The organism is Pseudomonas sp. COR18, from assembly GCF_048568395.1.
Taxonomy (GTDB): Bacteria; Pseudomonadota; Gammaproteobacteria; order Pseudomonadales; family Pseudomonadaceae; genus Aquipseudomonas; species Aquipseudomonas fuscovaginae_B.
Genome location: NZ_CP183808.1, coordinates 4,164,882 through 4,389,835 on the forward strand (window position 1 = coordinate 4,164,882; position 224,954 = coordinate 4,389,835).

The 224,954-nt window shown below is 63.4% G+C and carries 210 protein-coding genes, 4 tRNA genes, 4 pseudogenes and 1 riboswitch (2 of these 219 cut by a window edge); of the genes and pseudogenes, 137 read left to right on the top strand and 81 right to left on the bottom strand.

What is annotated here, in order from left to right:
* The 3 genes in view from ACM62G_RS19225 to purM are tightly spaced (at most 8 nt apart) and all read right to left on the bottom strand, a layout consistent with a single transcriptional unit that may run on beyond the window.
* Positions 1–372, bottom strand: the 5' portion of a protein-coding gene (locus ACM62G_RS19225; RefSeq protein ID WP_054059797.1) for a DUF3108 domain-containing protein. 342 nt of this gene lie to the left of the window's left edge; 372 of the gene's 714 nt are visible here — the first part of the coding sequence; it begins with the start codon at positions 370–372; the stop codon falls past the left edge of the window.
* A gap of 8 nt (positions 373–380) precedes the next feature.
* The gene (purN, locus tag ACM62G_RS19230; protein WP_301601408.1) at positions 381–1,043 is read right to left on the bottom strand and encodes a phosphoribosylglycinamide formyltransferase; all 663 of its coding nucleotides are present in this window, start codon (positions 1,041–1,043) and stop codon (positions 381–383) included.
* Positions 1,043–2,101 (bottom strand): phosphoribosylformylglycinamidine cyclo-ligase, encoded by a 1,059-nt coding sequence (gene purM / locus ACM62G_RS19235; protein WP_054059795.1) that lies wholly within the window; start codon positions 2,099–2,101, stop codon positions 1,043–1,045. The genes purN and purM overlap by 1 nt, the downstream gene beginning before the upstream one ends.
* Before the next feature lie 376 nt (positions 2,102–2,477).
* Between purM and ACM62G_RS19240 the strand changes: the two genes are divergently transcribed.
* The 6 genes from ACM62G_RS19240 to ACM62G_RS19265 all read left to right on the top strand — a co-directional run bounded on the left by ACM62G_RS19240 (position 2,478) and on the right by ACM62G_RS19265 (position 7,889).
* Positions 2,478–3,521, top strand: a complete 1,044-nt coding sequence (locus ACM62G_RS19240; RefSeq protein WP_273825941.1) for a DUF2066 domain-containing protein — start codon at positions 2,478–2,480, stop codon at positions 3,519–3,521.
* Between the two features lie 36 nt (positions 3,522–3,557).
* Entirely contained in the window at positions 3,558–4,631 is a 1,074-nt protein-coding gene (locus ACM62G_RS19245; protein ID WP_419735352.1) for an AI-2E family transporter, read from the top strand.
* 227 nt (positions 4,632–4,858) lie between these two features.
* Positions 4,859–5,563, top strand: coding sequence for a DnaA regulatory inactivator Hda (gene hda / locus ACM62G_RS19250; RefSeq protein WP_054060433.1), 705 nt, complete (start codon positions 4,859–4,861; stop codon positions 5,561–5,563).
* Positions 5,564–5,793: 230 nt separating this feature from the next.
* The gene (locus ACM62G_RS19255) at positions 5,794–6,429 is read left to right on the top strand and encodes a C40 family peptidase (protein WP_054060434.1); all 636 of its coding nucleotides are present in this window, start codon (positions 5,794–5,796) and stop codon (positions 6,427–6,429) included.
* Between the two features lie 233 nt (positions 6,430–6,662).
* A complete protein-coding gene (locus tag ACM62G_RS19260; protein WP_273825942.1) occupies positions 6,663–7,199 on the top strand; it encodes a C40 family peptidase in 537 nt (178 codons plus the stop codon).
* A 27-nt stretch (positions 7,200–7,226) separates the two neighbouring features.
* Complete coding sequence (locus tag ACM62G_RS19265) at positions 7,227–7,889, top strand: class I SAM-dependent methyltransferase (protein WP_054060436.1); 663 nt, start codon at positions 7,227–7,229, stop codon at positions 7,887–7,889.
* 9 nt (positions 7,890–7,898) lie between these two features.
* Here the strand turns inward: ACM62G_RS19265 and ACM62G_RS19270 are convergent, their stop codons facing one another.
* Positions 7,899–9,215, bottom strand: a complete 1,317-nt coding sequence (locus tag ACM62G_RS19270; RefSeq protein ID WP_054060437.1) for a PQQ-dependent sugar dehydrogenase — start codon at positions 9,213–9,215, stop codon at positions 7,899–7,901.
* Positions 9,216–9,468: 253 nt separating this feature from the next.
* Here ACM62G_RS19270 and ACM62G_RS19275 point away from each other — a divergent pair, with 253 nt between their 5' ends.
* A complete protein-coding gene (locus tag ACM62G_RS19275; RefSeq protein WP_419735353.1) occupies positions 9,469–9,615 on the top strand; it encodes a hypothetical protein in 147 nt (48 codons plus the stop codon).
* Here the strand turns inward: ACM62G_RS19275 and ACM62G_RS19280 are convergent.
* The 4 genes from ACM62G_RS19280 to ACM62G_RS19295 form a co-directional block, all read right to left on the bottom strand.
* Positions 9,584–10,453 (bottom strand): LysR family transcriptional regulator, encoded by an 870-nt coding sequence (locus ACM62G_RS19280; protein WP_419735354.1) that lies wholly within the window; start codon positions 10,451–10,453, stop codon positions 9,584–9,586. The genes ACM62G_RS19275 and ACM62G_RS19280 overlap by 32 nt on opposite strands.
* A gap of 116 nt (positions 10,454–10,569) precedes the next feature.
* Positions 10,570–11,466: a DMT family transporter gene (locus ACM62G_RS19285; RefSeq protein ID WP_081006071.1), complete on the bottom strand. Its 897-nt coding sequence runs from the start codon at positions 11,464–11,466 to the stop codon at positions 10,570–10,572.
* Positions 11,463–11,861: a thioesterase family protein gene (locus ACM62G_RS19290; RefSeq protein ID WP_054060441.1), complete on the bottom strand. Its 399-nt coding sequence runs from the start codon at positions 11,859–11,861 to the stop codon at positions 11,463–11,465. Before ACM62G_RS19290 ends, ACM62G_RS19285 begins: the two co-directional genes overlap by 4 nt.
* The gene (locus tag ACM62G_RS19295; RefSeq protein WP_419735355.1) at positions 11,854–13,188 is read right to left on the bottom strand and encodes an aminotransferase class III-fold pyridoxal phosphate-dependent enzyme; all 1,335 of its coding nucleotides are present in this window, start codon (positions 13,186–13,188) and stop codon (positions 11,854–11,856) included. The genes ACM62G_RS19290 and ACM62G_RS19295 overlap by 8 nt, the downstream gene beginning before the upstream one ends.
* A gap of 159 nt (positions 13,189–13,347) precedes the next feature.
* Positions 13,348–13,567: riboswitch (cobalamin riboswitch) on the top strand.
* A gap of 81 nt (positions 13,568–13,648) precedes the next feature.
* Here ACM62G_RS19295 and cobO point away from each other — a divergent pair.
* The 14 genes and pseudogenes from cobO to ACM62G_RS19365 all read left to right on the top strand — a co-directional run bounded on the left by cobO (position 13,649) and on the right by ACM62G_RS19365 (position 25,000).
* Positions 13,649–14,260, top strand: a complete 612-nt coding sequence (gene cobO / locus ACM62G_RS19300; protein ID WP_017902171.1) for a cob(I)yrinic acid a,c-diamide adenosyltransferase — start codon at positions 13,649–13,651, stop codon at positions 14,258–14,260.
* The gene (locus tag ACM62G_RS19305) at positions 14,257–15,627 is read left to right on the top strand and encodes a cobyrinate a,c-diamide synthase (protein WP_273825947.1); all 1,371 of its coding nucleotides are present in this window, start codon (positions 14,257–14,259) and stop codon (positions 15,625–15,627) included. The genes cobO and ACM62G_RS19305 overlap by 4 nt, the downstream gene beginning before the upstream one ends.
* A complete protein-coding gene (bluB, locus tag ACM62G_RS19310) occupies positions 15,624–16,274 on the top strand; it encodes a 5,6-dimethylbenzimidazole synthase (protein ID WP_273825948.1) in 651 nt (216 codons plus the stop codon). Before ACM62G_RS19305 ends, bluB begins: the two co-directional genes overlap by 4 nt.
* Positions 16,271–17,179 (top strand): adenosylcobinamide-phosphate synthase CbiB, encoded by a 909-nt coding sequence (gene cbiB / locus ACM62G_RS19315; RefSeq protein WP_054060599.1) that lies wholly within the window; start codon positions 16,271–16,273, stop codon positions 17,177–17,179. Before bluB ends, cbiB begins: the two co-directional genes overlap by 4 nt.
* Positions 17,172–18,164 carry a threonine-phosphate decarboxylase CobD gene (gene cobD / locus ACM62G_RS19320; RefSeq protein ID WP_273825949.1) on the top strand — a complete coding sequence of 331 codons (993 nt, stop codon included), beginning with the start codon at positions 17,172–17,174 and terminating at the stop codon, positions 18,162–18,164. Before cbiB ends, cobD begins: the two co-directional genes overlap by 8 nt.
* Positions 18,161–19,615, top strand: coding sequence for a cobyric acid synthase (locus ACM62G_RS19325; RefSeq protein ID WP_273825950.1), 1,455 nt, complete (start codon positions 18,161–18,163; stop codon positions 19,613–19,615). The genes cobD and ACM62G_RS19325 overlap by 4 nt, the downstream gene beginning before the upstream one ends.
* 15 nt (positions 19,616–19,630) lie before the next feature.
* Positions 19,631–20,152, top strand: a complete 522-nt coding sequence (gene cobU, locus ACM62G_RS19330; protein WP_054060602.1) for a bifunctional adenosylcobinamide kinase/adenosylcobinamide-phosphate guanylyltransferase — start codon at positions 19,631–19,633, stop codon at positions 20,150–20,152.
* Positions 20,149–21,204 carry a nicotinate-nucleotide--dimethylbenzimidazole phosphoribosyltransferase gene (gene cobT / locus ACM62G_RS19335; protein WP_419735356.1) on the top strand — a complete coding sequence of 352 codons (1,056 nt, stop codon included), beginning with the start codon at positions 20,149–20,151 and terminating at the stop codon, positions 21,202–21,204. The genes cobU and cobT overlap by 4 nt, the downstream gene beginning before the upstream one ends.
* Positions 21,201–21,778, top strand: a pseudogene (cobC, locus tag ACM62G_RS19340) (alpha-ribazole phosphatase family protein). Before cobT ends, cobC begins: the two are co-directional and overlap by 4 nt.
* A complete protein-coding gene (locus tag ACM62G_RS19345; RefSeq protein ID WP_419735357.1) occupies positions 21,775–22,512 on the top strand; it encodes an adenosylcobinamide-GDP ribazoletransferase in 738 nt (245 codons plus the stop codon). The pseudogene cobC and the gene ACM62G_RS19345 overlap by 4 nt, the downstream one beginning before the upstream one ends.
* Positions 22,513–22,584: 72 nt before the next feature.
* Positions 22,585–22,998: a MarR family winged helix-turn-helix transcriptional regulator gene (locus ACM62G_RS19350; RefSeq protein ID WP_054058199.1), complete on the top strand. Its 414-nt coding sequence runs from the start codon at positions 22,585–22,587 to the stop codon at positions 22,996–22,998.
* A 53-nt stretch (positions 22,999–23,051) separates the two neighbouring features.
* Positions 23,052–24,260: an MFS transporter gene (locus tag ACM62G_RS19355; RefSeq protein WP_273825955.1), complete on the top strand. Its 1,209-nt coding sequence runs from the start codon at positions 23,052–23,054 to the stop codon at positions 24,258–24,260.
* Positions 24,257–24,379 (top strand): hypothetical protein, encoded by a 123-nt coding sequence (locus ACM62G_RS19360; protein WP_273825956.1) that lies wholly within the window; start codon positions 24,257–24,259, stop codon positions 24,377–24,379. Before ACM62G_RS19355 ends, ACM62G_RS19360 begins: the two co-directional genes overlap by 4 nt.
* Before the next feature lie 70 nt (positions 24,380–24,449).
* A pseudogene (locus tag ACM62G_RS19365) lies at positions 24,450–25,000 on the top strand (glutathione peroxidase).
* Positions 25,001–25,077: 77 nt separating this feature from the next.
* On the opposite strand, the gene ACM62G_RS19370 reads toward ACM62G_RS19365, so the two are convergent.
* From ACM62G_RS19370 to ACM62G_RS19380, 3 genes are all read right to left on the bottom strand, one after another.
* Positions 25,078–26,355 carry an OmpP1/FadL family transporter gene (locus ACM62G_RS19370; RefSeq protein WP_273825958.1) on the bottom strand — a complete coding sequence of 426 codons (1,278 nt, stop codon included), beginning with the start codon at positions 26,353–26,355 and terminating at the stop codon, positions 25,078–25,080.
* A gap of 143 nt (positions 26,356–26,498) precedes the next feature.
* A complete protein-coding gene (locus ACM62G_RS19375; protein ID WP_273825959.1) occupies positions 26,499–26,981 on the bottom strand; it encodes a hypothetical protein in 483 nt (160 codons plus the stop codon).
* A 280-nt stretch (positions 26,982–27,261) separates the two neighbouring features.
* On the bottom strand, positions 27,262–27,486 hold the full coding sequence (locus tag ACM62G_RS19380; RefSeq protein ID WP_054058194.1) for a hypothetical protein: 225 nt from the start codon (positions 27,484–27,486) through the stop codon (positions 27,262–27,264).
* Between the two features lie 928 nt (positions 27,487–28,414).
* On the opposite strand from ACM62G_RS19380, the gene ACM62G_RS19385 reads away from it, so the two are divergent.
* Together ACM62G_RS19385 and rmuC are read left to right on the top strand one after the other, a co-directional pair.
* Positions 28,415–28,738, top strand: coding sequence for a sel1 repeat family protein (locus tag ACM62G_RS19385; RefSeq protein ID WP_419735358.1), 324 nt, complete (start codon positions 28,415–28,417; stop codon positions 28,736–28,738).
* A gap of 180 nt (positions 28,739–28,918) precedes the next feature.
* A complete protein-coding gene (gene rmuC, locus ACM62G_RS19390) occupies positions 28,919–30,283 on the top strand; it encodes a DNA recombination protein RmuC (protein WP_192842698.1) in 1,365 nt (454 codons plus the stop codon).
* A 171-nt stretch (positions 30,284–30,454) separates the two neighbouring features.
* Here the strand turns inward: rmuC and ACM62G_RS19395 are convergent, their stop codons facing one another.
* Positions 30,455–33,925: a PAS domain-containing hybrid sensor histidine kinase/response regulator gene (locus tag ACM62G_RS19395; RefSeq protein WP_054061182.1), complete on the bottom strand. Its 3,471-nt coding sequence runs from the start codon at positions 33,923–33,925 to the stop codon at positions 30,455–30,457.
* A gap of 122 nt (positions 33,926–34,047) precedes the next feature.
* Positions 34,048–34,593, bottom strand: coding sequence for a TetR/AcrR family transcriptional regulator (locus ACM62G_RS19400; protein ID WP_054061183.1), 546 nt, complete (start codon positions 34,591–34,593; stop codon positions 34,048–34,050).
* Positions 34,594–34,684: 91 nt separating this feature from the next.
* Between ACM62G_RS19400 and ACM62G_RS19405 the strand changes: the two genes are divergently transcribed.
* Positions 34,685–35,881 (top strand): MFS transporter, encoded by a 1,197-nt coding sequence (locus ACM62G_RS19405; RefSeq protein WP_419735359.1) that lies wholly within the window; start codon positions 34,685–34,687, stop codon positions 35,879–35,881.
* Between the two features lie 110 nt (positions 35,882–35,991).
* On the top strand, positions 35,992–36,747 hold the full coding sequence (locus ACM62G_RS19410; protein WP_419735360.1) for a hypothetical protein: 756 nt from the start codon (positions 35,992–35,994) through the stop codon (positions 36,745–36,747).
* Here ACM62G_RS19410 and ACM62G_RS19415 read toward each other — a convergent pair.
* Positions 36,734–37,689, bottom strand: a pseudogene (locus tag ACM62G_RS19415) (helix-turn-helix domain-containing protein). The gene ACM62G_RS19410 and the pseudogene ACM62G_RS19415 sit on opposite strands and share 14 nt — an antisense overlap.
* A 122-nt stretch (positions 37,690–37,811) precedes the next feature.
* Here ACM62G_RS19415 and ACM62G_RS19420 point away from each other — a divergent pair.
* From ACM62G_RS19420 to ACM62G_RS19435, 4 genes are all read left to right on the top strand, one after another.
* On the top strand, positions 37,812–38,438 hold the full coding sequence (locus ACM62G_RS19420) for a cysteine hydrolase family protein (protein WP_419735361.1): 627 nt from the start codon (positions 37,812–37,814) through the stop codon (positions 38,436–38,438).
* Complete coding sequence (locus tag ACM62G_RS19425; RefSeq protein WP_054057206.1) at positions 38,435–38,746, top strand: cupin; 312 nt, start codon at positions 38,435–38,437, stop codon at positions 38,744–38,746. The genes ACM62G_RS19420 and ACM62G_RS19425 overlap by 4 nt, the downstream gene beginning before the upstream one ends.
* 104 nt (positions 38,747–38,850) lie before the next feature.
* Positions 38,851–40,005, top strand: a complete 1,155-nt coding sequence (locus ACM62G_RS19430; RefSeq protein WP_419735362.1) for a TDT family transporter — start codon at positions 38,851–38,853, stop codon at positions 40,003–40,005.
* A 90-nt stretch (positions 40,006–40,095) separates the two neighbouring features.
* The gene (locus ACM62G_RS19435) at positions 40,096–41,973 is read left to right on the top strand and encodes an MFS transporter (protein ID WP_054057204.1); all 1,878 of its coding nucleotides are present in this window, start codon (positions 40,096–40,098) and stop codon (positions 41,971–41,973) included.
* A gap of 147 nt (positions 41,974–42,120) precedes the next feature.
* On the opposite strand, the gene sugE is transcribed toward ACM62G_RS19435, so the two are convergent.
* The 3 genes from sugE to rdgC form a co-directional block, all read right to left on the bottom strand.
* Positions 42,121–42,438: a quaternary ammonium compound efflux SMR transporter SugE gene (gene sugE / locus ACM62G_RS19440; RefSeq protein ID WP_273826092.1), complete on the bottom strand. Its 318-nt coding sequence runs from the start codon at positions 42,436–42,438 to the stop codon at positions 42,121–42,123.
* 116 nt (positions 42,439–42,554) lie between these two features.
* Complete coding sequence (locus ACM62G_RS19445; RefSeq protein WP_419735363.1) at positions 42,555–43,505, bottom strand: bile acid:sodium symporter family protein; 951 nt, start codon at positions 43,503–43,505, stop codon at positions 42,555–42,557.
* A 149-nt stretch (positions 43,506–43,654) separates the two neighbouring features.
* On the bottom strand, positions 43,655–44,575 hold the full coding sequence (gene rdgC, locus ACM62G_RS19450) for a recombination-associated protein RdgC (protein ID WP_054057201.1): 921 nt from the start codon (positions 44,573–44,575) through the stop codon (positions 43,655–43,657).
* Between the two features lie 160 nt (positions 44,576–44,735).
* Between rdgC and ACM62G_RS19455 the strand changes: the two genes are divergently transcribed.
* The 4 genes from ACM62G_RS19455 to ACM62G_RS19470 all read left to right on the top strand — a co-directional run bounded on the left by ACM62G_RS19455 (position 44,736) and on the right by ACM62G_RS19470 (position 45,243).
* A tRNA-Val gene (locus tag ACM62G_RS19455) sits at positions 44,736–44,811 on the top strand.
* An 18-nt stretch (positions 44,812–44,829) separates the two neighbouring features.
* A tRNA-Asp gene (locus tag ACM62G_RS19460) sits at positions 44,830–44,906 on the top strand.
* A 165-nt stretch (positions 44,907–45,071) separates the two neighbouring features.
* Positions 45,072–45,147, top strand: a tRNA-Val gene (locus ACM62G_RS19465).
* 19 nt (positions 45,148–45,166) lie between these two features.
* Positions 45,167–45,243, top strand: a tRNA-Asp gene (locus ACM62G_RS19470).
* A 178-nt stretch (positions 45,244–45,421) separates the two neighbouring features.
* Here the strand turns inward: ACM62G_RS19470 and ACM62G_RS19475 are convergent.
* Positions 45,422–46,558 carry a catalase family protein gene (locus ACM62G_RS19475; protein WP_419735364.1) on the bottom strand — a complete coding sequence of 379 codons (1,137 nt, stop codon included), beginning with the start codon at positions 46,556–46,558 and terminating at the stop codon, positions 45,422–45,424.
* A gap of 37 nt (positions 46,559–46,595) precedes the next feature.
* A complete protein-coding gene (locus tag ACM62G_RS19480) occupies positions 46,596–48,404 on the bottom strand; it encodes a di-heme-cytochrome C peroxidase (RefSeq protein WP_054057199.1) in 1,809 nt (602 codons plus the stop codon).
* A gap of 268 nt (positions 48,405–48,672) precedes the next feature.
* Here ACM62G_RS19480 and ACM62G_RS19485 point away from each other — a divergent pair, with 268 nt between their 5' ends.
* The 4 genes from ACM62G_RS19485 to ACM62G_RS19500 all read left to right on the top strand — a co-directional run bounded on the left by ACM62G_RS19485 (position 48,673) and on the right by ACM62G_RS19500 (position 51,013).
* Entirely contained in the window at positions 48,673–49,434 is a 762-nt protein-coding gene (locus tag ACM62G_RS19485; protein ID WP_054057198.1) for an FKBP-type peptidyl-prolyl cis-trans isomerase, read from the top strand.
* Between the two features lie 300 nt (positions 49,435–49,734).
* Complete coding sequence (locus ACM62G_RS19490; RefSeq protein WP_054057197.1) at positions 49,735–50,190, top strand: YkvA family protein; 456 nt, start codon at positions 49,735–49,737, stop codon at positions 50,188–50,190.
* A 113-nt stretch (positions 50,191–50,303) separates the two neighbouring features.
* Positions 50,304–50,645 (top strand): helix-turn-helix domain-containing protein, encoded by a 342-nt coding sequence (locus tag ACM62G_RS19495; protein ID WP_273826087.1) that lies wholly within the window; start codon positions 50,304–50,306, stop codon positions 50,643–50,645.
* Positions 50,642–51,013 carry a hypothetical protein gene (locus tag ACM62G_RS19500; protein WP_054057195.1) on the top strand — a complete coding sequence of 124 codons (372 nt, stop codon included), beginning with the start codon at positions 50,642–50,644 and terminating at the stop codon, positions 51,011–51,013. Before ACM62G_RS19495 ends, ACM62G_RS19500 begins: the two co-directional genes overlap by 4 nt.
* A gap of 30 nt (positions 51,014–51,043) precedes the next feature.
* Here ACM62G_RS19500 and ACM62G_RS19505 read toward each other — a convergent pair whose 3' ends face one another.
* Both ACM62G_RS19505 and ACM62G_RS19510 read right to left on the bottom strand, forming a co-directional pair.
* The gene (locus tag ACM62G_RS19505) at positions 51,044–52,819 is read right to left on the bottom strand and encodes a bifunctional diguanylate cyclase/phosphodiesterase (protein WP_273826086.1); all 1,776 of its coding nucleotides are present in this window, start codon (positions 52,817–52,819) and stop codon (positions 51,044–51,046) included.
* A 135-nt stretch (positions 52,820–52,954) separates the two neighbouring features.
* The gene (locus ACM62G_RS19510) at positions 52,955–55,039 is read right to left on the bottom strand and encodes a carboxy terminal-processing peptidase (protein WP_192842663.1); all 2,085 of its coding nucleotides are present in this window, start codon (positions 55,037–55,039) and stop codon (positions 52,955–52,957) included.
* Positions 55,040–55,221: 182 nt separating this feature from the next.
* On the opposite strand from ACM62G_RS19510, the gene ACM62G_RS19515 reads away from it, so the two are divergent.
* On the top strand, positions 55,222–56,184 hold the full coding sequence (locus ACM62G_RS19515) for a zinc-binding dehydrogenase (protein ID WP_273826085.1): 963 nt from the start codon (positions 55,222–55,224) through the stop codon (positions 56,182–56,184).
* A 66-nt stretch (positions 56,185–56,250) separates the two neighbouring features.
* On the opposite strand, the gene ACM62G_RS19520 is transcribed toward ACM62G_RS19515, so the two are convergent.
* From ACM62G_RS19520 to ACM62G_RS19545, 6 genes are all read right to left on the bottom strand, one after another.
* On the bottom strand, positions 56,251–56,904 hold the full coding sequence (locus ACM62G_RS19520) for an HAD family hydrolase (protein ID WP_273826084.1): 654 nt from the start codon (positions 56,902–56,904) through the stop codon (positions 56,251–56,253).
* Positions 56,905–56,947: 43 nt separating this feature from the next.
* Positions 56,948–57,937, bottom strand: coding sequence for an ABC transporter ATP-binding protein (locus ACM62G_RS19525; protein ID WP_054057190.1), 990 nt, complete (start codon positions 57,935–57,937; stop codon positions 56,948–56,950).
* Positions 57,934–58,734: an ABC transporter permease gene (locus ACM62G_RS19530; protein ID WP_054057189.1), complete on the bottom strand. Its 801-nt coding sequence runs from the start codon at positions 58,732–58,734 to the stop codon at positions 57,934–57,936. The genes ACM62G_RS19525 and ACM62G_RS19530 overlap by 4 nt, the downstream gene beginning before the upstream one ends.
* A complete protein-coding gene (locus ACM62G_RS19535; RefSeq protein ID WP_273826081.1) occupies positions 58,721–59,584 on the bottom strand; it encodes an ABC transporter permease in 864 nt (287 codons plus the stop codon). The genes ACM62G_RS19530 and ACM62G_RS19535 overlap by 14 nt, the downstream gene beginning before the upstream one ends.
* Positions 59,563–60,369: an alkaline phosphatase family protein gene (locus ACM62G_RS19540; RefSeq protein WP_273826080.1), complete on the bottom strand. Its 807-nt coding sequence runs from the start codon at positions 60,367–60,369 to the stop codon at positions 59,563–59,565. The genes ACM62G_RS19535 and ACM62G_RS19540 overlap by 22 nt, the downstream gene beginning before the upstream one ends.
* 147 nt (positions 60,370–60,516) lie before the next feature.
* Entirely contained in the window at positions 60,517–61,584 is a 1,068-nt protein-coding gene (locus ACM62G_RS19545; RefSeq protein ID WP_054057186.1) for an ABC transporter substrate-binding protein, read from the bottom strand.
* A 383-nt stretch (positions 61,585–61,967) separates the two neighbouring features.
* Here ACM62G_RS19545 and ACM62G_RS19550 point away from each other — a divergent pair, with 383 nt between their 5' ends.
* Entirely contained in the window at positions 61,968–62,681 is a 714-nt protein-coding gene (locus tag ACM62G_RS19550; protein ID WP_054057185.1) for a UTRA domain-containing protein, read from the top strand.
* A 95-nt stretch (positions 62,682–62,776) separates the two neighbouring features.
* On the opposite strand, the gene ACM62G_RS19555 is transcribed toward ACM62G_RS19550, so the two are convergent.
* The 7 genes from ACM62G_RS19555 to minC form a co-directional block, all read right to left on the bottom strand.
* Positions 62,777–64,948, bottom strand: a complete 2,172-nt coding sequence (locus ACM62G_RS19555) for a mechanosensitive ion channel family protein (protein WP_419737541.1) — start codon at positions 64,946–64,948, stop codon at positions 62,777–62,779.
* Positions 64,949–65,010: 62 nt separating this feature from the next.
* Entirely contained in the window at positions 65,011–65,187 is a 177-nt protein-coding gene (locus tag ACM62G_RS19560; protein ID WP_192842661.1) for a hypothetical protein, read from the bottom strand.
* Positions 65,188–65,513: 326 nt separating this feature from the next.
* On the bottom strand, positions 65,514–66,803 hold the full coding sequence (locus ACM62G_RS19565; RefSeq protein ID WP_273826079.1) for a M18 family aminopeptidase: 1,290 nt from the start codon (positions 66,801–66,803) through the stop codon (positions 65,514–65,516).
* Between the two features lie 171 nt (positions 66,804–66,974).
* Positions 66,975–67,610 carry an RluA family pseudouridine synthase gene (locus ACM62G_RS19570; protein ID WP_419735365.1) on the bottom strand — a complete coding sequence of 212 codons (636 nt, stop codon included), beginning with the start codon at positions 67,608–67,610 and terminating at the stop codon, positions 66,975–66,977.
* A 129-nt stretch (positions 67,611–67,739) separates the two neighbouring features.
* A complete protein-coding gene (gene minE / locus ACM62G_RS19575; protein WP_010449114.1) occupies positions 67,740–67,994 on the bottom strand; it encodes a cell division topological specificity factor MinE in 255 nt (84 codons plus the stop codon).
* A gap of 3 nt (positions 67,995–67,997) precedes the next feature.
* The gene (gene minD, locus ACM62G_RS19580; protein ID WP_017904738.1) at positions 67,998–68,810 is read right to left on the bottom strand and encodes a septum site-determining protein MinD; all 813 of its coding nucleotides are present in this window, start codon (positions 68,808–68,810) and stop codon (positions 67,998–68,000) included.
* A 206-nt stretch (positions 68,811–69,016) separates the two neighbouring features.
* Positions 69,017–69,754 (bottom strand): septum site-determining protein MinC, encoded by a 738-nt coding sequence (minC, locus tag ACM62G_RS19585; RefSeq protein ID WP_054057210.1) that lies wholly within the window; start codon positions 69,752–69,754, stop codon positions 69,017–69,019.
* A 120-nt stretch (positions 69,755–69,874) separates the two neighbouring features.
* Here minC and ACM62G_RS19590 point away from each other — a divergent pair, with 120 nt between their 5' ends.
* Positions 69,875–70,807 (top strand): lipid A biosynthesis lauroyl acyltransferase, encoded by a 933-nt coding sequence (locus ACM62G_RS19590; protein WP_419735366.1) that lies wholly within the window; start codon positions 69,875–69,877, stop codon positions 70,805–70,807.
* 75 nt (positions 70,808–70,882) lie between these two features.
* Positions 70,883–72,067, top strand: coding sequence for a patatin-like phospholipase family protein (locus ACM62G_RS19595; protein ID WP_054057180.1), 1,185 nt, complete (start codon positions 70,883–70,885; stop codon positions 72,065–72,067).
* Positions 72,068–72,101: 34 nt separating this feature from the next.
* Here the strand turns inward: ACM62G_RS19595 and ACM62G_RS19600 are convergent, their stop codons facing one another.
* The 3 genes from ACM62G_RS19600 to ACM62G_RS19610 form a co-directional block, all read right to left on the bottom strand.
* Positions 72,102–72,908: a Cof-type HAD-IIB family hydrolase gene (locus ACM62G_RS19600; protein ID WP_273826077.1), complete on the bottom strand. Its 807-nt coding sequence runs from the start codon at positions 72,906–72,908 to the stop codon at positions 72,102–72,104.
* A gap of 72 nt (positions 72,909–72,980) precedes the next feature.
* A complete protein-coding gene (locus ACM62G_RS19605) occupies positions 72,981–73,769 on the bottom strand; it encodes a VacJ family lipoprotein (protein WP_026145286.1) in 789 nt (262 codons plus the stop codon).
* Positions 73,762–75,060 (bottom strand): serine/threonine protein kinase, encoded by a 1,299-nt coding sequence (locus ACM62G_RS19610; protein WP_054057177.1) that lies wholly within the window; start codon positions 75,058–75,060, stop codon positions 73,762–73,764. The genes ACM62G_RS19605 and ACM62G_RS19610 overlap by 8 nt, the downstream gene beginning before the upstream one ends.
* Positions 75,061–75,295: 235 nt before the next feature.
* Between ACM62G_RS19610 and ACM62G_RS19615 the strand changes: the two genes are divergently transcribed.
* Entirely contained in the window at positions 75,296–75,655 is a 360-nt protein-coding gene (locus ACM62G_RS19615; RefSeq protein WP_054057176.1) for a hypothetical protein, read from the top strand.
* Positions 75,656–75,719: 64 nt separating this feature from the next.
* Here the strand turns inward: ACM62G_RS19615 and ACM62G_RS19620 are convergent, their stop codons facing one another.
* On the bottom strand, positions 75,720–77,270 hold the full coding sequence (locus ACM62G_RS19620; protein ID WP_419735367.1) for a beta (1-6) glucans synthase: 1,551 nt from the start codon (positions 77,268–77,270) through the stop codon (positions 75,720–75,722).
* A 331-nt stretch (positions 77,271–77,601) separates the two neighbouring features.
* Between ACM62G_RS19620 and ACM62G_RS19625 the strand changes: the two genes are divergently transcribed.
* From ACM62G_RS19625 to ACM62G_RS19635, 3 genes are all read left to right on the top strand, one after another.
* Positions 77,602–78,453 carry a glycine betaine ABC transporter substrate-binding protein gene (locus tag ACM62G_RS19625; RefSeq protein ID WP_054057173.1) on the top strand — a complete coding sequence of 284 codons (852 nt, stop codon included), beginning with the start codon at positions 77,602–77,604 and terminating at the stop codon, positions 78,451–78,453.
* Positions 78,454–78,666: 213 nt separating this feature from the next.
* The gene (locus ACM62G_RS19630; RefSeq protein ID WP_017904749.1) at positions 78,667–78,978 is read left to right on the top strand and encodes a DUF485 domain-containing protein; all 312 of its coding nucleotides are present in this window, start codon (positions 78,667–78,669) and stop codon (positions 78,976–78,978) included.
* Positions 78,975–80,633 (top strand): cation acetate symporter, encoded by a 1,659-nt coding sequence (locus ACM62G_RS19635; protein ID WP_419735368.1) that lies wholly within the window; start codon positions 78,975–78,977, stop codon positions 80,631–80,633. The genes ACM62G_RS19630 and ACM62G_RS19635 overlap by 4 nt, the downstream gene beginning before the upstream one ends.
* Before the next feature lie 294 nt (positions 80,634–80,927).
* On the opposite strand, the gene gltA is transcribed toward ACM62G_RS19635, so the two are convergent.
* Entirely contained in the window at positions 80,928–82,217 is a 1,290-nt protein-coding gene (gene gltA / locus ACM62G_RS19640; RefSeq protein WP_054057171.1) for a citrate synthase, read from the bottom strand.
* Between the two features lie 352 nt (positions 82,218–82,569).
* On the opposite strand from gltA, the gene sdhC reads away from it, so the two are divergent.
* From sdhC to ACM62G_RS19695, 11 genes are all read left to right on the top strand, one after another.
* Entirely contained in the window at positions 82,570–82,956 is a 387-nt protein-coding gene (sdhC, locus tag ACM62G_RS19645; RefSeq protein WP_177057650.1) for a succinate dehydrogenase, cytochrome b556 subunit, read from the top strand.
* Entirely contained in the window at positions 82,950–83,318 is a 369-nt protein-coding gene (sdhD, locus tag ACM62G_RS19650) for a succinate dehydrogenase, hydrophobic membrane anchor protein (RefSeq protein WP_054057170.1), read from the top strand. Before sdhC ends, sdhD begins: the two co-directional genes overlap by 7 nt.
* Positions 83,319–83,321: 3 nt before the next feature.
* Positions 83,322–85,094, top strand: coding sequence for a succinate dehydrogenase flavoprotein subunit (gene sdhA, locus ACM62G_RS19655; RefSeq protein ID WP_054057169.1), 1,773 nt, complete (start codon positions 83,322–83,324; stop codon positions 85,092–85,094).
* An 11-nt stretch (positions 85,095–85,105) separates the two neighbouring features.
* Positions 85,106–85,810: a succinate dehydrogenase iron-sulfur subunit gene (locus ACM62G_RS19660; protein ID WP_017902728.1), complete on the top strand. Its 705-nt coding sequence runs from the start codon at positions 85,106–85,108 to the stop codon at positions 85,808–85,810.
* A 261-nt stretch (positions 85,811–86,071) separates the two neighbouring features.
* Positions 86,072–88,903, top strand: a complete 2,832-nt coding sequence (locus ACM62G_RS19665) for a 2-oxoglutarate dehydrogenase E1 component (RefSeq protein WP_054057168.1) — start codon at positions 86,072–86,074, stop codon at positions 88,901–88,903.
* Between the two features lie 41 nt (positions 88,904–88,944).
* Positions 88,945–90,165: a 2-oxoglutarate dehydrogenase complex dihydrolipoyllysine-residue succinyltransferase gene (gene odhB / locus ACM62G_RS19670; protein WP_419735369.1), complete on the top strand. Its 1,221-nt coding sequence runs from the start codon at positions 88,945–88,947 to the stop codon at positions 90,163–90,165.
* A 111-nt stretch (positions 90,166–90,276) separates the two neighbouring features.
* A complete protein-coding gene (gene lpdA / locus ACM62G_RS19675; RefSeq protein WP_419735370.1) occupies positions 90,277–91,713 on the top strand; it encodes a dihydrolipoyl dehydrogenase in 1,437 nt (478 codons plus the stop codon).
* 199 nt (positions 91,714–91,912) lie between these two features.
* Complete coding sequence (gene sucC / locus ACM62G_RS19680) at positions 91,913–93,079, top strand: ADP-forming succinate--CoA ligase subunit beta (RefSeq protein ID WP_010449065.1); 1,167 nt, start codon at positions 91,913–91,915, stop codon at positions 93,077–93,079.
* Positions 93,079–93,963, top strand: a complete 885-nt coding sequence (gene sucD / locus ACM62G_RS19685) for a succinate--CoA ligase subunit alpha (RefSeq protein WP_017902724.1) — start codon at positions 93,079–93,081, stop codon at positions 93,961–93,963. Before sucC ends, sucD begins: the two co-directional genes overlap by 1 nt.
* A 370-nt stretch (positions 93,964–94,333) precedes the next feature.
* Entirely contained in the window at positions 94,334–95,647 is a 1,314-nt protein-coding gene (brnQ, locus tag ACM62G_RS19690) for a branched-chain amino acid transport system II carrier protein (protein ID WP_419735371.1), read from the top strand.
* Between the two features lie 35 nt (positions 95,648–95,682).
* Positions 95,683–96,387: a TetR/AcrR family transcriptional regulator gene (locus ACM62G_RS19695; protein WP_273825085.1), complete on the top strand. Its 705-nt coding sequence runs from the start codon at positions 95,683–95,685 to the stop codon at positions 96,385–96,387.
* 37 nt (positions 96,388–96,424) lie between these two features.
* On the opposite strand, the gene ACM62G_RS19700 is transcribed toward ACM62G_RS19695, so the two are convergent.
* From ACM62G_RS19700 to ACM62G_RS19740, 9 genes are all read right to left on the bottom strand, one after another.
* The gene (locus ACM62G_RS19700; RefSeq protein WP_273825088.1) at positions 96,425–97,255 is read right to left on the bottom strand and encodes a class I SAM-dependent methyltransferase; all 831 of its coding nucleotides are present in this window, start codon (positions 97,253–97,255) and stop codon (positions 96,425–96,427) included.
* Positions 97,256–97,321: 66 nt separating this feature from the next.
* On the bottom strand, positions 97,322–97,975 hold the full coding sequence (gene maiA / locus ACM62G_RS19705; protein WP_419735372.1) for a maleylacetoacetate isomerase: 654 nt from the start codon (positions 97,973–97,975) through the stop codon (positions 97,322–97,324).
* A complete protein-coding gene (locus tag ACM62G_RS19710) occupies positions 97,972–99,873 on the bottom strand; it encodes an FAD/NAD(P)-binding protein (protein ID WP_419735373.1) in 1,902 nt (633 codons plus the stop codon). Before ACM62G_RS19710 ends, maiA begins: the two co-directional genes overlap by 4 nt.
* A 40-nt stretch (positions 99,874–99,913) precedes the next feature.
* Positions 99,914–100,768, bottom strand: a complete 855-nt coding sequence (locus ACM62G_RS19715) for an N-acyl homoserine lactonase family protein (RefSeq protein ID WP_273825094.1) — start codon at positions 100,766–100,768, stop codon at positions 99,914–99,916.
* Positions 100,765–102,138 (bottom strand): KamA family radical SAM protein, encoded by a 1,374-nt coding sequence (locus tag ACM62G_RS19720; protein WP_419735374.1) that lies wholly within the window; start codon positions 102,136–102,138, stop codon positions 100,765–100,767. Before ACM62G_RS19720 ends, ACM62G_RS19715 begins: the two co-directional genes overlap by 4 nt.
* 80 nt (positions 102,139–102,218) lie before the next feature.
* The gene (gene asnB, locus ACM62G_RS19725) at positions 102,219–104,072 is read right to left on the bottom strand and encodes an asparagine synthase (glutamine-hydrolyzing) (RefSeq protein WP_273825097.1); all 1,854 of its coding nucleotides are present in this window, start codon (positions 104,070–104,072) and stop codon (positions 102,219–102,221) included.
* Between the two features lie 121 nt (positions 104,073–104,193).
* Positions 104,194–105,708: an MFS transporter gene (locus tag ACM62G_RS19730; protein ID WP_273825099.1), complete on the bottom strand. Its 1,515-nt coding sequence runs from the start codon at positions 105,706–105,708 to the stop codon at positions 104,194–104,196.
* 79 nt (positions 105,709–105,787) lie between these two features.
* Positions 105,788–106,435, bottom strand: a complete 648-nt coding sequence (locus tag ACM62G_RS19735) for a ferric reductase-like transmembrane domain-containing protein (protein WP_273825101.1) — start codon at positions 106,433–106,435, stop codon at positions 105,788–105,790.
* A gap of 285 nt (positions 106,436–106,720) precedes the next feature.
* Positions 106,721–106,966 carry a hypothetical protein gene (locus ACM62G_RS19740; RefSeq protein WP_273825103.1) on the bottom strand — a complete coding sequence of 82 codons (246 nt, stop codon included), beginning with the start codon at positions 106,964–106,966 and terminating at the stop codon, positions 106,721–106,723.
* Positions 106,967–107,129: 163 nt separating this feature from the next.
* Here ACM62G_RS19740 and ACM62G_RS19745 point away from each other — a divergent pair, with 163 nt between their 5' ends.
* The 4 genes from ACM62G_RS19745 to ACM62G_RS19760 all read left to right on the top strand — a co-directional run bounded on the left by ACM62G_RS19745 (position 107,130) and on the right by ACM62G_RS19760 (position 110,846).
* Positions 107,130–107,606 carry a PaaI family thioesterase gene (locus ACM62G_RS19745; protein WP_054057164.1) on the top strand — a complete coding sequence of 159 codons (477 nt, stop codon included), beginning with the start codon at positions 107,130–107,132 and terminating at the stop codon, positions 107,604–107,606.
* Positions 107,603–108,058 carry a PaaI family thioesterase gene (locus ACM62G_RS19750; protein WP_054057163.1) on the top strand — a complete coding sequence of 152 codons (456 nt, stop codon included), beginning with the start codon at positions 107,603–107,605 and terminating at the stop codon, positions 108,056–108,058. Before ACM62G_RS19745 ends, ACM62G_RS19750 begins: the two co-directional genes overlap by 4 nt.
* An 89-nt stretch (positions 108,059–108,147) precedes the next feature.
* Positions 108,148–110,052 (top strand): molecular chaperone HtpG, encoded by a 1,905-nt coding sequence (htpG, locus tag ACM62G_RS19755; RefSeq protein ID WP_273825106.1) that lies wholly within the window; start codon positions 108,148–108,150, stop codon positions 110,050–110,052.
* A 65-nt stretch (positions 110,053–110,117) separates the two neighbouring features.
* Entirely contained in the window at positions 110,118–110,846 is a 729-nt protein-coding gene (locus tag ACM62G_RS19760) for a dienelactone hydrolase family protein (RefSeq protein ID WP_419735375.1), read from the top strand.
* A gap of 155 nt (positions 110,847–111,001) precedes the next feature.
* Here ACM62G_RS19760 and ACM62G_RS19765 read toward each other — a convergent pair whose 3' ends face one another.
* The 7 genes from ACM62G_RS19765 to ACM62G_RS19795 all read right to left on the bottom strand — a co-directional run bounded on the left by ACM62G_RS19765 (position 111,002) and on the right by ACM62G_RS19795 (position 119,611).
* Positions 111,002–111,871 (bottom strand): pirin family protein, encoded by an 870-nt coding sequence (locus tag ACM62G_RS19765; RefSeq protein ID WP_273825108.1) that lies wholly within the window; start codon positions 111,869–111,871, stop codon positions 111,002–111,004.
* 59 nt (positions 111,872–111,930) lie between these two features.
* A complete protein-coding gene (locus ACM62G_RS19770; protein WP_054057160.1) occupies positions 111,931–112,347 on the bottom strand; it encodes an OsmC family protein in 417 nt (138 codons plus the stop codon).
* A gap of 322 nt (positions 112,348–112,669) precedes the next feature.
* Positions 112,670–113,890: a beta-ketoacyl-ACP synthase I gene (gene fabB / locus ACM62G_RS19775; RefSeq protein WP_054057159.1), complete on the bottom strand. Its 1,221-nt coding sequence runs from the start codon at positions 113,888–113,890 to the stop codon at positions 112,670–112,672.
* 11 nt (positions 113,891–113,901) lie between these two features.
* Positions 113,902–114,417 (bottom strand): 3-hydroxyacyl-[acyl-carrier-protein] dehydratase FabA, encoded by a 516-nt coding sequence (gene fabA, locus ACM62G_RS19780; protein WP_017902714.1) that lies wholly within the window; start codon positions 114,415–114,417, stop codon positions 113,902–113,904.
* A 237-nt stretch (positions 114,418–114,654) separates the two neighbouring features.
* Complete coding sequence (locus tag ACM62G_RS19785; protein ID WP_419735376.1) at positions 114,655–116,550, bottom strand: ATP-binding protein; 1,896 nt, start codon at positions 116,548–116,550, stop codon at positions 114,655–114,657.
* Positions 116,547–117,467, bottom strand: coding sequence for an ABC transporter substrate-binding protein (locus ACM62G_RS19790; RefSeq protein ID WP_273825205.1), 921 nt, complete (start codon positions 117,465–117,467; stop codon positions 116,547–116,549). Before ACM62G_RS19790 ends, ACM62G_RS19785 begins: the two co-directional genes overlap by 4 nt.
* Before the next feature lie 17 nt (positions 117,468–117,484).
* A complete protein-coding gene (locus ACM62G_RS19795) occupies positions 117,485–119,611 on the bottom strand; it encodes a TonB-dependent receptor plug domain-containing protein (protein ID WP_192842696.1) in 2,127 nt (708 codons plus the stop codon).
* Between the two features lie 201 nt (positions 119,612–119,812).
* On the opposite strand from ACM62G_RS19795, the gene ACM62G_RS19800 reads away from it, so the two are divergent.
* The 3 genes from ACM62G_RS19800 to sixA are packed head-to-tail and all read left to right on the top strand — an operon-like array spanning position 119,813 to position 121,642.
* Entirely contained in the window at positions 119,813–120,838 is a 1,026-nt protein-coding gene (locus ACM62G_RS19800; RefSeq protein ID WP_273825111.1) for an NAD(P)H-dependent glycerol-3-phosphate dehydrogenase, read from the top strand.
* A gap of 22 nt (positions 120,839–120,860) precedes the next feature.
* On the top strand, positions 120,861–121,196 hold the full coding sequence (locus ACM62G_RS19805) for a DUF4389 domain-containing protein (protein ID WP_054058177.1): 336 nt from the start codon (positions 120,861–120,863) through the stop codon (positions 121,194–121,196).
* Positions 121,193–121,642, top strand: coding sequence for a phosphohistidine phosphatase SixA (sixA, locus tag ACM62G_RS19810; protein WP_054063065.1), 450 nt, complete (start codon positions 121,193–121,195; stop codon positions 121,640–121,642). The genes ACM62G_RS19805 and sixA overlap by 4 nt, the downstream gene beginning before the upstream one ends.
* A gap of 6 nt (positions 121,643–121,648) precedes the next feature.
* On the opposite strand, the gene ACM62G_RS19815 is transcribed toward sixA, so the two are convergent.
* Positions 121,649–122,317: a pentapeptide repeat-containing protein gene (locus ACM62G_RS19815; RefSeq protein WP_054058179.1), complete on the bottom strand. Its 669-nt coding sequence runs from the start codon at positions 122,315–122,317 to the stop codon at positions 121,649–121,651.
* 357 nt (positions 122,318–122,674) lie between these two features.
* On the opposite strand from ACM62G_RS19815, the gene ACM62G_RS19820 reads away from it, so the two are divergent.
* The 6 genes from ACM62G_RS19820 (at position 122,675) to ACM62G_RS19845 (ending at position 128,643) form a co-directional block, all read left to right on the top strand.
* Positions 122,675–124,330, top strand: a complete 1,656-nt coding sequence (locus ACM62G_RS19820) for an AMP-binding protein (protein WP_419735377.1) — start codon at positions 122,675–122,677, stop codon at positions 124,328–124,330.
* Between the two features lie 25 nt (positions 124,331–124,355).
* Positions 124,356–124,799, top strand: coding sequence for a hotdog fold thioesterase (locus ACM62G_RS19825; protein WP_054058181.1), 444 nt, complete (start codon positions 124,356–124,358; stop codon positions 124,797–124,799).
* Between the two features lie 111 nt (positions 124,800–124,910).
* Positions 124,911–125,720 carry an alpha/beta fold hydrolase gene (locus ACM62G_RS19830; RefSeq protein ID WP_054058182.1) on the top strand — a complete coding sequence of 270 codons (810 nt, stop codon included), beginning with the start codon at positions 124,911–124,913 and terminating at the stop codon, positions 125,718–125,720.
* Positions 125,717–126,571, top strand: a complete 855-nt coding sequence (locus tag ACM62G_RS19835) for an alpha/beta hydrolase (RefSeq protein WP_273825118.1) — start codon at positions 125,717–125,719, stop codon at positions 126,569–126,571. Before ACM62G_RS19830 ends, ACM62G_RS19835 begins: the two co-directional genes overlap by 4 nt.
* Positions 126,572–126,700: 129 nt before the next feature.
* Positions 126,701–127,519: a DUF4892 domain-containing protein gene (locus ACM62G_RS19840; RefSeq protein WP_273825120.1), complete on the top strand. Its 819-nt coding sequence runs from the start codon at positions 126,701–126,703 to the stop codon at positions 127,517–127,519.
* Between the two features lie 71 nt (positions 127,520–127,590).
* Entirely contained in the window at positions 127,591–128,643 is a 1,053-nt protein-coding gene (locus ACM62G_RS19845) for an AI-2E family transporter (RefSeq protein ID WP_054058185.1), read from the top strand.
* 198 nt (positions 128,644–128,841) lie between these two features.
* On the opposite strand, the gene xopAW is transcribed toward ACM62G_RS19845, so the two are convergent.
* The 3 genes from xopAW to ACM62G_RS19860 all read right to left on the bottom strand — a co-directional run bounded on the left by xopAW (position 128,842) and on the right by ACM62G_RS19860 (position 131,600).
* Positions 128,842–129,669 carry a XopAW family type III secretion system calcium-binding effector gene (gene xopAW / locus ACM62G_RS19850; RefSeq protein ID WP_419735378.1) on the bottom strand — a complete coding sequence of 276 codons (828 nt, stop codon included), beginning with the start codon at positions 129,667–129,669 and terminating at the stop codon, positions 128,842–128,844.
* 114 nt (positions 129,670–129,783) lie between these two features.
* Positions 129,784–130,836 (bottom strand): sensor histidine kinase, encoded by a 1,053-nt coding sequence (locus ACM62G_RS19855; RefSeq protein WP_273825128.1) that lies wholly within the window; start codon positions 130,834–130,836, stop codon positions 129,784–129,786.
* The gene (locus tag ACM62G_RS19860) at positions 130,836–131,600 is read right to left on the bottom strand and encodes a response regulator (protein ID WP_054058188.1); all 765 of its coding nucleotides are present in this window, start codon (positions 131,598–131,600) and stop codon (positions 130,836–130,838) included. Before ACM62G_RS19860 ends, ACM62G_RS19855 begins: the two co-directional genes overlap by 1 nt.
* Positions 131,601–131,967: 367 nt before the next feature.
* On the opposite strand from ACM62G_RS19860, the gene kdpF reads away from it, so the two are divergent.
* The 6 genes from kdpF to ACM62G_RS19890 all read left to right on the top strand — a co-directional run bounded on the left by kdpF (position 131,968) and on the right by ACM62G_RS19890 (position 139,999).
* Positions 131,968–132,057 (top strand): K(+)-transporting ATPase subunit F, encoded by a 90-nt coding sequence (kdpF, locus tag ACM62G_RS19865; protein ID WP_081005946.1) that lies wholly within the window; start codon positions 131,968–131,970, stop codon positions 132,055–132,057.
* An 11-nt stretch (positions 132,058–132,068) separates the two neighbouring features.
* On the top strand, positions 132,069–133,778 hold the full coding sequence (gene kdpA, locus ACM62G_RS19870; protein ID WP_054058189.1) for a potassium-transporting ATPase subunit KdpA: 1,710 nt from the start codon (positions 132,069–132,071) through the stop codon (positions 133,776–133,778).
* A 10-nt stretch (positions 133,779–133,788) separates the two neighbouring features.
* On the top strand, positions 133,789–135,843 hold the full coding sequence (gene kdpB / locus ACM62G_RS19875; RefSeq protein ID WP_419735379.1) for a potassium-transporting ATPase subunit KdpB: 2,055 nt from the start codon (positions 133,789–133,791) through the stop codon (positions 135,841–135,843).
* A gap of 91 nt (positions 135,844–135,934) precedes the next feature.
* Positions 135,935–136,486: a potassium-transporting ATPase subunit KdpC gene (gene kdpC, locus ACM62G_RS19880; RefSeq protein ID WP_054058190.1), complete on the top strand. Its 552-nt coding sequence runs from the start codon at positions 135,935–135,937 to the stop codon at positions 136,484–136,486.
* 129 nt (positions 136,487–136,615) lie between these two features.
* Positions 136,616–139,267 carry a DUF4118 domain-containing protein gene (locus ACM62G_RS19885; protein WP_419735380.1) on the top strand — a complete coding sequence of 884 codons (2,652 nt, stop codon included), beginning with the start codon at positions 136,616–136,618 and terminating at the stop codon, positions 139,265–139,267.
* Between the two features lie 36 nt (positions 139,268–139,303).
* Positions 139,304–139,999, top strand: a complete 696-nt coding sequence (locus ACM62G_RS19890) for a response regulator (protein ID WP_054061486.1) — start codon at positions 139,304–139,306, stop codon at positions 139,997–139,999.
* Between the two features lie 47 nt (positions 140,000–140,046).
* Here the strand turns inward: ACM62G_RS19890 and ACM62G_RS19895 are convergent, their stop codons facing one another.
* A complete protein-coding gene (locus ACM62G_RS19895) occupies positions 140,047–141,087 on the bottom strand; it encodes a patatin-like phospholipase family protein (RefSeq protein ID WP_054061485.1) in 1,041 nt (346 codons plus the stop codon).
* 189 nt (positions 141,088–141,276) lie between these two features.
* Here ACM62G_RS19895 and ACM62G_RS19900 point away from each other — a divergent pair, with 189 nt between their 5' ends.
* From ACM62G_RS19900 to ACM62G_RS19925, 6 genes are all read left to right on the top strand, one after another.
* Entirely contained in the window at positions 141,277–141,555 is a 279-nt protein-coding gene (locus ACM62G_RS19900; protein WP_017902690.1) for a hypothetical protein, read from the top strand.
* A 210-nt stretch (positions 141,556–141,765) separates the two neighbouring features.
* Positions 141,766–142,683 carry an AAA family ATPase gene (locus tag ACM62G_RS19905; RefSeq protein ID WP_054063056.1) on the top strand — a complete coding sequence of 306 codons (918 nt, stop codon included), beginning with the start codon at positions 141,766–141,768 and terminating at the stop codon, positions 142,681–142,683.
* On the top strand, positions 142,653–143,636 hold the full coding sequence (locus ACM62G_RS19910; protein WP_419735381.1) for a DUF58 domain-containing protein: 984 nt from the start codon (positions 142,653–142,655) through the stop codon (positions 143,634–143,636). Before ACM62G_RS19905 ends, ACM62G_RS19910 begins: the two co-directional genes overlap by 31 nt.
* On the top strand, positions 143,633–145,585 hold the full coding sequence (locus ACM62G_RS19915; RefSeq protein WP_273825142.1) for a transglutaminase TgpA family protein: 1,953 nt from the start codon (positions 143,633–143,635) through the stop codon (positions 145,583–145,585). The genes ACM62G_RS19910 and ACM62G_RS19915 overlap by 4 nt, the downstream gene beginning before the upstream one ends.
* A 24-nt stretch (positions 145,586–145,609) precedes the next feature.
* A complete protein-coding gene (locus tag ACM62G_RS19920) occupies positions 145,610–146,374 on the top strand; it encodes a CHAD domain-containing protein (protein ID WP_419735382.1) in 765 nt (254 codons plus the stop codon).
* A 286-nt stretch (positions 146,375–146,660) separates the two neighbouring features.
* Positions 146,661–147,458, top strand: coding sequence for an acyl-CoA thioesterase (locus ACM62G_RS19925; protein WP_273825145.1), 798 nt, complete (start codon positions 146,661–146,663; stop codon positions 147,456–147,458).
* A 137-nt stretch (positions 147,459–147,595) separates the two neighbouring features.
* Here the strand turns inward: ACM62G_RS19925 and ACM62G_RS19930 are convergent, their stop codons facing one another.
* From ACM62G_RS19930 to ACM62G_RS19940, 3 genes are all read right to left on the bottom strand, one after another.
* Positions 147,596–147,829 carry a hypothetical protein gene (locus ACM62G_RS19930; RefSeq protein ID WP_054061531.1) on the bottom strand — a complete coding sequence of 78 codons (234 nt, stop codon included), beginning with the start codon at positions 147,827–147,829 and terminating at the stop codon, positions 147,596–147,598.
* An 84-nt stretch (positions 147,830–147,913) separates the two neighbouring features.
* Complete coding sequence (locus ACM62G_RS19935; RefSeq protein ID WP_273825148.1) at positions 147,914–149,392, bottom strand: methyl-accepting chemotaxis protein; 1,479 nt, start codon at positions 149,390–149,392, stop codon at positions 147,914–147,916.
* 86 nt (positions 149,393–149,478) lie between these two features.
* A complete protein-coding gene (locus tag ACM62G_RS19940; protein WP_419735383.1) occupies positions 149,479–150,285 on the bottom strand; it encodes a TatD family hydrolase in 807 nt (268 codons plus the stop codon).
* Positions 150,286–150,522: 237 nt separating this feature from the next.
* On the opposite strand from ACM62G_RS19940, the gene ACM62G_RS19945 reads away from it, so the two are divergent.
* The 3 genes from ACM62G_RS19945 (at position 150,523) to ACM62G_RS19955 (ending at position 153,074) form a co-directional block, all read left to right on the top strand.
* A complete protein-coding gene (locus ACM62G_RS19945) occupies positions 150,523–151,956 on the top strand; it encodes a transglycosylase SLT domain-containing protein (RefSeq protein ID WP_054063049.1) in 1,434 nt (477 codons plus the stop codon).
* 103 nt (positions 151,957–152,059) lie between these two features.
* A complete protein-coding gene (locus tag ACM62G_RS19950; protein WP_054060668.1) occupies positions 152,060–152,494 on the top strand; it encodes a DoxX family protein in 435 nt (144 codons plus the stop codon).
* 271 nt (positions 152,495–152,765) lie between these two features.
* A complete protein-coding gene (locus ACM62G_RS19955) occupies positions 152,766–153,074 on the top strand; it encodes a hypothetical protein (RefSeq protein WP_054060667.1) in 309 nt (102 codons plus the stop codon).
* A gap of 132 nt (positions 153,075–153,206) precedes the next feature.
* On the opposite strand, the gene greB is transcribed toward ACM62G_RS19955, so the two are convergent.
* The 3 genes from greB to ACM62G_RS19970 are packed head-to-tail and all read right to left on the bottom strand — an operon-like array spanning position 153,207 to position 156,926.
* The gene (greB, locus tag ACM62G_RS19960; protein WP_419735384.1) at positions 153,207–153,704 is read right to left on the bottom strand and encodes a transcription elongation factor GreB; all 498 of its coding nucleotides are present in this window, start codon (positions 153,702–153,704) and stop codon (positions 153,207–153,209) included.
* 34 nt (positions 153,705–153,738) lie between these two features.
* Positions 153,739–156,243 (bottom strand): ABC transporter permease, encoded by a 2,505-nt coding sequence (locus ACM62G_RS19965; protein WP_416770110.1) that lies wholly within the window; start codon positions 156,241–156,243, stop codon positions 153,739–153,741.
* Positions 156,243–156,926, bottom strand: a complete 684-nt coding sequence (locus ACM62G_RS19970; protein WP_054063047.1) for an ABC transporter ATP-binding protein — start codon at positions 156,924–156,926, stop codon at positions 156,243–156,245. The genes ACM62G_RS19965 and ACM62G_RS19970 overlap by 1 nt, the downstream gene beginning before the upstream one ends.
* Before the next feature lie 10 nt (positions 156,927–156,936).
* On the opposite strand from ACM62G_RS19970, the gene ACM62G_RS19975 reads away from it, so the two are divergent.
* From ACM62G_RS19975 to ACM62G_RS19985, 3 genes are all read left to right on the top strand, one after another.
* On the top strand, positions 156,937–157,542 hold the full coding sequence (locus tag ACM62G_RS19975) for an arylesterase (RefSeq protein ID WP_273825157.1): 606 nt from the start codon (positions 156,937–156,939) through the stop codon (positions 157,540–157,542).
* Between the two features lie 56 nt (positions 157,543–157,598).
* On the top strand, positions 157,599–157,892 hold the full coding sequence (locus ACM62G_RS19980) for a hypothetical protein (RefSeq protein WP_054060742.1): 294 nt from the start codon (positions 157,599–157,601) through the stop codon (positions 157,890–157,892).
* 108 nt (positions 157,893–158,000) lie between these two features.
* Positions 158,001–158,969 carry a L,D-transpeptidase family protein gene (locus ACM62G_RS19985; protein ID WP_419735385.1) on the top strand — a complete coding sequence of 323 codons (969 nt, stop codon included), beginning with the start codon at positions 158,001–158,003 and terminating at the stop codon, positions 158,967–158,969.
* Positions 158,970–159,095: 126 nt separating this feature from the next.
* Here ACM62G_RS19985 and oprI read toward each other — a convergent pair whose 3' ends face one another.
* A complete protein-coding gene (gene oprI / locus ACM62G_RS19990; RefSeq protein WP_011335311.1) occupies positions 159,096–159,347 on the bottom strand; it encodes an outer membrane lipoprotei OprI in 252 nt (83 codons plus the stop codon).
* Positions 159,348–159,989: 642 nt separating this feature from the next.
* Here oprI and ACM62G_RS19995 point away from each other — a divergent pair.
* On the top strand, positions 159,990–160,271 hold the full coding sequence (locus ACM62G_RS19995; RefSeq protein ID WP_010448985.1) for a GNAT family N-acetyltransferase: 282 nt from the start codon (positions 159,990–159,992) through the stop codon (positions 160,269–160,271).
* Positions 160,272–160,340: 69 nt separating this feature from the next.
* Here ACM62G_RS19995 and ACM62G_RS20000 read toward each other — a convergent pair whose 3' ends face one another.
* Complete coding sequence (locus tag ACM62G_RS20000) at positions 160,341–161,417, bottom strand: 3-deoxy-7-phosphoheptulonate synthase (RefSeq protein WP_054060740.1); 1,077 nt, start codon at positions 161,415–161,417, stop codon at positions 160,341–160,343.
* 125 nt (positions 161,418–161,542) lie between these two features.
* Positions 161,543–161,989 carry a PilZ domain-containing protein gene (locus tag ACM62G_RS20005; RefSeq protein ID WP_054060739.1) on the bottom strand — a complete coding sequence of 149 codons (447 nt, stop codon included), beginning with the start codon at positions 161,987–161,989 and terminating at the stop codon, positions 161,543–161,545.
* Here ACM62G_RS20005 and ACM62G_RS20010 point away from each other — a divergent pair.
* The 5 genes from ACM62G_RS20010 to cysB all read left to right on the top strand — a co-directional run bounded on the left by ACM62G_RS20010 (position 161,988) and on the right by cysB (position 166,070).
* Positions 161,988–162,374: a thioredoxin family protein gene (locus ACM62G_RS20010; RefSeq protein ID WP_273825189.1), complete on the top strand. Its 387-nt coding sequence runs from the start codon at positions 161,988–161,990 to the stop codon at positions 162,372–162,374. The genes ACM62G_RS20005 and ACM62G_RS20010 overlap by 2 nt on opposite strands.
* Before the next feature lie 139 nt (positions 162,375–162,513).
* A complete protein-coding gene (locus ACM62G_RS20015) occupies positions 162,514–163,473 on the top strand; it encodes a putative 2-dehydropantoate 2-reductase (RefSeq protein WP_273825191.1) in 960 nt (319 codons plus the stop codon).
* A gap of 18 nt (positions 163,474–163,491) precedes the next feature.
* Positions 163,492–164,403, top strand: coding sequence for a 5'-nucleotidase (locus ACM62G_RS20020; RefSeq protein WP_054063046.1), 912 nt, complete (start codon positions 163,492–163,494; stop codon positions 164,401–164,403).
* A gap of 81 nt (positions 164,404–164,484) precedes the next feature.
* A complete protein-coding gene (locus ACM62G_RS20025) occupies positions 164,485–164,985 on the top strand; it encodes a universal stress protein (RefSeq protein WP_419735386.1) in 501 nt (166 codons plus the stop codon).
* Between the two features lie 110 nt (positions 164,986–165,095).
* Positions 165,096–166,070, top strand: a complete 975-nt coding sequence (cysB, locus tag ACM62G_RS20030) for an HTH-type transcriptional regulator CysB (protein ID WP_054056775.1) — start codon at positions 165,096–165,098, stop codon at positions 166,068–166,070.
* Positions 166,071–166,254: 184 nt separating this feature from the next.
* On the opposite strand, the gene ACM62G_RS20035 is transcribed toward cysB, so the two are convergent.
* The 5 genes from ACM62G_RS20035 to ACM62G_RS20055 form a co-directional block, all read right to left on the bottom strand.
* On the bottom strand, positions 166,255–166,989 hold the full coding sequence (locus tag ACM62G_RS20035; RefSeq protein WP_273825197.1) for a phosphoadenylyl-sulfate reductase: 735 nt from the start codon (positions 166,987–166,989) through the stop codon (positions 166,255–166,257).
* 119 nt (positions 166,990–167,108) lie between these two features.
* Positions 167,109–168,452: an aminodeoxychorismate synthase component I gene (gene pabB, locus ACM62G_RS20040; RefSeq protein WP_419735387.1), complete on the bottom strand. Its 1,344-nt coding sequence runs from the start codon at positions 168,450–168,452 to the stop codon at positions 167,109–167,111.
* A gap of 275 nt (positions 168,453–168,727) precedes the next feature.
* Positions 168,728–169,714 (bottom strand): alpha-L-glutamate ligase-like protein, encoded by a 987-nt coding sequence (locus ACM62G_RS20045; RefSeq protein ID WP_273825200.1) that lies wholly within the window; start codon positions 169,712–169,714, stop codon positions 168,728–168,730.
* The gene (locus tag ACM62G_RS20050; protein WP_419735388.1) at positions 169,714–171,246 is read right to left on the bottom strand and encodes an inactive transglutaminase family protein; all 1,533 of its coding nucleotides are present in this window, start codon (positions 171,244–171,246) and stop codon (positions 169,714–169,716) included. The genes ACM62G_RS20045 and ACM62G_RS20050 overlap by 1 nt, the downstream gene beginning before the upstream one ends.
* 5 nt (positions 171,247–171,251) lie before the next feature.
* Positions 171,252–171,791, bottom strand: a complete 540-nt coding sequence (locus ACM62G_RS20055; protein WP_054056770.1) for an ATP-dependent zinc protease — start codon at positions 171,789–171,791, stop codon at positions 171,252–171,254.
* Between the two features lie 269 nt (positions 171,792–172,060).
* Between ACM62G_RS20055 and ACM62G_RS20060 the strand changes: the two genes are divergently transcribed.
* The 5 genes from ACM62G_RS20060 (at position 172,061) to prpF (ending at position 178,878) form a co-directional block, all read left to right on the top strand.
* Positions 172,061–172,783 (top strand): GntR family transcriptional regulator, encoded by a 723-nt coding sequence (locus ACM62G_RS20060; protein ID WP_419735389.1) that lies wholly within the window; start codon positions 172,061–172,063, stop codon positions 172,781–172,783.
* Entirely contained in the window at positions 172,780–173,679 is a 900-nt protein-coding gene (gene prpB, locus ACM62G_RS20065) for a methylisocitrate lyase (RefSeq protein ID WP_054056768.1), read from the top strand. The genes ACM62G_RS20060 and prpB overlap by 4 nt, the downstream gene beginning before the upstream one ends.
* A gap of 52 nt (positions 173,680–173,731) precedes the next feature.
* Positions 173,732–174,859, top strand: a complete 1,128-nt coding sequence (gene prpC, locus ACM62G_RS20070) for a bifunctional 2-methylcitrate synthase/citrate synthase (protein WP_273825203.1) — start codon at positions 173,732–173,734, stop codon at positions 174,857–174,859.
* Positions 174,860–175,025: 166 nt separating this feature from the next.
* The gene (gene acnD / locus ACM62G_RS20075) at positions 175,026–177,620 is read left to right on the top strand and encodes a Fe/S-dependent 2-methylisocitrate dehydratase AcnD (protein ID WP_273826047.1); all 2,595 of its coding nucleotides are present in this window, start codon (positions 175,026–175,028) and stop codon (positions 177,618–177,620) included.
* A 67-nt stretch (positions 177,621–177,687) separates the two neighbouring features.
* Positions 177,688–178,878: a 2-methylaconitate cis-trans isomerase PrpF gene (gene prpF / locus ACM62G_RS20080; protein WP_273826048.1), complete on the top strand. Its 1,191-nt coding sequence runs from the start codon at positions 177,688–177,690 to the stop codon at positions 178,876–178,878.
* A 121-nt stretch (positions 178,879–178,999) separates the two neighbouring features.
* Here prpF and ACM62G_RS20085 read toward each other — a convergent pair whose 3' ends face one another.
* Positions 179,000–179,818, bottom strand: a complete 819-nt coding sequence (locus ACM62G_RS20085; RefSeq protein ID WP_010448956.1) for a pyruvate, water dikinase regulatory protein — start codon at positions 179,816–179,818, stop codon at positions 179,000–179,002.
* Positions 179,819–179,994: 176 nt separating this feature from the next.
* On the opposite strand from ACM62G_RS20085, the gene ppsA reads away from it, so the two are divergent.
* From ppsA to ACM62G_RS20125, 8 genes are all read left to right on the top strand, one after another.
* A complete protein-coding gene (ppsA, locus tag ACM62G_RS20090; protein ID WP_273826049.1) occupies positions 179,995–182,364 on the top strand; it encodes a phosphoenolpyruvate synthase in 2,370 nt (789 codons plus the stop codon).
* A 268-nt stretch (positions 182,365–182,632) separates the two neighbouring features.
* Positions 182,633–183,622 carry an alpha/beta fold hydrolase gene (locus ACM62G_RS20095; RefSeq protein ID WP_419735390.1) on the top strand — a complete coding sequence of 330 codons (990 nt, stop codon included), beginning with the start codon at positions 182,633–182,635 and terminating at the stop codon, positions 183,620–183,622.
* A gap of 158 nt (positions 183,623–183,780) precedes the next feature.
* Positions 183,781–184,272, top strand: coding sequence for a ribonuclease E activity regulator RraA (gene rraA, locus ACM62G_RS20100; RefSeq protein ID WP_054056763.1), 492 nt, complete (start codon positions 183,781–183,783; stop codon positions 184,270–184,272).
* A 28-nt stretch (positions 184,273–184,300) separates the two neighbouring features.
* The gene (locus ACM62G_RS20105) at positions 184,301–185,296 is read left to right on the top strand and encodes a zinc transporter ZntB (protein WP_054056762.1); all 996 of its coding nucleotides are present in this window, start codon (positions 184,301–184,303) and stop codon (positions 185,294–185,296) included.
* Positions 185,297–185,360: 64 nt separating this feature from the next.
* The gene (locus ACM62G_RS20110; protein WP_017901896.1) at positions 185,361–185,609 is read left to right on the top strand and encodes a hypothetical protein; all 249 of its coding nucleotides are present in this window, start codon (positions 185,361–185,363) and stop codon (positions 185,607–185,609) included.
* Between the two features lie 2 nt (positions 185,610–185,611).
* Positions 185,612–186,436, top strand: a complete 825-nt coding sequence (locus tag ACM62G_RS20115; RefSeq protein ID WP_026144854.1) for a mechanosensitive ion channel family protein — start codon at positions 185,612–185,614, stop codon at positions 186,434–186,436.
* Positions 186,437–186,526: 90 nt separating this feature from the next.
* Positions 186,527–187,117 (top strand): RNA polymerase sigma factor SigX, encoded by a 591-nt coding sequence (gene sigX, locus ACM62G_RS20120; RefSeq protein WP_026007354.1) that lies wholly within the window; start codon positions 186,527–186,529, stop codon positions 187,115–187,117.
* Positions 187,118–187,223: 106 nt separating this feature from the next.
* Positions 187,224–188,204 (top strand): OmpA family protein, encoded by a 981-nt coding sequence (locus ACM62G_RS20125; RefSeq protein WP_416770094.1) that lies wholly within the window; start codon positions 187,224–187,226, stop codon positions 188,202–188,204.
* A gap of 62 nt (positions 188,205–188,266) precedes the next feature.
* Here ACM62G_RS20125 and ACM62G_RS20130 read toward each other — a convergent pair whose 3' ends face one another.
* From ACM62G_RS20130 to ACM62G_RS20145, 4 genes are all read right to left on the bottom strand, one after another.
* On the bottom strand, positions 188,267–189,937 hold the full coding sequence (locus tag ACM62G_RS20130) for a protein kinase domain-containing protein (protein ID WP_419735391.1): 1,671 nt from the start codon (positions 189,935–189,937) through the stop codon (positions 188,267–188,269).
* Between the two features lie 7 nt (positions 189,938–189,944).
* Positions 189,945–191,156: a nitrate/nitrite transporter gene (locus ACM62G_RS20135; protein WP_054063036.1), complete on the bottom strand. Its 1,212-nt coding sequence runs from the start codon at positions 191,154–191,156 to the stop codon at positions 189,945–189,947.
* Between the two features lie 228 nt (positions 191,157–191,384).
* Positions 191,385–191,960, bottom strand: a complete 576-nt coding sequence (locus tag ACM62G_RS20140; protein WP_419735392.1) for an ANTAR domain-containing response regulator — start codon at positions 191,958–191,960, stop codon at positions 191,385–191,387.
* 14 nt (positions 191,961–191,974) lie between these two features.
* On the bottom strand, positions 191,975–193,186 hold the full coding sequence (locus ACM62G_RS20145) for a CmpA/NrtA family ABC transporter substrate-binding protein (protein ID WP_273826054.1): 1,212 nt from the start codon (positions 193,184–193,186) through the stop codon (positions 191,975–191,977).
* A 259-nt stretch (positions 193,187–193,445) separates the two neighbouring features.
* Between ACM62G_RS20145 and ACM62G_RS20150 the strand changes: the two genes are divergently transcribed.
* The 28 genes and pseudogenes from ACM62G_RS20150 to ACM62G_RS20285 all read left to right on the top strand — a co-directional run bounded on the left by ACM62G_RS20150 (position 193,446) and on the right by ACM62G_RS20285 (position 217,880).
* Positions 193,446–194,156, top strand: a complete 711-nt coding sequence (locus tag ACM62G_RS20150; protein ID WP_241494355.1) for a helix-turn-helix domain-containing protein — start codon at positions 193,446–193,448, stop codon at positions 194,154–194,156.
* Entirely contained in the window at positions 194,153–195,802 is a 1,650-nt protein-coding gene (gene sctC / locus ACM62G_RS20155; RefSeq protein WP_419735393.1) for a type III secretion system outer membrane ring subunit SctC, read from the top strand. The genes ACM62G_RS20150 and sctC overlap by 4 nt, the downstream gene beginning before the upstream one ends.
* On the top strand, positions 195,802–196,914 hold the full coding sequence (gene sctW / locus ACM62G_RS20160) for a type III secretion system gatekeeper subunit SctW (protein WP_054061252.1): 1,113 nt from the start codon (positions 195,802–195,804) through the stop codon (positions 196,912–196,914). The genes sctC and sctW overlap by 1 nt, the downstream gene beginning before the upstream one ends.
* A gap of 6 nt (positions 196,915–196,920) precedes the next feature.
* A complete protein-coding gene (locus tag ACM62G_RS20165) occupies positions 196,921–198,975 on the top strand; it encodes an EscV/YscV/HrcV family type III secretion system export apparatus protein (RefSeq protein WP_419735394.1) in 2,055 nt (684 codons plus the stop codon).
* A gap of 12 nt (positions 198,976–198,987) precedes the next feature.
* Positions 198,988–199,395: an Invasion protein B family gene (locus tag ACM62G_RS20170; protein WP_054063031.1), complete on the top strand. Its 408-nt coding sequence runs from the start codon at positions 198,988–198,990 to the stop codon at positions 199,393–199,395.
* Positions 199,374–200,681, top strand: a complete 1,308-nt coding sequence (sctN, locus tag ACM62G_RS20175) for a type III secretion system ATPase SctN (RefSeq protein ID WP_273826057.1) — start codon at positions 199,374–199,376, stop codon at positions 200,679–200,681. Before ACM62G_RS20170 ends, sctN begins: the two co-directional genes overlap by 22 nt.
* A complete protein-coding gene (locus ACM62G_RS20180) occupies positions 200,665–201,120 on the top strand; it encodes a protein SpaM (protein WP_419735395.1) in 456 nt (151 codons plus the stop codon). Before sctN ends, ACM62G_RS20180 begins: the two co-directional genes overlap by 17 nt.
* A complete protein-coding gene (locus tag ACM62G_RS20185; RefSeq protein ID WP_419735396.1) occupies positions 201,117–201,947 on the top strand; it encodes a hypothetical protein in 831 nt (276 codons plus the stop codon). The genes ACM62G_RS20180 and ACM62G_RS20185 overlap by 4 nt, the downstream gene beginning before the upstream one ends.
* Positions 201,944–202,864 (top strand): FliM/FliN family flagellar motor switch protein, encoded by a 921-nt coding sequence (locus ACM62G_RS20190; protein ID WP_419735397.1) that lies wholly within the window; start codon positions 201,944–201,946, stop codon positions 202,862–202,864. The genes ACM62G_RS20185 and ACM62G_RS20190 overlap by 4 nt, the downstream gene beginning before the upstream one ends.
* Positions 202,854–203,513, top strand: coding sequence for an EscR/YscR/HrcR family type III secretion system export apparatus protein (locus ACM62G_RS20195; RefSeq protein ID WP_054063027.1), 660 nt, complete (start codon positions 202,854–202,856; stop codon positions 203,511–203,513). The genes ACM62G_RS20190 and ACM62G_RS20195 overlap by 11 nt, the downstream gene beginning before the upstream one ends.
* Positions 203,514–203,523: 10 nt before the next feature.
* Positions 203,524–203,778 (top strand): EscS/YscS/HrcS family type III secretion system export apparatus protein, encoded by a 255-nt coding sequence (locus ACM62G_RS20200; RefSeq protein ID WP_054059453.1) that lies wholly within the window; start codon positions 203,524–203,526, stop codon positions 203,776–203,778.
* Between the two features lie 7 nt (positions 203,779–203,785).
* Positions 203,786–204,564, top strand: a pseudogene (gene sctT / locus ACM62G_RS20205) (type III secretion system export apparatus subunit SctT).
* A 1-nt stretch (position 204,565) separates the two neighbouring features.
* Positions 204,566–205,600, top strand: coding sequence for an EscU/YscU/HrcU family type III secretion system export apparatus switch protein (locus ACM62G_RS20210; protein ID WP_054059455.1), 1,035 nt, complete (start codon positions 204,566–204,568; stop codon positions 205,598–205,600).
* A 113-nt stretch (positions 205,601–205,713) separates the two neighbouring features.
* Positions 205,714–206,205 (top strand): type III secretion system translocator chaperone SicA, encoded by a 492-nt coding sequence (gene sicA, locus ACM62G_RS20215; RefSeq protein ID WP_054059456.1) that lies wholly within the window; start codon positions 205,714–205,716, stop codon positions 206,203–206,205.
* The gene (gene sctE / locus ACM62G_RS20220; protein ID WP_273826062.1) at positions 206,202–207,992 is read left to right on the top strand and encodes a type III secretion system translocon subunit SctE; all 1,791 of its coding nucleotides are present in this window, start codon (positions 206,202–206,204) and stop codon (positions 207,990–207,992) included. The genes sicA and sctE overlap by 4 nt, the downstream gene beginning before the upstream one ends.
* 5 nt (positions 207,993–207,997) lie before the next feature.
* Complete coding sequence (locus ACM62G_RS20225; protein WP_419735398.1) at positions 207,998–209,164, top strand: protein IpaC; 1,167 nt, start codon at positions 207,998–208,000, stop codon at positions 209,162–209,164.
* 65 nt (positions 209,165–209,229) lie between these two features.
* The gene (locus ACM62G_RS20230; RefSeq protein ID WP_419735399.1) at positions 209,230–210,141 is read left to right on the top strand and encodes an IpaD/SipD/SspD family type III secretion system needle tip protein; all 912 of its coding nucleotides are present in this window, start codon (positions 209,230–209,232) and stop codon (positions 210,139–210,141) included.
* An 87-nt stretch (positions 210,142–210,228) separates the two neighbouring features.
* Positions 210,229–210,525, top strand: coding sequence for a phosphopantetheine-binding protein (locus ACM62G_RS20235; RefSeq protein ID WP_054063022.1), 297 nt, complete (start codon positions 210,229–210,231; stop codon positions 210,523–210,525).
* 208 nt (positions 210,526–210,733) lie between these two features.
* Positions 210,734–212,122 (top strand): winged helix-turn-helix domain-containing protein, encoded by a 1,389-nt coding sequence (locus ACM62G_RS20240; protein ID WP_419735400.1) that lies wholly within the window; start codon positions 210,734–210,736, stop codon positions 212,120–212,122.
* Complete coding sequence (locus tag ACM62G_RS20245; protein ID WP_419735401.1) at positions 212,119–212,553, top strand: transglycosylase SLT domain-containing protein; 435 nt, start codon at positions 212,119–212,121, stop codon at positions 212,551–212,553. The genes ACM62G_RS20240 and ACM62G_RS20245 overlap by 4 nt, the downstream gene beginning before the upstream one ends.
* Positions 212,554–212,665: 112 nt before the next feature.
* Positions 212,666–213,820: a PrgH/EprH family type III secretion apparatus protein gene (locus tag ACM62G_RS20250; protein WP_419735402.1), complete on the top strand. Its 1,155-nt coding sequence runs from the start codon at positions 212,666–212,668 to the stop codon at positions 213,818–213,820.
* 3 nt (positions 213,821–213,823) lie between these two features.
* Positions 213,824–214,081, top strand: coding sequence for a type III secretion system needle filament subunit SctF (gene sctF, locus ACM62G_RS20255; RefSeq protein ID WP_273826068.1), 258 nt, complete (start codon positions 213,824–213,826; stop codon positions 214,079–214,081).
* A 53-nt stretch (positions 214,082–214,134) separates the two neighbouring features.
* On the top strand, positions 214,135–214,443 hold the full coding sequence (sctI, locus tag ACM62G_RS20260) for a type III secretion system inner rod subunit SctI (protein WP_419735403.1): 309 nt from the start codon (positions 214,135–214,137) through the stop codon (positions 214,441–214,443).
* Positions 214,440–215,150, top strand: a complete 711-nt coding sequence (locus ACM62G_RS20265) for an EscJ/YscJ/HrcJ family type III secretion inner membrane ring protein (RefSeq protein WP_054059463.1) — start codon at positions 214,440–214,442, stop codon at positions 215,148–215,150. Before sctI ends, ACM62G_RS20265 begins: the two co-directional genes overlap by 4 nt.
* Positions 215,147–215,701, top strand: a complete 555-nt coding sequence (locus tag ACM62G_RS20270; protein ID WP_419735404.1) for a protein OrgA — start codon at positions 215,147–215,149, stop codon at positions 215,699–215,701. The genes ACM62G_RS20265 and ACM62G_RS20270 overlap by 4 nt, the downstream gene beginning before the upstream one ends.
* Positions 215,682–216,389, top strand: a complete 708-nt coding sequence (locus ACM62G_RS20275; RefSeq protein ID WP_419735405.1) for an invasion protein OrgB — start codon at positions 215,682–215,684, stop codon at positions 216,387–216,389. The genes ACM62G_RS20270 and ACM62G_RS20275 overlap by 20 nt, the downstream gene beginning before the upstream one ends.
* The gene (locus ACM62G_RS20280; protein WP_419735406.1) at positions 216,379–216,786 is read left to right on the top strand and encodes a hypothetical protein; all 408 of its coding nucleotides are present in this window, start codon (positions 216,379–216,381) and stop codon (positions 216,784–216,786) included. Before ACM62G_RS20275 ends, ACM62G_RS20280 begins: the two co-directional genes overlap by 11 nt.
* Positions 216,787–216,857: 71 nt before the next feature.
* Complete coding sequence (locus ACM62G_RS20285; RefSeq protein WP_054059466.1) at positions 216,858–217,880, top strand: quinone-dependent dihydroorotate dehydrogenase; 1,023 nt, start codon at positions 216,858–216,860, stop codon at positions 217,878–217,880.
* Positions 217,881–218,014: 134 nt separating this feature from the next.
* Here the strand turns inward: ACM62G_RS20285 and rmf are convergent, their stop codons facing one another.
* Positions 218,015–218,230 carry a ribosome modulation factor gene (gene rmf / locus ACM62G_RS20290; RefSeq protein ID WP_010448881.1) on the bottom strand — a complete coding sequence of 72 codons (216 nt, stop codon included), beginning with the start codon at positions 218,228–218,230 and terminating at the stop codon, positions 218,015–218,017.
* 619 nt (positions 218,231–218,849) lie between these two features.
* Between rmf and rlmKL the strand changes: the two genes are divergently transcribed.
* Positions 218,850–221,066 (top strand): bifunctional 23S rRNA (guanine(2069)-N(7))-methyltransferase RlmK/23S rRNA (guanine(2445)-N(2))-methyltransferase RlmL, encoded by a 2,217-nt coding sequence (gene rlmKL / locus ACM62G_RS20295; protein ID WP_419735407.1) that lies wholly within the window; start codon positions 218,850–218,852, stop codon positions 221,064–221,066.
* A gap of 123 nt (positions 221,067–221,189) precedes the next feature.
* Complete coding sequence (locus tag ACM62G_RS20300) at positions 221,190–223,139, top strand: diguanylate cyclase (RefSeq protein ID WP_419735408.1); 1,950 nt, start codon at positions 221,190–221,192, stop codon at positions 223,137–223,139.
* 37 nt (positions 223,140–223,176) lie between these two features.
* On the opposite strand, the gene dacB is transcribed toward ACM62G_RS20300, so the two are convergent.
* On the bottom strand, positions 223,177–224,634 hold the full coding sequence (gene dacB / locus ACM62G_RS20305) for a D-alanyl-D-alanine carboxypeptidase/D-alanyl-D-alanine-endopeptidase (RefSeq protein ID WP_054061413.1): 1,458 nt from the start codon (positions 224,632–224,634) through the stop codon (positions 223,177–223,179).
* Positions 224,635–224,867: 233 nt separating this feature from the next.
* On the opposite strand from dacB, the gene ACM62G_RS20310 reads away from it, so the two are divergent.
* Positions 224,868–224,954: the 5' portion of a YggL family protein gene (locus tag ACM62G_RS20310; protein ID WP_017901935.1), read on the top strand. Its footprint extends 258 nt past the window's final position; only the first 87 of its 345 coding nucleotides appear in the window; its start codon is at positions 224,868–224,870; its stop codon lies off the right edge, out of view.

The following is a 224,954-nucleotide window of genomic DNA, read 5'->3' on the forward strand; positions in this document are numbered from 1 at the left end:
GCTTTCCAGGGGCAGGTTGACCGAGTCCTTGCCTTCGAAACCGGTGACCTTGTTGCTCGCCCAGTCGAAGTCCAGGTTGATCTTCTTGGCCTTGCCCAGGCCGCCGCGCTCGAAGGTGTAGGTCTGTGGCAGCAGCTTGTCCTTCTCGAGGCGCAGGGTGCTTTCCTCGGTCAGGCTGGCGATCATCATGGAAGCCTTGAAGTTCAGGGTCCAGGTGCCGTTGTCGTTTTTCTTCAGGCTGCGTTCGGCCGAACCGCTCATGGGCAGTTGTTTCCAGTCTGCGGTGTAGCTGGCGGAGAACGGCTGAAGATCCGCCGCCTGCACCACGGGCAGGGCGAGCAGGGTAAGAGCGAAGAGCAAAGCGCGACGCATAAAATCTCCTAGGTTCGAATCGAATGACCGCTGGCCGCGAGTAGCTGGCCGTCCAGCAAGGCACCCTGTTCGCCAAGGCGCAAGCGCCCTTCGGCGAACCAGCGTACCGCCAGGGGGTAAATCCTGTGTTCCTGGGTATGCACCCGTTGCGCCAGACTCTGCGCCGAATCACCAGACTCTACCGTAACCACAGCCTGTACGACCAGAGGCCCGCCATCGAGTTCCTCGGTGACGAAGTGTACGCTGCAGCCATGCTCGGCTTCGCCGGCGTCCAGGGCGCGCTGGTGCGTGTGCAGGCCCTTGTACTTGGGCAACAGCGAAGGATGGATATTGAGCAGGCGCCCCTGATAGTGACGGACGAAATCGGCGCTGAGGATGCGCATGAAGCCGGCCAGGACTACCAGTTGCGGATTGAAGGCGTCGATCAGTTCGATCAGGGCGGCATCGAAGGCTTCGCGGCCTTCGAAGGCCTTGTGATCCAGGGCGCGGGTTTCGATACCCGCGTCCCTGGCGCGTTGCAGGCCGTAGGCGTCGGCACGGTTGGAGATCACCGCGGCGATATGGGCCGGGTTGCCTCCGGTCCGCACGTCGTCGATCAGGGCCTGCAAGTTGCTGCCGGAGCCCGACAGCAACACCACGACGCTGCAGGTCGGGCTTATCGGCTCGGACATCAGTGAGCCTTGAGGTTCTTCAGCTCGACCTGGGCGGCGCCTTCGGCGGCCACGGCGATCTGGCCGATGACCCAAGGCTGTTCGCCGGCTTCGCGCAGCACGTTCAGGGCGCTTTCAACGTGTTCCTGGGCCACGCAGATGACCATGCCGACGCCGCAGTTCAGCACGCGGTGCATCTCGGTTTCGTTGACGTTGCCTTTTTCCTGCAGCCAGTCGAACACCGCCGGACGCTGCCAGCTGGCCACGTCGATCACGGCCTGGGCGCCTGCCGGCAGGACGCGCGGGATGTTGTCCAGCAGGCCACCACCGGTGATGTGGGCCATGGCCTTGACTGCGCCGGTTTCCTTGATCAGCTTGAGCAGCGGCTTGACGTAGATGCGGGTTGGCGCCATCAGCAGGTCGGTCAGTGGCTTGCCGTCGAGTTGGGTGTTCTCGATGTCGGCGCCGGAGACTTCGATGATCTTGCGGATCAGCGAGTAGCCGTTGGAGTGCGGGCCGGAAGAAGGCAGGGCAATCAGGGCGTCGCCGGTGGCCACTTTCGAGCCATCGATGATTTCCGATTTTTCAACCACGCCGACGCAGAAGCCGGCCAGGTCGTAGTCCTCGCCTTCGTACATGCCCGGCATTTCAGCGGTTTCGCCGCCGACCAGGGAGCAGCCGGACAGCTCGCAGCCGGCGCCGATGCCGGTGACCACCTGGGCGGCGGTGTCGACGTTGAGCTTGCCGGTGGCGTAGTAGTCGAGGAAGAACAGCGGCTCGGCGCCGCAGACCACCAGGTCGTTCACGCACATGGCCACCAGGTCGATGCCGATGCTGTCGTGCTTGTTCAGGTTCAGCGCCAGGCGCAGCTTGGTGCCGACGCCGTCGGTGCCGGAGACCAGGACCGGCTGCTTGTAACCGGCCGGGATCTCGCAGAGGGCGCCGAAGCCGCCCAGGCCGCCCATGACTTCCGGACGCGCAGTACGCTTGGCCACGCCTTTGATGCGTTCGACCAATGCTTCACCGGCGTCGATGTCTACACCGGCGTCCTTGTAGCTCAGGGAGGGTTGCTTGCTCATGATCCAGGCCTATAGGGGGGATTCTTGGGGTATCGACCGGGAACGACGGGACCACCGCAAGGCCGACTGCAAGTCGGCTTTTCAGTTGTCCGGCCATTGCCGGTCTGCGAAGGCGCGCGATTTTATCAGGCTTGAGCAGCAGCGGCCATCCTCGGGCCGACGGGCAGGGCGATATCGGCGAAAAAATCCGTGGCTGTCGGCGCTGGCTGCATCGGGCGCTGCTGTATAAGGTATAGCCTCATCAACCGCTGTCTTTGATGACAGCGGAAAAACTTTCGTGATGGTATGAATGATGGCACTGCGCTGTGGTCACACGCCTGTCCCTTTGTATTCATGCGGTCGTTCCAAGCCGTTTTCTGCCTGTCGGGAATTGTCCATGCGTCTGTTCAAGTTACTGAGTGCCGGTTGCCTGTCGTTGTTGAGCCTGGCGATCCATGCCGAAACCTTCAATGGGCTGTACCAGGTGCGCGAGCCGGTCAGCAGCCAGTCCCCCGATGAGCGCAACCAGGCCACCCAGCGGGCGCTGGAAACCCTGGTGCTGCGCCTCACCGGTGACCCCAAGGCGCTGCAGAGCGCGGGGTTGGCCGAGGTGCGCAAGGACCCGCAGCAGATCATCAGCCAGTATGGCTACGACGCCGGGCCACCGGAGAGCCTGCAGGTGGATTTCGACCCGGTGAGCACCGACCGCGCCTTGCGCGGCGCCGGGTTGTCGTTGTGGGGCAGCAATCGCCCCGCGATTCTCGGCTGGTGGCTGAACGATTCCACCGAGGGTTCGAGCCTGGTGGGTGATGGCCAGTCGGCGGCGGAGCCATTGCGTCGCGCGGCGCAGCATCGCGGCCTGCCACTGCGCCTGCCGCTGGCTGACCTGGAAGAGCAGATCGTCGCCACCGCGAAGAATCTCGAGGGTTCGGATGCCACGCCGTTGCAGGCGGCGTCCGAGCGATATGGCGCCGATGCCCTGCTGGCGGTGCATGCCCGCCAGAACGGTGCGCAGTGGGAGGCCAAGTGGCGCCTGTGGCTGGGCGGCCAGAAGGAGCAGGGTACGGTGCAGGGCGCGGACACCGCGGCGCTGGCCGATGCCGTGCTGCTGGCAGTGAGCGAGCGCCTGGCGCCACGTTTCGCCGTCAAGCCGGGGGTGGCCACCGAGCAGTTGCTGGAAGTGCAGGGCATGACCCTGGAGCATTATGGCGCGCTGGAGCGCCTGCTCGAGCCGTTCGGTGGTCGGCCGGTGAGCGTGGACGGCGACCGCATCGTCTATCAGGTCAGTGGCAGCGCGGAGCAGTTGCGCGCGCAACTGGGGTTGGCGAAGTTGCAGGAGGTGCCTGCGGGCGAGGCGCCCGCGCCGGCCCCGGCGGCGAGCGATCCGGCGGCGGCCAATGCGGCTCCGGTTGCAACACCGCAACTGCGCTTTCGTTGGTAATTCATTTTTCTTCTATATATAAGGCTGGAATCGTCCATGACTGACATTCGCCGATGGATCTGGCTGGGCGCGGCATTTGGGCTGTGTTTGCTGGTGTATCTGCTGCACCCGATCCTGTCGCCGTTCCTGGTGGGTATCCTGCTGGCCTACCTGTTCGACCCGGTGGTCGACCGGCTGGAGAAGTTCGGCCTGTCGCGGACCTGGGGCGTGGTCACGGTGTTTGCCCTGTTCACCCTGATCCTGATGACCTTGCTGCTGGTGCTGGTGCCGATGCTGGCCAAGCAGTTGGTGCGACTCTATGAGCTGGCGCCGCAGGTGCTCGACTGGCTGCAGCACACCGCGATGCCCTGGGCGCAGCAAAAGTTCGGCCTGGCGGACGGCTTCTGGAAGTTCGACAAGGTCAAGGCCGCCATCAGCGAGCACATGGGGCAGACCACCGATATCGTCGGTGTGGTGCTGTCCCAGGCCACCGCGTCGGGCCTGGCACTGATGGGCTGGCTGGCCAACCTGGTGTTGATCCCGGTGGTGAGCTTCTACCTGCTGCGGGACTGGGACCTGATGATGGCGAAGATCTGCAGCCTGCTGCCGCGCCAGCAGGAAGGTCGCATCGTCGCCCTGGCCGGTGAATGCCACGACGTGCTCGGCGCCTTCGTGCGCGGGCAGTTGCTGGTGATGCTGGCGCTCGGCGGCATCTATGCCGGTGGCCTGATGCTGGTCGGCCTGGAGCTGGGGTTGTTGATCGGCCTGTTGGCGGGGCTGGCGGCCATCGTGCCCTATATGGGCTTCGTCATCGGGATTGGCGCGGCGATCACCGCCGGGTTGTTTCAGTTCGGCGGCGAGTTGTACCCGATGATCGGCATCGTCGCGGTGTTCATGGTCGGCCAGGCCCTTGAGGGTATGGTGCTGACGCCGCTGCTGGTGGGGGATCGCATCGGCCTGCATCCGGTGGCGGTGATCTTTGCGATTCTCGCCGGCGGCGAACTGTTCGGTTTCACCGGGGTGCTGCTGGCGTTGCCGGTGGCGGCGGTGATCATGGTGCTGGTGCGGCATGTCCATGATCTGTACAAGGAATCGGACATGTATGGCGGTCAGGAGGATCCTGATCTCTGATGCCGCCTTCTGTAGGAATGGTCGGCCGGCGGGCGGCGTTTTGAGTGTGCTGTCCGCAAGTCGGTTCCTGCAGGGGCTGTGCAAGTTTTGACGATGCTTTCCTTTGGTTAACGCAAACCTTTGATTTTGCTTGTGGTCTGTTGCATTGTGCGCCCGGCGTCACGGGTATAAACTTTGCAGACTTTACACAGAGGCCACTAACGGTTCCCGGGAACTGTTCAGTCAGCATGAAACCGATTCAGCTGCCCCTAGGTGTGCGTCTACGGGATGACGCTACCTTCATCAACTACTACCCAGGCGCCAATGCCGCTGCACTCGGCTATGTCGAGCGGCTATGCGAGGCCGACGCCGGGTGGACGGAAAGCCTGATCTATCTGTGGGGCAAGCACGGCGTGGGGCGTACCCACCTGTTACAGGCCGCGTGCCTGCGTTTCGAGCAGTTGGGTGAGCCGGCGGTGTACCTGCCGCTGGCCGAGTTGATGGACCGTGGGGTCGAGCTGCTGGATAACCTCGAACAGTACGAGCTGGTCTGCCTGGATGACTTGCAGGTGATCGCCGGCCGGGCCGACTGGGAAGAGGCGCTGTTTCACCTGTTCAACCGTTTGCGTGACAGTGGCCGGCGCCTGCTGATAGCCGCCTCGACCTCGCCCCGTGAGCTGCCGGTGAAGCTGGCCGACCTCAAGTCGCGGCTGACCCTGGCGCTGATTTTCCAGATGCGCCCGCTTTCCGACGAAGACAAACTGCGTGCTTTGCAACTGCGTGCTTCAAGGCGTGGGCTGCACCTGACCGATGAAGTAGGACATTTCATCCTGACTCGTGGTACTCGCAGCATGAGTGCGTTGTTCGAGTTGCTCGAGCGTCTCGATCAGGCTTCCCTGCAGGCCCAGCGCAAGCTGACCATCCCGTTCCTGAAGGAAACCCTGGGCTGGTAACGCACCGGCAAAGTCCCCGGTTATCGGGGGTTTCAGGGCTTTTCGTCAAATTACAGACACGAAAAAACCGCGCTTAAGTCAATTTTCAGGCGCTTGAAAGACGTTCGGGTATTAAGCCCTTAGATGTTTTCAAGATACAACCGAGTCACATTTTGCCTGATAAAATTTGCAAATGAGGGTGATAGAAGGCATAGTCACACCTTCTAACAAACTCAGCCACGGTCGTGCCCATGCTAAATCGCTTCGCACCCCTCGTGCCTCTCGCACTCGTTACCTTGCTTTTTGGTTGCGCGGCGCATACGCCAGTTTCGCAACAGCAGGTAGATAATTCGGCCAGGGCCGCTTCGGTTTCTGGCGTCAAATCCTCCACAGTGCTGGATGATGAACTGGCTACTGAAAAGGAACTCGCCGAGTTCTCCGACAGCAAGCCTTACCAGTTGCCTGTACTGGCCGACAGCATTCTCGAGCGCGGCATGTCGCTGATCGGTACCCGCTATCGTTTCGGCGGTACCAGCGAGACTTCCGGCTTTGATTGCAGCGGCTTCATCGGTTATCTGTTCCGTGAGGAAGCAGGCCTGGACCTGCCGCGCTCCACGCGTGAGATGATCAACGTGAAGGCGCCGCTGGTGGCCCGCAACAAGCTCAAGCCGGGTGACCTGCTGTTCTTCGCCACCAACGGTCGCCGCGGTCGTGTCAGCCACGCCGGCATTTACCTGGGCGATGACCAGTTCATCCACTCCAGCAGCCGTCGCAGTGGTGGCGTGCGGGTGGACAGCCTGGGCGACAGCTACTGGAGCAAGACCTTCATTGAAGCCAAGCGCGCCCTGGCGATGGCTCCAACCACGGTCACAGCCAGCAACAAGTAAAGCGTCGGACGTTTCAGTGCCGCCAGCCACGGCTGGCGTGCAAGCTGCTAAGCTTCACTGGCAGCTGCGCTGTACAAAAAACGTCCGAAGTTAAAGTGATACTTGAAGTTTGGCGCGTAACCGCTAGAATCCTGACTTATTGTTGAGTGCCTGACCGCGCAAGCTATGCCTGCGCGGTTTTGATTTCTCTACGCCACGGCAGAGCAAGCCACATTCAGTCAGGATTTCTGCATATGTCGATCTCGGCCCGCATCGCCCTCGTTGCCCTCACCGCATTGCTCGGTGCCTGTGCCAGTCATCCGCCACCCCCTCCGGCCCCGGTGACCCGTCCCGTGGTGTTCGCCTCGCCCCAGCCTACCTCGCCGGAAGCCGAAGACGTGCTGTTCCGGGCGCTGGGTCTGGTCGGGACGCCCTATCGCTGGGGCGGCAATACCCCGGACTCCGGTTTTGATTGCAGCGGGCTGATCAGCTATGTCTACCGCGATATGGCAGGTATCAACCTGCCGCGTTCGACCCGCGAAATGATCGTGATGCGTGCGCCGAACGTGCCACAGGATGCCTTGCAGACCGGCGACCTGATCTTTTTCGCCACCAACGGCGGCTCCCAGGTCAGCCATGCGGGGATCTACGTGGGTGAGGGGCGTTTCGTCCACGCCCCGGCCACCGGCGGAACGGTCAAGCTGGACAGCCTGTCCAAGGCCTATTGGCAGCGTGCCTACCTCAATGCCAAGCGGGTCCTGCCGGCCGAGCATCTGGCGCGGATTCCGTAACCATCCACCGGCTGGCGTGAGGTTGTCATGACCGCCCGCACCCTGCAGCTCGACGATGCGCTCTACCGCTACCTGCTGGAGGTCTCCCTGCGCGAGACGCCGCTGCTGCGCCGTCTGCGCGAGGAAACCCAGGCGCTGCCCATGGCGCGCTGGCAGGTGGCGCCCGAGCAGGGCCAGTTCCTCGCCTTGCTGGTCAGCCTGACCGGCGCCCGACGCCTGCTCGAAGTCGGTACCTTCACCGGCTACAGCGCCTTGTGTATGGCCTCGGCGTTGCCGCAAGACGGTTCGCTGCTGTGTTGCGACATTCCCGGCGACTACAACGCCACGGCACGGCGTTACTGGCGCGAGGCCGGCTTGGCCTCGCGCATCGAACTGCGTCTGGCGCCGGCCCTCGACACCCTGGCCGAACTGGAGCGCCAGGGGCAGGGCGAATCCTTCGACCTGATCTTCATCGACGCCGACAAGGCCAATTATCCGCATTACCTGGAGAGCGCCCTGCGTCTGCTGCGGGTCGGTGGTCTGGCGATTTTCGACAACACCCTGTGGAGCGGACGGGTCCTGGAGGCGCAGGCCCAGAGCGAGGACACCCGGGCCATCCAGGCCCTTAACCGGGCCTTGAAGGATGACGCGCGGGTCGACCTGTCACTGCTGCCCCTGGGCGATGGCCTGACGCTCTGTCGCAAGCGTTAGCGCGGGCTGTTACTGCCTGGCCGGTGAAACACGCCAGACCTTGTTGCCGACGTCGTCTGCCACCAGCAGGTCGCCCTGGCGATCGATCGCCACGCCCACGGGCCGGCCCATGGCGTTTTCCTCCTTGTCGAGAAAACCGCTCAGCACGTCCACCGGCTGACCATTCGGCTTGCCGTCGGCGAAGGGGACGAAGATCACCTTGTAGCCGCTGTGGGGTTTGCGGTTCCACGAACCATGCTGGCCGATGAACGCACCCTGGGTGAAAGGCGCTGGCAGCCTGCTGCCCTGGGCAAATGTCAGCCCGAGGGCGGCGGTGTGGGGGCCGACGGCATAGTCGGGGGCGATGGCCTTGGCAACCATGGCTGGATCCGAAGGCGACACCCGGACATCCACGTGCTGCCCGTAATAGCTGTAGGGCCAGCCGTAGAAGGCGCCATCCTTCACCGAAGTGATGTAGTCCGGCACCAGGTCGCTGCCAATCGCGTCCCGTTCGTTGACCGCCGTCCACAGCGCGCCACTCTGGGGTTCCCAGGCCAGGCCATTGGGGTTGCGCAGGCCGGAGGCGAAGATCCGGTGGTTGCCGTTCGCCGGGTCGACCTCCCAGATCGCCGCACGGCCCTGTTCCTTGTCCAGGCCGTTTTCGCCGACGTTGCTGTTGGAACCGACCGTGACGTAGAGCTTGCTGCCATCCCGGCTGGCGATGACGTTCTTGGTCCAGTGGTGATTGAGTGTGCCGCCGGGCAGGTCGACGACCTTCTGAGGCTTGGCCTTGAGCGTGATGTCACCTTCCTCGTAGTGGAAGCGCAACAGGGCATCGGTGTCGGCCACGTACAGGTCCTTGCCCACCAGCGTCATGCCGAACGGCGAGTTGAGGCCTTCGATGAAGGTCGTGCGCGTTTCCGCGACCCCATCGTGATTGGCGTCGCGCAACAGCGTGATGCGATTGGCGCTGGGTACGCCGGCTCCGGCGCGGTCCATGACCTTGCCGGCCACCCAGCCGCGGATGCCCTGGTTGTCATCGGGCCTGTCGGGGGCATTGGTCTCGGCGACCAGTACATCGCCGTTGGGCAGTACATACAGCCAGCGTGGATGGTCGAGGTTTTCGGCAAATGCATTGACCTGGGTGCCCGCCGCCGTCAGGGGCCGCGCGCCTTCGGGCCAGCCGATGGCCGGGGCGATGTTGACGGTGGGAATCAGGGTCTTGTTCGGTTCCGGGAGCTTGGGCGAAGGGCCGGTGCCGTCGGCTACCGACAGGCTGGAACTTTCGCCACAAGCAGCCAATCCGCTGGCGAGCAGAATGATCAGCGCGTGTTTCTGCTGGAACATGTTGAATCTCCATTGATGCTTGTGTTTGCCCAGCAATAGAGAGGTCGGATCGATACAGGTTCAATCCTTCCTCCTGCAGCCTGCGCTGGATGGTTCGGGGCATTGACCGCCGTTATCGGGGGTATTGCTGGAACTCGTTGGGCAGGGCTGGGCATTGCGTCCATAAAAAGCACTCCAGTGCAGGGGGTTCTACCCCATTTCCACGGCGAAGTACCAGGCGGCCGAGAGCCTGACGAGAACTGCCGAAAGCCTGATGCAGATCCATGGTCACCAAGGCGACTGCGATCCCAGGATCGGCAAGTGCTTGCGTGATGCTGCAGGTTTGAAGATCGCAGGTGGCACCAACGACATACAGAGGGTCAATATCTTCAATCAGATGTTGAAACTGTCGCTGCGCTGATGGTGTTGAGGGCTTCCATCATCTGGATGGCCAGACTATTGACTGCCGGGCTGGCCTGGGAGGAGATCTTGGCGGACAGGTGCAATTGGGGAAGGGGTGGCAGTTCGTCGGTGTCGATGATGTGCAGGCCGACGGGAACTCCACGTGTCGGCAGTACGCCGATGGCTTTGTCGGCGGCAATCGCTGCTTCAAGGGGGATGAGGTCGCTGGCGCTACAAAGAATACTGAAACTTCTACCGTGATCTTCCAGGGCCTTCTGTGCTATCTGGTGAATGGTACTGCCCGGCGCCGGTAGTGCCAGGGCAATGGGTGTGTCCTGGTGCAGTCGGGAGCCGTGGGCTGATACCCAGCTCAAGGAAATATTGCTGAGAGTTGGTCCATCAGTTGGGGCGGCTTGCAACAGGAAGGCAATATCCAGGAGGTGGCAGTCGACCATTTTCGAAAGGTTTGCGCTGCGGTCGCTCAGGAATGAACAGTGGACATTGAAGGGTCCAGTGCTGTCGAGTATTTTCCCGATGACCTGCGGGTCGTGCAGTTCGGGTAGGCCGATCCTGATGCATGACGGCATGTGCTCGTTGACCACCGAACTGATCAGTTCGTCATTGAGCCGCAGTATCTTCAAGGCATACTCATGGACTTTCAGCCCGGCGGGTGTCAGGCGTACTTCCTTTCCTCGCTCCAGCAGTTGCCTGTCAGTAAGCTGTTCCAGTTTCTTTATCTGCAGGCTGATGGCCGATTGCGTGCGGAAAAGCTTTTCGGCTGCCCGGGTGAACCCTCTGGTGTCGTTGACATAAACAAGAGCCCTGAGTAGATCCATATCGATGTTGATGAGTTTCATCGCGACAGGCTTTCAGTTGATAAGAGACTATCCTTCTCCTCCCTTTTTCGGCTGTCAGCGGAAGTTTGCTGGCATTCGTGTAGGGAGACTCCTGTTTAGGTTTGTGTAAATACTTGCTACTGCGTTTGTCCAGGCAACAGCGAACTGGCAGTAATAGCCAGCAGTATGATTGTCATGCCTGATAGCTGGATTGCTGTCAGCACTTCGCCGAGCAACGACCAGGACAGGATTGTCGCAATGACCGGCTGCAGGAGCAGCACTAATGAGCTGAATGAGGCCGAGAGCTTTTTCAGGGCAAGGGTCACCAGCAGTTGCCCGACCACCTGGCCACATAACACCAATGCCAGGAGCAGTAACCAGGTGGAACTGTCATGGGGGATTGGGGCGCCAGACAGAATAAACGTCGGAAACAGCAATAGGCTGCAACTTGCCGTGATGAGCAGCATGAGCAGGGCAGGTGTGCAGTCATACTCCCTGAGCTTCTTGATACTCACGATATAGCCCGCATAAAAGAACGCAGCGAGTAGGGCGATACCCTCTCCTGCGTAGTCGCGGGTAACCGGCTTACCCATGATACACAGCACGTACATGCCGCCGATCGCCAGCAACAGGAAAAGAATTTCGATCTTCCTGGGCTTGTCGATGATCCCGAGCAGTCCCATCAGTACCACGAAGAAAGGTGCGCAATTGGTCAGGAGAGTGGCGACCGCGACATCGGTGCGTCTGATCGCCAGATGCATCACCGCCAGGTCGGCGGTAAAGAACAATGTTGCCAGCAATGCCAGTCCGTAGAAGTTCCAGTTCCTGGGTAGGCGCAGTAGTTGCACGGGTTGGAGTGCACAGATCAGCAGCATGAACGGGATCGCCAACAGGACCCTGTAGAAGGCCGAGACTTCGGCATCGAAAGGCAGGGCCTTGACAATGACCGGCGCAACTCCTAACAGCGCGGAGCCGGTTACCAGTAACAGAATCCGGGAGTGACTGCGCTCGGCCCGCATGACTGGTCGATTCATGGTTGCAAGCCGGGATGCTTATTGGCGACCCGTGCCTTGAAGGCCTTGCGATCGACAACCGCTCGCGTGTGGAGGCCCGATAAAATGCGTTCCGAGCCATCGCTCGCCTCGACTGCGAACTCGATGCTTTTATCGGTTGCCTGGATGACCGTGGCACGCACGCTAAGGGTAAAGCCTGCCGGTGTCGGGGCCAGGTGCTGGCTGTCATGGGCGATGCCGACGGTCATGAGGGTATCGGGTAGCAAACCCTCGATGGCCATCATTGCCGCCAGCTCTGACAGCCAAAGCAGTATCGGGGTAGCGAGGGCGGGGATGTCATTGTTCCAGTGTGTGGCCAGGTCGATCGGTTGGACGGTATGTCTCAGCAGTCCGATTCGACCGATGAGGTCAGGCATGATGAGCTTCCTTGTGCAGGTGGCCGGGAGCGCTCTGGAGGATTTGCTCAAGGAGTAAAAGCATTTCCTCAAGCATGGGCATAGGGGTGTTGAGGGGCGGGGCAAAAATCACTGCGTCACCATGCCGGTGTGCAGCAAAACCGCTGGCGGGATAGAGATTCAGGCCTTTGGCCCAGGCGAGCCGTACCAGGCTTTCGGCGGCTTGGGCACCCGGTACGAAGGGTGTTTTGCGAGGTTTGTCCTGGACTATTTCCACTCCCCATAACATGCCTGCCCCGCGAATCTGGCCAATGATGGGTGAGCTGTCCGTGCACCGCTGCAGATATGATTCGATGATTGGCCCGCGGCTGGCGGATAGAGGTACCAGGCCCTCGGTTTCGAGCACGTCCAGGACGGCATGGCCAACTGCGGCCCCTATGGGATGATTGGAATGGGTGTGGCCGTAGGAAAACACCCCGCTACCCAGTTCGATTGCCTCTTTGATCGCCTCTGTCACCAGGATGCCGGACAACGGGAAATATCCCGCATTGAGACCCTTGCCCAGCACACTGATGTCGGCCTTGACTTGACCGTGGTCCATGGCCAGCCAGGTGCCGGTGCGACCGAGGCCAGTCAGTACCTCATCGGCGATCAGCAGTACATCGTTGCGTTTACAGATGTCGCTGATCGTTTCCAGGTAGCCTGCCGGTGGGAGGATGGCCGCTCCTGAAGCTCCGGTGATGGGCTCTATGAGCAGGGCCGCCACTGCGTCGGCCCCGATCTGGCCCAGCTCGATTTCCAGTGCCTGGGCACAGGCGAGTTGGCAGGCCTTGCGGCTCTTGCCGTAAGGGCAGCGGTAGCAGTAGGGGGTGGGAATTGTTGGCCGTTGGTCGGGACTGCAGACATTGCGACGCCTGGGCCAATGACCGGATAGGGACAGGCTGGCCTGGGTCGAGCCGTGATAGCTGATGGTCCTGCTCAAGATATGTCTCTTTTTTGACCGGCCGACCTCGTCCCAGTATTGAATTGCAGTGCGGCAGGCTGCCTCCACGGCTTCTGAACCGCTATTGACGAAAAATGCTCCGGCCTGCCCGAGCTTGCTGCAGAGTCTTTGTGCCAATCGCTCGGCCGGGAGGTTCAGCGATTGTGTGCGATAGGCGGCGCTGAGCCTGTGGGCTTGCATCCGCATCCGATCGATGATGTATGGGTGGCCGTGACCCAGGGAGCAGGCTATGGCGCCGGAGCAGCCATCGAGAATCGTCCTGTTGTCATCGGTCATGATCGTGCTGCCCTGGGCCGAGAAGGCTATCGGGTAGTGCTGACGCAGGTTTGGCTTGATCAGGTGCACGCCGTTGCCTCACTGAGGTGTTATGTGGAGAAACGTTATTCCCACCTTTACCCTCAGGAGAAATGAGTTTTCCTCGTGAGGCTCATTTCTCCTGTTCATGCCACCGTTCGCCGGGGCTGGCGGTCGACTTCAATTGACGCTCCACCCCCAACCCTCTAACCTTCCCGGCTTGTTTCAGGTGCTCTGTGGCCCGGTGTCAACAGAGTGAAACAGGGAAGCCGGTGAGCCCTTCGAGAGGCGCGATCCCGGCGCTGCCCCCGCAACGGTAAATGAGTCAAGACTGCGCTTTTCGCCACTGTGCCGACGGCATGGGAAGGCGCGCGGTCCCGCGTTCGCGCGCTCATGAGCCCGGAGACCGGCCTGATCCATTCCACAGCATCACGGCGGGCGATGCTGGACGGCTTTGGCCGTGCCTGCGTCTGCCCGCCGTTTGCGTTATCCAGCCCAACGGAGAGCTGTCATGAACGAGTCCCCCGAGCGCGACGAACGCCACCTGGCGCGCATGCAGCGCAAGAAGGCGGTGATCGACGAGCGTATCGCCAATGCCCCCAACGAGTGTGGCCTGCTGCTGGTGCTGACCGGCAACGGCAAGGGCAAGAGCAGCTCGGCTTTCGGCATGCTCGCCCGGGCCATGGGCCACGGCATGCAGTGCGGCGTGGTGCAGTTCATCAAGGGCCGCAACAGCACCGGCGAGGAGCTGTTTTTCCGCCGCTTCCCCGAGCAGGTGCGCTTCCACGTGATGGGTGAGGGCTTTACCTGGGAAACCCAGGACCGCCAGCGTGACATCGCCGCGGCCGAGGCGGCCTGGGCGGTGTCCCGGGAAATGCTCGCCAACCCGGAGATCGGCCTGGTGGTGCTCGATGAGCTGAATATCGCCCTCAAGCATGGCTATCTGGATCTGGACCAGGTGCTGAGCGACCTGCAGGCCCGTCCACCGATGCAGCACGTGGTGGTGACCGGGCGCGGCGCCAAGCCGGAGCTGATCGACCTGGCCGACACCGTCACCGAGATGGGCCTGCTCAAGCACGCGTTCCAGGCCGGGATCAAGGCGCAGAAAGGCATCGAACTATGACTCAGGCGCGTCATTGCCCGGCGGTGCTGATTGCCGCGCCGGCCTCCGGCCAGGGCAAGACCACGGTGACAGCGGCCCTGGCGCGTCTGCATCGCAACCAGGGGCGCAAGGTCCGGGTATTCAAGTGTGGCCCGGATTTTCTCGACCCGATGATTCACGAGCGCGCCAGTGGCGCACCGGTGTACCAGCTCGACCTGTGGATGGTCGGTGCCGAGGAAAGCCGTCGGCTGCTCTGGGAAGCGGCGGGCGAGGCCGACCTGATCCTGATCGAGGGGGTCATGGGGCTGTTCGACGGCACGCCATCGAGCGCCGACCTGGCGCGGCACTTCGGTGTGCCGGTGCTGGCGGTGATCGACGGTACGGCCATGGCCCAGACCTTCGGCGCGCTGGCCCTGGGGTTGGCGCGCTACCAGCCGGACCTGCCGTTCGCCGGGGTGCTGGCCAACCGGGTCGGTACCCCGCGTCATGCGCAATTGCTCGAAGGCAGCCTGACCGAAGGCCTGCGTTGGTACGGTGCGCTCTCCCGCGAGACCGGGATCGAGCTGCCGAGCCGGCACCTCGGGCTGGTCCAGGCCAGCGAGCTGAACGACCTGGATCGTCGCCTGGATGTCGCCGCCCAGGCCCTGGGCGCCAGTTGCGAAGTCGCCTTGCCGCCGGCGGTCGAGTTCGCCGCACCGCCAGCAGCGGCCGTCGAGCCGCTATTGGCCGGTGTTCGAATCGCGGTGGCCCACGACGAAGCGTTTGCCTTCATCTATGGCGCCAACCTGGATCTGTTGCGCGCGCTGGGGGCCGAGCTGTGCTTCTTCTCGCCCATACATGATGCCGAACTGCCGCCGGCCGACAGTCTGTACCTGCCGGGCGGCTACCCGGAATTGCACCACCGGATGCTGGCGCAGAACCATTCGATGCTGGCGGCGATCCGTGGGCACCACGCGGCGGGCAAGCCGCTGCTCGCCGAGTGCGGTGGCATGCTTTACTTGCTCGAGGCGCTGACCGATGTCGACGGCCAGCGGGCCGAACTGCTCGGCTTGCTGGCGGGAGAGGCGGTGATGCAGAAACGCCTGGCCGCTCTGGCCCTGCAGGCCGTGGAACTGCCGGAAGGCTTGCTGCGCGGGCATACGTACCACCACTCGTTGACCACCACCGAGCTGGCGCCGATTGCCCGTGGGCAGAGCCCCAATGGTGGGCGAGGCGCAGAGGCGGTCTATCGTGAGGGGCGCACGACCGCCTCCTATGTGCATTTCTATTTTCCATCCAATCCCCGGGCGGTTGCCGCGCTGTTGGCGCCGCATCCGCAGGATTGCATTTCTGAGCATGCCAGGGCCGGCGCAGTCGATGTGGGCGCAGGCACTGCGCAGAGGCCATGACAGACAAGGTTTTTTCCATAGAGGAACGCGAGGCCATCTACCGGGCCATTGCCGAGCGGCGCGACATGCGTCATTTCAGCGGCGGCACGGTGGCACCGGAACTGTTGGCGCGGCTGCTGGAGGCGGCGCACCAGGCGCCCAGTGTCGGCCTGATGCAGCCCTGGCGGTTCATCCGCATCAGCGATCGCGCGTTGCGCGGGCAAATCCGGCAGTTGGTGGAAGAGGAACGGGTGCGCACCGCCGAGGCCCTGGGCGAGCGCTCCGACGAGTTCATGAAGTTGAAGGTCGAGGGCATCGATGACTGCGCCGAGGTGTTGGTGGCCGCGCTGATGGACGGGCGTGAGCGACACATTTTCGGTCGCCGGACGTTGCCGGAGATGGACATGGCGTCGTTGTCCTGCGCGATCCAGAACCTCTGGCTGGCCTCGCGGGCCGAGGGCCTGGGCATGGGCTGGGTGTCGTTGTTCGAACCGCAGGCGCTGGCCGACCTGCTGGGCTTGCCTGAGGGTGCCAAACCACTGGCGGTGCTGTGCCTGGGGCCGGTCGAGGCGTTCTACCCGGCGCCGATGCTGGCACTGGAAGGCTGGGCGCAACCGCGTCCGTTGAATGAGCTGTTGTATGAAAACTACTGGGGAGTGAGTCAATGAGTGTGGCGTTGTTGAGTGTCGCCGGGGTTGCGCTGGATGCGCTGCTGGGCGAACCCAGGCGCTGGCATCCGCTGGTGGCGTTCGGTCGTCTGGCCGATCGCATCGAACAACGCTTCAACTCCGGCGGCCGTGGCTGGCGCAGCCATGGCGTGACGGCCTGGGTGCTGGCGGTGGTGCCGCTGACGCTGCTGGCCACGGCCCTGTCGTGGGCGCCCTGTATCGGCTGGCTCATCGAGATCCTGTTTCTCTACTGTGCCCTCGGCATGCGCAGCCTGGGCGAGCATGTGGCGCCGGTGGCCCAGGCGCTACGCAGTGGCGACCTGGAACTGGCGCGCCAGCGCGTGGGTTACCTGGTCAGCCGGCAGACCTCGGAACTGGACGAGGCCGCGGTGGCCCGCGCCGCGACCGAGTCGGTGCTGGAGAACGGCAGCGATGCGATCTTCGCCGCGCTGTTCTGGTTTGCCGTCGCCGGCGTGCCCGGGGTGGTGCTGTACCGACTGAGCAATACCCTTGACGCCATGTGGGGCTATCGTAACGAGCGCTTCGAGCGTTTCGGCTGGGCGGCGGCACGGATCGACGACCTGCTCAACTATATTCCTGCCCGGCTGGTGGCCTTGACCTACGCTCTGCTGGGCAAGACCCGCCTGGCGCTGAAGTGCTGGCGCACCCAGGGACCGACCTGGGACAGTCCGAACGCCGGGCCGGTGATGGCGGCCGGTGCCGGTGCCCTGGGGGTCGAACTGGGTGGCGCGGCGATCTACCACGGCGAGTTGCACCAGCGTCCGCAATTGGGGGAGGGCCCGGCTGCCGATGCCGACGCGATCGATCGCGGCTGGCAATTGGTGCAGCGCGGGGTATGGCTATGGTTGCTGGTTCTCTGTCTGGGAGCTGAGTTTTATGCTTGAGCACGGCGGGCGGTTGCGCAAGGCGGTGGAACAATACGGGATTGCCGAGGCGGATTGGCTCGACCTGTCCAGCGGCCTGGCGCCCTGGTCCTGGCCGATTCCGGCGATTCCCGAGCGCGCCTGGGCGCGTCTGCCGGAAACCGACGATGGCCTGGAACTGGCCGCCTGCGCCTATTACGGTGCGCCGCTGGCCCTGCCGGTACCCGGCTCCCAGGCCGCGATCCAGGCGTTGCCGCAATTGCGCCGCAGCGGCAAGGTCGGCGTGCTTTCACCGTGTTATGCCGAGCATGCCGAGGCCTGGCGTCGCAACGGTTACATCGTGCGCGAAGTACTGGAGCACGAGATCGACTTCTTTCTCGACAGCCTCGATGTGCTGGTGGTGGTCAACCCGAATAACCCGACCGGCCTGAAGCTGTCGGCCGAGCAGTTGCTGGACTGGCATGGCCGCCTGGCCCAGCGGGGCGGCTGGCTGGTGGTCGACGAGGCCTTCATGGACAACACCCCGCAGCATAGCCTGGCGGCGCATACCCATAAGGTCGGGCTGATCGTGTTGCGTTCGTTCGGCAAGTTCTTTGGCCTTGCCGGCGTGCGGCTGGGCTTCGTCCTCGCCGAGCGCAAGCTGCTCAAGCTGCTGGCCGAGCAGATCGGCCCCTGGGCCGTGGCGGGGCCGACGCGGGTATTGGGACAGGTGTGCCTGGCCGATAGCGATGGCCACACCCGGCAGCGGCAGCGGACCGAACAGGCCAGCCAGCGCCTGGTGGCGTTGCTGACAGACCATGGCTTCGCCCCCCAGGGCGGCTGTGCGCTGTTCCAGTGGCTGATCACCAGTCGCGCCGAGCACCTGCACGAATTCATGGCGCGGCGCGGCATCCTGCTGCGCCTGTTCGTCCAGAACAGCAGCCTGCGTTTTGGCCTGCCACCCGACGAGGCCGGCTGGTCGCGTCTGGAGCAGGCGCTCAAGGCCTACAACGAGGAACACCCATGAGCACTCTGATGGTCCAGGGCACCACCTCGGATGCCGGCAAGAGCACGCTGGTGACAGCCCTGTGCCGCTGGCTGACCCGCCAGGGCGTCCGCGTGGCGCCGTTCAAGCCACAGAACATGGCGCTCAACAGTGCGGTGACCGCCGACGGCGGCGAGATCGGCCGGGCCCAGGCGGTCCAGGCCCAGGCCGCCGGCCTGCCGCCGCACACCGACATGAACCCGGTGCTGCTCAAGCCCAACAGCGACACCGGGGCCCAGGTGATCGTCCATGGTCGCGCCGTGACCACCATGAACGCGGTCGCCTATCACGACTACAAGACCATCGCCATGCAGGCGGTGCTGGCGTCCCACCAGCGCCTGAGCCATGACTACCCGGTGGTGATGGTCGAGGGGGCCGGCTCCCCGGCGGAGATCAACCTGCGGGCCGGCGATATCGCCAACATGGGCTTTGCCGAAGCGGTGGACTGCCCGGTGCTGCTGATCGCCGACATCAACCGCGGCGGGGTGTTCGCCCACCTGGTCGGCACCCTGGAGCTGCTGTCGCCGAGCGAGCAGGCGCGGGTCAAGGGCTTCGTCATCAACCGTTTTCGCGGCGATATCGCCCTGCTGCAGCCTGGGCTGGACTGGCTGGAAGCGCGCACCGGCAAGCCGGTGATCGGCGTGTTGCCCTATGTCATGGACCTGCACCTGGAGGCCGAGGATGGCCTGGATCGGCGCCAGATCGACAAGCTCGACCAGGTGTTGAAAGTGGTGGTGCCGGTGCTGCCGCGCATCAGCAACCACACCGATTTCGATCCATTGCGCCTGCATCCTCAGGTCGACCTGCGGTTCGTCGGCCCCGGCGAGACGATCCCGGCAGCGGACCTGATCATCCTGCCCGGCTCGAAAAGCGTGCGCAGCGACCTGGCCTATCTGCGCCAGAACGGCTGGGACATCGCGATCAACCGGCACCTGCGCTATGGCGGCAAGCTGCTCGGCATCTGCGGCGGCCTGCAGATGCTCGGCGAGCAGGTGCACGATCCGTTGGGATTGGAGGGCGCGCCGGGCTCCAGTGCCGGTCTTGGCCTGTTGGCGTTCAGCACCGAACTCGAGCGGGAGAAGCAGTTGCGTAATGTGCGTGGGCAACTGACGCTGGAGAATGCCGAAATCAGTGGCTACGAGATTCATGCCGGGGTGACCACCGGGGTGGCGTTGGAGCGGCCGGCGGTACAGCTCGATGATGGGCGCTGCGACGGTGCCTGCAGCGCCGACGGACAGATTCTCGGTACCTACCTGCACGGCCTGTTCGAGTCGCCCCGCTCCTGCGCCGCGCTGTTGCGCTGGGCAGGGCTGGAAGCGGTGCAGGAGGTGGACTATCACGCCCTGCGCGAGCGGGATATCGAACGCCTGGCCGATCTGGTCGAGCGACACCTGGACACGGCTCGCCTGCGCGAGCTGTGCGGACTTGATTAAGCGGGTCGATCGAATATGCAGCAACTGATTCTGGGCGGTGCCCGTTCCGGCAAGAGTCGCCTGGCCGAGCGGCTGGCGGCGCAGAGCGGGCTATCGGTGATCTATGTCGCCACCAGCCAACCGCTGGATGGCGAATTGAACGAGCGGGTTGCCTTGCATCGCCAGCGACGGCCTGGCCATTGGGGGTTGATCGAAGAGCCGCTGCAACTGGCGCAGGTCCTGCGTGATAACGCGGCGGCCGATACCTGCCTGCTGGTGGACTGCCTGACCCTGTGGCTGACCAACCTGCTGATGCTGGACGATGCCGAGCGCCTGCGCGCCGAGCGCGATGCCCTGCTGGACTGCCTGGCGTCACTGCCGGGCGAAATCATTTTTGTCAGCAACGAGACCGGTCTCGGTGTCGTCCCGCTGGGCGAATTGACTCGCCGTTATGTCGATGAAGCCGGTTGGCTGCATCAAGCCCTGGCCGAGCGCTGTCAGCGTGTGGTACTGACCGTTGCCGGCCTGCCCCTGACTCTGAAAGGACCTGCGTTATGACTCAATCGTGGTGGCTGGACCCCTGCAAGGCAATCGACGGGCAAGCCCGGGAGGCGGCGTTCGAGCGCCAGCAGCAGTTGACCAAACCGACCGGCTCCCTGGGCCTGCTGGAGCAGGTGGCGGTACAACTGGCCGGTCTGCAGGGGCGGCTCAAGCCGCGGGTCGATCACCTGTGGATCGCGATTTTCGCCGGTGACCATGGCGTGGTCGCCGAGGGCGTGTCGGCCTATCCCCAGGAGGTCACCGGGCAGATGCTGGCCAACTTTGTCGGTGGCGGTGCGGGGATCAGCGTGCTGGCCCGGCAGTTGGGCGCGCAACTGGATGTGAATGACCTCGGCACCGTCACGCCGATGCTCAACCTGCCGGGCGTGCGTCACCTGCAGATCGGTGCCGGTACGGCGAATTTCACCCTGGGCCCGGCGATGACCGAGGCCCAGGGTCTGCAGGCGCTGGAAGCCGGGCGCGACAGTGTGCGCCGAGCGGTGGCGGCCGGCAGCGAGCTGTTCATTGGTGGCGAGATGGGCATCGGCAATACCGCCGCGGCGAGTGCCGTGGCCTGTGCCTTGCTGGGCTGCCCGGCGAGCCTGCTCGCCGGCCCGGGCACCGGACTGGACCCGGCCGGGGTCAGCCGCAAGGCGCAGGTGATCGAACGGGCGCTGGCGTTGCACGCCGAACAGACCCGTGACCCGTTGCAGGCGCTGTTTCGCCTCGGCGGCTTTGAGATCGCGGCGTTGACCGGAGCCTACCTGGCCTGTGCCCAGGAAGGGGTGGCGGTGCTGGTCGATGGCTTCATCTGCAGCGTGGCGGCGATGGTTGCGGTGCGGCTGAATCCCGCTTGTCGCGACTGGCTGATCTTTGGCCATCGCGGCGCGGAGCTGGGTCATCGGCATGTCCTCGAAAGCCTGTTGGCCGAGCCGTTGCTGGAACTGGGCCTGCGCCTGGGTGAAGGCAGCGGTGCGGCCCTGGCGGTGCCCCTGGTGCGCCTGGCCTGTGACCTGCACGGCCAGATGGCGACCTTTGCCGAAGCGGCGGTGGCGGATCGTCCGGCATGACCACGTTGTACCTGGACCTGCTGCGCCATGGCGAGACCGAGCTGGGTGGCGGCTTGCGCGGCAGCCTGGATGACGCGCTGACCGACAAGGGCTGGGCGCAGATGCGTCAGGCGGTGCTGGAGGGGGGCCCTGGAGCCGGCTGGTGAGTTCGCCGTTGCAGCGTTGTGCGCGGTTCGCCGCGGAACTGGGTGAACGGCTGGGACTGCCCGTCGAGCTGGAAAAGGACCTGCAGGAACTGCATTTCGGCGCCTGGGAGGGGCAGAGCGCGGCGGCGTTGATGGAGACCGATGCCGAAGCGCTGGGGCGCTTCTGGGCTGACCCTTATGGCTTCACACCGCCCGACGGTGAACCGGTATCGCGATTTGCCGAGCGGGTGCTGGCGGCGGTCGAGGGCTTGCAGCGACGCTACGCCGGGGAGCGGGTGTTGCTGGTCAGCCATGGCGGGGTGATGAAGTTGCTGCTGGCACGGGCACGGGGATTGCCCCGCGAACAACTGCTGCAGGTCGAGGTGGCCCATGGTGCCCTGTTCACCTTGCAGGTGTCGGCCGATGGCCGCTTGGGAGAGGTGTCTTGAACCCGCTGCCGTTCTGGATTGCCCTGCAGTTCCTTAGCAGCCTGCCGATCCGCCTGCCGGGCATGCCGCAGCCGCAGGAGCTGGGGCGTTCGCTGCTCTGGTACCCGCTGGTCGGGTTGCTGCTGGGGGCTGGGCTGTATGGCATCGACTGTCTGTTGAGCGCGACGCCGGCGTTATTGCACGCCGCCTTGCTGCTGACGGCCTGGGTGCTGTTCAGTGGCGGTCTGCACCTGGACGGCCTGGCGGACAGTGCCGACGCCTGGCTGGGTGGTTTCGGCGATCGCGAGCGTACCCTGTCGATCATGAAGGACCCGCGCAGCGGGCCGATTGCGGTGGTGACGCTGGTCCTGGTGCTGCTGTTGAAGTTCTGCGCCTTGCTGGCGCTGATCGAGCAGCGCCAGACCGTCGCGCTGGTCGTTGCCCCCTTGATCGGCCGCAGTGCGTTGCTGGGCCTGTTTCTGGTGACGCCCTACGTGCGGGCGGGCGGATTGGGTCAGGCATTGGCCGACCATCTGCCACGGCGGGCCGGTTGGCAGGTGTTGCTGCTCAGCGCGGCGGCCTGCCTGGGGCTGGCGGGTTGGCATGGGGCATTGGCGCTGCTGCTGGCGGTGGTGTGTTTCGGCTGGTTGCGGCACTTGATGCTGCGGCGGCTGGGTGGGACGACCGGGGATACTGCCGGTGCCTTGCTGGAGTTGCTGGAGATGGCGGTGCTGGTGGGGCTGGCGCTGGCCTGAGGGGGACTGTTCGCCTACCCCTGAACATTGATTAAACTTGTATTTGGAACGTTACGGGTATATACACGCATCATGTTATCCACCGACTGCTTGTGCATCAGCCTCCGTCGCGCCGCTCGTGGCGTCAGCAGGCATTACGACGGCGCCCTCGACGGCTTCGGGATCAACGTTGCGCAGTATTCTCTGCTGTGCAATCTGCGACGCCTGGATAAGCCGAGCATTTCCGGCCTGGCCGAGGCGATGGGCCTGGATCGCAGTACCCTGGGGCGAAATCTTCGGGTACTGGAAGGCGAGGGCCTGGTGAAGATGAGTGAGGGCGCCGATCAGCGCAATCGTCTGGTGTGCCTGACCGAAACCGGAGCCCAGCGGCTGGAGGAAGCCTTTCCGGCCTGGGAGGCGGCGCAGCAGCGCCTGGCCGAGCGTCTGGGTGAGGAAAAGCGCGCTGCCTTGCTGGCATTGCTGGATGAACTGGCGGATGGCGAGTAATCGCCTTTTTATTCGAATTAAAGCGGGTATATACCCGTTAACGGAGAACAATAATGACATCGCTCTGGCGTAGCAGCGGCTGGATTCTTCTCGGGAGTGCGCTGATCCTGGCGCTGTCGTTGGGGGTGCGGCATGGTTTCGGCCTGTTCCTGCCGCCGATGAGTGCGCAGTTCGGCTGGGGACGTGAAGTATTCGCCTTCGCCATTGCCCTGCAGAACCTGATCTGGGGGCTGGCACAGCCCTTCACCGGGGCCCTGGCCGATCGTTTTGGCGCTGCCCGGGTGGTGCTGATCGGCGGTGTGCTGTATGCCCTTGGCCTGGTCTTCATGGGGCTGTCCGAGTCGGCCGTGAGCCTGTCGCTGAGTGCCGGTCTGCTGATCGGTATTGGCCTGTCGGGGACTTCCTTCTCGGTGATTCTCGGTGTGGTCGGGCGGGCGGTGGCACCGGAAAAACGCAGCATGGCCATGGGCATTGCCAGTGCCGCCGGTTCGTTCGGCCAGTTCGCGATGTTGCCGGGGACCCTGGGGCTGATCGGCTGGCTGGGCTGGTCGAGTGCCTTGCTGGTGCTCGGTGTGCTGGTGGCGATGATCGTGCCGCTGGTGGCGATGCTCAAGGACAGGCCACTGCCGGTACTGGCCGGCGAGCAGACCCTGGGCGAGGCGTTGCGCGAAGCCTGTGCCCACCCGGGTTTCTGGCTGCTGGCGTTCGGCTTTTTCGTCTGCGGCTTCCAAGTGGTGTTCATCGGCGTCCATCTGCCGGCCTACCTGGTGGACCAGCATCTGCCAGCCAGCGTCGGCACCACGGTGCTGGCGTTGATCGGCCTGTTCAATATCTTCGGCACCTACACCGCCGGCTGGCTCGGCGGGCGGATGTCCAAGCCGCGGCTACTGACCGGCCTGTACCTGGCGCGGGCGGTGGTGATCGGGTTGTTCCTGTGGCTGCCCGTGACTGAAATCGGTGCCTATCTGTTCGGTATGGCCATGGGGTTCCTCTGGCTGTCGACGGTACCGCTGACCAACGGCACCGTGGCGACTCTGTTCGGCGTGCGAAATCTTTCCATGCTGGGTGGGATCGTTTTCCTGTTCCATCAGTTGGGTTCCTTCCTCGGTGGCTGGCTGGGTGGTGTGGTCTATGACCGCATGGGCAGTTACGACCTGATCTGGCAGGTGGCGATCCTCCTGAGCCTGCTGGCCGCGGCCTTGAACTGGCCGGTCCGTGAGCGGCCCGTGGCGCGCCTGCAGACGCAAATGGGGGCGGCATGAGTTCCCGCTGGTCCAGGCCGCTGGCGCTGGTGATTCTGGTGTTGCTGCTGGTATTGGCCTGGTGGGGGTGGCATCGAGGTGGCCTGGCGCTGATGCAACTGGGCATGGGCGTTTGCTAGTGGCCGCTTGCTGGGGAGTGCACAGGCGCGTAACTTCATCCTGTGAACTCTTTACCTGAGGAGACAGGATATGGCGATGCGCTGGTTGCTGGTGCCGATGGCTTTGCTGGCTTTTTCGGGGGCTGCGGCGGCGGCCGACTGTCCCGAGTTGCTGCAGGGGCAACTGCCCAAGTTGCGGGCCAAGGAGTCCATCGACCTGTGCCAGAAGTTTGCCGGCAAGCCACTGGTGATCGTCAATACCGCCAGCTTCTGTGGCTTCGCGCCGCAGTTCAAGGGGCTGGAGGCGTTGTACCAGCGCTACAAGGGCAGGGGCTGGAACTGATCGGCGTGCCGTCCGACGACTTCAAGCAGGAGTCCAAGGATGGCGCCGAGACGGCCAAGGTCTGTTACGTGAACTATGGCGTCACCTTCACGATGACCGAGCCGCAAGTGGTCAGGGGTGGGAATGCCGTGCACCTGTTCAAGGTATTGGGCGAGCAGGCTGGGGCGCCGAAGTGGAATTTCTACAAGTATGTGGTGGATCGCCAGGGCAAGGTGGTCGCCTATTTTTCCAGCCTGACCAAGCCGGATAGCCCGGAGTTGATCGAGACGGTGGAGAAGGCGATTGCATCGAAACCCTGATGATAGTGCCCATTAAAAAACCCGCCGAGGCGGGTTTTTTTCTGTTCAGCCGTTGAGCCGTTCAGGCTCGCTGCGGATCAGAACTTGTACGTTGCGCCCAGGCCATAGCCCCATGCGCTGTTTTCGTACTTGGCGCTGTAGTTGCCCAGAGCGTTGGTTCTGTTGACGGTGACATCTTCTTCCTTCAGGTAGGAAACCGCTGCATCGATGGTCAGGTTATCGTTGATGGCATAACCCAGGCCAGCACTGATGATGGTGCGGTCACCAGTAGGAATACGTGGCGAACGATCGGTGTTGTTGGCAGGCGACTGGTCGAAGGTCAGGCCGGTACGCACGACCCACTGCTTGTTCAACTGGTAGGAAGTACCCACGGCGTAGGCCCAGGTATCGTGCCAGTTCTGGTCTTCCTTGATGGTGCCGACCAGTGCAGGGGAAAGGGGGCCGCCAGAGGCAGCAGTCACACCTTCGTTATTGATGGTGATGTCTTTCAGGCGACTCCAGCGGGTCCAGGTAGTACCGGCATACAGTTTCCAGGCGTCTGTCAGGTCCTGGGTAACGGACAGGTCATAGGATTCAGGTGTTTCAATCTTCAGGGACGCGTCGTAACGGTTGCTGCGGATCAGCGGTACAGGGCTATTACCTGCGGTTACGTCAGTGTGGCCTTCCAGTTTGTAGTTGACTTTCGAGTGGTAGGTCAGACCGACACGAGTGGTATCGGTTGCCTGGACCAGAACGCCAACGTTGAAGCCCAGGGCAGTATCGTCACCCTTGATTCGCACGTTGGTGTCGCTGGTGGCGAAGGGAGCCCGTACATCGGATTGCAGCTCACCGGAAATACGGTTGATGGTCGGACCGAAACCGATCGACACCCGGTCGTTGAAGGCGTAGCTGACAGTCGGTTGCAGAGTCACGACCTTGACTTCGCTCTTGCTGCCGAATCCGCGGCCCTGGAAGCCGTTTTCATAGTTGGTAACCAGGCCGAAAGGAGCGTAGGCACCAAAACCAACGGACCACTGGTCGTTGATCTGGTTGGTGTAGAACGCCATCGGCACTGTCGTGAAGGGCACCATGTCGCCCTTGTTGGTGCCGCTCGCGCTACCGCGAGCATCCTTGATGTCGGTGGTTGCGTCGATGGACGCGGCACCCACAGTGATTTGCTGCCCTTTCAGGCGGGACATGCCGGCAGGGTTGCCATAGACAGTGCTTGCATCATCGGCAGCGGAGGATCGACCCGCAAAACCAGTACCCATCCCGCTGATACTCTGTTCGTTGAGCGCGAAGCCGCTGGCGAACAGTTGGGTGGACGCGAGGGTAACGGCGAGGCTGAGTGTGGTCTTGAGCATTACTTTTTTCATTATTAGAACTCCGTGGTGATCACCGAGGCGAAAACTACCAACATTTTTGCTTGGGCGCTATAGGCTGTATCGCAGGAGATAGAGCGGTTTTGTAGGACAATCCAACCAAATTCGTCAGATTTTTCTGAATTCGAATCTTATGACTAACAGGCGACAAAACTGACCGATGAGTCACAATTTTTCCAGGCGCGGGTGAAGTCCCGTAAACGCCCTTGTGGCTGGAAAGTCTGTCGCCAGATCCGCGCCATTCCGAGCAGGTCGTCCATGGCTGGCAGTCGCAGTTGCTGTTGTTCGATCAGCAGCCAGGCAATGGCTGTGGCGTAGCGCAGGTTGACGGTCAGTTCGAGGTGCGGGCTGCTCAGGAAGGCATGTTGGCTGGCCAGGCCGCGAACCAGGCTGGCCAGGTCCGGGTCCTGGGCCAGGTAGTGGTCCCACAGTTCGGCGTGGCGCCGTTCGCCGATGCGATACAGGCCGTGGCCGCCACGGTTGTGCAGGGCCGAGCCGAGGTCCGACTGGCTGGCGGCGATACCCAGCAGCAGTGCTTCCGCAGATGGGCTGTGCCGGCCCAGATACCGTAATGTCGGGCGGATCACATAAAGGCGCAGTTCCCTCGCAGCAATACCCATGACACCCTCAAGACTGCTCGCCATGTCGTAATCGGCCGGCGAGACCTGGCGCTTGGCAGCAATGGATCGAGCAGGTCTGCCGGAAGCGACCCGAGTCGCTTGAGTTGAAGTGTAGTGTCATATCTTTGCTGTAAAGGACTGTTTTTAAAATATTTAAAACACGCACTTCGAGCTTGATATATTGATTGGCAATTAGGCTGGTCGGCAAAATTGCGAAACTTCAGGCAATAAAAAGCCCCGCTTGCAGGGCGGGGCTGGTGTATTGCCGTTCGTCCGAACTTCAGGCAATCAATGCCTGGCGGGTGCGGTCTATCACCGCTTGCAAGGGTTCGGCACTGGCGTATTGCTCGGGGTACAGGCGCTCGCTGTGGCGGGCGATCCCGTGCTCGTTGACCAGTGTGAAGCTGAAGCTGCCCTTGCGCGCAGCCATGATCAGGCAGTTCATGGGAGCAAAGGCGTTGGTCAGCGTACGAATGGCTTCCTGGGTGTGGATTTGAGTCGACATATTATTGGTGTTCCTACAAATGACACGGTATCTGAACCGTGCAGCGTTAAAACGTTCCAGTAATGCCGTGCCACCATTGGCCGGAAAAAGAACCTGACTGGAACAAGGCAGCCAGTTTGCAGCGCTTGAAATATGAGTGGCGCTCGGGCTGGCAGGTAGGTACTCAGGAGGGCAGGCAATCACGACAGGGGCAAAGGTTCTGTGCCCGGGGTGAAGATCCTGATCAATTTGCAGGGTGGTTCGGTCAGAGAAAAATCTTGGCAACACCCTCTTCAAGGGTGTCGTGGCGCAAGTTTTACCTGGAAACCATCGAGGGGTCGCTCCCTGTTTTCAGTGGCCGGCTTCTTCGAAGCGTGGCTACCAAGGGATGTTTTCGACCAGAATTGACTTTCAGCTTGGTACTAACGGCGCGGATACTAGCGTATTGGAAAGCGCAAGGGAAGGGTTTTTTGCAAAAAACTCGTGATGTCGATGGCGGCGAACCGCTGGTTTTCGAGCTGCCCGATAGCGAGGCACTCGAGGGCGGCACCGGCGAGGTCAGCGGGCCTGTCGCCAGGCCTTGTCTCATCTGCTTGTGCAAAAAAGGTGCGCCGATATAACCGCGCACGTGTCACTTGTGCACATTATTGGCCCGGCTTGTCACCTCTTTGTCATCTACCTCTCCGGGCCCGCGAATGCCTGTATTGGAAATACAAGTCAATGAAAAATATCGTCTTTTTTATTGGTGAAAAAATCGACAGTTTGACTGCGAGCCCCGTTCCATGGGGCTTTGCGGGGGTTAAAGGGGGGTTGTCCACTGAGTTATCCACAGCTTCTGTGGATTGTCCCAAGCGCTTGCTCTAGCTCGGGCATGTGGCGTTTTTTCGACTTTACCTTCGTGAAAAAAAGAGTAGAGTGGCGCGCCCTGCGATTTGCCCTACTGTCTGATATGAAGTTTCGTTCGACCTCATCATCTCCATCTTCGTCCAATACGACTTCAACCGAGCCGAAGCGTTTTTCGCTGCGCGTCGCGCTCTGGTTGCTGGACAGCCCGAGCCTGGGCCACAACTCCAACGTCAAGCACTTCGCCGGCCGCCTGTTGAAGCAGCCGGCGCGCCAGGGTGTGGTGCTTGCCCAGCGTCGCCTGGGGCAGTTGATGTGCCGCGATTGCGGCAGTTCCCGTGAGCGGCGTATCGGTCACGAGTTGTTGCGTCAGGCGGCCCGCGCTGGCGACCAGGTGGCCCGGCGCGAACTGGGACTGCTCGAAGACTGAGCTGTCCCTGGCGTGGCGTGTTCGCTACCCTTGACCCTTTGAGTCCGGTGTTGCGTGGGAGTGCTTATGGCGTTGGATCTGACCAGTCTGTTGCTGGGTTTGGCGGGGGCGGCGCTGCCATTGCTGGCGTTCGCCTGGCAACTGCAGCGTCGCGCCGGCGCGGCGCAGGCCGAGCTGGCCCTGCAGGATGAACGCCTGGCCAACGCGCAACTGGCCCAGGACGGGCTCAATGCCCAACTGGATGCCTGCCGCGACGAGGTCAGCGACCTCGGCCAGGCCAATGCCGCCAAGCAGGCGGAGTTGGCGGCATTGCGGCGCGAAGTCGACCTGTTGCAGATCGAGCGTGACAACGCCCGGGATGCGGCCCATGCCTGGAACCTCGAACGCAACGGCAAGGAAACCGAGTTGCGCCGCCTCGATGCGCAGGTGGCCTCGTTGAATGCGGCCCTGCGTGAACAGCAGGAGGGGCACCAGCAACGGCTCCAGGACCTGCAAGGCTCGCGGGACGAACTGCGGGCGCAGTTCGCCGAAATGGCCGGGAAGATCTTCGATGAGCGCGAAGCGCGTTTCGCGCAAAGCAGCCAGGAACGCCTCGGACAATTGCTCGACCCGTTGAAGGAGCGTATCCAGTCCTTTGAAAAACGTGTCGAGGAAAGTTACCAGGCCGAGGCCCGCGAGCGTTTTTCCCTGGGCAAGGAACTGGAGCGCCTGCAACAGCTGAACCTGCGCCTGAGCGATGAGGCGACCAACCTGACCCAGGCGCTCAAGGGCCAGAAGACCCAGGGTAACTGGGGCGAACTGATTCTTGAGCGGGTGCTCGAGCATGCCGGCCTGGAAAAGGGCCGCGAATACCAGACCCAGGTCAGCCTCAAGGGCCCCGATGGCGAGCGGTTCCAGCCGGACGTGCTGATCCTGCTGCCGGGGGACAAGCAGGTGGTGGTGGACTCCAAGGTCAGCCTGACGGCCTATCAGCAGTATGTCGGCGCGGCTGACGAGGTGATCGGCCAGGCGGCACTCAAGCAGCATGTGCTGTCGTTGCGCAATCACGTCAAGGGCCTGTCCGGCAAGGACTACAAGCGTCTGGAAGGCTTGCACAGCCTGGATTTCGTCCTGCTGTTCGTGCCGATCGAGGCGGCGTTCTCGGCGGCCTTGCAGGCGGAACCGAACCTGTTCCAGGAGGCGTTCGACCGGCAGATCGTGATTGTCAGCCCGACCACGCTGCTGGCGACCCTGAGGGTGATCGACAGCCTCTGGAAACAGGAGCGCCAGAGCCAGAACGCTCGGGAAATCGCCGAGCGCGCCGGTTGGCTGTACGACAAGTTCGTGCTGTTCATCCAGGACCTGGACGAAGTAGGCAGCCGCCTGCAGCAGTTGGACAAGGCCTACGCGGCGGCGCGCAACAAGCTGACGGAAGGCCGGGGCAACCTCATCAGCCGCAGCGAGCAGCTCAAGCTGCTGGGGGCTCGCGCGAGCAAGAGCCTGCCCGCCGACCTGCTGGAGCGGGCGATGACCGATGCCGATGGCGTGGTCGAATTGCCGGAGTGATTCATCCGGTGGGGCTGGAGTCGTGGGTCTGGCTTGAGGGCCTGTTCGCGGGCAAGCCCGGCTCCTACAGGTTTGAGTCGAGTTCAAGAGGCATGAACGCCGCAATACGGTAGGAGCCGGGCTTGCCCGCGAACAGGCCCCAAAGCCAGGCCCAGGTCATGAAAGCGCAGCTCAACGCGCCAGGTGTCGACTCAGCAGGGCCCGCAACGCTGCCGGCTTCACCGGTTTGGCCAGGTAGTCCAGCCCGCTGCCATGCACCTGCGCAACGGTTTCCTGCCTGCCATCGGCGCTGATCACCACGCCGGGCAGCGGTTCGTTCAGGCGTGTACGCAGCCAGGCCATCAGGTCGGTGCCGGTTTCGCCGTCGTCCAGGTGATAGTCCACCAGTGCCAGTTGCGGACGAATGCCCCTTGCCAGCAGTCCCTCGCATTCCTCGCGGTTGCGTGCGGTCCATACCTGGCAACCCCAGCGGCTGAGCAGGCTGTGCATGCCGATCAGGATGCTGTCCTCGTTATCGATGCACAACACTTGCGCACCGCTCATGGGCTGTCCATTGACTGCCACGCTGGCATGGGTCACGGCCTGCGACGCGCGGGCCAGGGGCACGCTGACGCTGAACACGCTGCCACGCCCCGGCCAGGAGCGGACCTGCAGTTGATGCCCCAGCACCCGGCACAGGCCGTCGGCGATCGCCAGGCCCAGCCCCAGGCCCTTTTCCGCGCGGGTCTGGTGGCTGTCCAGGCGCTTGAACTCCTCGAAGATCACCTGGCGCTTGTCCTCGGGAATTCCCGGGCCGCGATCCCACACCTCCAGCAGCAACAGCTCGCCGCGCCGACGTACGCCGAGCAGCACCGGGCCCTTGGCGTAGCGAAAGGCATTGGTCAGGAAGTTCTGCAGGATCCGCCGCAGCAGCTTGATATCGCTGTCGATGCGCAACTGGCTGCCACGTACCCGGAACTTCAGACCCTGTTCCTGGGCCAGGAGCTTGAACTCGGCGCCCAGGGTGTCGAACAGTTCGTTGACGGCGAACGGCTTCGAGTCCGGAGTGATCTTGCCGTTTTCCAGGCGCGAGATATCCAGCAGGTCGCTGATCAGGTCCTCGGCCGAACGCAACGAACTGTCCAGGTGCTGTACCAGTTGTTGCGCCTCCGCCGACAGCCCTTCCTCCTGGTGTGACAGCGCGGCGGAGAACAGTCGGGCGGCGTTCAGCGGTTGCATCAGGTCGTGGCTGACCGCGGCGAGAAAACGGGTCTTGGACTGGTTCGCCGCCTCGGCGTTACCCTTGGCCTCGGTCAGCGCCAGGTTGAGTTGCGACAGTTCGTGGGTACGCTCGGCCACCCGTTGTTCCAGGCCCTCGTTGGCTTCGGTCAGGGCCTGCTCGGCCTCGCGGAACGCGGTGATGTCGGTAAAGCTCATGACGAAGCCACCACCGGGCATCGGGTTGCCGATCAGTTCGATCACCCGACCGTTGGGAAACAGCCGTTCGGAGGTGTGCGCGCGGCCCTGGCGCATCCAGTGCAGGCGCCGGGCCACGTGGACTTCGGCCTCGCCCGGGCCGCAGAGACCACGCTCGGCGTTGTAGCGGATGATGTCGGCGATCGGCCGGCCGACGCTGATCAGCCCGTCCGGGTAGTTGAACAGTTCCAGGTAGCGGCGGTTCCAGGCCACCAGTTTCAGCGACTGGTCGACCACGCTGATGCCCTGGGTGATGTTCTCGATGGCGCCTTGCAGCAGGGCACGGTTGAACTGCAGCACCTCGGAGGCTTCGTCGGCGATACGCACCACGTCCTCAAGCTGCATGTCGCGACCCTCGATGGCCGCCTTGACCACCGCGCGGGTCGAGGAGGCGCCGAGTACACCGGCCAGCAGGCGTTCGGTGTGGGCGATCCAGTCGCTGTCGGCGTTCTGGTTCGGGTTGAAGCCCTTGCCCTGGCGGTAGGCGAAGCGAATGAAGCTCTGGCGCGCCCGCTCTTCACCGACGAAACGCGCGGCGAGGGTCAGCAGGTCCTCGATCTGTACCGCCAGCATCGAGCGGGCACCGGGACGGGCGCTGATTTCCTGGCCGATGAAGCGCCCGGCCTGCCAGTGTTCGGAGACGCGGCTGCGCGACAGCACCGAGACCCAGGCGAACAGAGTGAAGTTGCCGGCCAGCGACAGCACCACCCCCTGGGTCAGCGGGGAAATGGGCAGGCCCAACGGGTTGCCATGCAGCCAGGCAAGGCCGGGGAAGCTGTTCAGCGACCAGCCCAGGCTGTGGGCGGCAATCGGCAGGACCAGGGTGTAGAACCAGAGGAAGGTACCGCCGGCGATCCCGGCGAACACCCCGCGACGGTTGGCCTGTTTCCAGTACAGCGCACCGAGCATCGCCGGGGCCAGTTGGGTGACGGCGGCAAAGGCGATCTGGCCGATGGTCGCCAGGCTGGCGGTGGAACCCAGCAGGCGGTAGCTGACGTAGGCCAGCAGGAGGATGGCGACGATGCTGACCCGGCGCACCGACAGCATCCAGTGACGGAACACTTCGAACGGCCGCTCGGAATTGGTCCGGCGCAGCAGCCAGGGCAGCAGCATGTCGTTGGACACCATGGTCGACAGGGCGACGCTGGCGACGATCACCATGCCGGTGGCCGCCGAGGCACCGCCGATGAAGGCCAGCAACGCCAGGGACGGGTGGGCCTGGGCCAGTGGCAGGCTGATCACATAAGAGTCGCGCAGGACCTCGGCCGGCAGCATCATCCGCCCGGCCAGGGCGATCGGCACCACGAACAGCGCGGCGAGAATCAGGTAGGTGGGGAATACCCACTTGGCCAGCCGCAGGTCCTGGGGCTCGATGTTCTCCACCACGGTGACATGGAACTGCCGCGGCAGACAGATGATCGCCATCATCGCCACGCCGGTCTGCACCACCATCGAGGGCCAGTTGACCGTTTCCTTCCAGTACTCGGCCAGCAGCGCCGAGTTCCTCGCCTGGTCGAACAGGTCGTCGAAACCGTCGTAGACGCCATAGGTGATGTAGGCGCCGACCGCGAGAAAGGCCAGCAGCTTGACCAGCGATTCGAAGGCGATCGCCAGCACCATGCCGCGGTGGTGTTCGGTGGCGTCGAGGTTGCGGGTACCGAACAGGATGGTGAACAGCGCCAGCACCAGTGAGACGATCAGAGCGGTGTCCTGGGCACGCACGCCCATGGCGTCGGCCCCGGCACCGATCAGCAGGTTCACCCCGAGGACGATGGCCTTGAGTTGCAGGGCGATGTAGGGCAATACCCCGACCAGACAGATCAGCGCCACCACCACCGCCAGCGACTGTGACTTGCCGTAGCGGGCGGCGATGAAGTCGGCGATCGAGGTGATGTTTTCCTGCTTGCTGATCAGCACCATCTTCTGCAGGACCCAGGGCGCGAACACCAGCAGCAGTACCGGCCCGAGGTAGATCGGCAGGAACGCCCAGAGCTGGTCGGCAGCCTGGCCGACCGCGCCGAAGAAGGTCCAACTGGTACAGTAGACCGCCAGCGACAGGCTGTACACCCAGGCGCGTAGCCGCGGCGGCAAGGGCGCGCGGCGACGGTCGCCATAGAAGGCGATGGCGAACATGATGGCCATATAGGCCAGGGCGACGACGGCGATCAGCCCGCTGGACAGCGACATGGAAACTCCCGGCAAAAGACATCCCGAGGGCCGTCCGGCCCCGGGACCACAGTCTCGCACGATGGCCGGGCGGCGTCAGTGTCGACCAAGGTCGCAGCGTGGCCTGGTGTCGCAGCCGATGCTCAGGTGCGCAGGGCGATATCGATCAGGCGGTGCAGTTCCTCGACGGTCAACGGGGCGCTGGAAAACAGCACGCGAAACACGATCGGGGCGACGATCAGGTTGAGCAGGTGATCGACGCTGGGCAATTGACCGGCCTGCGGATAGCGATCGAGGATGATCCGCAACTGGCCGCCGAGAATTTCCACGCAGTGGCCGGGAATGGAGGTGCTGTTCTGCACATCGCGCATCATGTTGCGCCCCGGCTCCGAACTGATTTCGTCCAGGTACTGTTCGGCCCAGGCACGCAGGTCGCCGGGCAGGCTGCCGGTGTCCAGCGGTGGGCGGTCCGGCTGCATGCGCGCCAGGGCGACATCGGCCAGCAGTTCAGAGAGGTCGCCCCAGCGCCGGTAGATGGTCGATGGGGTGACACCGGCGCGGCTGGCAATCTGCGGCACGGTGATGCTGGAGCGCTCCTGTTCTTCAAGGAGCGTACGGACGGCCGCGTGAATCGATTCCTGCACCCGGGCGCTGCGGCCACCGGGGCGGATACTTTCTTTTATCGCCATGGGTAAAACCTTAACACAAAGAATTTGCTTTAAGCGAAAAGCGGTAGCACACTGCGCAAAAGCAAAATTTTAGCTTTTGTGGAGTCCGTTCATGTCCAACCGTGCTGAAGTGACTGTTTCAAACCGTTCCGGCCTGGTCTTCCTGTCGATCACCCTGCTGACGTTTCTGGCCGCATCCAGTGCACCGACACCCTTGTACCACCTGTATCAGGAGGCGCTGGAATTTTCCGCCGCAACCCTGACGCTGATTTTCGGGGTGTATGCCCTGAGCCTGCTGGCGGCCTTGCTGACGGTGGGTTCGTTGTCCGACTATCTGGGCCGTCGACCGGTGCTTTTCAGCGCGTTGCTGCTGGAAATCATTGCCATGGGCCTGTTCATCGCTGCCGACAGCATACCGCTGTTGATCGCCGCCCGGGTGCTGCAGGGGTTTGCCACCGGCATGGCCACCAGTGCGCTCGGTGCGGCGCTGCTGGACCGCGACAACCGCAAGGGCCCGCTGGTCAACAGCCTGGCACCGCTGCTGGGCATGGCCTGCGGGGCCCTGGGGGCGAGCCTGCTGGCGGAGTACTGCCCGCGGCCGACGCAGTTGGTTTACGAACTGCTGCTGGCCCTGCTGGTGTTCCAGGCTCTGTATGTCTGGCGCCTGGCGGAGAGTGTCAGCGCGCAGCCGGGAGCGTTGGCTTCCCTGCGGCCGGCCCTGCACGTACCGCCACAGGCAAGGCGGGCCTTGTGGCTGTCGTTGCCGGTCAACGTCGCGGTGTGGATGGTGGGCGGCTTCTACTCGTCGCTGGCACCCTCACTGGTCCGGGCGGTCACGGGGTCGACCTCGAACCTGATCGGCGGCGGCCTGGTGGCGATCCTGACCCTGAGTGGGGCTGCGGCGATTTTCAGCCTGCGCGAGCGGGCCGCCGGCAAGGTGTTGCAACTGGGCGCGGGCCTGCTGGCGATTGGCGTGGCGCTGGTGCTGGTCGCCGTGAACGAGGCGAGCCTGTGGTTGTTCTTCGTCGGCACACTGCTCACCGGCAGTGGTTTCGGTGCCGGTTTTCTCGGCGCGCTGCGCAGTGTCGTACCACTGGCTCTGCCCCATGAGCGGGCGGGGCTGATGTCGACGTTCTATGTGCTCAGCTATCTGGCCTTTTGCATGCCGGCCTTCCTGGCCGGAAGTCTCAGCCGTAGCCTGGGCTTGATCGTCACCACCCAGGGCTACGGCGACGTGCTGATCCTGCTGTCGCTGGGAGCCCTGCTGGCGCTGCGTCTGCAGCGGCCGGCCAGGACCTGTGCCGCCTGACAACGGGATGGGCTCGCCGCCACGGCGGGCGGCGAGCGTAAATTGAAAGCCGTGAAAGCGACGGGCGCTCAGTCTTTGGTCGGTCGCTGAGCCGCCTTTCAAGGACGATCATGCCTGCCCCTGTTCCTCGGACGTTCACCCTCAACGCCGATCACCTTGCGCGCCAGCTCGCTGGCGCGGATCTGTCGCAAACCTTCACCCTCGTTCTCGAGGTCGCCGCAAAACCCTTGCCCCGTCAGGCCGTGTTGCTGTTGGGCGCGGGTGTGTTGCCGGCCATTGGGCGGCAGTTGCGGCATGTCCTGCCAGGAACGGCGATGCGCCCGCGCGGGGCTGTGCCGTTGGCCTATGCCTTTCATACCCTGCGCGAGGCGATGCTGCTGGAGCCGGACCCCAGGCGCCGGGTGTTGCTGGCCCATGAGTGCATCGACTGCCTGCTGGCGGGCCGGGGCGCCCGCTCGATCGGCAGGCGCATCGCCGTGCTCCATGGCCTGGAGTCGATGGACCTGGTGGTGCAGGGTTTCATCGCGCTGGTGGAAGTCTGCGCGTCGATCCTCAGGGATCACACTTTCATCATGGCCCGCCTGGGAGTCGCCGCCGGCTGGTTCGGTGGCGACATTGGCGTCGCGGCCAGGCTGGGGCGGCCGGCCTTTTATGGTTCGGGCGGGCATATCAGCCGGGCACGCTTCGCGATCATGCGCAACCTGTTGCTGCGCAACGATGAAATCAGGCGACCGGCGCCGGGGATGGAACCGGTGCTGGACGTCTCCTGGCTGCGCCGGGAATACCGGCTGGATCTTCATCGAAGCCTGCCCGGCTCGCTGGAATCTGCGCCGCAAACGCCCGGTCCCTGGGTCAGCGCGCAATGAACTGTGCCCGGTAGGCCGACGGAGAAATATGCAGCGAGGCGTTGAAGTGCTGCCGCAACGACAGGGCGCTGCCGAACCCGGACTCCACGGCGATGGCCTCGATGCTCCGGGAGCTGCTTTCCAGCAGGCGCTGGGCATGGCTCAGGCGTTGGCCCAGCAGCCATTGGCCAATGGTGGTTCCGGTCATCTGCCGGAAGTGCCGGGTCAGTGAGCGGCGGCTCATGGCCGCGCGTTCCGCCAGGTCGTCCAGGGAGTGGTTGCGGGTGAAATGCTGCCCCAGCCACTGCAGCAACTGGCCCATGCGGTCCTGCTCGCCAGCGGTGGCGATCGGCCGTTCGATGAACTGCGCCTGTCCCCCGAGCGATGGGGCGCGATCACCAGGCGGCGGGCCACCTTGTGGGTGGCTTCGGCGCCGCACAGTTGCTGCATCAGGTACAGGCAGCAATCGAGACCGGCGGCGGTGCCGGCGGAGGTCAGCAGGTGATCGGACTCGGCATACAGCACATCGGCATCGAGTTTTACCTGCGGATAGCGCCGGGCAAAGGCCGTGGCCCAATTCCAGTGGGTGGTGGCCGTGCGCCCGTCCAGCAGGCCGGCCTCGGCCAGGACGAAGGCCCCCAGGCACAGGCCGACAATCCGCGTGCCCCTGGCGTGCGCCTGGCGCAAGGCTTCGAGCAGGCGCTCGGGTGGCCGCTCCTCGGTGTCGCGCCACGACGGCATGATGATCACGTCGGCCTGTTCCAGCGCTTCCAGCCCGTGGTGCACCTGGATATCGAAACCGGCCGAGGTGCCGAGCCGTCCCGACTCGAACCCGCAGACCTTGAGGCAAAAGCGCGGCATATCGATGCCTTCACGCTGCTCGGCGAACACCAGGGCCGGCACGGACAGGTGGAACGGGCTGATGCCGTTGAAGGCGATCACGGCGATCTGGAGGGTGGTCATCGAGCGGGCCTTGGGCAAACGGATTTGGCCTGATCTTATCGAATATTGTCTTTCAGGCCACTTATGCGTTTTGCGCCGACCGGCAATCATGGCCTTCCGAACCCGCTACCAGGTACCGAACCATGTCCCAAGCCCCTCGTCGTGCGCTGATCGTGATCGATGTGCAGAATGAATACGTCAGCGGCAACCTGCTGATCCAATACCCACCCGTCAGCGAGTCGCTGGCCAACATCGGCAGGGCCATCGACGCGGCGAATGCCGCGGGTATCCCGGTGGTGCTGGTGCAGAACGATGCTCCGGCGACGTCGCCGCTGTTCGCCATCGGCTCGCCGGGTTGGGAACTGCATCCGGTGGTTGCCGCGCGCCGCCATGATCATCGGGTGAACAAGACCCTGCCCAGCGCCTTTGCCGGCACTGACCTGGCCCAATGGCTGGCGCAGCGCGAGGTCGACACCCTCAGTGTGGTCGGCTACATGACCCACAACTGCAACGCCTCGACCATTTTCGAAGCCACCCACTGTGGCCTGGCGGTCGAGTTTCTGGCCGATGCCACCGGCTCGTTGCCGTATGCCAACGAAGCGGGGCGGGCCAGTGCCGAGGAAATCCACCGGGTGTTCAGCGTGGTGTTCCATAGCCGTTTCGCCGCCGTGGCCAGCACCGTGCAATGGTTGTCGGCGGTGGAGCAGGGGGTGGCCTTGTCCCGCTCTTCGATCCCGGCCTCCAACCAGCTGGCGCTGCAACAGCCATGACCGTCATTCGCAGCCGCGACTTCACCGGTGCCCGTCCCTGGGCGGCGCTGGACATTGCCAGCATGAACGGCATCAGCACCCGCCTGCACTGGACCGACCAGCCCTACATCTGGCATGTCAACGACGGACAGGAAGTGTTCGTGGTGCTCGATGGTCAAGTGCGCATGCGCTATCGCCTGGATGGCATCGAGCAGGCCGTGATGCTGGAAAGCGGCGATATCTTCTACGCGGGTGTCGGTTGCGAGCACCTGGCCGAGCCGCAGGGGCCGGCGCGAGTACTGGTGATCGAGAGTGAGGGCAGCCTCTGACGTATATCTTTGAAATAGATAAGATATAGAGAAAATACCCGTTATATAGATATTCGATACGGTTCTATGATGGCTGCAACCTCACCAGAGGACAGGAGACAGCCATGCAAACCTGCACCAACAGCATCAAACCCGGACTGCGGCCTCTGAGCCACTTGCCGCACCCCCTCGAAGCCATTCGCCAGTTCACCCCCAACTGGTTCGCCGCGACCATGGGCACCGGTGTGCTGGCCCTGGCCCTGGCGCAACTGCCGGTCGCCGTGCCGGGCCTGCGCACCGTGGCCGAAGGCCTGTGGCTGTTCAACATCCTGCTGTTCAGCGTGTTCAGCCTGCTCTACGGTGCACGCTGGGTGCTGTTCTTCCATGAGGCACGGCGGATCTTCGGGCACTCCACCGTCTCGATGTTCTTCGGCACCATTCCCATGGGGCTGGCGACCATCATCAACGGTTTCCTGCTGTTCGGTGTGCCGCATTGGGGCGAAACGGCCGTCGGCATCGCCGAGGTGCTGTGGTGGCTCGATGTGGTGATGTCCGTGGCCTGTGGGGTGCTGATTCCGTTCATGATGTTCACCCGGCAGGAACACCGCATCGACCAGATGACCGCGGTCTGGCTGCTGCCGGTGGTCGCGGCGGAGGTGGCGGCGGCCAGCGGTGCGCTGCTGGTCCCGCACCTGGGGGACAGCGCGCAGCAGTTCAAGGTACTGGTCACCAGCTACGTGCTCTGGGCTTTCTCGGTCCCCGTGGCTTTCAGCATCCTTGCCATCCTGCTGTTGCGCATGGCACTGCATAAGTTGCCTCATGAGAACATGGCCGCGTCGAGTTGGCTGGCCCTTGGGCCCATCGGTACCGGCGCGCTGGGCATGCTGTTGCTGGGCGCGGACTCGCCGGCAGTGTTCGCCGCCAACGGGCTGGCGGGCATCGGCGAGATCGCCAGCGGCCTGGGAGTGGTCGCCGGGATGATTCTCTGGGGCTTCGGCCTGTGGTGGATGCTGATGGCGCTGCTGATCACCCTGCGTTACCTGCGCAGCGGCATTCCGTTCAATCTCGGCTGGTGGGGGTTCACCTTCCCCCTGGGGGTCTACTCCCTGGCCACGCTGAAACTGGGCAGTGTCCTGCATCTGGGCTTTTTCAACGGTTTTGGCCTGTTGCTGGTCGGGCTGTTGAGCGTGTTGTGGCTGATCATCGGTACCCGCACGCTGCGGGGTGCCTACAGGGGCGAGCTGTTCGTTTCGCCCTGTCTTGCAGGAATCGCGAAATAAATCTTCAGGATTAGGTAATGTTGTGGCCTGGAGCGGTGATCCGCACTCCAACAAGAAAGCCGCTCTCGGCGCCACTCAGGACCATGGAAGATGAGTCACCCCTCGCAGTTCAGTCTGTTGCGTACACGGCGTTTCCTGCCGTTCTTCGTAACCCAGTCGCTCGGCGCGTTCAACGACAACGTTTTCAAGCAGTCGCTGATCCTCGCCATCCTCTACAAACTGAGCATCGACGGTGACCGTGGCATCTGGGTCAACCTCTGCGCCCTGCTGTTCATCCTGCCGTTCTTCCTGTTCTCGGCCCTGGCCGGGCAGTTCGGCGAAAAGTTCGCCAAGGATGCGCTGATCCGGGTGATCAAGCTTGCAGAGATCGCGATCATGGCGATCGGCGCGGTGGGCTTCGTGTTCGATCACCTGTCGCTGATGTTGCTGACCTTGTTCGCCATGGGTACCCACTCGGCGCTGTTCGGGCCGGTGAAATACTCGATCCTGCCCCAGGCGTTGCGTGAGGAGGAACTGGTTGGCGGCAACGGCCTGGTGGAAATGGGAACGTTCCTGGCGATCCTGGCCGGGACCATCAGTGCCGGGGTCATGATGTCCTCGGCGCACTACGCGACCATTGTGTCTGCGGCGATCGTGCTGGTGGCGGTATTCGGCTACCTGGCCAGTCGCGGCATACCACGGGCGGCGGCATCCAGCCCGCAGTTGCGGCTGGACTGGAACATCTTCAGCCAGTCCTGGGCCACCCTGCGCCTGGGGTTGGGACAGACCCCGGCGGTCTCGCGTTCGATCGTCGGCAACTCCTGGTTCTGGTTCGTCGGAGCGATCTACCTGACGCAGATTCCCGCCTATGCCAAGGAGTGGATGTACGGCGACGAAAGCGTGGTGACGCTGATTCTCACCGTGTTCTCGGTCGGCATCGCCGCCGGCTCCATGCTCTGCGAGCGCCTGTCCGGGCGCAAGGTGGAGATCGGCCTGGTGCCCTTCGGTTCGTTCGGCCTGAGCCTGTTCGGTCTGTTGCTGTGGTGGCATTCGGGCAACCTGCCGCAGAACGTCCAGGCCAATGACTGGCTGGCCCTGCTGCACCACAGCCAGGCCTGGTGGGTGCTGCTGGATATCCTCGGGCTGGGTGTCTTCGGCGGTTTCTACATCGTGCCGCTGTATGCGCTGATCCAGTCGCGCACCGCGGAAAACGAGCGGGCCCGGGTGATTGCCGCGAACAACATTCTCAACGCGCTGTTCATGGTGGTGTCGGCGATCGTGTCGATCCTGCTGCTGAGCGTGGCGAAGCTGTCGATTCCGGAGCTGTTTCTGGTGGTGTCGCTGATGAACATCGCGGTCAACACCTACATCTTCAAGATCGTCCCCGAGTTCAGCATGCGTTTCATGATCTGGCTGCTCAGCCATTCCATGTACCGGGTCGAACACCGCAATCTTGAGCTGATACCCGACGAGGGGGCGGCGCTGCTGGTGTGCAACCACGTGTCGTTCGTCGATGCGCTGCTGATCGGTGGGGCGGTGCGGCGCCCGATCCGTTTCGTCATGTACTACAAGATCTACCGGTTGCCGGTGCTCAACTTCATCTTCCGCACGGCCGGCGCGATTCCGATTGCCGGGCGTGGCGAGGACCTGGAGATCTACGAGCAGGCGTTCAGGAAAATCGCCGAGTACCTCAAGGAGGGCGAGCTGGTGTGCATCTTCCCCGAGGGCAAGCTGACCAGTGATGGCGAGATCAACGAGTTCAAGGGTGGCATGACCCGCGTGCTGGAGGAAACCCCGGTGCCGGTGATCCCGCTGGCGCTCCAGGGGTTGTGGGGCAGTTTCTTCAGCCGTGATCCGCAGAAGGGCTTCTTCCGGCGTCTGTGGTCACGGGTGACGCTGGTGGCCGGGCCGGCGGTGGCCGCCGAGTCCGCAGTACCGTCACGGATGCGCGAGCAGGTGCTGCAGTTGCGCGGGATGGCCCGTCGCTAAGGGGACGATGCAAGACGGCTGGGGAGGGACGTCGTACGGATATCCCGTGTACGACGCTTGCCCTGCAGGAGCCCGGCTTGCCGGCGAAGAGGCCCGTCAGGCCATTGGAAGCTTCGCGGGCTAGCCCTGCTCCTACAGGCCGGTGTGTCAGGACGCCGAGACCTTCAGGCCGATCAGGCCGGTGATGATCAGGGCCACGCTCGCCAGCCGTATCAGCGCCATGGACTCGCCGAACAGGATGATCCCGGCGATGACGGTTCCCACCGCGCCGACACCGGTCCACACCGCATAGGCGGTGCCCAGTGGCAAGTCCTTCACGGCAAGGCCGAGCAGGCCAAGGCTGATGGCCATGGCGCCAACGGTCAGTACGGTAGGGAGTGGACGGCTGAAGCCATCGGTGTATTTGAGGCCAACGGCCCAGCCGACTTCAAACAGGCCGGCGAAAAACAGAATGATCCAGGACATGCGAACCTCCATCGAGTGATGGGGCCGTCCCCGGATTGATAGCTCGAGCGAGCCGCAGGGTCGTCCCTGCCTTGCGCACTATCGTGCACATTATCGATCCGGGGAGCAAGTTTTCCCTAGTCGGTCGTTTGCCGTTCCTGCCCGTCAGTCATTCGGCGGAACCAGGTCGAAAGCAGGGCGCCGGAAATGTTGTGCCACACACTGAACAACGCGCTCGGCACTGCCGCCAGCGGCGAGAAGTGTGCACTGGCCAGCGCCGCGCCCAACCCGGAGTTCTGCATGCCGACCTCCAGGGCCAGCGACTTGCGCTGGGCCAGCGGCAGCTTGAACAGACGGCCGGTGAAGTAGCCCAGCAGATAGCCGAAGCTGTTGTGCAGCATCACCACCGCCATGATCAGCAGCCCGGATTCGGCGATCTTCGCCTGGCTGGCGGCGACCACTGCCGCGACGATGATCACGATGCTGATCACCGACACCAGCGGCAGCACCTCGACCGCATGGCGCACCCGTTCGCCCAGCAGGCGCTGGGCGACCACGCCGAGCACGATTGGCAGCAGGACCACCTGCAGGATCGACCAGAACAGTTCCGCGAACGAGACCGGCAACCAGGCCGAAGCCAGCAGCCAGATCAGCGCCGGGGTCAGTAGCGGGGCGAGCAGGGTTGTGACGGCGGCGATGGCCACCGACAGTGCCAGGTCGCCGCGGGCCAGCCAGGTCATCACGTTGGACGCGGTGCCGCTCGGGCAGCAGCCCACCAGGATCACCCCGACGGCGATTTCCGCCGGCAGGTGAAAGGCCTGGCAGAGCAGCCAGGCGACGCCGGGCATGATGACGAAATGCGCGACCACGCCGAGGGCCACGCGCCAGGGATGGCGGGCGACTTCGGCGAAGTCTTCGAGTTTGAGGGTCAGGCCCATGCCGAACATCACCAGGCCGAGCAGCGGCACGATGGCGACTTTCAGGCTGAGGAACCAGCCGGGCAGAAGGAACGCCAGTACGGCGAAGATCAGTACCCAGTAGGCGAAGGTGTTACCGACAAAACGACTCAGTGCCGCCAGTGCACGCATGGTGTTTTCCTTGTTATTTGCGGGGCGGGGCAGGCAAGCGCCGACCCATAGCAGCCCGGCTTGGCGGCGAAGGGATCTCTGGATCGCCAAAGCCTTCGCTGGCAAGCCAGGCGCCTGCAGAACGGTGCCTGGCCCCTACGTACGGCCCATCAGATGCCCTGCGGGATTTCCTCGCCGCCCAGCGCCTCGAACAGCTCCGGCAGGAACTCGCCGAAGGTCAGCATCATCAGGGTGAAGCTGGCATCCAGCTGGCCCAGGGCTTCGTCGCCGCCGTCCTGTTCGGCCTGGTCCTGCAGCAGGTCTTCGAACTTCAGGCGCTTGACCACCATCTTGTCGTCGAGGACGAAGGACAGCTTGTCCTGCCAGGCCAGGGCCAGTTGGGTGACCATCTTGCCGGTGCTCAGGTGCAGCTGGATTTCGTCGCCGGTCAGATCCTGGCGCTTGCAGCGGATGATGCCGCCGTCTTCCTGGACATCACGCAGTTCGCACTCGTCGAGGACGAAGAAGTTGTCGGCGGCCTTGAGGGTCTTGACCCAATCGGTCATCACCGCGGTCGGCGCGATCTTCACGGTCAGTGGTCGCACCGGCAGGGTGCCGAGCACTTCGCGCAGGGTCGACAGCAGGTCTTCGGCGCGTTTCGGGCTGGCCGAGTTGACCAGGATCAGGCCCTGTTTCGGCGCGATCGCGGCGAAGGTCGCCGAACGGCGGATAAAGGCGCGTGGCAGGAAAGCCTGGATGATTTCATCCTTGAGCTGGTCACGTTCCTTCTTGTAGACCTTGCGCATCTGTTCGGCTTCGATCTCTTCGACCTTTTCCTTCAGTGCGTCACGCACCACGCTGCCCGGCAGGATGCGTTCTTCCTTGCGGGCCGAGACCAGCAGGAAATCGCCGCTGACATGCACCAGCGGTGCGTCTTCGCCCTTGCCGAATGGAGCGATGAAGCCATAGGTGGTCAGCTCCTGGCTTGCGCAGGGGCGGGCCGGCTTGGTCGCCAGCGCGGCCTCCAGGGCCTCGGCGTCAAAAGGCAGATCCTGGGTCAGGCGGTAGATCAGCAGGTTCTTGAACCACATGGGGCGAATCTCTCCTTTATACAAAGGTGGGCATTATTCTCTTCGTGGCCCGATAGGCCAACCCTCTGCTAAGTCTTTGGAAGGCCTGAAAAAAATATTGAAGAAAGTGCTTGCCAGAGTGGGGAGCGCTCCGTAGAATGCGCGCCACACCGAAAGCGAAGGGTGATTAGCTCAGCCGGGAGAGCATCTGCCTTACAAGCAGAGGGTCGGCGGTTCGATCCCGTCATCACCCACCATTCGTTCAAGTGTTTAGCGCAGCGGTAGTTCAGTCGGTTAGAATACCGGCCTGTCACGCCGGGGGTCGCGGGTTCGAGTCCCGTCCGCTGCGCCATATTCGATGATCTGGACCACTGAACGCCAGGTCATCACGCAAAGCCCGCCTAACCGCGGGCTTTTTGCTGTCTGGTGTGTGGAAAAGTCCACGATTTAAATTTTTTTATTTAAATCAGTGCTTTATGGATTTTTTGTGGCATAATGCGCTCACACCGGAAGCGAAGGGTGATTAGCTCAGCCGGGAGAGCATCTGCCTTACAAGCAGAGGGTCGGCGGTTCGATCCCGTCATCACCCACCATTCGTTTCAAGTGTTTCGCGCAGCGGTAGTTCAGTCGGTTAGAATACCGGCCTGTCACGCCGGGGGTCGCGGGTTCGAGTCCCGTCCGCTGCGCCATATATCGATATTCTGGACCACTGAACGCCAGAGCATCACGGAAAGCCCGCCCAGTGCGGGCTTTTTTTCGTCCGGGGTTTTTGTGGTGCCTGTTCGCGGATGAATCCGCGAACAGGCCCGTAAGGCCGCCAAAAGCCTTGCGGGCATGACAGGGGCTTAGCCGCCCAGAGGTTCTCTCCTATCGTTCGGCGTTCCGGCTGTGCCGGTAATCGCTGACCGCGTCATACACCGCCTTGCGCAGGCGGTTGATCCCCCCGATCGGCCGGTGCGCCTCAAGCCCGTGCCACGGACTGAACGACTGGTTGTCACAGGCGATGTTCTGCTCCAGCGTGTCGAAATCCTGCGCCGGAATGCGGATGTTCGCCACCGTCTCGAAGGGGGCATCGCTTTCCTTCCATTCGATGCTGGTGTCTTCGATCGGCATGTACCGGTTGGCGTTCTGGCGCTGGATCTGCAGCACGAAGCAGGCCGGAACCCGGTCCGTGGACAACTGCTGGACCAGGGCGCTGCGCAGGAAGTTCGGCAGGTCCTCGTTCTGCTTCGGCAACTCGTATTCCGGGCAGCTTTGCGGATCGGGGGCAACACGGAACTTGGCGTTGGCACTGCCGAACTTGTAGGGCGATACGGAAAAGTAGGTCGTCTGCAGCGGTGTTTTCGGCGCCGGTGCCAGGGTTGCCAAGGCAATGAACAGGTGGCGGATCTGCCAGCCGGTGGGGTTCCAACTGGGGAAGAAGGCCAGAACCTTCTTGCCGTCGGCCTGGGCGGCGATGTTCTGCTGGTATTCGGCGACATCGCTGACGAAGAAGTTCGGATGGTTGAACATCACGAAATCCTGCTCATGGCGCCCCTGCTGACCGGCCAGCAACTGCCTGCCGGGAACATCCAGCAGCTTGATCGCCATGCCGCGGGCATCGCGGATGCTGTCGAACTGCGGATAGGCATTGCCGTTGGACAGGCGGATCAGCGCCTGCCAGGTCTTGCCCGGCTCGGCGAACACGCCCTGGCGCAGCCCGTTGTCCAGGCCGTCGAGCACCTGCACTTCGGCATTCACACAGCCATGGGCCTTGGCGTGGGCATCGCGCAGGTAGCGGGTGCCCTCGCGGTGCTGGTCGACGATGCGCACGGCGGTCTGAATGATGTCCTGGGTCCTCGCGGTCTCATCGCTCGGCACCTGTTCCACCGTCGGCACCGGGCCGCTGTGGCGCCAGGCGTACCAACCGGTGGCCAGGGCCCAGCCGAGCAGGCCGAGGCCTACCAGGAGCAGCAGGCTCTTGCCGAGAAATGCGCCGAGGCGCAGCCACAGTCGCTTCAGCATGTGAACGTCCTTTCAGGCTTGTCGGGAGGGCATGGGTTCATGGCAACTGCTGCTCCAGCGGGCCACCCAGCACCTTCAGGTATTCGAGCAGGGCCCAGCGCTCCTCCGGTTGCAGCAGCCTGCCGATCACGCCGTTGCCGCGCTTGCCGGCACGGAATTCATGACCGCTGTTGTGGTTGCCGCTGATCCGGGTGTCGAACAGGAAGCCGTTCTCGAAGGCTTTCTGGCGATAGCCCAGGTGACGCGGATCGTATTCGAAAGTGCCCCGATAAAAAGTGGTGGAGCGCTCGTCCTGCGGCGACAGCAACTGATAGAGGCTCGGCACCGAGCCGTTGTGCAGGTAGGGCGGTGTGGCCCATACCCCCGCCAGCGGCCGCGCCTTGTAGGCCCGTTGTTCGAGTACGCCGATCGGCAGGCCGAAGCCGTCCAGTTGCGGGCGCTCGGCAGGTGTCACGCCGGCATCGCGATAGGCGCGCTCCTCGACGAACGCCGTGACATAGGCCAGGCCCTTGGCTACCGACAGCTGGCTCAGGTCCAGCGGCTGGTCGCTCCTGGGATGAAGTTGCACCGGCAGTTTTGCCAGTTCCGCCGGGTCCCATTGCAGCGCGCTCAGGTCATAGCGCTGGTCAGCGATGTTGTTCGCGGTGTTCGGGTCGGTACCGATCGCGGCCAGGGGAATGCTGGTGAGGTGTTGCACCGCACGACCGTTTTCCTCGGTCACCGAGGGCACGTGGCAGCCGGCACAGTTCTCGGCAAACAGCTTGCGGCCCTGGGCGGCCCGGGCCAGATCGACCTTGCCGAACAGCTCCTCGGGCCAGGTCGGTGGCTTGAGGCGTTGCAGGGTTTCCTCGATCTTGTGCAGGTCACGCACCCGCACGCTGGACGGATAGCGGTCGTCGCCACGCAGTGGCTGGCCGTTGGCGTCGAAAAAGTTCAGCGTGGCACCGACGCCCAGGGCCTCACCGATATTGCGGGCCATCGGCTGCTGGGCCGAGGCGGTCCACTGGACCCAATCGAAGGTCCAGATATCCCACAGTTGCGGGTAGTCCACCGGCGCGTTGGCGACCCGGTAGTTCTTGTCGGAGATGGCATCGCCGAAGCTGGCGTTGGCGATCCGGCCGAAGGCGTCCGTGCGTCCCGGACCCTCCAGCGTCGGATAGAGTCCGCGGTGGGTATCGTTCCAGGCGACGTGGAGGAAGGTATCGAGGGACTGTTTCAGCGCCACCCGCAGTTCGGCACGCTTGGCCTCGTAGTCGTTGCCGAGGACCTTGCGGGCGAAGCGCTCGAACTTCCAGGGGTTGTAGTAGGTGGCCGCGAGGCTGGCGACCAGTGCCTGGCCGAAGCTGCCGCCACGCACCGTCGGTACGCTGGAGGGCAGCACATGCTGGGCCGAACCACCGTCGATCCTCAACGCCTGGCCTTTGTAGCGCAGTTCGCCGGTGTGGCAGGCCGAGCAGGTGATGTCCAGGTACTGCTCGCTGCTTGCGGGGTTCTGGTGGCGGGTGAAGCCCACCGGCAGATTGCCGGGATTATCCGCCGTGGCCTGTTGCCGAGGATCGACCAGGAAGCCGAAGCGTGCCAGGTATTCCGGCGCGGCGAAGCGTTGTTCGGAGAAGGGCAGTTCCAGGGCGGTGAACCATTCGTAGCGCAGGCCCTTCACCTGGGTACCCTGGGGCGTGTAGTAGAAGGTCTGGCGATCGGCCGGGCTCCACTGTTCCAGGTAATGCACCTGCTCGGCCGGTATGTATGCCGGCAATTTCGGATTGGCGATGTAGTACAAGATCACCGCGAGGCCTAGGCCAATCAGCAGTATCAGAGCCAGTAACACACGGTAAAAAATGCGCAAGATAACGATCCTTGTCGAGGTGTGATGCTCTTATGCCTCAGCTGCTGCCTGGCATCAAGTGGCCGTGATGGCCGCCCGTACTGGCTCCCGCTGGCGGAGCGGTTGTTTCGTTGGACGTAAGCAGAATGTCAGCACTGTGTAAAATGCTTTGCGGACCTGAACTTATCGACTGTTTTCGGCTCTGATCCCGGTAGCCATTGGTCGCGGCCGCCTGATAAGCTCGCGACTTTATTCGAATGCCCCCTAGGCGCATGAACAAGGAAATAGCATGAAACAGCATCGGTTGGCGGCGGCGGTGGCCCTGGTTAGCCTGGTACTCGCGGGCTGCGATTCGCACTCCAGCGTAGAGCTGAAAACCCCGGCGCAAAAAGCCTCCTACGGTATTGGCCTGAACATGGGCAAGAGCCTGGCCCAGGAAGGCATGGATGATCTGGATTCCAAGGCCGTGGCCCAGGGCATCGAGGATGCCATCGGCAAGAAAGAGCAGAAGCTCAAGGACGAAGAACTGGTCGAGGCGTTCGCCGCGCTGCAGAAGCGTGCCGAAGAGCGCATGGCCAAGCTGAGCGAAGAGTCGGCAGCCGCCGGCAAGAAATTCCTCGAGGAAAACGGCAAGAAGCCTGGCATCGTGACCACCGCTTCCGGCCTGCAGTATGAAGTCGTCAAGAAAGCCGACGGTCCTCAGCCCAAGCCGACCGACGTCGTCACCGTCCACTACACCGGCAAGCTGATCAATGGCACCACCTTCGACAGTTCCGTGGATCGCGGCAGCCCGATCGACCTGCCGGTCAGCGGCGTGATTCCTGGTTGGGTCGAAGGCCTGCAACTGATGCACGTTGGCGAGAAGTACAAGCTGTACATTCCGGCTGATCTGGCTTACGGCGCGCAGAGCCCGAGCCCGGCGATTCCGGCCAACTCGGTTCTGGTGTTCGACCTGGAACTGCTGGCGATCAAGGATCCGACCAAGGCTGACGATGCGGAAGCTCCTGCCGCCAAGCCTGCCGGTAAGGCCGCCGAGAAAGCGGCGAAGTAATCCTCCGGTTTGCCCCGCGAAAACGCCCCGTTCTACGGGGCGTTTTCGTTTGTGCGGCATGATGGGTTGCAATAAACCGAACATATACTGCCGACAGCAGTCTTAACATTGAGCTAATTGGCGTAGTCGTAGACTGTCGCCAAGTCAATGAAATATTGGGGTTTTTTTAGTGAGTAAAAAACGCCCGATCTGACTCGGACCCTTGTGCGACGGGGCTTTCAGCCATGAAATGCCGCTCTGTTCACAAGGTTATCCACAATTTGTGTGGATAACCTTGTGCGCCTGATCGCTGGAGTGATGATGAAAACACCGTGGAATTTCGCTCGCTTCCTGCCCCTGGCCCAACGCCTCCTGGCGCGTGGACGCCTGCCCACTTTATTGTTCGCAGTGGCGAGCAAGAGTGCCCGGGAAGGCGGGCGGCTGGGCAAGCTCAAGGAGGACCTGAAGCTGTTGCAGGTCTTGTGCCTGGCCTACTGGCGCGGTGAATATCGCGCGGTCAGTGCCAAGTCGATGGTCATCGTGGTGGCGGGCCTGATGTATTTTCTCAGCCCGATCGACGCGATTCCGGATTTCATCCCGTTATTCGGCATGCTCGACGATATCGCGGTGCTGGCCTGGGTGATGAATGCCCTGGACCAGGAGTTGAATGCCTTCCGGGCCTGGCGCGAGCGCCAGGTGCCGGAACACCTGGTGGCGGTCGAACGCCTGCCGGAGACCCCGAAGCAGTTGCAGCTCGAACGCAACGACAAAAATTGACCTGAATCCCCTCGTTTGAAGATCGCACACACGAGCGACTCTGGTGGCTGTTAATATTAAGCTACTAGGAAAGCGCTGACTCGCTATGTGTAATCGTCCTACGGGGTGTAGTAATGGATCTTCAAATAATTACACGTGACGGTGAACCGGAATATGCGGTTCTCCCCTGGGCTCAGTACCAAAGTTTGCTCAAGGCTGCCGGCTTGCGCAGCCAACAACCCCCTCCGACCTCTTCTGACACGCCTGTGGCGCCGGCTGCCGCCATGCCGGCGTTCGACCAGTTGCGCACCCTGCGCGAAGCCAAGGGGCTGACGATCGAGGTGCTGGCACGGACCGTGGGCATCAGCCCGTCATACCTGGGGTTGATCGAGAGTGGTGAGCGGGAGCCGGATGCCGCGATTCGCCGCAGCCTGGCCTGGGAATTGGGTGTCGCCGGATGGAGGGATGCATCGTGAGCGTGCGAATCAGTCGTCAGCATTGGGAGGGCCTGCTGGGGGAACTCGATCAGGCCCGTCGGCAGCGGCATCTGTTGACCTATCGGGCATTGCTCGAGCGTCTGCAACTGCCCAGCCCTGCCATGCAGACCCTGACGGCGGCGCTGGAGCACCTGGCAGCCCTGGATGCCAGGGCCGAGCAGCCGTTGCGCAGTTCATTGGTGATCAGCCAGGGCGCGAGCCGCCTGCCGCGTACCGGTTTTTTCGAATGCGTGGAGCGCCTGGGGCGCTTTTCCGGTCCGTCGGACGGCGTGGCGGCGGCTTCCTGGCACGCATCGGAAGTGGTGCGGGTGTTCGAGTACGACTATCCCGAGTCGGCCGAAGCCTGATCTCGTGGGGCCTGTTCGCGGACTTGCAGCTCAGGCGCTGTCTTCGAGCGAAGTGATCTCGGTGCTGTCGATGACGTGGATGCTGTAGCCCGGCACGTTCTTGGCGTGGTGCTTGGCCTGTGAGGCCAGCTCGGCCAACTGGCTGGCATCGAGCAGCCCGCAGGACTGCGGCTTCAGGTGCACCGCACCGATGGACAGGGACAGCAGCGCAAACTCCTGGCGCAGGCCCTGGCGGTTCGACGCGATGAAACAGCCGGCCTCCAGATGCTCGGCACGGTAGAAGCGCCGGCACTGGTTCTGGAAGTCATCGACCAGGTGATCCAGGCGTTTCTGCCAATCATCCGAACCCAGCACCAGCAGGAAATCATCACCGCCGATGTGGCCGACGAAGTCGCGGCTCGGGTCGACCCGCTCGTTCAGGCACTGCGCCAGGCATAGCAATACTTCGTCACCCCGGCCGTAGCCGTAGATATCGTTGAAGGGCTTGAAGCTGTCGATGTCGACATAGCAGATCAACGCTTCGCGTTGCTGTTGCAGCAGGCGGGCCAGGCACTGCTGGATCGGCACGTTGCCGGGCAGCAGGGTCAGTGGGTTGGCGTAGCGGGCCTGCTGGATCTTCAGTTCGGTGATCAGTTTCAGTACATCGATCACCCGTCCAAGGCCCAGATAACGGCCATTGAGGGTGATGATGAAATCTTCCTCGATACGTTGTCGGGCACGGCTGGTCAGCAGTCGGCTGACCTGTTGCAGCGACTGGCTCGATTCCACGGCGAGGAAGTCGTCGCTCATCAGCCGGCTGATGGGCTTGCGGGCGAACAGGTCGGTGGCGAACGGCTTGAGCAGCGCATCCGACAGCGAATGCCGATGGACGATGCCGCAGGGCCGGTTCTGTTCGTCCAGCACCGCCAGCGAATTGAGATTGGCCTGGCGCCGAAAGGCCTCCAGCACCGTCGCCGTGGCGGTGTCCTGGGTCACTGCCGGTTGCTCGATGAGCAGGGCGCTGAGGTCGCTGCCGTCCTCGCTCAGGGCGATGGAGGTGTTTTCCAGCTTGGGCAGCAGGGCGTGGGCATCCTGTGGCGGGTTTTCCTGGGGACGGCAGAGCAGGTAGCCCTGCACCAGGTCGACGCCCATTTCGGTCAGTACCGCCAGTTCTTCCGGCAATTCGATGCCTTCGGCGATCACCCGGGCCCGCGAGGCCTTGGCGATCTGGAGGATGGAGCCGACGAACTCGCGCTTGAGGCCGTCCTGGTGGATACCATCGATGAAGTGTCGGTCGATCTTGACGTAGTCCGGGCGCAATTCCGACCACAGGCGCAGGCTGGAATAGCCGGCCCCCAGATCATCCAGGGCGATCGAGAAACCCATGTCGCGGTAGTGGTGCAGCGCGTTCTGCAGCAGTTGGAAATCGTCGGTGGGGGTTTGCTCGGTCAGTTCGATGACCACGTTGCTGGGGTCGATGCCGAAGTCCTGCAGCCATTGCAGGGTTCGTCCCGGTGGGTGGCTCGGCTCCAGCAGGGATTCGGGGGATACGTTGAGAAACAGCTTGCCGGGCAGTTTCTGTTCGCTGAAACGGCGGCAGGCACTGAGCCGGCAGGCCATTTCCAGTTCGCTCAGGCGTCCGGCCTGACGGGCCACGGCGAACAGGCTGACGGGTGAGTGCAGCGGGCTGTTGGAGGGCCCGCGACTGAGCGCCTCATAGCCGACGATACGTCTCTCGGACAGTGAAATGATCGGTTGGAACAGGCTGTGCAGACCACTCTGAGCCAGGATTGAACTCAAGGCGTTCAGCTGTTCGGTCATGGTCATGGCAGTCTCTGTCGAAAGAAAAGGACCGGAGGCGGCTCCCGGCTCGGGAGACGTGTCCAGTCCTTTATTTCACGACAGAATGATGACTGTTTGATGACGCTCCGAAGAGCAATCACACTAAATTGCTATCACTCGTCAGTGCTTGGCCACCGCGGTATTCAGACGCAGGTAATCGAGCAGGATACGCCCGGTCTCGCTCAGGTAGGCGTCGTCTTCCGGCTTGGTTTTCTTGTCCGGGTCAGGCGGCAGGGCGTCGTCGTCCTCTTTCTTGAGTTCCTTGAGCGCGTCCTCGCCCTTGGCCTTGCGGCGGGCGTTTTCCATGGCCAGTTGCTTGGCATCGATATCGGCACGCTGGGCGCGACGCTCGGCCTCGTTCAGGCTCACGGTCTTTTCCTTCAGCAGCTTCTCGGCCAGGGCCAGCTTGTCGCGGATGAAGATGAACTCGGCATCCTTCGCCGCGCGGGCCTCGTGGTCGGCCTTGAGCTGGGCCAGGAATGGCTTGAACGGGTCCACCGCCGGCTTGATCGAAGGACGGATGGTGTCCCACGGCATGGCTTCCGGCAGCGCGCTTTCGCCGATTTCCTTGGTGTCGATGATCGACGGGAAATCCACGTCCGGCAGTACGCCCTGATGCTGGGTGCTCTGTCCGGAAACCCGGTAGAACTTGGCCAGGGTCAGTTTCAGCTCGCCATGGTTGAGCGGCTGGATGGTCTGCACGGTGCCCTTGCCGAAGGTCTGGCCACCGATAATCAGTGCACGATGGTAGTCCTGCATGGCGCCGGCGAAGATCTCCGAGGCCGAGGCCGACAGGCGGTTGACCAGCAGCGCCATCGGACCCTTGTAGAACGCACCGGGGTTTTCGTCCTCGAGCACGTCGACCTTGCCGTCGGCGTTGCGCACCAGCACGGTCGGGCCCTTGTCGATGAACAGGCTGGTCAGCTCGGTGGCTTCCTGCAGGGAGCCGCCGCCGTTGTTGCGCAGGTCGATGACCACGCCGTCGACGCCTTCCTTCTGCAGCTCACCCAGCAGTTTCTTCACGTCGCGGGTGGTGCTCTTGTAGTTCGGATCGCCGGCACGGAAGGCCTTGAAGTCCAGATAGAAGGCCGGGATGTCGATCACCCCGAGCTTGTAGTCCTTGCCATCCTGCTTGAGATGCAGGATCGACTTGCTTGCCGCCTGGTCTTCCAGTTTCACCGCCTCGCGGGTGATGGAGACGATCTTGCTGGTCTGGTCGTTCGGCGCGTTGCTCGCCGGAATGATTTCCAGGCGGACCACCGAGCCCTTCGGACCACGGATCAGCTTGACCACTTCGTCCAGGCGCCAGCCGACCACGTCGACCATTTCCTTGTCGCCCTGGGCGACACCGATGATCTTGTCGGACGGCGCGACCTGCTTGGTCTTGTCGGCCGGGCCCGACGGCACCAGGCGCACGACCTTGACCTGGTCGTTGTCGCTTTGCAGCACGGCGCCGATGCCCTCGAGGGACAGGCTCATGTTGATGTCGAAGTTTTCCGCGCTATCAGGAGACAGATAGTTGGTGTGCGGGTCGTAGGACATCGCGAAGGTGTTGATATAGGCCTGGAAGATATCCTCGGCCCGGGTCTGGTCCAGGCGGGCCAGTTGGTTCTTGTAGCGCTTGACCAGCAGTTCCTGGATCGCCTTGGGATCCTTGCCGGCGATCTTCAGGCGCAGCACCTCGTCCTTGACGCGCTTGCGCCACAGGTCGTCGAGTTCGGCGGTGCTCTTGAGCCACGGCGCGTCCTTGCGATCGATCAGCAGGGTCTCGTGGGTGGTGAAGTCGATCTTGTCGACGCCCTTGTTCAGCTCGGCGAGGGCGAAGTCCAGGCGGCCCTTGACCCGATCCAGGTAGCGCTTGTAGATGGTGAAGCCGGCATTGAGGTCGCCGCTCTTGAGGAAGTCGCCGAACTGGGTCTTCCACTTGTCGAATTCGGCGATGTCGCTGGCCAGGAAATAGCTGCGCGACGGGTCGAGCAACTTGATGTAGCTGTCGTAGATGATCACCGAGCGCGCGCTGTCCAGCGGCGGCTTGCTGTAGTGGTGGCGCTTGAGCAACTCGACGACGTTCAGGCTGGCGATCACCTCGTCACGGTCGGGCTGAAGATTGTCCCAGCTGTTGGCTGCGAACGTGTTGCCCGAGAACGCCGAAACGCCAAGGCCGATGAAAAGGGCAAGTGCAGTGCCGGGGAACAAATGCTTCATGCTGAGTCGACGCGGGGACAATTGATCACGCATATTAGGCCGTCTTTAAAGTCGCCGGTTCCGTGGGACTGAGTGCCAAAACCGCCATTGAGGGTTTCGCACGAGTCGCGGACCGGTCGCATAATGCAAGAAAGCCCGGTGCTACAGCTCCGGGCTCAGTCCAGACTCACTATGGAGGCACTGTGAAGGCATTGCAAGGCGTTGAAGGTCAAGTGGAGTGGCTGGAAGAGCCGAATCCGGGTTGTGATGTGGGGCAAGTGCGCATTCGTGTCGCCGCTGCGGGGCTCAACCGGGCCGACCTGTTGCAGAAGGCCGGGCTCTATCCGCCACCGCCGGGAGCCAGCCAGGCGCTGGGGCTGGAGTGCTCCGGAGTGATCGTCGAAGTGGGAGCCGGTTCCGCCTGGCAGGTCGGTGATCGGGTCTGTGCGCTGCTCGCCGGCGGCGGCATGGCCGAGGAAGTGGTGGTCGATGGCCGCCATGTGCTGCCGGTGCCGGAAGGCCTGAGCCTGGTCGAAGCGGCCGCGCTGCCTGAGGTCTACGCCACGGCATGGCTGAATCTGTTCCAGTTGGCGGGCCTCAAGCCCGGCGAAAAGGTGCTGTTGCATGCCGGTGCCAGTGGCGTCGGTTCGGCGGCGATCCAACTGTGCAAGGCCTTCGGCAACCCTTGCTGGGTCAGTGTCGGTTCGGCGGATCGACTGGCCTATTGCGAATCGCTGGGGGCCCAGGGCGGGGCGATTCGTGGCGATGATATCGAGAGTCTGAACGACTTCGCCCCCTTCGACGTGATCCTCGACCCGGTGGGCGCGAACTACGCGGCGCTCAACGTGAAACTTTTGTCAGCTGACGGGCGGTGGGTGCTGATCGGCCTGATGGGCGGGCGGGAAACCCAGTTGGACCTGGCGAAGATCCTCGCCAAGCGTATCCAGTTGCTGGGTTCGACCCTGCGCAGTCGCGATGCGCAATTCAAGGCCGATCTGCTCGCGGACTTGAACCAGCACGTCTGGCCGCTGTTTGCCGACAAGCGCCTGAGCCCGCAACTGGCCAGGACGTTCCCGATCCGTGATGCCGAACTGGCGTTTGCCGAGCTGGCCAGCAACCAGGTGGCGGGCAAGCTGGTGCTGGTGATTGATGAAGCCCTGGTCTGATTGATTCTTCCGTGGGGGCGCAGCCTCTTCGCGGGCTTGGCCGCGAAGAGGCCGTCGCTGCGTGTCTCAGTGCCAGGCGTGAATCGGCCAGCCGGCCTTTTCCGCCTGTTCGCGCAACACCGGGTCCGGGTTCACCACGTGAGGGTGGTCGACCTTGAGCAGCAGCGGCAGGTCGTTGCGCGAATCGGAATAGAAACTCGCGCCTTCGAGGTTTTCCCCTTCGGCGTCGAGCCATTCCAGCAGACGGGTGATCTTGCCCTCGCGGTAGGTCAGGATGCCAGTGGTCTGGCCGCTGTAGACCCCATGCAGCACTTCCAGCTCGATGCCCAGCACTTCGTCGATGCCCAGGCGTTCGGCGATCGGCCTGACCAGGTGGGTGCCCGAGGCGGAGATCACCAGGATCCGGTCACCGGCCGCACGGTGCTCGGCAATCGCCTTGCACGCATCGCTGTAGATCAGCGGTTCGATCACCTCCTCGACCCACGGTTCGACCAGGTGTTCGATTTCATCCGGGGTCCGCCCGGCCATGGGCTCCAGGCTGAACAGCATGAACTCCTCCATGGCCAGTTCGCCCCGGCTGTAGGCGTCCATCAGTTCGTTGTTGCGGCGCATGAAGGACTCCGGGTCGACCCAGCCCAGGCGTCCCATCTGCTCGCTCCAGAGCGTCGCGCAGTCGCCATGAATCAGGGTTTCATCCAGATCAAAAATTGCCAGGGCCATCAGTGCAGCTCTCTCTTCGGAAGGACATGCTTGAAACAGGACATCAGGCTACCTCACAAAGGGCCGCCGGATCGATGGACAGGGCCAGGCGTCGACCATCGGGGTGCAGGTCGGCGGCCGAGCGGTTGAGCACGTCCACCAGCAGTTCGACACCGCGGGCCTCGACCCGGTAGCGGATGACGTTGCCCAGCAGACTGTGGCCACGGACCAGGGCATCAGGTTCGCCTTCGGTGTGCAGCTCGATGGCTTCCGGGCGGATCGCGATGCGGCTGCTGACCGGCCGTTGCAGCAGGCGGCTGGCGGCCTCGGCGTCGAGCAGGTTGTAGTTGCCGATGAAGCCGGCGGCGAACACGTCCACCGGCGCGGTGTAGAGCGATTCGGCGTCGCCGCTCTGGACGATGCGGCCCTGGTTCATCAGGAAGATACGGTCACTCATGGTCAGGGCTTCTTCCTGGTCGTGGGTGACGAAAATGGTGGTCAGGCCCAATTCGCGCTGGATCGCCCGGATCTGTTCGCGCAGGTGCTTGCGAATTCGCGCATCGAGGGCCGACAGCGGCTCGTCGAGCAGCAGCAGGCGCGGGCGTGTCACCAGCGAACGGGCCAGGGCCACGCGCTGGCACTGGCCGCCGGACAACTGGTGCGGGTAGCGGGTGGCGAAATCGTGCAGCTCGACCAGCTTGAGGGCTTCCATGACCCGCTTGTGGCTGTCGTCGGCGTTGACCTTCTGCATCTTCAGGCCGAAGGCGACGTTCTGCTCCACGGTCATGTTGGGAAACAGCGCGTAGCTCTGGAACACCATGCCGATCGCGCGTTTCTGCGGGCTCAGCGGGACGATGTCCTGGCCGTCTAGCAGGATCCTGCCGCTGTCCACCGGCGTCAGGCCGGCGATGCAGCGCAGCAGGGTGGACTTGCCGCAGCCGGAGGGACCGAGCAGGGTGATGAACTCGCCCTTGGCGATTTCGCAGTTGATATCGCTGAACACCGTGGTGCCGGCGTAGGTCTTTTTCAGGTTCTGGACGCTGATGAAGCTCATTGGCTCTTGTCCTTATTGAGGCGATTGGCAACCCACGTGAGTACCAAGACGAAGAGGAAATAGGAGATCACCAGCGCACTGGTGAAGTGACCGCTGCTGTTGCGCATGTTGTTCAGGTACACCTGCAGGGTCTCGTAGCGGGTGCCGACCAGGATGTTGGCGAACACGAACTCGCCGAACAGGAACGAGAACGACAGCAGCAACGCCACCATCAGGCCCTTGCGCAGGTTCGGCAGCACCACCAGGAATGCTGCCTGCCAGGTGCTGGCACCGAGCAGATGGGCGGCGTCCATCAGGTCGCGCAGGTTGATCGCCTGCAGGTTGTTGGTGATCGCCCGGTACATGAACGGCAGGGCCACGGTGAAGTAGCAGCCGATCAGGATCCACGGCGTGCCGACCATGGCGAACGGCCCGGAGCCGTAAAGTTGCAGCAGACCCACCGAGGACACCACCGGCGGCACCGCGAAGGGCAGCAGGATCAGGATGTTCATCAGCGCGTCGAGGCGCGGGAAGTGGTAGTGCACCACGAACAGCAGCGGCAGGATCAGCACCACCGACAGCAGCAGTGCGCCGACGCAGACGATCAGCGATTGGCCGAACGCGCCGAGAAAGCGCGGGTCGCTCCACAGCTGTAGGTACCACTTGAAGGTGAAACCGCTGGGCAGCACGGTCGCCGACCAACTGCTGGCGATGGAGTAGACGAAGGTGCCGGCCAGCGGCAGCAGCAGGATCAGGAACAGCAGGTAGACCACCACGCGGTGGTAGAGGCTGGCGGAGCCGGGTTCAACGCGCGACATGGTGGCTCCTTTTCAACAGCCATTGATGGATGACGGTGACGAAGGTCATCAGGCCGACCAGGATCACCGCCAGCGCGCTGGCCATGTTCGGGTCGAGGCTGATGTCGCCGGAGACCATCGCGGCGATACGGATCGGCAGCACGTTGAAGTTGCCGGTGGTCAGGGCGTAGACCGTGGCGTAGGCGCCCAGGGCGTTGGCCAGCAGGATCACGAAGGTGCCCAGCAGCGCCGGAGTCAGCACCGGCAGGCCGATGTGCCGCCAGAACTGCCAGCCATCGGCGCCGAGCAGCGCGGCGGATTCTCGCCAGTCTTCGCGCAGGGCGTCGAAGGCCGGGTAGAGCAGTAGCACGCCCAGGGGGATCTGGAAGTAGGTGTAGAGGATGATCAGGCCGGTCTTGGAGTACAGGTTGAAGTCCTGGATGATCCCGGCCTGTTTCAGCAGGAGGGTGAGGGTGCCGTTGAAGCCCAGCAGGATGATGAAGGCGAAGGCCAGCGGCACGCCGGCGAAGTTGCTGGTCATGTTGGCGAAGGCGTTGACGAAGTCGCGCAGGCGCGAGTCGACCCGGCGCAGCGAGTAGGCACCGAGCAGGGCGATGAGCATGCCGAACACGCTCGACCAGAAACTGATCTCCAGGCTGTACTGGATGGCCTGCAGGTAGAACTTCGAACCGAAGATCTTGTTGAAGTTGGCCAGCCCCCAGCCGTCGTCCTCCGACTGCAGGCTGTTGATCAGCACCCAGACCAGCGGGGCGATCTCGAAGACGATGAAGAACAGGGCGAAAGGCGCCAGGCAGAGCAGGGCGAGCCATTTGCCACGGGTGATTGAATTCACTTCAACAGCTCCCGGCATACAGGTTTGTCGTGGTGCACGCCCAGCAGTGTGCAGATCGTGCCGCAGAGCTCGGTCTGCCGGGGCGCGGCATCGGGATTGAAACTGAAGGCGTTGCCGAGGACGAACAGCGGTACCTCGCGCTCTTCGGCCAGCAGGCCGTTGTGCGAGCGGTCGTTGTTCATGCCGTGGTCGGCGGTCACCAGCACCTGATAGCCGGCTTCGAGCCAGCCTTGCAGGTAGTCGGCCAGGATGATGTCGGCCGAGCGTGCGCTATTGCGGTACTGGGCGCTGTCCAGGCCATGCTTGTGGCCGGCATCGTCGATATTCATCGGATGCACCAGCAGGAAGTTCGGCGCGTGTTGCAGGCGCAGGCTTTCGGCGTCGGCGAACAGGTGCGAGTCGGGGTAGTGATCCATCCAGTAGAAATGCCCGTGCTGGATCGGCAGGCTTTCGTTGTGGGTGTGGCGATCGCGGGCGGCGACGAAGGGCGAGCGGTTGTACAGCTCGCTGACCCAGTGATAGGCCGCTGCCGCAGTGCGCAGGCCACCGTCGCGGGCGTAGTGGAACACGCTGCGCTGGTTGGACAGGCGCGTGACCTGGTTGTGCACGATGCCGCTTTCGATCGGGGCGACACCGGTGAGAATGCATTCGTAGAGCGGTCTGGAGAGCGACGGCAACTCGCATTCCAGTTTGTACAGCGCCGCGCGTCCTGCGCCTGCGTAAGCCTGGAGATGGCCCATGGCGTGCCGGGCGACCTCATGGTTCAGGCCATCGAGCACGACCAGGATGACGTTGTGCTGCATGAGTCGGGTCTCTGTTTCAAGGAATCTGCAAACTTGTAGGAGCCTGGCTTGCCAGCGAAGGGGGCCTTGAGGGCGATAAAAGCTTCGCGGGCAAGCCCTGCTCCTACACAGTTCAGTGGTGCTTGCTCGACAGTCAGCTATCGAGCCTTACTGCATGTTGATGATGACTTCTTCCTGCCACTTCTGCGGCAGTGCCTTGGACGTCTTCTCCCAGGCGTCGGCATCCTTGATCGGGGTGACGTGCTTGTACTGCTCGTTGGGCAGCAGCTTGGCCTTCACGTCTTCCGGCAGGGTCAGGTGCTCGGCGCGGATCGGCCGGGCATTGCCGCGGGCCAGGTTGGTCTGGCCGGCATCGCTGAAGATGTACTCGCGCGCCAGCTTGGCGGCGTTCGGGTGCTTGGCGTACTTGTTGATGATGGTGGTGTAGCCGGAAATCACCGAACCATCGGAGGGGATCAGCACGATGTAGTCATCGGGGTTGGCCATCTTGGCCTTGTAGCTCAGGCCGTTGAAGTCCCAGACCACGCCGACTTCCACTTCGCCCTTCTCCATGGTGGCGATGGTCGGGTTGGCCAGCGACAGGCGACCCTGCTTGGCGATCTCGGCAAACATCAGCAGTGCCGGCTGGATGTTCTTCTCGTCGCCGCCGTTGGCCAGTGCCGCAGCGAGGACGCCGTTGGCGGCCTGGGCGGCGGTGCTTACGTCACCGATGGAGACCTTGTACTTGCCGGTCTTCAGGTCAGCCCAGCTCTTGGGGACTTCGGAGCCGTGCAGCAGCTTCTTGTTGACGATGAAGGCGATGGTACCGGTGTAGGCCAGCGCCCAGTTGCCATCCTTGTCCTTGGCCCAGGCCGGAACCTGTTCCCAGGTGCTCGGCTTGTACGGCTGGGTCACGCCCTGCTTGGTCGCGATCGGACCGAAAGCCGCGCCGACGTCGCCGATATCGGCGCTGGCGTTGTCTTTCTCGGCGGCGAACTTGGCGATTTCCTGGGCCGAGCTCATGTCTGTGTCGATGTGCTTGAGGCCGTACTTGTCGCTCAGGTCCTTCCAGGTACCGGCCCAGTTGGCCCAGTCATCGGGCATGCCGACGCTGTTGACGGCGCCTTCTTTCTTGGCCGCGGCCTCCAGGGCCTGCAAATCGGTATCAGCGGCCATGGCGCTGGTGCACAGGGCGATGGTCGAACCTAACAGTGATGCCAGGAAAAGCTGTTTCATCCGAAGCTCCTTTGGGCGTTTTTCAACGCGAAGATCTTGATCGACAGTTTTTATATGCGTAGTGCGGCGGTTGGACGTTTGGTCTAGGTCAGCAATACCTGAGCCAATTTAAGCCTGCTGCATGACACTTTAATGTCGGCATCAGTCCTGCAAGGATTTTTCCCAGTGGCACCCGTAACCGCCGAGTTAAGCGTAGACCATTGTTAAACTGCTGATATTAAAAGGAATTGGTGTTGTGGAACGGGCGTTCCGCTGCACCGTTTCGTCGCTTTGTCACATATCAGTCATGTGCATTGCCTAGGCTGGGTGCTGCAACCGGAGACCGCGATGCCGCGCGGTTTTGCCCTGAAATAGTGCTGGACTAGTCCAAATAGGTAACGTTGATGCGCGAAGAGGCACCAAAGGCGGTGACAGCTATCGGTCTGGCGCTGCACGAGCAGATCGAGCATGGGCTGCTGCCCGGCGGAAGCAAACTGCCGGCCGAGCGCAAGCTCAGCGAGTTGTTCAGCACCACCCGGATCACCGTGCGCGAGGCCTTGCTGCAACTGGAGGCCCAGGGGCTGATCTACCGCGAGGAGCGTCGGGGCTGGTTCGTCTCGCCGCCGCGGCTGGCCTACAACCTGATGCAGCGCAGCCACTTCCATGCAATGGTCAGTGCCCAGGGACGGGTGCCTTCCACCCAGGTGCTGTCGGCACGGCTGCAGCCGGCCTCGGCGGCGGTGTGCGAGTGGCTGCAATTGCCGGCGCTGTCGAGCGTGATCCAGATCTGCCGGGTGCGACGGATCGACGAGCGGCAGGTGCTGTATGTCGAGCACTACCTCAACCCGCAGTACTTCCCGGGCATTCTCGAGTTCGATCTGAACCAGTCGATCACCGAACTCTATGCGCGGCACTACGACCTGCATTACGGGCGGGTGCGCTTCGAGATCGTGCCGACCTCATTGCCGCTGGAGGCTGCCGCGGCATTGCGGGTGTCGTCCGGCAGCCCGGGGCTGCGGATTGCGCGGGTCAACTATGACCAGCACCAGCGCCTGATCGACTGCGACCTGGAGTTCTGGCGGCACGATGCGATCCACGTCGGGGTGGATGTGCTGTAGGAGCCGGGCTTGCCCGCGAATGCGTCCGAAATATCGCTAAAAGCTTCGCGGGCAAGCCCGGCTCCTACAGGGGGGGAGAGGCAGGACGGTGGTGCTCAGGACTTGACTGGTTGCTCGGTTTGCACACCGCCACCGGCCGTCACCACCTGCACGCTCAGGCGTGGAGTCGCCAGGTCCAGGCCGGATTCGTCCATGGTCCGTTTCAGCGCCAGGTTGAACGCCCGCGAAACCTCCCATTGCTTGATCGGCGCGGTCTTGAAGCGGGCCCGCAGGACCGCGCTGCCGGACTCGAAGCTCTCTACGCCCTGGATCTCCAGCGGTGACCAGATGTTGCGCCGCTGCAACGGATCCGTGCGCATCTTCTGGCCGACATCGCGCATCAGCTTGATCGCATCGTCGATCGCCATGTTGTAGGGGATCGCCACGCGGAAGATCGCGTAGCCGAACTCCCGTGAGTAGTTCTTGATGCTCTTGATCTCGCTGAACGGAATGGTGTGGACGATGCCGTCGATGTCCCGCAGGCGCACCGTGCGGATGGTCAGGCCCTCGACGGTGCCGAGGTGACCGCCGACGTCGACGTAGTCGTCGATGGCCAGGGAGTCTTCGATGATGATGAACAGGCCGGTGATCAGGTCCGCCACCAGCGACTGCGCACCGAAACCGATGGCCAGACCGATCACACCGGCACCGGCCAGCAGAGGCGTGACGTTCATGCCCATGTTCGCCAGGGCGACGATCAGCGCGATGATGAAGATCGCCACGAACAGCACGTTGCGGATCAGCGGCATCATGGTCTGCGCCCGGGCGTTGGCCAGGCCCTTGCGCGAGCGGGTGAGGGCGTGGTGCACGGCGGTATCGGCGAGAATCCACACCAGCCAGGCGAAGATCAGCGTGCCGCCGAGGCCGAACAGCCGAACACTGACCTCGCGGCCCTCGCCTTCGGTGAAGCGGATCAGCGACATGCCCCAGACCCGCAGGCCGAGTTCGATGAAGAACAGCCAGACCGCCAGGTGCACCAGGGTGTAGCAGAAGCTCTTCAACCGTTCGGAGTACAGCGTATGGCGCCGGTGCCCGCGCTGGGGCTTGAGGGCATGGCGGCGCACCAGGCCGTTGATCACCATGCACAGCACCACCAGCACGGTACAGATCAGCGACTGGCGCAGGGCGGTACTGGTGTCGCCAGCGGAGAAGAAGGTCGCGAACAGCGAGATCGCCACCAGTATCAGCGCGGGAACGAACCAGAAGCTGCCGAGGATATCGATGGTGTCGCTCAGGGCGCGGCGGGTCAGCCGGCGGGACAGCGGCTGGTTGCGGATCAGGTGCGCGATGGGGCGACGGAAGCGCAGGATGAACAGGCCGGTGGACAGCGCGGCCATCACGTTGACGAAGGTCGCGGCGGTATGGGCCAGGTGGCTGCCGAGGCTGGCGATCAGGCGCGGGTCGCTCAGGGCTTCGCCGAATGCGGCGAAACTGCCGATCAGCCACAGCGGCCGGAAAGCCCGGCGGCGCAGGATATGCAGGGCCCGATGGCGATGCGGGCCGTCGAGCAGGGAGAAGGCGATCACGCAGATCGCCGAGAAACAGGTACCGACCACCAGTGCATAGGCCAGCGCCATCGCCAGATCCTTGCCCAGGGACGAGGGCAGGGCGTAGGTCAGGTAGACGGTGATCAGCAGCGCGATCATCCACGGCCCGAGCTTGCGCAGGGCAAAGCGCAGCAGGTCGACGGTGCGTGGGTGCTGGGGCAGTTCCTCGGTGAGGCCGAAGCGCAGGCGCACCCGATGGCCGAGCCAGATCATCGCCCAGGCCAGGCAACTCCAGAGCAGCAGGATCAGGGCAAAGGCGGAGATGATCGGCAGCCATTCGCTGGCCGGAAGCATCAGCGCCATCATCTCCTGCCTGGCCTGGTCGAACTCCTGCGACCAGCGAGTGAGCGGGCTGTCATTGCCGGTGAACTGCTTCTCGAAATCGGCCAGGGTGCTGCCGATCAGCCCCAGTACCCCCACTTCGGCGGCCGGCTGGGCCTTTTTCGTGCTGTCCCGGAGCTTTTTCAGGTCGCTCAGCAGCTTGCTGCGCTGCTGGTCGTTCTCCAGGTTCTTGATGACTTCGTCGAGCGACTGGGCCAGGGGCTCGGTCGGTTGTGGCTGGGTTTTCTCGGCGCTGCCCAGCAGGCTCGGCAGGCCGACGGCCTGGGCGGGAACCAGGGGCAGCAACGCCAGCAGGCAGATGAACAGTAAGGTGGGCAGAGCGGAAAGGCGGGCGAACACTAGGCAGTCAACCATACAGGTGCGGATCGACCGAGTGTACGCCAGCCTCGGGCGCCGCGCATTTATTCAGCCAGTTTGGCGAGAATCTTGTAGACCACGGTCCCGAGGATCAACAGCATGCCAAGCCACATCAGCACCGGGCCGGCCCGGTTTTCACGAAAGTTGAAGCCCACGGCCAGCAACAGCATGCCTCCCAGGATCGGGATGAGCATCGAGTGGAACTCGAACGGTGTGATCATGACGACGGCCTTGTCGAAGGGATACACCTTCAGTTTAGGTCGCTTTGGTGGAGATGCCTTGATGTGTATCAGGGGGAGATCAGGTCGGGTGATGGTGCCTGATCCGGTGGGGACGGTGGGCATTGTCGGAGCCAACTGTCTTCAGCGTACTGCCGATAAGCGGCAGAACAGGCTTGCGCACGTGCGGCGCTGTTCATCGGGCTGGCGTGCGCCGGGAGCGGGCTTGTCAGCGAAGCGGGTCTGGCGTGCGCCAGAAGCTTCGCGGGCAAGCCCTCCCTCAGCCAGGTGTGTTCCCGCTGCTGCTCTTTCCTGCGAGAGCGCAGGGCTCAGGGCAGTTCGGGGCTGGCGTAGAACGCGCTCAGGACCTTCACCAGGTGGGCCAGGTCATGGCTGCCCGCCAGTTCGCGGATCGAGTGCATGGCGAAGGTCGGCAGGCCGATATCCACGGTACGCACGCCCAGGTGGCTGGCGGTGATCGGGCCGATGGTCGAGCCGCAGCCCATGTCGCTGCGCACCACGAAGCTTTGCACCGGGACTTCCTCGGACATGCACAGGTGACGGAAGAAACCGGCGGTTTCGCTGTTGGTGGCGTAGCGCTGGTTGTTGTTGACCTTGATCACTGGCCCGGCGTTGAGTTTCGGGCCATGGTTGGCGTCGTGCTTCTCGGCATAGTTGGGGTGTACGCCATGGGCGTTGTCCGCCGAGACCAGCAGCGATTTCTGGATCGTGCGCACATAGTCCTCGCCATCCGGCAGGAGGCGGCGCAGGGTCTGTTCGAGCATCGGGCCGTCGGCACCGCAGGCGGAGCAGGAGCCGACTTCCTCGTGGTCGTTGCAGACCAGGATGCAGGTTTCATCGCTGTCGGCGCTGAGCAGCGCCTGCAGCCCGGCGTAGCAGGACAGCAGGTTGTCCAGGCGGGCACCGGCGATGAAGTCGCCGTTGAGACCGATCACGGCTGCGCTCTGGGTGTCGTAGAAGCTCAGCTCGTAATCGAGCACCACGTCGGCGCTGAGGTCGTGTTCACGGGCCAACTGGTCGGTGAGCACGGCGCGGAAGTCCACGCGCTCGTCGCCGGCGAACTGGGCCAGGATCGGAGGCAGCTCGTTCTGCGGGTTGATCGCCCAGCCCTGGTTGGCTTCACGGTTGAGGTGAATGGCCAGGTTGGGAATGGTCGCGATCGGCGCCTTGAAGTCGATCAGTTGGCTTTCGACCTTGCCGTCGCGACGGAAGGTGACACGACCGGCCAGGGACAGGTCGCGGTCGAACCACGGCGCTAGCAGGGCGCCGCCGTAGACTTCGACACCCAGTTGCCAGAAACCCTGGCGCTGCAGTTCGGGTTGCGGCTTGACCCGCAGGCACGGGCTGTCGGTATGGGCACCGACCATGCGGATACCCGATTGCAGCGGCGCGTTTTCGCCGAGCTTGATGGCGATGATGGAAGAGTCGTTGCGGGTGACGTAGTAGCGACCGCCGGCCGTGGTGTGCCAGGTTTCACGCTCATCGAGACGCTGATAACCCGCTGCCTCCAGGCGCTTGACCAGGCTGGCGGTGGCATGAAAGGGGGTGGGGGAGGCCTTGAGGAAGTCGATCAGGCCTTGGTTCAACTCTTCGCGCATAAGTGGCTCCAGACAGCAGTGTCGGGAGTTTACCGTATCTTTGTAGGAGCGTGGCTTGCCCGCGAAGCCTTTGGCGGCCTCAAGGACGCATTCGCCGGCAAGCCGGGCTCCTACAAGAGCGAGCTACACTCAGGAATCGATGTCGAGCGCAGGAGCCTTGCACGACGCGATTCAGAACGGCGCCGGGCACTCGAAGCGCAGGCGCTCGCCGCTTTGCGGGTGGGTGAAGCTCAGCATGCTGGCATGCAGGCACAGCCGTGGCCAGGCCGCCAGGGCCTGCGGGTGGGCATACAGGCCGTCACCGAGCAGCGGATGACCGATGGACAGCATGTGTACCCGCAACTGATGCGAGCGCCCGGTGATCGGCGTCAGTTCCACCCGGGACCAGTCGGCATGGCGCTCCAGCACTTTCCAGAAGGTCAGGGCATGCTTGCCAAACTCGTGATCGACCACATGCCGGGGCTTGGTCGGCGGGTCGTAGCGCAACGGCAGGTCGATGCTGCCGCTGTCCAGTTCCGGCTGGCCCCAGCAGAGCGCGGTATAGGCTTTCTCGGTTTCCCGGTCATGGAACTGGCGCGACAGTTCGCGATGGGTATCGGGGTCGCGGGCCAGCAGGATGATGCCCGAGGTTTCCCAGTCCAGCCGGTGAACGATCAGGGCTTCCGGATAACCGTTTTCCTGCAGGCGGGTGATCAGGCAATCCTTGTTGTCATCGGCGCGGCCCGGGACGGAGAGCAGCAGGGTCGGCTTGTCCACCACCAGCACGGCGGCGTCCTGATGGATGATGCGGATATTCGACAGCGGCATTGAAACAGTCTCGTAACAAACGCCAACGGCGGCCCGATGCTGCTCACACCGCGCGCCTTGCAGGAGCCGGCTCCCACAACAGCGTTGTGTGTGAACATCACCGGGCCGCCGTGGCGCCGGCCGGATCGATCAGCGATCAGGCAGGGTGATATTGAGTTCCAGGATCGAGCAGCTGCCCTGGTTCTCCAGGGCGACGTGCACGTCATCGGACCCGATATTGACGTACTTGCGGATCACTTCGACCAGCTCCTGCTGCAGGGCGGGCAAGTAGTCCGGGGTGCTGCGTTGGCCGCGTTCGTGCGCCACAATGATCTGCAGACGCTCTTTCGCGACCGACGCGGTGCTTACTTTTTTGCTGGCACGAAAGAAGTCAAAAAGGTTCATTGCTTAGTTGCCTCCAAACAGGCGCTCGAAGAATCCCTTCTTCTGTGCATCGAGGAAACGATGCTCGACGGTCTTGCCCAGCAGGCGGTCAACCGCATCGCTGTAGGCCTGGCCAGCATCGCTCTGGTCGTCGAGGATGACCGGTACGCCCTGGTTGGATGCCTTGAGCACCGCCTGGGATTCGGGGATGACGCCCAGCAGGGTCACGGCCAGGATTTCCTTGACGTCCTCGACGCCAAGCATTTCGCCTTTGCTCACGCGCTCCGGGTTGTAGCGGGTCAGCAGCAGGTGTTCCTTGATCGGCTCGCCGCCCTGTTCGGCACGACGCGACTTGCTGGCCAGCAGGCCGAGCATGCGGTCGGAGTCACGGACCGAGGAGACTTCCGGGTTGGTCACGACGATCGCCTCGTCGGCGAAGTACATGGCCAGGTGGGCACCGGTCTCGATGCCGGCCGGGGAGTCGCAGACCACGAACTCGAAGCTTTCCTTGAGTTCCATCAGGACCTTTTCCACGCCTTCCTTGGTCAGCGCATCCTTGTCACGGGTCTGGCTGGCTGCCAGCACGTACAGGTTTTCCAGGCGCTTGTCCTTGATCAGGGCCTGCTGCAGGTTGGCTTCGCCGTTCACGACGTTGACGAAGTCGTACACCACGCGGCGCTCGCAGCCCATGATCAGGTCGAGGTTACGCAGGCCGACGTCGAAGTCGACGATCACTGTCTTGTGGCCGCGCAGCGCGAGGCCGGTACCGATGGCGGCGCTGGTGGTGGTCTTACCCACACCACCCTTGCCGGATGTAACCACGAGAATCTTGGCCAAGGTGTTTCACCCCTAAGGAAAAAGGACTCTGTTTTAGCCCCTGAAGAACGTCGCTGAAAAACAACTGTAGTCGTATGGCTTGAGCCGGGAAGCGGCGAAATGTTTAAAGTACCGGTGGTAATTTTTACATTTCGTGTTTTCCTAAGCCCTTTAAGCCATTTTCGCTACGAAGAAGGCGACATTTCGGAAATGGCGGCAAGTATCCGTTAAAGACGGATGATGTTCAACACATCGCCGGACAAGCTGATCTGAACGCCCGACCCCCACAGCGGATCACGACGCAGATCCTCGGAAACCTTGTAGTGGCCGGCAATCGACACCAGTTCGGCGCTCAGTTGCTGGCAGAAAATTCGTGCCTTGGTGTCGCCCTTGACACCCGCCATTGCACGACCACGCATAGGTCCGTAAACATGGATGTTGCCATCGGCCATAAGTTCCGCGCCGGGGCTGACGGAAGAGACCACCACCAGGTCGCCGCCCTTGGCGTAGACCTGCTGGCCGCCGCGCACCGGGGTGGTGATGATCCGGGTTGGCTGGATGGTCGGCTCCGGTGGTTTTTCCGGTACTTTCTTCACTTCGCCTTCGGTCGGATCGACCGGCCGCTCGCGGGCACCGGACGGCGGCAGCACGGGCAGGTCAATGGCGATCGCGGCGGCGATGTCTTCGATACGGTTGGCGCGGATTGCCAGGGTCCGCAGGCCGTGCTGGCGGCAGACGCGCATCAGCCCGGGCAGGTCGATGGCACCCTGGTCGGCGGGAAGTTTGTCCAGGGCCAGCACCAGCGGGGTATTGCTGAAGAAGTTCGGCGCCTGGACGACCTTGGCCGCCAGTTGGCGGTCGAGGGCTTCGAGGTTGTTCTGCGCCAGTTCCAGCACCGTAATGGCGAGCATGCTGCCCTTCAGCTGGAACACGGGATCCTGGTCTAGCGGTTCGGTTTGGCTCATGGTCGGCATAACGTGGCTTGTCGCTAAAAGTGCCGAGACTTATAACGAGAACGCCCGCGCCCCGCAAGCCGCGCCGAACCGTTGTAGAATGCGCGACCCTGTGTCTGCCCGGAATCATTAATGGATCGCCCCCGTTTTCAAGCCGCTTTTCTTCATCCACGCTACTGGCTGCTCTGGTTGGGGCTGGGGCTGCTCTGGCTGATCGTCCAATTGCCCTACTGTGTCCTGTTGCGCATCGGCCGTGTGCTGGGGCTGGCCATGTACCGGGTGGCCGGCGAGCGCCGGCGCATCGCCGCGCGCAACCTGGAGCTGTGTTTCCCGGAAAAGGGCGCCGCCGAGCGCACCCGTCTGCTCAAGGAAAACTTCGCGTCCACCGGCATCGCCTTCTTTGAAATGGCCATGAGCTGGTGGTGGGCCAAGCCGCGCCTGGCGCGCCTGGCCCATGTCGAGGGCCTCGAGCATCTGCTGCAGGCCCAGCGCGAAGGCAAGGGCGTGATCCTCATGGCGCTTCATTTCACCACCCTGGAAATCGGTGCGGCTCTGCTCGGCCAGCAGCACACCATCGATGGCATGTATCGCGAGCACGGCAATGCGCTGTTCGACTTCATCCAGCGCCGTGGGCGCGAGCGGCACAACCTCGATTCCCTGGCGGTGGAACGTGACGACGTGCGTGGCATGCTCAAGCTGCTGCGTTCCGGTCGGGCGATCTGGTACGCCCCCGACCAGGACTACGGGATCAAGCAGAGCATCTTCGTGCCGCTGTTCGGCATTCAGGCGGCGACCGTCACTGCGACCAGCAAATTCGCCCGCCTGGGCAAGGCGCTGGTGGTGCCGTTCACCCAGGAGCGCCTGGCTGACGGCAGCGGTTACCGGCTGGTGATCCATCCGCCGCTGGAGGATTTCCCGGCTGAGTCCGAGGAGGCCGATTGCCTGCGGATCAACCGCTGGGTCGAGGTTTCGCTGCGGGCCTGCCCCGAGCAGTACCTGTGGACGCACCGCCGGTTCAAGAGCCGGCCGGCGGGAGAACCACGACTCTACGACAAAAAGCGATGATAAACCGGAGCAGCCCCTTGCTGTCGGGGAAGGGCCTGGTGTATCAGGTAGCTAGCTGACTGACGGAGTGTCGCGATGAGTCCAACTGAACCGGTTACCGGCCTTATTCTCTCGGGAGGGGGCGCACGAGCCGCGTATCAGGTGGGGGTATTGGCGGCCATTGCCGAACTGCTGCCGCCGGGGGCGAGCAACCCGTTTCCGGTGATCGTCGGTACTTCGGCCGGAGCGATCAATGCGGTCAGTCTCGCCAGTGGGGCGATGAACTTCACCGCGGCCATCGAGCGTCTCAGCGCGTTCTGGCAGAACTTTCGCAGCCATCGGGTACTGCGTAGCGACTGGCCCGGGGTGATTCACCAGGCTGCGCGGTTTTTCGGCCACAGCCTGCTTGGCCTGGGCTCACAGGTGCCGGTGGCCCTGCTCAACAGTTCGCCGCTGCGCGATCTGCTCAACGAGAAAATCCATCTGCCGGGTATCGAGCAGGCCATCGAGCATCACCAATTGCGTGCGGTGGCGGTGACGGCCTTCGGCTACGAGTCGGGGCAGGCAGTGACCTTCTACCAGGGCAAGGGCGCCATCGATTCCTGGCTGCGTCACCGGCGCATCGGCGTGCCGACCGAGTTGACGGTCGATCATCTGCTGGCCAGCTCGGCCATTCCCTTGCTGTTCGCCCCGGTCAAGCTGGACCACGAGTATTTCGGCGACGGTGCGGTGCGCCAGTCGGCGCCGATCAGTCCGGCGTTGCACCTGGGCGCCAGCCGGGTACTGGTGGTCGGGGTCAGCGGCAATTCCCGTGGTCTCGACACCCGGGCCGCGGTGGAGCGTACCTACACCGGCCAGCAGCCGAGCCTGGCGCAGATCAGTGGGCACATGCTCAACAGTACCTTCATCGACAGCCTGGAAAGCGACATCGAGCTGTTGCAGCGCCTGAACCAGTTCAGCCGGATGCTGCCGCCTCACCAGCCGCGCAGCCTGGGGTTGGCACCGGTGGATGTGCTGGTGATCGCGCCCAGCCGGCCACTGGACGAGATCGCCGCCCGTCATCGACATGAACTGCCACCGGCGCTGCGCACCTTCCTGCGTGGCCCGGGCGCGACCCGCACCAGTGGCGCCGGAGTGCTCAGCTATCTGTTGTTCGAGGCGGGTTACTGCAGCGAACTGATCGAGCTGGGCCGCCGTGACGCGTTGGCCAAGCGCGATGAGTTGTGCCATTTCCTCGGTTTGCCCCATGCGGTGATGTTGCAGACAGCCTCGGCCAGTTGACCCGATCGATGGCGGCTGATCTTCTGTCGTCGGCTCAGCCCAGCAGGTTGATCGCCAGGTAGCGGGCCACCGCCTCCTCGGTGCAGGCACCGATGGTTTCGTGTCCGGGCAGCGCCTCTGTCACCTTGTGGTGCGCCGTGCCCATGACCAGGCCCTTGCCGGCGATCGTGAGCATTTCCACGTCGTTCATGCCGTCACCGAAGGCGATGCAGCGGCTCAGGGGGATGTCCAGGAACTCGGCGAGTCGCTTCAGTGCATTGCCCTTGGACACCGTGCTGGCCATGAACTCCAGGCAGAAGGGTGATGAAAAGGTGCTGTGCACGGTGTTGCCGAGCAGGGCCTTGAGTCGCGTGTCGAGCGCCACCAAGGCCTCGTGGTCACGCCCCGGGTGGATAAAGAAGAGCTTCTCGACACCCTGCAATGGAAATTCCCTGGCCGCGAGGATGGTCGGCGCAAAATTATCCTGCAGGGTGAAGGTGGCGAGCAGGGCGCGATCGGCGTTGGTGATCCAGCGGGAGTCGCAGTAGGCGTTGATCATCAGGCCCACAGTTCCCTGCGTGGCGTCGAGCAGGGTGCGCACCACGTCTTCGTCCAGGTACTCGCAGGCGACCAGGCTTTTGCAGGCGCTGGTGATGCAGGCACCGTTGGAGGTGATCAGGTGTACCGGCAGCGGGTAATCGTGCAGGATCGCTTCGACCTCGGGGCGGCTGCGTCCGGTAGCAATCACCACATGGCGACCGGACTCGACCAGTTGGTCGAGCACCGAGCGAGAATACTCACCGATCCTGTCGTTCGGAAGCAGCAGGGTGCCGTCGAGGTCGGAGGCGATCAGGCTGTACATCTCTCAATCCTTATGGTTTGCGCTGCTTTTTGTGGGGGCCGGCTCCCCCACCATCCTCCATGGGTTCCCGGCCTACTCGGCGATCTGCAGCTTGCGCGCCTCGGTATAGACGTAGCGTACCTTCTCGTACTCGAACGGCGAGTTCAACTGGCCATAGCGGAAGCTGGTGGTATAGCGCTTGTCGATGGCGCGCAGGGCGTAGATCTCCGGATGGTTCTCGCTGGTCTCGGAGACGTTGAGGAAGTTGATCTGCGATTCCGCCGCGAAATCGAACACCAGGCCGCCGGTGTCACGCAGGTTCGAGGGACCGAAGAACGGCAGTACCAGGTAGGCGCCGCCCGGCACTCCGTAGAAGCCCAGTGTCTGGCCGAAGTCCTCGGTCTGGCGCGGCAGGCCCATTTTGGTCGCCGGGTCCCACAGGCCGGCGATGCCGATGGTGGTGTTGAGCAGCAGGCGCCCGGTGGTTTCCAGCGAGCGCTTGCCCTTGAGCTGGAGCAGGCTGTTGAGCAGGTTGGGCACGTCTCCCAGGTTGCTGAAGAAGTTGCTCACGCCACTGCGCACGAAGCCCGGGGTGATGTAGCGGTAGCCGTCGACCACCGGCAGGAACACCCACTGGTCGAAGCGGTAGTTGAAGTGATAGACGCGACGGTTCCACGACTCCAGCGGGTCGTAGACGTTCAGCGCGTTGAGCGTCGAACGTTCGAATTCACGCTGGTCCAGCCCCGGGTTGAACTTGAGTTTTTTCAGCGGCTCGGTGAAACCGTCCGCATCGGGTACGACCGGGTCGTGGGCCTTGCTGTTGTCGGCCTGGGCGTAGCCGGCGCAGAGCAGGGCGGCGATAAGCATCAGATGTTTAGCCACGGAAGAACTCCAGCATGGCGTCGGCGTTGACGCGGTAATTGAGGTTGCCGCAGTGGCCGCCATGGGGATAGACGGTCAGGCGATTGCCGAAGGTGCTGCGCAGGAAGCCCAGGTCGCCAGGGCCGAGGATGACGTCGTCGGCGTTGTGCATCACGGCGATTTTCGGGCTGTCGTGCAGGTAATCCTTGAGGGCGTAGAGGCTGACCTGGTCGATCAGTTGCAGCAGGCTGCCGCCGTCGGTACGGGCGCGCCACATCGGAATCACCTGGTCGGTCAGGTAGCAGTCGAAGTCGCACTGCAGGGCGCGCTTGAGCATCGGCGTCAGGCTGGTGCCCTCGGTGATCGGGTACTTGGGCGGCGTGATCAGTCCGCGGCGGTTGATCAGGTCGGAGGTGAAGGCGATATCGGCCGCCGAGAAGCGGAAGGAGGTACCGATCAGCATCGCCATCTGCTCGTTGGTCAGGTGCTGTTTGGACTGCTGGAAGTCGTAGAGCAGGGCGTCGTTGAGGTCGATGTAGCCCTTCTGCTGGAAGTAGCGGGTCAGCTTGGCCAGCACCAGTTCATAGAAGGTGGTGCTGTTGTTGATGCCCTTGACCTCGGTCTGCACCAGCTTGTCGAGGTTGGTGATGGAGGTATAGAGGTTGACCGGTGGATTGAGCAGCAGCACCTTCTTGAAGTTGAAGCTGCGCCGGGTTTCATCCAGCTTGCTGACGAACGCCGCATCCAGCGCCCCCAGGCTGTAGCCGCTGAGGTAGTAGTCGGTGACCGGCAGTTTCGGGTTCTGCGCACGCACGGCCTGCATCACCCGGTACATGTCCTCGGCATCTTCCTTGGTGATGCCCGGGGTGGCGAAGCGCGAGGCGGCGCTCATGAAGTCGAAGCTGGTGGGCGACGACAGCTGCACCACGTGGTAGCCGGCCTTGTAGTAGAGCTTCTTCAGGTATTCGTTGAGGCTGCTGTCATAACGTGCGCCGGTGCCGGCGATCAGGAAGATCAGCGGTGCCGCGTGGTCCTGGCGGGCGACTCGATAGGTGAGTTTCTTCACCGCCCAGAAGTTGTCCGGGAGGATGAACTCGCGTTCCGGACGCAGTTGCACGCTGTAGTCGGACTGGTCGATGTCATCGTCGTCGGGCAACTCCGGACGCAGGTCCGGCGGGGTGGTGGCGATGGTCGCTTCGAACGGGTTGGTCAACGGGTAGCCATAGCTGGCGGCGTCGACATCGACCGCCAGCGCGGACGCACTCAGAATGAGACCGCCGACAAAAGTGGCGAGACGCAGGGAACGGAGCATGACTACATCCTTTAAAAGGCGATGCTGAATGGGAGTCGCAGGCTATGACCACTGGGGTACTGCCGAAGTGCCATGTCCGACGACGAAATAATGCAGTCGCGCGGCATTCATCCAGACAATAGCCCACAGACGATACACTTTGCCGCAGTTCGCTGACCAGTTAACCGTTGTTAAAGCTTGCAAGCAGCGCCTCGGCGATTATGCTGGGCGCCGTTTTCGCCTATCGGAGCCGTTCATGTCCCGTCGTTTGCCGCTGATTCTGCTGCTTCTCGTTCTGCCGCTGTGGCTGGCTGCCAGTTATGGCGTGCGTTACGGGTTGATGGAGGATGGCCAGTGGGTCGGCATCTGTGTCGATGAGGCGCTGCGCTGGGAATGCCAGGCGCGATCGAACCTGGGTTGGCTGATTCACTTCAAGGTACTGGGCTGGACTGCCCTGGGGGCGGCGGCGCTGGCATTCGTGCTGCCGCGCCGGGTCGGTTGGGGGCTGGCGGTGCTGGCGCTGCTGGTCGGGTTTCCGGCGCTGGCGCTGTACAATACCAGCCTGGCGGTGTTTGCGGTGGTGATCGCTGGCCTGAGGCTGGTGCGGGCGGCCTAGGGGCTGGCTGCAACGGGGAGCCCGCAAGCCGGCTCCCACCGCTCAGCAGCGACTCATATGAAAGTCAGCGGCGAACCCGCAGGCTGCGCCACAGCGCGGCGACCATCAGCACGCTGACCAGCGCCCAGCCCCAGGCCTGCGGGTTTTGCAGGCCTTCGCGATACAGCTGCGGCACGATACCGGCACCGATGATGAAGGCCAGCAGGGCGGTTTCTCCCCGGGGCGCGCGGACCGGGCGCATCAGGAACGCCAGTGCCGGTAGCAGCAGTGCCGCGCTCGGGAAGCTGCGATAGCGCGGGTCCAGCGCCAATTCCAGCATCATCACCGCCCCGGCGAAGCCGGTGCCGACCAGCAGCCAGCCGGCACGACGCTCCAACCAGGCAAAGACGCCCTGGCGCCAGCCCGAGCGCTCGCCCAGGGCCAAGGCCGCGTGGGCCAGTACCAGCAGGTTCAGGCCCACCAACAGTCCGGCCCAGAGCCATTCGCCAGTATCGCGGCTGGTCACTCGCGCCAGTTCGCCCCAGGCGCCGATGGAGCAGGCGGCCAGCGCGCCAAGCAGAGGCAGGAGCAGGGCATCACGACGACTGCGTACTCGCCCGCCGATCAGCAGGGTGGCGACGAACACCGCGGCACCGAATGCCAGCCATTGTGGCCAGTACGGCAGGTTCGACACCGGCCCTGCGAGTATGCCCTTGTCCTGGCGGTCGGCGTCGAACAGGCCCCAGTAGCCACCGACCGCGCCTTCGCTGCCGCGTTTCCACGGTTGGTCGAAGGCTTCGATCAGGTTGTAGTGCCAGCCGTTCTGTTCGGCCAGGTTGACGAAGCCGCGAATGAAGCGGGCTTCGTTGACCCGGCTCGGCAGGGCGGTCTCCCGCTGGCGGCCTTCACTCGGCCAGCCGGTTTCGCCGATCAGGATGTCCTTGGGCGCGAAACGGTTGCCGAAGGTCCGGCGGATCTGCGCCACATGGTCGATGGCCGCCTCGATCCCCGCCGGATCGTCCTCCCAGTACGGCAGCAGGTGGATGGTCAGGAAGTCCACCGCCGGTGCGACATCCGGATGGCTGAGCCAGAACTCCCAGACATCGGCATAGGTCACCGGCTGCTTCACATGGGCCTTGACCTTGTGGATCAGCCTCACCAGTTGCGCCGCGGTCACTTCCTTGCGCAGCAGGGTCTCGTTGCCGACGATCACCGCCGTGACCACGTCGGCATTGGCGTTGGCCGAGGCGATCAGCGCGTCGACTTCCTTCTCGGTGTCCACCGGGTTGCTGTTGACCCAGGCACCGATCATCATTTTCAGGCCATGCTTGCGCGCCAGTTCCGGCAGGGCTTCGAGGCCGGTCATGGAATAGGTGCGGATGCATTCGAAGCGGGTCGACAGCAGGGCCAGGTCGGCATCCATGCGCGCAAGGCGCGGCTTGAACGGCTGGTCGAACGGCGATTGGTCCTTGTCGAACGGCGTGTAGGACGCGCATTGCAGCTTGTGCGTCGGCGTTGCGGCATCCGGCAGGATCACCGGCTGGCCAAAGCCATACCAGAACCCGCAGAGGGCCAGGAGGCCCAGCAGGCAGGCAAACAGATAGGGCAATAGCGGAAAGCGGGCGTTGGCGGGCATGGTCGGGCTGTCTGAGGGCAAAGCCGCGCATATTACCCGGAAATACTCTGGCCTTGGGCTCGCGCAGTATTTTGTCATGCAAAGTCTGCAGCAACTGGATGAGGTGTATTCCCAACTGAGTGATTGCTGGCTTTCTGATGTCGCTTCTCGCTGCCTTGAGGTCGCTGTCGGATCAGGTTGGTCGCCTGAGTGGGTTGATGATCGGAGTATCAGTACTCCGCTGATGATCGGATGGGTTTGGCCGTGAGGCGTGAAGGGGGCGCCGTGCACCATAACTACACGTTGATGCCGCCCGGCATCCGTCGGGCGCAGCACTTTCGGGGAAGTAACGATGAAAATGCGACGACTCTTAGGCGCAGGTGCCGCTCTGGTACTTGCCATCAGCTCCAACCTGGCCAGTGCCGAAACCAAGACCGTGACCATCGGTTACGTCGACGGCTGGTCCGACAGTGTTGCCACCACCAACGTGGCTGCCGAGGTGATCAAGCAGAAGCTGGGTTACGACGTGAAGCTGCAGGCTGTCGCCACCGGGATCATGTGGCAGGGGGTTGCCACCGGCAAGCTCGATGCGATGCTTTCCGCCTGGCTGCCGGTGACCCATGGTGAATACTGGGCCAAGAATAAGGACAAGGTGGTCGACTACGGTCCCAACTTCAAGGATGCCAAGATCGGTCTGATCGTGCCGGAGTACGTCAAGGCCAAGACCATCGGTGACCTGAAGACCGACGAGAGCTTCAAGAAGAAGATCGTCGGTATCGATGCCGGTTCCGGTGTGATGCTCAAGACCGAGCAGGCCATCAAGGACTACGCGCTCGATGGCTACAAGCTGCAGGCCAGTTCGGGTGCGGCGATGATTGCCGAACTGACCCGTGCCGAAGAGAAGAACGAATCGATTGCCGTCACCGGCTGGGTGCCGCACTGGATGTTCGCCAAGTGGAAACTGCGCTTCCTCGAAGACCCCAAGGGCGTGTATGGCGCGGCGGAGACCGTCAACAGCATCGGCAGCAAGGAACTGGAAAAGAAGGCGCCGGAAGTGGCGGCGTTCCTGAAGAACTTCCAGTGGGCCTCCAAGGACGAGATCGGCGAAGTCATGCTGGCGATCCAGGATGGCGCCAAGCCTGAAGCGGCGGCCAAGGATTGGGTGGCCAAGCACCCGGATCGCGTCAGCGAGTGGACCAAGTAATTCCCCGAAGGCTCTAAATCGCAGTATCCGAGGCCGCCTGGCGTTTTCGCCCGGCGGCCTTCGCGTTTCCGCTCGTTGAACATTTGTCGCGCACAGGCTGAAACCGCGCAACTGAACTAATGTCGTTCTAATACTAAGGTCGTCTGGTTTCGGCTCCAGAGCCGCCTAAAGTGAAAAATGTTTCATCTCATCTGTGCTGCGAGGATAAAAACAATGAACGACAGCATTTACCTCTCGATCCAGAACAGCCCGCGCTTCAAGGAGCTGGTCAGGAAAAGGGAACGGTTCGCCTGGATTCTCTCGGCGATCATGCTTGGCCTGTATTCGGCTTTCATTCTTCTGATTGCGTATGGACCTCAGGTTCTGGGCGCCAAGCTCAGTCCGACGTCGTCGATCACCTGGGGCATACCCCTGGGTATCGGCCTGATCGTCTCGGCTTTCGTCCTGACCGCCATCTACGTGCGTCGCGCCAACGGCGAATTCGACGACCTGAACAATGAAGTCCTCAAGGAGGCCCAGCAATGATCCGGCGTCTATCCGCGGCCCTGGGCCTGACGGCCTTCGCCCCCGCCCTCTGGGCAGCCGATGCGCTGACGGGCGAAGTGCACAAGCAACCCCTCAATATCCCGGCGATCGTGATGTTCATCGCATTCGTCGGTGCCACCCTGTGTATCACCTACTGGGCGTCCAAGCGCAACAAGTCGGCGGCCGACTACTACGCGGCCGGCGGCAAGATCACCGGTTTCCAGAACGGCCTGGCGATCGCCGGCGACTACATGTCGGCAGCCTCGTTCCTGGGGATTTCCGCGCTGGTGTTCACCTCCGGCTACGATGGCCTGATCTACTCGATCGGCTTCCTGGTGGGCTGGCCGATCATTCTGTTCCTGATCGCCGAGCGTCTGCGCAACCTGGGCAAGTACACCTTTGCCGACGTGGCGTCCTACCGTCTCGGGCAAACCCAGATCCGCTCGCTGTCGGCCTGCGGTTCGCTGGTGGTGGTGGCGTTCTACCTGATCGCCCAGATGGTGGGTGCCGGCAAGCTGATCCAGCTCCTGTTCGGCCTGGACTACCATGTGGCGGTGATCCTGGTGGGCATCCTGATGTGCCTGTATGTGCTGTTCGGCGGCATGCTGGCGACCACCTGGGTGCAGATCATCAAGGCCGTGCTGTTGCTGTCGGGCGCCTCGTTCATGGCGCTGATGGTGATGAAGCATGTCAATTTCGACTTCAACACGCTGTTCTCCGAGGCGGTCAAGGTTCACCCCAAGGGTGAGGCGATCATGAGCCCGGGCGGCCTGGTGAAAGACCCGATCTCGGCGTTCTCCCTGGGCCTGGCGCTGATGTTCGGTACCGCCGGCCTGCCGCACATCCTGATGCGCTTCTTCACCGTGAGCGATGCCAAGGAAGCGCGCAAGAGCGTCCTGTACGCCACCGGCTTCATCGGCTATTTCTACATCCTGACCTTCATCATCGGTTTTGGCGCGATCCTGCTGGTCAGCACCAATCCGGCGTTCAAGGATGCGGCAGGGGCCCTGCTGGGCGGCAACAACATGGCGGCTGTGCACCTGGCCAACGCCGTGGGTGGCAGCGTGTTCCTCGGATTCATCTCGGCGGTGGCTTTCGCGACGATTCTCGCGGTGGTGGCTGGCCTGACCCTGGCTGGCGCCTCGGCGGTGTCCCATGACCTGTACGCCAGCGTTTTCCGCAAGGGCAAGGCCAACGAGAAGGACGAGATCCGCGTCTCGAAGATCACCACTGTCGCGCTTGGCGTGCTGGCGATCGGCCTGGGCATCCTGTTCGAGAACCAGAACATCGCGTTCATGGTCGGGCTGGCGTTCTCCATTGCCGCCAGTTGCAACTTCCCGGTGCTGCTGCTTTCGATGTACTGGAAGAAGCTGACCACCCGCGGGGCGATGATCGGTGGCTGGATGGGGCTGATCAGTGCGGTCGGGCTGATGGTTCTTGGCCCAACCATCTGGGTGCAGATCCTGCATCATGAAAAGGCGATTTTCCCCTACGAGTATCCGGCGCTGTTCTCGATGATCATTGCCTTCATCGGGATCTGGTTCTTCTCCATCACCGACAAGTCGACCGCGGCTGAAAACGAGCGGGCGTTGTTCCTCCCGCAGTTCGTGCGTTCGCAGACCGGCCTGGGAGCGAGCGGGGCGGTTTCCCACTGAGGGGTTGTATAGGCTTCTATATATAAGTAGCGAACAAGCCAGTGCCCCGGTCGAGAGACCGGGGCATTTTTATTTTATTGGAGAGGGGCCGCCGGGAGGGCGCATTCGCGGGCAAGCCCTGCTCCTACAGGTTTCAGTCGTCCATGGATACTCGGATCGACACGATCCTTGTAGGAGCAGGGCTTGCCCGCGAATACGCCAGTCCAGGCAACGTCGATCACGATGACACAAATGAAAACGGCCTCTGGGTAGAGGCCGTTTCCGGTGTGGCAAAGGTGTTACGCGAGGCAAACCTTACTTGCGGTCTTCCAGTTTGGTGATGTCACGCGACTCGTAGCCGGTGTACAGCTGGCGTGGACGGCCGATCTTGTACGGGCTGGAGAGCATTTCCTTCCAGTGGGAGATCCAGCCGACGGTCCGCGCCAGGGCGAAGATCACGGTGAACATGCTGGTTGGAATGCCGATCGCCTTGAGGATGATCCCCGAGTAGAAGTCGACGTTCGGGTACAGCGAGCGCTCGATGAAGTACGGATCGGTCAGGGCGATCTCTTCCAGGCGCATGGCCAGTTCCAGCTGCGGATCGTTGGTGATGCCCAGTTCCTTCAACACTTCGTCGCAGGTCTGCTTCATCACGGTGGCGCGCGGGTCGCGGTTCTTGTAGACGCGGTGACCGAAGCCCATCAGCTTGAACGGGTCGTTCTTGTCCTTGGCCTTGGCGATGAACTTGTCGATGTTCGAGACATCGCCGATTTCATCGAGCATGGTCAGTACCGCTTCGTTCGCACCGCCGTGGGCAGGGCCCCACAGTGCGGCGATACCGGCGGCGATACAGGCGAACGGGTTGGCACCCGAGGAACCGGCCAGGCGCACGGTGGAGGTCGAGGCGTTCTGCTCGTGGTCGGCGTGGAGGATGAAGATCCGGTCCATGGCCTTGGCGAGTACCGGGCTGATCGGTTTGATCTCGCACGGGGTGTTGAACATCATGTGCAGGAAGTTTTCCGCGTACGACAGGTCGTTGCGCGGGTACATCATGGGTTGGCCCATGGAGTACTTGTAGACCATCGCTGCCAGGGTCGGCATCTTGGCCACCAGGCGGACCGCCGAGATCTCGCGGTGCTGGGGGTTATTGATGTCCAGGGAGTCGTGGTAGAAGGCCGACAGGGCACCGACCACGCCGCACATGACGGCCATCGGGTGGGCGTCGCGACGGAAGCCGTTGAAGAAGCTCTTCAACTGCTCGTGAACCATGGTGTGGTTCTTCACATTACTGACGAACTTGGCTTTCTGCTCTGCGGTCGGCAGTTCGCCGTTGAGCAGCAGATAGCAGGTTTCCAGGTAGTCGGATTTCTCGGCCAGTTGCTCGATCGGGTAGCCACGATGCAACAAAATGCCGTTATCGCCGTCGATATAGGTGATCTTCGACTCGCAGGACGCGGTCGACATGAAGCCAGGGTCGAATGTGAACCGGCCCGTGGCCGTCAGGCCCCGCACGTCGATTACATCGGGACCAACGGTGCCGGTTAAAATGGGCAGCTCGACGGGGGCTGCGCCCTCGATGATCAACTGCGCTTTTTTGTCAGCCATGTGGCCTCCTATTTATGCTTGAAATCATCTGACAGGCCCCCCACGCAGGGCCCGCACCACTATAGTGAGATAAATTCGAAAGTCAATTTGCCAAAAGTCTTACGGCATAGGGCTTTGAACGGCGCTTTTCCTCGAAATTGACGGCTATTTACGCCTTTTATCCGGTTAACGCAATGCACCCTTAGGGGTAGTCCTTTGCGTTGTCATTAGTAGCCTAACTGTCTATACTCGGCGTCCGACCGCCATGGGCTTTTGGGCCCGATTTATTGGGGGTCGTCACTCCCTGGGTGGTGGGTACCTGACCAGTGCACTTGCCCAACAACTTTGCCCTGATTGTTAGGGGCTCTTCAGTGTGAAAAAAGCCGTGAAAAGCCAACGACCTGTAAACCTAGACCTAAGGACCATCAAACTCCCAGTCACTGCTTACACGTCCATCCTTCACCGTATCTCCGGTGTCATCCTCTTTGTCAGCCTGGCCATCATGCTCTACGCATTGGACAAGTCGCTGAGCTCCGAGGAAGGCTTCGGTCAGGTGAAAGCGTGTCTGACCAGTCCGCTAGCCAAGCTAGTGATTTGGGGCATCCTGTCCGCCTTGCTGTATCACCTGGTCGCCGGTGTGCGCCATCTGATCATGGACATGGGCATCGGTGAGACGCTGGAAGGCGGCAAGCTGGGCTCGAAAATCGTTATCGCCGTTTCCGTGGTGGTAATCGTTCTGGCAGGAGTTTGGATATGGTAACCAACGTCACGAACCTCTCGCGTTCGGGCCTCTATGACTGGATGGCACAGCGTGTGTCGGCGGTCGTTCTCGCGGCTTATTTTCTGTTTCTGATCGGATACATCGTCGTCAACCCAGGCCTGGGCTACGCCCAATGGCATGAGCTGTTCTCTCACGGCTGGATGCGCATCTTCAGCTTGCTGGCCCTGGTGGCCCTGGGCGCTCACGCCTGGGTCGGCATGTGGACCATCGCGACCGACTACCTGACGCCGATGGCGTTCGGCAAGTCCGCGACTGTAGTGCGTTTCCTTTTCCAGGTGGTATGCGGCGTGGCAATGTTCGCGTACTTCGTCTGGGGTGTGCAGATTCTCTGGGGTATCTGATTCATGGCTAACATTCCAACGATTTCTTTCGACGCCATCATCATCGGCGGCGGCGGCGCAGGCATGCGTGCCGCGCTGCAGCTGGCTCAGGGCGGTCACAAGACGGCTGTGATCACCAAGGTGTTCCCGACCCGTTCGCACACCGTATCCGCCCAGGGCGGTATCACTTGCGCCATCGCTTCGGCCGACCCGAACGACGACTGGCGCTGGCACATGTACGATACCGTCAAGGGTTCCGACTACATCGGTGACCAGGACGCTATCGAGTACATGTGTCAGGAAGGCCCGGCTGCGGTATTCGAGCTGGACCACATGGGCCTGCCGTTCTCGCGTACCGAATCCGGCCGCATCTACCAGCGTCCGTTCGGTGGCCAGTCCAAGGACTTCGGCAAGGGCGGCCAGGCGGCACGTACCTGCGCGGCCTCCGACCGTACCGGTCACGCCCTGCTGCACACCCTGTACCAGGGTAACCTGAAAGCCGGTACCACCTTCCTGAACGAGTATTATGCCGTTGACCTGGTGAAGAACCAGGACGGCGCGTTCGTCGGTGTGATCGCCATCTGCATCGAGACCGGCGAAACCAGCTACATCCGTTCCAAGGCCACCGTTCTGGCCACCGGCGGTGCCGGTCGTATCTACGCCTCCACCACCAACGCCCTGATCAACACCGGTGACGGTGTCGGCATGGCCCTGCGTGCTGGCGTACCGGTGCAGGACATCGAAATGTGGCAGTTCCACCCGACCGGCATCGCCGGCGCCGGTGTGCTGGTCACCGAAGGTTGCCGCGGTGAAGGTGGTTACCTGATCAACAAGCACGGCGAGCGCTTCATGGAGCGTTATGCGCCGAACGCGAAGGACCTGGCTGGTCGCGACGTGGTTGCCCGCTCGATGGTGAAGGAAATCATCGCCGGCAACGGTTGCGGTCCGAACGGCGACCACGTGATGCTCAAGCTCGACCACCTCGGCGAGGAAGTGCTGCACAGCCGCCTGCCAGGCATCTGCGAGCTGTCCAAGACCTTCGCCCACGTCGACCCGGTCGTTGCCCCGGTGCCGGTCGTTCCAACCTGCCACTACATGATGGGCGGCGTTGCCACCAACATCCACGGTCAGGCCATCACCCAGAACGCCGACGGCGAAGACACCATCATCCCTGGCCTGTTCGCAGTGGGTGAAGTGGCTTGCGTATCGGTTCACGGTGCCAACCGCCTGGGCGGCAACTCGCTGCTCGACCTGGTGGTCTTCGGTCGCGCGGCCGGCCTGCACCTGGAGAAGGCGCTGACCGACGGCATCGAATACGACGACGCCACCGAAGCCGACATCAACGCGGCCCTGGCCCGTCTGTCCGCGCTGAACGCGCGCACCGAAGGCGAGGACGTGGCAACCCTGCGTCGCGAGCTGCAAAGCTGCATGCAGAACTACTTCGGTGTATTCCGTACTGGCGAATACATGCAGAAGGGTATCGCCCAGCTGGCCCAACTGCGCGAGCGTATCGCCAACGTCAAGATCAACGACAAGTCGCAGGCGTTCAACACCGCCCGTATCGAGGCGCTGGAACTGCAGAACCTGCTGGAAGTGGCCGAAGCCACCGCCATCGCTGCCGAAGTGCGCAAGGAGTCCCGCGGTGCCCACGCCCGTGAAGACTTCGAAGATCGCGATGACGAAAACTGGCTGTGCCACACCCTGTACTTCCCGGGTGAGAAACGCGTTGCCAAACGTGCTGTTAACTTCTCGCCAAAAACCGTACCGGCTTTCGAGCCTAAAGTCCGGACTTACTAAGGGTGGCCGCCATGTTGCAAGTCGAAGTTTATCGTTACAACCCTGACACCGACTCGGCTCCGAAAACCCAGGTATTCCAGGTCGATACCGGTGGCAAGGACCTGATGGTGCTGGACGTGCTGGCGCTGATCAAGGAACAGGACGAGGGCTTCTCCTACCGTCGTTCCTGCCGTGAAGGCGTTTGCGGTTCCGATGGCATGAACATCAACGGCAAGAACGGCCTGGCGTGCATCACGCCGCTGTCTTCCGTGGTGAAGGGTAACAAGCTGGTCATTCGTCCACTGCCAGGTTTGCCGGTTATCCGTGACCTGGTGGTCGATATGAGCATCTTCTACAAGCAATACGAGAAGGTGAAGCCATTCCTGCAGAACGATACGCCGGCTCCGGCCATCGAGCGTCTGCAGTCGCCGGAAGAGCGTGACAAGCTGGACGGTCTGTACGAGTGCATCCTGTGCGCCTGCTGCTCGACCTCCTGCCCATCCTTCTGGTGGAACCCGGACAAGTTCCTGGGCCCGGCCGCCCTGCTGCAAGCCTACCGCTTCCTGGCAGACAGCCGCGACACCAAGACTTCCGAGCGTCTGGCTTCGCTCGATGATCCGTTCAGCGTATTCCGCTGCCGCGGCATCATGAACTGCGTCAACGTATGTCCCAAGGGCCTGAACCCGACTAAGGCCATTGGTCACATCCGTAACATGCTGCTGCAAAGCGGCGTGTGACTCAGCTGTTGTAACCGTAGGACCGCAACACCCGTAGAGGCTGTGGCGCAGGCTTGAACCGGCGCCGCAGTTTAACCAGAGCAACGGCTTACAAGGCTGTTGCTCTTATTTTGAAGAAATGAAGACCAGCAGGGGCATCCGGGCTGGTACCCGGACTATCAGCGTGATTCTGAGTGGCTTGTTTTGGTCGCTGTATTCCGACTGCTTCAAGCTTGCTTGGTGTATTCGCCGGTGGTGTCCCCTAACCGAGGGTGACCAAGCATGCAAGAAAGCGTGATGCAGCGCATGTGGGAAAGCGGCTATCTTTCAGGTGGTAACGCAGCCTATGTGGAAGAGCTTTATGAGCTCTACCTGCACGACCCTAACGCTGTGCCAGAAGAATGGCGCACCAAATTTCAGACGTTGCCTTCCGACGGCAACTCTGCCACTGATGTATCGCACTCGACAATCCGCGATCATTTCGTGCTGCTGGCGAAGAACCAGCGCCGCGCTCAACCGGTTTCCGCCGGCAGCGTGAGCAGTGAGCACGAGAAGAAGCAGGTTGAAGTGCTGCGATTGATCCAGGCATTCCGGATGCGTGGCCACCAGGCGTCCCAGCTCGATCCGCTGGGACTCTGGCAGCGTCCTGCACCTGCTGACCTGTCGATCAATCATTACGGCTTGACCAATGCCGATCTTGATACGACCTTCCGTGCCGGCGACCTGTTCATCGGCAAAGAGGAAGCGAGCCTACGCGAAATTCACGAAGCTTTGCAGCAGACATATTGCCGCACCATCGGCGCCGAGTTCACGCACATCGTCGACTCCGAGCAGCGCCAGTGGTTCCAGCAGCGTCTGGAAAGCGTTCGTGGCCGTCCAACCATCTCCCCCGACGTCAAGAGCCACCTGCTCGAGCGCGTCACCGCGGCTGAGGGTCTGGAGAAATACCTGGGCACCAAATACCCGGGCACCAAGCGTTTCGGTCTGGAAGGTGGCGAAAGCCTGATCCCGATGCTGGACGAGATGATCCAGCGTTCCGGTTCCTACGGCGCCAAGGAAATCGTCATCGGCATGGCTCACCGTGGCCGTCTGAACGTACTGGTCAACACCTTCGGCAAGAACCCGCGCGAGCTGTTCGACGAGTTCGAAGGCAAGAAGAAGGTCGAGCTGGGCTCCGGTGACGTGAAGTACCACCAGGGCTTCTCCTCCAACGTGATGACCACCGGCGGCGAAGTCCACCTGGCCATGGCGTTCAACCCGTCCCACCTGGAAATCGTTTCCCCGGTGGTCGAAGGGTCGGTTCGCGCCCGTCAGGACCGTCGCAACGACGCCAGCGGTGACAAGGTACTGCCGATTTCCATCCACGGTGACGCGGCGTTCGCCGGTCAGGGCGTGGTCATGGAAACCTTCCAGATGTCGCAGACCCGCGGCTTCAAGACCGGCGGCACGATCCACATCGTGATCAACAACCAGGTCGGTTTCACCATCAGCAACCCGCTGGACTCGCGTTCCACCGAGTACGCCACCGACGTCGCGAAGATGATCCAGGCGCCGATCCTCCATGTGAATGGTGACGATCCGGAAGCCGTGCTGTTCGTGACCCAGCTGGCTGTCGACTATCGCATGCAGTACAAGCGCGATGTGGTGATCGACCTGGTCTGCTACCGCCGTCGCGGCCACAACGAGGCCGACGAGCCAAGTGGCACCCAGCCGCTGATGTACCAGCAGATCACCAAGCAGCGCACCACCCGCGAGCTGTACGCCGAGCGCCTGGTCCAGGCCAAGGTGCTGGATGACGCACGCGTCCAGGCCAAGGTCGACGAGTACCGCAACGCGCTGGACAACGGCCTGCACGTGGTCAAGAGCCTGGTCAAGGAGCCGAACAAGGAACTGTTCGTCGACTGGCGTCCATACCTGGGCCATGCCTGGACCGCGCGTCACGACACCCGCTTCGACCTCAAGACCCTGCAGGAACTGTCCGCCAAGCTGCTGGAAACGCCTGAAGGTTTCGTGGTTCAGCGCCAGGTCGCGAAAATCTACGAAGACCGCCAGAAGATGCAAGCCGGCGGCCTGCCGATCAACTGGGGCTACGCCGAAACCATGGCGTACGCGACCCTGCTGTTCGAAGGTCACCCGATCCGCATGACCGGCCAGGACATCGGCCGTGGCACGTTCTCGCACCGTCATGCCGTACTGCACAACCAGAAGGATGCGACTACCTACATCCCTCTGCAGAAGCTGTACGACAACCAGCCGCGTTTCGACCTGTACGACTCGTTCCTGTCGGAAGAGGCGGTACTGGCCTTCGAATACGGCTACTCGACCACCACGCCGAACGCGCTGGTGATCTGGGAAGCCCAGTTCGGCGACTTCGCCAACGGCGCCCAGGTGGTTATCGACCAGTTCATCACCAGTGGCGAGCACAAGTGGGGCCGTCTGTGCGGCCTGACCATGCTGCTGCCGCACGGTTATGAAGGCCAGGGTCCGGAGCACTCCTCGGCCCGTCTGGAACGCTACCTGCAACTGTGTGCCGAGCACAACGTCCAGGTTTGCGTGCCGACCACCCCGGCCCAGATCTACCACCTGCTGCGTCGTCAGGTCATCCGTCCGCTGCGCAAGCCGCTGATCGTGCTGACGCCGAAGTCGCTGCTGCGTCACAAACTGGCCATCTCCACGCTGGAAGATCTGGCGGAAGGTTCGTTCCAGACCGTTATCCCGGAAGTCGACGCCCTGGACCCGAAAAAGGTCGAGCGCATCGTGCTTTGCAGCGGCAAGGTCTACTACGACCTGCTGGAGAAACGCCGTGCCGAAGAGCGTGACGATATCGCCATCGTGCGTATCGAGCAGCTGTATCCGTTCCCCGAGGACGATCTGGCCGAAATCCTGGCGCCGTACACCAACCTCAAGCATGCGGTCTGGTGCCAGGAAGAGCCGATGAACCAGGGCGCCTGGTACAGCAGCCAGCACCACTTCCGCCGTATTCTCAGCGCGCACAACAAGGCGCTCGTACTCGAGTACGCCGGCCGTGACGCGTCTGCTGCACCGGCATGTGGTTATGCATCGATGCACGCCGAGCAGCAGGAAAAACTGCTGCAAGATGCCTTTACTGTTTAACGCCTCGCGCACCTGAAACCGAATTTAAGGAACCACAGATAATGGCTATCGAGATCAAAGCCCCCCAATTTCCGGAATCGGTTGCCGATGGCACCGTTGCCACCTGGCACAAGAAGCCGGGCGAAGCGGTCAAGCGCGACGACCTGATCGTCGACATCGAAACCGACAAGGTCGTACTGGAAGTCCTGGCTGAGGCCGACGGCGTTCTGGGCAGCATCATCGCCAACGAAGGCGACACCGTGCTGTCCGCGCAAGTACTGGGCACCATCCAGGAAGGTGGTGTAGCCGCCGCTCCTGCTGCTGCCGCTCCAGCCGCTGCCCAGGCCGCTGCGCCTGCCGCCGCTGACGGCGAAGACGATCCGATCGCTGCACCGGCTGCCCGCAAGCTGGCTGAAGAGAACGGCATCAACATCGCTTCCGTTGCCGGTACCGGCAAGGGTGGTCGCGTGACCAAGGAAGACGTGGTGGCTGCTGTCGCCGCGAAGAAGGCCGCTCCTGCCGCCGCTCCAGCCAAGGCCGCCGCTCCGGCTGCCACCGCGCCTGTATTCGCCGCCGGCGATCGCACCGAGAAGCGCGTGCCGATGACTCGCGTACGTGCCACCGTGGCCAAGCGCCTGGTCGAAGCACAGTCGAACATGGCGATGCTGACCACCTTCAACGAAGTGAACATGAAGCCAATCATGGACCTGCGTTCGAAGTACAAGGAACTGTTCGAGAAGACCCACAACGGCGTGCGCCTGGGCTTCATGTCGTTCTTCGTCAAGGCTGCTACCGAAGCGCTGAAACGCTTCCCGGCGGTCAACGCCTCGATCGACGGTGGCGACATCGTCTACCACGGCTACTCCGATATCGGTGTGGCGGTGTCCAGCGACCGTGGTCTGGTGGTACCGGTACTGCGTAACGCCGAGCTGATGAGCCTGGCCGAAATCGAGAATGGCATCGCTACCTTCGGCAAGAAGGCACGTGACGGCAAGCTGTCCATCGACGAAATGACCGGCGGTACCTTCACCATCACCAACGGTGGTACATTCGGTTCCCTGCTGTCGACGCCGATCGTCAACCCGCCACAAGCGGCCATCCTGGGCATGCACAACATCAATGAGCGCCCGATGGCGGTCAAGGGTGAGGTCGTCATCCTGCCGATGATGTACCTGGCACTGTCCTACGATCACCGCCTGATCGATGGCAAGGAAGCCGTGTCCTTCCTGGTCACCATCAAGAACCTGCTGGAAGACCCGGCTCGCCTGCTGCTGGATATCTGATTTCAGCCGACGCGGGCGCAGGTATCGGCCCCGCCCGCGTGCGAATATCAGCTCCATCCCACGACGGTTCCCAAAAGGAACCGTCCGGTTTGATTCGATAAGGAATGACACATGACTCAGAAATTCGACGTGGTAGTGATCGGTGCGGGTCCTGGCGGCTACGTGGCTGCGATCAAGGCTGCGCAACTTGGCCTCAAGACTGCCTGCATCGAGAAGTACCAGGACAAAGAGGGCAAGCTGGCCCTCGGCGGTACTTGCCTGAACGTTGGCTGCATTCCTTCCAAGGCGCTGCTGGACAGCTCCTGGAAGTACCACGAAGCCAAGGACTACTTCGGCGTCCATGGCATCACCACCAGTGACGTGAAAATCGACGTCCCTGCGATGGTCGGTCGCAAGGCCAACATCGTCAAGAACCTGACCAGCGGTGTTGCCACCCTGTTCAAGGCCAATGGCGTGACTTCGATCCAGGGCCACGGCAAGCTGCTGGCTGGCAAGAAAGTCGAAGTGACCGGTCCCGATGGCGTCGTCCAGGTGCTGGAAGCCGAGAACGTGATCCTGGCTCCAGGCTCGCGTCCGATCGACATCCCGCCTGCTCCGGTTGACCAGAAGGTGATCGTCGATTCGACCGGTGCCCTGGAGTTCCAGGCCGTGCCAAAGCGTCTGGGCGTGATCGGTGCTGGCGTGATCGGTCTGGAACTGGGTTCCGTGTGGTCCCGCCTGGGTGCCCAGGTGACCGTTCTGGAAGCCCTGGACACCTTCCTGGTGGCTGCTGACACCACCGTTTCCAAGGAAGCCCTGAAAACCCTGACCAAACAGGGTCTGGACATCAAGCTGGGCGCTCGCGTCACCGGTTCGAAGGTCAACGGCGAAGAAGTCGAAGTGACCTACACCGACGCCAACGGCGAACAGAAGATCGTTTTCGACAAGCTGATCGTGGCCGTTGGTCGTCGTCCGGTGACCACCGACCTGCTGGCGGCCGACAGCGGCGTGACCATCGACGAGCGCGGTTTCATCTTCGTTGATGACCATTGCGCTACCAGCGTACCGGGCGTCTACGCCATCGGTGACGTGGTTCGCGGCATGATGCTGGCGCACAAGGCCTCGGAAGAGGGCATCATGGTGGTTGAGCGCATCAAGGGCCACAAGGCCCAGATGAACTACGACCTGATCCCGTCGGTCATCTACACCCACCCGGAAATCGCATGGGTCGGTAAAACCGAACAGGCCTTGAAAGCTGAAGGCGTTGAAGTTAACGTCGGCACCTTCCCGTTCGCCGCCAGTGGCCGTGCCATGGCAGCCAACGATACCGGCGGTTTCGTCAAGGTCATCGCCGATGCCAAGACCGACCGCGTACTGGGCGTCCACGTGATCGGCCCAAGCGCTGCCGAGCTGGTTCAGCAAGGTGCGATCGGTATGGAATTCGGTACCAGCGCCGAAGATCTGGGCATGATGGTCTTCTCCCATCCGACCCTGTCCGAAGCGTTGCACGAAGCGGCGTTGGCAGTGAATGGCGGTGCCATTCACATTGCCAACAAGAAAAAACGCTAAGGACATAATAAGAAACCACGGCGGATCGCCCGTCGCGAGCCTTGTGCGCAAGACTCACCGCGGAACATCCGCTGGACGCAGTCTTGCGTCGTTGCACCGGGCAACCGGAAGACGATGCAAGCAGCAGTCACAGGTGGTGCGGCCCTGGTCACCAGAGCAGCACCGAACGCGCAGTACCTAAACGAAGACGGTAAAAAGCATGAATCTTCACGAGTATCAGGGTAAGCAGCTGTTCGCTGAATACGGCCTGCCAGTATCCAAAGGCTACGCGGTAGACACCCCGGAAGAAGCAGCAGAAGCTTGCGACAAGATCGGTGGTTCCGAGTGGGTAGTCAAAGCCCAGGTCCACGCCGGTGGTCGCGGTAAAGCGGGCGGCGTCAAGCTGGTTCGCAGCAAAGAAGACGCCAAAGCCTTCGCACAGCAGTGGCTGGGCAAGCGTCTGGTGACCTATCAGACTGACGCCAATGGTCAGCCGGTCACCAAGATCCTGGTTGAATCGTGCACTGATATCGCTAAAGAGCTGTACCTGGGCGCTGTCGTTGACCGTTCGAGCCGTCGCATCGTGTTCATGGCTTCCACCGAAGGTGGCGTGGACATCGAGAAAATCGCTCACGACACCCCTGAGAAAATCCTCAAGGCCACTATCGATCCACTGGTTGGCGCCCAGCCATTCCAGGGTCGCGAGCTGGCATTCCAGCTGGGTCTGGAAGGCAAGCAGGTTGCTCAGTTCGCCAAGATCTTCGTTGGTCTGGCCAAACTGTTCCAGGACCACGACCTGGCCCTGCTGGAAGTCAACCCGCTGGTGATCAAGGCCGACGGCGACCTGCACTGCCTCGATGCCAAGATCAACATCGACGCCAACGCCATGTACCGTCAGCCTAAGCTGAAGACCTTCCACGATCCGTCCCAGGACGATCCGCGCGAAGCCCACGCTGGCAAGTTCGAACTGAACTACGTCGCGCTGGAAGGCAACATCGGCTGCATGGTCAACGGTGCCGGCCTGGCCATGGGTACCATGGACATCGTCAACCTGCACGGCGGCAAGCCAGCCAACTTCCTCGACGTGGGCGGTGGTGCTACCAAGGAGCGCGTAACCGAAGCGTTCAAGATCATCCTGTCCGACACCAACGTCGCTGCAGTACTGGTCAACATCTTCGGCGGCATCGTTCGCTGCGACATGATCGCCGAAGGCATCATCGGCGCCGTGAAAGAAGTCGGCGTGAAAATCCCGGTTGTTGTGCGCCTTGAAGGCAACAACGCTGAACTGGGCGCCAAAGTACTGGCAGAAAGCGGTCTGAACATCATCGCTGCTACCAGCCTGACCGACGCTGCTCAACAAGTTGTCAAAGCTGCGGAGGGCAAATAATGAGCGTCCTGATCAACAAAGACACCAAGGTTATCTGCCAGGGTATCACCGGTTCGCAGGGTAGCTTCCACACCCAGCAAGCCATCGAATACGGCACCCAGATGGTCGGTGGCGTAACTCCGGGCAAAGGCGGCACCGAGCACCTGGGCCTGCCAGTGTTCAACACCGTGAAAGACGCTGTAGCTGCCACTGGCGCCACCGCCAGCGTGATCTACGTTCCAGCACCTTTCTGCAAGGACTCGATCCTGGAAGCTGCCTTCGGCGGCATCAAGCTGATCGTCTGCATCACCGAAGGCATTCCTACCCTGGACATGCTGGATGCCAAGGTCAAGTGCGACGAGCTGGGTGTTACCCTGATCGGCCCTAACTGCCCAGGCGTCATCACTCCGGGCGAGTGCAAGATCGGCATCATGCCAGGTCACATCCACTTGCCAGGCAAGGTCGGTATCGTTTCCCGTTCCGGTACTCTGACCTATGAAGCCGTGAAGCAGACCACCGACGCCGGTTTCGGCCAGTCGACCTGCGTAGGTATCGGTGGTGACCCGATCCCTGGTTCGAACTTCATCGACATCCTGAAACTGTTCCAGGAAGACCCGAAGACCGAGGCGATCGTGATGATCGGCGAGATCGGCGGTTCGGCTGAAGAAGAAGCGGCTGCCTACATCAAGGCCAACGTGACCAAGCCGGTCGTTTCCTACATCGCTGGTGTGACTGCTCCTCCGGGCAAGCGCATGGGCCATGCGGGTGCAATCATCTCCGGCGGCAAAGGCACTGCAGACGAGAAATTCGCTGCTCTGCAAGACGCAGGCGTTAAAACCGTGCGTTCGCTGGCCGACATCGGCAAGGCCCTGGCCGAGCTGACCGGTTGGGAAGTCAAGAAGTAAGCTTCGGCTGACTTCCTGCTTCAGGCAAAGGCCACCTTCGGGTGGCCTTTGTACTTTCTGTCCTCCAGCTTGCAGGCATGGCTTAAGGGCCATTCGCGGACAAGCCCGCTCCTGCAGGGCTGTGGAGAGGGGGGGAGTTCTTGCGGTTTCATATGAAATCGCGACAGCGAAGTGTCGCTTATCGGACAAATCGCCCTCAAACAGTGCGTTTTTTGTGCGGATTCGGTACTCTGGCAGCCATTTTGCGTTTGCGCCCCAAAAGGGTGGCTGCGCGCTAAACGGGTCAACCCCATACGGGTCGACAGCATTTCCCTAACCTGACGGGAAATCCCTCTCTAAATTCCGATTCAGCAGTGTGGTATTTCCTTAAATGAAAGTGTTGAAAGGTCAGGACATCCTGGCACTTGGCTTTATGACGTTTGCGCTGTTCGTCGGCGCCGGCAACATCATCTTTCCGCCTATCGTCGGTTTGCAGTCCGGGCCCAATGTCTGGATGGCGGCGCTGGGTTTCCTGATCACCGCGGTCGGCCTGCCGGTCATCACCGTAGTCGCCCTGGCCAAGGTCGGCGGTGCCATGGACGACCTGAGCAGCCCGATCGGCAAGATCGCGGGCGGCCTGCTGGCAGCGGTCTGCTACCTGGCGGTCGGCCCGCTGTTCGCCACGCCACGTACCGCGACCGTGTCCTTCGAAGTGGGCCTGGCGCCGCTGACCGGCGAGAGCCCACTGGCGCTGTTCCTCTACAGCTCGGCCTACTTCCTGCTGGTGTTCTTCATCTCGCTGTATCCGGGACGCCTGCTGGACACCGTCGGACGCTTCCTCGCTCCGCTGAAGATCATTGCCCTGGCAATCCTCGGTATCGCCGCGTTCGCCCTGCCGGCCGGTGACATCGGCAGCGCCACTCCCGAGTACGTCGCTGCGCCGTTCTCCCAGGGCTTCATCAATGGCTACCTGACCATGGATACGCTCGGGGCGCTGGTGTTCGGTATCGTCATCGTCAACGCGATCCGCTCGCGGGGCGTCGAGTCGCCACGGCTGATCACCCGCTACGCAGTGATCGCCGGCCTGATCGCCGGTGTGGGGCTGGCGCTGGTGTATGTCAGCCTGTTCCGCCTGGGGTCGGGCAGCCATGAAGTGGCGGCTGGCGCCACCAATGGTGCGGCGGTGCTGCATGCCTACGTTCAGCATACCTTCGGCTCGCTGGGCAGCGGTTTCCTCGCGGTGCTGATCTCTCTGGCGTGCCTGGTGACCGCAGTTGGCCTGACCTGCGCCTGCGCCGAGTACTTCAGCCGGGTCCTGCCGCTGTCCTACAAGGCCCTGGTGATCATCCTGGCGGCGTTTTCGCTGCTGGTGTCGAACCTCGGTCTGACCAAGCTGATCGCCTTCTCGATTCCGGTGCTGACGGCGATCTACCCGCCATGCATCGCGCTGGTGGCGTTGAGCTTCTGCAAGGAGTTCTGGCACTCGCAAGGTCGTATCGTGGGGCCGGTGATGCTGGTTTCGCTGCTGTTCGGCATGATCGACGCCCTCAAGGGCGCGGGTCTGGCCGATTGGTTGCCTTCGCAACTGTCCCACCTGCCGTTGAGCGAGCAGGGGCTGGCCTGGCTGGTGCCGTCGGTGGTCATGCTGGTGTTGGCTGTGGTCATCGACCGGATGCTGGGCAAGCCGAGCGAGGCGCTGGCCTGAGTCTTCGCCTGACGGCGGATTGTGGATGAGTACAGATGCCCTGTATCGAATACGATACGGGGCATTTTTTTGCCTTCATGTGGCTCAGTCGATGTATTATTGCCTGCATGTCTAATACCGATCCCTCCAAAAAAAACGCCGCTACTCCGGTGCGCGGACGCCCTCGAGAGTTTGACGTCGGTGCCATTTCCGAGGTCGTTGCCAATGTTTTTTGGGCACGCGGGTATCGTGGCACCTCGCTGGACGAAATCTGCAAGGCAACGGGATTGATGCGTGGCAGCCTATATGGGGCGTTCGGCGACAAGCACGGGATGTTACTGGCGGCTATCGAACATTACAGCGACGGCTCGATTGCGCAGTTGGCTGCTCGGCTCAACTCCAGCGAGCCGGCTGATCGCTCGTTGCGGGCGGCGCTGATGCACTATACCCGTTCCGCCTCCGCCCTGGAGGGCCTGGACGGCTGCTTCATCGTCAACACCACCTTGGAAATGATGCCGGAAGATAAGCAACTGTGCGCGCGGATCGAATCGTTCATGAGTCGAACCCTGACCTTGCTGACCGCTGCAGTCATTCGTGGTCAGGCCGAAGGGGTGTTCAACTCGAACCTGGATGAGAAAGCGGTGGGCGACTTTCTGCTGTGCATGATCCAGGGGCTGCGTGTGTTCGGTAAGGTGGTGCATGACGAGGCCCGTCTGACGGCCATTGTCGACATGTCCATGATGACTATCGTGAAGCGATGACCACACCGTCTGGAGTGGCCATCGCCGATCCAACTTATCAGATCTTCTTGAAGACGTACTGGTAGACGCTGCTCGAGACTTTCAACTCTCCGTCTTGCAGACAGTATTTCTTGATCAGTTCACGAGCGGTGTTCTTGAGAGAATCATCGCCGATCTGCTGGGCAATATTCTTGTAGCGCAAGGTGCGCGTGTAGAAATTCAGTACGGCCTCTTCGTTCGGGAAGACCATGGTGCCATCGAACCAGGGTTTCTTGACGAGTTTCAGGGATGCCGGGACGAATCTCATTATGTTGGCATCGCAGAAGCTGTTGGTCCCAGGACCGATCAGGGCGGGGCCATCAAATGGGAAGCCCAGTTTGACCAGGGCGTGGTCCTGAAGCCGATTCAGTTCGCTCATCCAGTCGAAGTCGGCTGTCAGCAGGGAGATGTGGCCACCTGGGGTCAGCAGTGTGGCGAGTTTGTCGAACGCGACCTTGATGTCTGGAACGTGATGCAGGACAAGGTTGGCCAGGATCAGGTCAAAGGCACCCTGTTCGAATGGGGCGTCTTCAATGGATGACTGAATGAAGCGATGATTGCCAGGCAGGGCCTCCACTCGCTCACGGGTCGCTTGCACCATCTCGGGGGAGATATCGATTGCCGTGATATTTACATTCCTGGAACGCGCCACGGCATCGCTGAATCGGCCCAGGCCGGCACCTGCATCCAGCACCTCGGTGAATTTCAGCTCCTTGAGCTGTTCGGCATACCACTGGCTGATTGGGTGTTTGGCCAGTGTTTCCCAAGACTCGGACCGCTGCTTGTAGTCCTCTGTCGTCGCATAGTGCGCTTCCAGGTGCTTGCGATCAAAGTACGTATTGAGACCCATCTTCCACTCTCCTTGCTGGTTATATTTGTGGGTAAAACGTGGTGTAGCCAGGTGTTGCAAAAGTGATCAGGCGCAGACCATGAAGTCCTGCCCTGCCTGGTTTTCCGGGTGTGCTCGGGCAAATGCCGGCTCAGCCAGGCTGTTTTCGACAACTCTGAGCAGGTTCGGCCAGGCCGCCAGCCCCAGCTCCAGGCGCCGCGCCGCATGGACCTGTGGAACCAGGGCAATATCGGCGAGTGTTGGTTGGTCGCCGTGGGCGAATCGACCATGCGGACCGCTGCCCAGCCATCTCTCGGCGGCGGTGAAGCTCTCGCGAAGCCAATGGTGCTGCCACTCCCGTACCTGCTGTTCATCCGCCCCCAACCGGGTACGTAGGTAGGCTCCTACCCGCATGCTGGTGACATGATGAGTATCTGCCGCGATCAGCTGGTACAGCGCTCTGACCCTTGCCTTGCCTCGAGGATCTGCCGGCAACAGCGGTATATGCGGATAGACCTCGTCCAGATACTCGATAATTGCCTGCGATTGGGTCAGCACGAGTCCGTCTGTTTCCAGAGTGGGGACCAGCCCTTGGGGGTTCAGGCACAAATAGTCAGGCTGACGATGTTCGCCCCGGGCGAGGTCATGTTCTATGGATACATAGTCAAGCCCCTTGAGATGCAGGGCGATACGAACCCGGTAGGTCGCGGACGAACGATGGAAACCATGCAGCTTGATCAAGGCCTTCTCCCTGAGCGCAGGGTGACAGGAGGGGGGGCGTCATCGTTGGCCGATGCCTGGATGGCAAGTACCTGACGTTCGCTGAGCGATTCCCATAACCCCAGGACACAACGCTGTGCATCAAGGGTTTGACGCGAGGCTATCGCAGGACGGGGCAGCGCATGAGTATAAAAATGGGCGCCTTCGACTGGATAGCCGATGGCCCACAGGCGCTTCTCCGACTTGCCATGTCGATTTACCGGGTGCAGTTCGGCATCGATGTCGATGCCGCCCGGATGATACTGGCCGTTGTGATAGGGCTGAATCAGCCCATGAGCCATGAGGTTCTTCGTGAGTTCGGAGCCGTCGCTCAGGGGGGAATAGGTGTCCAGCCTGGCGATCACCAGCACATCGGCATGTCGCTGCTCGGTATGTTCGGGATAACGGGTGTCGATCCGGAAGCGTGAGCACTCGTGATCCATGATCACCTGTGCCCCGGGACCTCCAGCGATGTCGATCATGCCCGCTTCGCGCAAGGCCAGGTATTCGAATATACGCCGTCTGGGTGGACCGAAGGAGACCCGGTTTGTTATCGGGTTGAAGTGCTCCACGAAATACTTGTGGGAAGAGGGCGTCAGGCCGCTGTACTCGATAGCCGTGCGCAAGGCTTCACGGGTGTCTCGCAGCACATCAGTGGCTGCTTTTACCGGACTGCCGATGTTGCCCTTGAGGGCTTGCTCGAGATCTTCACGGACCAGCGATTCAAAAAAGTGTCTGAAATCCTCCTGGCTCGTGAATGATTGGCCATTTAGCGGCCATAGAATTGCTTTGATCGCTGCCAGTTCCTCCGGTGTCGGGTTGAATTCGTCGACCGCAACCGGTTTGCCTGTTGCTGCTATTCGATAGGCATAGGCCATTTCCTTGATGACCAGCGGCAACACGTCGAGGCGAAAATCCAGTTGGGGATTGCCCGTATTGGATAGCACCTCTTCGCGTCGGCTCGACATGGCGGCGGGAGTGAAGAACTGGCCGGTATGCTTGCCGGTCAAGCCTTTCTGGTTGATGCCCCGTGCGGCAAATGGCAGGCAGTTGCGAGAAAACAGCAGCAACCCGGGTTCCTCGCCGGAGGCGATGTATTTGAGCCGCCCCTCATGTTCGATGTAGCGTCCGCCTCGTCCCAGGGTCAGGGATGAAATCACATCGTGTGCCGTCAGGCCGAAGCCCTGGATGGCGACGGTTGCAAGCGGGGAGATACGATCCAGGCATTGCACGGGATAGGGAGTGGGGAAATAGTCCAGGTGCCGGTTGTTCGTGACGTGTCGTTCGGCAAATGCCGAAAACTCCAGGTCCTGATCGGTCGGCTGGCGGTTGCCATGCCCAGTGGTAATGACGGCGTAGTCCACCGGGCAGGCTTCTCCTCCCTCCAGGATCACCTCGTAGCCTGCTTCCCTGGGAATCAGGTCGATGACGCTGTGGGGTCTTGGCACCAGTGTTATGTTCGAAGGCATTTGCCGGGCAAGGTGGTTATAGAACCATGCCAGGTATTCGCCCAGCAGGCTGCGTGGCAGGTGGTCCGCATCGGTAATGGGCTCGCCCGTGTTGGCGTCCGCCCGGCAATACAGGGACCCTACCCGGCGATAACCTTCCTGGCGTGCCCACTCTACGAGGGAAAGCTCCTGCTCTGCTCCCGCGATGCTCGACGGCGCGAACATCGTCACCTGTGACGATACGGTATTGATCAACAAGTGATCGGGCTGCTGCGAGTCATGGGCCCCCTCGCCGAGAGGGCGGGGGTCGAACATCTCGACCTGCAATCGCATGCCTGCCGGTAACGTTCGGGAATTTTCCAGCATCCTTTCCAGCACGGTCAGGCCTCTTGGCCCCATGCCGATGATCGCTATTTTCACTGGCTGTATCATTCGAACCTCCAGGTTCGGTGCCGGGCTGGTGTGAGCCCGCTCATTCATTTACCCAGGGCGCCGCACCAGGTGCGGGGATGGAAACGGGATGTTCGTGCAGGGCGACGATGTCCGGTTCATTGCGCCAGGCCGGGAACTTCAGGCGTACCGCCGGATCGTGACCCGGGATGATGTGCTGTGGCCCCTCGGCCAGATCCTCGATGCGCTGGTGACCTTCGAGCATGTCGGCTACGTTGAGTACGATCGGGAATGGACGCCGTGAGCGCAGGTTGTCCCAGTAATGCGCAGCATCGCTGGCCAGCACGATGAAACCGCGAGCCGTGTTCACCCGGACTACTTGCAGGCCGGCGGTATGGCCGCCCAGCAAGTGGACGCTGATGCCGGGGGCGATGTCTTTATCGCCGTTGGCGAACACCATTCGCCCGGCATAGAGGCGTTCGATGGCGGAAGCCACATCACGTGCCTCGAAGGGCTTTCGCAGTGGGGCCTGGCACATGCACCGACCTGTGCAATAGGCCATCTCTGCTTCCTGCAGGTGCAGTCTGGCATTGGCAAAGGCGCCGATGTTGCCGGCGTGGTCGTAGTGCATGTGCGTGATGATGATGTCCTGCACCGCTCCGGCCTCGATATCCAGCCGTTCCAGCAATTCAACCGGGGAATGCAGGTACTGTCGTTTACGACGCGAGGCCATTTCAGCGCTGAACCCGGTGTCTACCAGTATCGTGCGCTGCTCGTTCCGGATGACCCATACGTAGAAATCCAGGGGCATGGAAATGTCATCGTGCGGGTCATCCCCCAGGTAGTTTTCCGCGCTGCGACGTTCGCCATGGGTGGCGTAGCGCAATGCGAAGACTTCATACCGGGGAGTATTTGTATTGGCTGAAGAGTGATTCATTCCGTACCTTCCAGCAGGAGTTCGTCTTCATCGATCAACTCCACCGGTATCACGGCGTCGTTGGCGGCATTCTGTTGTTCGAAGAAAAAGCGCTTTTCGCCAAAGGCCGGCACCAGCTCATCGAGCCAGGTGGCCTTGGGGTCGAATCTGGCGAAAAAGGGGCGACGTACCCAGAGGGGGTTGCGTGCTTGCAGAAACTGCAGGACGAAAACCTTTTCCCCGGCGATTTCGGTGATCCCGTCAATCATGACCTTGCCTGGAAAGGCGCTCATGGACGGCCCTCTTACCGTTCGCGCCAAGCCTGAGATGGTGCGATAGGCTTGGGTAAATATTTCATAGGCACGCGCCAGCGGCAGGTTGAAGTACTCACTGGGGCCGGTATCGCGTTCAACGAACATGTAGTAGGGGATGGCGCCCAATTGCACGCCAGTGGTCCACAGTTCGGCCCAGTCCTCGGGAGACTCGTTCACATGGCGAATCAGCGGAGCCTGAATACGCAGGGTTGCGCCGGTGGCCAGGATGTTGCGTACCGCCGCCTGGGCAATGGGATGTTTCAGTTCGCGAGGGTGGTTGTAGTGCCCCATGATTGCCAGGTTTCGGCCAGAGGCGATGACACTTTTGAATAGCCCCAGCAGGTCTTGGGAATCCTTGTCGCTGATGAACCGCTGTGGCCAGTAGGCAACGGACTTGGTGCCGATGCGAATGTTCTGGATATGGCTCAGTTCCTCGACCAGCAATGGCTCTATGTAGGCCTTCAAGGCTCGCGCGCTCATGATCAAGGGATCACCACCCGTGATCAGGACATCGGTGACTTCGGGGTGTTGCTTCAGGTATTCGACCAGCGTCTCGGAGCTGCGGGCATTGAACTTCAGGTCATCCATGCCGACGAACTGCGGCCAGCGGAAGCAGAAGGTGCAATACGCGTGGCAGGTCTGTCCGGCACTGGGGAAGAACAGCACGGTTTCCTGGTATTTATGCTGGATTCCGGGCACGGGCTTGCCATTCAGGCGAGGCACGTTATGTGTCATCTGACCAGCGGGATGCGGGTTCATCCGCTCACGGATAGTGTGTACCTGTGCGTCTATATCCGCTTGTGGCGCGCCGGCTTCGAGCAGGTCGCGCAGTGCCGTGTATTCATGCTCGCGCAGCATATCGCGGTGAGGAAAGGTCAGCCGGTAGATGGGGTCGTCGGGAATGTTGTCCCAGTCGATCAACTCGTCGAGCACGTAGTTATTGACTCGAAATGGCATGACCAGGGAGACGACCTCAATGACTTCTCTCTGGTCCGCCGAAAAGCGTGTCCATTGTGGTGCGTTGCGAATGGTCTGTCGGGTATAGGGTTTGAATGCCCACACTTGGTTGTCGTCCATGAGCCCTCTCCTGAAAGGGGAAATCGAAGCTGAGTCCCGGTACAAATCGATGCCCGGGAAAGGCGATCCTGTCTTTGGAATCAAATGTCCAAAGTGACGTCGTACTCGTCCAGCCAGGTATTGAGGCCAATGGCCATTTCCATTCCGATCCGGTTCTGGCGTGGGGACGATGCACCGACTTCCGTGCTCAGTACCTGCTGGATCAGTTGGGTATCCAGCAGTGGCTTGGCGGGCGCGTGCGGATTGTCGAGGATCTGCTTCATGGAAGCCCTCAGTTGTTTCTCGTAGGCAGGGTCCTGTGTCGCGGGATAGGGGTTCTTGATGCGGTCAAGAATGGAGGCGGGAAGCAGATCCTTTGCGGCAGCGCGCAGAATGCTCTTTTCCCGACCATCGAAGGCCTTCATTTCCCATGGAATATTGAAGGCATAGTCAATAAGGCGGTGATCGCAGAAGGGCACTCGGACCTCCAGACCTACCGCCATGCTCATGCGGTCCTTTCGGTCCAGCATGATCTGCATGCAGCGCGTTAGGTGTACATAGGTTTCCTGGCGCATACGCTTGTTCAGGGCACTTTCCCCTGGCAGAGCGGGAACTTCACTGATTGCTTGGGCGTAGCTGTCTTTCAGAAAGGTCTGTATGTCGAGTTTCTTGACCAGATCGGGAGCGAGCAGGGCTTTGCCGTCGAAGTACTTACCTGTCGCCGAGGTCATCCAGCCGAAGAAGTTTTCCGAAATGGCCTGCGGATCGTGGAACCAGCGATATCCGCCAAACAGCTCGTCGGCCGCTTCCCCCGAAAGGGCTACGGTGGAGTGCTTGCGTACCTCCTCGAAGAGCCGGTAAAGCGAAGGCCACATGTCGCCCCAGAAAGCCGGGGGCAGGTCCAGTGCGCGGACGACCTTGGCATGTAGTTGCGGATCGGCCATCAGCGCGCTGTCGAGAATGACCTCTTCATGGGTGGAGTGGATCTGCTCCACCAGTGCTTTGACAAAAGGGGCATCTGGGGTGAGGTTGAAGTTATTGGCGACAAAGTCCTGGCCGTGGTCGCGGAACTCGAGGGAAAAAGACCGGATGTTGCCTTTGCCGCTTTGCAGCAGCTTCTTCGATGCGAGCGCGGTAATGATCGAGGAGTCGAGTCCACCGGACAGCAGACTGCACAGTGGAACATCGGCTACGACCTGGCGGCCGACGATGTCTTCCAGTAGGTCACGGGTGTGGCTTATCGTCTGCTCAAGATCATGCTCATGCTCACGAGCCTCCAATTGCCAGTAGCGTCGAGTGGTGAGCCCGTCACGGGTCAATCGTACCCATTCACCGGGTAAGACTTCGCGCATGCCTTCAAAGACTGCATGCCCTGGTGTCTTGACCATTTCCAGGATCTCACGCAGCCCGTCGGCCTTGACTCTGCGTGGCACCAGTGGGTTGGCAAGCAGTGCCTTGGGTTCTGAGCCGAATATCACCCCGTCACGGGTTGGGTAGTAGAACAGCGGTTTGACGCCTGCACGGTCACGAACCAGCAGCAGTTGTTGGGTATGGATGTTCCAGATAGCGAAGGCATAGATTCCGTTAAGGTGTTCGACAAAGGCTTCGCCCCATTCAAGATAGGCTGTCAGTACCACCTCGGTGTCGCTGAGTGTCAGGAACCTGTGACCTCGGGAACGGAGTTCCGTGCGCAGTTCCTGGAAGTTGTAGACCTCGCCGCTGTAGGTGATGACCGCGGCGTCCTGCCCGCGCTTGTCCTTGGCCAGCATTGGCTGGCGACCACCTTCCAGATCGATGACCGATAGGCGGCGGTGGCCAAAGCCAACGGGGCCGCTGATCCATAGGCCTTCAGCATCGGGGCCGCGCAGGGCCATGGTATCGGTCATGTCTTGCAGGACATGGCGCTGAAAACTCAAATCCTGGCCGTACGAAACCCAGCCTGTGATTCCACACATAATTTGCTCCCTAGTTTATTTGTTTTGTTATTTTGCTTTTATGCTTTTGGCAGGCAGGCTATAAGTTTGCCTCCGCCATGAAAGGGGAGGCTTTTATTATTAAATTATTTCTTGTAAGGGTTTACTGGTTGGTTGCCAGGTAACGTTTTGATTGTGGTGCAAATATTACCAGGCTGAAGGTTGCCAGCAGCCAAACGCCAATTCCACCATATAACATCAATACACCAAAACCATAACTGAGAGCGTCATGTATGGCTGTCGATGATGCTACGGTATTGGAAATGGTATTTCCGGAGGAAATGGACTCGGCCAGTGCATGCAGTTGTGCTTCGTCGATGTTGCCGGGAATATTCTGTTTCAACTGGGTATAGACGGCTTGGGCGAGAATAAGCCCCATCAGTGCAATGTTGATTGCCAGCGAAATCATCCGGGCGCTCATGTCTATGCCGGACGCCATGCCTGCGCGGCTGCTGTCCACGGAGCCCGTCGTGGTATTGGTAACGGGAGTGTTGGTGATGCCCAGGCCGATACCGGCCACGAGACAACCAGGCAACATGGTCAACCAGCTGGCATGTTCTACGCTGCTGCCATATTTCATCAGCATGAAGCCCAGGCCGATGGTAAAGAGCCCGCAAGGAATGACGACGCCTGGACGGTAGCGAAGGGCCAGCCGTTCACCGACAGGTGGGAACACCAGGGTCGGCAGGGTGTAGGCGAGCAGTGCCAGGCCGGCGGTGACCGGGTCGTAGCCCAACCCGCTCTGGAAATAGATGGGCAGATAGATCATGAACGGCCAGAAGCTGAAGTTCATGCCGATCGATCCCAGCAGGGCACCTGAGAAATTTCGGATTTTGAATACCGAGAAGTCGAACATGGGGTGGGAATGGTTTTTTTCCGCGTAAAGGAACACCACGAAACTGGCGATTGTCGCGGCCAGGATGCCGAGTGCCTGTGTACTGCCAAACCCGAGATCCGGTCCCTGGGTGATGTAGTAGGCCAGGCCGAAGACTGCCAGCGACAGCGTGACGATACCCAGGCTGTCCAGTTTGCGCGCTTGTGGATCTCGTGACTCTTCGACACCTGCAAAGACCAGAAAGAGGGTCACCACGGCAATCAGTACATGGACCAGGAAGACCCACTGCCAACTGGAGATGGCTACGATCAGGCCGCCGATGATCGGGCCGAAGCCCAGGCCCATGCCGAACACAATTCCCCAGGCGCCAAAGGCTTTGCTTCTTTCACGCCCCTCCTGGAACTGATGGGACAGGATGGCGACCTGCGCGATCAGCATGGCGCCGCCGGCCAGCCCCTGCAGGAATCGGCTGGCAATCAGTACCGACACGTTCTGTGCCAGGCCGCAGATCAGTGAGGTGATACCAAAGGCCAGGATGCTGATGATAAAAACACGACGACGGCCAAATCGATCAGCCAGGGTTCCAGTGGCCATCATGATGGTCGTACAGGCAATGGTGTAAGCGTTCATGATCCATTGCATTTGTTTGAAGTCAGCCTGCAATACTGTTTCCAGTCCGGGCAGGATAACCGGCACGCTTGATATCTCCAGGCCGAACATCAAGGACGCCAGGCAAATGGCTGCCAAGGCGATTCTATTTTTTGAACTGTGGGAAAGAGGCACAGATAAACTCCTTGCAATTATCGAATAACGAAAATTGATCCATGGTGCGAGCGAAAACTTGATGGCAGCAGGGGGCTGTTCAGTGTGCAGCGGTGCCCTGTACTTTAAGTTGTGAACGCTTGGTCCTGACGGCTATCCGTAATCCGTAGGCAATAAGCAGTAGGCCTACGCAGAGGATGACATGAAGTTCAATTGTGGGGCGGTGAAGGGTATAGATGGTGAATGCTGAAATGAACATTGACCACAGGTAGTAACTTCCAACCCAATGGAGTAATTGCCAAAGTGGGCGTCCCAACCAGGTTGCGGTGCGGTCAAAGGATGTGGCGACCATTGCATACATGAACAGATAGCCGATAGCGCCCAGAATGCTGAAGACAAACGGCGGCTTTGCCGTATCGAAGAGTGTCGGTGCTTCAATGGCAAAGGCAACGACTGCCGACAGGTGCACGGTATGCGCCATTGCGAAGGCTACACCCAGGTGACGGCGGTTGCGTTTGAGCCATTGGGTCAGGGGAGTCGGCCATAGCGTATGGAGTGCGCCGCAGGCGAATACCGTACAGAACAGGAAGAGGGCGCAACGTGCCGAGAACACCGCGACATTGCGTATGCCTGTGATGTCAGGCTCGATAGCGAGTATTGCCAAGGCGGCAACCACTACCGCTGTGGTCAGGCTGGCACAAAGGTACCAGCCATCGTGCCATTTTCCATAATAGCTCGAGGTCGTCATGTTGACTGCCTTCAGTGAGTGCGCGTCCGTGCTCCCTTGGTTAGTCTACGTACGGCAGTCAAACCAAAGATTTTTTGAATCTTTATATCCTATTGCTCTAGATTATCTGACTGCTCATTCAATATGTCAACATGTTTCAAGGCTGCTGCGTATGGTAAATATCCTCGCTTTCTGAAGCCTTGAGGCAAAGGAAATGCTCGAAGAGGAAATCAGCAGGCGAAAAAAAGCCCGCATTCAGCGGGCTTTTCATGGTGTTGTCGAGCGTTGCGCGGCGAGCCTCCAGCCTCAGGAGCCGGTCGCTTCCTTGGCACCTTCTTCGGCCGCCGCCTTGTTCGATTCAGCCTGAGCTTTGGCAGCTTCGGCGTTTTCCTTGGCGGCCTCGTTCACTTTATCCTGAGCTTCGTTCATTTTTTGCTGAGCTTGCTCGGCGTGTTGGTTTGCGTCTTGAGCTTTGTCCTCGGATTTCTTATCGCAGGCAGCGAGACCCAGAGAAGCGGTCAGCATCAAGGCAATAGCTAAAGTCTTACGCATGGGGGTGTTGCTCCTTTGTGGAAATAGTGACTACTGGCCTTTTGAACGCCCGCCGATGGCTTAAGTTCCTTTATTTCCAAAGATATATAAGTGCTTGAGGCACGGAACTTTTTCCAGTGCCCAGAGTTTGTCGCTGCAGGTACCCCGATGAGGATTGTCGTCCATGAGCCAAACCGCCGTTTTTGAGCGCGCCACACGCTTTCTCAGTGCCCTCCGGCATTGCCAGGTTCTCGGGCTGCGGCTGCACAGCGTCGACGATCGCGGGCTGACCCTGATCCTGCCCTACAGCGCGGGAATCGTCGGTGATCCGCAGACCGGCGTGATCCACGGCGGCGCCCTGAGTTCGCTGATGGATACCGCCTGTGGCATGGCCACACTGTGCGTGCTGCCGGAGTTCGAGGTCTGTCCGACTCTCGACCTGCGCATCGACTACATGCACCCGGCCGAGCCCGGCCAGGATGTCCATGGCTACGCCGAATGCTATCGGGTGACCCGTGACATCATCTTTGCCCGGGGGCATGCCTATCAGGGCGATCCGGCCAACCCCATCGCCCATGTAGTCGGTACCTTCATGCGCATGGGCAAGGGCCTCAAGGGCAGTCGCAGTTTCGGCAGTTCGATCAGTGGGGATTCGGCATGAGCCAGGATTTCAAGGAGCAACTCCAGCAGGCCCATCAGCAGGGCGACTACGGCCAACTGCTGCAACGGATTCCCTATGCCGGGCTGATCGGCATCGAGTGCTCGCGCCTGGGTGACGAGTTGCTGTTCCGCCTGCCGGCCAGCAAGGACAATATCGGCAACCCCCTGTTGCCGGCGATTCATGGCGGGGTCATTGCCGGGTTCATGGAGCTGGCGGCGGCGTTGCATCTGCTGGTGTTCACCGGCTCGCCGGGAGTGCCCAAGGTCATCGATTTTTCCGTCGACTACCTGCGGGCCGGGCAGTTTCGCGATACCTATGCCAAGTGCCAGGTCTGCCGCCAGGGACGGCGGGTGGCGAACGTTGCCGTTACCGCCTGGCAGAGCACCGAGGCCGAACCGATCGCCACCGCCCGTGCTCACTTCAAGATCGAGGAAGCGTTACCGGGCTCTTGAAATCCCCGTGGCAGTCCCCAACTTTGATGACAACCCGCCGCCAACGCCTGCATGGGCGGCCATTGCCATCCAATTGGAGTTTGATGACCATGAGTGTGGAAACTCAAAAGGAAACCCTGGGCTTCCAGACCGAGGTGAAGCAATTGCTGCACCTCATGATCCATTCGTTGTATTCGAACAAGGAGATCTTCCTGCGCGAATTGATCTCCAACGCCTCCGACGCCGTCGACAAATTGCGTTTCGAAGCCCTGTCCAAGCCCGAGTTGCTGGAAGGTGGCGCCGAACTGAAAATCCGTGTGAGCTTCGACAAGGACGCCAAGACCGTCACCCTCGAAGACAACGGTATCGGCATGAGCCGTGACGATGTGATCACCCACCTGGGGACCATCGCCAAATCCGGCACTGCCGACTTCATGAAAAACCTCTCCGGCGACCAGAAGAAGGACTCGCACCTGATCGGTCAGTTCGGCGTGGGCTTCTACTCGGCCTTCATCGTCGCCGAGCAGGTCGAAGTCTTCAGCCGCCGTGCAGGCCTTGCGGCCAGTGAAGGTGTGCACTGGTCGTCGAAGGGCGAGGGCGAGTTCGAAGTCGCCACTATCGACAAGGCCGACCGTGGTACCCGTATCGTCCTGCACCTGAAGTCCGGTGAGGAAGAGTTCGCCGACGGCTGGCGCCTGCGCAACATCATCAAGAAGTACTCCGACCACATCGCCCTGCCGATCGAACTGCCGAAGGAAGCCGCGGCCGCCGAAGGCGAAGAGAAGCCGGCGCAGGAGTGGGAAACCGTCAACCGCGCCAGCGCCCTGTGGACCCGTCCGCGTACCGAGGTCAAGGACGAGGAGTACCAGGAGTTCTACAAGCACATCGCCCATGACTATGAGAACCCGCTGAGCTGGAGCCACAACAAGGTCGAAGGCAAGCTGGAATACAACTCGCTGCTTTACGTGCCGGCCCGTGCGCCGTTCGACCTGTACCAGCGTGAAGCGCCGAAGGGCCTCAAACTCTACGTGCAGCGCGTATTCGTCATGGACCAGGCCGAATCCTTCCTGCCGCTGTACCTGCGTTTCATCAAGGGTGTGGTCGATTCGAATGACCTGTCCCTGAACGTTTCGCGGGAAATCCTGCAGAAAGACCCGATCATCGATTCGATGAAGTCGGCACTGACCAAGCGTGTTCTCGACATGCTGGAAAAACTGGCGAAGAACGAGCCTGAGCAGTACAAGGGCTTCTGGAAGAACTTCGGCCAGGTCATGAAGGAAGGTCCGGCCGAAGACTTCGCCAACAAGGAAAAAATTGCCGGCCTGCTGCGTTTCGCCTCGACTCACGGCGACGACGGCGAGCAGGTTGTGTCGCTGGCCGAGTACCTGGCGCGTGCCAAGGAAGGTCAGGACAAGATCTACTACCTCACCGGCGAAACCTACGCTCAGGTCAAGAACAGCCCGCACCTGGAAGTCTTCCGCAAGAAAGGCATCGAAGTGCTGCTGCTGACCGACCGTATCGACGAGTGGCTGATGAGCTACCTCAACGAATTCGATGGCAAGAGCTTCGTCGACGTCGCCCGTGGCGACCTGGACCTGGGCAACCTGGACTCGGAAGAGGACAAGAAGGCTGCCGAGGAAGTTGCCAAGAGCAAGGAAGGCCTGGTGGAGCGCCTCAAGACCGCCTTGGGCGACGCCGTTAGCGAAGTGCGGGTTTCCCATCGCCTGACCGATTCGCCGGCTATCCTGGCGATCGGCGAGCAGGACCTGGGCCTGCAGATGCGCCAGATCCTCGAGGCCAGCGGGCAGAAGGTGCCGGATTCCAAGCCGATCTTCGAATTCAACCCGAGCCATCCGCTGATCGAGAAGCTCGACGCCGAGCCGGATGAAGACCGTTTTGGCGACCTGTCGCACATCCTGCTCGACCAGGCGGCCCTGGCGGCCGGCGACAGCCTGAAGGACCCGGCGGCCTACGTGCGCCGACTGAACAAGCTGCTGGTTGAGCTGTCGGTCTGATAACGCTGTAGAAAAACCCGCTTCGGCGGGTTTTTCATTTTTGGGATGTCCTTACGGAGTATGTAATGAGCCAAATCACTGTCAGTTCCGTGGTCTATCAGGTCGATGGCCAGTCCTATGAAGGTCGCCTGGCCTTCGATGCCAGCCACAAGGGCGCGCGTGCGGGCCTGCTGATGGCGCCGAACTGGATGGGCGTCAGCGCCGGTGCGGAAAAGATCGCCCAGTCGGTGGCGGCCAAGGGTTATGTGGTGTTGGTCGCCGACCTCTACGGCCAGTCGGTACGTCCGCAGAACGGCGATGAAGCCGGTGCGGCGATGATGCCGCTGAAGAACGATCGGGCCGAGCTGCGCAAGCGCATGCAGGCCGCGTTCGAAGCGCTGCAGGGGCAGGTCCTGGCGCCGGTCGACAGCTCGAAGCTGGCCACCTTCGGTTTCTGCTTCGGCGGCTGCTGCTCGCTGGAACTGGCCCGTACCGGTGCGCCGCTGAAGGCCGCCGTCTCCTTCCACGGTACGCTGGACACGCCCAACCCGGCGGATGCCCACAACATCAAGGGCTCGGTGCTGGTGCTGCATGGCGCGTCCGATCCGCTGGTGCCGCGCGAGCAACTGCCGGCCTTCGAAGAGGAAATGAATGCCGCCGGGGTCGACTGGCAACTGCTCAGCTACGGCGGCGCGGTGCATTCGTTCACCGATCCGCATGCCAATGTGCCGGGCAAGATGATGTATGACGCGAAGACCGCCTGCCGGTCCTTCACCGCCATGCACAACCTGCTGGAAGAAGTGTTCGCGGGCTGAGGCCTCTGTCTTTCTAGAGCACGAGCCGTCCCTGTGGCGCCGGATTTATCCGCGATAGACCCCTCAAGGTCGCTGAACGCTTCGCGGATGAATCCTGCCCCCACAGGCTTTCCGGTTGGCGCGGTCTTGAGAGCACTGCCGGAGCGCCAGAGGCTCTAAGGCCGTACGGGTAACTCGATACGCCCATTTTCCCCCGGCACCCGCGGCCAGTCCCCGGCGGCCCAGCGCGCACGGGCCTGGTCGATCAGTACCGGATCGCTGGCCACGAAGTTCCAGTTCATTCTTCTCGGCCCGTCCAGCGGTGCGCCACCGATCAGAACCAGGTGCACCTCGCCTTCGGCCGCCAGCGTCGGGCTTTCGCCGCGGGACAGAACCACCAGGCTGAGCGGCTCCAGGCGTTCGCCATCCAGCTCCACATCGCCCTTCAGCACATACAGCGCCCGTTCCTCATGCTCATCGGGTACCCGCAGGGTGGTCGCCGGCTCCATCAGCACCTCGGCATAGACCGTTGGCGACAGCACCGGTACCGGTGACGTCAGGCAGAAGCCAGTGCCGGCAATCAGGCGGATCCTGACCCCCAGGTTCTCGCTGGTCGGCAGGCTGGCGGCGGGGTGATGGCTGTAGTGGCCAGCTCCCTGTTCATGCTCCCTGGGCGAAGCCAGCCAGACCTGCAGGCCATGCAGCACGGAGCCACTGGCGGTCAGCTCGGCCGGGGTACGCTCGACATGGGCAATGGCGCTGCCGGCAGTCATCCAGCTCACTTCGCCGGGGCCGACCCGCTGGTCGGAACCCAGGCTGTCCTTGTGCTGCAACTGGCCTTCGAACAGATAGGTCAGGGTCGACAGACCGATATGCGGGTGCTGCCGGATATCCATGCCGCTGCCCGGTGGGTAGCGGGTCTCCAGCATGTGATCGAAAAACACGAAGGGGCCGACACTGCGGCACTGAGCCGAGGGCAGGGGGCGCAGGATCGGTTGACCTTCGACATCCTCGGCACGGGGACGAATCACCAACGGTGTACTCATGGGGGTTCCAGGCTGGGCGGGTAATGCGCAAAGCATAACCCGCTTTTGCGGTGTTGCCCCTACTGGCTGAAGGCCCCTTCGGCCAGCAGGGTCTCGATGCTGACGTCGGTGCTGGTCATCAGTTTGTGAATCGGGCAGCGGTCGGCGACCTTGTGCAACTCCTCGCGCTGGGCGTCGCTCAACACGCCCTTGAGGGTCAGCTTGACCTGCAGGCCATACTTGCCTTTCTGCTCCTGGCTGCTGTCACGCTTGACCTCGACGGTGACGCCGGTCAGCGGGATGCCTTTCTTCTGTGCATACAGCTTGAGCGTCAGTGCCTTGCAGGTACCCAGTGCCGTGTCGAAGTAGTCGTGGGGTTCCGGTGCGGAGCCTTCGCCGCCCACGCTTTTGGGCACATCGGTGAACAACTGGTGATCATCGATCTGCACACTATGGCGAAAACCTTCGCTGGATTCGGTGTTGATGGTGATGGTCATGATGAACCTCCTGGAGACAGTGGTGGGAAAACCCTTCTAACCTTAATAGAGCACGGCGTTGTGACGGTGTTCAGCTTATTTCGTGGCCGGAACCATCCTGGCACAGGCATCGGGCTTCTCAGGGGGTTGATATCACTCTTTCGTCCAAGGCAAAACTGCTGATTGCCACCAGGGTTGAACGTCAGGCGGGCTGCATGGCGTGATCAGGGGCTGAAGACATGGATCACAGGGGTTGTGCCGGGCATCCGTGAGGAGGCTGCAACTGGCAAAAAAAACGCCCCGAACCAGTCGGGGCGTTTTTCAGATCGCGATCAGGCCGGGCTTACTTGCCCTGCCAGCGTTTCAGGACCAGGGTGGCGTTGGTGCCGCCGAAGCCGAAGCTGTTGCTCATCACGTTGTTCAGCTTGACGTCTTCGCGAGTCTTGGTCAGTACCGGCAGGTCGGCGACTTCCGGATCCAGCTCTTCGATGTTGGCGGAACCGGCAATGAAGTTGCCTTCCATCATCAGCAGGCAGTAGATCGCCTCGTGTACGCCGGCAGCGCCCAGGGAGTGGCCGGACAGGCTCTTGGTCGAGCTGATCAGCGGTGCCTTGTCGCCGAAGACTTCACGCACGCCCTTCATTTCCGCGACGTCGCCGACCGGAGTCGAGGTGCCGTGGGTGTTCAGGTAGTCGATCGGGCCGTCAACGGTGGACATCGCCATCTGCATGCAGCGCACAGCGCCTTCGCCGCTTGGCGCAACCATGTCGTAGCCGTCGGAGGTCGCGCCGTAGCCGACGATTTCGGCGTAGATCTTCGCGCCGCGGGCCAGGGCGTGTTCCAGTTCCTCGACCACCACCATGCCGCCACCGCCGGCGATGACGAAACCGTCACGCTTGGCATCGTAGGCACGGGAAGCTTTCTCCGGCGTGTCGTTGTACTGGGTGGACAGGGCGCCCATGGCGTCGAACAGGAACGACTGGCTCCAGTGCTCTTCTTCACCGCCACCGGCGAAGACGATGTCCTGCTTGCCCATCTGGATCTGCTCCATGGCGGTACCGATGCAGTGGGCACTGGTGGCGCAGGCGGAGGAGATCGAGTAGTTCAGGCCCTTGATCTTGAAGGGCGTGGCCAGGCACGCGGAAACGGTGCTGCCCATGGTGCGGGTCACGCGGTACGGACCGACACGCTTGACGCCTTTTTCACGCAGGGTATCCAGCGCTTCCATCTGGTTCAGGGTCGACGCGCCGCCGGAACCGGCGATCAGACCGGTACGCGGGTTGGAGACCTGCTCTTCGCTCAGGCCGGAGTCGGCGATCGCGTCCTTCATGGCCAGGTAGGCGTAGGCCGCCGCGTGGCCGACGAAGCGATAGATCTTGCGGTCGATCAGTTCTTCGAGGTTGAGGTCGATGGAGCCGGAAACCTGGCTACGCAGACCCATTTCGGCATATTCCGGGTTGTAGCGGATGCCAGGGCGGCTTGCACGCAGGTTAGCGGAGACGGTCTCTTTGTCATTGCCCAGGCAAGAAACGATGCCCAGACCAGTGATAACGACGCGGCGCATGCGGATAACCCTTAGAAATTGTCAGTGGAGGTGAACACGCCGACCCGTAGGCCTTCGGCAGTGTAGATTTCGCGTCCGTCGACACTGACCGAACCGTCGGCGATGGCCATGTTCAGCTTGCCTTTGAGGACGCGCTTGATATGAATGTTGTAGGTGATCTTCTTGGCGGTCGGCAGTACCTGGCCGAAGAATTTCACTTCGCCCGAACCTAGGGCGCGGCCACGGCCTGGCAGGCCCTGCCAGCCGAGGAAGAAACCGACCAGTTGCCACATGGCGTCGAGGCCCAGGCAGCCCGGCATCACCGGATCGCCTTCGAAGTGGCAGGCGAAGAACCACAGGTCCGGAGTGATATCCAGCTCGGCGACCAATTCACCCTTGCCGTACTTGCCACCCTCTTCGCCGATATGGGTGATGCGATCCACCATCAGCATGTTCGGGGCGGGCAGTTGCGCGTTACCTGGGCCGAACAGCTCACCGCGACTGCAGCGCAGCAGTTCTTCCCGGGTAAAGGCGTTTTGTTTGGTCATGCGAGCTCCTCAATAGTTCCATGCGGCAGGGTGGGGTGTAGCTTCCCGGCCGATCGAAGCCCTCATGCCTCGAATCGACAGCCTACTCATAGACTATTGCGTTGTAGTGAAAGTCACAGCACAAGGGACATGAATGTACACTTGTGCACTGAAATTTTAAATCAAGCCGCTCTCACGGCTCGTTCGGGTGCCTAAGACTGCCGCACTTTCGCCTTTCACGCCAGTCGCACGTCGTATTCAGGGCACCCAGCGCTGCAGAATCTGCTGCAGATCGGTGCGTTTGAAGGGCTTGGCCAGATAATCGTTCATCCCCGCCTGCAGGCACTGTTCGCGGTCGCCCTGCAGGGCATTCGCGGTCAGGGCGATGATCGGCAATCGGGCGGCGTCGTGGAGCTGGCGGATCTGCCGGGTGGCCTCGTAGCCGTCGACGAGCGGTAGCCGGCAGTCCATCAGAATGGCGGCGAAACTGCCGTTCCTGACCTTCTCGACCGCCTCGACACCGTCATGGGCCAGGCTGACCTCGAAGCCCAGGCTGCGCAACATGGCTTCGATCACCGTCTGGTTTACCGGGTTGTCCTCGACCAGCATCACCTTGCGTCCTTCGCCGTGCCCGGCCAGCAACTGTGGCAGGTTTTCCGGTTCGGCCACGCGGTGCAGGGCCAGCGGGATTTCCAGGGTGAACACCGAGCCCTGGCCCTCTTCGCTGCGCGCGTGGAGGGTGCCGCCCATGCGTTCGGCCAGGGTCCGGGCGATCGGCAGGCCCAGGCCGGTGCCGCCATAGCGCCGGGAAATCGAGCTGTCGGCCTGCTGGAATGCGTTGAACATCAGTTCCAGGCGTTCGGCGGAAATGCCGATGCCGCTGTCGCGTACCGTGCAACTGAACCAGATCACCTCGTCATCCAGGCTCTGCCAGGCCGGTTCGATGCTGACGCTGCCGTGCTCGGTGAATTTCAGCGCGTTGCCCACTAGGTTGACCAGGATCTGCCGGATCCGTGTCGGGTCGCCCTTGACCTGCAGCCGCTCCAGGCCCGGCGGGAACTGCAGGTTCAACTGCAGGCCGCGTTGCACGGCGCTGTGCTGGAAGGCCTGGACGCAACTGCTGATCAGTTCGCCGAGGCCGAACGGGATGTGTTCCAGCTCCAGTGCCGAACGCTCGATCCGCGAGAAGTCGAGAATGTCGTTGATGACCTTGAGCAGGTGCTCGGTGGATTCCGAAGCCAGCGCCGCATATTCGGCCTGTTCCTCGCTCATGTCCGTGGTTTCGAGCAGTTGCAGCATGCCCAGCACGCCGTTCATCGGTGTGCGCAGTTCATGGCTCATCATCGCCAGGAAGTCGGACTTGGCGTTGTTCGCCCGTTCCGCTTCCTCGCGGGTCTGGATCAACTGGGCAATGGCCTGGTGCTGTTCGCGGCTGGCCTGTTCGAGGCCGCTGGCGAGGTTGTTGATATGGCGTGCCAGATCACCCAGTTCGGTGTCATCCGGCACTGGCAGCGGGGTCTTGTAGTCGCCCTGCTGGATGGCCTTGACCGCATGGCCCATGGCGCTGATCGGTTGCGACAGATTGGCCGCCAGGCGGCGGGCCAGCAGGAAGGTGAAGAGCAGGGCGAACAGCGCGAGGATCCCCGCCTTGAGCAGGATTTCCTGCTGGCGCTGGTTGAAGGCGCCGTTGGACATGCCGACGATCACGCGGCCGAGATAGTCCTCGCCGGTCACGGTCGGATTGGCGTAGGTACCCTGCAGGAAATCGCTGTCGAGCTTGATCCGCTGCAGGCGCACCGGTGCCTGGAAAATCTCGACCTGCTGGGAGCGGCTATGGCTCTCGGCCGGTTGCTCGACATACACCAGGATGTTGTTGCTGCGGTCCTGCACTTCGAGGAAACGCACGTGCGGGGTGGTCAGGCTGGCCTTCATCAGGGTTTCGAGAACGTCATTGTTACCGGATATGACGCCGTACTCGGTCGCCGGGGCCAACTGGTTGGCGATCAGCTGACCGGTGTGGTTGAGTTCCTGGCGCAGGTCCTGAATCCGTACGAAGGTAAAGAAACTGATCAGCAGCAGGGTCAGCAACAGCGCCGGGCCGAGGCTGATCATCTGGGTACGGGCGTTGATACCCCAGTGCCGGCGAAGATTCATGGGTGGGGTTCTCCTTCGGCCAGCCGGGTGGCGACGGACGCTTCGTCGATCACCTCGAGGCTCAGCGAGCGGGCAACCTGTGGATTGCTCAGTACCTTGAACCGTGGTGGATAGAGTGCGCGCGGCCAACTGGAGGGCGGCTTGTCGAGCAGGCTGTCGAGGATCGCCAGCCAATCGTTCTGGTCGCTGTAGCTGCTGGCCAGGCTGCCGGCCCTGACGAAGCCGGCGTTCGGCCCGATCAGCGCCAGTTGCCGGGCATAGCTGCTCAGCAGCAGGTTTTTCGCGGTCTTGGGGTTGTACAGCGTCGGATCGTCGATCCCCAGCAGCACATCGCTGTTGCGCAACAGGTTCTGCAGCGGGCGGCTGTCGGCGGTGTTGTCCCAGCGCTCGGCGACGATCTCCAGGTCCAGTGGCCGGGCAGCCTGGCGCAGTTCGCCGAGCAGGAACTCGCTGTCCGCGTCGTACAGCACGCCGACCCGGCGCGCCTGTGGCAGCACGGCGCGGATCAGGTGCAGTTGCCGCCAGGGCGGCGGGTCGCTCCAGAGCAGGCTGAGCTGGCTCGGCTGTTGCTCGCCCAGGCGCTGGCGCGCTTGCAGGCGGCTGATGCGCAGCACCAGGGTCGGTGGGCCCTGGTGGTCGGCCAGGCGCCAGTCGAGGCTGGGCGGGTCGAGCAGGATCAGCCGCGTGCCGGCTGGCAGCTTGCTCGGGGGCGGCAGTTGGCCGAAAGGCACGAAGCGCACCTGGTCCTCGGGGCGCTGCTGCGCCAGGGCGCTGGCGAAACCCTGCACGCCGGGACTATCCTCGACGCCGGTGAGCAGCACATCGGCAGCCCGCGCCTGGGGCAGGGGGTGGCAAACCAGCAGGGCCAGCAGGCACGCGGCCAGCTTTGGCAGCCAACTCGTGCAGCCCCGTGTCATCCTTGACTCGCTCATGCTCAGAATTCCAGCTCGGCGCTGAAGTAGAGAACCTGGCGCTGGTCATAGTTGTTGTCGGGCCAGGTGAGGGGCTGGTTGTCCAGACGCTGCTGCATCACCCCGGCCAGTTCCAGGCTGGCCCTGTGCAAGGGAATGCGCTTGGCGACACGCAGGTCGACCCGCTCGAAACGATACCGGTTGATCGCATCGTCGCCATAGTAGAACAGCGAGCTTGACCAGCCCTTGCCCCAGTCGCGCATCCAGCCGGCCGAGCCGCTGTTGCGTGCGGTAAACTGGGCATCGGCAGGATTGCTGGCCTGCACATCGACATAGGCGTAGGTCAGGCGCAGCCGGTCGGCGCTGCCCAGGCGCCAGTCGAGCTGGGTTTCGCTGCCGGTGAAGCGTGCGTTGTTGGCATTGCTGGCGATGAACTGGTTGTTGCGCAGGGGCGTACTGACCATCGAGGTGATTTCGTCGTAGAACAGCTTCACGTCGAGATTCAGCCCGATATCCGCGAAGAAACCGTTGTAGCCCAGCTCCCGCGAGCGCATCAGCTCCTTGTCGAGGTTGCCCGGGCCGCGGGTCCTGACGAAATACTGGCCGCTGTTCTGACCGTAGGTCGGTGAGTCCAGGTTGGTCACCCGGTAGCTCCAGTTGACGTTGTTCTCGAACATGTCCGGCGAGCGGATGGCTTCCGAATACACCGCGCGCAGGCCATGGCGCGGGTTGATCAGGTAGTTGACGGCGAAGCGCGGGGTCAGCGAGTCGCCGGTCAGTTGCGTGTATTCGTACATGGCGCCGCCCTGGAGCAGCCAGTGTTCGCTGGCCCGCCACTCGAGCTGGCCGAACAGGCGCCAGGTGTTGTCGTCGAGGGTGCCGTTGAAATAGGTTTCGGAATCTGCCCGGTCATAACGATAGTTCATGCCGCTGACCAGGCGCAGGCTGTCCGACAGGCTCAGGGTGTCCTGCAATTCGAGGTCGTAGCGGGTCTCACGGGTGCTCTGGTCGATATCGCCGCAGACCGACTGATTGGCGCCCTGGTTGAACCACTGGTCCAGTACCTGGTTGGCCAGGGCCTGTTCACTGGCGCTGCCGGGCGGTGGGCTGCCGACCGAGTAGCTGGTCATGTGGCGCGCCAGGTTTTCCGCGTAGTTGGGGTTGAGCTGCCACAACTGGGTCAATTGCGGGCTGAACGACACCTTGGCATCACAGGCGCGCCAGATCTGCTGGCGGTCCCAGTGCTGGGCCGAACCCTGTACGTACAGGCTGTGCTGCGGGCTGAGGTCGAGGTTCCAGCGCAGGGAACCGGCGTAGTCCTTGGCCACCACGTCGGAGTTGTTGCCGGCCTCCTGGATATCGGGAAACACCGCCTTGTAGGTGTAGGGCCGCTGGTTGGTGCCTTCCTTCGCATTCAACTGCCAGTCGATGCTCTGGCTGTCGTTGAGCATCTGGCTGACCGACAGGTTGAAGCGGTTCAGGCGTCGGCTGTCGCGGTAGTCGGCACCGATGCGATCGCTGTCGAAACCGTCGTCCTGCTGGCCGGACATCGACAGGCGCAGGTCACCGGTGTCCCAGCCCACGCCTTGGCTGGCATACCAGTCATTGATGCCGCGCCCGCCACGGGTGACCTTGAGCCGCGAACCGTGGGTACTGCCGGGCGACTTGGTCAGGATGTTGACCACCGCCATCAGCGCATTGGCGCCATAGCTGACGGTGTTCGGCCCCCTGAAGACCTCGATGCGCTCGATATCCTCCATGGCCACCGGAATGTCGCTCCAGTCCACGGTCGCCAGGCCTGCGCGATACACCGAGCGGCCGTCGATCAGGACCTGCATGCGCCGGGCATTGCTGGCATCGGTGCCGTGGTAGTTGATCGCCGCCTGGTTGCCGTTGGTGTAGCCGACCATCATGCCCGGCACCAGGCGCAGCAGTTCGGCGATATCGCGGGCACCGCTGGCCTTGATCAGTTCGTTGTCGATCACCGTCATGCTGCCGGGGACCGACGCCGGGGATTGTTTCAGCCGCGTGGCGGTCAAAACCTCGGGCAGCGGCTGGTTTTCCAGGAACAGGTCGTCGGCCAGCACGGGAGTGCTGAACAGCAGCGCCAGAAGGACGGAGGAACGGTGAAAGGGTGGGCCTGAAGACACGGATCAACCTTGATCGCAGGTAATAGCCGCCCATGTTAACCGAGCTGGACGGGTTTGCCATGGCACAGAGCCTGCATTCCGTCTGCGAAAGCGGAAAAATCCTCGCGTCAGAGCGTCGCGTGCCGAATGCGCTTTGGGACTGGCTGCCGCCCGGTGGCTCCGTATAATGCGGCCATCGCCATTGGTAAAAACGGATTGCATATGACTGAACAGCACCCTATCGCGGTCCTGGGGGGAGGGAGCTTCGGAACCGCCGTGGCCAATCTGCTGGCCGAGAACGGTCACCGGGTGCGCCAATGGATGCGCGACCCGGAACAGGCCGAGGCCATTCGTGTCAATCGCGAGAATCCGCGCTACCTCAAGGGCATCAGGATCCACCCGGCGGTCGAACCGGTGACCGACCTGGCAGCGACGCTCGACGCTTGCGAGCTGTTCTTCGTCGCATTGCCATCCAGTGCGCTGCGCAGCGTGCTGGCCGAGCAGGCCGAGCGTCTGCGCGACAAGCTGCTGGTCAGCCTGACCAAGGGCATCGAGCCGCAGACCTTCAAGCTGATGAGCGAAATTCTTGCGGATATTGCCCCGCAGGCGCGGATCGGTGTGTTGTCCGGGCCGAACCTGGCCCGTGAAGTGGCCGAGCATGCCCTGACCGCCACCGTGGTCGCCAGTGAGGACGAAGCACTCTGCAGCCGGGTCCAGGCGGCCCTGCACGGCAGCACCTTCCGTGTCTACGCCAGTGCCGACCGCTTTGGTGTCGAGCTGGGCGGTGCGCTGAAGAACGTCTACGCGATCATCGCCGGCATGGCGGTGGCGCTGGGCATGGGCGAGAACACCAAGAGCATGCTGATCACCCGGGCCCTGGCGGAGATGACCCGGTTCGCCGTGAGTCAGGGGGCCAACCCGATGACCTTCCTCGGCCTGGCCGGCGTCGGCGACCTGATCGTGACCTGTTCCTCGCCCAAAAGTCGCAACTACCAGGTCGGTTTCGCCCTCGGCCAGGGCCTGAGCCTGGAGGAGGCGGTCAACCGCCTGGGCGAGGTGGCCGAAGGGGTCAACACCCTCAAGGTGCTCAAGGCCAAGGCCCAAGAACTGAACGTCTACATGCCGCTGGTGGCCGGCCTGCATGCCATCCTGTTCGAGGGCCGCACGCTTGAGCAGGTGATCGCCCTGCTGATGCGCGGCGAGCCGAAGACCGACGTCGATTTCATTTCCACCAGCGGTTTCAACTGAGTCCACGCAACAGGAGCAAGACATGAACGAAGCCAAATATGAATCCATCGTGCTGCGGGTGCTGTGGATGCTGGTGTTCCTGCTGGTCTGGCAGGTCGCGCAGTTCCTCCTCGGCGCGGTGGTGCTGATCCAGCTGGCCTATCGGCTGTTCTACGGCGCGCCGAGTGGCAACCTGATGAACTTCGGCGACAGCCTCAGCCAGTTCCTCGCCCAGATCGGCCGTTTCGGCACCTTTCACAGTGACCAGAAACCCTGGCCGTTCGCCGATTGGCCGGCCCCACGCGCGCCGGAAGGCGAGGCCCCGCACAGCGTGCCGCCCGCAGCGCATCCGGTGCGTGACGAGGAACCCAGGCTGTGAAGCTCTGGGTGCTGCGCCATGGGCAGGCCGAGCCCCAGGTGAGCAGTGACGCCGAGCGCAACCTGACTGTCCACGGGCGCCAGGAGGTGTTGCGCAGTGCCGCGCACCTGATCGGCCAGCCGCTGGCGGCGATCTACGCCAGCCCCTATGTGCGCGCCCAGCAGACCGCGCAACTGGTGCGCGACGTGCTGGGTTTCGAGCCGCCGATCATCACCGTGCCCTGGCTGACCCCCGACAATCATCCGGCCCGCGTGCTGGAGCAGCTCGATACGGCGGACAACCTGTTGCTGGTCAGTCACCAGCCCCTGGTCGGCAGCCTGATCAGCCTGCTCGAGGCCGGCCACCTGCGCAGCCCGCAACCGATGAATACCGCCAGCCTGGCGGAACTGGAAGGGGACTGGCCGCTGGCCGGGGCCATGACGCTCAACGGCGTTCGTCACGTCTGAACGCCTTCACGGGGTCAACACGGCCCCGTTCAGCTCGCTGCGGGTCTGTCTCAGAGTCACCGCGTTGACCTTCGCGCCCTTGAAGCTGCACTGCTCGAAATAGCCCGAGAGCATGGCGTGGCGCAGGTCGCAATGTTCGAAGTTGTTGCCCTTGAACCCGCTCGACAGCATGGCGCCCTTGAGGTTGGCCGCCATGAAGTTCGCCTCGTGGTACTGGCCGAAGAAGCGCACGCCGGCCAGGTCGCCGCCACTCAGGTCGGCACCGGTCATGTTGACGTTGGTCACCTGCAGGGTGCGCAATACCTGGCAGATCGCATGCTTGTTCCATTCCTTGAACGGCTGGCGAATGTCGATATCGTCGAGCAGCCGTCCCGTGGCGCTGCCGTCGAGGTTGGCCGCGATGTTCAGGGCGCAGTTCTTCAGGGCCTTGGTCAGCGGCGGAGACAGCGTGGTCGACACCCGCAGGTCGAACAGCTTCTTCTGCACGTGCAGCGAAACCCGGCCGCCACCCTCCAGCGGGACACCGTCCCAACTGCTCAGGATGTTGGGAAAGCGCAGGCTGCTGGCCACCATCAGCTCGAGCAAGCCGCCAAGGGGATAGGCGCGCAGGGTCGGGCTGGCGCCTAGAAAGGCCCGCGCCGAGTCCAGCGAATCCTTGAGCCCCAACAGGGTCATGTCCCTTTCGATCCTTGACGGCTCCGACGCCGGGGATGGTCCGGGCCAGGGCTGCCGGTAGCGCTCCGTCCCGGTCGCGGGCGGGGGCTGGCCTGCCGGCGTGCGGCGGCCGCGCAAGGGAATGAAGCTTCGCAAGAGATTGCCTATCGTCGACATGAACGCCTCGTAAAGGGCTGGGAAACCGGGAATTCGACCCGAGCCCGAGCCACCCGGCTATCAGATTCCACCCCCGTTTCGCATCGTCCGGCCCCTGGCATGAAGGGCTGGGGTTGCAGCGGCGACTCGCCCGTGAAATAGTCTGCCAAGCAAGTGCTTGGTTGGTTTTCTCCGGAATAAAAACAAAAGGGAGGGAGTCTCATGTCTGCCGCTTTTCGTTTGCCGCTGGAAGTCTTCTACGAGCGCGAAGCTCGCCATCCCCGGCAGCCATACCTGGTCCAGCCGGTCGGTGGTGGCGAGGTCCAGACGCTGAGCTGGTCCGAGGTCGGCCACCAGGCCCGCTGTGCGGCCCACTGGCTGCGGTCCCGGGAACTGCCACCCGGCAGTCATGTGGCGATCATTTCGAAGAACTGTGCCCACTGGATCATTGCCGACCTGGCGATCTGGATGGCCGGGCATGTCTCGGTACCGCTGTACCCCAACCTGACCGCGGACTCCGTCGCCCAGGTGCTCGAACACGCCGAGGTCGCGCTGGCGTTCATCGGCAAACTCGACGACTGGCCAGGCATGTCGGCCGGGGTCAGGCCCGGCCTGCCGATCATCAGCCTGCCGCTGTGTCCGCCGGGGGCGTTCGACTTCCGCTGGAGCGACCTGCAGGCCTGCCCGCCGATCCAGGACGATCCGCGACCCGCCGCGCAACGACTGGCGACGGTGATCTACACCTCCGGTACCACCGGTCAGCCCAAGGGCGTGATGCACAGCTTCGCGACGCTGTCATTTGCTGCCAACAACGCCGTCGGCCTGTTCGGCCTGGGGGAGGGCGACCGGGTGCTGTCCTACCTGCCACTGTGCCATGTGGCCGAGCGGATGTTCGTCGAGCTGGCGTCGATCTTCACCGGGCAGACGATATTTTTCGCCGAAACCCTGGAAACCTTCCTGGTCGACCTGCGACGTGCGCGGCCTACGGCGATGTTTGGCGTGCCGCGGATCTGGAGCAAGTTCCAGATGGGCGTCTACGAAAAGGTCGCCCCGGCGCGCCTGGATTTCCTGTTGCGCCTGCCGCTGCTCGGGCGGCGGATCGGGCACAAGGTGCTGGCCGGGCTGGGGCTCGATGCCCTGCGCATTGCGCTGTCCGGTGCGGCACCGGTACCCCGTGAGCTGTTGCACTGGTATCGGCGCCTGGGGCTTGAGGTGCTCGAAGTCTATGGCATGACCGAGAACAGCGGTTACTCGCATATCTGCCGGGTGGGCCGGCATCTGCCGGGATGGATCGGCGAGGCGTGCCCGGGCGTCGAGGTGCGTATCGACGAGCAGGGCGAGGTGCTGGTACGCAGCGGGGCGACCATGCTCGGCTACTACAAGGAACCGCAGAAAACCGCCGAGGCCCTCACCGCCGACGGTTTTCTGCGTACCGGTGACAAGGGCGAGCAGGATGCCGGTGGCAACCTGCGCCTGACCGGACGGCTCAAGGAGATCTTCAAGACCAGCAAGGGCAAATATGTCGCGCCGGCGCCGATCGAGAACCGCCTGGCGGCCAATGCCTGGCTCGAGCAGGTCTGCGTGGTCGGCGATGGCCTGCCGGCGCCGCTGGGGCTCTGCGTGCTCTCGGCCAGCGCCGCCCAGGCGTCGCGTGCGAACCTGCAGGCGGGGCTCGCGGCCCTGCTGGAGGAGGTCAACCAGACCCTCGACAAGCATCAGCGCTTGCGCGCGCTGGTGGTGGTGAAAGATAGTTGGGCGGTTGAAAACGGTTTTCTCACGCCCACGCTGAAGATCCGGCGGCCGGTGATCGAGCAACGCTACGGCCCGCGTTTCCAGGTCTGGAGCGAGCACGGGCAACCGGTACTGTGGCAGGAATGACAAACAAGAACAGAGGGATTGCAAGATGGCCTTGTGGCGCACCGTTCCAGATATCGACCAACTCAACGCCTCGGCGAAGAACACCATCAGCGAAGTGCTGGACATTCGCTTCGAGTCCTTCGACGACCAGTCGCTGACCGCCAGCATGGTGGTCGACCACCGCACTCACCAGCCGTTCGGCCTGCTGCATGGCGGTGCCTCGGTGGTGTTGGCCGAGACCGTCGGTTCGATGGCCAGCTACCTGTGCGTCGATACCAGCCAGTACTACTGCGTGGGCCTGGAAATCAACGCCAACCACCTGCGTGGCGTGCGCAGCGGGCGCGTGACGGCGGTGGCGAAAGCGATCCACATCGGCCGCAGTACCCACGTCTGGGACATTCGCCTGAGCAGCGACGACGGCAAGACCAACTGCGTCTCGCGCCTGACCATGGCCGTTGTGCCTTTGGGCCAGACCCCGCCGAGCCGCTGAGCGGCGCCATAGGCTTGACCGGACTGTCATCATTCCTGGCAGTTACGGTCATTGCTGGCGGCGGGCGTCCTGTCGACAATGAACGCCTGTTTTTCATGAAATGGTTCCGGTATGTCGCAGCACGTGTTCTTCGCCCACGCCAACGGTTTTCCCTCGGGCACCTACGGCAAGCTGTTCGCCGCCCTGGCGCCGGAGTATGAGGTTGCCCATCTGCAACAGCATGCCCACGACCCGCGTTTCCCGGTGGACGACAACTGGCGCAACCTGGTCGACGAACTGATCCACCACCTCGAACGGCAGCCCGGCCCGGTCTGGGGCGTCGGTCACTCCCTCGGTGGCGTGCTGCACTTGCATGCGGCGCTGCGGCGGCCGCAACTGTACAAGGGGCTGGTGATGCTCGACTCGCCGGTGCTGACCCGCACCGACCAGTGGGTGATCCGCGCGGCCAAGCGTTTCGGCTTCATCGACCGGCTGACCCCGGCCGGGCGCACCCTGGGCCGGCGCGAGGAGTTCAGCGACCTGGAAACGGCTCGCCAGTACTTCGCCGGCAAGACCCTGTTTCGCGGGTTCGACCCGGACTGTTTCGACGCCTACCTGCAACATGGCCTGCGTGCCGAGAACGGTCGCCTGCGGTTGAGCTTCGATCCGGACACCGAAATCCGCATCTATCGCGGCGTGCCCCACACCAGCCCGGGCCTGGCCCGGCATCTGCAGGTGCCGTTGGCGGTGGTCCGCGGCCGTTCGAGTCGCGTGGTGATGCGCCATCACACCCGCACCGTGGGGCGCCTGCCCCAGGGCGAATCCCTGAGCATGCCGGGAGGCCACATGTTTCCGCTGGAACGCCCGCAAGACACCGCGCAACTGCTCAAGGACATCTTCGCCCGCTGGCAGCGGCGTGCCGGCGAAGGTCGGCAGCCATGAGCACGGCGGTCGAGGAAGTGCGCCTGAGCCTGCCGCATATCGAGTTGGCGGCCCATCTGTTCGGCCCTGAAGACGGGCTGCCGGTGATAGCCCTGCACGGCTGGCTGGACAACGCCAACAGCTTCGCCCGCCTGGCGCCGAAGCTGAAGGGGCTGCGCATCGTCGCTCTCGACATGGCCGGTCACGGGCACTCCGGGCATCGCCCGATCGGTGCCGGTTATGCGCTCTGGGACTATGTGCATGACGTGTTGCAGGTGGCCGAGCAACTGGGTTGGCAGCGTTTCGCCCTGCTCGGGCATTCCCTCGGCGCGATTGTCTCGGTGGTGCTGGCCGGCGCCTTGCCGGAGCGGGTTTCGCACCTGGCGCTGATCGACGGTGTGATCCCGCCGACCGCCAATGGCGAAAGCGCGGCCGAGCGCCTGGGCATGGCCCTGCAGGCACAGTTGCGGCTGCAGGACAAGCGCAAGTCGGTGCACCCGAGCCTGGACCAGGCCGTCGAGGCACGGATGAAGGGGCTGGTGGCGGTCAGTCGCGAGGCTGCCGAGCTGCTGGCCCAGCGTGGCCTGATGCCGGTTCCGGGAGGCTACACCTGGCGCAGCGACAACCGTCTGACCCTGCCCTCGCCCCTGCGCCTGACCGAGGAGCAGGCCATGGCCTTCGTGCGCCGGGTGGCGTGCCCGGCGCAACTGGTGGTGGCCGCGGACGGCATGCTGGCCCAGCACCGCAGCCTGCTGGAGCAGCTACCCTTCAAGCAACAGGTGCTGCCCGGCGGTCATCACTTGCACCTGAACGACGAGGCCGGGGCGGCCCTTGTTGCAGACTGTTTCAATCGCTTCTTCGCCATGCCTTGACTTGCGCCCGGCAACTGTCGAGGCTTGGCGGGTTGAAAGGGAGACAACCATGCCAGACCTCGCTAACGCCGCGACTTCGTGTCGTCCCGTCCCGGCATCCGTGCCCCATGTTCAGGCGCTGCCGATCCGATGAAGTTATCCACAACCCTGGCCGGGGCGCTCGGCCTGGCCTGTTTCAGTGGCGTGCTGCTGGCCGCCGACGTACCCGGCAGTCATGACCTGCCGCTGGTGCCGCGCCTGGCCGACGCGCAGATCGTCGACTACCGGGCCCCGACGGAGCTGGAGCGCATTTATCCACAGGGCTCGATCCGCAAGATCAGCAACCGGTTGCGCAGCGAGGGCCAGGTCAATGCCCGCGGGCAGATGACCTCGGTGACCTACGAGCTGCCGCCGGAACACTCGGCCAACGAGGCCTTTACCGCGGCGCGCGAGGCCTTGCAGAAGGAGGGCGCGCAGTTGCTGTTCTGGTGCCAGGCCCGCGATTGCGGCGAGAACAGCCTGTGGGCCAACGAGGTCTTCGGCAACCCGCTGCTGTCCGGGGCCGATGATCAGCAAGCCTATCTGCTGTTGCGCCTGGCGGCGCCCCAGGATGATTCGCTGATGGTCCTGTACAGCATCACCCGCGGCAATCGGCGGGCCTACCTGCATGTCGAGCAGTTTGCCGCGAACGCGCCGCTGGGCGAGTTGCTGCCGACCTCGGCGACCCTGGCGCGCGAGTTGCGCGACACCGGCAAGCTCGACCTGCCGAAGTTGCCCGCTGAGCCGCAGGCCACCTGGATCACCCTGATATCACGGGGCCTTAACCTCGACACCACCTCCCGCATCAGCCTCTCGGGCAGCTCCGCCGAAGCCTGGCGCCAGGCGCTGGTGGCCGCTGGCGTCAGGGCGTCGCGGCTGGAACTGGGCGACAGCAGGACCGCCGGCCTGCACCTGGAGCTGTTGCGATAGTCGCGGCAGGGGCGAACGCACGCTTGTGGGTTCGCCTAAGCTTTCCTTTCTGACCTCTTTGTGGAATCCCCATGCTCAATAATGATCGGCTGTTGGTGCAGATACTGCTCCTGGTGCTGTTTGGGGCCAGCCTGTGGGTGATGGCGCCGTTCTGGTCGGCGCTGTTCTGGGGCGCGGTGCTGGCCTTTGCCAGTTGGCCGCTGATGCTGTTGCTGACGCGCCTGCTGGGTGGGCGTGAGTCATTGGCCGCCGGCCTGCTGACCCTCGGTTGGACGGTGCTGGTGGCCGCGCCGCTGGTGTGGCTGGGGCTCAACCTGGCGGACCATGTGCGTGATGCGGTGAGCTTCGTCAAGGACGTGCAGGTCGATGGTCTGCCCGAGGCGCCGGCCTGGCTGGCGGGAGTGCCGATCGTCGGCGAGCGCCTGGTGGGCTTCTGGAACACCGTCGACCAGCAAGGAGCGGCCCTGATGGTGGCGGTCAAGCCCTACCTGGGGCAGGTCGGCAACTGGCTGCTGGCGCGCAGCGCGCAGATCGGTGGCGGGATTCTCGAACTGACCCTGAGCATCCTCTTCGTGTTCTTTTTCTATCGGGATGGCCCGCGGCTGGCGGCGTTCGTGCTCAGCCTGCTGGAACGGCTGATCGGCGAGCGGGCCGGCTACTACCAGGAACTGGTGGCCGGCACCGTGCAGCGGGTGGTCAACGGGGTGATCGGCACGGCGGCCGCCCAGGCCGTGCTGGCGCTGATCGGTTTCCTGATCGCCGGAGTGCCCGGCGCGCTGGTGCTGGGGCTGGCCACCTTCCTGCTCAGCCTGATTCCCATGGGGCCGCCACTGATATGGATTCCGGCCACGGGCTGGCTGGTATGGAAGGGCGAGTACGGCATGGCGGTGTTCCTGGGCATCTGGGGCACGTTCATCGTCAGTGGCGTGGACAACGTGCTCAAGCCGTACCTGATCAGCCGTGGCGGCAACCTGCCGTTGGTGGTGGTGTTGCTGGGCGTCTTCGGCGGGTTGATCAGCTTCGGTTTCATCGGCCTGTTCATCGGACCGACCCTGCTGGCGGTGGCCTACAGCCTGTTGCTGGACTGGAGTGCGAGCCAGGGGCGGCGCGAAGAGAAGACCTGACATTCATGGCTGGGGGCTTCCGGGGTGGCCCGAGCCTCACGGGCCTATTCGCGGGCAAGCCTCGCTCCTGCAGAGCTTGTGTCGCACACCTGTCCTGTGCACGACTAAAACTCTGTAGGAGCGAGGCTTGCCCGCGAAGGCGGCGGTGAGATAGGCGCGGCACTTTCAGGCACCCCCGCATCTCCCATTACCGCAGGATCAGGCCGCTGCCGCAGTGCTGCTGGTCGCCGTCACGGTATTACGGTTCTGATACTGGGTGTTGAGGTTGACCAGCAACCGGCTGAGGGCCTCGGTGATATTGTCCTGGGCCGTCTGGGTGGTGGTGCGGGTGCCGCTGGCGTCGGCCAGGGCCTGGAGCAGCATGGCGCTGGCCGTGTTGCTGGTACTGGCCGTTGTGACGGCGCTGCTGGCGGTGTTGGTCGCACAGCTGTCGGTGGTGCCCTGCAGCGCGCTGGCCAGTTCAGCCTGGCTGATGCTGCCATCGCCATCGGTGTCCAACTGGCTGAACAGCTGGCTGCTCGACAGTTGCGCCGGCGGCGGAGGCGGGGCGAAGGCTGCGGCCAGTTCGTCGACGCTGAGGCTGCCGCTCGAATCCTTGTCCAGGGAGGAGAGCAGCGAAGAACTGTCGGCGTTGATGCCGGTATTGGTCAGGCCGGTATTCAGTTCGTCGTTGCTGACGGTACCGTCGCCATTGGTGTCTAGGGCTTTGAGCAGGGCATCGGCCAGACTGGTGTCAGGTGCGCGATCGCCATGTTCCGGGCGCTTGAGTGCGGCCAGTTCGTCAACGCTGATACCGCCGCTGCCGTCGCTGTCGAGTGAGGTGAAATTCTGGCTCAGGTCAGTGAGCAGCTTGTTGTCGCCATCCTTCGACAGGGCGCTGTTCAGTTCGTCCTGGCTGATGGAACCGTCGCCGTTGGTGTCGAGCTTGGCGAGCAGTTGCTTCTGGAATTGTTGCTGGCGTTGCGTGGCCGTCGTCGTGCTGTTGTAGCCGACGTAGCTCAGTAGACTGCTGACGCTACCGATCATGGTGCTCACTCCCTAAGTGTTGGCAAGGCCGGTGGCGGTGCACCGGCTCATGCAGGCTCCCAAGGACAGGTATCGAGGGTATGTGGGCTTTGTACCGGTGGGTACACAGAGCGATCAGGCGCGGGGCAGGGTGACCACGGCGGTCAGGCCGCCACCGGCGGTTTCCTCGAGGATCAAGTCACCGCCCAGGCGTTGCGCGGCTTCCCGGGCGATGGTCATGCCCAGGCCGACGCCACCGGAGTTGCGGTTGCGCGAACCTTCCAGACGATAGAACGGTTCGAACACCGCTTCGCGCTTGTCGGCGGCGATGCCGGGGCCGTGATCGATGACCCGGATGATCAACTGCCGCCGGCTGTCCTCCAGGGTGATCAGGGCGTCGCCGGCGTAGCGCAGGGCATTGTCCATCAGGTTGTTCAGGCAGGAGCGCAAGGCCATCGGCTGCACCAGCAGTGGCGCGCAATGACCGCTGGCTCGGACCTGGGCGCCCTGGTCCTGGGCGTTCTCGCACAGGGACTCGACCAGGGCCTGCACGTCCATCCACTGCATGGCTTCGCTGGTGCGTTGTTCGTGCAGGTAGCTGAGGGTGGCGTCGAGCATGCCGATCATGTCGTTCAGGTCCTGGCGCATCTGCGCCTGCAGCTTCACGTCATCGATCTGCTCCAGGCGCAGCTTGAGGCGTGACAGTGGCGTGCGCAGGTCGTGGGACACCGCACCGAGCATGCGGCCACGCTGCTGCACCTGCTCACGGATACGCTGTTGCATCAGGTTGAAGGTGGCGGCGGCCTGCCGGGCTTCCTGCGGGCCGGTTTCATCCAGTGGCGGGCTGTTGAGGTCTTCGCTCAGGCGCTCGGCCGCCTCGCTCAGACGCTGGATCGGCCGTGAAAGCAGCTTGGCACCGTACCAGGCGGCAATCACCAGGGCCACGAGTTGAAAAGTCAAAGGCACCAGCGGGCCGCCAAACCACGGGCGCGGCGGGCGACGAAAATGCGATGGCGGCGGCCCGAGGCGCGGATCGAAGTTCTGCGCCATGTCCATTGGGGGCGGCGGCGGTGGCGGGCCGCCACCGTAATGATGGAACCAGAGAAAGGCCAGCAGGTGGGCCAGGACGATGGCCAGCAGCAACACGCCGAACAGGCGGCCGAACAGCGTGTTGAAGCGGGGGCGCATCAACCGATGTCTCGCGCGTCGAACAGGTAGCCTTCACCGCGTACGGTCTTGATCAGTTGGGGCGATTTCGGATCGTCGCCGAGCTTCTGCCGCAGCCGCGAGACCAGCAGGTCGATACTGCGGTCGAAGGCTTCGATCGAGCGACCCCGGGCGGCGTCGAGCAACTGCTCGCGACTCAGCACCCGCCGCGGACGTTCGATGAACACCCACAGCAGGCGGAACTCGGCATTGGACAGCGGCACCACCAGGCCATCGTCGGCGATCAGCTGGCGCAGCACGCTGTTCAGGCGCCAGTTGTCGAAACGGATATTGGCCCGCTGTTCGGTACGGTCGTCGCGCACGCGGCGCAGGATGGTCTGGATGCGCGCCACCAGTTCCCGCGGCTCGAACGGCTTGGCCATGTAGTCGTCGGCGCCCAGTTCCAGGCCGATGATGCGGTCGGTGGGTTCGCAGCGGGCGGTCAGCATCAGGATCGGGATGTCCGATTCGGAGCGTAGCCAGCGGCACAGCGACAGGCCGTCCTCGCCAGGCAGCATCAGGTCCAGGACCACCACATCGAAGGTTTCCAGTTGCATGGCCTGGCGCATCGCCGCGCCGTCGGTCACGCCGACCGCCTGGATACTGAAGCGGGCGAGATAGTCGATCAGCAGTTCACGGATCGGAATATCGTCGTCGACGATCAGCGCGCGGACATTCCAGCGCTTGTCATCGCCCGGCGATAGCGGTTTGTTGACATCGGCCAGAGAGGCGGGAGTGTTCTGCATGCGTGTGATTATCTGCCGGTAAAGCCGCGAAACGCCAAGCGCTGCGCGAGGTTGTTGCACGTCGGGAGTGCCCGGCCCGCAGGCGGGGTATCCATTTCAAGTGTAGCTGCGGCAGGAAGCTACAGGCGCCGCATGTTGACTGGTTGTCGGTTATGTAACGAGTTCGACACAAATCGGCGGGCACCCAAACCCCCTGCCGGCATCGGTGCCAGGTCAGCGGCCCGGGGATTCTAGGGCGTAACGCCTGTGTAAATTGACTCTTTACGCCTTCTTTACGTATCGACCCGGGCGTCGCTCTCGTTCCTTTACGGGCTTCCTTCCGACAATGCCTCCACACGCGGCGATCGCCGTATCACGGAGAAATCCCATGGGCATTCTGGACGGAGTGTCACTGCTGCTGGCGGTGGCGCTGTTCATCTATCTACTGGTTGCGCTGTTGCGCGCGGATCGGAACTAGGAGCGGCGGTTATGCATGGTTACGACTATTGGCTGATCCTGGCATTCCTGGCGCTGGTACTGCTGCCGGCGCCCGCACTGGGGCGGTTCTACTACAACGTCATGGAAGGCCGGCGCACCTGGCTGACTCCGCTTCTGGGGCCGGTGGAGCGGGTCTGCTATCGGCTGTCCGGGGTGGATGAAAAGACCGAGCAGAGCTGGCAGAAATACACCCTGGCGGTACTGGCCTTCAACTTCGCCGGTTTCGTGCTGCTGTTCGCCATCCTGCAACTGCAGCAGTACCTGCCGCTCAACCCGCAGAATCTGCCGGGCCAGGAGTGGACGCTGGCGTTCAACACCGCGGTCAGTTTCATGACCAACACCAACTGGCAGAACTACAGCGGCGAGGCCTCCCTCAGCTACCTGAGCCAGATGGTCGGCCTGACCGTGCAGAACTTCGTCAGCGCCGCCACCGGCCTGGCCGTGCTGGTCGCGCTGTGCCGCGGCATCGCCCGGCGCTCGGCGTCGACCCTGGGCAACTTCTGGGTCGACATGACCCGCGCCACCCTCTACGGCCTGTTGCCGCTGTGCCTGCTGCTGGCGCTGTTCCTGGTCTGGCAGGGCGTGCCGCAGACCTTCGCCCACTACGTCAATGCCGTGACCCTGCAGGGCGCCGACCAGGTGATTCCGCTCGGCCCGGCCGCCAGCCAGATCGCCATCAAGCAGTTGGGCACCAACGGCGGTGGCTTCTTCGGCGTCAACTCGGCGCACCCGTTCGAGAACCCGACGGCCTGGAGCGACCTGTTCGAACTGGCGGCGATCATCCTGATTCCGGCAGCGCTGGTGTTCACCTTCGGGCACTACGTCAAGGACCTGCGCCAGAGCCGCGCGATCCTGGGCTGCATGCTGGCCCTGCTGCTGATCGGCGGTGCGGTCTCGCTGTATGCCGAGTACCAGCCGAACCCGACGCTGAACAATCCGGTGGTGGAACAGACCGCGCCGCTGGAAGGCAAGGAGACCCGCTTCGGCACCACCGGCAGCGTGCTCTGGGCCGTAACCACCACCGCCGCCTCCAACGGTTCGGTCAACGCCATGCATGACAGCCTCAACCCGCTGAGCGGCATGGTCGCGCTGGTCAACATGATGGTCGGCGAAGTGATCTTCGGCGGCGTCGGCGCGGGGCTCTACGGCATGTTGCTGAACGTGCTGATCGCAGTGTTCCTCGCCGGCCTGATGATCGGCCGGACCCCGGAATATCTGGGCAAGAAACTCCAGGCTCGGGAGGTGCAACTGCTGGTGGTGACTCTGCTGGTGATGCCGGTCGGCACCCTGGTGCTGGGGGCGATCGCCGCCAGTCTGCCCGGCCCGGCCGGAGCGGTCAGCAACCCCGGCGCCCACGGTTTCAGCCAGCTGCTGTACGCCTACACCTCGGCCAGTGCCAACAACGGTTCGGCGTTCGGTGGTTTCAGCGGCAACACCGCGTTCCACAACCTGATGCTGGGCCTGAGCATGCTGCTCGGCCGCTTCGGCTACATCCTGCCAGTACTGGCCCTGGCCGGCAGCCTGGCGATGAAGAAAACCGTACCGGTCGGCCAGAACAGTTTCCCGACCCACGGCCCGCTGTTCGTCACCCTGCTGACCGTGACCATCCTGCTGGTCGGTGGCCTGACGTTCCTGCCGACCCTGGCCCTGGGACCGATCGCGGATCACCTGAGCCTGGCTGTGACCGGATTGAAGAATTGAGGACCTGATGATGAACATGCCGCTTCCCGCAACAAAACCGGCTGTCGTCGAACAGCCCAGGACCACCGTCGCCGACCTGTGGCGGCCGGCGCTGGTGCAAGCCTTCGTCAAGCTCGATCCGCGCCAGTTGCAGCGGGCGCCGGTGATGCTGGTGGTGGAGCTGACGGCGGTGCTGACCACCGTCCTCTGCCTGGTCCCCAACAGCGCCGTACCGACCTTCGTCGCGGTGCAGATCGCCATCTGGCTGTGGTTCACCGTGCTCTTCGCCAACTTCGCCGAGGCCCTGGCCGAAGGCCGTGGCAAGGCCCGCGCCGACAGCCTCAAGGCCGGCAGCGAGGGCTTGAGCGCCCGGCGGCGCAAGGCCGACAACAGCTTCCAGGTGGTGCCCGCCAGCAGCCTGCGCAAGGGCGATGTGGTTCGGGTCGAAGCCGGCGAAATGATTCCCGGCGACGGCGAGGTGATCGAAGGTATCGCCGCGGTCAACGAGGCGGCGATCACCGGTGAGTCGGCGCCGGTGATCCGCGAGTCCGGCGGCGACCGTTCGGCGGTGACCGGCAACACTCGGCTGGTCTCCGACTGGTTGCTGGTGCGCATCACCAGCAACCCCGGCGAGTCGACCCTGGACCGCATGATCGCCCTGGTGGAAGGCGCCAAGCGGCAGAAGACGCCCAACGAAGTCGCGCTGGACATCCTGCTGATCGGCCTGACCCTGATCTTCCTGCTGGTAGTGGTGACCCTGCAGCCGTTCGCCCACTTCGCCGGTGGCAGCCTGCCGCTGGTGTTCCTGGTGGCGCTGCTGGTGACGCTGATCCCGACCACCATCGGCGGCCTGCTGTCGGCTATCGGTATCGCCGGGATGGATCGCCTGGTTCGCCTGAACGTGATCGCCAAATCCGGCCGTGCGGTGGAGGCCGCCGGCGATGTGCACGTGCTGCTGCTGGACAAGACCGGCACCATCACCTTCGGTAACCGCCGCTGCTCGGCGATCCACCCGGCGCCCGGCGTGCCGGTTCGTGAACTGGCCGAGGGGGCCCTGCTGGCATCGCTGGCCGACGAGACCGCCGAAGGCAAGTCCATCGTCGAATACCTGCGTGACCTTTATCCACAGACGGAGCCGGCGGCTGCCGAGCTGACCGCGGTACCGTTCAGTGCCGAGACCCGGCTGTCGGGTGTCGACCATCAGGGCCGGGTGTATCGCAAGGGCGCGGTGGATTCGCTGCTGGCGTTCCTCGGTCAGAAGCGCGCCGACCTGCAGCCGGCGCTGTCCCGGGAGATCGACCGGGTCGCCCAGAGCGGTGGCACGCCCCTGCTGGTCTGCGCCGAAGGCAAGCTGCTGGGGGCCATTCACCTCAAGGACGTGGTCAAGCCAGGCATCCGCGAGCGTTTTGCCGAACTGCGCAAGCTGGGTATCCGCACCGTCATGGTCACCGGCGACAACCCGCTGACGGCGGCGGCGATCGCTGCCGAGGCCGGCGTCGACGACGTGCTGGCCGAGGCCACGCCGGAGAAGAAACTGGCGCGGATCCGCCTTGAGCAGAACGATGGGCGCCTGGTCGCGATGTGCGGCGACGGTGCCAACGATGCCCCGGCGCTGGCCCAGGCCGACGTCGGCATGGCGATGAACGATGGCACCCAGGCGGCGCGGGAAGCGGCGAACATGGTCGACCTCGACAGCGATCCGACCAAGCTGCTGGATGTGGTGCAGATCGGCAAGGAGTTGCTGGTGACCCGTGGTGCGCTGACCACTTTCTCGATCGCCAACGACGTGGCCAAGTACTTCGCGATCCTGCCGGCGCTGTTCGCGGCGATCTATCCACAGCTCGGGGTGCTCAACATCATGCAGTTGGCCAGTCCGCAGAGCGCGATCCTGTCGGCCATCGTCTTCAACGCCCTGATCATCGTCGTGCTGATCCCGCTGGCGCTGCGTGGCGTGCGGGTCCAGGCGGCGAGTGCCGCGCACCTGTTGCGGCGCAACCTGCTGATCTATGGCCTGGGCGGAATCCTGGTGCCGTTCGTGGGCATCAAGGCCATCGACCTGCTGTTGACCGCGCTGCACCTGGTGTAGCCCATGCAGCCCGCTCCATTGTGGGAGCGGGCTTGCCCACGCATCAGCACACCGGACCCATCACCGCATCACCCGAATCGAGGAACTGAACATGTCTAGCGTATGGCGCCCAGCCCTGAGCCTGTTGGCCCTGATGACCCTGATCACCGGCATCGCCTACCCCCTGGTGGTCACCGGCGTGGCCCAGGCCGTTTTCCCCGACCAGGCCAACGGCAGCCTGCTGGTCGATGCCGACGGCAAGGTCCGCGGCTCGTCGTTGATCGCCCAGGATTTCACCGGCGATGCCTGGTTTCACCCACGGCCGTCGGCCGGGGCCTTTGCCACGGTATCCAGTGGCGCGAGCAACCTGTCGCCGGGCAACCCGGCACTGGCGACACGGATTTTCGACGATGCGGCCAAGCAGGTCGTGCCCGGCCAGGGGCCGGTGCCGCTGGCGTTGCTGACCACTTCCGGCAGCGGCCTCGATCCGCACTTGCCACCGGCTGCGGTTCGCTATCAACTGGCACGGGTGGCGCAGGCGCGCAACCTGCCGGCGGCGACCGTGGAAAAACTGCTGGAAGCGCATATCGAGCAGCCGCTGATTGGCCCGCCGGTGGTCAATGTGCTTGCATTGAATGCGGCGCTGGCCGATATCTCGAAGTAAGCATGCTCCTAGGTAAAAGTGCGGTGATTTCTCCAGGAGCGTGGCTTGCCCGCGAACAGGCCCTCAAGGCCTGCTCAAATCCATGAAATCCCCGCATCGGGGCCAGTTCTATCAGTGGGAACCCAGTACATGAGTGATTCAGGCCGCGCCGACGCGCTGCTCGCCGAACTGCCCCGGGCCGGTCGTGGCCGGCTCAAGGTGTTTCTCGGTGCCGCCCCGGGCGTGGGCAAGACCTATGCGATGCTGCAGGCGGCCCACACGCAACTGCGCCAGGGCGTGAAAGTACTGGCCGGCGTGGTGGAGACCCATGGTCGGGCGGAAACCGAGGCGCTGCTCTCGGGGTTGCCGCAACTGCCCCTGGTGCGTTCCGAGTACCGTGGCGTGCTGCTTGAGGAAATGGACCTCGACGGCCTGCTCAGGGCCCGGCCGAAACTGGTGCTGGTCGATGAACTGGCCCACAGCAATGCACCCGGCAGCCGCCATCTGAAACGCTGGCAGGATGTCCAGGAACTGCTGGCCGCCGGCATCGACGTGTTCACCACGGTCAACGTCCAGCACCTGGAAAGCCTCAACGACCAGGTACGCGGCATCACCGGCGTGCAGGTGCGCGAGACCCTGCCCGACTGGGTCCTGCAGGAGGCCGACGAACTGCTGCTGATCGACCTGCCGCCACGGGAACTGCTCGAGCGCCTGCGCGACGGCAAGGTCTACGTGCCGGAACAGGCGCGGGCGGCGATCGATGCATTCTTCACCCAGACCAACCTCACCGCCCTGCGCGAATTGGCGATGCAGACCGCTGCCGCGCAGGTCGACAATGACCTGGCCCTTGGCTACCGCTCCCTCGGCCAGGATGCGCCGGCGATTCGCGGGCGCCTGCTGGTGGGCGTGGATGGCGATGCCCAGGCCGAGCGCCTGGTGCGCCATGCCAGCCGGGTGGCCCAGCGTCGGCACCTGCCCTGGAGTCTGGTCCATGTGGACAACGGCAGCAGCCGTGACGAACAGTCGCGACTGCGCCTGCAGAGCGCCCAGCAACTGGCCGAGCGACTGGGCGGCGAAGTGGTGCTGCTGCGGGCCGGCGAGGTGGCCAAGACCCTGATCCAGCACGCCGCCGAGCGTCGTGCCAGCCTGGTGCTGGTCGGCCAGTCGCGCCAACGCCTGCGTCGCCGGTTGTTCGGTGGCGGGCTGGCCGCGCGGCTGTTGCGCAATGCCCGCGGGCTGGAAATCAACGTCCTCGACAGCCAGGAGGAGCAACGTCAGCCCCGTGCCCGTGAACCCCATGCGGTCGTCTGGACCGACTACCTGCTGGCACTGCTGGCGACAGTATTGGCCAGCGCCCTCGCCTGGGGCGTGGCCAGTGTCCTGCCGTTGCCGAACATCTCCCTGGTGTTTCTGGCCGCAGTGCTGCTGGTGGCGGTGCGCAGCAGCCTGGGGCCGGCCCTGGCCTGTGCGGTGCTGTCATTCCTGACCTATGACTTCCTGTTCATTCCGCCGAACTTTTCCTTCGAGATCCAGCGCGAAGAGGATGTGCTGACGCTGCTGTTCTTCCTGATGATGGCGGCGCTGACCGGCAACCTGGCCGCTCGCCAGCGCCGGCAGTTGCAGGCCCTGCGCGATACCCAGGAGGAAACCAGCGAACTGCTCGACCTGTCGCGCAAGCTGACCGCCGCCACCGACCGCCAGGCGGTGATCAGTGCGGCTTCGCAGCACCTCAGCGGTTGGGAAGAGCTGGAGCTGTGCCTGCTCAACCGTGACGGCCTGGGTGGCTGGAAGATCGAGAGCGGTGGCGCATTGAGCTTTTCCGAGGCCGAGCGCGCCGCCGCCGATTGGGCCTGGCAGCACGACCAGCCGGCCGGGATGGGCACCGGTACCTTGCCGTTCGGGCGCTGGTGGTGGTGGCCGTTGTCGGTGGAGGACGGCCCGCTGGCGCTGCTCGGCGTGCGTCCCCGCGAGGGCCAGTCATTGACCGGCCAGCGCCGTCGCCTGTTGACCGCGCTGAGCCAGCCACTGGCCCAGGCCCTGGCGCGGGCACGCTTGGCCGACGATCTGGAGGCGGCGCGTCTGCATGGGGAAACCGAGCAATTGCGCAGCGCCTTGCTGGCCTCGGTGTCCCATGACCTGCGCACGCCCTTGACCTCGATGCGTGGCAGCATCGACAGCCTGCTGGCCCTGGGCGAGGCGATCCCGCTGGCCGACCGTGTGGAGTTGCTGGAGGGCACCCGCGACGAGGCCGAGCGGCTTGACCGCTATATCCAGAACCTGCTGGATATGACCCGCCTGGGCCACGGCGCGCTGAAACTGGCGCGTGACTGGGTGGCGCCGGCGGATATCGTCGGCAGCGCGCTGAACCGGCTGCGAGCGGTACTGGCACCGTTGCAGGTCAGCACCCAGGTACCGGATGAACTGCCCTTGCTCTACGTGCATGCGGCGTTGATCGAGCAGGCTCTGGTCAACGTCATGGAAAACGCCGCGCGCTTTTCCCCTGCCCATGGCCGTCTGCAGATCCGCGCCGGCACCGCCGAGGGTGAACTGTTCTTCGCGGTCAGCGACGAGGGCCCGGGGATTCCCGAAGAAGAGCGCAGCAAGATCTTCGACATGTTCTACACCGCTGCCCGCGGCGATCGCGGCGGGCAGGGCACGGGACTGGGGCTGGCGATCTGCCAGGGCATGGTCGGTGCCCATGGCGGGCATATCGCCGTGGCGGAGGGCATCGACGGGCACGGTACCTGTATCACCCTGTTCCTGCCCCTGCAGGAGCAACCGGGATTTGAAAGTGAAGCCTGATATGCTTCGGCCACTTCTCAGCCAGATGCCGCAATCATGAGCCAGATATCGACCATCCTGGTCATCGACGATGAACCGCAGATTCGCAAGTTCCTGCGTATCAGCCTGGCGTCCCAGGGGTACAAGGTACTGGAGGCGGGTACCGGTGCCGAGGGCCTGGCCCAGGCGGCGCTGAACAAGCCCGACCTGCTGGTGCTCGACCTCGGCTTGCCGGACATGGACGGCCAGCAGGTGCTGCGCGAGTTTCGCGAGTGGTCCGCGGCGCCGGTGCTGGTGCTGTCGGTGCGCGCCAGCGAGGCGCAGAAGGTCCAGGCCCTCGACGGTGGTGCCAACGACTATGTGACCAAGCCCTTCGGCATCCAGGAGTTCCTGGCGCGGATCCGTGCGCTGTTGCGCCAGGTACCGGCGGGCGAGGTCCAGGAGGCGGCCTTGAGGTTCGGCCCGCTGACCGTCGACCTGGCGTATCGCCGGGTGTCGCTGGACGGGGCGGAAGTGGCGTTGACGCGCAAGGAGTATGCGGTGCTGGCCCAACTGGCACGGCATCCCGGGCGGGTCATCACCCAGCAGCAACTGCTCAAGGATATCTGGGGCCCCACCCATACCGAGGACAGCCACTACCTGCGGATCGTGGTCGGGCACCTGCGCCAGAAACTGGCGGACGACCCGACGCGGCCACGTTTCATCGTCACCGAGGCCGGCGTCGGCTATCGCCTGCTCGATAACCAGGCCTGAGACACGATCCATCCACTACTGTGGAAGCTGTGCGTGGTCCCTCGGTCTCAGCGCCGTTCCTCCTCGTAGCGATCCAGCGTATCGCGGGCGATCTCGCGGCCCAGGGCAATCAGCTCCGGCGCCTTGTAGAACTCGAAGAACCGGCACACGCGCTTGGGCACGTTGATCAGGATATCCGGCGGGTAGCCGGCGATCTTGTACTGCGCCAGCGACGTCTGCATCACTTCGAAACTCTGGTTGATCAGGTCCAGCAAGGACGCCGGGCCGACGTTGTCGACGATGAACGAACCCGTCGCCGACTTCGGCGCACCAGCGACCTCGGGGGCCGCTGCCGGTTGCTGGGCCTCGGGATCGGCGGGGTCGAGCCAGGCATTGCTGAGGTCCGCCGAATCCGCGGCGAGGGTCTGCTGTTCCAGGCGCAGCAGTTCCTCGGCCTGCTTGCGCCGGAACGGCAGGCGCGAGCCCATGGAGCTGAGCAGGGCGTTGAAGCGGCTCTTGAAGGCCGGCGGACGCTGGATCACCGGCAACTGATACTGCTTCTGATTGGTGGCGTTGAGGTTGACGGCGATGATCAGGTCGCAGTGGCTGGAGACCACCGGCACGATCGGCAACGGGTTGAGCAGGCCGCCATCGACCAGCATGCGGTTGCCCTGCATGACCGGGGTGAACAGGCTCGGGATGGCCGCCGAGGCGCGCATGGCCTGGTGCAGGCAACCTTCCTGGAACCAGATTTCCTGCTGGTTGGTCAGGTCGGCGGCGACCGCCGTATAGGGGATGCGCAGGTCTTCGATATCGATTTCACCGACGATCTTGCGGATCTGGCCGAAGACCTTTTCGCCGCGGATCGCCCCCAGCCGGAAACTGACGTCGACCAGGCGCAGGACGTCGAGATAGTCCAGGCTCTCGATCCAGTTGCGATACTCGTCGAGCTTGCCGGCGGCGTAGATTCCGCCGACCACCGCGCCCATCGAGCAACCGGCGATACAGGCGATCTCATAGCCGCGCCGTTCGATCTCCTCGATCACCCCGATATGCGCGTACCCCCGGGCCCCACCCGAGCCCAGTACCAATGCGACACGTTTTTTCATCATGCACTCCTTCCGGCCGGTGACTCACAATGCACCCAAGGCGGGCTGAGGTACAATCGCCGAGCTGTTCGAAAGGCCGGATGGCTTGCGTTCATGTGGATTGGCTAAGCTTGTGGAACGAGGCAAGGCACTTTTTGCCTGGCGCACCGTCATAAGCTGCACGACTGTTTTTTCTCTGAGGTGTCATCGATGAAAGCCTGGATCTGTGTGCCATTGATTGCATTGGCGTTGGCTGGTTGCGCGGGCAAGACCGCCTATCGCGAAACCTGTGGTACCCAGCTGGATGCCGCCTGGCGTGAACTGGACCTGGCCAAGGCCGAAGGCTTTGCCGGAACCGTGAGCTATTCCAAGGCGCTCTCGTTGCTGACCGGGGCCAAGACCCAGCAGCAGTTCGAGGCCTATGAGGGCTGCTCGGCCAAGGCCGAGAAAGCGCGTTTCTACATCCGCGAGTCGCGCGCCGGTCGTTGAACGCAGTGGCGAGGCGGGATGCCTGATCTTGCAGGAGCGCTTCTCCCTGGCGAAGCTGAAGGACAACTTCCCGTGGGAGTCGGATTTATTCGCGAAGAACGATAACGAGGTCTTGCTGAAAGACGCGTTGCCCTCTTCGCGGATAAATCCGGCTCTCACGGGGTTCCTGCGATAATATCTCCGGCGTTTCCCTCGTTTGGATGTCTGCCTATGCGCAGTAAGCTGGAAGCCTGCCTGCAGGCCGTCAACCAGGTGGTATTGGGCAAGGATGCGCAGGTCCGCCTGGCCCTGACCTGTCTTCTGGCCGACGGCCATCTGCTGATCGAGGATCTGCCCGGCATGGGCAAGACCACGCTCAGTCATACCCTGGCCAAGGTCCTTGGCCTGAGTTTTCAACGTATCCAGTTCACTTCCGACCTGCTGCCCAGCGATATTCTCGGGACCTCGGTGTTCGACAGGGACAGCGGCGCTTTCGTCTTCCATCCCGGGCCGATCTTCGCCGAGCTGGTGCTGGCCGATGAAATCAATCGCGCCACGCCCAAGAGCCAGAGCGCCCTGCTCGAAGCCATGGAGGAAGGCCAGGTGACCATCGAGGGCGCCACCCGGCCGTTGCCATCGCCGTTTTTCGTCATCGCCACGCAGAACCCCACCAGCCAGGGCGGCACCTTTGCCTTGCCCGAGTCGCAGCTCGATCGTTTCCTGATGCGCGTGTCCCTCGGTTATCCGGCCCGGGCGGCGGAAAAGGCGCTGTTGCAGGGCACCTCACGGCGGGACCTGTTGCCGCGGCTGCAACCGATCCTCAGCCATGGCGAACTGGCCGTGTTGCAGCAGGAGGTCAAGCAGGTCCGCGCCAGCGATGCGTTGGTGGACTATGTGCTGCGCCTGGTCGGTGCGACCCGCAGTGAAGCGCAATTCGCCTGGGGCCTGTCGCCGCGGGCGAGCCTGGCGATCCTTGCCGCCGCCCGGGCCTGGGCGTTGCTGGCCGGGCGGGACTACGTGATTCCGGAAGACGTGCAGGCGGTGTTGCCGGCGGTGATCGGCCATCGCCTGCGCGAGCGTGCCGACCCGGCCGGGCTGGGTGGTGGCGCCCTGGTGCAGTGGCTGTTGCGCGAGGTGCCGGCGCTTTGATGACCCGGCTGCGCACGGCGTGGCGGGCCTGGCTGGCCCGGCGCCTGCCGCCGTCGGCGCGGGTGGAGCTGACCCAGCGACGGATCTTCATCCTGCCCAACCGCACCGGTGGGGTGTTTGCCGCCTTGCTGCTGCTGATCCTGCTGGTGGCGATCAATTATCAGAACAGCCTCGCCTATGGCTTGTGCTTCCTGCTGTTGTCGCTGTTCGTCGTGGCGATCCTGCATACCTATCGCAACCTGCGGGGGCTGGTGCTGAGCGCCGGGGTCGGGCCGGCGGTGTTCGTCGGTGAGCAGGCGCGTTTCGTGGTCCGCCTGGAAAGCGCCGGCAAGAGCCACCAGGCGGTCCACCTCGGCTGGTCGGCCCGGGCGACCCAGGCGAGCGATGTCCCGCCGGCGGGTTTCAGCGAGCTGGAACTGACCCGGCCGACCGTGGCGCGCGGCTGGCTGGCAGCCCCGCGGATCGGTGTGCGCAGCAGCTTCCCCCTGGGCATCCTGCGCGCCTGGAGCTGGGTCGACCTGGGGCAGCGGGTGCTGGTTTATCCACAGCCGCTGGAAGGTGAGCTGCCGGCCCTGGCCAGCCTGCCGGAGGATGAGCGGGAGGAGGGCGCGCGGGCCCACGGGCACGGCGTCGATGACTACCAGGGGCTCAAGCCCTACCAGCCCGGCGACTCCTGGCGTCGCTTGCACTGGAAGGCCTACTCCCGTGGGCAAGGGCTGCTGATCAAGGATTTCGCCCGCCTCGAGGGCCGGGAACATTGCCTGGATTTCCTTGCCCTGGGCGGCGATGTCGAGCAGCGCCTGTCGCGTCTGTGCTATTGGGTGCTGGAGTTGACCCGTCGCCAGCAGCCATTCGCCTTGCAGTTGCCCGGTCGACGCCTGGCCACCGACAGCGGTGCGGCCCATTGCGAGGCGTGCCTGCGCGCCCTGGCGCTGTTCGGGCAAGAGGCATGAGTCACGTGACGACGATTTCCCGGGCCAGCCTGGTCTGGCTGTTGGTGGCCCAGGCCCTGGTCATGGTGCCGTTCTGGTTCCACGTGCCGTTGTGGATGGTCGCCTTCTGGCTCGGTTGCAGCTTCTGGCGTATCCAGGTATATCGCATGCGCGCGGCCTTTCCCGGGCGGCTGCTGGAACTGCTGTTGCTGCTGTTCACCATCGCCGGAATCTGGCTTTCGCGCAGCAGCCTGATCGGCCTGGACGCCGGCGCGGTGCTGCTGGTGGCGATGTTCATCCTCAAGCTGGTGGAAACCCGCACCCACCGCGATGCGCTGGTGCTGATATTTCTCGGCCTGTTCTGCGTGGCGGTGGCCTATCTGTTCGAGGACAGCCTGCCGTGGGCGGCCTACAGCCTGCTGCCGATCGGGGCCCTGCTGGCGGCCCTGATCGGCTTGCAGCAGGGCCCCGGCACCCGGCCGGCGGCGACCTTGAAACTGGCCGCGACCCTGTTGGCGCAGGCCGTGCCGCTGATGCTGCTGTTGTTCCTGTTCTTCCCGCGGATCGCACCGCTATGGTCGTTGCCGTTGCCGAGCGACAAGGGCCTGAGCGGGCTGTCCGAAAACATGTCGCCGGCCGATGTCGCCGAACTCGGGCGCTCCGCCGACCTGGCGTTTCGTGCCAGTTTCGACGGCCCGCTGCCGCCGCGACGGGCGTTGTACTGGCGTGCCTTGACCCTGGAGCAGTTCGACGGCCGCCGCTGGAGCCAGTCGCCGGGCATCGCCTTGAGCCCGGCGCCGAAATGGCAGGCCAGCGGTGAGCCCTGGCGCTACAGCATCCTCCTGCAACCGAGCGGCAAGCCCTGGCTGCCGACGCTGGATGTCGCCAGCAGTGATCTGGGCGATGTGCGCCAACTGGCGGACTATCGCCTGCAACGTCAGCGCCCGGTGCAACAGGCGCTGCTGTACCGGGCCAGTTCCTGGCCGCAGGTGTCACGCGACCCGCAGCTCGACGAACGGGCCCGCCGTCGCGCCCTGCAACTGCCGGCCCAGGGCGACCCGCGAACCCGCCAATGGGCGACCGAACTGCGGCGCACCTATCCACAGCCCGACGCGCTGGTGGCGGCGCTGCTCGGGCATTTTCACGACGAACCCTATCACTACACCCTCAGGCCGCCTACCCTGGGGCCCGACAGTATCGACGGCTTCCTGTTCGATAGCCGCCAGGGCTTCTGCGCGCACTTCGCCGGCGCCATGACCTATGTGCTGCGCGCGGCGGGCATTCCGGCGCGGGTGGTGGCCGGCTATCAGGGAGGCGAGTTGAATCCGGCCGGCCACTTTCTGACCGTGCGCCAGTACGACGCCCATGCCTGGGTCGAGTACTGGCAGGCCGGGCAGGGCTGGCGCAGTGTCGACCCGACCTACGCGGTGGCGCCGCAGCGCATCGACCAGGGCCTGGAACAGGCCCTGGCGGCCGATGAGGGCGCGCCAGGGGCCTTGGCGTTCTCGCCGTTGCGGTACCGTCAGTTGAGCTGGCTCAACGAGTTGCGCCTGGGCTGGGATAACCTCAATTACGCCTGGCAACGCTGGGTCCTGGGCTATCAGGGCGAGCAGCAGTTGCAGATACTCGGGCGCTGGTTCGGCGACCTGGCCGGGGTGATGCTGCCGATCGGCCTGGTGCTGATCCTGGCATTGCTGTCGTTATGGCTGCTGCGCCCCTGGCAGGCGAAAGCCGATCCGCAACTGCGCGCGTTCATGACCTTTGAACGACTGCTGCGCCGCCGTGGCCTGGTCCGTGAGCCGGGCGAGGGACCGTTGGCATTCGTCGAGCGCGCCGCCGCACAGTTGCCGCTGCAGGCGCCGGACATCCGTCGCTTTGGCGAGTTGTTCGTCAGCCAGCGCTATGCTGAAGAAACCCCGTCGATGGATGTATTGCAACAGGCGTTGCAGGCATTACGTCGCAGTCTTTGAAGTTCGATTTGGGAGGAAATGTCGATGTCGGCCCTGGTGGATCGTTTGGTGGCTCAGGTGTTGAACCTGCACGTGCGGTTGTTGGCCTGTCATGCGCGGGTCGATGCGCTGACCGATGACGAGGGCCTGCATGACCTGCGCATCGCCGTGCGCCGCCTGCGCAGCCTGCTGCGGCCATTGCGCGGATTGCCGGGTGTCGAGCAACTGGAGCAGGCGGCAGCCGAAGTGGGGCGCTCGACCACGCCGATCCGCGACCGCGAGGTGCTGGCGGCCTATCTGCACCGCCAGGGCCAGCATGCCGCGGCCACGCGGCGCACCGCGCAACTGTCTCAGGACTACTGGGCCGTGGCGCGCAGCAATGAACTGCGGTACCTGCTTGATGTACTCGATGCCTTCCCGCGTTTCCTCCGTGCCGCGGAGCGTCAGGGCCTGCTCAAGGGCTTGCGCAAGCGCATCGAGAAGCGCCTGGCCAAGCAGTGGCAGGCCCTGGACGAGGCCTTGCACGCCCCGGGGCACGACCGCCATCGCCTGCGTCTGCTGATCAAGCGGGTGCGTTACGCCGCCGAAGCCTACCCGGAACTGGACCGGCTGCCGGCACCGGCATTGCGGCGGCTCAAGGCGGCCCAGGAAGCCCTGGGCGACTGGCATGACTGCTGGCAATGGTTGCTCCAGGCCCAGACCCAGGAGGACCTGCAACCCTGCGTCAAGGGTTGGCGCCATACCATGGCTCGCGCCGAAGGCAAGTCGGACCGGATGCTGGAGAAACTGAGCAGCAGCTGTTTCGCCTGAGATGACGACCTGTATGGCGGGTCATTTGGCTGGAATGGACGCTTTACCTCGCGAAGAGGCTGGTTAAGATTCACTTCCATGATGCAAGTAGGGTGGCCTGTGTGGTTCATTCGCTTGCTCAATTTCGGTCCAGGGTTGCGTTGCCATTCTCGCCGTAGCGTGACTACGAGGGGTCATGGCGTCTTGCCAGGCAACCCCCAGGGCTCGAATTTGGGTAGGCGAACTAATCTTGTGGGCCACTGGCTTGCAGCGGGTTTCAGGGAATTCTTGTCCAGCCGAGGTGTGCATGCGCTTTTCCGATTTGCTCGAAGGGGTTCGTCGCGACCCCCAGGCTCTTGTCATTCCGGCCGAATGGGGCCAGGGGCGCGCCTCGTTCGGCGGCCTGGTGGTCGCGCTCCAGTACGAAGCCATGCGCGCCCGGGTGCCGGCTGATCGCCCTGTACGTTCGCTGGCGGTGACCTTTGTCGGTCCGGTCGAGCCAGGGGTGCCGGTCAGTTTCGAGGTCGAGGTGCTGCGCGAAGGCAAGGCGGTCAGCCAGGTGCTCGGGCGGGCGCTGCAGAACGGTCAGGTGGTGACTCTGGTGCAGGGCAGCTTCGGTGCCTCCCGGGAGTCGGCGGTGGCGATGGCGGCCGAGCCGGCGCCGGACATGAAGCACTGGGACCAGTGCCAGGAACTGCCGTACGTCAAGGGCGTGACGCCGGAGTTCATGCAGCACCTGGCGATGCGCTGGGCGGTTGGCGGCTTTCCGTTCACCGGCAACACTTCGCGGGAGATGGGTGGCTGGGTGCGCCTGCGCGGTGATGTCGAGCAGGAGCCACTGAGCGAGGCGCACCTGCTGGCCCTGGTGGATGCCTGGCCCCCGGCGCTGTTGCCGCACCTGAAGAAGATGGCGGCGGGCAGTACCCTGACCTGGACCATCGAGTTCGTGCAACCGTTGCTGGAGCTCGACACCCTGGACTGGTGCAAATACCTGGCGGTGATCGAGCATGCCCGCGATGGCTACGGGCATGTGGCGGCAGCGCTGTGGAGCCCGGATGACCGGCTGATCGCTCTTAGCCGACAGACCGTCACGGTATTCGGCTGACTGGCGCTGTGTGTGGGAGCCGAGGTACTTATTTTGGGATAGGAATCCCCCCAAGGGTTGGATGGGTGCCCAACTTCTTGGGGGCAGTCCGGGACCGTGTGCTCCTACAGGAGGGGTGTGCTTTCGGCGTCCGGTTACTAGGCTTCGAGCGTCTGCCGCTTGCGCTGCACTGCGCTTGCGGCGACCAGGCCGATCACGCCGATGGCGACGTTGGTCAGGTCCTGGGTGAACACTCCGCTGGCCAGCAGCAGGAAGGCCAGGGCAAACAGGATCACCGAGAGCAGTTGCAGGCCTTCGCGGGTGCCATCGTTCGAGTGTTGCGGCGCAACGCGCCATTGCCAGGCGGGAAGGTTGGGATGACGTTTGCCCATGGTTATGCCCCTTGGTTCGTGGATTCGATGGACCAAGAATAAGCCGGGCAAACGTCGGCGACGAATCAACTGTTGCTATCGCACCTATAGCTTGAGCTGGCCAATGGCCCTGTTCAGCTCACCGGCCAGGGTCGCCAGTTCATTGCTGGTGCTGGTCGAGTCCACGGTCTGTTGCACGGTATTTTCGGTGACATCACGGATGCTCACCACGGCCCGGTTCATCTCCTCGGCGACCTGACTCTGCTGCTCGGCAGCCACGGCGATCTGGGTATTGCTCTCGCGCATCTGCGCCACCGCGCCGGTGATTTCGGCCAGGGCGGCCCCGGCCTCCTGGGCCTGTTGTACGCAGTCGTCGGCCTTGAACGAGCTTTCCTGCATGAAATCCACGGCATCGCGGGTGCCGGACTGCAGGGCCGAGACCATGGTGGTGATTTCATCGGTGGAGGTCTGCACACGCTTGGCCAGGTTGCGCACCTCGTCGGCGACCACCGCGAAACCCCGGCCCATTTCACCGGCCCGGGCGGCTTCGATCGCCGCGTTCAGGGCGAGCAGGTTGGTCTGCTCGGCGATGCTGTGGATCACACTGACCACGCCGTTGATCTTCTGGCTGTCCTCGGCCAGGCGCTGGATCATCTCGGCGGTCTGCTGTACGCCGCTGGACAGGCCGGCGATCGACTGCTGGACACGGCTGACCACTTCCTGGCCGCTGCCGGCCAGGGTGTCGGCGGTCTTCGACAGGTCGCGGGTGGCGCCGGCATGCTGGGCGATGTGATAGACCGTCGCGGTCATCTCGTTGATGGCGGTGGCGGCCTGGTCGGTTTCGCTCTGCTGGCCGAGCATGCCGTGCTGCACATCGTTCATGCTCGAGGCCAGGCGCGCCGCGCCGACATCCAACTGTGCGGCGGTGCGGGCGACGGTGCCGACCACGCGCTGGTAGCCGGCCTGCATGGCGTTGAAGGCGCTGGCCATCTGGCCGACTTCATCCTTGCACGCCAGCGGCACGCGGGCGGACAGGTCGCCGGTCTTTTCCACGTGCAGCATCACGTCCTTGAGGGTGTTGAGCTGGCTGAGCAGGAAGCGGATCAGCAACTGCGAGGCGCAGAGCATCGCCAGCATCAGGATGAACACGGCCACGGCGTATTGGGTGAAGCGCTCGCCGAACACCTGCGCCAGGCTCGGCGCGTAGGCGAGTACAGCCACCCGCTGGGTGCCATGGCTGACCACTTCGGCACCGAGCAAAGGGTTGTCGCCGAACAGCGGCATGTAGTCGTAGCCGACCCAGCCCTGGGCGTCGCTCAGGCGTGGCAGCATCTGGCCGTTGAGGCTGGGCGTCTGGCCGCTCTGGAACACCAGCAACTGGTCGTTCTGCGGCAGGGGCTGGCCGGCGGGCCAGCTGGCCAGCAGCCGCGCCTCGGCCTGGGCGGCGGCGCGCGCGGCGTCGGTGCGGGCCTGCTGCTCCAACTGTACCGCGTACAGCACCAGCAACAGGGTGGTGACGAAGGCCACTGCGTTGACGGCCCAGAATTTGTATTTCAGCGAGATATTGCTAAGCCAGGCACCCATGGAAGGTCTTCTCTGATTGAGCGGAAACAGTATTGGCAAGGTGCCATCATTGTGTCCCGCGCGAAGTGAAGACGTGTTGATATGGGTCAAGCAATCGGCGGCAGACCAAAGAACGCCCGGGCGCAGGCGCTGCTGTGGGCGGCCAGGTCGGCCTCGGTTTCGTCGCGGTGCAGGGCCACTTCACGCAGGACTTCGGTGAGGAATGCCGGTTCGTTGCGCCCGTTCTTCGGCTTGGGCCGCAGGCTGCGGGGCAGCAGGTAGGGCGCATCGCTCTCCAGCATCAGACGGCCACGGGGAATTTCCCGTACCAGCGGGTGCAGGTGGGTGCCGCGGCGTTCGTCGCAGATCCAGCCGGTGATGCCGATATGCAGGTCCAGGTCCAGATAGCTGAACAGCGCCCGCTGTTCGCCGGTGAAGCAGTGCACCACGGCGGCCGGCAGGCGGTCGCGGTAGTCGCGCAGGATCTGCAGCAGGCGCGGGTTGGCATCGCGTTCGTGGAGGAACACCGGCAGTTGCAGTTCCACCGCCAGGGCCAGGTGTTCCTCGAGGACTTTTTCCTGTTGCGGGCGTGGCGAGAAATCGCGATTGAAATCCAGCCCGCATTCACCGACCGCGCAGACGCTGGCTTCCCTGAGCAGGGTTTTCAGACGAGCGGCACTGTCGGCATTCCAGTCGCTGGCGGAGTGGGGGTGGATACCAGCCGTGGCGAACAGCTGGCGACCGCTCTCATCCAGCGTCCTGCATAGCTCCAGGGCCTGCTCGCTGCCCTCGATGCTGGTGCCGGTGACGACCAGTTGGCAGACCCCGGCGGCCTGTGCGCGGTCGAGTATTTCCCGGTGTTTTCCGGAAAAAGCCGAGTTGGTCAGGTTGACGCCGATATCGATGAGTTGCATGGTTCGTCCTCAGGCCGCAGGCCACAAAGCATATCAGAGCTGTAGATTTATAATAAAAACCAAGAACTACAACGAGTTATGACTGTCTTTTAAGGCCGCAAGCGAGCAGTGCCAGCCTTCAGGCCGCTGCCGTACCCGTCTTGCGCACCTTGATTCGCGTTCACAGAGACGCTCGGTTCCAACGACCCGTACCAGGCCATGGGCTTGCGGCGGGACAGTATTCTTTGCGGAGAACGGATGAAGCGACCCTCGCTGTTGCTCCTGCTGTGCCTGTTCCTGCTGCCGTTGCCGGCGGTAGCGCGGCTGGCTGGGCCATTGGAAATCGGCCATCCGGGCAAGGTCCGCGACCTGGCGGAAATCCGCGGCAGCCGTGTCCTGCGGGTGCTGGTCAACCAGAGTCGCAACAGCTCGGGAGAAATCCAGGGCGAGGCGATCGGGGTCGAGTACCACCGGCTGCGGGCTTTCGAGCAGTACCTGAACGGGCATGCCCGGGACAATCAGGAAATCACCCTCAAGCTCATCCCCAAGGCCAAGGACCAGTTGCTCGGCGCACTGCAGCGGGGTGAAGGCGACCTGGTCGCGCCGGGCGAACTGCTCGAGGCGCAAGCCGGGCATGCGGTCAGCGCCAGCGAGCCGATCGGCAACCCGGTGCCGCTGCTGCTGGTGGGGCTCAAGGGGGAAAAGCGCATTACCCGGGTCGAACAGCTTTCCGGACGCACGCTGACCCTAGCCACCGGCAGCGCCGCCGCCGATGCGGTGAACCAGATCAACCAGAAGCTGGCCCTGCACAAGCTGGCGCCGGTGAAGGTCGAATGGGTCGACCCGAGCCTGGCGGTGGAGGACGTGCTGGAAATGGTCCAGGGCGGGATCTTTCACCTGACCGTCGTCGAGCAGCCGATTGCCGAGCGCTGGGCCAGGATCATGCCCAAGCTGCGCTTCGACCGGCAGGTGCTGGTCGGCGAGCCGGGACAGATGCGCTGGTTCGTGCGGCGTGACGCGTCGATGTTGCTGGCCAGCATCGATCGTTTTTTCAAGACCTACAAATCGCCCTCCGACCAGGATGCGGCCTTCCTGCGCATCTATCGGCGCCTGTACCAGGTGCATTACCCGCTGGCCCGCGATGACCGGCAGAAGCTGGAGAAGCTGCGGCCGGTGCTGCAGCGGCATGCCCAGGCCCAGGGTATTGACTGGCTGAACCTGGCGGCGCTGGCGTTCAAGGAGTCGGCGCTGGATCCCAACGCCCGTGGCGCGAGTGGTGCCACCGGGTTGTTGCAGATTACCCCGTCGGCGGCCCAGCGGGTCGGGGTGGGCAATATCCAGAATGTCGATAACAACGTGCAGGCCGCAGCCCGCTACCTGGCGATGATCCGCCGCAAGTTCTTCGCCAGCCCCAAGCTCAACGAACGCGAACGCATGGCTTTTGTCCTGGCCGCCTACAACATGGGCCCCGAGCGGGTCCAGGGCATGCGCACCGAGGCGCGGCGGCGCGGCCTGAATCCCAACCAGTGGTTTTTCCAGGTTGAACGGGTGGCGATGGAGCAGGTAGGAATGGCTCCGGTCAACTATGTTAATAGTGTGAACAAGTATTACCTGGCGTTCGATCGGGAGCGCGGTTCCCTGGAAAGGGATTCTCTGGAACACAACGGAAGGAAGATTGTCTCACGGAAATGATCGAATAGTTCGATTGTTATGTCAGGTTTTTTGCGCTTTTTTCATTTTAAAAACTGATTAGTATGGCGCCCATCAACTCGACATTTGAATTAAGGATTCAACCATGAGCACTCTGACCCAACGCGTTCTGAACACCCGTGCCGGCTACGGCCTCACCGTCCTGCGGATTCTGGTGGGGATCATCTTCGCCGCCCACGGCGCGCAAAAACTCTTCGGCCTGTTCGGTGGCTATGGCCTGGCGGGTACCGCACAGTGGATGGAAAGCATCGGCCTGGCACCGGGCCACCTGATGGCGCTGCTGGCTGGCGGCACCGAGTTCTTCGGCGGCCTGGCGCTGATCATCGGCCTGCTGGCACGTCCTGCGGCGTTGGGCCTGACCTTCACCCTGGTGGTGGCGATCCTCTCGGTGCACATCCACAACGGCCTGTTCATGAGCAACAACGGCTACGAGTTCGCCCTGGCGCTGCTGGGTGGCACCCTCGCCGTGCTGATCGAAGGCGCCGGCAAGGCCTCGGTCGATGGCATCATCAACCGCTGATATCCCCCGATGATCACCAAAGGCCCGCACTTGCGGGCCTTTTTCGTTGTCATGTTTTTACGGGACACCGTCCGGCGCGATTCTTGACAGTGCCCCCCGCGCTTCTCTAGGATGCTTTGCATGCGCCGATTTAAACAGCTACTTGCGGGGCGCCAGGGGAGTCCACAGCACTCCGCCAGAGGCCTGGTCCAGGCTTCGAAATACCGCTAAAGCGCTGGTTCGGTGTTGCCTCACACCTGCCCGGCAGATCGTTGAGGCGGAGACACGCACGTTGAACAATCCACGCCCTGTTGTACGTCTGGTGCCGATCACGGCCAACCTTCCCGAACGCAACCCGAAAATTCTCCTGTGCGGCCAGAATCAGCCGACGCTGCTGCGTTGCCTGGACGGCTGGCCGCGTCGCAAGGGACGGGCTTCGGCGTTCCTGATCCAGTTTGCCGAGGATGGCGATTCGCTGGAGCGCTTTGCCAGCGACAGTTTCGACATGGCGGTGATCCAGTCGCCGAGTGCGGAGCGGGCCGAGGCGGTGATTCGGCAGTTGACGCGGGTGGCGCGGCAGGGGCTGATCACCCGGCGGTGAGTCTTTAAGGGATTTGGGTGAGGCCCTTCGCGGATACATCCGGCTCCCACAAGTGCTCGCACCGTGCATGAATCCTGCGAACGACGCTGGCACTGTGGGAGCCGGATTCATCCGCGAAGTGGGCGCCGCGAATCAGGGATAGTCGATTGCCGTGATGTACACCAGTTGCTCGCCCGTCGGGGTCATCACCCGCACTTCGGCATCCAGCGTCTTGCCGATCAGGGCACGGGCCAGGGGTGAGTCGATGCTGATCAGGTTCAGCTTCAGGTCCAGTTCGTCCGGGCCGACGATGCGGTAGCGCGACTCCTTGCCCTCCTCGTTCTCGATGGTGACCCAGGCGCCGAAATAAACCTTGTTCGGATCGCTTGGGCGTTCGCCGACCACCTTGAGGTTTTCCAGGCGCTTGGTCAGGAAGCGCACGCGGCTGTCGATCTCGCGCAGCATCTTCTTGCCATAGGTGTATTCGGCATTTTCCGAACGATCGCCCTGGGCGGCCGCCTCGCTGACCGCTTGCGTGACCTGCGGCCGGCGCACGTGCCACAGTTCATGCAGTTCGGCGCGCATGCGGGCCTCGCCCTCGGGGGTGATCAGGGCGGTGCCAGCGGCGCGGGGAGGGCGATAACGGCTCATCGTCATTCCATTGGACAAACAGGGCGCGAGTCTATCAGCCCTCGCGCAGCACTGTCAGCGGGCTGGCATTCAGCGCCCGACGGGTGCCGAAGACGCCGGCACCGCCGATCATCAGGGCGCCGATCAGCGGCAGCAGCAACAGCCAGGGATGCGGGTGCCAGGGCAGGTCGAAGGCGAACCGGTACAGCACCAGGCTCACCAGTTCCGCGCCGAGCGCGGCGAGCAGGCCACTGGCGGCACCGAGCAGGCCGAATTCGATTCGCCGCGCCTTGACCAGCAACCGCCGTTGCGCACCCAGCGCCCGCACCAGGGCCCCCTGGCGAATGCGTTCGTCCAGGGTTGCCTGCAGGCCGGAGAACAGCACCGCCATGCCCGCCGCCAGGACGAACAGCAGTACGTATTCCACCGCGATGGTGACCTGCGCGAGGATGCTGCGCAACTGTTCGAGCAGGGCCTCGACCTGCAGGATGGTCGCCGCCGGGAAGGCCCGGGACAGCTCGACGATGTCCTTGTCGTGACCGGGCGCCAGATAGAAGCTGGTCAGGTAGGTGGCCGGCAGGTCCTGCAAGGTGCCGGGTTGGAAGATCATGAAGAAGTTCGGCTGGAAGTTGTCCCAGTTGATGCTGCGCAGGCTGCTGACCCGCGCCTCGCGCTGGCTGCCACCGACGCTGAACACCAGGTGGTCGCCCAGCTTGATCTTCAGGCTGGTGGCCACCTTGGCCTCCACCGACACCTCGGGAATGTCGCTGCCGGGCAGGTTCGACCACCAGTTGCCGGCGGTCAGGCTATTGCCCGCCGGCAGGTCGGCGGCCCAGGTCAGGCTGAGGTCGCGCTGGATCGCCCGGTCGCCGGCGGTGTCCTTGCTGACGATGTCCTGCACCGGCTCGCCGTTGATGCTGATCAGGCGCCCCGGCACCACCGGGTAGATCGGTGCCGACTGTGCCGACAGCCTGATCAGGTGAGCGCGGAAACCGTCCTTGTCCGCGGGCAGGATGTTCAGCGCGAAGTAGTTCGGTGCGTTCTTCGGCAACTGGTTCTGCCAGGTGTCCAGCAGTTCGCCGCGCAGCAGCGCGATCAGGGCCATGGACAGCAGGATCAGGCCGAAGGCCAGGGATTGCCCGGCGGCGGCCAGTGGATGGCGCAGCAACTGGCCCAGACCCAGGCGCCAGGGCAGTGAGGCCTGGGCCAGCAGCCGGCGCAGGCTCTGCAAGCCGAGCAGCATCAGGCCGCCGAGCAACAGGGCGGCAATCACGCCGCCACCGAGCAGGGCGAAGGTCAGTACCAGGTCCAGGCTCAGGCGCCACATGATCAGGCCGAGGGCCAGCAGCGCGGTGCCGTAGACCATCCAGGTGCTGGCGGGAATCGGCAGCAGGTCGCGGCGCAGTACCCGCAGCGGTGGCACTCGGCCCAGCGCCGCCAGCGGCGGCAGGGCGAAGCCGGCCAGGGCCACTAGCCCGGTACCGATGCCGGCCAGTGCCGGTGTCAGGCCGCCGGGTGGCACATCGGCGGGCAGCAGGTTGTGCAGCAACTGGAACAGGCCCAGTTGGGCCAGCCAGCCGAGCAGGGCGCCGCTGATGCTGGCGAGCAGGCCGAGGATCGCCAGTTGCAGGCTGAACAGGGTCATGGTTTCCCGGCGCGACAGCCCCAGGCAGCGTAACAGCGCACTGGCATCGAAGCGGCGGGCGGCGAAACGGCTGGCGCTGAGCGCCACCGCCACGCCGGACAGCAGCACCGCGACCAGGCTCGCCATGTTCAGGTAGCGCTCGGCCTTGCCCAGGGCGCCGCCGATCTGCTGGTTGCCGTCGCGGGCGTCGAGCAGCCGCTGGTTGGCCGCCAGCCCCGGCTTGAGCAGGTCGCGATAGGTCGCCAGGGCGCTGGCCGGACCCCGCCAGAGCTCGCGGAAATTGACCCGGCTGCCGGGTTGCACCACACCGGTGGCTTCCAGGTCCGCCAGGTTGATCAGCACCCGCGGGGTCAGGCTGTAGAAATTGGCGGCACGGTCCGGTTCGTAGGTGAGCACCCGGGCGATACGGACGGTCTTCATGCCGACGTCGATGCTGTCGCCGATCTTCAGATTCAGGGCGGTCATCAGTCGCGCCTCGACCCAGGCTTCACCAGGGGTTGGGCCGCCGCCGGCGGTTTCGGCGCCGAAGGGCTCGGCGGCGCTCCTGAGCTCGCCACGCAGGGGGTAGTGCTCGTCCGCCGCCTTGATGCTCGAGAGCTGGATGCCATTGTCGGTGGCGATCACACTGGAGAACTCGACCACCCGGGCATGCTCGAGACCGAGCTCGCGGCCACTCTGGACCTGCTCCGGACGAGCCTTGGAGGTACCGTCGAGCACCAGGTCGGCGGCGAGGAATTCGGTGGCACGCAGCATCATCGCGCCGTTCAGGCGGGCACCGAAATAACCGATCGCGGTACTGGCCGCCACGGCGACCAGCAGGGCGAAAAACAGCACCCGCAACTCGCCGGCGCGGGCATCGCGCTGCAGTTGGCGGGTGGCGAGACTGAACAGGCGCAACAGCGGCAGGCGTGCCATCAAGGCTCCAGGGGCGCGACCAGCTGGCCGGCATCAAGGCGGATCAGGCGCCGGCAGCGATGGGCCAGGCGTTCGTCATGGGTCACCAGCACCAGGGTGGTGCCGCGCTCCTTGTTCAGTTCGAACAGCAGGTCGCTGATGCGTTCGCCGGTGTGGCTGTCGAGGTTGCCGGTGGGCTCGTCGGCGAAGAGTACGTCCGGCTCGGCGGCAAAGGCCCGGGCGATGGCCACCCGCTGCTGTTCGCCGCCGGACAACTGCCGTGGCGAGTGGGTCAGCCGCTTGCCCAGGCCGACCCGTTCCAGCAGGCCGCGGGCGCGTTCCCGGGCGTCGCTGCGGCCGTCCAGCTCCAGTGGCAGCATGACGTTTTCCAGGGCATTGAGGCTGTCGAGCAGTTGGAAACTCTGGAACACGAAGCCGACATGCTCGGCGCGGATACGCGCGCGCTGGTCTTCGTCGAGGCTGCTCAGGGCGCGTCCGGCCAGGGTCACTTCGCCGCCACTGGGCAGGTCGAGGCCGGCCAGCAGGCCGAGCAGGGTGGATTTGCCGGAGCCGGACGCGCCGACGATGGCCAGGCTGTCACCCTTGTTCAGGTGCAGGGAAAGAGGGTGCAGGATGGTCAGTTCGCCTTCCGTGCTGGAAACCACTTTGCTAAGGTTCTGCGCGGTGAGAATGCTTTCGCCCATGGAGAATCCGATGCGAGTTTGGTTTTTGAGTGCCGGCCTGGCGCTGATGTGCATGGCTCAGAATGCGGCGGCGGGCACGGTCCTGATCGTTGGCGATAGTATCAGCGCGGCTTTCGGCCTGGATACCCGTGTCGGCTGGGTCGCCCTGCTGGAAAAGCGGCTCAGGGACGAGGGTTTCAAGGACAAGGTGGTCAATGCCTCCATCAGCGGCGACACCAGTGCAGGCGGCCAGGCGCGGCTGCCGGCGCTGCTTGCGCAGCACAAGCCGGAGCTGGTGATCATCGAGTTGGGTGGCAACGATGGCCTGCGTGGGCAGCTTCCTACGCAATTGAAACAAAATCTTGCATCGATGATCGACAACTCCCGGGCCAGCGGGGCCAAGGTGCTGTTGCTCGGCATGCAGTTGCCACCCAATTACGGTGCCCGCTACACCCAGGCGTTCGCCGAGGTCTACCCGGCCCTGGCCAAAGAGAAAAACGTCGCGCTGGTGCCATTTTTTCTCGAGGGCGTGGGCGGCCATCCGGAGCTGATGCAGGCCGACGGGATCCACCCGGGGCCCGCTGGTCAGGACAAGTTGCTCAATAACGTCTGGCCGACCCTGAAACCGCTGCTTTGAGCTTTTTTACCGGCGGTTTTTCGGCTAATGTGGCGCCCCCCTGTCAGGAGCCCCCGATGCAGCGTCCCGCCTGGTCCCTATTTGCCTACCAACTGATCGAGCCCGACGAGCAGCTGGATCTGTTCGCCTGCCAGGAAGTGCGGGTGCATCTGGTCACGCGTCAGCTGGAACTGGGTGGCTCCGCCGATCGCACGCTCTGTGGCAGCCTGCTGCCGGCGCAGCCGCGCTGGTCGGGGGTGGACAAGTCGATTTTCCGCGACCAGCGCCTGTGCCCGTTCTGCCGGGCGATTCTCGAGTCCCAGAAACGCGGTACGCCACCGATCTGGCCGGAATTGCGTTTCGAACTGTAAAACCTGCCTGTCTGCCAGCTGAAGCGCCGCCAATGTCCTGCCGGGCGGCTGGCGGCAGGTGTACAATCGAACTTTATTTCTCCGATGATCATGCGAAGGATTTCCCGGATGCTGTCGCGCTTTCCTGCCGTCACCCGTTGCCTGTCCATTGCCGCCCTGTGTGCGGCGGGTCCCGTTTCCGCGCTGGAATTGCCGTTGCCGCCGCCGGGCGAGGATATCGTCGGCCAGGTCCAGGTGATCAAGGCCAAGTATGAAGATACCTTTGCCGACCTCGGTACCACCTACGACCTGGGCTACTCGGAGATGGTCGCGGCCAACCCGGGGGTCGACGCCTGGTTGCCGGGTGCGGGTACCGATATCGTCCTGCCGACCCGCTTCATCCTGCCGCCGGGGCCCCGTGAAGGCATCGTGATCAACCTGGCCGAATATCGCCTGTACTACTTCCCCAAGGGACGCAACGTGGTCTACACCTTCCCGCTGGGTATCGGGCGTGAAGGCTGGGGCTCGCCGATCGCCCACACCACCATCACCGCCAAGACGCCGAACCCGACCTGGACGCCGCCGGCCTCGATCAAGGCCGAACATGCCGCCAACGGCGATCCGCTGCCCAACGTGGTGCCGGCCGGTCCGGACAATCCGCTGGGCCCGTTCAAGTTCACCCTGGGCACGCCGGGCTACCTGATTCACGGTTCGAACATGAAGTTCGGTATCGGTACCCGTACCAGTCACGGCTGCTTCCGCATGTTCAACAACAACGTGCTGGAGATGGCCGGCATGGTGCCGGTCGGCACCTCGGTGCGGATCATCAACGAGGCCTACAAGTTCGGCATCAGTGGCGGCAAGGTCTACCTGGAGGCGCACACGCCGCTGGACGACAATGGCAACCCTTCGGTGGTCGACAAGCACACTGCGGTGATCAACGCCCTGCTCAAGCGTGACGACCTGGCGAAGAACCTGCGGGTGAACTGGGACCAGGTGCGCGACGTGGTCGCGGCCGAAGATGGTCTGCCGACCGAAATCGCTGTGCCGGGCGCGGCGCCGGTGGTCTCGAGCGCACCGATCGACCTGCAGCAGTAACGGCTTCGAACGACCCGCCTGTGGCCTTGCGCGCCAGGCGGGTTTTTCATGCCCGCCCATAAAGCGGGCGGGCATAAAAAAGCCGACCCAAGGATGGATCGGCTTGATAACAGCCCCGAAGGACTATTACTTGCGGCTTGCTTTTTCCAGCATGCGCAGAGCGCGCTCGTTAGCTTCGTCAGCAGTCTGTTGTGCTTTTTGAGCAGCAGCCAGAGCTTCATCAGCTTTGCGGTAGGCTTCGTCAGCACGAGCCTGAGCACGAGCAGCTGCGTCTTCGGTAGCAGTCAGACGAGCTTCGGTTTCTTTCGATGCGCTGCTGCAACCGGTAGCCAGTACAGCGGCCAGGGCCAGAGCCGAGAATTTCAGAACGTTGTTCATCGTGTTCCCCTTCAAGGACTTTCTATTAATGACCATAACCCCAGAGTGAGGAAATAGCCGGCGTACATACTACCTATTACTTGTAGTAAGTAAACTGACGTAACGCAAGAAGCAAAAAAAATTCTTGGTACAGAATGTTTTTCAGCTAACTTTGCCTGGCACTGTATAAAAAACATACAGTGGTAAAGCCCGTTCCGAGCGCTTTATGCGATCTTCAGTCGGCCCGTCATGCAACAGGTGGCAAGTGTCCGGTTGTATCCAGGCCTCGTTCTGACCGCAACGGGTAACTCTTGTTCCCTACCGTCCACGTGGCGGGGAGTATCTTTTGCTAGTTGGAAAGTGACTTTAACCGGGAGTGTGCGTCATACAACATGACATTCCGGCAATTTTCAGCCCATGTTCAGCTTCTCGCCCGCAAGGGAGTGTTGGCCCGTGCCATGATCCGAACGGTGCCGGGCGACGTGACGAGCGTGTCTTGAGCATTTTTGCCAAGGGTGCCTACTATTTGATACGTGCTCGTTTTTTTCAGGGAGCGGTCGGCTGTTCTCGTTGTCCAAACAGGCACGGGGTGGCGTAGAGGTTCCTTCGCCGGAAAAACATCGGTAAGGTAGGGTCGAATACCAAGACCCGCGAGGAGTAGTGATGAGCGAGGCGTTGTCCATCCACCATGACCAGGCTGGTCATCAGTTCGAGACCAATGTGGACGGTCATCGTGCCTACCTGACCTATATGGACCTGGGTAAGCAGACCCTGGATATCTACCGCACCTTCGTGCCCAACGCGTTGCGTGGCCGAGGCATTGCGGCGGCGCTGACCGAGCAGGCGCTGGAGTACGCCGAACGCATGGGGTACACCGTCATCCCTTCCTGCTCCTATGTGGAACGCTACATGGAACGGCATCAGCGGCACGCCGCGAAGACCTGATCCTATCGAACAGACATGAAAACGCCGGGCATTGCCCGGCGTCTTTGTTTCTGCGCAATCGCTCCGCGATCAGCCGCGGGCCCGCTTGGGCAGTACGTCCTTGAGCTTGGCGTGCATGCTGCGCAAGGTTTTCTCGGTGCTGTCCCAGTCGATGCAGGCGTCGGTGATCGACACGCCGTACTGCAGGTCGGCGAGGTCCTTCGGAATTGCCTGGCAGCCCCAGTTCAGGTGGCTTTCGACCATCAGGCCGATGATCGACTGGTTGCCTTCGAGGATCTGGTTGGCGACGTTCTCCATCACCAGCGGTTGCAGCGCCGGGTCCTTGTTGGAGTTGGCGTGGCTGCAATCGACCATGATGTTGTTCTTGATCCCGGCCTTGCTCAACGCCTGCTCGCAGAGCGCAACGCTCACCGAGTCATAGTTGGGCTTGCCGTTGCCGCCGCGCAGCACCACGTGACCGTAGGCGTTGCCCTTGGTGGTGACGATCGACACGCCGCCTTCCTGGTTGATGCCGAGGAAGCGGTGCGGCTTGGAGACCGACTGCAGGGCGTTGATCGCCACGGTCAGGCCGCCATCGGTACCGTTCTTGAAGCCGACCGCCGAGGACAGGCCGGAAGCCATTTCGCGGTGGGTCTGGGATTCGGTGGTACGGGCACCGATGGCCGACCAGCTGATCAGGTCCTGCAGGTACTGTGGCGAGATCGGGTCGAGCGCTTCGGTGGCGGTGGGCAGGCCCATTTCGGCCAGGTCCAGCAGCAGTTGGCGACCGATGTGCAGGCCATCCTGGATCTTGAACGAGTCATCCAGGTACGGGTCGTTGATCAGGCCTTTCCAGCCGACCGTGGTCCGCGGCTTCTCGAAGTACACGCGCATCACCAGGTACAGGCTGTCGGAGACTTCGGCAGCGAGCACCTTGAGGCGTTCGGCATATTCGTGGGCAGCCTTGATGTCGTGGATCGAGCAGGGCCCGATGACGACGAACAGGCGATGGTCCTTGCCATCGAGAATGTTGCGAATCACCTCGCGGCCCCGGGTCACGGTGCGCAGGGCAGCCTCGCTCAGGGGAATGTCACGCTTGAGCTGATCAGGCGTGATCAGCGTCTCGTTGGAGGCGACGTTAAGGTCGTTGATCGGTAAATCAGCCATCGTGTTACTCGTCAGGTCACGGGTGCCGTCGCCAGCCCCGCGCGGCGGAGCACAGCGATATGAGCGTGTCGGGGAGCCGAACCTTAGCGCGTTAGGCCGTAACCGGGCAATGGGCAAAGGCCGGATTAATCGAGCAGGGCCCGGGTAAAGGGTCGTTCGAGGCTGGCATGGGAGAAATCGCCGGCATGCCGTTGCACCCATTCGCGGGCAATCGCCTCGATGCTCTGCGGCCCGGCGTCGAGTTGCTGGCGGGCGCGCCGGTAGCGTTCGATCTGGCAGATCTGCTCGCCCATGCGCGCGCCGAACAGGGTCTGCTCGTCGACGAAGGCGATGCCCACCAGAAATACATGCTTGCGTTTCAGGCACCAGGCCACGTAGCCGGAGTAACATGCGCTGTCGCCCAGGCTCGGGATACGCATCTCCAGGGCCGAGCCATGCCGCCAGGCCCGTGGCGAGTGGCAGGCGATGCCGCCGAGGCTGAGGCAGTGCAGGCGGTGCCTCGAGATGCACGAGTGTTCGAGCAAGGTCAGTTTCACTGGAACGTCTACGGGATGAGGTAGAAAGCGCACCATGACAAACGACTCCGTGTGCCGGTCACCGGAAAAACCTTTCCCCAGTATAGTGAAGGGGGTCGAGTTGTCCGATTTTGATGCGGACCGCCAACTGCTCGACCTGCCGGGGGTTTCATTGCTGATCTTCACCAGTGCCGGTTGCGCGTCCTGCCGTTTCGCCCGCCAGGCACTGCCGGGGCTGGGGTTGCCGGTCGACCGCCTGTGCTGGATCGATGCCGGTGACAATGGCGGGTTGGTCCAGCGCTACGAGGTCTTTCACCTGCCGGCGCTGTTCGTGGTCCGGGACGGTCGGTTCCAGGGTGCACTGCGTGCTCCCCTGGCCCTGCGTGAGCTGAGCGAGGGACTGCGGCAGGCCCTGAGGCGTGTCCCCGAGGAGTTGCCATGAACCAGGCAGCGTCGCCGGGCATCGGTGGTGTCTACGGGGGCATGCTGGCACCTGCCGGCTGCGAAATGCCCAGGACGCAGACACTGCTCCAGACCTTGAGGTTTCTCGAATCACGACAGCTTTGCATAAAGGAGCAGCCATGACAGTTTCAACGAACAGGCCGCGTATCGGCATCATCGGTACCGGGGCGATCGGCGGGTTCTACGGGGTGATGCTGGCGCGTGCCGGTTTCGACGTGCACTTTCTACTGCGCAGCGAGTTTTCCGCCGTGGCTGAAAATGGGTTGCGGATCGACAGTGCTGTCCACGGCCAGCTACACCTGAACCCGGTGCAGGCCTATGCTTCGGCCGAAGACCTGCCGCCCTGCGACTGGCTGCTGGTGGGGGCCAAGGCCACCGCCAATGCCGAACTCGCTCCGCTGATCGCCAAGGTCGCAGCGCCCGGCGCCCGGGTGCTGTTGTTGCAGAATGGCCTGGGTGTCGAGGAACAGTTGCGTCCGTTGCTGCCCGACTCGCTGCACCTGCTCGGTGGGCTGTGCTTCATCTGCGTGCATCGCACCGGTCCGGGGGCGGTGGTGCATCAGGCGCTGGGCTCGGTGAACCTCGGTTATCACAGTGGCCCGTTGTTCGATGACGAGTGCGCCCGCCAGGCGCTGGTCGAGGAGGGCGCCGCGCTGTTCCGCCTGGCCGGTATCGAATCCCGGGCCATGGCCAACCTGGAGCAGGCGCGCTGGCAGAAGCTGGTATGGAACGTGCCGTACAACGGCCTGTCGGTGCTGCTGCGGGCCAGCACTACGCCGCTGATGAGCGATGCCAGCAGCCGCGAACTGGTACAGGCACTCATGGCGGAGGTGGTGCAGGGCGCGCAGGCCTGTGGGCATGTCTTGCCTGCCGGCTACGCCGAGCACCTGTTCAAGGTCACGGAAAAGATGCCGGACTATTGGCCAAGCATGTACCACGACTTTATCCACAGGCGCGCGCTGGAACTGGAGGCGATCTACGTCCGTCCGCTGGCTGCCGCCCTTGAGGCCGGTTGTGACTTGCCGAAGATCCGCGCCCTGTATCAGGCTCTGGATTTCATCGACGTGCACAACCGCTGAGACCATCGGGAGAACATCATGGCAAACAGCCTTGGCGGCAAGTTGGTACTGGCGATTTCCTCGCGGGCGCTGTTCGACCTCAGTGAAAGCCATCAGGTCTATCTGAGCCAGGGGGTGGAGGCCTATCGCAAGTATCAGATCGAACACGAGGAGGAGATTCTCGAGCCGGGTGAGGCGTTTCCCCTGGTGCAGAAGCTTCTGAGCCTCAATGCCAGCCTGGGGCGTTCGCGGGTCGAAGTGGTGCTGGTGTCGCGCAACAGTGCCGACACCGGCCTGCGGGTGTTCAACTCGATCCAGCATTACGGCCTGGATATTTCCCGAGCGGCGTTTGCCGGCGGACGTACTCCCTATCCCTATCTGGCGGCTTTTGGCTGTCATCTGTTTCTGTCGACCCACGCTGAAGACGTGCGCAGCGCCCTGGAGGCCGGATTTGCCGCGGCGACCATCCTGGCCGGTGGTGCCCGCCGGGCGGCCAGCGCCGAGTTGCGCATCGCCTTCGACGGCGATGCCGTGCTGTTTTCCGATGAGTCGGAGCGGATCTACCAGCTCGGCGGGCTGGCGGCCTTCCAGGCCGCCGAGCGCCAGTCGGCCCGCGAGCCGCTGCGTGGCGGGCCTTTCAAGGGCTTCCTGGCGGCGCTCAACCTGCTGCAGCGCGAGTTCGCCGACGAGGCCTGTCCGATCCGCACCGCGTTGGTCACCGCCCGCTCGGCGCCAGCCCACGAACGGGTGATCCGCACCTTGCGCGAATGGGACATCCGCCTCGACGAGTCGCTGTTCCTCGGTGGCCTGGACAAGTCGGCGTTCCTCGAGGCCTTTGCCGCGGATGTGTTTTTCGACGACCAGACCGGGCACTGCGAAAGAGCTCGCGAAGTGGTCGCCACCGGCCATGTTCCCCACGGCATCAGCAACGAACCCCAGGCTACGGATTAGCCCGACCAGCAGGGCGCCGAACTGTCCGGTGCGCTGCTAAGCTCAATCCATCTCCGCCATTCTGGCAATCGAGGAGGTCCCATGATTCGTTCGATGCTGTATGCCACCGACCTCGGCCTGTATGCGCCTTACGTCATGCAGCATGCGCTGGGTCTGGCTCGAACGTTCAAGGCCGACTTGCATGTGGTGCACGCGGTCGAACCCATGGGGCTGTTTGCGGAGTCGGTGTTGCAGAGCTATCTGGACGAGCAGGCATTGAACGAATTGCACAGCCAGGGTCTTAACACCGTGATGGCCAATATCGAGCAACGGGTATTGGACAGCTTTCGCGAGGAGTTGGGGGAAGGGCAGCAGGACCTGGCGATGATCCAGTCGGTTCAGGTGCTCCAGGGGGATCCTTCGCAGGTCATTCTCACCCAGGCGCAACGGCTGGCAGTCGATCTGTTGATTGTCGGAAGTCACAGCCATGGCTCCGGTGCGCAGGCACACTTGGGCCGCACCGCAGCGCGGGTCCTGCAGTTGTCGCAGGTGCCGGTGTACCTCGTGCCGCTGTTGCAGCGCCGTCGGCATGACGACAACTGAGGCGAAATTCGGCGGATTGATAAAAAGTTCTAGATTTATTCTTCAAACCTTTCATATAGTTATATATCGCCGCTGCTGCCTGTGGCGTCTACCTGCTTTGAGGGATACATATGAAGCTCCAACAACTGCGCTACATCTGGGAAGTGGCGCACCACGACCTCAACGTTTCCGCGACGGCGCAAAGTCTCTACACCTCACAGCCAGGTATCAGCAAGCAGATCCGCCTGCTCGAAGACGAGCTGGGCGTGGAAGTCTTTGCACGCAGTGGCAAGCACCTGACCCGCGTCACCCCGGCCGGCGAGCGCATCATCAACACCGCCGGCGAGATCCTGCGCAAGGTCGAAAGCATCAAGCAGATCGCCCAGGAGTTCTCCAACGAAAAGAAAGGCACCCTGTCGATCGCCACCACCCACACCCAGGCGCGTTATGCCCTGCCGCCGGTGATCAGCAACTTCATCAAGCAGTACCCGGATGTCGCGCTGCACATGCACCAGGGCTCGCCGATGCAGATCGCCGAGATGGCCGCCGACGGTACCGTCGATTTCGCCATTGCCACCGAGGCGCTGGAGCTGTTCGGTGACCTGGTGATGATGCCCTGCTATCGCTGGAACCGTTGTGTGGTGGTGCCTCAGGGGCACCCGCTGACCAAGCTGCCGAAGTTGACCCTGGAAACCCTGGCCGAGTACCCGATCGTCACCTACGTATTCGGTTTCACCGGACGCTCCAAGCTGGACGAAGCCTTCAGCCATCGCGGCCTGACGCCGAAAGTGGTGTTCACCGCCGCCGACGCCGACGTGATCAAGACCTATGTCCGCCTGGGCCTGGGGGTGGGGATCGTGGCGAAGATGGCAGTCGATACGGTGCTCGACAAGGATCTGGTGGTACTCGACGCCAGCGAGCTGTTCGAGTCCAGCATCACCAAGATCGGCTTCCGCCGCGGGACCTTCCTGCGTGGTTTCATGTGCGACTTCATCGAGAAGTTCGCGCCGCACCTGACCCGCGAAGTGATGGCCAAGGCCATCCAGTGCCACAACAAGCAGGAACTGGAAGAGCTGTTCGAGGGTGTCGAACTGCCGGTGCACTGATCACTGCTTGCCATGCGAGCGGACGCGGAACGTCCTTTGACGGCATTCCCACGCAGAGCATGGGAATGATCCGCGCCGGCTGACCTTCGACAGCAAGCATGAAAAAGCCCCGACTGGTTCGGGGCTTTTTCATGGCAAACGTTCAGGCTCAGTGACCGATCGTTCCCACGCTCCGCGTCCGGGGTCAGCCTTTGCTGATCAGGTTGCCGGCGTGCAGGCCGCACTCCTTCTGCGTGGCTTCCTCCCACCACCAGCGGCCCTCGCGTTCGTGCTGGTTCGGCAGTACCGGGCGGGTGCAGGGTTCGCAGCCGATACTGATGAAGCCGCGTTCATGCAGGCTGTTGTAGGGCAGTTCGAGCATGCGGATGTAACCCCAGACTTCTTCGCTGCTCATCTGCGCCAGCGGGTTGAACTTGTACAGGGGACGTTCCGGGGTCGAGAAGGCGCTGTCGATTTCCAGCACCGCCACCTGGCTGCGGGTGCCAGGGCTCTGGTCGCGACGCTGGCCGGTGGCCCAGGCGTTCACGCCGGACAGCTTGCGCCGCAGCGGCTCGATCTTGCGGATGCCGCAGCATTCGCCATGACCGTCCTTGTAGAAGCTGAACAGGCCCTTTTCCTTGACGAAGGGCTCAAGCCGGGTGTGATCCGGCGAAATCAGCTCGATATCGATCTTGTAGAACTCGCGAACCTGGTCGATGAACCGATAGGTTTCCGGGTGCAGGCGGCCGGTATCGAGGCTGAACACCTTGACGTTCTTGTTCAGCTTCCAGGCCATGTCCACCAGGACCACGTCCTCGGCGCCGCTGAAGGATATCCACAGGTCGTCGCCAAACTGGGAGAAGGCCAGCTTGAGAATGTCCTGGGGGGATTTTGTGGCGTATGTCGCGGCGAGTTCGGCGACGTCGAACGGTTGACTCATCAGGCGGTTCCTACAGTCGTTGGCGCTTTGCGCTCATATAGGGGGCAATAGTAACAAAATCCGGCCGGTGGGAGATTCCAGGGTGGTGGGCAAGCCGGCTCCAGCGCGCGTGATGTCATCTAGAGTGTCTGCAAGGTATCGAGCAGAACTTTCACCTTGGTAATGGATTCCTGGTATTCGGCCTGCCAGTCGGAGTCGGCGACGATCCCTCCGCCGCCCCAGCAACTGATCTGGCCGTCCTTGACCAGCAGGCTGCGGATGGCAATCGAGCTGTCCATCTCGCCGCGTACGTCCAGGTACAGCAGTGAGCCGCAGTACAGCGCGCGGCGCGTCGGTTCGAGTTCGTCGATGATCTGCATGGCGCGGATCTTCGGTGCGCCAGTGATCGAGCCGCCCGGGAAGCTGCCGGCGATCAGGTCGAGGGCGTCGCGGCCGGCGGCCAGTTCGCCGGTCACGCTGCTGACCAGGTGATGCACGTTCGGGTAGCTCTCCAGGCTGAACAGCTCCGGCACCCGCACGCTGCCGATCCGACAGGTACGGCCGAGGTCGTTGCGCAGCAGGTCGACGATCATCAGGTTTTCCGCACGGTCCTTGGTGCTGGCCAGCAACTGCGCGGCGTTGGCTGCGTCTTCGGCGGCATCCCGGCCCCGTGGGCGGGTGCCCTTGATCGGCCGAGTCTCCACCTGGCCGGCGCTGACCCGGATGAAGCGCTCCGGCGACAGGCTCAGCACCGCGCCGTTGTCCGGCAGGCTCTGGAAACCGGAGAACGGTGTCGGACAGGCGGCCCGCAAGGCCAGGTAGGCCGCCCACGGGTCACCCTGGCAGCTCGCACGGAAACGCTGGGCGAAGTTGACCTGGTAGCAGTCGCCGGCCTGGATGTACTGCTGGATACGCTCGAAGGCCTGGCGATAGGACTCGGCGTCGAGATCGGCGGCCATCGGTGCGTTCAGCCGGAAACTGGCGGTCTCGGTGGGCGCTTGCTGGCTGAACAGTTGCACCAGGCGCTCGCGCTCCTCCTCTGCGACGGTGGGGTGGAATACCAGCTGGCTGGTGGCCTGCTGGTGATCGCTGATCAGTGCCCAGGCGTACAGGCCGAAGCACGCGTCGGGCAGTTGCAGATCGTTCCGGGCCTGGCTGGGCAGGGCTTCCAGGTGGCGGCCGAAGTCGTAGCTCAGGTAGCCGATCAGGCCGCCGGCGAATGGCAGCTCGACGGTGGCGGGCAACTCGGCTCGTCCCAGGCGTGCCAGCGTGCCGCGCAGGCGCACGAGGAAATCCTCGCCCCGTTCATCCGGCAGCACGCTCAACTGCTCCAGTGGCCAGGCGCTGAGCAGGTCATAGCGCCCGCGCTCGGCGGCCGGCCGGCCGCTGTCGAGCAGCACCGCGCCGGGGGCGTGGCGAATGGCCGCGAAATAACCGGCGGGGTCGGGGGAATAGGGCAGCGGGTATACGGAGCAGGTCTGCATGCGGGGCGAATCAGCCTTGAGGGCGGGGAGGGCGATTGTAGTCTCCTGTAGGAAATGCTCCTAGAGGGATGTGGTGATGGTTATATCCATGAGCCGGAATTCAGGGAGTGCGTGGGTAGGGCGTTATTGATGCCGTGCCGGTGGGAGTCGGATTTATCTGAGCCCTGTAGGAGCGCGGCTTGCCCGCGAAAGCGTCCTTGAGACCGCCAAAAGCTTCGCGGCGGTTCGGCGCCCCGACAAGCCACGCTCCTACAGGGCAAATCTGCTCCTGCTCGTCAGACATTCCTTGGGGTCACATGGCCGAACAACTGCTGTACGAAGCGTACCCGCTCCTCCGCGGTTTCGCTGAGGCCGGCCGCTGCCAGTTCTTCCAGGTGGGCTTCCACCGCCTGGGCCCGGGTGGTCAGGCCGCAGTCGTTGGCGATCTGGATGTTCAGCCCGGGGCGGGCGTTGAGTTCGAGAATCAGCGGGCCCTTGTCCTGGTCCAGGACCATGTCCACGCCGATATAACCCAGGCCGCACAACTCGTAGCAGCCGGCGGCCAGCTTCATGAAACCGTCCCAGTTGGGCAGTTGCACACCGTCCACCGCATTGGTGGTATCGGGGTGCTTGCGGATGATGTTGTTCAGCCAGGTGCCGCGCAGGGTCAGACCGGTCGCCAGGTCGACACCGACACCGATGGCGCCCTGGTGCAGGTTGGCCTTGCCGCTGGACTGGCGGGTCGGCAGGCGCAGCATGGCCATCACCGGATAGCCCATCAGCACGATGATGCGGATGTCCGGCACGCCTTCGTAACTGATGCTTTTGAAGATCTGGTCGGGGGTTACCCGGTATTCGATCAGGGCACGGTCGCGGTGGCCGCCCAGGGAGTACAGCCCGGTGAGGATGCTGGACACCTGGTGCTCGATTTCCTCATGGCTGATGATCCGCCCGGAAATGGTCCGGTAGCGTCCCTCGAAGCGATCGGCGATCACCAGGATGCCATCGCCGCCGGCACCCTGGGCCGGCTTGATGACGAAATCGCTGCGCCCGCCGATGATCTCGCCGAGCTTGTCGATGTCCTTTTCGGTGGAGATCACCCCGTACATTTCCGGCACGTGAATGCCGGCGGCGATCGCCCGTTCCTTGGTGATGATCTTGTCATCGACGATCGGATACAGGCTGCGCTTGTTGTACTTGAGCACATAGTCGGCGTTACGCCGGTTGATCCCCATGATGCCCTTGGCTTCCAGGGCCTTCCAGGTTTTCCACAGGCCGAACATCAGGCGTCTTCCTTGAGAAAGGCCTTGAAGCGCACCAGTTCGGTCAGGCGGTAGCCGCGATAGCGCCCCATGGCCAGCATGAAGCCCACCAGGATCAGCAGGACCGCCGGGAAGGTGAAGACGAAGTACACCAGCTCCGGCACGCTCATGATCAGGTGCGCCAGCGAGGCGGCGAACAGGGTACCGATCGCGACCTTCATCGCATGGCCGCCGCCGCGCTCTTCCCAGGTGATGGACAGGCGCTCGATGGTCATGGTCAGGATCACCATCGGGAACAGCGCCACCGACAGGCCGCGCTCCAGGCCGAGCTTGTGGCTGAACAGGCTGATGGCGGCGATCAGCACCACGACGAAGGTCAGTACCACCGACAGCCGCGGCAGCATCTGCAGCTTCAGGTGTTCCAGGTAGGAGCGCAGTGACAGGCCGAGGGCGGTGATGATGGTGAACAGCACGATGCCGAAGCCCAACTGCGTCTCGCGAAACGCCAGGGCGATCAGCACCGGGGTGAAGGTGCCGAGGGTCTGCAGGCCGATCAGGTTGCGCAGGATCAGGATCACCAGCACGCCGATCGGGATCATCACCATGATCATGAAGGTCTGCTGGGTCTGCAGCGGCAGGCCGTAGAGCGAGTATTCGAGGAAGTTGGCGTCGGAATTCTCGTCGGTCAGCTTGGCCAGGCGGATGGCGTTCATCTCGCTGTTGTTCAGGCTGAAGTTGACGCTGGCCTTCTTGCCGCCCTCGACGGTGATCAGGTTGTCGTCGCCGGTCCACCAGACCAGGCGGTCCTCGGGCAGGCCCTGTTCGCCGGTATCCGGGTTGAAGTACAGCCAGTCGTTGCCGTTGAAGCTGCGCAGCCAGAGTTCCGGGGTCTGCGGCTGGTCGGCCACCAGGCGGATGGTGTGGACCTTCTCCAGCGGCACGTGGGCGATCGACAGCAGCAACTCGATGATCTGCGCCTTGTGCGGGGTCGACGGATCGCCGGCCAGCAGCAGCTTGACGTTGTCATCATTGAGGTTGTTGACGCGCTTGATGGTTTCGCTGATGAAGGTCTCGACATCGGCCGAATGTTGACGGATCGGCGCCATCAGTGCTTCGGCGGCGATTTTTTCCGGGCCCTCGATGGCCATGCTGTCACGGAAGGTCGGGCCCTTGACCTTGGGTTTTTCGCCGGTGTAGCGCTTGGTCAGCACCAGGCGGTAGTAGAGCGTCTGCTTGCCGCTGACCCGACGGGCCGACCAGGTGACCTTGCGGTTGCCATCGGTGCGGTTGACGCTGACCCCGTAATTGTTGGAGATGAAACTCTCGTTGAGGCTCACGTAGTCGCGGCTCAGCGGCGGCACGAACATCTGGATCTTCACCGGGTCCTTGCTGGCGGCGACGAACTCGACCTTGGCGTCGATGTTCCACAGGTCGTCGGTGGCATCTTCGGTGACCGGAATCCCCAGCACGAAAATCTGATAGGCCGTGACCGAAATCCCCAGCACCACCAGGATAGCGATCAGGACTTTCAGATGGAGGGTAAGAGAACGCATGCGAATTACTCGGCGGTTAGAGCGTCGGCGGTGCAGGCGGGTTTGCCGGCAGCGTATTTAAGGCTGGGGTCTACCAGCGCATCGAAGCGCTTGAGCGCCTCGGAGCCAATCAGAAGCGGGTATTGGAAAGCGCTTCGGTCGGTCAAGTTCACTTCAATGGTGCGCAAGGCGCTGCCCATGCAGACATTCAGGGTGATCACCGGGCGGGCAGTATAGGCCTTGTCCTCATCGGGGTCGTAGTCGCCGGAGCGGCGCTTGATCTTGCTGACCCGGGCCAGCGGCTGTTCGATGGGGTGCGAGTGGGCGGTGTCGATGGCCAGGTAGAAGCGTACCCAGCTCTCGCCGTTGCGTTTGAAACGTTTGATGTCACGGGCGCTGAGGGAGGCGGTCTTGGCGCCGGTATCGAGCTTGGCCGCGACTTCCAGGTCGATACCGCCCAGGGTCGCATACTCGTTCAGCCCGTACACGGTCTTTTCGGCCGCGCTGCCGAGGCCCGGCAGGCAGAGAAGGAACAAAAGCAGTAGAGGGTAGGGCTTGAGTCTCATAAGTCCTGGCGCGTATTCAAGGTGACTGGCAATACCGCGCAAGCTTCCTCGTGCGTCTGTCAGATGAAGATGACAGGCATGGCATCGTCAGATGCGCGCGGCATTCTAACATGCTGGTTTTATGGCGCCAGCGCCGGGGCGGCTGTCCTTGTCACGATCCGGTATTTTTCAGGGCTCTTAGACTATTGTCGACAATATCGATTAATTCTTTGACTGCGACGGCCTGATTGGCTAGTTTTACCGTCATCGATTTTAAAGGTGTCGACAATATGCTGGAGAATCTGGAGCCGCCGCCGACTCCCCAGGAGGATTCGGAAACCCTGTCCGAGAACGTCTTCCGGCGTATCCAGGCCGCTATCGTCAAGGGCGAGATCGCCCCCGGCAGCAAGATCTCCGAGCCGGAACTGGCCCGCACCTACGGCATCAGCCGTGGCCCGTTGCGGGAGGCCATCCATCGCCTGGAAGGGCAGCGCCTGCTGGTGCGGGTGCCCCATGTCGGGGCGCGGGTGGTTTCGCTCAGCCATGCCGAACTGATCGAACTCTACGAAATCCGCGAATCCCTCGAAGGCATGGCCTGCCGCCTCGCCGCCGAGCGCATGACCCGTGAAGAGATCGAGGAACTGCGCCAGGTGCTGCACACCCACGAACGTGATGCGGCGTTCCAGGCGGGTGTCGGCTATTACCAGCAGGAAGGCGACTTCGACTTCCACTACCGGATCATCCAGGGCGCCGGCAACCGGACCCTGACCCAGATGCTCTGCGGCGAGCTCTATCAGCTCGTGCGCATGTACCGCATCCAGTTTTCCGCGACACCCAACCGGCCACGCCAGGCCTTTGCCGAGCACCATCGGATTCTCGATGCCATCGCCGATCGCGACGGCGAACTGGCCGAACTGTTGATGCGCCGTCACATCGGCGCCTCGAAACGCAATATTGCGCGTCACTACCAGGACGGCGCGAAACCGACAGCCACTCCACGAGGTGAGTCATGAGTCAGGGTTCCAACAAAAACACGCCCGGTCAGCGTTTCCGCGATGCGGTCGCCAGCGAACATCCACTGCAGGTGGTCGGCACGATCAACGCCAACCACGCCCTGCTGGCCAAGCGCGCCGGTTTCAAGGCGATCTACCTGTCGGGTGGCGGGGTCGCCGCCGGCTCCCTCGGCCTGCCTGACCTGGGGATCAGCGGCCTGGACGACGTGCTGACCGACGTGCGGCGCATCACCGATGTCTGCGACCTGCCGCTGTTGGTGGATGTCGATACCGGTTTCGGCTCCTCGGCGTTCAACGTCGCGCGTACCGTGCGCTCGATGAGCAAGTTCGGCGCGGCGGCGATCCACATCGAGGACCAGGTCGGCGCCAAGCGCTGCGGTCACCGGCCGAACAAGGAAATCGTGTCCCAGCAGGAAATGGTCGACCGTATCAAGGCGGCCGTCGATGCCCGTATCGACGACAGCTTCGTGATCATGGCGCGTACCGATGCGCTGGCGGTGGAAGGCCTGGAGGCCGCCCTGGAACGCGCAGCCGCCTGCATCGAGGCGGGTGCCGACATGATTTTCCCGGAAGCCATCACCGAGCTCGAGATGTACAAGCTGTTCGCCAACCGGGTGAAGGCGCCCATCCTGGCCAATATCACCGAGTTCGGTGCGACACCGCTGTACACCACCGAGCAACTGGCGTCCGTCGATGTATCGCTGGTGCTGTATCCGCTGTCGGCGTTCCGCGCCATGAACAAGGCGGCGGAAAACGTCTACACCGCGATTCGTCGCGATGGCACCCAGCAGAGCGTGATCGATACCATGCAGACCCGCATGGAGCTTTACGATCGTATCGACTACCACGCCTTCGAGCAGAAGCTCGATGCGCTGTTCGCCCAGAAGAAGGGCTGAAGCATTCCCTCTGTTGCCAGGTTCCCGACAAAATCAAGAATTGGAGAAGACAATGGCTGAAGCAAAAGTACTGAGTGGCGCCGGCCTGCGTGGCCAGGTTGCCGGACAAACTGCCCTGTCCACCGTGGGCCAGGCCGGTGCCGGCCTGACCTATCGCGGTTATGACGTGCGCGAGCTGGCGGCCGAGGCGCGCTTCGAGGAAGTCGCCTACCTGCTGCTGTACGGTGAACTGCCCAACGCCACCCAGCTGGCGGCCTACATGGGCAAGCTGCGCACCCTGCGCGACCTGCCCCAGGCACTGAAAGAGGTGCTCGAGCGCATTCCGGCCGACGCCCACCCGATGGACGTGATGCGTACCGGCTGTTCCTTCCTGGGCAACATCGAGCCCGAAGGCGATTTCTCCCGCCAGCATGAAGCCACCGACCGCCTGCTGGCGGCCTTCCCGGCGATCATGTGCTACTGGTATCGCTTCAGTCATGAAGGCAAGCGTATCGACTGCATGACCGACGAGGAGTCCCTGGGCGGACATTTCCTGCACCTGCTGCACGGCAAGGCGCCGAGCGAGCTGCATCGCAAGGTGATGGACGTGTCGCTGATCCTCTACGCGGAGCACGAATTCAACGCCTCGACCTTTACCGCGCGGGTCTGTGCCTCGACCCTGTCCGATCTGTTCTCCTGCGTCACCGCGGCCATCGGTTCGCTGCGCGGCCCGTTGCACGGCGGCGCCAACGAGGCGGCGATGGAAATGATCGAACGCTATGCCTCGGCCCAGGAGGCCATCGAAGGTACCCTCGGCATGCTGGCGCGCAAGGACAAGATCATGGGCTTCGGCCACGCGATCTACAAGGACAGCGACCCGCGCAACGAGGTGATCAAGGGCTGGTCCAGGCAACTCGCCGATGAGGTGGGCGATACCGTGCTGTTCCCGGTATCCGAGGCGATCGACAAGACCATGTGGGAGCAGAAAAAACTGTTCCCCAACGCCGACTTCTACCATGCCTCGGCGTATCACTTCATGGGCATCCCGACCAAGCTGTTCACACCGATCTTCGTCTGCTCGCGCCTGACCGGCTGGGCGGCGCACGTGTTCGAACAGCGTGCCAACAACCGCATCATCCGTCCGAGTGCCGAGTACACCGGCGTCGAGCAGCGCAAGTTCGTGCCAATCGAGCGTCGCTGACCGAAGAACGCACGACCTGGGGCGGCCCCTTTCCTGTAGGAGCCGGGCTTGCCCGCGAAGCTTTTAGCGGCCTCAAGGCCTTATTCGCGGGCAAGCCCGGCTCCTACAGAGGCAGGGTCGACAAGCCGTGTGTGCCTTTGACCTTACCGTGATCGAGTCCCAGACCATGAATACCCAATACCGCAAACCGCTGCCCGGCAGTCACCTGGACTTCTTCGATGCCCGCGCGGCGGTCGATGCGATTCAGCCCGGGGCCTACGCCACGTTGCCCTACACCTCCCGGGTCCTGGCCGAGAACCTGGTGCGCCGCTGCGAGCCGGCGACGCTGACCGACTCCCTCAAACAACTGATCGAGCGCAAGCGCGACCTGGACTTCCCCTGGTTTCCGGCCCGGGTGGTCTGTCACGACATTCTCGGCCAGACCGCCCTGGTGGACCTGGCTGGCCTGCGCGATGCCATCGCCTCCCAGGGCGGCGATCCGGCCCAGGTCAACCCGGTGGTGCCGACCCAACTGATCGTCGACCATTCGCTGGCGGTGGAATGCGGTGGCTTCGACCCGGATGCGTTCGCCAAGAACCGCGCCATCGAGGATCGGCGCAACGAAGACCGTTTCCACTTCATCGACTGGACCAGGAAGGCGTTCAAGAACGTCGACGTGATCCCGCCGGGCAACGGCATCATGCACCAGATCAACCTGGAGAAGATGTCCCCGGTGATCCAGGCGCGTGATGGCGTGGCCTTTCCCGATACCTGCGTCGGTACCGACAGTCACACCCCGCATGTCGATGCGCTGGGCGTGATCGCCATCGGTGTCGGTGGCCTGGAGGCCGAGAGCGTGATGCTCGGGCGGGCCTCCTGGATGCGCCTGCCGGAGATCGTCGGCGTCGAACTGACCGGCAAGCTGCAGCCGGGTATCACCGCCACCGACATGGTGCTGGCGCTGACCGAGTTCCTGCGCAAGCAGAAGGTGGTCGGGGCCTATCTGGAGTTCTTCGGCGAAGGCGCCAATGCGCTGACCCTGGGCGACCGCGCGACCATTTCCAACATGGCCCCGGAGTACGGCGCCACGGCGGCGATGTTCTACATCGACCAGCAGACCATCGATTACCTGAAACTTACCGGCCGTGAAGACGCGCAGGTGCAACTGGTCGAGACCTACGCCCGCGAGAGCGGCCTGTGGGCCGACAGCCTCAAGGGCGCGCAGTATGAGCGTGGCCTGCAGTTCGACCTGTCGTCGGTGGTGCGCAACATGGCCGGGCCCAGCAACCCCCACGCCCGGGTCGCCACCAGCGACCTGGCGGCCAGGGGCATCGCCGGGCAGTGGAGCGAAGTGCCGGGGCAGATGCCCGACGGCGCGGTGATCATCGCCGCCATTACCAGTTGCACCAACACCAGCAACCCGCGCAACGTCATCGCGGCCGGCCTGCTGGCGCGCAATGCCAACCGGCTGGGGCTGACCCGCAAGCCGTGGGTCAAGTCATCGCTGGCACCGGGCTCCCGGGCCGTGGCGCTGTACCTGGATGAAGCCGGGCTGACCCGGGAGCTGGAGCAATTGGGCTTTGGCGTGGTGGCCTTCGCCTGCACCACCTGCAACGGCATGTCCGGTGCGCTGGACCCGGCGATCCAGCAGGAAATCATCGACCGTGACCTCTATGCCACGGCCGTGCTCTCGGGTAACCGCAACTTTGACGGGCGCATCCACCCGTACGCCAAGCAGGCGTTCCTGGCGTCGCCGCCGCTGGTGGTGGCCTACGCGATCGCCGGTACCATCCGCTTCGACATCGAGAAGGACGTGCTGGGCCGGGATGCCGAGGGCAGGGAAATCCGCCTGAAGGACATCTGGCCGAGCGACGAGGAAATCGATGCGATGGTCAAGGCGTCGGTCAAGCCCGAGCAGTTCCGCAAGGTCTATACGCCGATGTTCGCCATTCACGAGGACAACGGTCCGAAGGTCGAGCCGCTCTATGACTGGCGGCCGATGAGCACCTACATCCGTCGTCCGCCGTACTGGGAAGGCGCCCTGGCCGGGGCCCGGCCGCTCAAGGGCATGCGCCCGCTGGCGGTGCTGCCGGACAACATCACCACCGACCACCTGTCGCCGTCCAACGCCATCCTGCTGGACAGCGCGGCCGGCGAGTACCTGGCGAAAATGGGCCTGCCGGAGGAAGACTTCAACTCCTACGCTACCCACCGCGGCGACCACCTCACCGCCCAGCGCGCCACCTTCGCCAACCCGAAACTGTTCAACGAAATGGTCCGGGAGAACGGCAAGGTCAGGCAGGGTTCCCTGGCGCGGGTCGAGCCGGAAGGCAAGGTCATGCGCATGTGGGAGGCCATCGAGACCTACATGGAGCGCAAGCAGCCGCTGATCATCATCGCCGGTGCCGACTACGGCCAGGGCTCGTCCCGTGACTGGGCGGCCAAGGGCGTGCGGCTGGCCGGGGTTGAGGCGATCGTCGCCGAAGGCTTCGAGCGCATCCACCGCACCAACCTGGTGGGCATGGGCGTGTTGCCGCTGGAGTTCAAGCCGGGCACCGATCGCAAGACCCTCGGTATCGACGGTACCGAGACCTTCGACGTGATCGGCGAGCGGACGCCACGGGCGACGCTGACCCTGGTCATCCGGCGCAAGGACGGTGAGCAGGTCGAAGTGCCGGTGACCTGCCGCCTGGATACCGCCGAGGAGGTGTCGATCTACGAGGCGGGCGGCGTGTTGCAGCGTTTTGCCCAGGACTTCCTCCAGTCGGCGAGCGCGAGCTGACAGAAGAATGCGAACCCATTCCGGTCCTGCCGCGCAACCCAGGTGTGCAGGCCCCGCAGGAGGCTTCATGACCCACGCAGCACAAATCAGGATCCCCGCCACCTACATGCGTGGCGGCACCAGCAAGGGAGTGTTCTTCAACCTCAACGACCTGCCCGAGGCGGCGCAGTTGCCCGGTGCGGCGCGTGATGCGCTGTTGCTGCGGGTCATCGGTAGCCCCGATCCCTATGAAAAACAGATCGACGGGATGGGTGGGGCGACCTCCAGCACCAGCAAGACGGTGATCCTGTCACGCAGCATCAAGGCCGACCACGACGTCGACTACCTGTTCGGCCAGGTGTCGATCGACAAACCGTTCATCGACTGGAGCGGCAACTGCGGCAACCTGTCGGCGGCGGTCGGCTCGTTCGCCATCAGTGCCGGCCTGGTGGGTGCCGAGCGGGTTCCGCGCAACGGTGTGGCGGTGGTGCGGATCTGGCAGGTGAACATCGGCAAGACCATCATCGCCCATGTACCGATCACCGACGGCCAGGTGCAGGAAACCGGCGACTTCGAGCTCGATGGCGTGACCTTTCCGGCCGCCGAGGTGCAGTTGGAGTTCATGGACCCGGCCGCCGAGGAGGAGGGCGCCGGCGGTTCGATGTTTCCCACCGGCAATCTGGTGGATGACCTGGAGGTACCGGGTGTCGGCACTTTCAAGGCGACCCTGATCAATGCCGGGATCCCGACGATTTTCGTCAATGCCGCGGATATCGGCTACACCGGTACCGAGCTGCAGGGCGACATCAACGGCGATCCCAAGGCCCTGGCGATGTTCGAGAGCATTCGCGCCCATGGTGCGCTGCGCATGGGGCTGATCGGGCGCCTCGACGAGGCGGCCAAGCGTCAGCACACGCCGAAAGTCGCCTTCGTCGCGCCGCCGGCCAGCTACACCGCATCAAGTGGCAAGGCGGTGGCGGCGAGCGATCTGGACCTGCTGGTGCGGGCGCTGTCGATGGGCAAGCTGCACCACGCCATGATGGGCACCGCGGCGGTGGCTATCGGCACGGCGGCGGCGATTCCCGGGACTTTGGTGAACCTGGCGGCGGGTGGTGGCGAGCGCAGTTCGGTGCGTTTCGGCCACCCGTCGGGAACCCTGCGGGTCGGTGCCGAGGCCACCCAGGCCGACGGTGAATGGACCGTGGTCAAGGCCATCATGAGCCGCAGCGCGCGGGTGCTGATGGAAGGCTGGGTGCGGGTGCCGGGCGACGCGTTCTGAGTCCGGTGGTCCCTGTAGGAGCCTGTTCGCGGGCAGGCCCGGCTCCTGCAGGGATCGGCGTCTGTAGGAGCCGGGCTTGCCCGCGAATGCGCTTTACCCTGCCACCAGACCTGCGGGAACCCTACTTGAACCGCCGCTCCACGCCTTTCTCCACGAGGATCTTCGCCGAAATCTCCTCCACGGAAAAATGCGTGGAGTTGATGTGCGGAATGTTTTCCCGGCGGAACAGGTTTTCCACCTCGCGCACCTCGAATTCGCACTGGGCATAGCTCGAATAGCGGCTGTTGGGCTTGCGTTCGTTGCGGATCGCGGTCAGGCGGTCGGGGTCGATGGTCAGGCCGAACAGCTTGTGCTGGTGGGCACGCAGGGCGGTCGGCAGCTGCAGGCGCTCCATGTCTTCCTCGGTCAGCGGGTAGTTGGCTGCCCGGATGCCGAACTGCATCGCCATGTACAGGCATGTCGGCGTCTTGCCGCAGCGCGACACGCCGACCAGAATCAGGTCGGCCTTGTCGTAGTAGTGGGTGCGGGCGCCATCGTCGTTGTCGAGGGCGAAGTTCACCGCCTCGATCCGCTCCATGTAGTTGGAGTTGCCGCCAATGGAGTGGGATTTGCCCACGGAGTAGGAGGAGTGCTCGCTCAACTCCTGCTCCAGCGGGGCGAGGAAGGTGGAAAATATGTCGATCATGAAACCATTGGACGTGGCGAGAATCTCACGAATGTCCTGATTGACGATGGTGTCGAAGATGATCGGGCGGAAACCGTCCCGCTCGGCGGCACTGTTGATCTTCTGGACCATGGCCCGGGCCTTGTCCACGCTGTCGATGTACGGTTGCGTGGATTTGGCGAAGGTAATGTTCTCGAACTGCGCCAACAGGCTTTGACCCAGGGTTTCGGCGGTGATGCCGGTGCCATCGGAGATAAAGAAAGCAGATCGTTTCATTTGCACCTTGGGCCTTAAGCTGATGACGATTCTTGGATATGATAGGCAGGATTTGCCGGCCTGGAATGGCTGGCATTTTCACTTATTTTCCAGGTCCAGGCCACAGAGCGGATCGACCAGCCATTGAATTTGGCCCGCCCTGAGCTTCATCCAACACAGTCAGTGGAGAGATCACCTTGGTAGAGTACGTAGTTTCCCTCGATAAGCTCGGCGTCCATGATGTGGAGCACGTAGGGGGCAAGAACGCATCCCTTGGCGAGATGATCAGTAACCTCGCGGGCGCCGGTGTATCGGTTCCCGGCGGCTTTGCCACTACGGCTCAGGCGTATCGCGATTTTCTCGAACAGAGTGGCCTGAACGACCGCATCCACGCCGCGCTCGACGCGCTGGATGTCGATGACGTCAATGCGCTGGCCAAAACCGGCGCCCAGATCCGCCAGTGGATCATGGAAGCGGAGTTCCCCGAGCGCCTCAACAGCGAAATCCGCGCCGCCTTCGCCACCCTGTCGGCCGGCAACCCGGACATGGCCGTGGCCGTGCGCTCCTCGGCGACCGCCGAAGACCTGCCGGACGCTTCCTTCGCCGGCCAGCAGGAAACCTTCCTGAACATCCGTGGCGTGGACAACGTCATCCGCGCGGCCAAGGAAGTCTTCGCCTCGCTGTTCAACGACCGCGCCATTTCCTATCGCGTGCACCAGGGCTTCGACCACAAGCTGGTGGCCCTGTCGGCTGGCGTGCAGCGCATGGTCCGTTCGGAAACCGGCACCGCCGGCGTGATGTTCACCCTCGACACCGAGTCGGGCTTCCGTGACGTGGTGTTCATCACCGGCGCCTACGGCCTGGGTGAAACCGTCGTGCAGGGCGCGGTGAACCCGGACGAATTCTATGTCCACAAGAGCACCCTGGCTGCCGGCCGTCCGGCGATCCTGCGCCGCAACCTGGGCAGCAAGGCGATCAAGATGATCTACGGCGACGAGGCCAAGGCCGGTCGTTCGGTCAAGACCGTCGAGGTCGACAAGGCCGATCGCGCGCGTTTCTGCCTGAGCGACGCGGAGGTCAGCGAACTGGCCAAGCAGGCGATGATCATCGAGAAGCACTACCAGTGCCCGATGGACATCGAATGGGCCAAGGACGGTGACGACGGCAAGCTGTACATCGTGCAGGCCCGCCCTGAAACCGTGAAGAGCCGTGCCAGCGCCAACGTCATGGAGCGCTACCTGCTCAAGGAAAAGGGCACCGTACTGGTCGAGGGCCGTGCCATCGGCCAGCGCATCGGTGCCGGCAAGGTCCGCATCATTCGCGACGTGACCGAGATGGACAAGGTCCAGGTCGGCGACGTGCTGGTCTCCGACATGACCGACCCGGACTGGGAACCGGTGATGAAGCGCGCCAGCGCCATCGTCACCAACCGCGGCGGCCGTACCTGCCACGCGGCGATCATCGCCCGTGAGCTGGGGATTCCGGCAGTGGTCGGTTGCGGCAACGCCACCGAACTGCTCAAGGACGGCCAGGGCGTGACCGTTTCCTGCGCCGAAGGCGACACCGGCTACATCTTCGAAGGCGAACTGGGCTTCGACATCAAGAAGAACTCCGTCGACGCCATGCCGGAACTGCCGTTCAAGATCATGATGAACGTCGGCAACCCGGACCGCGCCTTCGACTTCGCGCAACTGCCGAACGCCGGCGTGGGCCTGGCCCGCCTGGAGTTCATCATCAACCGCATGATCGGCGTGCACCCCAAGGCGCTGCTCAACTACGCCGGCCTGCCGTCGGACATCAAGGACAGCGTCGACAAGCGCATTGCCGGCTACGACGACCCGGTCGGCTTCTATGTCGAGAAGCTGGTCGAGGGCATCAGTACCCTGGCGGCGGCGTTCTGGCCGAAGAAGGTCATCGTGCGCCTGTCGGACTTCAAGTCCAACGAATACGCCAACCTGATCGGCGGCAAGCTCTACGAGCCGGAAGAAGAAAACCCGATGCTGGGCTTCCGTGGTGCCTCACGCTACATCAGCGACTCGTTCCGTGACTGCTTCGAGCTCGAGTGCCGTGCGCTCAAGCGCGTGCGCAACGAAATGGGCCTGACCAACGTCGAGATCATGGTGCCGTTCGTCCGTACCCTGGGCGAAGCCAGCCAGGTGGTCGAGCTGCTGGCGGCCAATGGCCTGGCCCGCGGCGAGAACGGCCTGCGGGTGATCATGATGTGCGAACTGCCGTCCAACGCGATCCTGGCCGACGAGTTCCTCGAGCACTTCGACGGTTTCTCCATCGGTTCCAACGACCTGACCCAGCTCACCCTGGGCCTGGACCGTGACTCCGGGATCATCGCGCACCTGTTCGACGAGCGTAACCCGGCGGTCAAGAAGCTGCTGTCCAATGCCATCCAGGCCTGCAACAAGGCCGGCAAGTACATCGGCATCTGCGGTCAGGGCCCGTCCGACCACCCGGACCTGGCGCGCTGGCTGATGGAACAGGGCATCGAAAGCGTGTCCCTGAACCCGGATACCGTGCTGGAAACCTGGTTCTTCCTGGCTGAAGGCCAGGCGTAAATCGCCAGCCGATCTCGCGCCGCCCCCCTGTGGGGCGCGCCACCTGTAGGAGCAGGGCTTGCCCGCGAAGAGGGCCTTGAGCCCGCTAAAAGCTTCGCGGGCAAGCCCTGCTCCTACAGGGGCGGTGTATCCACAGGACCGGCGTATCCACAGGGGCGGTGCGTCCCACAGGAATAGTGTATCCCCCAGGTGCACGCGAGATAGGTCGGTCTGGGTATTACATGGGGCGAAGCCATGCCGGCATCGCCCTTTTTTGTGCAAGAGCCTTATGCAAAGCAGCAGTGATCTTTTTCCGGTGGCTTTGCTCAGCGCCGAGCGTCGTGGCGATCTGAGCGAAGACGTCTATCGTTTGAAACCGGGCAACAGCCCCGATGCCTCGGTCGAGCTGGCGGTGACCCGCCTGGGCATGGCCGACGAACCGCAGGCCCGTGGTGTGCCGGTCATTCTCCTGCATGGCAGTTTCTCCAACCGGCGCTTCTGGTTCTCGCCCAAGGGCATTGGCCTGGGCGCCTACCTGGCGCGTGCCGGGTTCGATGTCTGGGTGCCGGAGATGCGCGGCCATGGTCTTTCCGTGCGCAACCAGGACTATCGCCGCAATCGCGTGGCCGATTACGCCCGCTACGATCTGCCGGCGATCGCTGCCTTCGTCCGTGAACAGAGTGGCCAGGTTCCCCACTGGATCGGCCATTCCCTCGGCGGCACGACCCTGGCGGCGGCCCTCGGCGGCCAATACCTGGGCGCGCCGGCGGTGGCTTCGGCGGCATTGTTCGGTTGCCAGGTCAGCCGTAACTACTGGCCGCTGAAGATTCCACCGGTGGAGTGGAGCGGGCGTTTTCTGCTCAAGCGCTTTCCCCACCTGTCCGGTTCGCGCCTCAAGCGCGGCCCGGAGGACGAGCCGATCGGCCTGGCCCTGGAAAGCATGCGCTGGTACGGCCTGTTCGGCCGTTTCGGCGACAAGGAGCGCAATTGGTGGGAGGGCCTGGCGGAGGTCGACGTGCCGGTGCTGGCGGTGAGCGCCGACGGCGACCGGCAGGACCCGGCCTGGGCCTGCCGCAAATTGTTCGAGCAGATCGGCTCGCCCCTCAAGCGCTTCATCTGCCTGGGCCGCGAGGCCGGGTTCAGTTCGGAATTCGGCCACGTCGAGATGCTGGTCAGCAAGCCGGCCCAGGCCGAGGTATGGCCTTTGGTGGCTGACTGGTTGCGTGATCAGCAGGCTTTTATGGCGCCTCAGTCAGGCGAGGTTCAGCAAGCGCTCTGACAAGGGCATTCCGCTTCAGGGGCGTTGCGGCTAACATATGACGCATTGAGCATTTCTGGTCATTGTCTAAACAATCGGCCGGGCAGAGCGTTTCTTTCAAGAGGTGCCGGGGAGGATGGGCGCCTCGATTGCGGTCTCTCACCTACAGGAGTTAGTCCATGAACCATTACGTCACTCCCGACCTGTGCGATGCCTACCCGGAGCTGGTGCAGGTGCTTGAGCCGATGTTCAGCAACTTCGGTGGTCGCGATTCCTTCGGGGGCCAGATCGTGACCATCAAGTGTTTCGAGGACAACTCCCTGGTCAAGGACCAGGTCGAGGTCGATGGTCGCGGCAAGGTTCTGGTCGTCGATGGTGGGGGCTCGCTGCGTCGCGCACTGCTCGGGGACATGCTGGCCGAGAAGGCGGCGAAGAACGGTTGGGAAGGTCTGGTGGTCTATGGCTGCATCCGCGACGTCGATGTGATCGCGCAGACCGACCTGGGCGTGCAGGCCCTGGCCAGCCATCCGATGAAGACCGACAAGCGCGGTATCGGTGACCTGAATGTGCCGGTGACCTTTGCCGGCGTCACATTTCGGCCGGGCGAATACGTTTACGCGGACAACAACGGGATCATCGTTTCGCCCAGCCCGCTGAAGATGCCTGAATGACTTTTCGCAGTAGACCACAGGGGTAGGGATGTTCGAGGAAGACAACGCGCAATGGGGGCTGGTCCATGCCCTGGTTCTCGATGGTAAGGGTGGTGCGCGCTCGATTGCTCGGACCGAGCTGGATGACCTGCAGTTGCAGCCGGAGGAAAGCCTCTGGCTGCACTGGGATCGTAGCCATCCACAAACCCGGACCTGGCTGCGTCATTCCAGCGGGCTGAGTGAATTCAGCTGCAACCTGCTGCTGGAGGAGAACACCCGCCCGCGCCTGTTGCCGTTGCCGGACAGCGAATTGCTGCTGTTCCTGCGCGGGGTCAACCTCAATCCGGGCGCCGAGCCCGAGGACATGGTTTCGGCACGCATTTTCGCCTCGGCCAGCCGGGTGATTTCCCTGCGCCTGCGACCATTGCGGGCAACCGATGAGTTGCTGGCGCAACTGGAGGAGGGCCAGGGGCCGAAAACCGCTTCCGAACTCATCCTGTACATCGCCCAGCACCTGACGATGAAGGTCCAGGATTTGATCGGCGAGCTCTCGGAAGTGGTCGATGCCGAGGAAGAAAAGGCAGATTCCGACGAACGGTATTGCCCGGAGCATGGGGCGGTCGTGCAGATCCGTCGCCGGGCCGCCGGACTGAAGCGCTTCCTGGCGCCACAGCGGGACATCTTCGGCCAGTTGACGCGGATCAAACTGCCCTGGTTCGCCAGTGACGATGCCGACTACTGGAACGAATTGAACAACAGCCTGACCCGCTATCTCGAGGAGCTCGAACTGACCCGCGAGCGCGTGGGGCTGCTGCTTGACGCCGAGGACCGGCGCCTGAACCAGCACATGAACAAGATCATGTACCGCTTCGGGATCATCACCGGGATCTTCCTGCCGATGAGCTTTCTCACCGGCCTCCTGGGGATCAACGTCGGCGGGATTCCCGGCTCCCAGGACCCCTATGGTTTTGTCATCGCCTGCCTGCTGATCGTCGCCGTGGCGCTCGGGCAGTGGTGGCTGTTTCGCCGTTTGCGCTGGCTCTGAAGGATGTTGCATGTGACCCGGAAAAATCCGATCGCGTCTTTTCAAGACATTCCGAGAGGTGCTTATGCACGATCCGTTTGAACAGTCTCTGCGTGACATGCTCAAGGCCTCGCCGTCCACACCTCGTGACGACGACGCGTGCCTGGGCCGTGTGCTGAAAACCGCCAACCGCCAGGTTGGCGCGGGCGATCTCTTCAGTCTGCTGGGGCGCTGGCTGCAAGCGCTGATGATCGCCCTGAACAATGGATCGGCCCATGTGATGCCGGTTTCTCGTCGTACCCCTGGTTCCCGCTCTGCGGATAAGGCTGATTGAATATGGAACTTGATCTCTGGACTCGGAGTCTGGTGACGGCGATGACAGCGTTGTGGACGAAGGTCGCGAACTTCATCCCGAACCTGTTTGGCGCCCTGGTGGTCGTACTGCTGGGCTTCGTCGTGGCGAAGCTGCTCGATACCCTGTTGTCCAAACTGCTGGCCAAGCTGGGGCTGGACCGCCTCATGGCCGGTACCGGCCTGACCAAGCTGCTTGGCCGGGCGGGCATCCAGGTGCCGATCTCGACGCTGATCGGCAAGATCGTCTATTGGTTCATCCTGCTGATTTTCCTGGTTTCCGCCGCGGAATCGCTGGGCCTGGAGCGGGTTTCGGCGACGCTCGACATGCTGGCGCTGTATCTGCCCAAGGTGTTCGGCGCGGCGCTGGTGCTGCTGGTCGGCATGCTGCTGGCGCAACTGGTCAACGGCCTGGTGCGCGGCGCCGCCGAAGGCGTCGGCCTGGATTATGCCAGTGGCCTGGGGCGCGTGGCCCAGGGCCTGGTGGTGATCATCAGTATTTCGGTGGCGATCAGTCAGCTGGAGGTCAAGACCGACCTGCTGAACCATGTGATCGTGATCGTGCTCATTACCGTTGGTCTGGCCGTGGCGCTGGCCCTGGGCCTGGGGAGCCGGGAAATTGCCGGGCAGATCCTGGCCGGAATCTATGTGCGTGAGTTGTACCAGGTTGGGCAACAAGTGCGAGTTGGCGAGGTCGAAGGGCAGATCGAAGAGATCGGCACGGTTAAGACCACATTGCTGACCGACGAGGGTGAGCTAGTCTCTCTCTCCAATCGGATCCTGCTGGAACAGCATGTGAGTAGCCGCTAAACCGGCAAACCCTGCTAATGTATGCCGCCGCAAAAAGCCCCCAGCCCGGGGCCGCGGCGGACATTGACCTGACTGTCGGCAAGACTCGTTTTGAATAAAACCCAATCGCTATCGATGCGTTACGACCCCCGCGAGCTCACCGATGAGGAGCTGGTGGCGCGTTCGCATGCGGAGCTGTTTCACGTGACGCGCGCCTACGAAGAGTTGATGCGGCGCTATCAACGAACTTTGTTCAGCGTTTGTTCAAGGTATTTAGGGAACGATCGTGATGCGGATGATGTCTGTCAGGAAGTGATGTTGAAGGTCTTGTATGGCCTCAAGAACTTTGAGGGTAAATCGAAGTTCAAGACATGGCTCTATAGCATCACGTACAACGAATGCATTACCCAGTACCGCAAGGAGCGGCGCAAGCGTCGCCTGATGGATGCCCTGAGCCTCGATCCGCTCGAGGAGGCCTCCGAAGAGAAGACGCCGGCGCCCGAAGAAAAGGGTGGTCTGGACCGCTGGCTGGTGCATGTGAACCCGATCGACCGGGAAATCCTGGTGCTACGTTTTGTCGCAGAGCTGGAATTCCAGGAGATCGCCGACATCATGCACATGGGCCTGAGTGCTACGAAAATGCGCTACAAGAGGGCGCTTGATAAATTGCGTGAGAAATTTGCGGGCATTGCTGAAACTTAGTTGGACGCAAATATCTCTTACGTTCAGGCAAGTTCTGCTAGACTTGTCGCCGAGTTGTCCCCCGGTTTGGGGACTGATTCACAATCACCAGATGGGGATTTAACGGATGAAACTGAAAAACACCTTGGGCATTGCCGTTGGTACACTTGTAGCCGCAACTTCGTTCGGCGCTCTGGCACAAGGCCAAGGCGCAGTCGAGGGTGAGCTGTTCTACAAGAAGCAGTACAACGACAGCGTCAAGCACGTCGAAGACGGCTACAACCCAGGCGCTTCGCTGGGCTACTTCATCACCGACGACGTATCGGTCAACCTGACCTACGACAAGACCAACCACACCCGTTCGAACGACGGCACCGGCAGCCAGAAGCTGGGCGGTGACAAGTTCGGCCTGAAAGGTCAGTACCACTTCGGTACCGTTGGCGATGCAATCCGTCCATACGTTGAAGGCGGCGTTGCCCACGGCAGCCTGACCAACGTTGCTGCTGACGGCCACACCGGTCGTGACCAGTCGACTTTCCTGACCACCGGCGCTGGCGCCAAGTGGTACATCACCGACAACCTGTACGCTCGTGCCGGCGTTGAAGCCGACTACAAGCTGGACAACGGCAAGTGGGACTACGCTGCTCTGGTAGGCCTGGGCGTGAACTTCGGTGGCAGCGGCGGCAAGGTCGCTCCTGCACCTGCTCCAGCTCCAGTTGCTCAAGAGCCAGCTCCGGCTCCTGAAGCTCCAGTCGCTGAAGTGGTCAAAGTTGAGCTGGACGTGAAGTTCGACTTCAACAAGGCAGTGGTCAAGCCAAACAGCTACGGCGACGTGCAGAACCTGGCTGACTTCATGAAGCAGTACCCACAAACCACTACCGTGGTTGCTGGTCACACCGACAGCATCGGTACTGACGCCTACAACCAGAAGCTGTCCCAGCGTCGTGCTGACGCTGTGAAGCAGATCCTGGTCAAGGACGGTATCGCTCCTAGCCGCGTTCAGTCGGTTGGCTACGGTAAGACCCGTCCAGTGGCTGACAACGCCACCGAAGCTGGCCGTGCGATCAACCGTCGCGTAGAAGCTTCCGTTGAAGCCCAAGCTAAGTAATTAGCCTGGCGTTGCGAAAAGCCCGGCTCAGGCCGGGCTTTTCTTTGCCTGCAATTCAGTGCTCAGGGTTTCAGCATCCAGAGCAGCAGGGCCAGGTTGGCCAGCAACGACAGCAGCGCCACCGTGCGCCAGACTTTCAGCGGCTCGCGCTCCAGCAGTGGTCGCGGGCGCACGCCCAGCACATTGCGCTCACCTTTTTCCAACTCCAGCAGCCACTGCTCGGCCGTCTCGTAGCGTTCCGAGGGATCCACCGCGATCGCCCGATTCAGGCTGTGGGCCAGCCATTCGGGAAGATCCGGGCGATAACGTGCGGCACTGACCGGCGTACCGAAGCGCGGGCGCTGGAAGGCTTCGAGCTCGCCATGGGGGTAATGCCCGGTCAGTAGATGAAACAGGCTGACGCCGACACTGTAGAGGTCCTGGCGGACGTCCGGCGGCTGCCCGTCGAAGGCTTCCGGTGCGATGTAGCCGGGGGTGCCCGGCAGTTCCGGGCCAGGTGCTTCGCTCAGCCCGGGACAATAGGCCAGGCCGAAATCCAGCAGGCGCAACTCGCCATCGCTGCCCAGGTGCAGGTTCTCCGGCTTGATGTCGCGGTGCAGGATGTTGCGCCGATGGAGCATGCCGACCGCCTGCAGGGTGCGCCTGGCCAGCTCCTGCCATTGCGCCAGTGGCAGCGGCCCGATCTGCCGGAACCGTTCGGCGAGGGTCTGGCCCGGATATTCGCGCATCAGGTAATACAGGTGCTGGCGTTGCGGGGCGGGGTGCACTTCGGGAAAGCAGCGCCCGGCCACCCGGCGCAGAAACCACTCCTCCAGCAGCAGCCCCTGGCCGGCGTCGGGCTCGGTGTGACGGCTTGCGGGCAGGGTCTTGAGCAACCAGGGCTGCTGTTGGGCATCCCGCACCCGGTAGAGCAGCGATTGCCGGCTCTGCGCCAGCAGGCTGTCGACCTGCCACCCCTCGAACAACTGGCCTGGCTTGAGCAGCGGCGGCAACGGCCATTGCTGCAACTGGATCAGCGTGTCACCGAGACTGTTTTCCCCCGGTTGCTCGACCCTCACCAGCAGCGCACTGGCGTTATCCTGGCTGCCGGCCAGGTGTGCGGCATTGACCAGGGTCTTCACCGCATCATTCGGCTCGGGCTGTTCACGCAGGATAGTGGCAATCGCCCCATCGCCGAGGGTGGCCCAGACGCCGTCGCTGAGCAGGACGAAACTTTCGCCCTGGCGCAGTTCGCCATCGAGATAGTCGACCACCAGGTGCTGGTCCAGGCCCAGGGCGCGCTTGAGGACGTGCTGCATGTCCGGTTGTTCCCAGACATGATCCTGGCTGATCCGCTGCAACTGGTCGTCATGCCAGCGATAGACCCGGCAATCGCCGACATGGGCCAGGGTGAAGCGCCGTCCGCGCAAGACCACGGCGCTCAGGGTGGTGAGCAGCGGTTGTCCGCCGCCATTGGCCTGCAGCCAGCGATTCTGCGCCAGCAGCAGGCGGTCCAGCGCCTGGGCCACGCCCCAGGTCGCCGGCGTGGCGTAATAGTCGAGTGCCAGCGCCTGCAGGGTCGCCTGCGCCGCCAGCGCGCCGTCGGCGCACTGGCTGACCCCATCGGCGATGGCGAACAGATAACCCTTGCTCGCCGCCAGCTCCGGTGCCGGCGTGACCAGGCGCATGGCGTCCTGGTTCTCCGTGCGTGGGCCGGTGGCGCTGGCCTGGGCAAAGCTCAGTTGCAGAGCCATCGGCCGCTCAGACCCTGGCCGCGGTCACGGCCGCCGAGCCCCAGGTGGTGCGCCAGCGCCGCTTGACTCCGTGCAGGCCGAACCAGGCGAGCACCCCCAGGCTGGCGAACAGCCACAAGGCCAACTGGTAGCTGCCGGTGCTCTGCTTGATGGCGCCCATGCCGGCCGCCAGGGCGAAGCCGCCGATGCCGCCGGCCATGCCGATCAGCCCGGTCATCACGCCGATTTCCAGGCGGAAGCGTTGGGGGACCAGCTGGAATACCGCGCCGTTGCCGGCCCCGAGGCCGAGCATCGCCAGGACGAACAGCCCCAGGGCGGCATGGGAATCGGGCAGGTTGAAGCCGACGGCGGCGATGCAGGTGGCGGCCACGGCGTACATGCCGAGCAGCGTACGGATGCCGCCGAAACGATCGGCCAGGGCGCCGCCCAGCGGACGCATCAGGCTGCCGCCGAACACGCAGGCGGCGGTGTAGTAGCCGGCGGTCACCGGGCTCAGGGCGTACTGGTCGTTGAAATAGCCGGGCAGTGCGCTGGCCAGGCCGATGAAGCCGCCGAAGGTCACGCTGTAGAAGAACATGAACCACCAACTGTCGCGGTCGCCCAAGGCTTTCATGTAGTCGCCCATGGACTTGGCCTTGGGCCGTTGTGGGGCGTTGCGGGCCAGCAGGGTGAACAGCAGCAGGGTGGCGAGCAGCGGAATCAGGGCGAAACCGAACACGTTGTTCCAACCGAAGGAGGCCGCGAGCAGCGGTGCGATCAGTGCGGCGAACACCGTGCCGGAGTTGCCGGCGCCGGCGATGCCCATGGCCTTGCCCTGGTGCTGTGGCGGGTACCACTGCGAGGCCAGGGGCAGGGCGACGGCGAACGAGGCACCGGCCATGCCGAGGCACAGCCCCAGCAGCAGCGCCTGTTCATAACTGTGAATACCCAGTTGCCAGGCGCCCAGCAGCGCGACGATCACACAGACCTGGCCGATGATCCCGGCGGTCTTGGGCGACAGCCGGTCGGCCAGCATGCCCATCAGGAAGCGCAGGACCGCGCCGGCCAGGATCGGCGTGGCCACCACCAGCCCGCGCTGCTGGGTGGTCAGGTGCAGGTCGGCGGCGATCTGCACCGCGAGGGGGCCGAGCAGGTACCAGACCATGAAACTCAGGTCGAAATACAGAAAGGCCGAAAACAGGGTCGGGGTATGGCCGGACTTCCAGAAACTTGCATTCATCACGCACCTCAGCGGTAAGAGTCTCAGGGGGGCTGTCGCAAGGGGGCGGTGATGCGCCTGCACGGCTGCACCACTGGCCCCCATTTGCGGGACCAAAACGCAAAAGACGTCGCCACCCGCTGCGCTGGCGCGAAAGGGGTGGGCGACGTCTTTGTCGTAAAGTGGGGCAACCGCCGTTGGTTACCTGCAGGTTCGGATAAGCAAGAGGCGGGCCAGGCTGGCTGCGCCTCAGCCGAGCAGTTCGCTCATGGCGATGATCTGCTCGGCGACCTGGATCAGTTTCTGTTGGCGGCTCATGGCCTGGCGCCGCATCAGGGTATAGGCCTCCTCTTCCTTGCAGTCCTTCATTTTCATCAGCAGGCCCTTGGCCTGTTCGATGCGCTTGCGCTCGGCCAACTGCTGGTCCCGTGCCTGCAATTGGGCACGCAGCGCCTGGTCGCTCTCGAAACGGGCCATGGCCACGTCGAGGATCGGCTGCAGGCGCTGGGCCTGGATGCCTTCGACGATGTAGGCGCTGACCCCGGACTTGATGGCCTGGCGCATCACCCCCGGATCGTGTTCGTCGGTGAACATCACGATGGGCCGGGGCTGGTCGCGGCTGACCAGCACCACCTGTTCCAGCACGTCGCGGCTGGGGGATTCGGTATCGATCAGGATCACTTCGGGGCGCACGCTCTCCACGCGCGCGGGCAGGTCGATGGTCAGTCCCGACTCGTCGATGACCTCGAAGCCGGCCTCGACCAGGGCGGCCCGCAGGCGTCCGACCTTTTTCGCGGTGTCGTTGATCAGCAGGATACGCAGCATGTTCAGGCCTCCGATCAGTGACGGGCGAACGCGGCGGGCGCGTCGCTCATGGCATGCAGCCGGAAACTGCGGGCATAGCCGGCCGGGTCGCTGCCGTCCCAGATCTGGCCATCGATCAGGCGGCTGCTGCGCATCACCTCAGGCCCGTGCCCGATGCCCAGCGCGGCGGCGGCCTGGCGATACAGTTCCAGTTGCTGCACCCGGCGGGCGACGCCGAGGTAGTCGGGATCCTCGCGCAGCAGCCCCCAGCGGCGGAACTGGGTCATGAACCACATGCCGTCCGACAGATAGGGCAGGTTCACCGCGCCGGCTGCGTGGAAACGCAAGGCGTGGGGATCCTGCCAGCGTTGGCCGAGGCCGTCCTCGTAGTCGCCGAGCAGGCGTGGCTGGATATGCTCCAGCGGCGCATCGAGATAATCGCTGCCGCTGAGCAGTTGCGCCGTGCTGCGGCGGTTTTCCGGGCTCTGCTCGATGAACCGGCTGGCTTCGAGCACCGCCATCATCAGGGCTCGTGCGGTATTGGGGTACTGCTCGACGAACGCCCGGGTGCAGCCCAGCACCTTCTCCGGGTGATCGGGCCAGATCGTCTGGCTGGTGGCCAGGGTGAAGCCCAGGCCCTGCCTGACCGCGCTGTCGCTCCAGGGCTCGCCGACGCAGAAACCGTCGATCCGTCCGGCGCGCAGGTGCGTGATCATCTGGGGCGGCGGCACCACCACGCTGTTGACGTCCCTGAGTGGGTGTATGCCCTGGCTGGCCAGCCAGTAATACAGCCACATGGCGTGGGTGCCGGTGGGAAACGTCTGGGCAAAGGTCAGCCTTGCGCCATTCTGGTGCGCGTGTCGGTCCAGTGCTTCAGGGCTGGTCACGCCGGCCTTCTGCAGGGCCGGGGAGAGGTTGATGCTCTGGCCGTTCTGGTTCAGGCCCATCAGCACCGCCATATCGGTGGCCGGGCTGCCGCCGATGCCCAGGTGCACGGCGTAGATCAATCCGTAGAGGCTGTGGGCGGCGTCCAGTTCGCCGCTGACCAGCTTGTCGCGCAGACTGGCCCAGGACGGCTGGCGCCTGAGATTCAGGGTCAGGCCGTATGGCTGGGCAAAGCCCTGGGTGGCGGCGACCACCAGCGAGGCACAGTCGCTCAGGGGCATGAAGCCGAGATCCAGGCTGGGTTTCTCTGGCGCATCGCTGCCGTTGACCCAGGCGAGGGGGGAGGCGGGGAGTTCGTTCATCGGCGTTTCACTCTTCAAAAAAAAACGTCGCACCCGGCCGACGCCTCTGGCGCTGGCGGGTTACGACGTCTTTGTCCTTGCAGCCCGGCCGCCGTTGGCCAGGGTTTGTCGGGATGTAGCAAGGCATATGCCACTGTCGCGGACGTGCCGGGTGGCCATCAGCTTCTCATCATGATCTGGCAGGGGGATCGGGCCATCATCGTCCGCGACTGATCGACGACAGGTGGAATACACGGTGCAGGCTGATCAACGCTTTGCGATGACGTGTCCCGGAGGAGTCTCCGCGCAACGGGTGTCGTTCGTGCGGGCCGGTGACGCCGGTGCATGCCTGGCTTGCGACGAGTCGATGGTGGGGGGCTACCTGCCGCCCGGCTGGCAGGGCCTGGTGGTCGGGCGCAATGCGTTGCGGGTCGTCTCCGGAGACTGGTGCAGTGCGGCGTTGCCCGGCACTTGCCTGATGAAACTGCAGGTGTTCATCGACATGGGCGTGACCGTCGAGCGCGACCGTCCGTGCGCACAACCCTGGGCGGTCCTGCCCATGCCGCCGGCGGTGAGCCGCAGCCGGGCGTGCCTGGAGCGGTGGTACATCGAACGGGCGCTGCGCGACGATCCCGACTATCGACGATTCGCCAGCGTGCTGCGCCAGAGCGCGAGCTACTGGCTGGTGCGGTTCCTGCTGGAGCAGGGCACCGCCAGCGAAAAACTGATCGGCCTGGCCCGACGCTACGGGGTTTCGGTCTCGCATTTTCGGCGGCTGTGCCACCAGGCGCTGGGAGGCGCGGCCAAGCCGGAGCTGCGGGACTGGCGCGCGGCCAAGGCGCTGTTGCGGATGATCCGCGGCGGTGGCTCGCTGACCGACGTCGCACTGGAATACGGTTATGCCTCCTCGTCGCATTTCTCCAAGGAAGTGCGCGAACTGCTCGGCGTCGCACCGAGCCGGCTGCTCGATCTCGTGGAGCAACCGGATTGACAGCGCGGACGTTGCGACGCTGGCTCGGTGCCTGGCTGCTGTTCGGCCCGCTGTGCTGGAGCGTCAGTGCCGCACCCGCCGGGAGCGGCGACTACGTGGCCCGCGAAGAGGGCCTGCGCAGTTTTTTTTCCGCGCTGTCGGCGCCGTTGGGCAAACCGATCATCGTCAGCAAGGCGGCCGCCGGCAAGCGCATCAGTGGCGAATTCCCGCTGCACTCGGCCCGCCAGACCTTCGACCGCATCGTCGCCCAACTGGGGCTGATCTGGTACAGCGACGGCCAGGCCATCTACCTGTATGACGCCGCCGAGGTGAAAAGCTCGGTGGTGGCGCTGCGAGTGATCAGCGTCGATACCCTCAAGCAGTTCCTGCGCCAGTCGGGCCTCGAGGATGCGCGCTATCCGTTGCGCAACGACGGGCGCCGGACCTTCTATGTGTCCGGCCCGCCGATCTATGTCGACCTGGTCATGCAGGCGGCGCAACTGATGGACAACCGGCCTTCGGAACTGCTGCTCGGCCAGCAGCGGATCGGCGTGATCCATCTGCTCAATACCTTCGTCGGCGATCGCGAGTACGAACAGCGCGACCGCAAGGTGTCGATTCCCGGCATGGCCACGGTGATCGAGAGCCTGCTCAAGGGCGAGCCGGGCGGCGTCGAGCCCCAGGTCGAAGTCAAGACCGTGGGCGGCAGCCCGTTGCGCATGCCGCAGTTTCCCCTGGAAGGGCTGGCGACGCCGATTTCCCCGGAGGACCCCACCGCACCCCGGGTGCTGGCGCGGGAGGCCGCCGCCGGCAATATTCGGGTGGTGGCCTACCCGGATACCAACAGCCTGCTGGTCAAGGGGCTGCCCGAGCAGGTGCGCTTCATCGAGAACCTGGTGGCGGCGCTGGATGTGCCCAAGCGCCATGTCGAGCTGTCGCTGTGGATCATCGACCTGAACCAGGACGAACTGAACCAGCTCGGCGTGAACTGGCAAGGCGGGATCAAGGTCGGCTCGCAACTGCAGGTGTCGCTCAATGCCGGTTCTGTGACCACCCTGGATGGCGTTTCCTTCATGGCCCGGATCCTGGCCCTGGCCCGGAAGAACCGCGCCAATGTGGTGGCGCGGCCGGTGATCCTGACCCAGGAGAACGTACCGGCGCTGTTCGACAACAACCGCACCTTCTATACCCAACTGCTCGGCGAACGCAGTGTCGATCTGCAGAGCGTGACCTACGGGACCCTGGTCAGCGTGCTGCCGCGCTTTGCCATCGCCGATGAAATCGAGATGTCGCTGAACATCGAGGACGGTAGCGAGGTCGAGCGCAGCGCGGGCGACGCTGGCGCGTTGCCGGTGGTCGGGCGCACCCGGATCAATACGGTTGCCCGGGTGCCCCAGGGCAAGAGCCTGCTGGTCGGTGGTTTCACCCGTGACGATTACCGCGAACAGGTCGCCCGTATTCCGTTGCTCGGTTCGATCCCGCTGATTGGCGGGCTGTTCCGTTACCGGGTCGACAGTTCGGCGAACACCGCCCGGGTGTTCCTGATCCAGCCCCGGGAAATTCTCGGCGCCTTGCAGGCCAGCACCCAGGACCTGGGCAAGGGCCTGATGAGCGTCGAACAGCAGGAAATGGTGCGCCGGGCCTTCATGCGGGCGGTGGACGGCTGATGGTCTCGATCCATTCCGTTTCGAGCCGGGCCCTGCTCGCCCGCCTCGATGCCGCCCGGCAGGATGCCCAGGCCCAACCCGATGCCGAACCGAGCGATGCGGAGGCGGATCCGGTGGCACTGTTGCAGCGCTTCATCGAGAAGAGCGACGACATGTCGGCGGCCCTGGCCGGCTTTCGCCAGCGCCGACATTTCGAACTCAAGGCCGAAAGCCGGCCGGACAGTTTCGAGGCGGTTCTCGACGAAGATGTGCAGCCCAAGGCCCGGCAGGTACTGGCCCTGGCCAAGGCCACGGACAAGCCGGTCGAGTGGCTGTTGCAGGCGGCCCGCGGGTTGTTTCCCGATGACAGCGACCTGGTGCTGGTGCTGCGCGAACTGCTGCGCCGCAGCAGACTGCAGGCCGCGACGCGCCAGCGCCTGGAACAACTGCTCGAAACGGTGGTGGCCCAGGCTTCGCCCCGGCGGCTCAAGGCCGGCATCAACAGCGCCCTGAAAGCCCGTTTGTTTGGCCGGGTGATGGAACTGCGCGCGGGGCTGTTGCGTGAAGCCTACCGGGACTACCTGGAGAGCGAAGCCGGCGCGGTCACCTGCTACGAGGACTGGGTGGCCCTGTTCGGCGCCGGGCGGCGGGCCACGGTACTGGCCTTCATCGAGGCGGCCCTGCTGACGGACATCGCCGCCCAGGACCCCAGTTGCTCGCGTCAGGAGTTCGGTCCCCTGCTGGCCCGGCTCACCGACCTGAAACGCCTGCGTTCGGCCGATGCCACGTTTGTCGCCAGCGTGCTGGGCGACGAACGGGTGTGTCGCTGCAATGACGAGGAGGCCGACTGGCTGGTGTTTTTCTTCGGCGTGCTCAGGCACCCCGGCGAACTCGACCAGTTGTTGTCGGGGGTGCTCGGTGAACGGGTGTTGCTGACGCTCTACCGGGAGCGCTCGGCATTGTTGCAGGTGCTGCGGCGGGCCTGTCTGCGACTGCCCCACGAGCTGTTCGCCGACGAGGACGCCCTGGCACGACTGGCCGAGCAGTTCCTGGCCCTGGCCGATGTCGTCCTGGGCCATGAGCAGGTCGAACGGCGGCGTGGCGTCCGGCCTTTCGACGAGACTGGAAACTAGCCGGCCATGCCCGATCGATTCCTGCGCGCGGTTTCGGCCCGCCCCGAACTGCTGATCCTGTCGCTGATGGTGATGATCATCGCGATGCTGATCATTCCCCTGCCGACGCCGCTGGTGGACTTCCTGATCGGCCTGAACATCGTCATTTCCCTGCTGATCTTCATGGGCTCGTTCTACATCGAACGAATCCTCGGCTTCTCCACCTTTCCGGCCCTGTTGCTGCTGACCACGCTGTTCCGCCTGGCGCTGTCGATCAGCACCAGCCGGCTGATCCTGACCCAGGCGGATGCCGGCGAGATCATTGCCTCGTTCGGCGAGTTCGTGATCGGCGACAACCTGGTGGTGGGCTTCGTGATCTTCGCGATCGTCACTGTTGTGCAGTTCATCGTCATCACCAAGGGTTCGGAGCGGGTGGCCGAGGTGGCGGCGCGGTTTTCCCTGGACGGTATGCCGGGCAAGCAGATGAGCATCGACGGCGACCTCAAGGCCGGCGCCATCGACGCCGACCAGGCGCGCGACAAGCGCAACGTGCTGGAGCGCGAGAGCCAGCTCTACGGCTCCTTCGACGGGGCGATGAAGTTCATCAAGGGCGACGCGATTGCCGGGATCATCATCATCTTCGTCAACTTTCTCGGCGGCATCGCCATCGGCGTCGGCCAACAGGGAATGGACTTCGGCGCGGCGTTGTCGATCTACACCCTGCTGACCATCGGCGACGGCCTGGTGGCGCAGGTCCCGGCGCTGCTGATCGCTATCGGCGCCGGCTTCATCGTCACCCGGGTCAACGGTGACGAGGCCAACCTGGGGCGCAACATGCTCACGCAGATGTTCGCCAACCCGTTCGTGGTCGGCGTCACCGCCCTGCTGGCGGTGGCCGTCGGCCTGCTGCCGGGCTTTCCGCTGGCGACCTTCGTGGTGATTGCCGCGGTGCTGGCGCTGGTGGTGTTCCTGCGCTGGCGCCAGTCGCGCGTCGCCTCGGGCGAGAGCCGGCAGAGCGAGGCGCAGGCGCCGGTCGAAGCGCCGGTTGACGGTGAACTGGGGCTGCTGGACAGCGTCGATGAAATCGCTACCGAGACGGTGGCGCTGATCCTGCTGGTGCCCTCGGCGCGGTTGGCCGAGTTGCGTGCGGCCAGGCTCGCCGAGCGCTTTCGCAGCCAGTTCTTCGTCGACTACGGCCTGAAGATCCCGTTGCCGCAGCTACGGGCCTCCGAAGTGCTGCCCGACCACCAGGTGGCGGTGCTGATCAACGAGGTGCGCGCCGACCAGTTCGACATTCATTTCGATCACTGGCGGGTCCTCGACTATTCGCCGGAACTGGCCGCCATGGGCCTGCCGCTGGTGCGCGGGCGCGACAGCAACAACCTGGAAAGCATCTGGATCGCCGCCGCGGGCAGGGCCACCGCGACGGAGCTGGGCTATCGGCTGCGTGCCGCCCATGACGAATGCTACCGCTGCCTGGTGACCCTGCTGGCGCGCAACATCAACGAGTTCTTCGGCGTGCAGGAAACCAAGGCGCTGCTCGACGAAATGGAGGGGCGCTACCCGGACCTGCTCAAGGAGGTCTATCGCCACGTCACCGTGCAGAAGATCGCCGAGATCCTCCAGCGCCTGGTCGGCGAGCGGATCTCCGTGCGCAACCTCAAGCTGATTCTCGAATCCCTGGCCCATTGGGCCTCCCGGGAGAAGGACAGCATCACCCTGGTCGAGCACGTGCGTGGCGGCCTGGGGCGCTACATCAGCAACAAGTTCGCCCATGGCAACGACCTGCGCGTGCTGCTGCTGTCGCCGGAGTTCGAGGACGTGGTGCGCCATGGCATCCGCCAGACCTCCAGCGGCAGCTTTCTCAACCTGGAGCCGGCGCAGTCCGAAGACCTGATCGATCGGCTGAGCCTGGGCCTGGAAGGCCTGCACGTGCCGCAGAAGGACCTGGTGCTGCTCTGCTCGGTGGATGTGCGGCGCTATGTCAAGAAACTGGTCGAAGGACGATTTCGCGAGCTGGACGTCATGTCGTTCGGCGAGATCAGCGAGACCATCTCCGTCAATGTCATCAAAACCCTCTGAAGGAAAGTACCCATGCAGAACATGGACATCGCCGAACGCCTGCGGGCCGCGCTGTTGTACAGCGGGTGCACCGCTGCGCAACTGGGAAGTTTCGACGGCCACAGCACCATCGAACTGGAAATGAAGGAGCAGCCCAACATCCGCGTCGACGTCATCGATGGCGACGTCTGGCTGTGGAGCGTGCTGGCGCAGATGAGCCCCGCGGCCTTCGCCTACAGTGCCGAAGCGCTGCTGCGTTATCTGTTGCGGGGTAACGCCGATGCCCGCACCGGGCAATTGCAACTGTTCGAGGCCGACGGGCAGTTCGAGGTGCGACTGATGCTCGGCGAGCCGGCGCTGGCCAGCGACCAGTCCTTTGCCGAGGCGATCGACGGGTTCATGCAGGACACCGAGGAACTATGCCGCATCATTCGCCAGTGAGCATGCTGCGCCTCGAACGCCGCGGTGCGCACCCGCGGCGACTGAGCGGTCCGCTGATCGAGGCGGCGTTGCAGGGGGTGTCCATCGGCGAGGTCTGCGAGGTCCGTCGGCACTGGGCCTCGACCGGGCTGCTGGCCCGGGCCCAGGTGATCGGCTTCAAGCCCGACGTGGTGGTGCTCAGCCTGCTCGGCGAGGCGCGCGGGCTGTCCCGCGAGTCGATGATCGTGCCGACCGGTTCGACCCTGCGCCTGTATTGCAGTGCCGGGATGCTCGGCAGCGTGCTCGATGCCCGCGGTGCCATCGTCGAGCGGCTGGCCCCGGCGGCGGGGTTCGCCGGCGAGGATTACCCGGTGGATGCCGACCCGCCGTCCTACCGGCAGCGGCGGCCGGTGAGTGCGCCGCTGATCACCGGTGTCCGCGCGATCGACGGCCTGCTGACCTGCGGGGTCGGCCAGCGCATGGGGATCTTCGCCGCGGCCGGTTCGGGCAAGACCTCGCTGATCAACATGCTGATCAGCCATGCCGAGGCCGACGTGTTCGTCATCGGCCTGATCGGCGAGCGTGGGCGTGAGGTGACCGAGTTCATCGAGCACCTGCGCCACAGTCCCAGACGGGCACGCTGCGTGGTGGTCTACGCGACCTCCGACCTGTCCTCGGTGGACCGCTGCAACGCGGCCCTGCAGGCGACTGCGGTCGCCGAATACTTTCGCGACCAGGGGCATTGCGTGGTGCTGCTGCTCGACTCGCTGACCCGCTACGCCCGCGCCCGGCGTGACCTGGCCCTGGCAGCCGGCGAGCTGCCGGCGCGGCGCGGCTATCCGGCTTCGGTGTTCGATGCCTTGCCGCGCCTGCTCGAACGTCCCGGGCACACGGCGCAGGGCAGCATCACGGCGTACTACACGGTGCTGCTGGAGAGTGACGATGAACCGGACCCCATCGCCGAGGAGATCCGCTCGATCCTCGATGGGCATATCTATTTGAGCCGCAGCCTGGCCGCCAAGGGCCATTTCCCGGCGATCGATGTGCTGCGCAGTACCAGCCGGGTGGCGCTGCAGGTGACCGATGAAGCGACCCGGCGCCTAGCGATCGCGACCCGCGATGTGCTGGCGCGCCTGGAGGCGTTGCAGGTGTTCCTCGATCTGGGCGAGTACAGCCCGGGAGCCGACGCGGCCAATGATCAGGCCATGGCCTGCCGCGACGACCTGTACGCCTGGTTGCGCCAGGCCGCCGATCAGCCGAGCCGACCGGACGAAACCCTGCGGAGTCTGCATGAGCTCATTGGCTGATATCGACCGCCTGCTGGGCTTCACGACCTGGCGCCTGCGCCGGGAAGAGATCGCTTTGCTGCGCCTGCGCCAGCGTCGGGCACAGTTGCTGCGCGAAGGGGCGGCGCTGGAGGAGCAGGAGGTGTCGTTGCGGGCACTGCTCGACAGTCATCGTGCCGACAACTGCTTGCTCAACCCCTGGCAGCTGCGCGAGACGCTGCGGCGCCAGGCGGTGATTCGCCGGCAGATCCAGCTCCTGGCACTGGAGCGTCAGCCGCTGCACCAGCAACACGCGCAGCTCGACGGGCAGATACGGCAAGGCCAGCAGGCGCTGGAGCTGATACGGCGCAGGCAGTCGAAGTACGCCGTGGTGCGGCGACGCTTGAGTCGTGAGCTGCAACTGGAGCGGTTGCGTCGCCATGAAGCGGAAGTCGATGAACTGGTGGGAAGCAGACGATGAACAGCATTTTCCCCGTATTGCCTGTGATCGAGCCTGTCACGGGCGAGGGGCTCGAATGGCCGGGACGGATCGACCCGGACAGGGAGCCTCTCGATGAGGAGGCGATACCCGAAGGGGTGGCCCTGTTGCTGGCGGTGCTTGAGCCGTCGTCCAGGCTGGCAAGCCGTCCGGGCGCGTTGTCGATGGCGGCGGCCGGTCAGCCTGCGGATCTGGGCGACCGGTCGGCAGAGGGGGTGGGCACGCGGAAAATCGCAGAGATGGCAGCGCTGCCGAACGGCGCCGGGCTGGGCGATGAAGGCGTGTCCGGTGGGGAGAGGGAGGTTGTCCGGATCGAGGGTGCGCCTCGTGACGGGCTGGCCGCCCCGGTGCAGGGCGTAGCGGTCGAAGAGCGTCCGGTGAAGGCGGCCGAAGAGGACCTGGCAGCGGCAGAGATCGCGCAGGAGGAGGCTGTCCTGCGGGTGGCTGCCGAGCTCTTCCAGGGTATGGCGCAGGCGCGCCCGGAGACTCCGGTCCCGTTGGCCCAGGCATTTTTCGAGGGCGCGGCTGACGAACGGACGACGATGTCCGGGCAGCATGAGGACGCCGCGCCGGAGTCGCGCGAACAGGACGATGAGGCGAGTGGCGATTTCCTTCAGGTGCCTTTCCACAATGAACGTGCCCAGGGGCAGGTGCTGGTCAGCCGGGACGAAACCGGAGAAGTCGGGTTGTTGATCCGCGCGACCGACCGGCGGGTGTTCGAGCAGCTCAGAGGGCACTTCGAACAGGCCAGGCAGCCAGGCTGGCGACTGGGCGGTGTGGCCGAAGATGACCGGGCTCGTTCGGCGTGACGGGGCGGTGGCCGAGGCTGCGCCGGCTCGACCCGCTGGATTATGCGTACCGGCACCGGGTCGAGCGTTGGCGCCAGGCGGGTTGCCAGGCCGACCTGCAGGTGCCGCCGCCCGGGGCCGACTATCTGCAGTTCCACGCCGAAGGCCCGGGAGGAGGCTGGCAGGGGCTGGTCGAGGCCCGTGAATGGCTTGCCGGCCTGCTGCCGACATTGCCCGCGCTGCTGAAGGCGCCGTGCTCCATCGAACGGATCGTCGAGTTGTTCCAGGCCCTGGCGCGTCCGCTGGAGGTTGGCCTGGCAGAACTGGATTACACCCAGTTGGCATCGGTCGTGGTGAGTACCGTGCCGGCGCGGGATCAGCCTCTGCCACGCCTCGTGACGGCACGGGGTTCGTTGTGGCTGTTGCGCCTGCCCGCCGGGCCGCGACCGCCGCAGCCGCTGCCGTTCAGCCCCTGGCTCTGGCATCTGCCGCATTGCCTGCGGATGACGCTCGGCTACAGCCGGGTGCCACCGACCCTGCTGTCCATCCTTGCCAGCGGCGACGTATTGCGAATCAGCCGGTTGACCCGGCAATGGCTGCTCGCCGACCAGCCGGTCGGCGAGTTCACCCTTATCGAACAAGGCCTGCACATGACCCTGTCACCCAACCCTGCCGATACCCCACCAGCCGAACCCGGCACGGCGCTGGGACACCTGCCCGTGCACCTGGAGTTCGTGCTGCATGAGCAGCGCATCAGCCTGGCCGAACTGGCGGCGTTGATCGAGGGCCAGGTGCTGGAACTGGAACCGTCGGTGCTGGGCCGGATCGAGATCCGCGCCAACGGCCGGGTGCTCGCCCGCGGCGAGCTGGTGCAAGTGGGCGAGGGGTTGGGCGTGGAGTTGCAGGAAGTCCGTCGGGAGGCTGCCCGTGAACAATGATGTGTCGCTGATCGCGCTGCTGGCGTTCGCCTCGTTGCTGCCATTCCTGGTGGCGGCGGGGACCTGCTACCTGAAGTTCTCCATCGTCTTCGTGATTGTGCGCAATGCCCTGGGCCTGCAACAGGTGCCGTCGAACATCAGCCTCAACGCGATTGCACTGTTGCTGGCGCTGTTTGTCATGAGCCCGGTGGTGCAGCAGGGTCATGCCTACTACCGGGACCACCAGGTGCGCTTCGACAGCGTCGAGGCGCTGGTCGAGTTCAGCGAGAACGGCCTGGGCAGCTACAAGGATTATCTGCGCCGCTACACCGACCCGGAGCTGGCGTTCTTTTTCGAACGGGCCCAGCGGGCCGGCAACACCGATGCCGCCGCGTTGGCCGACGAGGAAACCGAACCCTCGCTGTTCGCCCTGCTGCCGGCCTATGCACTGAGCGAAATCAAGAGCGCCTTCAAGATCGGTTTCTACCTGTACCTGCCCTTCGTCATCGTCGACCTGGTGATCTCCAGCATCCTGCTGGCGCTGGGCATGATGATGATGAGCCCGATGATCATCTCGGTGCCGATCAAGCTGGTGCTGTTCGTTGCGCTCGATGGCTGGGCCCTGTTGTCCACCGGGCTGGTCGGGCAGTACCTGGCATTGCACGAGTGAGCGCCGACGGATGAACGACCTGGTGTATGCCGGCAACAAGACCCTGTACCTGATCCTGCTGCTGGTCGCCTGGCCGATCATCGCCGCCACCGTGGTGGGCCTGGTGGTCGGCCTGATCCAGACCGTCACCCAGTTGCAGGAGCAGACCCTGCCGTTCGCCCTCAAGCTGCTGGCGGTCTCGGCCTGCCTGTTTCTGCTGGCGGGCTGGTACGGCGAGACGCTGCTGGCGTTCAGCCGGGAAATCATGCGCCTGGCGCTCGGTTGACGGCCCCGTGTCGGTCACGCTGTTCTTCGATCTGCACGCCTGGCTGGCGGCGGCGCTGGTGGCCTCGGCGCGATGGGCGCCGATCTTCTTCATGCTGCCGTTTCTCAATGGCGGGGTGCTGACCGGGGCTTCGCGCCAGGCGGTGCTGGTGCTGGTCGCGCTGGGTTTCTGGCCGAGTGCGGGTGTTGCCTTGCCGGCGCTGGACAGCCTGGCGTTCGCCGGCCTGCTGGTCGGCGAGGCCGGGCTCGGCATCCTGCTGGGCTGCCTGCTGTGCTGGCCGTTCTGGGTGCTGCACGGCATGGGCAACCTGATCGACAACCAGCGCGGGGCGATGCTCAGCAGCACGGTCGACCCGGCCAACGGCGTGGATACCTCGGAGCTGTCGAACTTCCTCCAGCTGTTCGCCGCGGTGGTCTACCTCGAAGGGGCGGGCTGCACCTGATGGTCGAGACCATGGCCCGCAGCTACCAGTTATGCGCGCCGGGGCTGGCCTGCCAGATGAGCCTGGCGCTGCTGATGGCCGTGCTCGATGGCCTGCTTGGCAAGATTCTGGTCATCAGTGCGCCGGTGGTCGCCAGCCTGCTGATCTGCGAGGTACTGCTGGGGCTGTTGTCGCGCTATGCGCCGCAGATGAATGCCTTCTCCGTCTCGCTGACGGTCAAGGGCCTGGTGGCGCTGGCGGTGCTGATGCTGTATTTCGGCAGCCATCTGCCGGACGAGGTGTTGCGCATGGCCCAGTCCCTGGACAGGCTGGCGGCATACCTGGGCACGCCGGGGCGGTCGTGACATGTCCGACAGTGCCTCGAAAACCGAAAAGCCGACCACCAAGCGCCTGCGCGATTCCGCGCGCAAGGGCCAGACCTTCAAGGCCAAGGATCTGGTCATCAGTTGCATGATGCTGTGCGCAATCCTGTTCCTGGTGTTCGGCGTGTCATTGCTGGAGGTCATGGAGGTCTACCGACGGATCATCGCCGCCGGCCTGGCCGATGATACCCAGCGCTACAGCGCGCAACTGCTCGAGCTGGCGTTGCTGTGCATCCTGCCGCTGTCGCTGGTGTGCGTGTTGAGCAGTGCCCTGCCGGCGCTGTTGCAGAGCGGTTTCGTCCTGGCCTTCGAGGCGCTGAAGCTGAACCTGGACGCGCTCAACCCGATCAACGGGTTCAAGAAGCTGTTCAGCCTGCGCACGCTCAAGGACAGCCTCAAGGCCGTGCTCTACCTCGGCAGCTTCGGCGTGGCGCTGTGGATGGTCTGGCAGGCGGAGCGCCAGTTGCTGTTCGCCCAGTTGTTCGCCCAGCCGGCCGACCTGTTCCCGGCCTGGGGGCGGATGCTGCTGAGCCTGCTGCTGACGTTCATGGCCTGTGCGCTGCTGATCGTGCTGCTCGATGCCCTGAGCGAATACTGGCTGCACATCCGCGAACTGAAGATGGACCTGCATTCGGTCAAGCGCGAGCACAAGGAGCAGGAGGGCGATCCGCAGATCAAGCACAAGCGCCGCGACCTGCACCTGGAGCTGCTTTCCGAGCAGGTCCGCTCGGACATCCGTGGTTCGCGGGTCATCGTCGCCAACCCGACGCATATCGCCATCGGCATCTACTTCCGGCCGGACCTGAGCTTCATCCCCCTGGTCAGCGTGATCGAGACCAACCAGCGGGCCCTGGCGGTACGCGCCTATGCCCGCGAAATGGGGATTGCGGTGGTCAGCGATATCCGCCTGGCCCGACGGATCTACCGCACGCACCAGCGCTACAGCTTCATCAAGCTGCAGGAAATCGAGGAGGTCCTGCGCCTGCTGGTCTGGCTCGAACAGGTCGAGCAGGCCTGAGCCGGCCCCGTTCGGGGGCTGCCGGCATGAGCGCATTTTGGCGGTGGGGGCGTGGGGATTTTGGCTCAATGCAGGCGTCAATCAGGCTGGCGCCATCTTCAGGAGTGTGGTCGATGAGTCGCAAAGACATGCAAGAGGACGAACAGATGGCTTTCGAGGCGGTGCAGGCCGTCCTGGAAGGCCTGCCGCTCAAGGATGTGCGCGGGATCAGCGATGAGCAGATGGACAGTCTTTATGCCTATGCCTACGAGTTCTACGAACAGGGGCGACTGGACGACGCGGAGAAGTTTTTCCACTTCCTGTGCATCTACGACTTCTACAACAGCCAGTACTGGATGGGGCTGGCGGCGGTACACCAGTTGCGCAACAACCACCAGAAGGCGATTGAGCTGTATGCCGTGGCCTTCGCCCAGGGCAAGGACGACTACCGCCCGATGTTCTACACCGGCCAGTGCCAGCTCGCCCTCGGGCAGGGGGGCAAGGCCAAGCTGTGTTTCGAGTATGTGCTGGAACGGGTCACCCATGACGACTTGCGCAGGCAGGCCCAGGTCTACCTCGATGCCTTGAGTCATATCGATAGCCGAGCAACGGAGGATCAGCAATGACAGACATCAATGGGGTCGTGGGTACCAGGCCCCTGGTGGTTCCTGACGCAAGCCCCTATGCCGAGGCCGCCCGCAAGGCGGCCAGGACCGACGAGTTCCAGCGGCTCAACCATGAACTGCTGGCGGGCCTGGAGTCGGTGGACTACCAGGCCGAAGGGGGCGTGCGCAGCGATGCCCGGCCGCGGCTGCAACCGCCACCGGCGCGGGCCGGCGAAGGTCAATTGAACGCCGAGGGCGAGTTCGTCCGCCTGATCGCCTCGCTGGTCGAACTGCTGGGCAATAGCAGCCTGGAGAGTTTGAAGAACCGCCTGTCGCTGCTGCGCTCGATGGCGCATGCCTCCGAGCAGGCCTTGCGACAACTGTCCGCCGATTATGCCGGGGCGCTGGCCGAACTGGTGGCGGCCCAGGGCGACGTCGATACCAGCCAGGAGCGGCTGGAGGCATTGAAGGCCCGGCTCGACCAGGCCCAGCTCGAACTCGACGCGGCCGAGTCGCACCTGGCGTCGCTGAATCCGTCGTCGCCGGAGTATGCCGAAGCGTTGGCCAGGCGGGATCGGGCCAAGGCGGCAGTCGCTCCGTTGCAACAGGGCTTCTCGCAGGCCGCGGATGCCCATGTCCAACTGCTCGGCAAGGCCAAGCTCGCGGCCATCAGGGCCGAGGGGTTGGCCCGGCAGGTTCAGGACAAGGCGGGGGGACGGCCGATCGCTGACGAACTCGGCAAACAGCACCTGAGTTCCGCGGGCGCCCTGGTGCTGGCGATGGCCAGGTTGATCGAGTTGCTGGGCGACGCGGCCGACCGGCAGCTGCAGGCCGACCAGGAACTGTTCCTCGATATGCAGGCGGCCCGCCAGGAGTTCATGCGGATCAAGTCCGAGGAATACCAGGAGGAAGTGCGCAAGGCCGAGGCGGCCCAGAAGGCCATGGGCTGCATGGGCAAGATCCTCGGCTGGCTGGTCATGGCCATCAGCGCGGTGGTAGCGGTGGTCAGCACCGTTGCCACCCTGGGAGCGGCCGCACCCGCCGCCGGCGCGCTGGTCGCCGCGGCGGTTGGCATTGTCGGGGTGCTGGCTTCGCTGTCGGACATGATCGTCAAGGAAGCGACCGGCAACTCCTTCATGGAAAAGGCCATGAAGCCGGTGATGGAGGTGTTCCAGAAACTGGTCAAGCTCATGGCGGACATGTACAGCCAGGCCTTGATGGCACTGGGTGTGCCCGAGGACAAGGCGAAGATCATCGGCGCGGTGTTGGGCGCGATTGCCGCGGTGGTCATGGTCATCGCCGCCGCGGTGGTGGGTATCCAGGCCGCCGGGCCGGTGCTCGGCTCGGTGATGAGCAAGGTCATGGAAAAGATGGGCGACGTGTTCTCCAAGGTGGTGCCGGAGCTGCTCAAGCAGAGCCTCGGCAGCCTCGGCAAGAGCCTGACCAGGCTGGCGGAACAGTTGCGTGGCCTGGTGGCGTCGTCCACCGACGAGGTGGCGGTCGGTCAATTGAAGAACCGCCTCGAACTGCTCCTGGCGACGGTACAGACAGCGGGCACCGCCACCCAGTCGGGGCTGCAGATCAAGAACGGGATCCACCAGAAACAGGGGGCGGAGCACCTGGCCGACATCCGCGTCAGCATGGCCATCGTCGATGCCCTGGGCGGCTACCTGGAGGAGGTGCTGGAGACCTTCGCCCGCCTGGTCGAGAACAATGACGAGCAGATGAAGCGCTTCATGGCCAAGGCGCAGCAGGATCACAGCGCGGCGCTTCAGATCGCCCGCAATATCAGCCTGGAACGGAGGTAGTGCTTATGACTGAAATTTCCCATAGGGCGCCCATGCCGGCGGTGGCCGGCGAGGTTGCCCTGCCCGCGTCGGTCGGGGTAGCGCCGCAAGCGGTGAAGTCCCTCCTCGACGGTGCGTTGCTGCAGCAGCGGCTCGACAGTCAGGTCGCTTGCGCCCATTCGCATACCCTGCAGGTGCTGAAAGGGCCGCTGGAGAAGTTTGGTTTCACTGATGCCCAGTTGGCCGTACTGCTCAGCCCGATGGATGCACAGCAGCTTGGCAAACTGCGTGAACTCTGTTCGTTCGACCTTGCCGCTCTGGCCCGCCTGGTTGGCCAGCTTGGCGACGAGGAGCGGGCATGGCTGACCGATATCAGCCGGCTCAGCGACAGCGAGCTGGCCATGGTGACGAGCGAGGTGGTCCGGCAGGTCGGCATCGAAGAACCCGAATCGTCCGGCTTCGATCCCAGGGTCTGGGAAAAGCATGTCGGCGTGTTGCTGACGGCGATCACCGCGTTCAATTTCGCCAGGGTGGCGAACGCCCAGTTGCGCGGGCACTTCAGTGTGATGGCAGCCAATGCCGCGGTGGAGCAGGGCAAGGCGATCCGTGAAGCGGGCAATGCCAGCCTGTATTCCAGCCTGGGGATGGCGATTGCCGCCGGCGCTTTGTCCGGGGGCAGTCTGGTCCTGTCGCTCAAGAGCTTTCAGGCCAGGCAGGCTGATATCACCACCCACCGGAGTGAAGCCCTGGAGGCCGGGCGTCTGCAGGCGGACCTGGACAAACAACTGCGCGACCCCGATCAGTTGGGTGCGCTGACGCCTGACGAACAGGAGGTCTACCGCAATGCGTTGAAGGATCTGATCAGTGACGCCGGCCAGCGTCGGGAGACTGCGCAGTGGATGAGCCAACTGGCGTCACGGACTCCGGATCAGTTGGCGGCGATCGGCAACAGCATGAGTTCGGTGTCCTCGGTCGTCAGCAATGTGGTGAGCGCCTCCATTCGTCTTGAAGAGAACGCCCAGAATGAGCGCGGGGTGCTGCAGCAGAGCAATCAGAACGTGCACAAAAGCCTGGCGGAAGAGCAGGGCCAGGTCGAGGCCAGGGATGCCGCGTTGTTGCAGAAACTGATGGACATCTTCCAGCAGATCTTCCTGTCCCGTAACAGCGTTATTGACGGCGTGGTGCGTGCCTGATGGAAGTTTTAACCAACGCGCCTGTCTTGAATCGGGACCACGATCATGCTCGTGACTTGGATTCGGTGCCGAAGCCGAAGCCGAAAATCGAAGTGCCATTACCCCGGCCTGCGTCCAGGGAACCGCTGGATATCGCGCTGGAGGAGGTCCTGGCACAGTTGCAGCGCCTGCCCAAGGTCGCACAGGCCGATGGGGACAGTCTTACGTATGCCGAGCAGGCGCTGGAGTATCGCCTGAAGAAGTTCGAGGGGCTGGTCGCCGGGATGATCGAGGGCCGGGACGATGTCGTGCTCAGGCAGTGGTGGATCGTCGACGAACTGGGCGACGAGTTGCCCGACGAGATCCGCGCGCCGGGTGAAAAGTCCTTGCCCCAGGCACCGACGTTCTTCGACAAGCTGATCGAGCTGATCAATCTGATCGGCGAGCGTTACCTGAATATCTACAAGGGCATCGTGGACAAATTCTCGGCCTTTTTCGATGCGTTCAACAGCCAGATCACCTCGAAACTCCAGCAATGGATGGAGGCGGTCAACGAGGGCAAGGACATCGAGCTGGATGTGGGCGAGTTGAAGAAGGCACTGGAGGCACTGTTGGCGGAACTGGATGACGAGCTGTTCAAGGGCTCGAAGGAAGATGCTGCCAAGTGGTGCGAGGCGCTGGGATTGCCGGCCAGTTGCCTGCGCGACAATGGTGACGGCACCTGGTCCGTGCTGATCGATCGGAGCCCGCTCACGCAGATGCTCGAGGACCTGGACGCCTTGGAAGTGGGGGAGGATGGCAAGGTGGTGCTCGACAGCGCCAGTTTCCAGGCCTGGCAGACCGGTTTCAATGCCCAGACCGAGCGCCTGAAGAACAAGCTCCAGGAACTCACGCAGAAGTATTCCAGCGCCAACTCCACCTACGACAACTTCATCAAGGTCCTGTCCAACCACATCAACCAGTTCACGGAGATGTTGAAAGGCATGACCCACACCTGATCCGCCTGCCTGAACCGTTCATACCTTCTCGAAGACGAAGCCCGCGGCCTGCTCCGCAGGCTTCGTCCTGCCCTGGAGAAACAACCGATGAGCTATCTGACACCAGGCCACTGCGAGCACTTCATCGAACAACAGGTGGTGGTGCTGCTGGCGGGCCACTTTCAACTGGAGCGGCGCAAGGTCCTGCTGGAGTCGCGCCTGATCGAGGACCTGTACCTGAATTCGATGGGCATCATCGAGATGGCGCTGCTGCTCAACGAGGCGTTCGAGATCGACTTGCCCGAGGAGGGCGTGGCCGGCTGGCGCACCATCGCGGATGTGTGCCGGCTTGTAGGAAATGCCCGGCAGCGCAGGAAAACCGAGGAAAAGGTCGACGGTTCGTAACGACTTTTCTGCCGTTTGTGCTCTGCTGCTGCCTGAAGTTTTTTCACTCCTCAAATCTTGTGGTGTTTTTCTTGTTTTTATGGAGAAACGTCCTACGGAATGTTGTTGGTCAAATTTCTATAGTCGCTGGGTTCTTCGTGACGGGCCTGGGCTCCCCGGGTCCCGTTTCCGAATGTCAGTCCATCTGCATAGAGGTTTCTAGCTCGATATGGGCCTTGCCACTGATAACTTCCTGAAACAATCCTTCGCGTTCGGCGAGTGGCTGCTGCAAGGTGATGGCGTGCTGCTGCGCAATGGAAAGGGCGTGCATCTGCCGCCCAAGGAACTGCATGTCCTGCGTCTGCTGCTCGGCCGTGCCGGCCGGCTGGTGACCAAGGACCATCTGCTGGATTGCGTGTGGGCCGGCAGCGATGCCGCCGAGGAGTCGTTGACGCGCTGTATCTATGCCCTGCGCAAACTGCTCGGGCCGGGGCGCGGCTATATCACCACCGTGTATGGCAAGGGCTACCGTTTCAACGCGGCGGTGGCGACGCTGGCGCCTGCGCCGGGTGATTATCCGGCGGGGCCGTCGCTGGCGGTATTGCCGTTTCGCCAGGCGGATGAACTGGCGGCGTCGAATCTGCAGGAGGCGACCATTCGCCAGTTGAAGACGGCATTCGACGCAACCCTCAGAATCCTGCCGGCGGCGTTGACCCTGCCGGGGCCGGGGGCGGTCGATACCCGGCAATTGATGGAGCAGTTGGCGCCCGACTACTACCTGAGTGGGCGCTTTGAGGTCCGCGGCGAGCAGTGGGAAGCGTCGGTGGAATTGATCCGGGGCCACGGTCACTGTCTCGTGCATGGTCCCGTAGCCATCCAGGGCAGCAGGGACGAACTGCTCAGGTCGATGGTCTCGCTGGTGGCTCAGCACCTGCCCGAGGTGCGCCCGGCCGTCGACGGGTGTTCCTCCTACCCCCTGGCCCTGGCCTTTCTCAAGGGCGTGTACGGTTTGCAGCGGCACACCCCGCAAAGCGTGCGCGAGGCCCTGCTGTATTTTCGCCAGTGCCTGCAGATGGATGCGACTTACGTTCCGCCCTGGTGGGGAGTGGCCGACGCGTACCTGGCGCTGTCGCTGCTGGGGCTGGTCGACCAGCAGACGGCGCTGGGCAACGCCCGCGAGGCGCTGGCCCGGGCGCTGCAACTGGAGCCGGGCAATCGGGAAGCGCTGGCACGTCTGGCCCTGGTCACCAGCCTGCAAGGCTGCGACGAGGCCGCCCAGGCGTTGTTCCAGCGCTGTCTGCCGGGCTGCGAGCGGGCCGATATCCACTACCTGCACGGCTGGCATCACTGGTCTGGCGGCCGTGATGAACGGGCGCTGGAGTGCCTGGACGCGGCGTTGCGGCAGGACCCCACCTCGATGCCCGCCCAACTGATGCGCATCCGCATCGCCTTTGCCCGCGATCCCCGGCTGGCTCTGGCCATGACCCGCGAAGTGCTGGAGGAACAGGCCGATGAACATCCGGTGCTGCGTGACCAGTACGCTGCCATCCTGGCCCATTGTGCGCAGTTGGCGCCGTCGGCGGATGCGGTGGCAGGGCAGCCGCCACACCGGGCATGAGGCCCAGGCGCATTGCCTGGTGGCTGCTGGCGTGGGCGGGCTCGGCACCGGCGTTCTGCTGGGAGAGTGCCGGGCGCGGCCATGGTATCGAGCCGGAACTGTTGTACGCCATCGCCCATGTGGAGAGCGGCCTGCGCCCGCAGGCGATGAACCACAACCCGGATGGCAGCCGCGATATCGGCCTGATGCAGATCAACAGCCTGCACCTGCCGCGGTTGTCCGAGCAGGGGATTACCGAGCAGCGTCTGCTTGAGGAGCCTTGCCTGAGCGCGTGGGTCGGGGCCTCGATCCTGGCACGTTTGATCGATCGCCATGGCTACGGCTGGGACGCCGTGGGTGCCTACAACGCCGGCAGCGCCGAGGATCGCCAGGCCGCCCGCGAGCGCTATGCGCGCAAGGTCTGGCGTTTCTATCGGGTATTGGTGCCGTGAGTGGCGCGCGATTCTGATTGGAATATTCCGACAACGACGGTGGGGCGATCAGGATCGGCCGGAAAGGGCTGGCTAACATCCACCGACGCTTTCCCTATCGAAGAGGGTAGTGATGTCGGATAACCCCTTTTTACCCTGCGTGCTGCGAGTGGGCAGTGGCCTGTTGCAAGGGTGCGAGTTCAGGCTCTGCAACAGCCGCACGCTGTTCATCGTCGGTGCTGCCGAACTGCTCGGCGACAATGACCTGGTCGCCGCCGTGCCCGATGAAGCGATCTTCGTTCCTCTCGAACGACGGGGTTGCAACTTCGAGGTACTGCTCGACCCGCAGGGGGCGAGCCTGCGCATTCTCGGCGACGAGGTCGAATTGCGCGAGGTGGCGTTCCAGCGCTGCGAGCGGATCGGCGAGCTGGTCGTCGCCCTGCGGCCCGAGAGCGAGCCCTGGATGCCGGCGCTGTTCGATGGCGCGCTGCCGAGCGGGCCGCCGGGCATTGCCCGTGACGGGCGGCCGTGGCTCAGGAAGGTGGTGGCCACGGTCTTGCTGTTCATCCTGCTGGCGGTCTGTGCGGCCGTCTCGTCGGTACCGATGGAGCGTCCCCGGGCGGATATCGCCGCGCTGGTCGTCGGCACCCGCGAGGCGACCCAGGTTCTGCAGGGGCGCGATGAGCGGGTCTATGTGTTCGTGACCTCGGTGCACGATGCGGGTTGGAGTCGCCAGGTACTGATGCGGCAGCGCATCTCCAGCACGGTGCTGGATGTACTGGAGGAAGGCCGGCGCCTGGAGTCGTTGCTGGCCGAACGGGTGCCGGCCTTGAAGGTGTTGCGGGTCGACCTGTCGCAGCCGGCCAGCGTACGGGTACTGCATGGTGTCGACGTCCAGCCCGATGCCGAACTCCGGCAGCAGGTCTCGCGGCTGCTGCTGGGCGAGGCCGCGTACCTGCGGCAGGTGGACTTCGAGGGGCTGGATCAGGGCCTGCCCGCCATTCTGGCGGCCCGTGGCCTGGAGCAACTGGGGCTGTCGTTCGAGCGGGTCGGCCAGGGCGAGGGCATGCTGTTCAAGGTTTCCGGTGATCTGCGCGATGCCGAGCGCGAGCAGGCCCGGCGCTTCGTCGATGAGTTCTACCGGCGCTGGGGCAGCCGCAGCGTGCGCTTCGATATCGAGCTTCGTGACGATCCGTTCAAGGGCCGCTCGTTTCAGGCAGGGCCCGGGGGCTACATCAAGGCCGGCCATTCGTCCTGGCATTTTCCAACGACGCAACCAGTGAGGTGATGAATGAGGACCCCAACTCCGATCGACTTTCCCGACGATTTCCTGGGCAGGCAGGCGCAAGCTTTCGAGAGTGGCGCCAAGGAGCTCAAGGACATCCTCGACCAGACCCTGGAGAAACTCAAGGATGACCCGTCGAACCCCGGCCTGCTGGCCGCCTACCAGACGGCCTTTTCCTCCTACACCGTGTTCCGCAATGTCCAGACCAACACCACCAAGGGTTTCAAGGATATCGACATGTCGACCATCCAGGCGGCGCGCTGATCTTCCGTTACCGAACCGGCCGGTGCCGAGCGCCGGCCTTTGCGAGGGATGCCATGTCCAATTCGATTCCGACCGTTGGCCTTGCCGAGCAGGTGGCGATGGTCGAGCTGCGCAGCCCTGGGGAAAGCTCGGCGGTCTCCCTGGAGGCCCGCCTGATCGAGGCGTTTGCCGGCGCCGCGGTGGGCTCGGCGGAGCGGGTCGAGAGTATCCGGCAGATACTGGCCAGCCCCGATGTCACCCACCCGGAAAGGTTGGCACAACTGCAGGAGCAGCTCGCGCAGCACACCGTCGATATCAACCTGCTGAGCGTCCTGGTGCGCAAGGCCGTGGGCACGGCAGAAACCCTGCTGCGTGCGTCATGAAACCCTGGGTATGGCTGCTGCTGTGCCTGGGCCTGGCGGGTTGTCGCCAGCCGGCGCTGCTCGAAGGCCTTGATCAGCAACAGGCCAATGAAGTGCTGGCGGTGCTGCAGCGCAACAACATCGGCGTGGTCAAGCACGACAACGGCAAGGCCGGCTACAGCGTCAGCGTGGCCCAGGTCGACTTCCCGGCCGCGGTGGACCTGCTCAACCTCTACTCGTTGCCCTCCAGGCCGCGGCTGGAGGTGGCCGAGCTGTTTCCGGCCGACTCCCTGGTCGCCTCGCCCAGGGCGGAAAAGGCCCGGCTCTACTCCGCCCTGGAACAGCGCCTGGAGCAGTCCCTGAGCCTGCTCGAAGGCGTGGTCTCGGCCCGGGTGCACGTCAGCTATGACCTGGATGCCGGCGACGGCGGGCGCAAGGCCGCGCCGGTGCATCTTTCGGCGTTGGCGGTGCATGAGCGTGACGTCGAGCCGGGCCTGTTGATCAGCGATATCAAGCGCCTGTTGAAGAACAGCTTCGCCGCGCTGGAATACGAACACATTTCCGTGGTACTCAGTCGGCGCGAGCCTATCCAGCATGTGGCGCCGGCAGCCGTCGAGCCGCCCGGCGGCGGCTGGTGGATTGCCGGTGTGCTCCTGGTCACCTTTCTCGGATTGCTCGCCACCGCCGGCTGGTTCCATCACATGCGCACCCGGCAGGTACGGCCATGAGCGAACTGGACCCATGCCTGCGGCGGATTCTCTGGCAGCCGCTGGACTATCTTGCCGCCGGACGTCTGCACCTGCCCGAGGCTTTCACGGGCGAGCCGGCACGGCAGGCACTCAACCGAATGCTGCTGGAGGGGCTGCAACTGCCCATGTCGTTGCCCGCGCCTGGCTCGTTCAGTCGCGTGTGGATTCGGCAATGGCGGCATTTGCCGCAGATCGCCCGCTTGATGGGCGCGCAGCGCCTGTGGCCGGAGCTGGCGCGGGGCGCGCGGATGGGCTTGTTGTCCGCGCAGGAGCGTGACTTCGCCCAGCGCGCGATCGGCCCCCGACGGGCATGGGCGCTGAGTGTCGACCATCCGCTGCTGGAGCAGGTGGAGGCTGTGGGGCTGGCCGAGCTGTTGGCGTTCAGCGGGGAGCTGCCCGCAGCGCTGAGCGAGCGAGTGCGGCTGCTGTTCCCCGAAACGGTGGTTGCCTGGCAGGCCCGCTTGCCGGTCGTACGGCCCGATCCCACACTGTTTTTCCTGGCGGTGCAACATGTTCGACACCATTCGTAGCCTCGAGGCGTTGCCTGCGGGCGAGCGCGTACATATCACCCGCCAGGAGCTGGCAACCGCCCGTCGCTGCCGGGTATTGGAGCTCGAGGCCCGCCGCCGTGCCCGTGATCTGCTCGATGAGGCCCAGGCGCAAGTCGAGGCTATCCAGGCCTCGGCCTTTGCCGAAGGGTACGGCGAGGGCGTGATGCAGGCGGCGGTCGACCTGGCCCGCGGGTTGTGCGAGTCGCGGCGTCTGGCCGACCAGTTGCATGGGCAGATGGCCGAGACGCTCCGACAGTTGCTGAAGTCCCTGCTGGACGATCAGCGCTGGTTCGACCAGATGCTCGAACAGTGGCTGGCGGAGCAGGCCGATACCACGCGGATGACCTTGCAGGTGCTGTTGCCCTTGCGCTGTCGAGGGCGAGTTGCGGTCTTGCGTGAGCAACTGGAGCGCCTGGGCGTGGTTTCGGTCAAGTTCGAGTTCTCCGATCAGGAACGGTATGTGGTCCGCCTGGGCGAGCAACTGTTCGAGTTCGAGCTTGAAGCAGCTCGTGAGCAACTGGCACCGCGGGTGCTGAGCCGCCTGGCGGGCCTGCCCGACAGTGTGCGCGAACTGGATGAGCAGGCGCGGCAGGCCCTGGCGCGATTGGTCGCGACATTCACCGGGACCGATCTGCCGCCACCGGTGGGGGCCGACGATGCGGATTGAAGGCAACCCGTCCATCTCTGCTGCCGCCGCCGACCCGGTGTCACCCGTGGAGCAACGGCTGGCCGCCGCCCAGCCGCCCGGGCCGGGCTTCGAGGACTTCTACCGACAGGTGCTGGAACTGGCGGGAGCGGGTGGGCCGGCGATCGTGCGGTTCATCAGCGGCTACCGTAGCAGTGACGAAGGCCGGCCGGACTACCACACCCTCAATGAACAGGTGAAAGTGGTCGGGCAGGTCCTGGCGCGCTTCAAGGAGGAGGGTTTGGCGGGCTCGGCACAGGAACGCGAGATGCGCGAGGTGATGACCCGGCTGTTTGGCGCCAGCCTGTTCATCAGTCGCTATATGCAGGAGGTGTTCCAGCCACCCGCTGACGATAGTTGGGAAAACGCGGACTGGTGACCTCGCTTGTCAGGGGGCGGCCCGGCTATAATCACCGGTTCAATTCGCCGCCATCCGAGTCATGTCCGCCCATGTATAACCTGGCCCGCCAGCTGCTGTTCAAACTTTCCCCGGAAACTTCCCACGACTTGTCCCTGGACCTGATCGGTGCGGGCGGTCGCCTGGGACTCAACGGCCTGTTGTGCAAGGCACCGGCCTCGAGCCCGGTGACCGTCATGGGGCTGAACTTCCCCAACCCGGTAGGTCTGGCCGCCGGCCTGGACAAGAACGGTGCGGCCATCGACGGTTTCTCCCAGCTCGGTTTCGGCTTCGTCGAGATCGGCACGGTGACCCCACGGCCACAGCCGGGCAACCCCAAGCCACGGATCTTCCGCCTGCCCGAGGCCGAGGCGATCATCAACCGCATGGGCTTCAACAACCTGGGCGTGGACAACCTGCTGGCCCGGGTGCGTGCCTCGCGCTACAGCGGCATCCTCGGGATCAACATCGGCAAGAACTTCGATACGCCGGTGGAGCGGGCGGTCGACGACTACCTGATCTGCCTGGACAAGGTCTACGCCCATGCCAGCTACGTCACGGTCAACGTCAGCTCGCCGAACACCCCGGGCCTGCGCAGCCTGCAGTTCGGTGATTCGCTCAAGCAGTTGCTCGAAGCCCTGCACCAGCGCCAGCAGGCACTGGCCACGCAGCATGGCAAGCATGTGCCCCTGGCGATCAAGATCGCCCCGGACATGACCGATGAGGAAACCGTACTGGTGGCCCAGGCGCTGCTGGAGTCGGGCATGGATGCGGTGATCGCCACCAACACCACCCTGAGCCGGGTCGGTGTCGAGGGCCTGGTTCACGGTGACGAGGCCGGCGGCCTGTCCGGTGCGCCGGTGCGCGAGAAGAGCACGCATACGGTCAAGGTGCTCGCGGCGGAGCTGGCGGGCCGCCTGCCGATCATCGCCGCAGGCGGCATCACCGAGGGCGAGCACGCGGCTGAGAAGATCGCCGCCGGTGCGAGCCTGGTGCAGTTGTATTCGGGCTTCATCTACAAGGGCCCGGCGTTGATCCGCGAGTCGGTGGACGCTATCGCGGCCTATCGTCGCTGAAGGCGCTGGGAAGGTGAATCGCGGGCATTAAAAAGGGCTCCACCTGGAGCCCCCTGGGCCGAAGCCCGCCGCCCGGATGGGGCGCGCTTGGTTGAATCGTCATGCTCGGATTGTGGTGTCGGAATGCGCCCTGATCAGCCGACAGCGTGAAGTTCGTTGAGTCTGTGGATGCCCGCGGTGCCGGTCATACCGTCCCAGTTGTCGCCACGTCCTTCGCGCCAGCCATTGATCCAGGCTTGGCGCACCGACGGTAGAGTAAAGGGGCAAAGCTCACGGGATTTGCCGTTAACGCCGTACTGATATCCGCGTAAAAACGCTCTTTCCAACGGATCACGCTTGAGTCTTCTCATAGGGTGTTGCCCTCACTGGTTGACTGTTATATGTCCCGTCGACCTCCGTCGAGGTCGCGCAGATTGCATTGCTCTGCATCTGCTTGGTGCCCGCTGCCGGCGTGGCGGGCTCCGCTCCGCACGAAACGACCCGCACGCGTTGGTCGGCGAGTTTCGGCTGGGGCGGGTTGTTGACGCCATTACGACGTCAACCTGTGTTGATTTCTAACCAATGCGCAGGGGCGTGTGAATGATCGTTTTGTCATAAGGACGTAACGATATGAGTGTTAGGGCGATAAGATCGGCTGGCCATTTGCTCGGCTGACGGCAGAAAATCCAGCTATGATCAGCCCTTGCATGAACAGCGAGTTTGATTCGCCCCTGCGAATACCGACCCGTTGTGCTCAGGTATTATTCGACGAAGGGTCACGATGTGACTTTTTGTTGCGGAAAGATTGAACTGCTCCGGCGTCCAATTCCTTTTATCCCGTGCTTTTTCAAGTCGCCGGGAAATGGAATCAGCCGGGGTGGAACGGCGTAATGATGCGCCACACGGGCACTCTTCGAGAAAAGTGCCCGATCGAAACCGAGCGGGCGATGCGTCGCCCGTTCATTGACTGCTCAAGGCCCTGGAATTCCCATGTCGGATCGTTACGAACTCTTCCTCACCTGCCCCAAAGGTCTCGAAGGCCTGCTCCTTGAGGAAGCCGTCGGGCTTGGCCTTGAGGAGGCGCGCGAGCACACCTCGGCCATTCGTGGCCAGGCCACCATGGAGACGGCCTACCGGCTGTGCCTCTGGTCACGGCTGGCCAACCGCGTGCTGCTGGTGCTCAAGCGGTTCCCGATGAAAAACGCCGAGGACCTCTACCAGGGCGTACTGGATGTCGACTGGCAGGACCACATGCTGGCCGATGGCAGCCTGGCGGTGGAGTTCAGCGGTCACGGTTCGGGTATCGACAACAGCCACTTCGGTGCCCTCAAGGTCAAGGACGCGATCGTCGACAAGTTGCGCACGCCGGCCGGCGCGCGCCCGACCATCGACAAGGTCAGCCCGGACCTGCGCATCCACCTGCGCCTCGACCGTGGCGAGGCGATTCTCTCCCTCGACCTGTCCGGGCACAGCCTGCACCAGCGCGGCTACCGCCTGCAGCAGGGCGCCGCGCCGCTCAAGGAAAACCTCGCGGCCGCGGTGCTGATCCGGGCCGGCTGGCCGCGGATCGCCGCCGAAGGGGGCGCCCTGGCCGACCCGATGTGTGGCGTGGGCACCTTCCTGGTGGAAGCGGCGATGATCGCCGCCGATATTGCGCCGAATCTCAATCGTGCCCACTGGGGCTTCGATGCCTGGCTGGGGCATGTGCCGGCGGTGTGGAAAAAGGTCCATGCCGAGGCCGCCGCCCGTGCCGAAGCGGGCCTGGCCAGGCCACCGCTGTGGATTCGCGGTTATGAAGCCGACCCGCGGCTGATCCAGCCGGGGCGCAACAACGTCGAGCGGGCCGGCCTGAGCGACTGGGTCAAGATCTACCAGGGCGAGGTCGGGACCTTCGAACCGCGCCCGGACCAGAACCAGAAGGGCCTGGTGATCTGCAACCCGCCTTACGGCGAGCGCCTGGGCGATGAGGCAAGCCTGCTCTATCTCTACCAGAACCTCGGCGAGCGCCTGCGCCAGGCCTGCCTGAACTGGGAGGCGGCGGTATTCACCGGCGCGCCGGACCTGGGCAAGCGCATGGGCATCCGCAGCCACAAGCAGTATGCGTTCTGGAACGGTGCGTTGCCGTGCAAGCTGCTGTTGATCAAGGTGCGTCCCGACCAGTTCGTCACCGGCGAACGCCGTACCGCCGAGCAGCGCCAGGTCGAGCGTGACCTGGCCGACGCCGGCGCCGAGGCCAAGGCGGCCGCACCCGCCAGCGAACCGGCGCGCCTGAGCGAAGGCGGACAGATGTTCGCCAACCGCCTGCAGAAGAATCTCAAGCAACTGGGCAAGTGGGCCAAGCGCGAGGGGGTGGATTGCTATCGGGTCTATGACGCCGACATGCCGGAATACTCCCTGGCGATCGACCTGTATCACGACTGGGTGCATGTCCAGGAATATGCCGCGCCCAAGTCGGTCGACCCGGAAAAGGCCCAGGCTCGCCTGTTCGATGCCCTGGCGGCGATTCCCCAGGCGCTGAACGTCGACAAGAGCCGGGTGATCATCAAGCGTCGCGAGCGTCAGAGCGGCACCCGTCAGTACGAGCGCCAGGGCGCCCAGGGCAAGTTCCTCGAGGTCAGCGAAGGTGGTGTGAAGTTGCTGGTCAACCTGACCGACTACCTCGACACCGGGCTGTTCCTCGACCACCGGCCGATGCGCCTGCGGATCCAGAAGGAGGCGGCCGGCAAACGCTTCCTCAACCTGTTCTGCTATACCGCGACCGCCAGCGTGCACGCGGCCAAGGGGGGCGCGCGTACCACCACCAGCGTCGACCTGTCGAAGACCTACCTGGACTGGGCACGACGCAACCTGTCGCTGAACGGCTTCTCCGACAAGAACCGCCTGGAGCAGGGTGATGTGATGGCCTGGCTCGAAGGCAACCGCGACGAGTTCGACCTGATCTTCATCGACCCGCCGACCTTCTCCAACTCCAAGCGGATGGAAGGCGTGTTCGATGTCCAGCGCGACCATGTGCAACTGCTCGAGCTGGCCATGGCTCGCCTGGCGCCGGGTGGCGTGCTGTATTTCTCCAACAACTTCCGCAAGTTCCAGTTGGAGGAGAACATCAGCGCGCGCTATGCCGTCGAGGAAATCAGCAGCCAGACCGTCGCCCCGGACTTCGCCCGCAACAGCAGGATCCACCGCGCCTGGAAGATCACCGCCCGCTGATCCGTCAGCAGCCCCGGAGTCCGGTTTTTCCGGGCTCCGGGGCTGGCTAATCTACTGGCTAATAGCTATAACTCAGTCGAAGCCAAAGTGATGTAAACACGCCGGCGTGATGAGTTGTCGCCTATGTCGTCGCATGCCGTACGCCCCAAGATTCTTGGCTTTATCAGCGAGGATGCCTCCGCGTGGCTGGTCGCCGTGCTGGTCCTGCTCGGCGGTGGGCTGCTGACGCTGCTGCTGGCCGTTGGGACCCGCGGTCTTTATGAGCGCCAGTTGCAACAGCGTTTCGAGCTGTTGGCCAGCGAGCGTTTTAGCCGTATCGAGGAGCGCTTCGACGATCAGGTGCAGCGGCTCGACAGCCTGCGGCGCTTTTTCGTCAATTCCGATGTGGTCTCGCGCCGCGAGTTCGCCGGTTATGCCCGGCCGCTGCTGCTGCGCACCCAGGCCTATGCCTGGGCGCCACGGGTCGGAGGCAGTGCACGCAAACTGTTCGAGCGGCGGGTCCGGGCCGAGGGGTTCGGCGATTTTTCCATCCGGGAGCTCGATGCCCAGGGGCGCCTGCGTCCGGCGAGCGTACGGGACGAGTACGTGCCGGTGCTCTACAGCGAGACCCAAAGCTCCCTCGGCTCGCCGCTGGGTCATGACCTGTTGGCGCAACCCCAGCGCCGGGAGACCCTGGAGCGTGCCCGCCAATCTGGCCTCATGGCGATTTCGCCGCCGTTGAACCTGGTAGGCGTCGAGCCGGATTACGCCCGTGGGGCATTGCTGGTGGCTCCGGTGGTCATGTCGGCCACCGTCGGGCAGCCGCAACCGGGGCCCCTTGGCTACGTACTGGCGGTGATCAGCATGCGCCAGCTGTTGGCCGACGGCTTGCCGGAGCAGAGCCACGACAACCTGTCGGTGCGCATCCTCGACCTGTCGACCGCCGCCGAGCACGAGCTGTTGTACCAGTCGCTCAATCCGCCGGCGGAGAGTGCACTGGTGGCCGTACGCCTGTTGCGGCTGGCCGATCGCGATTACCAGGTGACCCTCAACCCCAGCGAAGCCTTCATGCAGTCCAATCATTCGTCGGTGGTCAGCCTGGGGGTACTGGGTGGGCTCCTGAGCGTGCTGCTCAGTGCCTTGCTGTACAACCTGGTCAGCCAGCGCCAGCGCGCCCTGCGCCTGGTGGAGCAGCGCACCGCGCAATTGCGCGGCCGTGACCTGTTGCTGGAAAAGCTCAGTGCCAACGTGCCCGGCAGCATCTATCAGTACCAGCTCAATCTCGACGGCAGTGCGCATTTCGTCTATGTCAGCGCCGGCACCGGGGATATGTTCGAGGTCGATACCCAACGCCTGCAGGAGGATGCCGAGCCGGCGTTCGAGCGGGTACACCCGGATGACCTGGACCCGCTGCGGGCTTCGATCCAGGTTTCGGCGGGGCAGCTCAGCCCCTGGCGCGAGGAATTCCGCGTGCTGCTGCCCACCCGTGGGCTGCGCTGGTTGCGTGGCGAGGCCACGCCCGAACGCCTGCCCGACGGCGCCGTGCTCTGGCACGGCTACCTCTCGGATATCTCCGATCTCAAGCGGGTCGAGGAGGAGCTGCGGGCGCTGTCGGTCACCGATTCTCTGACCGGCATCTACAACCGGCGCTACTTCCAGGAACGGTTACGGGTCGAGCTGGCGCGGGTGCAACGTGGGTCTGACCACTTGGCGGTAATCATGCTCGATATCGATCATTTCAAGCGCATCAACGATCAGTACGGTCATGCCGAAGGCGATCGGGTGCTCAAGGAGCTGTGCCAGCGGATCAATCATCGCCTGCGACGCACCGATGTGTTCTGTCGCCTGGGGGGCGAGGAATTCATGGTGTTGTGTCCCAATACCGACGCCGAACAGGCCGAGACCCTGGCCCTGGAGTTGTGGCTGGGGCTGCGGGCCACGCCCTTCGAGCGGGTCGGCCAGGTGACGGCGAGTTTCGGCATCGCCAGCTGGCGGGCGGGGGAAGGGGCCGACGCCCTGTTGCTGCGGGCGGACTCTGGGGTCTACCTGGCCAAGCAGAATGGCCGCGACCGGGTGATGGTGGAGCAGGACTGAGGGACCGGTCGGCGCACCACCGTTTCGACGAGAGGCGTCAGTCGTCGGACCGGGCCGGCCGTGGCTGGCGATACAGGTCCAGCAGAACCTGGTCGAGTATCGAGGAAGCGCCCCAGGGTTTCGGATCGTTGAGAATCGCCACCACCGCCCAGGTCGTGCCATTGCTGTCGCGGCTGAAGCCGGCAATCGCCCGCACGGTGTTCAGGGTGCCGGTCTTGATATGCGCCTCGCCCGACATCGCCGTGTGTTTCAGGCGCTTGCGCATGGTGCCGTCCATGCCGGTGATCGGCAGCGAACTGATGAACTCCGCGGCATAGGGGCTCTTCCAGGCCGCCTGCAGCATGCTGGCCATTTCCCGTGCACTGACGCGCTCGGAGCGCGACAGACCGGAGCCGTTTTCCATCACCAGGTGCGGGGCGGTGATGCCCTTTTGCGCCAGCCACTGGCGGATGACCCGCTGGGCGGCCTTGGCGTCGTCGCCGTCGGCATCGTTGCGGAATTTCGCGCCCAGGCTGAGGAACAACTGCTGGGCCATGGTGTTGTTACTGTATTTGTTGATGTCGCGGATGATCTCCGTCAGGTCCGGCGAGAAGGCGCGGGCCAGGACCTTGGCGTCCTTGGGCACCACGTCCTGGCGGTCCTTGCCCTGGATGCTGCCGCCCAGTTCCTTCCAGATGGCGCGTACGGCACCGGCGGTGTAGGTCGGGTGGTCGAGCAGCGACAGGTAGGTCTGCGAGCTGCAGCCCTCGGCCAATTGGCCGCTGACGGTGACAGTGGTCGAACCGTCGGCCTGGGTTACCGGGTTGTAGCGCACATCGCCGCTGCACTGCTTGGCGTTGATCACCTTGACCTGGTTATCGATGTGGATGCTGGCGATCGGCGGCTCGACCGAGACCAGCACCTTGCCCGAGTCGTTGCGGGCCACGAAGCGCAGCGCCTTGAGGTTGACCAGCAGGGCATCGGGCTTGACCAGGAACGGCCGGTTCTCGTCGTTGCCGTCGTCGTCGAACTCCGGCAGTTGTTGCGGTGGGACGAAGAAACTGCGGTCGAGCACCAGGTCGCCGGTCACTTGGGTCACGCCGTTGGCCCGCAGGTCGCGCATCAGCAGCCAGAGCTTTTCCATGTTCAGCTTGGGGTCGCCGCCGCCCTTGAGGTACAGGTTGCCGTTGAGGATGCCGTCGCTCAGGGTGCCGTCGGTGTAGAACTCGGTTTTCCACTGGTGATTGGGGCCAAGCATTTCCAGGGCGGAATAGGTGGTGATCAGCTTCATGGTCGAGGCCGGGTTCACCGACACGTCGGCGTTGAACACCGTCGGGGTGCCGGGGCCGTCGAGCGGCAGCGTGACCAGCGACAGGGCATTGTCCTGCAGCTTGTTGGCCTTGATCGCCTGCTGGACTTTGGGGGACAGGGTGGTGTTGACGGGAGCGGCGTAAGCGGGGAGTGCCAGGGGCAGGAGAAAACTGGCGAGTAGCCATGGGCGTAAAGATTTGGTCATGTGCAATAAAGCCCTGCAGCCGAGGGGAAAAATATGAGGGCGTGGATAAAAAAGCCCTCTACGGTCATGAAAGTGACGGCATTATGCATCAGGCTGGTGCTCGTGGGGGGGCCGCCGGCCATGGCGTTCGCGCGAATTTTTCCTGCCGTTCGGTCGGTGTTGTGCACGGAGCCGGGCAATTGCGCCCTTAAACTGCTAAAGTGCCGCCCGTTATTACTTTTGAGGATTGTTTCATGGCGACCAACCGTTCCCGGCGTCTGCGCAAAAAACTGTGCGTGGATGAGTTTCAAGAGCTGGGTTTCGAGCTGAACCTGGATTTC

Coding starts and splice junctions, on each gene's coding strand:
- purN (WP_301601408.1), bottom strand. CDS start 1,043: ATGTCCGAGCCGATAAGCCCGACCTGCAGCGTCGTGGTGTTGCTGTCG.
- purM (WP_054059795.1), bottom strand. CDS start 2,101: ATGAGCAAGCAACCCTCCCTGAGCTACAAGGACGCCGGTGTAGACATC.
- ACM62G_RS19240 (WP_273825941.1), top strand. CDS start 2,478: ATGCGTCTGTTCAAGTTACTGAGTGCCGGTTGCCTGTCGTTGTTGAGC.
- ACM62G_RS19245 (WP_419735352.1), top strand. CDS start 3,558: ATGACTGACATTCGCCGATGGATCTGGCTGGGCGCGGCATTTGGGCTG.
- hda (WP_054060433.1), top strand. CDS start 4,859: ATGAAACCGATTCAGCTGCCCCTAGGTGTGCGTCTACGGGATGACGCT.
- ACM62G_RS19255 (WP_054060434.1), top strand. CDS start 5,794: ATGCTAAATCGCTTCGCACCCCTCGTGCCTCTCGCACTCGTTACCTTG.
- ACM62G_RS19260 (WP_273825942.1), top strand. CDS start 6,663: ATGTCGATCTCGGCCCGCATCGCCCTCGTTGCCCTCACCGCATTGCTC.
- ACM62G_RS19265 (WP_054060436.1), top strand. CDS start 7,227: ATGACCGCCCGCACCCTGCAGCTCGACGATGCGCTCTACCGCTACCTG.
- ACM62G_RS19270 (WP_054060437.1), bottom strand. CDS start 9,215: ATGTTCCAGCAGAAACACGCGCTGATCATTCTGCTCGCCAGCGGATTG.
- ACM62G_RS19275 (WP_419735353.1), top strand. CDS start 9,469: ATGCAGATCCATGGTCACCAAGGCGACTGCGATCCCAGGATCGGCAAG.
- ACM62G_RS19280 (WP_419735354.1), bottom strand. CDS start 10,453: ATGAAACTCATCAACATCGATATGGATCTACTCAGGGCTCTTGTTTAT.
- ACM62G_RS19285 (WP_081006071.1), bottom strand. CDS start 11,466: ATGAATCGACCAGTCATGCGGGCCGAGCGCAGTCACTCCCGGATTCTG.
- ACM62G_RS19290 (WP_054060441.1), bottom strand. CDS start 11,861: ATGCCTGACCTCATCGGTCGAATCGGACTGCTGAGACATACCGTCCAA.
- cobO (WP_017902171.1), top strand. CDS start 13,649: ATGAACGAGTCCCCCGAGCGCGACGAACGCCACCTGGCGCGCATGCAG.
- ACM62G_RS19305 (WP_273825947.1), top strand. CDS start 14,257: ATGACTCAGGCGCGTCATTGCCCGGCGGTGCTGATTGCCGCGCCGGCC.
- bluB (WP_273825948.1), top strand. CDS start 15,624: ATGACAGACAAGGTTTTTTCCATAGAGGAACGCGAGGCCATCTACCGG.
- cbiB (WP_054060599.1), top strand. CDS start 16,271: ATGAGTGTGGCGTTGTTGAGTGTCGCCGGGGTTGCGCTGGATGCGCTG.
- cobD (WP_273825949.1), top strand. CDS start 17,172: ATGCTTGAGCACGGCGGGCGGTTGCGCAAGGCGGTGGAACAATACGGG.
- ACM62G_RS19325 (WP_273825950.1), top strand. CDS start 18,161: ATGAGCACTCTGATGGTCCAGGGCACCACCTCGGATGCCGGCAAGAGC.
- cobU (WP_054060602.1), top strand. CDS start 19,631: ATGCAGCAACTGATTCTGGGCGGTGCCCGTTCCGGCAAGAGTCGCCTG.
- cobT (WP_419735356.1), top strand. CDS start 20,149: ATGACTCAATCGTGGTGGCTGGACCCCTGCAAGGCAATCGACGGGCAA.
- ACM62G_RS19350 (WP_054058199.1), top strand. CDS start 22,585: ATGTTATCCACCGACTGCTTGTGCATCAGCCTCCGTCGCGCCGCTCGT.
- ACM62G_RS19355 (WP_273825955.1), top strand. CDS start 23,052: ATGACATCGCTCTGGCGTAGCAGCGGCTGGATTCTTCTCGGGAGTGCG.
- ACM62G_RS19360 (WP_273825956.1), top strand. CDS start 24,257: ATGAGTTCCCGCTGGTCCAGGCCGCTGGCGCTGGTGATTCTGGTGTTG.
- ACM62G_RS19370 (WP_273825958.1), bottom strand. CDS start 26,355: ATGAAAAAAGTAATGCTCAAGACCACACTCAGCCTCGCCGTTACCCTC.
- ACM62G_RS19375 (WP_273825959.1), bottom strand. CDS start 26,981: ATGGGTATTGCTGCGAGGGAACTGCGCCTTTATGTGATCCGCCCGACA.
- ACM62G_RS19380 (WP_054058194.1), bottom strand. CDS start 27,486: ATGTCGACTCAAATCCACACCCAGGAAGCCATTCGTACGCTGACCAAC.
- ACM62G_RS19385 (WP_419735358.1), top strand. CDS start 28,415: ATGAAGTTTCGTTCGACCTCATCATCTCCATCTTCGTCCAATACGACT.
- ACM62G_RS19395 (WP_054061182.1), bottom strand. CDS start 33,925: ATGTCGCTGTCCAGCGGGCTGATCGCCGTCGTCGCCCTGGCCTATATG.
- ACM62G_RS19400 (WP_054061183.1), bottom strand. CDS start 34,593: ATGGCGATAAAAGAAAGTATCCGCCCCGGTGGCCGCAGCGCCCGGGTG.
- ACM62G_RS19405 (WP_419735359.1), top strand. CDS start 34,685: ATGTCCAACCGTGCTGAAGTGACTGTTTCAAACCGTTCCGGCCTGGTC.
- ACM62G_RS19410 (WP_419735360.1), top strand. CDS start 35,992: ATGCCTGCCCCTGTTCCTCGGACGTTCACCCTCAACGCCGATCACCTT.
- ACM62G_RS19420 (WP_419735361.1), top strand. CDS start 37,812: ATGTCCCAAGCCCCTCGTCGTGCGCTGATCGTGATCGATGTGCAGAAT.
- ACM62G_RS19425 (WP_054057206.1), top strand. CDS start 38,435: ATGACCGTCATTCGCAGCCGCGACTTCACCGGTGCCCGTCCCTGGGCG.
- ACM62G_RS19430 (WP_419735362.1), top strand. CDS start 38,851: ATGCAAACCTGCACCAACAGCATCAAACCCGGACTGCGGCCTCTGAGC.
- ACM62G_RS19435 (WP_054057204.1), top strand. CDS start 40,096: ATGAGTCACCCCTCGCAGTTCAGTCTGTTGCGTACACGGCGTTTCCTG.
- sugE (WP_273826092.1), bottom strand. CDS start 42,438: ATGTCCTGGATCATTCTGTTTTTCGCCGGCCTGTTTGAAGTCGGCTGG.
- ACM62G_RS19445 (WP_419735363.1), bottom strand. CDS start 43,505: ATGCGTGCACTGGCGGCACTGAGTCGTTTTGTCGGTAACACCTTCGCC.
- rdgC (WP_054057201.1), bottom strand. CDS start 44,575: ATGTGGTTCAAGAACCTGCTGATCTACCGCCTGACCCAGGATCTGCCT.
- ACM62G_RS19475 (WP_419735364.1), bottom strand. CDS start 46,558: ATGCTGAAGCGACTGTGGCTGCGCCTCGGCGCATTTCTCGGCAAGAGC.
- ACM62G_RS19485 (WP_054057198.1), top strand. CDS start 48,673: ATGAAACAGCATCGGTTGGCGGCGGCGGTGGCCCTGGTTAGCCTGGTA.
- ACM62G_RS19490 (WP_054057197.1), top strand. CDS start 49,735: ATGAAAACACCGTGGAATTTCGCTCGCTTCCTGCCCCTGGCCCAACGC.
- ACM62G_RS19495 (WP_273826087.1), top strand. CDS start 50,304: ATGGATCTTCAAATAATTACACGTGACGGTGAACCGGAATATGCGGTT.
- ACM62G_RS19505 (WP_273826086.1), bottom strand. CDS start 52,819: ATGACCATGACCGAACAGCTGAACGCCTTGAGTTCAATCCTGGCTCAG.
- ACM62G_RS19510 (WP_192842663.1), bottom strand. CDS start 55,039: ATGAAGCATTTGTTCCCCGGCACTGCACTTGCCCTTTTCATCGGCCTT.
- ACM62G_RS19520 (WP_273826084.1), bottom strand. CDS start 56,904: ATGGCCCTGGCAATTTTTGATCTGGATGAAACCCTGATTCATGGCGAC.
- ACM62G_RS19525 (WP_054057190.1), bottom strand. CDS start 57,937: ATGAGCTTCATCAGCGTCCAGAACCTGAAAAAGACCTACGCCGGCACC.
- ACM62G_RS19530 (WP_054057189.1), bottom strand. CDS start 58,734: ATGTCGCGCGTTGAACCCGGCTCCGCCAGCCTCTACCACCGCGTGGTG.
- ACM62G_RS19535 (WP_273826081.1), bottom strand. CDS start 59,584: ATGCCGGGAGCTGTTGAAGTGAATTCAATCACCCGTGGCAAATGGCTC.
- ACM62G_RS19540 (WP_273826080.1), bottom strand. CDS start 60,369: ATGCAGCACAACGTCATCCTGGTCGTGCTCGATGGCCTGAACCATGAG.
- ACM62G_RS19545 (WP_054057186.1), bottom strand. CDS start 61,584: ATGAAACAGCTTTTCCTGGCATCACTGTTAGGTTCGACCATCGCCCTG.
- ACM62G_RS19550 (WP_054057185.1), top strand. CDS start 61,968: ATGCGCGAAGAGGCACCAAAGGCGGTGACAGCTATCGGTCTGGCGCTG.
- ACM62G_RS19560 (WP_192842661.1), bottom strand. CDS start 65,187: ATGATCACACCGTTCGAGTTCCACTCGATGCTCATCCCGATCCTGGGA.
- ACM62G_RS19565 (WP_273826079.1), bottom strand. CDS start 66,803: ATGCGCGAAGAGTTGAACCAAGGCCTGATCGACTTCCTCAAGGCCTCC.
- ACM62G_RS19570 (WP_419735365.1), bottom strand. CDS start 67,610: ATGCCGCTGTCGAATATCCGCATCATCCATCAGGACGCCGCCGTGCTG.
- minE (WP_010449114.1), bottom strand. CDS start 67,994: ATGAACCTTTTTGACTTCTTTCGTGCCAGCAAAAAAGTAAGCACCGCG.
- minC (WP_054057210.1), bottom strand. CDS start 69,754: ATGAGCCAAACCGAACCGCTAGACCAGGATCCCGTGTTCCAGCTGAAG.
- ACM62G_RS19590 (WP_419735366.1), top strand. CDS start 69,875: ATGGATCGCCCCCGTTTTCAAGCCGCTTTTCTTCATCCACGCTACTGG.
- ACM62G_RS19595 (WP_054057180.1), top strand. CDS start 70,883: ATGAGTCCAACTGAACCGGTTACCGGCCTTATTCTCTCGGGAGGGGGC.
- ACM62G_RS19600 (WP_273826077.1), bottom strand. CDS start 72,908: ATGTACAGCCTGATCGCCTCCGACCTCGACGGCACCCTGCTGCTTCCG.
- ACM62G_RS19610 (WP_054057177.1), bottom strand. CDS start 75,060: ATGCTCCGTTCCCTGCGTCTCGCCACTTTTGTCGGCGGTCTCATTCTG.
- ACM62G_RS19615 (WP_054057176.1), top strand. CDS start 75,296: ATGTCCCGTCGTTTGCCGCTGATTCTGCTGCTTCTCGTTCTGCCGCTG.
- ACM62G_RS19620 (WP_419735367.1), bottom strand. CDS start 77,270: ATGCCCGCCAACGCCCGCTTTCCGCTATTGCCCTATCTGTTTGCCTGC.
- ACM62G_RS19625 (WP_054057173.1), top strand. CDS start 77,602: ATGAAAATGCGACGACTCTTAGGCGCAGGTGCCGCTCTGGTACTTGCC.
- ACM62G_RS19630 (WP_017904749.1), top strand. CDS start 78,667: ATGAACGACAGCATTTACCTCTCGATCCAGAACAGCCCGCGCTTCAAG.
- ACM62G_RS19635 (WP_419735368.1), top strand. CDS start 78,975: ATGATCCGGCGTCTATCCGCGGCCCTGGGCCTGACGGCCTTCGCCCCC.
- gltA (WP_054057171.1), bottom strand. CDS start 82,217: ATGGCTGACAAAAAAGCGCAGTTGATCATCGAGGGCGCAGCCCCCGTC.
- sdhD (WP_054057170.1), top strand. CDS start 82,950: ATGGTAACCAACGTCACGAACCTCTCGCGTTCGGGCCTCTATGACTGG.
- sdhA (WP_054057169.1), top strand. CDS start 83,322: ATGGCTAACATTCCAACGATTTCTTTCGACGCCATCATCATCGGCGGC.
- ACM62G_RS19660 (WP_017902728.1), top strand. CDS start 85,106: ATGTTGCAAGTCGAAGTTTATCGTTACAACCCTGACACCGACTCGGCT.
- ACM62G_RS19665 (WP_054057168.1), top strand. CDS start 86,072: ATGCAAGAAAGCGTGATGCAGCGCATGTGGGAAAGCGGCTATCTTTCA.
- odhB (WP_419735369.1), top strand. CDS start 88,945: ATGGCTATCGAGATCAAAGCCCCCCAATTTCCGGAATCGGTTGCCGAT.
- lpdA (WP_419735370.1), top strand. CDS start 90,277: ATGACTCAGAAATTCGACGTGGTAGTGATCGGTGCGGGTCCTGGCGGC.
- sucC (WP_010449065.1), top strand. CDS start 91,913: ATGAATCTTCACGAGTATCAGGGTAAGCAGCTGTTCGCTGAATACGGC.
- sucD (WP_017902724.1), top strand. CDS start 93,079: ATGAGCGTCCTGATCAACAAAGACACCAAGGTTATCTGCCAGGGTATC.
- brnQ (WP_419735371.1), top strand. CDS start 94,334: ATGAAAGTGTTGAAAGGTCAGGACATCCTGGCACTTGGCTTTATGACG.
- ACM62G_RS19695 (WP_273825085.1), top strand. CDS start 95,683: ATGCCCTGTATCGAATACGATACGGGGCATTTTTTTGCCTTCATGTGG.
- ACM62G_RS19700 (WP_273825088.1), bottom strand. CDS start 97,255: ATGGGTCTCAATACGTACTTTGATCGCAAGCACCTGGAAGCGCACTAT.
- ACM62G_RS19710 (WP_419735373.1), bottom strand. CDS start 99,873: ATGATACAGCCAGTGAAAATAGCGATCATCGGCATGGGGCCAAGAGGC.
- ACM62G_RS19715 (WP_273825094.1), bottom strand. CDS start 100,768: ATGAATCACTCTTCAGCCAATACAAATACTCCCCGGTATGAAGTCTTC.
- ACM62G_RS19720 (WP_419735374.1), bottom strand. CDS start 102,138: ATGGACGACAACCAAGTGTGGGCATTCAAACCCTATACCCGACAGACC.
- asnB (WP_273825097.1), bottom strand. CDS start 104,072: ATGTGTGGAATCACAGGCTGGGTTTCGTACGGCCAGGATTTGAGTTTT.
- ACM62G_RS19735 (WP_273825101.1), bottom strand. CDS start 106,435: ATGACGACCTCGAGCTATTATGGAAAATGGCACGATGGCTGGTACCTT.
- ACM62G_RS19740 (WP_273825103.1), bottom strand. CDS start 106,966: ATGCGTAAGACTTTAGCTATTGCCTTGATGCTGACCGCTTCTCTGGGT.
- ACM62G_RS19745 (WP_054057164.1), top strand. CDS start 107,130: ATGAGCCAAACCGCCGTTTTTGAGCGCGCCACACGCTTTCTCAGTGCC.
- ACM62G_RS19750 (WP_054057163.1), top strand. CDS start 107,603: ATGAGCCAGGATTTCAAGGAGCAACTCCAGCAGGCCCATCAGCAGGGC.
- htpG (WP_273825106.1), top strand. CDS start 108,148: ATGAGTGTGGAAACTCAAAAGGAAACCCTGGGCTTCCAGACCGAGGTG.
- ACM62G_RS19760 (WP_419735375.1), top strand. CDS start 110,118: ATGAGCCAAATCACTGTCAGTTCCGTGGTCTATCAGGTCGATGGCCAG.
- ACM62G_RS19765 (WP_273825108.1), bottom strand. CDS start 111,871: ATGAGTACACCGTTGGTGATTCGTCCCCGTGCCGAGGATGTCGAAGGT.
- ACM62G_RS19770 (WP_054057160.1), bottom strand. CDS start 112,347: ATGACCATCACCATCAACACCGAATCCAGCGAAGGTTTTCGCCATAGT.
- fabB (WP_054057159.1), bottom strand. CDS start 113,890: ATGCGCCGCGTCGTTATCACTGGTCTGGGCATCGTTTCTTGCCTGGGC.
- fabA (WP_017902714.1), bottom strand. CDS start 114,417: ATGACCAAACAAAACGCCTTTACCCGGGAAGAACTGCTGCGCTGCAGT.
- ACM62G_RS19785 (WP_419735376.1), bottom strand. CDS start 116,550: ATGAATCTTCGCCGGCACTGGGGTATCAACGCCCGTACCCAGATGATC.
- ACM62G_RS19790 (WP_273825205.1), bottom strand. CDS start 117,467: ATGACACGGGGCTGCACGAGTTGGCTGCCAAAGCTGGCCGCGTGCCTG.
- ACM62G_RS19800 (WP_273825111.1), top strand. CDS start 119,813: ATGACTGAACAGCACCCTATCGCGGTCCTGGGGGGAGGGAGCTTCGGA.
- ACM62G_RS19805 (WP_054058177.1), top strand. CDS start 120,861: ATGAACGAAGCCAAATATGAATCCATCGTGCTGCGGGTGCTGTGGATG.
- ACM62G_RS19815 (WP_054058179.1), bottom strand. CDS start 122,317: ATGACCCTGTTGGGGCTCAAGGATTCGCTGGACTCGGCGCGGGCCTTT.
- ACM62G_RS19820 (WP_419735377.1), top strand. CDS start 122,675: ATGTCTGCCGCTTTTCGTTTGCCGCTGGAAGTCTTCTACGAGCGCGAA.
- ACM62G_RS19825 (WP_054058181.1), top strand. CDS start 124,356: ATGGCCTTGTGGCGCACCGTTCCAGATATCGACCAACTCAACGCCTCG.
- ACM62G_RS19830 (WP_054058182.1), top strand. CDS start 124,911: ATGTCGCAGCACGTGTTCTTCGCCCACGCCAACGGTTTTCCCTCGGGC.
- ACM62G_RS19835 (WP_273825118.1), top strand. CDS start 125,717: ATGAGCACGGCGGTCGAGGAAGTGCGCCTGAGCCTGCCGCATATCGAG.
- ACM62G_RS19840 (WP_273825120.1), top strand. CDS start 126,701: ATGAAGTTATCCACAACCCTGGCCGGGGCGCTCGGCCTGGCCTGTTTC.
- ACM62G_RS19845 (WP_054058185.1), top strand. CDS start 127,591: ATGCTCAATAATGATCGGCTGTTGGTGCAGATACTGCTCCTGGTGCTG.
- xopAW (WP_419735378.1), bottom strand. CDS start 129,669: ATGATCGGTAGCGTCAGCAGTCTACTGAGCTACGTCGGCTACAACAGC.
- ACM62G_RS19855 (WP_273825128.1), bottom strand. CDS start 130,836: ATGCGCCCCCGCTTCAACACGCTGTTCGGCCGCCTGTTCGGCGTGTTG.
- ACM62G_RS19860 (WP_054058188.1), bottom strand. CDS start 131,600: ATGCAGAACACTCCCGCCTCTCTGGCCGATGTCAACAAACCGCTATCG.
- kdpF (WP_081005946.1), top strand. CDS start 131,968: ATGGGCATTCTGGACGGAGTGTCACTGCTGCTGGCGGTGGCGCTGTTC.
- kdpA (WP_054058189.1), top strand. CDS start 132,069: ATGCATGGTTACGACTATTGGCTGATCCTGGCATTCCTGGCGCTGGTA.
- kdpB (WP_419735379.1), top strand. CDS start 133,789: ATGAACATGCCGCTTCCCGCAACAAAACCGGCTGTCGTCGAACAGCCC.
- kdpC (WP_054058190.1), top strand. CDS start 135,935: ATGTCTAGCGTATGGCGCCCAGCCCTGAGCCTGTTGGCCCTGATGACC.
- ACM62G_RS19885 (WP_419735380.1), top strand. CDS start 136,616: ATGAGTGATTCAGGCCGCGCCGACGCGCTGCTCGCCGAACTGCCCCGG.
- ACM62G_RS19890 (WP_054061486.1), top strand. CDS start 139,304: ATGAGCCAGATATCGACCATCCTGGTCATCGACGATGAACCGCAGATT.
- ACM62G_RS19895 (WP_054061485.1), bottom strand. CDS start 141,087: ATGAAAAAACGTGTCGCATTGGTACTGGGCTCGGGTGGGGCCCGGGGG.
- ACM62G_RS19900 (WP_017902690.1), top strand. CDS start 141,277: ATGAAAGCCTGGATCTGTGTGCCATTGATTGCATTGGCGTTGGCTGGT.
- ACM62G_RS19905 (WP_054063056.1), top strand. CDS start 141,766: ATGCGCAGTAAGCTGGAAGCCTGCCTGCAGGCCGTCAACCAGGTGGTA.
- ACM62G_RS19915 (WP_273825142.1), top strand. CDS start 143,633: ATGAGTCACGTGACGACGATTTCCCGGGCCAGCCTGGTCTGGCTGTTG.
- ACM62G_RS19920 (WP_419735382.1), top strand. CDS start 145,610: ATGTCGGCCCTGGTGGATCGTTTGGTGGCTCAGGTGTTGAACCTGCAC.
- ACM62G_RS19925 (WP_273825145.1), top strand. CDS start 146,661: ATGCGCTTTTCCGATTTGCTCGAAGGGGTTCGTCGCGACCCCCAGGCT.
- ACM62G_RS19930 (WP_054061531.1), bottom strand. CDS start 147,829: ATGGGCAAACGTCATCCCAACCTTCCCGCCTGGCAATGGCGCGTTGCG.
- ACM62G_RS19935 (WP_273825148.1), bottom strand. CDS start 149,392: ATGGGTGCCTGGCTTAGCAATATCTCGCTGAAATACAAATTCTGGGCC.
- ACM62G_RS19940 (WP_419735383.1), bottom strand. CDS start 150,285: ATGCAACTCATCGATATCGGCGTCAACCTGACCAACTCGGCTTTTTCC.
- ACM62G_RS19945 (WP_054063049.1), top strand. CDS start 150,523: ATGAAGCGACCCTCGCTGTTGCTCCTGCTGTGCCTGTTCCTGCTGCCG.
- ACM62G_RS19950 (WP_054060668.1), top strand. CDS start 152,060: ATGAGCACTCTGACCCAACGCGTTCTGAACACCCGTGCCGGCTACGGC.
- greB (WP_419735384.1), bottom strand. CDS start 153,704: ATGAGCCGTTATCGCCCTCCCCGCGCCGCTGGCACCGCCCTGATCACC.
- ACM62G_RS19965 (WP_416770110.1), bottom strand. CDS start 156,243: ATGGCACGCCTGCCGCTGTTGCGCCTGTTCAGTCTCGCCACCCGCCAA.
- ACM62G_RS19970 (WP_054063047.1), bottom strand. CDS start 156,926: ATGGGCGAAAGCATTCTCACCGCGCAGAACCTTAGCAAAGTGGTTTCC.
- ACM62G_RS19975 (WP_273825157.1), top strand. CDS start 156,937: ATGCGAGTTTGGTTTTTGAGTGCCGGCCTGGCGCTGATGTGCATGGCT.
- ACM62G_RS19980 (WP_054060742.1), top strand. CDS start 157,599: ATGCAGCGTCCCGCCTGGTCCCTATTTGCCTACCAACTGATCGAGCCC.
- ACM62G_RS19985 (WP_419735385.1), top strand. CDS start 158,001: ATGCTGTCGCGCTTTCCTGCCGTCACCCGTTGCCTGTCCATTGCCGCC.
- oprI (WP_011335311.1), bottom strand. CDS start 159,347: ATGAACAACGTTCTGAAATTCTCGGCTCTGGCCCTGGCCGCTGTACTG.
- ACM62G_RS19995 (WP_010448985.1), top strand. CDS start 159,990: ATGAGCGAGGCGTTGTCCATCCACCATGACCAGGCTGGTCATCAGTTC.
- ACM62G_RS20000 (WP_054060740.1), bottom strand. CDS start 161,417: ATGGCTGATTTACCGATCAACGACCTTAACGTCGCCTCCAACGAGACG.
- ACM62G_RS20010 (WP_273825189.1), top strand. CDS start 161,988: ATGACAAACGACTCCGTGTGCCGGTCACCGGAAAAACCTTTCCCCAGT.
- ACM62G_RS20005 (WP_054060739.1), bottom strand. CDS start 161,989: ATGGTGCGCTTTCTACCTCATCCCGTAGACGTTCCAGTGAAACTGACC.
- ACM62G_RS20015 (WP_273825191.1), top strand. CDS start 162,514: ATGACAGTTTCAACGAACAGGCCGCGTATCGGCATCATCGGTACCGGG.
- ACM62G_RS20020 (WP_054063046.1), top strand. CDS start 163,492: ATGGCAAACAGCCTTGGCGGCAAGTTGGTACTGGCGATTTCCTCGCGG.
- ACM62G_RS20025 (WP_419735386.1), top strand. CDS start 164,485: ATGATTCGTTCGATGCTGTATGCCACCGACCTCGGCCTGTATGCGCCT.
- cysB (WP_054056775.1), top strand. CDS start 165,096: ATGAAGCTCCAACAACTGCGCTACATCTGGGAAGTGGCGCACCACGAC.
- ACM62G_RS20035 (WP_273825197.1), bottom strand. CDS start 166,989: ATGAGTCAACCGTTCGACGTCGCCGAACTCGCCGCGACATACGCCACA.
- pabB (WP_419735387.1), bottom strand. CDS start 168,452: ATGCAGACCTGCTCCGTATACCCGCTGCCCTATTCCCCCGACCCCGCC.
- ACM62G_RS20045 (WP_273825200.1), bottom strand. CDS start 169,714: ATGTTCGGCCTGTGGAAAACCTGGAAGGCCCTGGAAGCCAAGGGCATC.
- ACM62G_RS20050 (WP_419735388.1), bottom strand. CDS start 171,246: ATGCGTTCTCTTACCCTCCATCTGAAAGTCCTGATCGCTATCCTGGTG.
- ACM62G_RS20055 (WP_054056770.1), bottom strand. CDS start 171,791: ATGAGACTCAAGCCCTACCCTCTACTGCTTTTGTTCCTTCTCTGCCTG.
- ACM62G_RS20060 (WP_419735389.1), top strand. CDS start 172,061: ATGCTGGAGAATCTGGAGCCGCCGCCGACTCCCCAGGAGGATTCGGAA.
- prpB (WP_054056768.1), top strand. CDS start 172,780: ATGAGTCAGGGTTCCAACAAAAACACGCCCGGTCAGCGTTTCCGCGAT.
- prpC (WP_273825203.1), top strand. CDS start 173,732: ATGGCTGAAGCAAAAGTACTGAGTGGCGCCGGCCTGCGTGGCCAGGTT.
- acnD (WP_273826047.1), top strand. CDS start 175,026: ATGAATACCCAATACCGCAAACCGCTGCCCGGCAGTCACCTGGACTTC.
- prpF (WP_273826048.1), top strand. CDS start 177,688: ATGACCCACGCAGCACAAATCAGGATCCCCGCCACCTACATGCGTGGC.
- ACM62G_RS20085 (WP_010448956.1), bottom strand. CDS start 179,818: ATGAAACGATCTGCTTTCTTTATCTCCGATGGCACCGGCATCACCGCC.
- ACM62G_RS20095 (WP_419735390.1), top strand. CDS start 182,633: ATGCAAAGCAGCAGTGATCTTTTTCCGGTGGCTTTGCTCAGCGCCGAG.
- rraA (WP_054056763.1), top strand. CDS start 183,781: ATGAACCATTACGTCACTCCCGACCTGTGCGATGCCTACCCGGAGCTG.
- ACM62G_RS20105 (WP_054056762.1), top strand. CDS start 184,301: ATGTTCGAGGAAGACAACGCGCAATGGGGGCTGGTCCATGCCCTGGTT.
- ACM62G_RS20110 (WP_017901896.1), top strand. CDS start 185,361: ATGCACGATCCGTTTGAACAGTCTCTGCGTGACATGCTCAAGGCCTCG.
- ACM62G_RS20115 (WP_026144854.1), top strand. CDS start 185,612: ATGGAACTTGATCTCTGGACTCGGAGTCTGGTGACGGCGATGACAGCG.
- ACM62G_RS20125 (WP_416770094.1), top strand. CDS start 187,224: ATGAAACTGAAAAACACCTTGGGCATTGCCGTTGGTACACTTGTAGCC.
- ACM62G_RS20130 (WP_419735391.1), bottom strand. CDS start 189,937: ATGGCTCTGCAACTGAGCTTTGCCCAGGCCAGCGCCACCGGCCCACGC.
- ACM62G_RS20135 (WP_054063036.1), bottom strand. CDS start 191,156: ATGAATGCAAGTTTCTGGAAGTCCGGCCATACCCCGACCCTGTTTTCG.
- ACM62G_RS20140 (WP_419735392.1), bottom strand. CDS start 191,960: ATGCTGCGTATCCTGCTGATCAACGACACCGCGAAAAAGGTCGGACGC.
- ACM62G_RS20145 (WP_273826054.1), bottom strand. CDS start 193,186: ATGAACGAACTCCCCGCCTCCCCCCTCGCCTGGGTCAACGGCAGCGAT.
- ACM62G_RS20150 (WP_241494355.1), top strand. CDS start 193,446: ATGACGTGTCCCGGAGGAGTCTCCGCGCAACGGGTGTCGTTCGTGCGG.
- sctW (WP_054061252.1), top strand. CDS start 195,802: ATGGTCTCGATCCATTCCGTTTCGAGCCGGGCCCTGCTCGCCCGCCTC.
- ACM62G_RS20165 (WP_419735394.1), top strand. CDS start 196,921: ATGCCCGATCGATTCCTGCGCGCGGTTTCGGCCCGCCCCGAACTGCTG.
- ACM62G_RS20170 (WP_054063031.1), top strand. CDS start 198,988: ATGCAGAACATGGACATCGCCGAACGCCTGCGGGCCGCGCTGTTGTAC.
- sctN (WP_273826057.1), top strand. CDS start 199,374: ATGCCGCATCATTCGCCAGTGAGCATGCTGCGCCTCGAACGCCGCGGT.
- ACM62G_RS20180 (WP_419735395.1), top strand. CDS start 200,665: ATGAGCTCATTGGCTGATATCGACCGCCTGCTGGGCTTCACGACCTGG.
- ACM62G_RS20185 (WP_419735396.1), top strand. CDS start 201,117: ATGAACAGCATTTTCCCCGTATTGCCTGTGATCGAGCCTGTCACGGGC.
- ACM62G_RS20200 (WP_054059453.1), top strand. CDS start 203,524: ATGAACGACCTGGTGTATGCCGGCAACAAGACCCTGTACCTGATCCTG.
- ACM62G_RS20210 (WP_054059455.1), top strand. CDS start 204,566: ATGTCCGACAGTGCCTCGAAAACCGAAAAGCCGACCACCAAGCGCCTG.
- sicA (WP_054059456.1), top strand. CDS start 205,714: ATGAGTCGCAAAGACATGCAAGAGGACGAACAGATGGCTTTCGAGGCG.
- sctE (WP_273826062.1), top strand. CDS start 206,202: ATGACAGACATCAATGGGGTCGTGGGTACCAGGCCCCTGGTGGTTCCT.
- ACM62G_RS20225 (WP_419735398.1), top strand. CDS start 207,998: ATGACTGAAATTTCCCATAGGGCGCCCATGCCGGCGGTGGCCGGCGAG.
- ACM62G_RS20235 (WP_054063022.1), top strand. CDS start 210,229: ATGAGCTATCTGACACCAGGCCACTGCGAGCACTTCATCGAACAACAG.
- ACM62G_RS20240 (WP_419735400.1), top strand. CDS start 210,734: ATGGGCCTTGCCACTGATAACTTCCTGAAACAATCCTTCGCGTTCGGC.
- ACM62G_RS20245 (WP_419735401.1), top strand. CDS start 212,119: ATGAGGCCCAGGCGCATTGCCTGGTGGCTGCTGGCGTGGGCGGGCTCG.
- ACM62G_RS20250 (WP_419735402.1), top strand. CDS start 212,666: ATGTCGGATAACCCCTTTTTACCCTGCGTGCTGCGAGTGGGCAGTGGC.
- sctF (WP_273826068.1), top strand. CDS start 213,824: ATGAGGACCCCAACTCCGATCGACTTTCCCGACGATTTCCTGGGCAGG.
- sctI (WP_419735403.1), top strand. CDS start 214,135: ATGTCCAATTCGATTCCGACCGTTGGCCTTGCCGAGCAGGTGGCGATG.
- ACM62G_RS20265 (WP_054059463.1), top strand. CDS start 214,440: ATGAAACCCTGGGTATGGCTGCTGCTGTGCCTGGGCCTGGCGGGTTGT.
- ACM62G_RS20270 (WP_419735404.1), top strand. CDS start 215,147: ATGAGCGAACTGGACCCATGCCTGCGGCGGATTCTCTGGCAGCCGCTG.
- ACM62G_RS20275 (WP_419735405.1), top strand. CDS start 215,682: ATGTTCGACACCATTCGTAGCCTCGAGGCGTTGCCTGCGGGCGAGCGC.
- ACM62G_RS20280 (WP_419735406.1), top strand. CDS start 216,379: ATGCGGATTGAAGGCAACCCGTCCATCTCTGCTGCCGCCGCCGACCCG.
- ACM62G_RS20285 (WP_054059466.1), top strand. CDS start 216,858: ATGTATAACCTGGCCCGCCAGCTGCTGTTCAAACTTTCCCCGGAAACT.
- rmf (WP_010448881.1), bottom strand. CDS start 218,230: ATGAGAAGACTCAAGCGTGATCCGTTGGAAAGAGCGTTTTTACGCGGA.
- rlmKL (WP_419735407.1), top strand. CDS start 218,850: ATGTCGGATCGTTACGAACTCTTCCTCACCTGCCCCAAAGGTCTCGAA.
- ACM62G_RS20300 (WP_419735408.1), top strand. CDS start 221,190: ATGTCGTCGCATGCCGTACGCCCCAAGATTCTTGGCTTTATCAGCGAG.
- dacB (WP_054061413.1), bottom strand. CDS start 224,634: ATGACCAAATCTTTACGCCCATGGCTACTCGCCAGTTTTCTCCTGCCC.